The organism is Catenulispora sp. MAP12-49 (genome assembly GCF_041262705.1).
In the GTDB taxonomy this organism is placed as follows: domain Bacteria; phylum Actinomycetota; class Actinomycetes; order Streptomycetales; family Catenulisporaceae; genus Catenulispora.
Map to the genome: position 1 here is coordinate 169099 of NZ_JBGCCP010000003.1, position 227967 is coordinate 397065.

The window sequence follows — 227967 nt, forward strand, 5'->3', positions numbered from 1 at the left end:
GCTGATCGTGATCGACGAGTTCGCCTCGATGGTCCGCGAGCTGCCGGACTTCGTGACCGGTCTGGTCAACATCGCCCAGCGAGGCCGTTCGCTGGGCATCCACCTGCTGCTGGCCACGCAGCGACCCTCCGGTGTGGTCTCGCCGGAGATCCGGGCCAACACCAACCTGCGGATCGCGCTGCGCGTCACCGACGGCAACGAGTCCACGGACGTCATCGACGACCCCTCGGCCGGCTTCATCTCCAAGTCGACGCCCGGCCGCGCCTACGTGCGGCTCGGTGCCAACTCGCTGGTGCCGTTCCAGGCCGGACGCGTCGGCGGGCGGCGCCCCGGCGCCAACGTGGTGTCGCAGTCCTCGGTGTGGAGCACCCGGCTGGACTGGCCGGGGCTGGCGGCCGCGCCGCCGAAGAAGCCCGAGGGCCCCAAGGTCGAGGACGACGCGGAGATCACCGACCTGAAGGTGCTGGTCGACGCGATCCGCGAGGCGAACGCCGCGATGCAGATCCCGCCGCAGCACTCGCCGTGGCTGCCGGCTCTGCAGGACACGGTGCTGCTGTCGGACGTGCCCCCGGTGCGCCGGCACGGCGGCCACGACCTGGCGCCGATCCCGTGGGGCATCGACGACCTGCCGTCGCTGCAGGCGCGGCGCGCGGCGGTGCTGGACTTCGCCTCCCTGGGCCACACGCTCATCGCCGGCGCGCCCCGCTCGGGCCGCTCGCAGCTGCTGCGCACGATGGCCGGCGCGATCGCGCTCACCCAGTCCACGGCCGACGTCCACATCTACGGCATCGACTGCGGCTCCGGCGCCCTGCTCCCGCTGACCGCGCTGCCGCACTGCGGCGCGGTGGTGCAGCGGCAGCAGTCCGAGCGCGCCACCCGGCTGATCAACCGCCTGATGCAGGAGATCAGCGACCGCCAGGAGAAGCTGGCCTCGCAGGGCTACGCCAGCATCATCGAGCAGCGCATGTCGGTGCCGGCGGACCAGAAGCTGCCGCACATCGTGGTGTTCCTGGACCGCTGGGACGGCTTCCTGGGCTCGCTCGGCGAGATCGACGGCGGGGTGCTGACCGACCAGATCATGAAGATCATGCGCGAGGGCCAGGGCGCCGGCGTGCACGTCATCATGACCGGCGACCGCCTGGTGCTCTCCGGCCGCATCGCCTCGCTGACCGAGGACAAGATGTCCTTCCGGCTCCCGGACAAGTCCGACTTCGGACTGATCGGCCTGCACCCGCGCAAGATCCCGGACGAGATCGCCGCCGGCCGCGCCTTCCGCTCGGAGTCCGGCCTGGAGACCCAGGTCGCGCTGCTCACGCCGGACGGCTCCGGCCAGGCGCAGGCCGCGGCCCTGGCGGCGATCGCCGAGCAGGCCCGGGCCCGCGACGCGCAGATCCCGCGCGCCCGCCGGCCGTTCCGGGTGGACGTCCTGCCCAACCGCATCACCCTGGCCGAGGCCTGGGAGCTGCGCGACGAGGCCTCGCAGGGCCGGCCGCTGTGGGCCCTGGCCGGCGTCGGCGGCGACGAGCTGATCGGGGCCGGCCCCGACCTCGGCGACGGCGTCCCGGCGTTCCTGATCGCCGGTCCCCCCAAGTCCGGCCGCTCCACGATGCTGGTGATGATGGCCCGCACCCTGGTGGTCCAGGGCTCGCAGGTGATCCTGGTGGCCCCGCGCAACTCGCCGCTGCGCAAGATGGCCGGCGAGCGCGGCGTCCTGGCCGTCTTCGAGAGCTCCGACCTCGGCGAGGAGGAGCTGCGCTCGGCCCTGGACGCCGCCGGCGGCCACCCGGTCTGCGTCCTGATCGACGACGCGGAGATGCTCAAGGAGGCCCCGGCCGGCAGCGTCCTGCGCGACCTGATCAGCCAGGGCGGCGACCGCGGCCAGGCCCTGGTCATCGCGGGCAGCGCGGAGGACCTGAACACCGGCTTCAGCGGCTGGCACGTCGACGCCCGTCGCGGCCGCCGCGGCGCGCTGCTCTCGCCGCAGTCGCCGATGGACGGCGACCTGATCGGGGTGCGGGTCAGCCGCGGCCAGGTCGGCGGCCAGATCCAGGCCGGGCGCGCGCTGCTGCACCTCGGCGACGGCGAGGTGCGGACGGTTCAGGTGCCCGCGGAGTGAGGCGGGGTTGATGGTGGTTCGCTGAAAGTGGTCCGCTGACGGCGGCCGGGGCTGGGGCCTCGGCCGCCGTCAGCGTCTTCGGCGTCTTCGGCGTTCTCGTTGGGATGCGGTTTCTCACCACCGCCGCGTCATGCGCAGGCCGGATGGCCCCAGCGTCCGCTGTCGAGCTTGGTGATCTTCTCGCCGGCGTCGTAGCCCTGGCCGCAGGAGCAGGTGCCCGCGAACTTGGCCTGGATGGTGAAGGCCTTCTTCGGCTTCGAGTCGCCGTTGCTCTTGCTGCTGCTGCCGCTGTTGGACCTGCTACCGCCACCGCCACCGCCACTGCCGCCGCTGCTCGCCCGGCCGCTTCCGGCGGGCCGGTCCGGCGTTCCCGGCACCTGCGAGGCGTCCGTCCCGGCCAGCGGCTGCTGGCTGACGGCGGAGGCGCTCGCGGCGCGGTCGGCGAGGTCGTTGTACGGATCGCCGTTCACCTGGTGCGCGGCGACGTGCACGAACACGACGTCCCGGCTGCCCAGCAGGGCGTCGATCTCCCGGATCAGATCGGCGTTGGCCACCGGCTTCTTCCCGGCGGTCATCCACCCGTTCTTCTTCCAGGCGGGCAGCCACTTGGTCACGGCGTTGATCGTGTACTGCGAATCCAGCCGAGCCTCCACCCGGGCCCCGGCCCCCACCTCCACCAGCAGCTCCCGCAAAGCGGTCAGCTCGGCGATGTTGTTGGTCGCGTGCCCCAAAGGCCCCGACCGCCACCGCAGAACAGCCCCCTCCGCATCAGCCAGGACCCACGCCCACGCCGACGGACCGGGGTTCCCTTTGGTGGCGCCGTCACAGGCGGCGATGAGGCGATTCTGGGTGCTGGACATCCGTCAATGGTGGCAGACGCTGAAACGGACTGGGGCAACCCCCGCTCGGTTGGGTACCATGGCGGCGGATCAGATCGGCACGCCGGTCATCCGGTCCAGCCGCTGTGGCGCAATTGGCAGCGCACCTGTCTTGTAAACAGGCGGTTAGGGGTTCGAGTCCCCTCAGCGGCTCTTCGGTACGGCTCCCCTGGGCACAGCCATCACTGCTGGTCAGCCCACACCGTCGCGTGGATCCGCACATAGGGAAAGTCCGTCGCATCCCGTCCCTGCCCGATGATCAGCACCGCCGCGTACTGGTCCCCGGGGTTCCGCGCGCTGTGCGCCACACGGACGCAGTACACGTCTCCCGGCACCGCCGTCACATGCGTCATGTTCTGCGCCAGTATCAGCGGCGCGCACGCGCGGGGGCTCGGCGCCGCCGTCGCGGTCCAGCGCGCGGCTCCGAGGCGGGCGAAGAAGGTGCCGTCGAACGAGGCGGTGATGTCGGGGGTGCCGGACTGGTCCGGGCTGGGTGGGACGGTGGTCAGGGTGTACCCGAGCGAGCCGACCTGGACGTCGCCGGCCCACTGTGCCGCCGGCGCCGGGGGTGTGCTGCGGAGGGTCACGGGGGCCGCGCTGGTGGACGCCGGGGGAGGCGTGGGGCTGGGCGTCGGCGTCGGGTCGCGGGGGTCCTGGGGGCCCTGGGGATCTTGGGGGCCCTGGGGGCCGGCCACGGTCGTGGTCACCGCCGAGGCGGGGTCGCCCTCGGGGTCGCGGCACACCAGGGTGGTCATGCCGGCGACCGCGACGAGCAGGGCCGCGATGCCGGTGACGGCCACGCCGACGGTCTTGGCGTGCCTGGTGAAGCGGCCGCGGTGCCGGCCGTCGCCGGTCGCACCGCCGCCCGACTCGCTCGTCACGTCCACCCCTGCGACTGAAAGCTCTGATTTCTCGTAAGGCTAGCCTTCGCGCAGCCGGTCGAACAGGTGTCGGAACCCCTAACGGGCATCGCGGGCGGGACGTCCTCCGGAGGGCGTCGGCTCAGCGTCGCGGTGGGTTGGGCTGCACCGGCCGCGCGGGTGGCGGCGGCAGGGGTCCCGGGGGCGGATCCTTCGGCGGACGCTGCGGGTTCGTCGCCAAGCGGGCCCCGATGCGGGCCAGCGGCAGGAAGTCCCACGCCGCCGCTCCCGGCTCGGTGCGCACCGTGAGGAACACCTCGAACCCCTCCGGCACCCGCGACCGGTCCCCGTCCCGCAGTGGCGCCGGTTCGGTCCACGCCGCGTTCACGAACCGCACCGGCCGGTGCCCGAAGTACTTGCGCGCCCGCGAGCAGTCGGTCCCCAGGATCGAGCGCCCCAGGCACGCGGCGCACAGCAGCAGGCCGCTGTCGGGGTCGCGCCCGACCGCGTTCCCCTCGCAGCCGCAGGAATGCTGACACCGTCGCATGGTCCCTCCCGGAGTCGGCAGCGCCCCGAGCGTAAGCCCGCCCGGGCGACGTGATCAGCACTTTCGCGACAGAGATCACTCGGACGAGTGGCTCCGGACCAGAACGTCCGGCGTTCGGCGGGGCTTTCGGGAGAGTCGGCATCGTCGCAGGTCAAGTGCCTGTCGCCGGGCCAGGCGCGACTGAAGTCGCAGCCACCCCCCAGCCTCGAGTCGTACGCGGCCCGCCCGGATCACCGCCAGGTGACTACCCCGGGACAAGCCCGTCGGCCGACGACCGGGACCCCTGCCGGTTCTTACCGTTTTCTTGGGCCCGGAAGGCCCGCCCGCCCGCACCAGCAGCACCCACACGAAGCAGCACCCACACCAACCAGCAGCACCCACACCACGTTTTCCGGAGGGGTTTTCCATGTCCGCCACCACCCGAGCGTTCCGAGAAGGCCCAGCGGCCGCCGAGAGCGGCTACGCCGTCCTGGCCCGCGACCTCGTCAAGACCTACGGTTCCGGCGCCACCGCGGTCCGCGCGCTGGCCGGCGTCACCGTCGGCTTCGGCCAGGGGGAGTTCACCGCGATCATGGGTCCGTCCGGGTCCGGCAAGTCCACGCTGATGCACTGCCTGGCCGGCCTGGACACCGCCTCGGCCGGCTCGGTGCAGATCGGCGGGGTGGAGCTGACCAAGCTGAACGACAAGGCCCTGACGCTGCTGCGCCGCCGCCGGATCGGCTTCATCTTCCAGTCCTTCAACCTGCTGCCCACGCTCACCGCCGAGCAGAACATCCTGCTGCCGCTGGACCTGGCCGGCCTGAAGCCGCCGAAGCAGTGGTGGGACCAGGTGATCGAGGTCCTGGACCTGGGCGGGCGGCTCAAGCACCGGCCCGGCGAGCTCTCCGGCGGCCAGCAGCAGCGCGTGGCCTGCGCGCGGGCGCTGATGAGCCGGCCGGAGGTGGTGTTCGCCGACGAGCCGACCGGGAACCTGGACTCCCGGTCCGGCGCCGAGGTGCTGGCGTTCCTGCGGATGAGCGTGCGCGAGCTGGGCCAGACCGTCGTGATGGTCACCCACGACACCACCGCGGCCTGCGCGGCCGACCGTGTGGTGTTCCTGGCCGACGGCGTGATGCGCGGCGACCTGCTGTCCCCGACTCCGGACTCGGTGACCGCGCAGCTGCGCATGATCCGGCCGGACCGCGTCGCGGCCGGGGAGTGAGACCGCGATGTTGAAGACGGCTCTGGCCAACCTGCGGGCCCACAAAGCCCGCATGCTCCTGTCCTCCATCACCGTGCTGCTCGGCGTCGGCTTCGTCGCCGGCACGCTGATCTTCACCGACTCCATCAAGCAGTCCTTCTTCGACAGCTTCGCCCGGCAGGCCGAGAACGTCGACGCCGCCGTCACCCCGGCCGGCGGCCTGCAGGTGTCCAGCATCGCGAACCAGCAGGACAAGAAGACTGTCGATCCGGCGGCCCTGGATGCGATCCGGCACCTGCCGGACGTGGCTTCGGCCGAGGGCCGGGTCCTGGGCCCGGCGCCGGTGCTGGACAAGACCGGCAAGCTGGTCAAGGAGAACGGGGGCACCGGGGTCGGCGTCTCCTTCCCGACCGACGCCAAGCTCGGCTACTTCGACTTCGCCTCCGGCCACGCCCCGGCCGCCGCGGGCGAGATCGCCATGGACAAGTCCACGGCCGACGACAAGCACTTCGCCGTCGGCGACCAGGTGACCGTGATCGACCACGGCGACCAGCGGGAGAGCTTCCGCCTGGTCGGCGTCTTCGACACCAGCACCGACAAGACCTACGCCGGGGAATCGGTCGTCGGCTTCGACACCGCCACCGCGCTGCGGGTCACCGGCAGCGCCGGGTACGACCAGATCGCCGTGCGCGCCAACGCCGGGGTGAGCCAGGACCATCTCGTCACCGAACTCAAGGACCTGCCGGTCCTGGACGGCAGCGGCGACACCTTCTACACCGGCGCGCAGCTCCAGACCGAACTGGCCAGCAAAGCCACCGGATACACCAGCGGCTTCGGCACGTTTCTGCTCGTCTTCGCCATTATCGCAGCACTGGTGTCGGCACTCGTGATCCAGAACACCTTCCAGATCCTGGTCGCGCAACGGGCCCGCGAACTGGCCCTGCTGCGTTGTGTCGGGGCCACCCGCCGCCAGGTGTTCGGCAGCACCCTGATCGAGGCCTTCGTCTTCGGGGCATTGGCGTCCACCGCGGGCTTCTTCGCCGGCATCGGGCTGTCCAAGGGTCTGTCCGCGCTGCTCAACGTGGCCGGGCTGAACATGCCGACGGACCACCTGGTGATCAACCCGAGCGCCGCGGTGTACTCGATCAGCCTGGGCCTGCTGCTCACCGTGGGCTCGGCGGTCCTGCCGGCCCGCGCCGCCACCCGCGTGGCGCCGGTGCAGGCACTGTCGGCGCAGCTCGGGGAGACCCGGGTGACGCGCAAGGCCGGCCGGGTCCGCGTCACCATCGGCCTGCTGATCGCCGCCGCCGGCATCGCCATCGGCTCCCTGGGGATGCAGAACCAGAACCGCAGCACCGGATTCATGGTCCTGACCGTCGGCGCCATGGTGACCTTCGTCGGCGTGCTGGCCCTGGGCCCGGTGATCGCCTCGCCGGTGATCCGGTTCCTGGGCTGGCTGCCCGGCAAGGTCTTCGGCCCGACGGCCCGGCTGGCCACGGCCAACGCCGGCCGCAACCCGCGCCGGGTCGCCGCCACCACCGCCGCGCTCACCATCGGCATCACGCTGGTGACGATGTTCACCGTGGTCACCGCCTCCATCAAGGCCTCGGCCACGGACTCCATCAAGCAGCACTTCCCGTTCGACTACCAGGTGGTCGCCGACCAGGACCGCGCGGTCCCGGCCGACGCCGTCGCCAAGCTCAAGGCCCTGCCGCAACTGGGCACGGTGGCCGCCGAGTACGACGGCAAGATCACCATCAACGGCCAGTCCGAGCACACCGGCGCGATCGACGCCGCCGGCTACGGCAAGCTGATCAACCCGATCATGAAGCAGGGTTCGATCGGCGACGTGGTCCCGGGCACCGTGGGCTTGCAGGAGAACCAGCTCAAGTCCCTGAACACGGCCGTCGGGCAGACGGTCTCGGCGATCGCGGCCGACGGTAGCGCCGTGAAGCTGAAGGTCGTCGCCACCTACGAGGACAGCGGGATCGGCATGCCGGACGCGGCGGTCTCGGTGCCCGACTTCCAGCGGCTGCTCCCGTCCAAGGGCCCGGACACAGTCAGCATGCTGGCCAGGCCCGGCGTCTCGCTGGCGGCGTCCCGGGCCGCGATCGAGGCCGCGGTGGACAGCGACCCGCTGCTGACCGTGAACAGCGTCGCGGACTACAAGAACCAGCTGAACAGCAGCCTGAACCAGATCCTCGCGATGTTCACCGCGATGCTGGGGCTGGCGATCCTGATCGCCCTGATCGGCATCGCCAACACCCTGTCGCTGTCGGTGTTGGAGCGCACTCGCGAGAGCGCGCTGCTGCGGGCGCTGGGCCTGACCCGGCAGCAGCTGCGCCGGATGCTGATGGTCGAGGCGATGCTGATGGCGGTGCTGGGCGTCTCGCTCGGGATCGTGATGGGCGGCGGCTTCGGCTGGGCCCTGGTGCACCTGGTGGCCAAGGCCACCGGGGTCGGCAGCCTGGCGATCCCTTACACGCAGCTGCTGATCTACGTCGTGGCGGGCGCACTGGCCGGGGTCCTGGCCGCGGTGGTGCCGGCCCGCCGGGCGGCACGGCAGACGGTCGCCAGCGCGATCACGGAGGCCTGAGAGGGGAGCCGCCCGGCTGGGGGGACAGCGGGGACGGGGAAACGGGGATGAGAGAAGGGCGGCCCGGCGCACACAGCGCCGGGCCGCCCTTCGTCCACTGGTCTTGCCGGCCCTACCGGTCTTGCCGATCCTGCCGATCCTGCTCGTCCTACTGCAGGTAGCCCTCGACCTCGCCGACCGCGCGGGCCCGGGCGTCCCCCGGGTTGCCGCCGGTCTCCTGCTTGGCCCGCCGCTGCCGCAGCAGGTCCCAGCACTGGTCCAGCTCGTTCTCCGTGCTCTTGAGCGCGGTCAGGTCCTCGTCGGTGGGGTTCGGGTGCGACCGCAGCCGATGCTCCTCGGCGACCAGCTCTTTGATGCGCGCGCCGATCCCGGCGTCGTTGGTGGTGTCAGCCATGGGACAACCGTATGCCGCCGCGCGGTGCGGCGCAGTTTTTGCCAGAGCGCGGGCGGGCTACAGCCCGATCAGCCGCTTCAGCCGACGGAATGGCGCGCGCAACCACAGCGCCCGCTCGGTACGCCGTGCGCCGCCGGTCCGGGGCAGGACCGCGATCATGGTCTGGAGGGCTTCGGTGGCGTTGTCGTCGTTCTGCGCCGCCGGCGCGTCCACGATCGCCGCGAAGTGCCGGTCCAGACGGTCGGCCACGGCCTGGTTCCCCAGGTTCAGCGGCGGCACCCCGACGCGCCGCGGCGGAGTCATCGGACCCGCCGTCGAACTGCTCGTCTGAGACATCGCCACCCTTAGAAGGTAGCGCATCGCGACCCACGCGGCACAGAGGTTCGGTGTTCCGTTATCCCGTTGTGCCCAGTGCTGAATGTCACACCGGATCAGGACCCTGTCTGAGCAGGGCCCGATCCGTCACCCACCGCAGGGTTCTGTTAAAGGCCGGGCGGGAAGTCGTACGAGGCGGGCACCTGAGGGGTCTGAGCCTTGTCGCCGACCCAGACCGCGATCTCGTCGTGGGCCTTGAGCACGTACTGCGCCGGGTCCCCGGTGATCTCCTTGCCGTTCACGAAGACGTGCAGGACCTCGTCCCCGCCGATCGCGACCGGGCCGGCCTGGGTGCTGCTCAGCGGCTGGCCCCACTCGGTGAAGAACTGGCCGAGCTTGAACGGGACGTCCTTGCCGGACTCGATGTGCATCACGCCGCTGGTGTCGTGGGTGTGCAGCGCGGTGATCGTCTGCGCGTTCTCGTCGATGCCGACGTACTGCGGCACGGTGACCGGCTTGCCGTCGACGATCACGTCGAGGTGCGCGTGGTAGTGGACCTGCAGCATCTCGCTGCCGAGCATCGGCAGGCCGGCCTTCAGGGCGGTCGAGGCCTGGTCCGGGTTCCGGGCCCAGCCGGCGGCCGACGACGGCGCCCCGCTGCTGGTGCTCGGCGCCGCGGCCGTGGTCGGCGCGCCCGCGGCCGCCCCGGTGGACGCCCCGCTGGAGCCGTTCGACGAGCAGGCGGTCATGACCAGGGCCGTCACCGTCGCCGCGAGGCCTATCGCGGCACGCTTGGGGATACTCATGCTGCCCAACCCTACCCAGCGGGGAGGCTTTCTCAGTTCGAATTCAAACAATTCGCCCCGTGAGGATCCTCACCCGGCTGAGCGGGAACTTCTCGGCGATACCGGGTTGGAGGAAAAAAGGGGAAAACAGCGTAAAGCGGGCGGCGCATCAGCACCGCCCGCCTCATGGATCCCACCGACACCATTTAGTAGAGGTCGGGTCCTTCGCCGCCGTTCCCACCGAACCCGCCGAACCCGTCGAAACCGTCGGCCTCTTCGTCCCCGCCGGCCTCGGAATCCGCACCGTCCCCGGCGGTCACGACCGCGCCGACCAGCACCGGCAGCGCCGCCGTCACGTCCGCCGCGACCGGCACCTGCACCCGCACCACCGGCCCGCCGCCGACCCGGGCGAAACCGCGTCCCGGGGGAAGCACCGCGGGCCCGCCGATCTCCAGCGTGCCGCCGAACAGCGCGGTGGAGGCTCCGGGCGGCAGCTGCCCGAGCCCGACCCGGGCGTGCGCCTGGTTGCGCACCGTGGCCCGCAGCTCGGAGACCCGCTCGGCCCGGCAGGACACAACCACGGTCACGCCGGTGGTCCGGCCGGCCCGCATCAGGCCCGCCAGCTGGTCCTGCGGATCGGCCAGGCCGGCCCGGCCGGCCGCCTCGCCGAGGGCGGCCAGTTCGTCCACGAACAGCCACAGCGGCTTGGCCAGCTCGGTCATCAGCGTGTCCTCGGTGTCCCCGAGCTCGCGCAGCCGCTCGGCCCGGCGCGTGGACTCCGCGCAGACCCAGTCCAGCAGGTCCATCGCGGCGGCCGGCTGGGACTCCACGCGCAGCACGCCGTCGCGGCCGGTGAAGGCGTCGAAGTGCCCGGTGTGCTCGGCGTCGATCGCGGTCACCAGGTGGCCGTGGCCCAGGGCCTGGGCGGCCAGCGAGCGCAGCAGGTTCGACTTGCCGCTGCCCAGGACGCCCGCGACCAGCAGGTGCGGCTCGGCGGCGAAGCGGCCGTGCCGCCAGACCACCGGCGCCAGCTCCACCACCGGCACCTCGCCGCCGGGCTCGGCGCTCAGCTGCACCGGGATCAGGCGCGCGGTCGAGGTGGGGTCGGTGAAGCCGAGCACGTACTCGATCTCGGCGACCTTCCAGGGCTGCGCCGGGATCCCGATCGGCAGCGGCGGCAGGATCCGCACGGAGAGCTTGTTGCCCTCCTCGTCCCAGTCGTACAGGTACTCGTTGGACTGGCCGATCTTGCCCTCCAGGGCCCGCTCGACCTTGGCCCGGGAGTCGGCTTCGCCGTCCTTGAAGAAGGGGGAGTACTGGAGTTTGAGCGCGACCAGCCGGTCGCCCTCGTCGAACTCCCATTCGGTGAAGCCGTCGCGGTAGCCGCCGCCGGGCTTGAAGCGCTCGTCCGGGTCGTGGGTGTCCATCAGGTAGGGGACCAGGCCGTTGTACGCCGACTGCAGCCGCGCGACGTGCGCCTCGCTCTCCGGGTCCTTGCCCGGGTCGGGCCGGTCCCGGCCCAGGTAGGTGGCCGCCGCCGCCCAGACCGCGATCAGCAGCAGGATGCCGTACGGCTGGAAGCCCACGGCCACCGCGCACACGGCGAAGACGAAGACCACCAGGTCCCGCCACTCCTTGTGCTTCTCGTGCCCGCCGGCCTCGGTCCAGTACGTCTTGGCGTCCGCGGCCATGTGCTTGGTCCCCCGGGCCAGCACGACCGCGGGGTGTCCGATGTCCAGCGCCCGCGCCTTGGCCCGCTTGGAAGCGTGCCGGGTGGTGTTCGTATAACGGCCGACGGCTTCCGTGACCGGATGATCACGGAAGCCGCGGACCAGGCGCTGGATGGGGTTCTCCGACCCCACCGATCCCGCCATGTGTTTTCGACCCCTTATCTGGCTACCTGGCTACCTGACTCTTCGACACCGGTTCAGCTCTCGTGCGCCTGCCTAGAAGTGCAGGTTGCTGATGAAGCTGGCGATGGAGGCGCCGCTCTGCTTGATGTTCGGGGCGATCGAGGTGGACGCCAGGTAGAACCCGAGCAGCGCGCACACGATCATGTGCGAGACCTTGAGCCCGTCCTTGCGGAACAGGATGAAGGTGATGATTCCCAGCAGCAGTACACCGGATACCGAGAAGACCATGACAGCGACTCCTTCGCCTGCGAGTGCCCGGCGTTTTTCGGTCGCCGTGCGTGAATCTCTACCTAGTGGTGCGGTCGGCTATGGAGAGTGGCCGTCGCCCGGCTCGGCGGGGCCATTCGTTCCCGAAGGGAGATGAAAACCAGATTCAGCTGAAGCTCACACTTGGATTCTCGCCCAGCGGGTTCGGCTTTTATAGCTGGAAAGCGGTCCGGGGCGGTGTAGATTCACCCGAGCGGCGCATCTGCCTCGGCGTATGCGGAACGCGAGTACGAACGCGTGGGACCGGTGGGAACCCCGAGGTGAACGGGGTCTGATTCGCGGCGCCGAGCGGCGCCCGGCAGGCCGGTCGGTGGCAAGACCGGCTCAAGGAGTTGAGGGATTCCAGTCGGGAATCCCGATCCGCCGATTATCGGGGCGGCTGTGCCATTGCCGCTTCCGGGTGCGGACAGCGCGTGTTGAATTACATACTTTGAAGTACGGGTACTGCTTATCCCTGGAGCGCCAGGACCCACTCGCCCCGCTTCATGACCCCGCGGACTTCCAGCTCGTCGTCGAGCACGACCAGGTCCGCGAACTTCCCGGCCGCCAGGGAGCCGATCTCGTGGTCCAGGCCCAGGGCGCGCGCGGGGGTCAGCGCGGCCGACACCGCGGCTTCGTGGATCGGCAGACCCAGCTCGCGCACCGCGCGGCGGAAGGCGACGTCCATGGTCAGGGTGCTGCCGGCGATCGAGCCGCCCCCGGACAGCCGGGCCACGCCCTCGGCCACCTCCACCTCCAGCGCGCCGAGCCGGTACATGCCGTCGGGCTGGCCGGCCGCGGCCATGGCGTCGGTGATCAGGGCCACGCGGTGCGCGCCGACGGCGTTGAAGACCATTCCTATGACCGCCGGGTGCACGTGGATGCCGTCGTTGACGAGCTCGACGATCACCGACTCGTCCTCCAGCGCGGCCACCACCGGGCCCGGCTCGCGGTGGTGGACCCCGGGCATCGCGTTGAACAGGTGGGTCGCCACCCGGGCGCCGGTGGAGAAGGCCTCCTCGGTGACGTCGTAGCCGCCGTCGGTGTGCCCGACCGCGGCGATCACGCCGGAGTTCGCCAGCAGCGCGGTGGCCTCGATGCCGAAGTCCAGCTCGGGGGCCAGCGTCACCATCTTCACCGTGCCGCGCCCGGCGGCCAGCAGCGGCCGCAGCAGCGCCGGGTCGGGCGCGCGCAGCAGGGCCGGGTCGTGGGCGCCGCAGCGGGCCTTGGAGATGAACGGGCCCTCCAGGTGCAGCCCGGCCAGCAGGCCGTCCTCGACCAGGCCGGCCAGGTCGGACAGGTAGCGCTGCAGCAGGTCCAGCTCGGTGGAGACCGTCGAGGCCATGATCGTGGTGGTGCCGTGCGCGCGGTGGAACGCCGCGGCGCGCACCGCCTGCTCGACGTCGCCGGAGCTGAAGGCCGCGCCCCCGCCGCCGTGGACGTGCATGTCGACGAAACCGGGCAGCACGTAGCGCCCGGCCAGGTCTATGGATTCCTCGTGGGGGTCCGTGGCGGACGCTTGCGGAAGCGAGCCCTCCGGGCCCACCTCGGCGATCCGGTGGCCGTCCAGGCGCAGCCAGCCGGCTCGCACACCGTCGGGCAGGACGATCCGGGCGTTCGTCAGCAGTGTCATCGCACCTACACGTGTTGATTGGTATAGACCTGTACCTGGACGGACCAACGGTACGCCATGGGGCCCGTTCCCGTCTGTGTGGGTGCCCGGCCGTACTCTGTCCTGCATGAACACCAGCGAGCCCGGGGGCGGATTGACAGACCGGGACCGCGCGATCCTGGCCTTCGAGAAGCAGTGGTGGCGCAACGCCGGGAGCAAGGAGCAGGCGATCCGGGAGCGGTTCCAGATCTCTGCGACCCGCTACTACCAGCTGCTCAACGCGCTCCTGGACGACGAGGCGGCCCTGGCCCTGGAGCCGGAGGTGGTCAAGCGCCTGCGGCGGCTGCGCGCCGCGCGCCAGCGCGCCAGGTCCGGACGGGTGAAACGGGTGGCCGACATCGGGCCGGACCCCGACCGGGAGCCCCCGCCCGTGTCTAATGAGGGGCATGATCGGGACCGAGCCGCCTGACCGGGAGCCCGCCGAGGTCGCCGGGCCGGAATCCCGCGACGACCATCTGGTGTACCGGGACCGGCTCGGCGCGGTGAGCGAGGCGCGGCCGATGAGCCGGCCCGGGCTGATCGCCGCGGTGGTCGCGGTGTGCGGCACCGGCCTGCTGGCCGGGCTCGGGCTGTTCGGGGGCACGACGCCCACATCGCGCCCGCCGGCGCCCGTGCCCGTCGTGATGAAGGCCGCGGACACTCTGGGCCCGCCCGCCGACCGACCGGTCCACGAGCGGCCGGGGCACCGGCTGCACCCGCGCCACCTGCCGCGACAAGTCCCGCACAGCCACTGGACGCATAAGGGGAGTGCCGGATCCGGCGCCCCACACGGCGCCGGCCGGCACTCCCCGGTCCGGGAGAGGATCAAGCGTTCTGCGCGTCCGGCCACTGAGCGGCCCGCAGGGCCTTCTGGGACGCCGCGTACAGCACCGAGACCGACATCAGCAGCGACAGGCCCAGCAGCGTCGCGGTAGGCGAGAACCACTGCAGCGCGGCGCTGGACACCAGCATCCCGGCCGGCATCCCGACCAGCAGGAACATCTCGAGCGCGGCGGCGGTGCGGCCGCGCTGCTCGTCCGGCACCGCCTGCAGGATCAGGACGTTGACCATCACCACGGCCGACGGGATGACGGCGCCGCCGAGGGCCAGGCACGCGGCGTCCGCGAGCGGCGAGGTGAACAGCGTCATGCCGAAGTCGGTGAGCGCGAAGACCAGGCAGGCCAGGATCAGCAGCCAGCCCGGACGCAGCAGCTTGTGCAGCGGCTTGACCAGCGCGGTACCGCCCAGCCCGCCCAGCGCCATGCCGGCGACCACCAGGCCGGTGGTGCCGGAGGCGGCGTGGTTCTGCTGCATGCGGACCACCAGGCTCAGGAAGACCGGGTAGCCGGCGGTGTTCACCAGGCACAGCGCGAGGGTGGTCGCGCGCATCACCGGGTCGCGCACGATGGTCTTCAGACCGAGGAGCGCGCCGCCGCCGCCGTGTGAGGACTCGGGGCTGTCGGCGGCTTCGCGCTGCCCGGTGCTCTCGGTGTTCTCGGTGTTCCCGGACATCTCAGCGTTCTCAGCGTGCTCGGCGGCCGACACCACCGACTTCGGCAGCTTGAGCAGCACGACGGTGAGCAGCGAGACCAGCCCGGCGATTGTGGCGAACACGAACGGCAGCGCCCGCGAGATCCCGAACATCGCCCCGCCCAGCGGCGGACCCGCCAGCTCGCACCCCTGCTGCCGCACCTGCTCGGCGGTGAGCGCGGCCGGGATCTGCTCCGGCGCCACCACCTGCCGCAGCAGCAGCGTCCGCGCGCCGGCGAAGGGCTGGATCGCGCCGAGCGCGGCGGCGGTGAGCAGCAGGTGCCAGAACGTCAGGGCGCCGAGGAAGTAGGCCAGGGCCACCGAACCGGCGGCGGCCGCCCGCACCGACTCCGACAGCAGGAGCATCCGGCGGCGGTCCTTGCGGTCCATGAGCTGCCCGACCGGCAGCGTCGCCAGCACCGAGGCGATCAGCTGCACCGTGGCGAACAGGCCGGCCTTCAGCGGCGAGCCGGTCAGCGCCAGGATCACCAGCGGGTAGGCGATGTCGGCGGTGCTCAGGCCGAGCAGGGCCGAGACCGCGCCGCCCCACAGGAGGTTGAAGTTGCGGTTGCGGCGGAGCGGGACCGGCTGGGCGGCGGCCTCGGTGCCGGCGGCCGACTCGGGCTCGGCCAGTCCGATCTCGGCCACCTCGGCCACCTCGGCCTGCCCGACCTGCCCGTAGTGCTCCGGCACCGCTTCCATCGCCGTGTCCCCACTCGCCTCGAGCGTCGTTGCGGTCATCGTGAACCCTCCCTGATCCATGAACGTTCGCGTCAGCGCGACCATTCACCCCATCCACATCATTCACGCTTGAGTGAATGATGACGCATCCGTGAGCGTGTGGCAAGATGGGGGCCATGGGCAGCGAGAACACCCCCTCCGACCTAGCCGGGGCGCTCCAGGCCGCGCGCGGCGCGATCCAGGACGCCACCGCCGAGGTGCGGGGCGCACTCCAGGAGGCGCGCCAGGAGATCGCCGGGGCGCACGAGCAGGTGGCACTGATCCAGGAAGTGGTGCGCACCGTCACGGACGTCGACACCATCAAGGCGCTGGCCGACTCCACGCGCCTGGCGATCCTGCGGGCGCTGAACCGCGACCGGGTGCCGAAGTCGGCCAAGGAGCTGGCCGAGGAGCTCGAGCAGCCGCAGACCAAGCTCTACCGGCACCTGAAGGTGCTGCTGGAGGCCGGTCTGATCGAGGCGGCCGAGACCCGGGTGGTGTCCGGCATCGTGGAGACCAAGTACCGGTCGGCGCAGGGCTCGGTCACCATCGACCCGACCGGGCATCCGGACGAGACCCGCGAGGCCATGGGCCGGATCATCGACGAGAACCTGACCGACTACCGCAAGCGCTTCCTGCGGCACATGTACGCCGAGGGGATCCCCGCCGACACCGAGCAGGCCAAGAGCAGCGGCATGCTCATGTTCCTGTCCTCCACCCTGGCGCCCGACGTCGCCGCGGACTTCCAGAATCGCCTGGAGGCGCTGGTCAAGGAGTTCGACGGTCTCCCGCGCGACCCCGACGGCGTCCGGGTCGAGGGCCTGGTCTCCTGGTTCACGCCCAAGCGCCGGGGGGAGTCGGACGACCGCCGCCCCGGATCAGAGTCCGCATAGGGGGCCGCTCCACGACCGTCACATCGGTCGAGCGCGGGGCGAAGCCCTCGGCCTCGCGGTGGAACTGGGTCATCAGCGTGTGCGGGCGGGCGTCGTCCCCGCCGGGCACTATCCGGCCCTCGCGCTGCAGCCGCTCCCAGGCGACCTGCATGATCTCGCTGGCCATCCGGCCCAGGCCCGCGTCGTCCTGGTGGTGGTGCAGCCGCACGCCCACGTCCACCTGGGCCATGCCGTCCAGCCCGACCAGCGCCAGGGTGTCGATCAGCATCGCGGTCTCCACGCCGTAGCCGGTCGGGAACGGCAGCCGCTCCAACAGCGAGCGGCGCGCCGCGTACTCGCCGCCCAGCGGCTGCACGAACCCGGCCAGCAGCGGCCAGTGCAGGTTCAGGATCGGCCGCGCGACCAGCTCGGTGACCCGGCCGCCGCCGGCCGGCAGGACCGCGGAGCCGGCCACCAGCGGCCGGTCGTACATCGCCTTGACCAGGTGGATGGGGTCGCCCTCGGTGCACAGCAGCGGCCCGAGCACGCCGGTGACCACGGTGGAGGAGAAGGACTTCAGATCGGCGTCGACGAAGCACACCAGGTCGCCGGTGGTGGCGGCGAGCGAGCGCCACAGCACCTCGCCCTTGCCGCGGACCGACGGGATGCCCGGCAGGATCTCGTCGCGGTGCAGCACCTTCGCCCCGGCCGCCGCCGCGTTCTCCGCGGTCCGGTCGATCGAGCCGGAGTCCACCACGAGCAGCTCGTCCACCAGCGGCGCGTCCTCCACGAGGTCCTCGCGGACGGCGGTGACGATCGCGCCGACCGTCTCCTCCTCGTCGAGGGCGGGCAGGACCACGCTGATCCGGGCGCCGGTCGCCGCCTTCGCGGCGAGCAGCCGCTCCAGCGGCCAGTCCGACGCCTGCGAGGAGCGCACGGCAAGCCACCGCTCCACCTCTTCCAGCACCGGGCACTCCACTCTGAAATCGGTATCGGCGACCTCTTCAAGAGTAGGCGACGGCGCACCCCCGCGGCTGTCTCGGGATCCGGACGGGTAGGTCCCACCAGGACGCCGGAGGCTTACGCTCCTAAGGAACAGTTCGATCGACAACTTAATAAGCGCTCATCCAGAGGAGCTGAGGGACCGGCCCTACGACGCTCCGGCAACCATCCGTTCTGCCACCTCATCGTGGCACGGCGCGGTGCCAACTCCGGCCCACCCGGCAGCCGCCGAGCCGTGGGAAAGATGAGGAAAGGAACCTCGCGTCATGTCTGGCACCCCTTCTCCGGCCGCCCCCTTCGGCCCCGCCGCGCACCTGTCCTGTCGTGAGTGCGGTCACACCACCGACCTCGGCCCGACCTTCGCCTGCGAAGAGTGTTTCGGCCCGCTGGAGATCTCGTACGACTTCGGCACGGTCACCCGCGAGCAGATCGCGGCCGGACCCGCCTCGATCTGGCGCTACGCCCCGCTGCTGCCGGTCCCGGCCGACGTCGCCACCCGGCCCACCACGAACCCCGGCTGGACCCGCCTGGTCCGCGCCCACAACCTCGGCCGCGAGCTCGGCCTGAGCAACCTGCACGTCAAGGACGACTCCGGGAACCCGACGCACTCCTTCAAGGACCGCGTCGTCGCGATCGCCGTCCAGGCCGCGCACGCCTTCGGCTACACCACCTTGTCCTGCTCCTCCACCGGCAACCTGGCCGGCGCGGTCGGCGCCGCCGCGGCGCGCGCGGGCCTGGAATCGTGCGTGTTCATCCCGTCGAACCTGGAGAAGGAGAAGATCGTCGTCGCCTCCGTCTACGGCGGCCGGCTGATCGCCATCGACGGCACCTACGACGAGGTCAACCGGTTCTGCAGCGAGCTGATCGGCGACGAGCTCGGCGAGAAGTGGGGCTTCGTCAACGTGAACCTGCGGCCGTACTACGCCGAGGGCTCCAAGACGCTGGCGTACGAGATCGCCGAGCAGCTCGGCTGGCGGCTGCCGGAGCAGATCGTCATCCCGGTGGCCTCCGGATCGCAGCTCACGAAGATCGACAAGGGCTTCCGGGAGCTGATCAAGCTCGGCCTGGTCGAGGACACCCCGTACAAGGTGATCGGGGCCCAGGGCTCCGGCTGCGCCCCGGTGTCGCAGGCGTACAAGGACGGCATCGACGTCATCCGCCCGGTCAAGCAGCCCGACACCATCGCCAAGTCGCTGGCGATCGGCAACCCGGCCGACGGCCCCTACGTGCTGGACATCGCCCGGCGCACCGGCGGCACGGTCGAGGACGTGACCGACGAGGAGATCCGGGCCGGCGTGAAGCTGCTGGCGCGGACCGAGGGCGTCTTCGCCGAGACCGCCGGCGGCGTGACCGTCGGGGTGCTCAAGAAGCTCGCCGACGCCGGCCGGCTCGACCCGGACGCGCTGACCGTGGTCATCAACTCCGGCGACGGCCTGAAGACCCTCGACGCGGTCTCCGACTGCGGGCCGACGGCGGTCATCAAGCCGTCCCTGGACGCTTTCCGCGCGACGCTCTGAGCGGTTCCGGGCAGATCCGTTCGCGCAAACTTCACCGGCATGTCACCCCGACAGGGGATCGAGTAAGGAGCACCGCTATGAGCATCACCGTACGGATTCCCACCATCCTGCGTACTTACACCGATGGGCGGGCGGAGGTGTCGGTCGCAGGGGGTACCCTGGCGGAAGTGATCGACCAGTTGGAGGCCGACCATAACGGGATCCGCGCGCGCGTCCTCGACGACGACGGCAAGCTGCGGCGTTTCGTGAACGTCTACGTCAACGACGACGACGTCCGATTCGCCGAGGGCCTGGGGACGGCGGTGCCCGAGGGTGGCAGCGTCTCCATCATCCCGGCTGTCGCAGGGGGCTGATGCGACGGCTGTTCGGCGTGCCCGAATACGGATCGGTTCCCGTATCGTTATCTACTCACCGTGTTCGACCGTGAGGGATACGCGGGGATCGGTCCGTATTTGTCGGCCCACCACTTACGAACCTCTGAATTTTCTCTGAGCTTCAGGCCTGTTGTACTGAGCGTCACATTAGCTAGTCTCAGCGCCGGTCGAACGATTCGGCGAGATCCCTCCAGCTCAACCCTCTTGGTACGGCGGGTGGTACGGCGGCGAACGCAGACCCTGGCCCGCGGGGTGCGGGCCGGAAAAGGGGGTGGGGTTTCCAACAGGGGGTAAGCCCACTCCGTCTAGAGCCGGCAGCAAGGGGAGTACGGAATGGCTCAGGGCACCGTCAAGTGGTTCAACGCGGAGAAGGGCTACGGGTTCATCGCGGTCGACGGCGGGTCGGACGTCTTCGTCCACTACAGCGCGATCCAGATGGACGGCTACCGCAGTCTGGAAGAGAACCAGCGCGTCGAGTTCGAGATATCGCAGGGTCAGAAGGGTCCGCAGGCCGACATGGTCCGCGTGCTCGTCTGAGAAGAGTATCCCACTCCTACCGACGCTGGTTTCCCACCACCCGGGTCGCGACCCTTCGGGCTTCCGCGCCGCCGCCCGACCGGCAGGACTCCGCACGACATTATTTCAGGGCCCGCTCCCGCGGCTTTCTCGGGGGCGGGCCCTGAAGTGTGCCGACGGTCTGTGCCGACCGGCTGTGCCGACTGGCTTGCACTCACCGAGGGAGAGTGCTAATCATGGACCTTGGCAGTCTCACACCGAGAGTGCCAAGTGAGAGAACCTCTCAGGCGAGGCCCCGACGTTTGGCCGGCAGGGACCGGTCCGGCGGGAGGCCGTCCGTCGCGGGCGCCTGGCGGTTCGCCAAGGAAATCCCTGGTGTGGGAGGTCAGTACCACAATGTCGAAGATCATCGCGTTCGACGAGGAAGCCCGGCGCGGCCTCGAGCGCGGCATGAACCAGCTCGCGGACGCGGTCAAGGTGACCCTCGGCCCGCGCGGGCGGAACGTCGTGCTGGAGAAGAAGTGGGGCGCCCCCACGATCACCAACGACGGTGTGTCGATCGCCAAGGAGATCGAGCTCGAGGACCCGTACGAGAAGATCGGGGCCGAGCTGGTCAAGGAAGTCGCCAAGAAGACCGACGACGTCGCCGGCGACGGCACCACCACCGCCACCGTGCTGGCCCAGGCGCTGGTCCGCGAGGGCCTGCGCAACGTGGCGGCCGGGGCGAACCCGATGGCGCTCAAGCGCGGCATCGAGGCGGCCGTGGAGGCCGTGTCCTCCGAGCTGTCCGGCATGGCCAAGGACGTCGAGACCCGCGAGCAGATCGCCGCGACCGCCTCGATCTCCGCCGCCGACACCGCGATCGGCGACATGATCGCCGAGGCGATGGACAAGGCCGGCAAGGAAGGCGTCATCACCGTCGAGGAGAGCAACACCTTCGGGCTGGAGCTGGAGCTCACCGAGGGCATGCGCTTCGACAAGGGCTACATCTCGCCCTACTTCGCCACCGACCTGGAGCGTATGGAGACGTCCTTCGACGACCCGTACCTGCTGATCGCGAACGCCAAGATCGGCAACGTCAAGGACGTCCTGCCGATCCTGGAGAAGGTGATGCAGAGCGGCAAGCCGCTGGTCATCATCGCCGAGGACGTCGAGGGCGAGGCCCTGGCCACCCTGGTCGTGAACAAGATCCGGGGCACCTTCAAGTCGGTCGCGGTCAAGGCCCCCGGCTTCGGCGACCGCCGCAAGGCGATGCTCGGCGACATCGCGATCCTGACCGGCGGCCAGGTCATCTCCGAGGAGGTCGGCCTGAAGCTGGACTCCGTCGGCCTGGAGATGCTGGGCAAGGCCCGCAAGGTCGTGGTGACCAAGGACGAGACCACGATCGTGGACGGCGACGGCGACAGCGACTCGATCGAGGGCCGCAAGAACCAGATCCGCGCCGAGATCGAGAAGTCGGACTCCGACTACGACCGCGAGAAGCTGCAGGAGCGCCTGGCCAAGCTGGCCGGCGGCGTGGCCGTCATCAAGGCCGGCGCGGCGACCGAGGTCGAGCTCAAGGAGCGCAAGCACCGCATCGAGGACGCCGTGCGCAACGCCAAGGCGGCCGTCGAGGAGGGCATCGTCGCCGGCGGCGGCGTGGCCCTGCTGCAGGCCGGCAAGCAGGCGTTCGAGAAGATCGACCTGGCCGGCGACGAGGCCACCGGCGCGAACATCGTGCGCCTGGCCCTGGAGGCCCCGCTGAAGCAGATCTCGGTGAACGCCGGGCTCGAGGGCGGCGTCGTGGTCGAGAAGGTCCGCAACCTGGACACCGGCTTCGGCCTGAACGCCGCCACCGGCGAGTACGTCGACATGATCAAGGCCGGCATCCTGGACCCGGCGAAGGTCACCCGCTCGGCGCTGCAGAACGCGGCCTCCATCGCCGCGCTCTTCCTGACCACCGAGGCGGTCATCGCCGACAAGCCGGAGAAGTCGGCGGCCCCGGCCGGCGGCATGCCCGGCGGCGACATGGACTTCTGAGCCGCGGCTCAGGGTTCTGGTTCGGATTCACTGGAGGCGGCTCCGGCTTCGGCCGGGGCCGCCTGCGGCGTTCTCGAACTGATTTTTACTCTTATGGGTGATTACTTTCCGGTTCGCTTCCCTCGCGCCGCATGTGGCATGTGAGTCTATGCTCGGAGTGTGACGACAGGACACTCCGATGCCCATGGCGGCACCAGGGAGCCACTGATGACGATCTCAGCGGAGACGCGGCGCGAGTTCCACCGTTTCGACGCCATGCTCGGCCCCGAGTACCGCGCCGAGCTCATCGCTGGAGAGATTGTCGTGAACCCGCCGCCACACGGTACCCACGAGCAGATCTTCGCAAAGCTGAACAACCAGCTTGTGAAGAAGTCGGCCATCGAAGTAGAGGTCTCCGGACACCGCGGAATCGAGACACCGCTCGGCGACTACATCCCGGACATGACCATCACCGAGCCGGACACTTTCGATGGACAGCCGCCATGGGGTACCCCTGAGGGCATCCTCATGCTCGTGGAGATCACTTCTTCGATGAGGGCCTCGGACCGGGTCGAGAAGCGCCACGCGTATGCCGCTGCGGGGATCCCTCTCTTCCTGCTGGTCGACCGCCAGAACCGCGAGACCGTCCTTTTCAGCATTCCGGATGTCGAAGCCAAGGACTACCGGGCCGACGTCCGCGTTCCGTTCGGTGACGCTCTCGAACTCCCCGTGCCGTTCTCCTTCGCCCTGACCGACTTCGTCCCGATGACGCCGCTGCCCAGCGAGCTTTGACCGACTCGCTGCCCCGTTGCCCGTTTCCGAGTCCCGGCCCGCCCTTGTCGGCATCTCAGCTCTCTGGCGTAATGAAAGAGATCGCCTTTGCTGAGAGGAACGCATGCCCCCACCCCCGCGCGGACGCCATCGCATCCTGAGGTGGCTCAACCGTCCGCGGCGGCTGGTGCGCCTGAGTGCGGGGCAGCGGCGGCGGTTCATCCTGGTTGTCGGGAACACCATCGTCACCTCTGGTGCGATCATTTTGCAGGTCTCCGCGCGGGGGAACCTCGTCGTCTGGACGCTGGCGCTCATCGCCGTTTCGCTCATCACCGGGATTCTGGCGATCGGGACCGAGTGGCTGATCGTCGAGGGGGCCACGGGGGCTGCGCGGGAGGATCGGCGGGCCGGGTGGCCGGAGCCGCGGATGGCGCACGGCAGTGCGCCGTTGAGTCTGGAGTTGCCGCCCGCCGACGAGCAGTTCGTGGGCCGGCGGCAGCAGCTCGATCAGCTGCGCGGCATGTTGCAGCGCACTGCCAACGACGGGCGCGGGGCTCCGGTGCTGGCTCTGTACGGCATGGGCGGGGTCGGCAAGACGTCGCTGGCGGTGCAGTTCGCCGAGGAGGTGCGCAGCGAGTATCCCGGCGGCGTGCTGCATCTCTCGCTCAGCGCGGGCCGGGGCACCGGTCTGGACGCCCCCGATCCGGCGACCGCGCTGGGCCGGCTGTTGGCCGCGCTCGGGGTGCGGGCCGGGGAGGTGCCGCCGGAGGAGGAGGCGCGGCGTCGGCTCTACCACGACCGCCTCGTCGGGCGCCGGGTGCTGGTCGTGCTCGACGACGCCAAGTCCGCCGCGCAGGTGCGGCCTTTGCTGGCGCGGGTGCGCGGGTGCGCGACGGTGATCACCAGTCGGCGTCCGCTCGGTCTGCTGGAGGCCGATCCCTTCACCGTCGGCGGCCTCGATGACGATTCCCTGCGCGAACTCCTCATCCGCCATGTCGGGGCCCGCCGGGTCGAGGAGGAGCCGGACGCCGCCCGCCAGATCATCCGCGCCTGCGGCGGCCTGCCCCTGGCCCTGCGCCTGGTGGCCGCGCGGCTGGCCGCCGACAACCACCGCACGCTCGCCGAGTTGGCCGGCCGGCTGAGCCTGGACGAGTTCCGCTCCGGCGACGTCCGGGTCCGCGACGCCATCGAGGTCTCCTACGCCGAGCTCAGCGCGCGCAGCCGCCGGGCCTTCCGGTTGTTGACCCTGTTCCCCTCCATATCCCTGCGCGAGTGGGCCCCGGCGCCGCTGCTCGACATCCCGGTGGCCGACGCCCTGGAGGTCATGGAGGACCTGGTCGAGTCGCAGCTTCTGGAGCGCGCGGCGCGGGGCGGCTCCAACGGCACCGAATACCGGTTCCACGCTCTCGTGCGCGAATACGCCGAAGAGCGCCTCGCCGATGAGGACGCCCCCGAAGACCAGCGTGCGGCCCTGGCCCGGCTCGGCGGCGCCTTCCTGGCCCTGGCCGAGTACGCCGAGCACCTCACCGACCCCACCGTCCCGCGCCACGGCCGGGCCGGCGGGGCCCTGCCGTCCAGCGCCGAGCACTGGCACGTCGACGACCCCGCCCTGCTCCGCTACGCCGAGTACGGCCCGACCCGCTGGCTGCTGGGCGACTGCCGCCGGCTGGGGCGCATGGTGGGGCGCGCGCACGAGAACGAGCTGTGGGACCTGTGCTGGGAGCTGTCGGTGGTCCTGGCACGGGTGCTGGAGACCGTCTACACCGTCTGGAACCGCTGGGACGACGTGCTGCGCGACGGCCTGGACGCGGCCACCCGCCGCGGCGACCGGCGCGCCGAGTCGATCATCGAGCAGGGCTACGGCGTCCTGCGCCACTACCAGGACCGCTTCGAGGAGGCCGAGCAGCACTTCACGATCGCGCTGCGGCTGTGCCGGGAGATCGGCCACCGCCCCGGCGAGGCCTACACCCTGCGCTGGATCGGCCGCGGCCACTACTTCGCCGGCCAGTTCGCCGCCGCCGTCCACGACCTGGAGCAGGCCCTGGAACTGTCCCGGGTGCTGGGCAACAAGCTCGCCGAGGCCCGCGTCCTGCGCGATCTGTGCGAGGCCTACGCGGGCCTGCGCCGCTTCGCCGACGCCGAGGAGGCGATCCGCGCGGCGCTGGCCCTGTTCGAGGGCGACGCGGTGGACCAGGGCGCGGACTGGGACGTGCGCCAGCCGGCCGAGGCCGCGCGCGCCCGGCGGGACCTCGGCGTCCTGCTGAACCGCCGCTACAAGTTCGCCGAGTCCGAGCGGCACCTGACCTCGGCCGTGGACACCCTGACGGAGCTCGGCCACTGGTACTGGCGCGCCTCGGCGGTCTTCGACCTGGCCATGCTCCGGCTGCGCCAGCACCGCCCGGTCGAGGCCGAGGCCCTGATGTGGCAGTCCTTCGACACCTTCAACGACTCCGGCTACCGCTACTGGACCGCCGTCGTCGGCCGCCGCCTGGCGATGCTCCGCCTGGAGCAGGGGCGCGTGGAGGAGGCGGTGGAGCTGATGATGCCGGTGCTGGAGACGTTCCAGCAGCTGGGCCTGGGCCTGTGGGAGAGCTACACGCTGCGGGTCCTGGCCTGGGCGCGCCGCGAGGAGGGCCGCCTGGACGTCGCCGACCAGCACCTGGAGGACGCCGCCGCCCTGGCCGAGCGCTACCAGGACCCGTGGGGCCTGATGCGCGTGCGCTGGATGCAGGCCTCGGTGTGGATGGCGCAGGGCCGCACGGCCGACGCGGTGCGGCTGTACCGCGAGGCGGCGGCCACCGCGGCGCGCTACGAGGAGCCGTGGCAGGAGGCCGAGATCCTCGCCGACCTGGCGAAGGCGCTGCGCGCGACCGGCGACCGCGCGGCGGCGGCGCGGGCGGAGGCCGAGGCGAAGGAGGCGGCGGCGAGTTTCGAGCAGCAGCGGGCCGTGCCTGCGCGCCGGGGAATCCTGAAGCGGGGCGTGCGGCGCGCGGGGTGACGCGCCGGCTCCGCCTGAAGCGCTGGTTATTTCTGAGGCCGGAGATCCACCCGAAGCGCTAGATCCACCCGAAGCGCTAGATCCACTGAAGGGCTAGATCCACCGAAGCCCTAGATCCACCCCCACCGCGTCGCCCGCCACCCGAGTTGCACCCGGCTGCGTGCCCCGGCGAGCGTCATCAGATCTCTGATACGCCGCTCGGTGCTGCGCCGGCTCAGGTACAGCGAGCGCGGCACCGCGGATCCCGCGTCGGCGCGCATCAGCTCCAGCAGGCGGCCGGTCTCGGGGCCCGGCAGGGCCGGGCCCGGCTCGGGGACCTGTTGCGTGTGCCCCGGTGTTTGGTTGCCGTGCGAGGTGTCGGGTTGCCGTCATCACAGAGTGCTGACAATGAGCTGCCGGGCCGGTTGATTGGCCTTCCATGAGTCTGTTTCGAACGAGGGCCCTGGCGGCCGTGGCGCTGGCGGCGTCACTCGGCGCCACGGCCGTGACCTCGTCGGTCGCCGCCGCGACGGTGGCTTCCGCCGCAGTGCCGACCACGCCGACCACGCTGACCACCCCGACCACGCCGACCGCACCCGCGATCGTGACCCTGCCGACCGGCGAGCACCTGAGCCTGGACGCCCGCGGCCACATCACGCCCCTCGACCAGGGCGCCCGCACCGGCCTGACCGGTTTCGGCGACGCCGCCGGCGACCGGTTCCTGATCCCGTCCGAGGCCGTGCCCTACGCCGGCCGCCAGCTCGACATGTCCCTGTTCGACCTGACCAAGCTGGCCGCGTTGCAGAAGACCCAGATCTCCGTGACGGCCCAGATCTCCGTGACGGCCCAGACCTCTGCGCCGGCCCAGACTTCCGTGACAGCCCAGACCCCCTCGGCGCCGCGCATCCCGGTCCAGCTCACCTACCGGCCCGGGTTCGCGCCTCTCGCCCCGGCCGGCGTCACGCTGACCGGCGTTCCCCAGACCACCGCCGCCGGATCCACCGCGACCGGCTACCTCACGGCCGACTCCGGCCAGGCCCTGGCCGGGGCCCTGCGCGAGCAGATCGCCGCCGACCGGGCCGCGGGCCGGGCGGCCGGGGCCTCGGGCCTGCCCGGCGGCCTGCTCTCGATGGCGCTGGCCGGGACCACGGCGCCGGTGACGCCCTTCTATCCGCTGCACATCCTGCAGATCAACGCGACCGACACCGCGGGCCTGCCGGCGAACCTCCCGGTCCTGCTGGTCGACACCGACAACTCGCTGGTGTTCACCGGCCAGGCGATCGTGGTGGACGGCGTCGCGCGGATCGCCGTCCCGGCCGGGCACTACGCGGCCTACGCGACGTTCTACGACACCGATTCGCAGGGCTATGACACCAAGGACAGCCTGGTGTCGGTCCCGGATTTCGAGGTCCCCGCGACCGGCACCGTGCCGGCCCTGACCATCGACGGACGCTCCGCCACGTCGAAGGTCGCCGTCGGCACCGACCAGCCGGCCGCGCTGAACCTGGACATGGACGCCGTCGTCCGCACGCCGGTCACCGGGACGCCCGCCTTCGTCTTCCAGGTGGACGGCCCGAACGCCCCGCTGTATGTGAGCCCGGCCTCGAAAGCAGTAGTGGGGAGTTCGGAGTTCGGCGTCGACTGGAACTCCACTGCTGCCTCCTACCAGTACGTCCTGGCCTACACCGCCGACCACATCGACGCGAACCAGACCTACGCCGCCCACGACGCCGACCTCGGCAAGGGCACCGACACCCTGGCCGGCGGATCTGAGTACGGCACCCAGCCGCGGACGTTGTCCGCCGGGCCGCAGGACTCGGCGGTGGGCCTGATGATCGGCGGCCACTTCGCCAACGGCAGCACCGTGACCACCTACTACACCCCCGGCTCGTGGTACCGGGGCCTGGTCGGGCCGTGGTCGTCCGACCCGGCCCAGTCCGTCGACGGGCCGGTCCTGAGCTCCGATCCGGTCGCGTTCCCGGCCGGCAAGACCGTCCCCCGCATCTGGAACCAGGGCCCGATGGCGCCCGGAGTGCGGCGGCACGCCACGGCGGATCCGGGCGACTCCTGCGGGGCGTGCAGCGGGGCCGGCGGCCTGAACCTCAGTCTGAGCGGGGCCGGTGACAGCAACGTGGACACCTCCGGCCAGGCCATGGGCAGCGAGACCGACTCCTACTTCTGGAACGGGCAGCCGATCATGTCCGACCCGCCGGCCCCGCCGTGGTTCGGGCTGGTGCTGGCCAGTGCCCCGGCCGGGCCCGCGACCGTGCGCGCGGTCGTCGACACCGACCGCACCATGGTCGGCGCGACTCAGTCCACGAAGACGCACACGGACATCTCGTTCCCCTATACGGGCAAAGCCGATCCGGCCGCGACACTGCCCGCCGGCAACTCCTGCCTCGCGGCCCAGGCCGCAGGCCAGCCCGCCGCGCCGTGCCAGATCCTCCCGGTCCTGACCATCACCTACCAGCTGGCCGGGCTGTCGGCCTCAAACACTTCGCAGCTGCCGGTGCAGGTGCTGAACCTGGACATCGGCCACGAGTCCTTCGGCGGCCACGGGCCGCGCGCGGCGGTGACCGGCGCGCAGGCCTCGATCTCCACCGACGGCGGTGCGACCTGGAAGGACGTGCCGACCGTCGGCGCGTTCGGGCACTATGTGGCGCTGTGGCCGAACCCGGCGGCGGGCACGTCGCTGACGCTGCGCGTCACGGCGAAGGACGCCGTCGGCGGCACGATCACGCAGACCGTCACGAATCCCTACACCGTCGGCTGAGCTTCCGGCGCTGCTAACCCCCGCGGGGCCGTAGGATCGCAGGGTTCTGACCCGGCGCTTCCCGCCAGGGGCGCCGGGTCCGGCATGCCCGGACCCGGGGCGGGAGGGTGCCGGCGGCCTTACGGCCGGCCGGCGCCGCGGGGGCCCCGCGGGTGCTTGGGCCGCCGCAACCCCGCCGCCGTCAGCCGCTGGAGCAGCTCGCGCGAGCGGACCGGCGTGGCGCCGGCCGCGACGGCCTGTTCGTACAGGTGCGACGGCAGGTCGTAGTGGTCGCGCTCGAATCCGCGCGGCGGGACGCCCAGCTGCTCGGCGAACGTGTGCAGCTCGTCGAACGAGGTGTCGCTCACCAGGTGCGACCACAGCCGGCCGTGGCCGGGCCAGGTCGGCGGGTCGATGAGGATCACGTCGTCATCAAAGCACATCGGGGCGGGATTCCGCGGTCGCTCGCACGGCCGCCTCGACGTCGGCCTCCACCAGCGCGGCATTGATCTGCGCGGCGGTCATCGTGGCGGCGCCGGCGGCCGCGATGACCCCGTTGGTCGGATCGGCGACGTTGCCCGCGACCCACACGCCGGGGACCGAGGTGCGCCCGCCGACGCCGGCCTTGATCCACCCGCTTTCCGGGTCCTTCTCGCAGCCGAGCGCGTCCAACAGCGTGCTGTTGGCTTCGAGCTTCGGGACCAGGAACACGGCTTCGCGCGCGATGAGCGTGCCGTCCGTGAGCTCCAGGGCGCTCAGCCGGCCGTCCTTCTCGACCAGGCGACGCAGCGGCCGCTCCTCGATGCGGACTCCGCGCGCGGTGAGCTTGGCGCGGTCGGCGTCCTCCAGCGGGTGGCCGTTGAGGAAGTAGACCAGGTCCTCGGTCCACTGGCGCAGCAGCAGGGTGTGGTGCGTCGAGAACGGTCCGGTCGCGACCGTGGCGAGCGGGCCGTCCTGGACCTCCCAGCCGTGGCAGTAGGGGCAGACGTGGACGTCCTGCGCCCACAGCTCTGCCATGCCCGGGACCTCCGGCAGGACGTCGGTCAGGCCGGTGGCGACGAGCAGCTGGCGGCCGGTGGCGACGCAGCCGCTGGCCAGCGTGACGCGGAAGCCGTCCTCGGTGGGCTCGGCCTTCTCCGCGTAGTCGGTCACGATCACGCCGCCGTAGGACAGCACCTCGTCGCGACCGTGTTCCAGCAACTCCATCGGCGGCATTCCGTCCCGCGACAGGTAGCCGTGCATGTGGCCGGCCTTGGCGTTGCGCGGGGCGCGGGCGTCGACGACCAGGACGCTGCGGCGCGCGCGGCCGAGCATCAGGGCCGCGGACAGACCGGCCGCTCCGCCGCCGACGATGACGACGTCGTAGTCCTGCTCGTGATTCATGGTGTTCATGCGATCACCTCCGCTGCGAGGATGCGACGCGGGCGCGCCGACGGGCAAGAAAGGTTGCCGTCTTGGCAAACTGGAGCCATGGACGACCAGCTCGCCGCCGCCATCGGAACCCGCCTGCGCGCCGCCCGCCGGGCCGGCCCGCTGACCCTGGCCGAGGCGGCCGCGGCCACCGGCATCTCGGTGAGCACGCTGTCCCGCCTGGAGACCGGCGGCCGGCGCGCGACGCTGGAGCAGCTGCTGCCGCTGGCCGACCTGTACGAGGTCTCGCTGGACGAGCTGGTGGGCCGCGCCGAGCCGCCGCGCAAGCAGGGCGACGGCCGGGTCGTCGTGCCGCTGACCAAGGAGCCCGGCGGCCTGCGCGCCTACAAGATGACGCTTCCGCCGCGCAAGGAGGACGAGGCGGCGCCGGTGCTGCGGACGCACGAGGGCTGGGAGTGGATGTACGTGCTCAGCGGCCGCATGCGCGTGCTGCTGGCGGAGCACGATCTGCTGCTGAGCAAGGGCGAGGCCGTCGAGTTCGACACGCATGTGCCGCACTGGTTCGGCGCGGCCGGGCCCGCGCCGGTGGAGGTGCTGACGCTGTTCGGGCCGCAGGGGGAGCGGGTGCATGTCAGGGCCCGGTCGCGCGGGCAGTGGGGGTAGGGCCGGCGCGCTGGCCGCCGGAAGGGCTTCGGCGCGCCGCTCCAAAGTATGATTCGCCAGCACGGCTTGCCGGCTTGCGCTCGGCGCCGCTACTTCTCCAGCGCGGCGATCTCAGCAGTCAGATTCGCCCGCGCCTTCGACTCGTATCGCTTCACCGCGACCGGCGTCCGGAACAACCGCGGCAGCTCCAGCAGTCCCCGCAGCACCGCCGCGCGGCCCGGCCGGAACACGTCGTCCGGGAACTCCGCGTACTCCTGCCGGATCGCCTCGGTGTAGGCGCCGTAGGACGCCGCGTCGCTGCCGAGGATCGCGAGGTCGGCATCGCAGAGCACGGCGCCGTTCTTGTCCCCGTCGGCGACCGCGTGGCCCTTGGTCAGGCGGACCAGGCGGGCCACCTCCGCGACGCGCTCCTCGGGGACGCCGAGCGGCGGCAGCTCGGTCTCGGCCAGCTGGGCGCTCAGCTCCTCGTTGTCGGCGCTGCCCTCGCCGCCGTCGTAGACCGCGTCGTGGAACCAGGCCGCGTAGCGGACGGCCGCCACGTCGTCGGCGTGGCCGCCGAACTCGTCCACGCCGTCCAGCACGCGGACCAGGTGGTCCAGGGTGTGGTAGCGGCGGTGCGGTTCGGCCCACCGGGCGACCAGATCGTCGCCCAGGTGGATGCTCTCCGGGGTGATGCCCGCCAAGGTCAGCCAGCGATCATGCAGCGACAACGCCATGGTCGCAGCCTACGCCGATCGATCACGACCGCAACGCCGCACGCCGGGTGGGGTCGGAGCCGGGATCGGGATCGGGATCGTGTCCGTGGCCGTGGTCCGAGCCGTGCGGCCGACGGCTCACGCCTCCGCGGCCCTGCGCGCGTCCCGCGCCGTGGCCGCGGCCGTCGCCCGCGCCGCCATGCCCTCGCACTCCTGGAGTGTCCGCGCCGCCAGGGCGGCGCGCACCTCCGCGATCGCCGAGGGCGCCATCGACAGCGAGCGCACCCCCAGCCCCACCAGCACACAGGCCAGCAGCGGGTCGGCGGCGGCCTCCCCGCACACCCCGACCGGCTTGCCCGCCGCCGCGCCGGCGGTGCCGGCCGCGCCGATCAGCTGGAGCACCGCCGGGTGCCACGGGTCCTGCAGCGCCCCGACCGCGCCGAGCGTGCGGTCGGCGGCCATCGTGTACTGCGTCAGGTCGTTGGTGCCCAGGGAGACGAAGCCGGTGCGGCCGGCCAGGATCGGGCCGGCGGTCAGGGCCGCGGCCGGGGTCTCGACCATGATCCCGACCCGGCCGGCGGCCACGTCCAGGCCGCAGGCGGCGGCCAGGTCGCAGAACCACTCCGCCTCGGGCAGCTCGGCGACCATCGGGGCCATCACCCACACCTCCGGCGCGCTGGTCCCGGCCGCCTCCCGGACCGCCAGCAGCTGGGTGCGCAGGATCGCCTCGAAGCGTGCCTCGAAGGCGCGGAAGGCCCGCAGGCCGCGGACGCCCAGCGCCGGGTTCGGCTCCTCGCCGAGCGGGACGAACGGCAGCGGCTTGTCGGCCCCGGCGTCCAGGGTCCGCACCACCACAAGTGCGTCCCCGCCGAACGCGTCGAAGACCTCCTTGTACACCTTGACCTGGTCCTCGAAGGAGGGCGGTGCGTCCGAGTCCAGATACAGGAGCTCGGTCCGGAACAGGCCCACGCCCTGCGCGCCGGCCGCCAGCGCCTCCGGCACGTCCGCGGCGCTCCCGATGTTCGCCAGCAGCTTCACCGCGGTGCCGTCGGAGGTCCGGCCCGGCCCGGTCAGCGCCGCAGCGGCCGTCGCGGCGCAGCTGCGCGCCACCGCCGCCTCCATCGCCTCGGTCGTGGGGTGCGCGACCACGGTCCCGGACGCCGCGTCCACCAGGACTTTCGTGCCGTCGGCCAGCGCCAGCACGCCGGCGGCGCCGACCACGGCCGGGATGCCCATGGCGCGGGCCAGGATCGCGGTGTGCGAGGTCGGGCCGCCCTCGGCGGTGACCAGCGCCAGCACCAGGTTCCGGTCCAGCAGGGCGGTGTCGGCCGGGGCCAGGTCGGCGGCGACCAGGACGTACGGCTCGTCCCGGCACGGCAGCCCCGGCATCGGCACGCCGGAGGCGACCGCGACCGCGCGGGCCGCGATGTCGTCGAGGTCGGCGACCCGGCCGGCCATGTAGTCGCCGAGCGCGGCGAACGTCTGGTGGAACTCCGCGAAGGTCTCGTGGATGGCCCGGGCGGCGCTCTGTCCGGCGTCGGTGCGGCCGGTGACGCCGTCCGCCAGCTCCGGGTCCTCGGCCATCATGGCCTGGGCCTCCAGCACGTCGGCGGTGGCGCCGCCGGCTGCGGTGCCGCGGGCGCGCAGGTCGGCGGCCACCGCCGCCAGGGCGGCCAGGGCCGCGGCGCGCTCCCGGCCGGGATCGGGGCAGGCCGGCTCGTCCGGCGGCTCCCGGGGCTCCGGCGGCTCCGGCGGGGCCTGGCCCATGCGGGCGACCGGGCCGGCCACCGCGGCGGTGCCGACGCCGACCCCCTCGTACACGTCTTCCGCCGGGCTGTGGGCGTCCGGCGCCCCGTCAGCCATCGAGGTCGGTCTCCAACAGGTCGGCCAGCTCGTCCACGGCCCGCGCCGCGCCCTCGCCGTCGGCGGCGGCCAGCGTCACCCGCTCCCCGCCGCGCACGTCCAGGGACATCACCGCGAGCATCGACTTGGCGTTCACCGGGCTGCCGCCGTCCTTGGCCAGGGTCACCGGGACCGGCTGCTCGCCGGCCTTCTTCACGAAGACCGCCGCCGGGCGGGCGTGCAGCCCCACCTTGGAGGCCACGGTCACGGTGCGCTGGGGCATATAAGGGTCCTTAATCAATGAAAGGCGGGCGGGTCAGCGCCAGTGGAACAGCTCGTCGCCGGCGCTCACGGCCCCGTTGACGATCGCGTCGATGGCCGCGGACTCGGCGTCCAGCGCGATCACCGGGCTCACCGGGGACAGCCCGCGGGCCTGGACCTCGGCCGGGTTCCAGGTCACGATCGGCTGGCCGGCCCGCAACTGCTCGCCCTCGGTCGCGATCAGCTCGAAGCCGCGGCCCTCCAGGTTCACCGTGTCTATGCCCAGGTGGACCAGCACGCCGCGGCCGTCCGCGGACTGCACGACGAAGGCGTGCGGCTTGAGCTTCACCAGCCGGCCGGCGATCGGGGCCACGGCGACCTGCGGCGCGCGCTCGGGGTCGACGGCGGCGCCGGGGCCCACCAGGGATCCGGCGAACACCGGGTCGGGGACCTCGGTCAGGCCGATCGCGGTGCCGGTCAGCGGGGAGGAGATGTAGATGTCCATGGTGCTCACTCGTGGTACTCGGGGCGCTGGACGCCGATGGGTGCGCACGCGCAAGGGGGCCTGTGCCTTACCTCGGGGCGCTACATCAAGTCCTCGATGTCGTTGGCGATGGAGTCCGCCTCCGGCCCGACCACCACCTGCACGTTGTTCCCGACCTTCATCACCCCGTGGGCCCCGGCCGCCCGCAGGGCCGCCTCGTTGACCTTGGAGCCGTCCCGTACCTCGGTGCGCAGCCGGGTGATGCAGGGCTCCAGCTCGACGATGTTGTCGGCGCCGCCCAGTCCGGCGATGATCTGCTCGGCCTTGCTCACGGCAACTCTCCTTACTCGCACCGGGCCCGCCATATGGCGGGCCCGGGTTGCTGACAACTCGGACATTATCCCACTAAACAGTCAAAGGCTTGATGACCCACCGGCCCGCTGAGCCGTCTGTGAAGCCGGCCGGCGCGCGGGTCGGTGGTGGTAAGACGCCTGCCAGTAGTTGACACCGATGTGGCGCCGGTGGTCTAGTCCGGTGACATGAGCGAAGAGCCCGCGGGCATCGACCCGACCAGCTCCGTGCCGAAGCATCTGCAGCTCAAGGACCTGTTGGGCCGGATGATCTCGGAGGGTCTGGGACCGGGATCACCGATCCCCTCCGAGCGCGATCTCGCCGAGCAGCACGGTCTGAGCCGGATGACGGTGCGTCAGGCGATCAACGCGCTCGTCGCCGACGGCCGCCTGGAGCGCCGCCTGGGCCGCGGGACCTTCGTCGCGCAGCCGAAGATGGACGTGCAGATCCGCCTGGTCGGCTTCACCGAGGACATGCGCCGCCGCGGCATGACCGCCAGCTCGCGCACCCTGTCCTTCGAGCGCATCCATGCCTCCAGCGCGCTGGCCGGCCATCTGGAGGTGGAGTCCGGCGAGCCGGTGGTCCGCCTGGTGCGGCTGCGCTACGCCGACGGCATCCCGATGGCCATCGAGCGCACGCACCTGCCGGAGCGGATCGTGCCAGGGCTCGTGGAAGCCGGGGCTCCTGAGTCGTTGTACCAGTATCTGGCCGCGGAGTATGGGATCGTACTCACCTGGGGTGAACAGTCGATCGAAGCCGCCACCACCGCCGCCGAGGACGCGCCGCTTCTCGGAATTCGCTCTGACGGCGTAGTCCTGATCATGGCCAGGCGTTCTTTTGCGGAAGATGTGCAAGTGGAATATGCGACGTCTGCTTATCGCGCGGACCGGTACCAGCTGTGGGTGCCGCTCGCGCAGGCCGCGCGTCCGATCGTCCGCAATCCCTGACCGGGCGGGGAACTGACCGGCGGTTCGCCGGGAGCGGCTGCGGGGCTGGCACTACGTGGCACACCGAGAGGACCACCTGATGAGCGCAGAAGCCGCAGCGGCGGCCCCGAAGGAGCCGGGGTGGGGGAGCAAGGCCTTCGGTGTGCTGCAACGCATCGGCAAGTGCCTGATGCTGCCGATCGCCACCCTGCCGGCCGCGGGTCTGCTGGTCCGATTCGGCCAGGACGACATGATCGGGCGTTTCCACAGCGCGTTCCTGAAGAACGTCGCGATCATCATGGCCACCGGTGGCAATGCCCTGCTGAACAACCTCCCGGTCATCTTCGCCATCGGCGTGGCCATCGGCTTCGCCAAGAAGTCCGACGGCACCACCGCCGTCGCCGCGATCGTCGGCTACCTGGTCTACAACGCCGTCTCGATGCAGATGTTCGCCGGCTCCAAGCTCAAGAGCCAGGTCCTGAGCGTGGTGATCACGAACGCGGACCAGGGCGTGAACCAGGGCGTGCCGCCCGGCGGCCTGAAGTACGGCCTGGACCTGACCAAGCCCAACCCCACCGGCGTCCTGGGCGGGATCCTGGTCGGCATCTGCGCGGCCCTGCTGTGGCAGCGCTATTACCGGATCAAGCTGCCCACCTGGCTGGCCTTCTTCGGCGGCCGGCGCTTCGTCCCCATCATCACGGCCGTGGTGTGCCTGTTCCTGGGCGTGCTGATGGGCTGGGTCTGGTCGCCGATCGGCCAGGGCATCAACGACATGTCGAACTGGATCACCCGCAACAGCTCCATCGGCCTGTTCTTCTACGGCACCCTGAACAGAGCCCTGATCCCCTTCGGCCTGCACCACATCCTGAACGCCTTCCCGTGGTTCCAGTTCGGCACCTACACCACCGCCAACGGCACCTTCCACGGCGACATCCCCCGCTTCCTGAACGGCGACCCGACCGCCGGCCTGTTCATGACCGGCTTCTTCCCGATCATGATGTTCGGCCTGCCCGGCGCCGCCCTGGCCATGTGGCGCTCGGCGCTGCCCCCCAAGCGCAAGGTGGCCGGCTCGATCCTGATCTCGGCGGCCCTGACCTCCTTCGTCACCGGCGTCACCGAGCCGCTGGAGTTCTCCTTCATGTTCGTCGCCCCGGTGCTGTACGCGATCCACGCGGTGCTCACCGGCATCTCGATGTCGCTGATGTGGAGCCTGGGCGCCAAGGACGGGTTCAACTTCTCCGCCGGCCTCATCGACTTCACGCTGAACTGGGGCAAGGCGACGAAGCCGTGGCTGATCCTGGTCGTGGGGCCCATCTATTTCCTGGTGTACTACGTGATATTCACGTTCGCGATCAGGTGGTTGAACCTGAAGACGCCCGGGCGGGAACCTGATCCGGAGCTCGATGAGTTACCGGCTTCGCCTTAGCGGGGAGCCCGCCGCGGGAAGAAGGCTCCTGATGCGCCGCTAACCCACCCCCAGCGCCGCCTTCAGCACCGCCGTCGCGACCGGGCCGGCGTACTGCGCACCGGAGATGGTGTCGCGGACCGAGGGGTTGTCGGTCTGGACCATCACCGCCACGGCGACGTGCTTGCCGTTGGCCGTGGCGTAGCAGACGAACCAGGCCAGCGGGTTCTGGTTCTGGCCGCGCTGCGCGGTGCCGGTCTTGGCCCCCATCTGCACGCCGCTGACCGCGTCCTGCTGCGCGGTGCCGGCGGTGACGACGTTCTTCATCATGTCGTCCAGGGTGCTCGCGGTCGCCGGGCTCATCGCCTGGCTGAGTTGGCGGCGGTGGTCCGAGCCCTTGTAGGTCACGTGGCCGTTGGGGGCGGTCTCCTTGTCGACCAGGTAGGGCTGCATGATGGTGCCGCCGTCGGCCACCGCGCCGGCGATCATCGCCGCCTGCAGGGGGGTGACCTGGGTGTCGTTCTGGCCGACGGAGGCCTGGGCCAGGGTGACCGAGTCGCTGCCGATCTGGCTGAAGGTGGGGAAGTTGGACTGGGCCACCGTCATCGGGATCTTCAGGCCCGGGGTGTTGAAGCCGAACTTCGAGGCGTACTGGGCCATGATCTGCGGGCCGAGTTGGTCGCCGATCCAGCCGTAGACGGAGTTGCAGGACTGCGCGAGCGCGGTCTTGAGGTCCGTTCCCGCGCAGTCGCCGTCCTCGTTGCGCAGCATCGTGCCCCCGGACCAGGTCAGCGGGCCGCGCGGGGCGTTGGTCTGGCCGGTCTCGGTGAACTTGCCGGTGTCCAGGGCGGCGGCCGCGGTGACGATCTTGAACACCGAGCCGGGCGGGTAGTTCTCGCCGATCGCGTGGTTCAGGTTCGGCTTGTCCTTCTGCCCGTCCAGGACCTTGCCCGCGGCGGCGGCGGTGTCGCCGTCGTTCGACGCTATCCCGTTGGGGTCGAAGGCCGGGTTGGAGTACATCGCCAGGATCGCCCCGGTCGTCGGGTCCAGCGCCACCACCGAACCCGTCTTGCCGGTCATCTTGCTGACGGCGGTCTGCTGGACCGCGTTCTGCACCGTGAGCTGGACGTCGCCGCCCTTCTTGGACTTGCCGGTCAGCGTGTCCATGAAGTTGGCCACGGACTCCGAGCTGTCAGTGCCCGCCAGGTACTTGTCGAGGATGGACTCGATGTCCGAGGCCCCGTAATCCATTGTCTTGTAGCCGGCGACGTTGGCGTAGTCGGACTTCAGCGGGTACTGGCGCTGGTACTTGTACGAGATGCCGCCGGAGGGCACCGAGTCCGCGATGACCGTGCCGTCCGCCGTGAGGATCCGGCCTCGCGGGTAGGCGTACTGGTCGAGCTTGATGCGCTGGTTGCCGGCGCGGGCCTTGTAGCTGTCGGCGTTGATCACCTGGAGGTAGTTGGAACCCACCAGCAGGCTGCCGATGAGCAGGAAGCAGAATATGGCGACCCGCCTGATCGGCTTGTTCACGTTTTGTACCCGCTCGCCTAGTAGTCGTCCAGTGGTCGTCTTCGGAGGGTGACACTCCTCGCCATAGTGAACGCCGCGAGGGCCCGGATCCGTTGTCGTCCGACACACCCCGGGCCGCCCCCGGTGCTCGTCTCCGATCACCGATCCATGGCAGGCTGCCACCTATGTCTGATCCGACGCCCCTGCTCGAAGTCATCGCCGTCGATGCCGACGACGCCCGCGCCGCCGTGGCCGGCGGCGCCGACCGCCTGGAACTGGTCTCGGCGATGGAGTACTCCGGCTTCGACCCGTCCCTGGAGACCTTCGAGGCGATCCGCGCGGCCGTGGACGTCCCGCTGCGGGTGATGATCCGGCGCCGGGACGGCTTCTCGGCCGGCGGTGTGCAGGGTGTGGCAGAGCTCGTTCACACAGCGGAGGCGTTGCGGCGGGCCGGTGCGCAGGAGTTCGTCCTCGGGTGGCTCGATCCGGACGGCACGGTCGACGTGGAGGCCGTCGGCGCGGTTCTGGACGCCCTCGGCGGCGCGAAGTGGACGTTCCACAAAGCGATCGACGCCGCGCCGAACCGCGCGGCCGTGTACGACGCGGTGCGCCGGATGCCGGGTCTGGACACGATGCTCACCTCGGGCGGCTTCAAGGCCTCCGGCGACGGGCTCGAGGTGCTGCGGGCCGAGGCCGAGCGCGAGCGGGCGGCCGGCGGGCCGCGGGTGCTGGTCGGCGGCGGCCTGACGCAGGAGGCGCTGCCGGCGCTGCGGGCCGCCGGGCTGGACGCCTTCCACGTGGGCACCGCGGTGCGGGCCTCCGGGGCGTGGGATTCGCCGGTGGACGTGGAGAAGGTCGCCACCTGGCGCAAGCTGCTGGGGTAGCGCCGCCGGGACGGATGCCGGACCGGTCCTAGAGTGATCGTTTCTGTCAGACTGGCGCTCCAGCGCCGTGTCTGACCGGAGGGGTCGCCCGATGTCCACTCGTCCCGCGGAAACACCCGAGCCGCCGTACTACATGGTGGTGTTCGCGTCGCAGCGCACTGAGGGCGACAACGGCTACGCCGAGGCCGCGCAACGGATGGACGAGCTTGTCGCGCGCCAGCCCGGCTATCTCGGCGCCGATTCCGCGCGCGATGCGAACGGCTTCGGGATCACCGTCGCGTACTTCTCCGACGAGGAGTCCATCAAGCAGTGGCGCGTCCACCCCGACCACACCGAGGCCCGCAACGAGGGCCGGGCGACGTGGTACCAGCACATCGCGCTGCACGTAGGGAAGGTCGAGAGGGCCTACCGCTGGGACCGGTGAGACCCGTGCGCCAAGGCGGGTCGGGCGTGGTCAGCGCGTTAGTTCACCCCTCGGCCATGTGCTAGGCTTCTGCGCCTTGCCCGGCACGTACGGCCGTTCCGACCCTTACGGAACTGCGCGGACCTCTGCCTGAAGAACCTCCAACGCGCCCCGCGCCGATCCGGCGTGCGCGCGTTCCTTCCTCTACTTCTTCAGGAGTCCGGCATGCCCGAAACCAGTGACGCCGCCGATCCAGTCGTGGTCGCCGAGCAGTCCCACCTCGAGGAGTCCCGCTCGGCGCTCAAGGCGATGCGCGACGAGGCGCTGACCCTGCGGGCCGAGGGCGGCAACGCCGTCTCGACCGAGAACCTCCTGGCCGCCCTGCGCTCCCGGGCCAAGGCGCTGATGGACGATCCGAACGTCCCGCTGTTCTTCGGCCGCCTCGACTACGGCGACGCCCCCGAGGCTGGCGAGTTCCACTCCGAGCACTACTACATCGGCCGCCGCCACGTGCACGACGCGACCGGCGAGCCCATGGTCATCGACTGGCGCGCCCCGGTCTCCACGGCCTTCTACCGGGCCACGCCGAAGGTGCCGATGGGGCTGGACCGCCGCCGCCGCTTCGGTTTCGGCCACGGGGTCATCACAGGGTACGAAGACGAGCCCCTGTCCGATGCGGAGACAGATGCACAGACGGATGCACAGACAGATGCACAGACGGATTCCGGTACCGGTGCGGCTGCCGCCGTCGCGCCGGCCGGACAGCCCGGTGCGAGCCGCATCCTGACCGACGAGATCGAGCGCCCGCGCTCGGGGCCGATGCGCGACATCGTGTCGACGATCCAGCCCGAGCAGGACGAGATCGTCCGGGCCGACGTGAACGTCAGCGTCTGCGTCCAGGGAGCCCCCGGCACCGGGAAGACCGCGGTCGGCCTGCACCGCGTCGCGTTCCTGCTCTACGCGCACCGCGACCGGCTCCGGCGCGGCGGTTCCCTGGTCGTGGGGCCGAACAAGGAGTTCCTGAAGTACATCGAGCAGGTGCTGCCGGCCCTGGGCGAGATCGAGGTCGGCCAGACCACGGTCGACGACCTGGTGGCGCGGGTGAAGATCACCGCGGCGGACCCGCCGGAATCGGGCGTGGTCAAGGGCGACGCGCGCATGGCCGAGGTCCTGCACAACGCCATCTGGTCCCGGCTGCGGACGGCGCGGGAGGCGCTGCCCGACGGGATCATGATCGTGCGCGGCTCGCGGCGCTGGCGCGTTCCGGCGTCCGAGATCGACGAGCTGATCGAGGGCACCAAGGAGCGCGACGTCCGCTACGGCGCGGGGCGTGCGATGCTCGCGCCGCGCATCGCACACGCGGTTCTGTACCGCATGGAGGTCGCCGGGGAGGCCACGGACGACCGGACGCAGAACGCTGTCGCGCGGACGAGCGAGGTCCGCAAGGCCGTGGATCTGCTCTGGCCGGCGATCGACCCGCTGAAGGTGGTCTTCGAGCTGTACGCCGACCCGGAGGCGCTCGCCAGTGCCGCCGAGGGCATTCTGACGCCGGAGGAACAGGCCGCGATCCTGTGGACCGCGACGCGTCCGAAGGTGCCGCGCACTCCGGGGACGGCCAAGTGGTCCAGCGCCGACGCGGTGCTCGTCGACGAGGCGCACGACCAGCTCGACCGGCTGCCCTCGCTGGCGCACGTGGTCCTCGACGAAGCGCAGGACCTGTCGGCGATGCAGTACCGCGCGGTCGGACGGCGGTGCTCGACCGGCAGCGTCACGGTCCTCGGCGACATCGCGCAGGGCACCACGCCCTGGGCCACGCCGTCCTGGGCGGAGACGCTGAAGCACCTCGGCAAGCCCGAAGCGGTGATCGAGGAGCTGACGCTCGGCTTCCGCGTCCCGCGGCAGATCATCGACTTCGCGGCGAAGCTCCTGCCCGACGCCGCACCGGGACTGCTGCCGCCGACCTCGGTCCGGCAGCAGGGCGGGTCGTTGGAGATCGACGCGGTCGCCGGTGATGCAGACCTCGTCGACACCATGGTCACCGCCGCGCAGCTGGCTTTGGCGGTTCAGGAGGGCTCGGTCGGCCTGATCACCGCCGACGCCCGGGCCGCCGAGGTCGCGGCGGCCCTGGACGCCGCCGGGGTGGAGCACTCCGTGCTCGGATCGGAGCCCGCGGCCCCGGCGATCGAGGGCGCCACCGAGACCGAGGCGGAGCTGGTCGAGTCGCTGCTGGCCGAGACGGCCGGCCCGCGCTTGGTCGTGGTGCCCGCGACGCTGGCCAAGGGCCTGGAGTACGACCAGGTGCTGGTGTTGGAGCCGGCGGAGATCGTGGCCGCGGAGCCGCGGGGGCTGCGGCGGCTGTATGTGGTGCTGACCCGTGCGGTGTCGCGGTTGCACGTGGTGCACCACGCGCCGCTGCCCGCGCAGCTGACGGCGCGGTGATGAGCCGGTGATGAGCCGGGGTCCGGCGGCCGTGCCCGGGCACGGCCGCCGGAGGGCCGACGGCTAGAACCTAGATCTTCCTGAGAACCCAGATCTTCCTGGGAACCTAGATCTCCTTGCCGGCGAACACGTCGTCCGCGTCGGCGATCCGGTACGCGTAGCCCTGTTCGGCCAGGAACCGCTGGCGGTGCGCCGCGTACTCCTGGTCCACGGTGTCGCGGGAGACCACGGCGTAGAAGCGGGCGCCTCGGCCGTCGGCCTTGGGGCGCAGGACGCGGCCCAGGCGCTGGGCTTCCTCCTGGCGCGAGCCGAAGGTGCCGGACACCTGGATCGCGACGCTGGCCTCGGGCAGGTCGACGGAGAAGTTCGCGACCTTCGAGACCACCAGGGTGGGGATCTCGCCGGTGCGGAAGCCCTCGTACAGGCGCTCGCGCTCCTTCACCGGCGTGCTGCCCTTCAGGACCGGGGCGTTCAGGCGCGCGCCGAGGTCGTCCAGCTGCTCCAGGTACTGGCCGATGACCAGGGTCGGCTCGCCGGCGTGCTTCTTCACCAGGGCCTCGACGAGCTTCGACTTGGTCGCCGTGGTCGAGGCCAGGCGGTACTTCTCCTCCGGCTCGGAGCTGGCGTAGCGCAGGCGCTCGTGGTCGGTGAGGGTGACGCGCACCTCCACGCAGTCCGCCGGCGCGATGTAGCCCTGGGCCTCGATGTCCTTCCAGGGGGCGTCGAAGCGCTTGGGGCCGATCAGGGAGAAGACCTCGCCCTCCAGGCCGTCCTCGCGGACCAGGGTCGCGGTCAGGCCGAGGCGGCGGCGGGACTGGATGTCGGCGGTGAAGCGGAAGACCGGGGCCGGCAGCAGGTGGACCTCGTCGTAGACGATCAGGCCCCAGTCGCGGGCGTCGAACAGTTCCAGGTTGGCGTAGACGCCCTTGGTCTTGCGGGTGAGGACCTGGTAGGTGGCGATGGTGACCGGGCGGATCTCCTTGCGGGCGCCCGAATACTCGCCGATCTCGTCCTCGGTGAGGGTGGTGCGCTTGAGGAGTTCCTTGCGCCACTGGTGCACGCTGACCGTGTTGGTGACCAGGATCAGGGTCGTCGCCCCGACGCCGGCCATGGCCGCCGCGCCGACGATGGTCTTGCCCGCGCCGCAGGGCAGGACGATCACCCCGGAGCCGCCGTGGCGGAAGCCGTCGGCGGCCTCCTTCTGGTACGGGCGCAGGTTCCAGCCGTCCTCGCGCAGGGCGATGTCGTGCTGCTCGCCGTCCACATAGCCGGCCAGGTCCTCGGCGGGCCAGCCGACCTTCAGCAGCACCTGCTTGAGGGTTCCGCGCTCGGAGGGGTGCACCTTGATGGTGTGCTCGTCGACGCGGGCGCCGATCAGCGGCTGCACCTTCTTGTGGCGGACCACCTCCTCCAGCACCGGCACGTCGGTGGTCTCCAGGACCAGGCCGTGGGTCGGATGCTGGAGCAGCCGCAGCCGACCGTAGCGGTCCATGGTGTCGGCGATGTCGACCAGCAGCGAGTGCGGCACCGGATAGCGGCTGTGGCGCAGCAAAGCGTCGATGACCTGCTCGGCGTCATGGCCGGCGGCGCGCGCGTTCCACAAGGCCAGCGGGGTGACGCGGTAGGTGTGAATGTGCTCCGGGGACCGCTCCAGCTCGGCGAACGGAGCGATGTCCCGCCGGCACTCCTCGGCCTGCGGGTGGTCGATCTCGAGCAGGAGGGTCTTGTCGGACTGGACGATCAGGCAGGTCACGCATACCTCCGGGCGCGGCGCTTCGGTCGGGCGACGGGCATCCTTCTAGTGTCGCTCATCGCGGCGGTTCGGATGACCACAAGGCGGGGGATTCACGGGGGGGACTGCGTACAACAAGACCGGCGCGGTCGGGATTCCGACCGCGCCGGCTCGCTCGCTGACCGAACTAAGCGCCCACCCAGCGCCCACTCAGCGCCTACTCCGTGTCCGGGGCCTCCCGCCACCGCGGCGCCGGCTGCTTCTGCCACGGGTGCGGGCCGTCCAGCGGCCGGTACTCCACCCCCAGTGCGTCCAGGCGCTCCAGGTGCTTCTCCAGGCGGGGCAGGAACTCCGCGAAGTCGCGGCCGGCGGCCGACCAGACCGTCTCGCTGAACGCCGCCAGGCGCGGCCAGGCCTGGTAGTCGTGGACGCGGGCGTCGGGGATGTACTCGCTCCAGAGCGTGGCCTCGGAGCCGATGACGTGTCCGGCGAGTTCCTCGGGCATGTCTTCGGGGACGGGCTCGAAGGAGTAGGCGCGCTCCAACGACGTCGGGGCGGCCCACGGGGCGCCCGGCTCGCCCTCGGCGTCGGACTGCCGGTAGTCGAAGTAGACCCAGTTGTAGGGGCTGGTCAGGGTGTCGTGGCCGCGCCGCGCCGCCTCGACCGCGCCCTCGGTGCCGCGCCAGGAGGAGACCACGGTGCCCGGGAACAGCTCGCCCTCCAGGATCTCGTCCCAGCCCAGCAGCTTGCGGCCCTTGGCCGCGACGTGCTCGCTGAGCTGGTGCATGAACCAGGCCTGCAGGTCCTCCTCGGTGGCCAGGCCCAGTTCGGCCTTGCGGGCCTGGGCCCGCGCGCTGGCCTTCCACTCGTCCTTCGGGCACTCGTCGCCGCCGAGGCAGACGAACTCGCCCGGGAACAGCTCGCAGACCTCGTCCATGACGGTCTTGTAGAACTCGACGGTCGCGTCCTCGACGTTCAGCACCGAGGTGGCGATCCCGAACTTCGTCCACACCTCGCGCGGCTCCTGCGCGCTGGGCACGTCCTGGTTGCCGAGCTCGGGATAGGCGGCGATGGCGGCCGTGGAGTGCCCGGGGATGTCGATCTCCGGGACGATCGTGATGTGCCGCTCGGTGGCGTAGGCGACGATCTCGCGGATGTCGTCCTGGGTGTAGAAGCCGCCGTGCGGCCGGCCGTCGCCCACGGTCTCCCGGCGCCAGCCGCCGACCTCGGTGAGCTTGGGGTACTGCTTGATCTCGATGCGCCAGCCCTGGTCCTCGGTGAGGTGGAAGTGCAGGACGTTCAGCTTGTGCAGCGCCATCAGGTCCAGGAAGCGCAGGACGTCGCGCTTGGGCAGGAAGTGGCGGGCCACGTCCAGCATCGCGCCGCGCCAGCGGAAGCGCGGGACGTCGGTGACGGTGACGTAGGGGAGCGGCAGCGACTTCCGGCTGGCGTCGTTGCGCAGCGCCTCGGGCGGCAGCAGCTGCCGCAGGGTCTGCTCGGCGTAGAACAGGCCGGCGTCGGTGCCCGCGACGAACGTGATGCCGTCGTCGTCGATGGTGAGGTGGTAGCCCTCCGCGCCGAGTTCGGCGTGGCCGTCGGCGATGTTCACGACGGTCGAGGCATCGAACATGAGCCGGCCGGAGCCGGCCTGAATCTGCAGGGGCTTCGGGATGATGGAGATCTCGGGCGCGTCCATGCCGACAAGATCTCACGGATCGTTCATCGATTAAACGGAGCGCCGCGGAGCGGCTCCTTAACGGGTGGCGGTGGGAGACGGGTGGGCAAACGAGGCGAGCTGACCGGCCAAAAGGCCGGTCAGCCTTCATGAATCCCGTGCGGAGCTCAGACCGCGACGAGCTCTTCCATTTCTTCTTCAGCCTCGGCTTCGGTCTCGACTTCCGGCATCCGGTTCCGCCGCTCGGCGATCGCCGCCGCGCCGACCGCCAGCGCGCCCACGCCGAGCCAGCCGACCAACGTCCACGCGTGCCGCGCGACGCCGCTCCCGCCGAAGTACAGCAGGCTCCGCACGCCCTCGACGAGGCCCGCTCCGTTCCAGAACGCGTGCAGGCCGCCGAAGAACCCGTCCTGCAACTCGGGCTGGAACAGTCCGCCGGAGCTGGTGAAGTTCAGCATCACGAACAGGACCATCATCACCAGCGTCGTCCACCGCTTCAGGAACGGGTGCAGCCCCACGCCGATCAACAAGATCGCGGCCGAGTACAGCCACGCCAGCCCCCACACCGCGGCCAGGCTGTGGTGCGCGAGGTGGAACACCGGGCCGGCCAGCGCCGCGCCGATCGCGCTGACCGCGGTCGCGGTGCCCAGGGCCAGGACCGTCTTGCGCTTGAGGGACCAGCCCGCGGCGCCCGCGCCGATCGCGGCGACCGCGCTGTAGGAGCCGATGCTCACGGCGATCATCAGGAAGAAGGGTCCTGAGTTGGTCGGATCGTCGGCGGTGGTCGGGGCGACGTCGGTGACGGTCAGCGGCTTGTCCTCGACCGCGGCGACCGTGGTGAAGACCTTCGTGGCGACGGTGGCCGAGGAATCGCTGTTCCCCTCGGCTATATAGAGCTGGGGCTTGGCCGGGTCCGGGACGAACGCGCCGACCAGATCGCGGCTGTGCAGCTGCGCCACCGCGGCGTCGGTGCTCGGCAGCGTCGACACCTGGAGCGCGTCGCCGCCCTTGCTCTGGATCGCCTGCGCCACGGCGGCCACTTGCGGGCCCTGGCCGATCACGGCCACCTTCACGTGGTGCGGGTGGGGGACCATGAACGCGCTCATGTACGCCAGCCCCATCCCGATGCACATCAGGAGCGGGGTGATCAGGTGCGTGAGGACGTGGCGGACCGAGGGGATCGCCGCCGTGGGCTGCTGAGCCATCTGCTCCTCCGAATATGGTTGCTAACTACAACCTAGCCATAGATGTACTATACAACTATCTGGAGGGAGTGAGGTCGTGACCGGGAGTGAGACGCGTCACCGCGAGGCGGTGGACGCCATCCAGCGCGAGATGACGGTGTTCGCGCGGCGCGCGCGGGCCTTCGCCGGGCGGCTGCACCCGGAGCTGACGCTGGTGTCGTACACGCTGCTGGCGCACCTGGAGGACTCCGGCGGCTGTCTGGCCAAGGACCTGGCGGTGCGCTACGGCCTGGACAAGTCGACGGTCAGCCGCCAGGTGCAGGCGCTGGAGCGCCTCGGCTTCCTGGAGCGCCGGCCCGCGCCGGAGGACCACCGCGCGCAGATGCTGCACCTGACGCCGGCCGGCGCCGGGATCCTGGCGCAGGTGACCGAGAGCCGGTACGCCGCCGTGGCCGAACGGCTGGCGGGCTGGGACGACGAGGAGATCGGCCGGTTCGCCGAGCTTTTGATCCGCTACAACGCGCCTCCGGAGACGTCCGGTGACGATGCGATCACCCGGGGGTATTCCGACACTGACATCACCGAAACAGTGCACTGACCGCGTATCGTGCCCGGGCGGCGGGCCGTGGAAGCAAGGGTCTGTTTTGCACGTGCAAAGGGTCTGTGCATTTGCTGGTTCGGCGCTTACGCTGTGCAGGGTGGACGTGTCCCTGCTGGAGGCCTTCGAGCCGGTGGCCCATGACCTGCGTGCCGCCGGTCTGGACTGCCAGCTGGCGGAGGACCCCAATCCGGGCGAGCCCGCGGCCGGCGCCACCGCCGTCCTGATCGTGTCCGGGGTGAAGGTGGGGCGGCTGACCCTCGGTGCGTCCGTGCTGGACACGGCTTCGCGCACGCTCTATCTGGCCGCGCAGACCCAGCGTCTGGTGCAGGGGAACCTCTCGATCGGCGGCCGGGTCATCGAGTGGCCGCCGTGTCTGCCGAGCCACGCGCATCCGATGATGGCCACCCGGGGGCAGCGGGCTCCGCTGTGGACGTGCCCGCTCGGCGGGGACGTGTCGGTGCCGATCGGCCGGCATCCGTAAGGGGAATCCTCGCCGCGACGCCATCGGAGGAGTCCGGCTCGGGGCCGCTTCAGCGCGGCGCGTAGGCCCGTAGGAAGAAGTCCACGCCCTGAGCGATCCGCCGCTCGAACTCGGCCTCGAAATCCGCCTCGGAATCGGCCCCGTGCGGGATCCGGCGCACATCCGATCCGGCCGGCGAGGTCAGCTGGTGCGCCAGCAGGTCCGGGACGGCCAGCACTTCGGCGGGCACCTCGAGCAGCCCGGCCCGGGCCAGGGCGGACAGCAGTTTGTTCAGGCGCGGCATGGTGCGTCCGGGGCCGTTGGTGAACCAGCGCTCCTGCAGGTCGGGGTGGTGCTCGGATTCGGCGTCGACCAGCTTGCGCAGGCCCACCAGCGGTCCGGTGTAGACGACGCGGACCCACGCCCCGGTCAGCTGGAGCAGGGCGGCGCGCAGGTCCTCGGGGCCGGCGAGCTGTGAGGCGTCGGGGAAGTCGCGGTCCATCAGCGCCATGACGTTCGCGACGGTGCGGTCCTGCACGTCGTCGGTCATCGCCATGAACAGGCGCTCTTTGTCCCCGAAGTGGTTGTAGACGGTCTGCTTCGAGACCTTCGCCTCGGCCGCGATCGCGTCGATGCTCGCGCGGGTGAAGCCCTCGCGCAGGAACACCGTGCCGGCGGCGTCCAGGATCGCTCGGCGCTTCCTCGGGTTGCCCTGGGGCTCGTCGGCGGTCGCGGTCATGCGGTCATTCTCCTCGTCGGCGGCCTGTTTGCGGAGTTGGACTCCTCAGTCTAATCTCTTGGACTAGTGAGTCTAATTCCTTGGACTCATGAGTCCAATACCTGGGGAGGAACCATGAACGCTCAGCCGTCCGGCGACCGGCTGCCCCGCGAGTACCTGAAGATCGGCATCGCCCTGGTCCTGGGCGCCGCCATGGCGATGCTCGACGCGACCGTGGTCGCGGTCGCGACCCGCACCCTGGCGGAGCGGTTCGGCTCGCAGCTGTCCGCCGTGACCTGGGTGTCCACGGCCTACCTGCTCACCATGTCGGTGGTGGTGCCGCTGGCCGGCTGGAGCATGGAGCGCTTCGGCGGGCGCCGGGTGTGGCTGCTCGGGGTGACCGCCTTCCTGGCCGGCTCGGTGCTGTGCGGCGCGGCGTGGTCGATCCCGAGCCTGATCGCCTTCCGGGTGCTGCAGGCGCTCGGCGGCGGCCTGATCCAGCCGGTCGGGCAGGCACTGCTGGGACGCAACGTCGGACCGCGGCACATGGCCCGGGTGATGGCCGTGATGTCGATTCCCCTGGCGCTGCTCCCGGTGCTGGGCCCGGCGGTCGGCGGGCTGCTGCTGGCCGAGTGGGGCTGGCGCTGGATCTTCTTCATCAACGTGCCGATCGGCCTGCTCGCGATCGTGCTGGTGCGGCTCTGGGTCCCGGCCTCGGTCCCGGCGGCCCGATCGGCTGCCGCCGCGCGGTTCGACGTGCGCGGCTTCGCCCTGATCTCCCCGGGACTGGCGGCGCTGGTCTACGGCTGCTCGGCGGCCGGCGACCACGGTGGCTTCTCCTCGCCGGCCGCGTGGGGCCCGGGGCTCGGCGGACTGACGCTGGTGACGGCGTTCGTGGTCTACAGCCTGCGCACCCGGATCCGGCCGCTGGTCGACCTGCGCCTGTTCGGCGACAAGGCGTTCGCGGTCGCGATGCTCAACGCGGCCCTGATGGGCGCGACGCTGTTCGGCGCGATGTTCATGCTGCCGCTGTATTTCCAGCAGGCACACGGTTTCTCACCGCTGCGGGCCGGACTGGTGCTGGCACCGCAGGGACTCGGGACGGCCGTCTCGACCTTCGCCGCCGGCCGGCTGACCAACCGCACCGGACCGCGCGTGCTGGTGATGACCGGCACCGCCGTGGCGACGGCGGCGACCGTGCCCTTCGCCCTGGTCGGCGCGCACACCTCGGCGGCCGCGCTGGCCCTGCCGCTGCTGCTGCGCGGACTGGGACTCGGCCTGGTGATGGCGCCGCTGATCGCCGCCGGCTACAGCACACTGCGGCGCGAGTCGATCCCGCAGGCCACGACCACCTTCAACATCCTGAACCGGGTCGGCGGCTCGATCGGGACCGCGGTGCTGGCCGTGATCCTGGTGCGGGGGCTGGCCGGCGGGGCGCAGACGCCGGCGCGCGTCGCGTCCGCTTACGGCGCCACGTTCTGGTGGGCGCTGGGGTGCACCGCGGTGACGCTGGTGACGGCGGCCTTCCTGCCCGGCGCGAAGGGGATGCGGGCGGCGCTGGCGGCGGCTGCGGAGCCCGCCAAGCCTGCCGTTCTTGTGGAGGCCGCCGAACCCGTCAGGGCCTAAGCGTTCCCCGACTCCGGCCAGTTCGACCAATGCGTGTTCGGTGCCCGCGTCGGCCGGTACTCGTGCGGGTTCCCGGTGTCCAGCACCTTGGCCAGGAGCTGGAACACCTCCTCCCGGCTCGGCCGCTCGACCAGGACGTCGGGGTGGTGCCAGGCCTCCAGGCGCAGGATCTCCGGCAGGTCCGGCGGGATCAGGGCGCGCAGTTCGGACTCGTCGGCCAGCAGGAGGTCGCGGTACTCGGGGACCAGTTCGCGCACCGCCTCGGCGAAGTACTCGCCGGGCGCGGCGTCGACCGGCAGGTCCTCGCCGCGGACGCGGATCGGGACGCCGCCGACGTAGTTCTCGTCGTCGTCGATCAGGTCCGCGATGTTCTCCACCCGGTTCAGCTGGCTGCCCGCGCGGACGCCGTAGCCGGTGAGGGCGTCGGTGACGCTGCGCGCCTTCGGGTTGAAGCCGACCGTCTCGAAGACCACGGCCCAGTGCTTGTCGTCGCGATAGACGTGCAGGCGGACGTCGATCGCGGAGTAGAAGCCGTGGTCCAGGAACGGGAACGTGAAGTCCTGCGCCGAGGCGTCGATCTGGTCGAGGAACTGCTGTCCGAAGGTCACGGAAAAATCCTAGGTCACCGGGAGGCGGTCATCCGGCATCGATCTCACCCGGCATCGATCTCATCCGGCCTTGATGAACGCCCGCACCGCGTCGGCCACCATCTGCACCGCGATCGCGGACAGCAGGAGACCGGCGATGCGCGTCACCAGGGTCACGCCGGAGTCCTTGATGACCCGGATCACCTGGACCGAGAAGCGCATGGTGAGCCACAGCGTGATGTGGATCGCCACGATCGCCAGGGCCACCGCGTCGATGCCGGCCCAGTGGTGCCCGGTGCGTTTGGCGAACACCATCACCGCGACGATCGCGCCGGGCCCGGCCAGCAGCGGCGTGCCCAACGGGACCAGGGCGACGTTCACCGCCTCGTTGGAGTGCGAGGGCTCCTCGCTGCGGCCGGTCAGCAGTTCCAGCGCGATCAGCAGGAGCAGCAGCCCGCCGGAGGCCTGAAGCGCGGGCAGCGTCACGCCGAGGTAGTCCAGGATCTGCTGGCCGAACAACGCGAACACGCAGATGACGCAGAACGCCACCAGCGCCGCCTGCCACGCCGCCTTCGTGCGCTCGGCCTTGCTGCGGCCGTTGGTCAGCGCCAGGAAGATCGGCAGGGTCCCCGGCGGGTCCATGATGACGAACAGGGTGATGTACGCCTCGAGGAAGAGCTTGCTGTCGAACACGCACGAAGACCTATCACCTGGAAGGACTTTGTTTCCACGTCCGTTCACGCCAGCCAAGGATGCCGCTGCACGAGCGGGGTGCCGGACCACCACCGTCCCAGGCCGTACCGCCATCCCAGCGTCGTGAAGCCGATGCCCACGACGACGAGCGCGAAGACCAGACGGTGGTCCACGGCCGGATGGCCGTGCACCGCCATCAGCAGCACGGCCGCGCCGACCGCCGCGAACCGCATGACGATCCCGAAGACCAGCCCCACCCCGGCCCCGGTCAGGGCGAGCACCAGCAGCCAGTCGGACCACGAGGAGACGCCGTGGAACCAGGCCCTGCGCAGGAACGTCCCGCCGAGCAGGACCCGGATCAGAGCCCAGAGCAGGTCCAGCCGCGTGAGCTCCAGTGGGTCCATGGAGCCTTTATCGCCCCGGGGCCGCTGTGGTGCATGTGGGGTGGGGGAAACGGGTGACGGGGGAAACGGGTGACGGGTCGGACTAGACGATTGATTTCTGGGGGTTCCGGCAAGCAGCACCGCACCTGGCAAGCAGTCTTGCGAAACGGTTCAGCAGCAAGCATGGGCGTCACGGACGACCTCCCTCATCCTGGTTGGCTGTGGGTGGTCGGCCGGGGCGGCCAGGCGCCGCTGATCAACCGTTTCGCCGCCGGTACCCCCAGGAATCAATCGTCTAGATCTTCGCGAACGCCGCGTCGAGGTCCGCGATGAGGTCCTCGGCGTCCTCCAGGCCCACCGAGAACCGCAGCAGCCCGGCGTCCGGCCGGGCGTCGGGCACGACGTTCCGGTGGCTCAGCGAGGCGGGGTGGGTGATCAGCGACTCGGCGCCGCCCAGCGAGGCCGCGTGCATGATCAGCCGGACGTTCTCGGCGACCGTCGCCGCCGCCTCGTAGCCGCCGCGCATCTCGAACGACATCATCGCGCCGGGCAGCAGCATCTGCTTGTCCGGGCCGATCAGACCGTCCGGGTCGCCGCCGGGCAGGCCGGGGTAGTGCACGCGCTCCACGGCCGGGTGCGCGGCCAGCCAGGAGGCGAGCGCCCCGGCGGTCTCCGAGGAGCGCTTCACGCGCAGCGGCAGCGTCTGCAGGCCCCGGTGCAGCAGGTAGCCGGCCAGCGGGTGCAGCAGGCCGCCGGTCTGGATCCGGATGTCACGCAGCCGCGCGGCCCACTCCGGGGTGGTCGCGACCACGCCGCCGAGGACGTCGCAGTGCCCGCCGAGGTACTTCGTGGCGCTGTGCACGACCAGCGTCGCGCCGTGCCGGGCCGGCTGCTGCAGGACCGGGGTCGCGAACGTGGAGTCCACCAGGTACGGCACGTCCCCGCAGGCCGCGGCGACCGCGTCGAGGTCGACCAGCCGCGCGGTCGGGTTGGCCGGGGTCTCGACCACCACCAGCGCGGTGTCCGGCCGGGCGGCCAGCGCCGGGGCGATGTCCGCCGGGCCGTCCACCCAGGTGACCTCGGTGCCCAGCGTCCCCTTGGTCAGCAGGCCGTCGGTGCCGCCGTAGATCGGCCGCAGCGCCACGATGTGCCGCTTGCCCTCGGCGGCCGCGGTGGCCGTCGCCGCCAGCAGGCAGGCGGTGATCGCGGCCATGCCGCTGGCGAAGGACACCGCCTCGGGCAGGCCCTCCAGCTCGGCCAGCGCGCGCTCGAAACCGGCGGTCGTGGGGTTCCACATCCGCTGGTAGACCAGGCCGCCCTCGGCGGTGGGCGGGCCGCCGGCGACGAGCGCCTCGTAGCTCTCGCCGCCCGCATCGACGCCGGGCAGGTAGTAGGTCGCCGACAGATCGATCGGCGGAGTCGGGTTCGTGACGGTTCGCCCCGCGTGGACTGCGGCTGTGGCGGTTACCCGGGCTATGTTCCGATCAGCGCTCATGCTGCGATTATGCGAGGTGCGCGGGTTCGGCGGCATAGCCGTTCACGATGTGGTGGCCCGCCCGGGGCGTCCGGTCAGCTCTCCAGCTGGTCGGCGACCGCCCGCAGGACCCCGGCGAGCTTGCGCGAGGTGGCCTTGTCCGGGTACTTGCCCCGGCGGAAGGTCTCGGACATGCCGTCGAGCAGCTTCATCACGTCCTCGACGATGACGACCATCTCCTCGGTCGGCTTGCGGTCGCGGGCCGCCACCGCGGCCTCGACGCTCGGCCGGGTCTCCAGCAGCCGCACGCCTATCGCGGTGTCGCCGCGCTTGCCGGCGGCCACCCCGAACTCGACCCGCTGCCCGCTCTTGAGCTCGGCGGCGTCCGCGGGCAGGGCCGAGGAGTGCATGAACACGTCGGGCCCGTCGTCGCGGGTGATGAAGCCGAAACCCTTTTCGGTGTCGTACCACTTGATCTTGCCGGTAGGCACGGTGGGACCCTCGCGTCTGCTGTCGTCGGTGATTCACTCTTGCGGGGTAAGCGTAACCAGGAAACGTCCGCCTTGGGCAGGGTTATCCCAGGGCTCGACCGGCCGTGTCAGGCGGCCAAATACCCGTCCAGCCAGGCGGGGAAACCACGCAGGTCGGCCAGCACGGCGTCGGCTCCGGCGGCGGCCAGGTCGGCCGCGCTGACCGGCCCGGTGGCGACCGAGACGGCCACCGCGCCGCCGGCCCGCGCGCCCAGGATGTCGCCGATGTGGTCGCCGACGTAGACGCTCGCGCCGTGCTCCCGCAGAGCCTCGCCCTTCTTCGGGCCCCAGTGCCAGCCCACGAGGACGTCCGGGACCAGTCCGAGGTGCTCCAGGTGCAGCTGCGCGCTCGGGGCGTACTTGGCGGTGATCACCATGACCCGCCCCGCCCGCTCGCGGATCGCCGCGAACGCCTCGGCGGCGCCGGGCATCGCCGGCACCGGCGCGATCGCGAAGTCCGGGTACAGCGCGCGGTACTCGTCCCCGACCGCGGCGATGCGCTCCTGCGGGAACCAGTACGCCAGCTCCTCCTCCAGCGGCGGCCCGAGCCGGGAGACCACGGCGTCGGCGTCGATGGCCACGCCGGTGCGCCGGGACAGCTCGGTCATCGTCGCGTGCACGCCCGGCCGCGAGTCGATCAGGGTCATGTCAAGGTCGAAGCCCACGGTCAACGGGGTGCTGATCATGCGATCAGCGTATCGGTGAACCTTTCACGCACAGGACGACGGCGGTCACCGGTTCGGGCGAGTGGAGGAGGTCGGGAGGGTAGGACGCCGGGGGTCGGGGGTAAGGTGAGGCTACCCTGACTAACTTGACGCTGCCCCGACTGACTGACTCGACGCGACCTGCCCGGCCCCGGCCGGCCCCCTTCCGGTCCGTGCCCGTTGCGACCGCCCCCGACACTCCCGGCCCGATCACCCCAAGGCTCCACTCTCCCGATCGGGCCGGGGCGTGACCGCACCGCCTCGAAAGACCCGCCCGTGTCCGTCTGCGATTCCGCCCTCGGTGGCTGCGCCGCCCTGTGCCGGGCCGCGCGCGCTCCGATGGGGGACACCGCGCCGCCGCGGGCGAAGGCGTGGCTGGCGGTGGAGCACCCCGGACCGTGGCCGGCCTTCGGCTGGCCGCCGGACCTGCCCGCCGGCGTGATCGAGGTGCTCACCGCCGCGCCGGCCTACACCGTGCGGCCGCAGCTGATCCGCAGACCGGACCGCCAGGGCCGCGCCGTGACCGGCGAGCGGGCGGTCTTCGTCGCCGGCGGACCGCTCGGCGCGCGCTGGCTGGAGCGGCGCCTCACCGAGGACCTCGACGACATCGCCAAGCTGAATCTCGCGGCGCTGGCCGACGGCGGTCCGCCCGGCTTCGGCACGCTGCTGCGCGAGCGGGTCCTGCTGGTGTGCACGCACGGCAAGCGCGACGCCTGCTGCGCCCGCTACGGCGCCCCGGTCGCCCGGGAACTGGCCGCGCGCGGGCTGCCGGTCTGGGAGACCACGCACGTGGGCGGCGACCAGTTCGCGGCGAACATGGTCTGCCTGCCCGACGGGACCTACCACGGCCGTCTGGACCGCGCGTCCGCCGCCGAGGTCGCCTTCGGCTGCCTGCGCGGCGAGGTGTCCGCCGCGCACTTCCGGGGCCGCGCCGGGATCAGCCGGATTTAGCGACCGCCTTGAACAGGCGCCACAACAGGTAGAGCGCGCCGAGCAGGCCCAGCATCGTCGGCACCGCGGTGAACCCGTCCTTGGCCGCCTGCCAGGTGTCGCTGGAGTTCAACGGCGTGTCGTGGCCGGTGGAGCGGCCGCGGGCCAGGAACAGCCCGAAGGCGTAGAACACGAACGTGGTGATCGGCACGCCGATGAGCGCGAACCGCTTCTCGCCGGGCGTGTACGAGTACGACGTCAACGCCAGCAGGTAGCCGATCACGACGATGGCGATCGTGTACGGCGACATGGCCACCGCGTTGACGATCGCGCCGACGCACAGGACCGTCACCGCGGCCAGCGCCTGCGCGTGGCCCTGCGCCGTGCGCCGCACCATCGGCCCGGCGGCCATCGGCGCCGGCGGGGGCGACGGGGCCGGTCCCGGCGTCGGGGTGAAGCTGCTGCCGCTCTCGATCGGGATCTGCGGCCCGGCGCCTCCGCCTCCGCCCTCGCCGCCTTCCTCCGGTTCGCCGCTGTAGTACCAGTCGGTGCTGCCGGCGTTGAACGGGTCCGGTTCGGCGGGGATCTCCGGCCCCGGCAGGATGTCGCCGTCGGAGTCCGACGCGCCGAAGCCGGCGGGCGGCGGGTTGGTCAGCGACTCCGGGGTGACCAGCCGGGCGATGGCCGGGTCGACCTCGGGGGAGAAGACGGAGGCCGCGCCGTACGCGTTGTTGCTGCTGCTTCCGCCGCGGCGCTGCCGTTCGCGGGCCGCGTAGAGCGGGTCCTTGTTCGCCTCGGCCATCACCAGGGCCTCGGGGCGGCCCATGCCGAGCAGGATCTGGCGCACGTCCGCGGCGCGCGTGGCCTTGCGGTCGGTGACCCGGGACTCGATCTCCGAGCGGGTGCGGGACACGAGCTGGTTGCGCGACGTGGGCGACATGCGACCCTCCGCCAGCGTCGACAGCTCGGCCAGGTATCGGAACATCTCCTGGTCGGTCTCGGCCGTCACCCCTGCGTTCCCCCTGTTTCCGTTGAGCCCAAAGCGGCGCGTGCGCCGCCTGCGGCGCCCGCATCCGTATCGTATGCGGGCGCTGTGATCGTCGGGACTCGACTACCGTTGTCTGTGATGCCCACCGAACACCCCGGCCATTCCGCGCGACCCGTCACCGCAGGTGCACGGGCGGTGACGCGCGCCGATCGGGGTTCGGTGAACGGCGGCGCGTCTCAGGGTTCGGACACTTCGGGTCCGGCGGCGGCCGCGACGACGGCCTTGCGCAGGCGTTCGCTCGCCGACGAACTGCGGTCGTGGCCGGTGGCCCGGCTGGCGAATCTGCTGGCGGTGCGGCCGGATCTGGCGGTGCCGCCCCCGGCGTCGATCGCGGCGCTGGCCGAGCGGGCCTCGCAGCGCGCCTCGGTGGCGCTGGCGATGGACCGACTTGATGCATTCACTTTGCAGGTGCTCCAAGCGCTCGCCGTCTCGCCGGAACCGGTCACGGCTTCCTCGACCGCGGCGCTGCTCGGCCTGCCCGTGCAGGGCGAGGTCGCCGAGGCCGTCGCGCTGCTGCGGGACACCGCTCTGCTGTGGGGACCCGACGAAGGGCTGCGGCCGCTGGTGAACGCGCGCGAGGCCTTGGGCGAGAACCCGGTCGGTCTCGGACCGCCGCTGGCCTCGGCGTTGAACAACTCCTCTCCGGCCGGGATGCAGGCGTTCCTGCGCCGGCTCGGCCTGCCTGCGACGCCGGACCCGGTGAGCGCGGTCGGGTCGATCTCGGCGCTGGCCGCCGATCCGCCGCGGATGCGCGCCGTGCTGGACTCCGCGCCGGCCGGGGTGGAAGCCGTGCTGGAGAAACTGGTGTGGGGGCCGCCGTTCGGCCGGATCAACCAGCCCTCCGCCGATGAGGAAGAGGCAACGGAGGAGACGGCGGAAGAGCCACGGGGCGAGACAGCACAGTCTCAAGCGCAGGCCCTCGACAGCGGCGAATCCCCCCTCGAATGGCTCCTGGCCCGCGGCATCCTCGGCCGCTGGACCGAGGACACCGTCGTGCTGCCCCGCGAGATCGCCTTCTTCCTGCGGCGCCACGTCTTCGGCTCCGGTCTGCACCGCGATCTGGCCTCCGAACCGCCGCCGATCGCCGTGGTCCAGCACGACGCCCGCAACGCCGACGCGGCGGCCGGCGCGGCGGCGATCGCCGTGCCCCGGCGCGTCGAGGAACTGCTCGACGCCTGGGCCTCCGGGCCGCCCGGCGTCCTGCGCTCCGGCGGCGCGGGGATCAGGGATCTGCGGCGCACCGCGGCGCTGCTCGACGTGCCCGAGGAGGAGGCCGCCTTCCTGGCCGAGCTGGCCTACGCCGCCGGACTCGTGGCCGCCGACCTGGCCTCCGGCTTCTGGCTGCCGACCCCGGCCTACGACCGCTGGCTGGACCTGCCGCCGGAGCGCCGCTGGGCCGAGCTGGCGGCGGCGTGGCTGGTCTCGGACCGGGCCGCGGGCCGGGTCGGGGCGCCGGACGAGCGGAACCGGCAGGTGGCCCCGCTGTCGGCGGAGGTCGCCTCCTGGGCCGTCACCGAGCTGCGCCGGGACCTGCTCGCCGAGCTCGACCGGCTGCCGCCCGGCGCCACCAGCCCGCTGGAGGCCGTGGTGGACCGGCTGTTCTGGGAGCGCCCGCGCCGCAGCGGCCCGGCGGTGCGGCAGCTGGTGGACTGGACGCTGCGCGAGGCGGTCTGGCTCGGCCTGGTCGCCCCGGTGCGCGGCGGCGCCGGGATCCTGGCCGCGCACGGCCGGGGCCTGCTGCTCGGCCTGTCCCGCGACGCGCTGGCCGCGACGTTGGCCCAGGCGCTGCCCGAACCGGTGCGGCACGTGCTGATCCAGGGCGACCTGACCGCGATCGCCCCCGGCCCGCTGGCCCCCGAGGTGGCCCGGGAGATGGCGCTGATCGCCGACATCGAGTCGGCCGGCGCCGCGACCGTCTACCGCTTCACCACCGCCTCGGTCCGCCGCGCCTTCGACGCCGGGCGCGCCGCCGGCGATCTGCACGCCTTCCTGGCCGAGCACTCGCTGCACGAGATCCCGCAGGCCCTGACCTACCTGGTCGACGACGTCGCGCGGCGCCACGGCCGGGTCCGCGTGGGCTCCGCGGTCTCCTACGTCCGCGCCGACAACGACGCCGCGCTGACCGAGATGCTGGCCGACCGGCGCACCGGAGGCCTGGGCCTGCGCCGGATCGCGCCGGGCGTCGCTGTCTCGGAGCTGCCGCCGGAGGAACTGCTCGAAGGGCTGCGGACCAACGGCTACGCGCCGATGGGCGAGAACGAGGACGGCAGCGGCGCGCCGGTGGTGGTCGCGACCGCGCGGGCGCGGCGCGCGACCTCGTTCCACCCCTACGCGGTGCAGCGCCAGGCGCTGCCGGGGTCGGCGGCGGTGGTCGGGCTGGCGGAGGAGCTGGCGGCCGGCGGCTGAGCGGGGTCGCGGGCCTTGGCAGGCCGGGGGTCGGCGCAACTGGGTCTTGGCAGGCCGGGGGTCGGCACAACCAGGGCTCAGCAGGCCGGGGCTCGGCGCAAGCAGGACTCAGCCGGGCGCTCAGCCGTGCAGCGTGGGCCGGTAGACGAGTTCCTGGACCCGGCCGTCGAGCGTGCGGTGTTCGAGCAGCTCCAGGTCGAAGTCGGCCGCGCCGCCGAAGATCGGCTCCAGCCCGGTCCGGCCGGTGACCACCGGGAAGACCGACACCTGGACCCGGTCGACCAGCCCGGCGGCCATCAGCGCCCGGTTCATCGACAGGCTGCCGTGCGAGCGCAGCGGCACGTCGGACTCCTTCTTGAACCGGGCGACGACCTCGACCGCGTCGCCGCTCTCGAGCGTCGCGTCCGGCCAGTCCAGGGGCCCGGTCAGCGTGCTCGACACGACTGTCGCGGGCAGGTTCACCATCCGGGTCACCCAGGGGTCGCGCACCTCGGAGTCCTCGGTGCTCGCCGAGAGCATCTGGGTGAACAGCCGGTACGTGGCGGCTCCGAACACCATCCGCTGCTCCTCGTCGTAGAGGCCCAGCCGGTGTTCCAGCAGCTCCGGGCCCTGCTTGCCCCAGTAGCCGGTCCAGTCGCCGCCGGCGGCGCCGAAGCCGTCGAGGCTGGTGAAGACGTCGAAGGTGTAGGTGGCGGTCATGGTGGGCTCCTCCGCTGTGATCCGGTGCCTGTCGATAATCCGGTGCCTGTCGAAAATTCGGTGCCTGTCGGTGATTCAGACGAGCCGCCGCGCCTAAATTCATCGCTCGACGCGGCACCGTCTCGGTAGCGTTTCGTCATGGCACGTGACGAGCGCGGGGTCACCCCGCAGAGCGAGGACTTCTCCTCCTGGTACAACGAAGTGGTCACCAAGGCGCAGCTGGTCGAGCGCGGTCCGGCCCGCGGCACCATGGTGATCCGACCGTATGGGTACCGCATCTGGGAGCTGCTCCAAGCCGACCTCGACGGCCGCATCAAGGACACCGGCCACGAGAACGCCTACTTCCCGATGCTGATCCCGGAGTCCTATCTCAAGCGGGAGGCCGAGCACGTCGAGGGCTTCTCCCCGGAGCTGGCCGTCGTCACCCACGCCGGCGGCAAGGAGCTGGAGGAGCCGCTGGTCCTGCGGCCCACCTCGGAGACCGTCATCGGCGAGATGATGGCCAAGTGGATCTCCTCCTACCGGGATCTTCCGCTGCTGCTGAACCAGTGGGCGAACGTCGTCCGCTGGGAGCTGCGTCCCCGCCTGTTCCTGCGCACCACGGAGTTCCTGTGGCAGGAGGGCCACACCGCGCACGCCGACGAGGCCGAGGCCATGGCCGAGACGCTCCAGATGCTCGACGTCTACGAGCGGGTCGCGCGCGACGTGGCCGCGATCCCGGTCGTCCCGGGGGAGAAGACGCCCGGCGAGCGCTTCGCCGGCGCCGTGAGGACCTACACCGTCGAGGGCATGATGCGCGACGGCAAGGCCCTGCAGAGCGGCACCACGCACTATCTGGGGACGAACTTCGCCAAGGCCTTCGGCATCCAGTTCGCCGACGACGCCGGCCGGCTGGAGCTGTGCCACACCACCTCCTGGGGCATGTCCACGCGCCTGGTCGGCGGCGCGATCATGACCCACGGCGACGACAAGGGCCTGGTCCTGCCGCCGAAGCTGGCGCCCTACCAGGTGGTGGTCGTCCCGATCGCGCGCGGCGACCAGGCCGAGACGGTCCTGGAGGCGGTGCGCGAGCTGGCCGTGCGGCTGAAGACCGCCGGGATCCGGGTCCACGTGGACGACCGGCCGCAGGTGTCCCCGGGCTTCAAGTTCAACGACTGGGAGATGCGCGGCGTCCCGATGCGGCTGGAGATCGGCCCGCGGGACCTGGCGGCCGGGACGGCGCTGCTGGCCAAGCGGCTGGGGGACGAGGGCAAGACGGCGATCTCGCTCGACACCGCCCCGGAGGTCCTGCTGGACCTGCTCGACGACTTCCAGGAGTTCCTGCTGGAGCGCGCGACGGACTTCCGCGAGGCGCACACGGCCACCGCGGACGACTGGGAAGCGTTCACCGCGGCGGTCGCCACCGGTTGGGCCCGCGCCCTGCACTGCGGGCGTCCGGAGTGCGAGGAGGACATCAAGTCCGAGACCGCCGCCACGCCGCGCTGCATCCCGCTGGAGGCGCCGGCCGAGTCCGGGACCTGTGTGCGCTGCGACGCGCCGTCGGCGTACGGCAAGCGCGTGCTGTTCGGCCGCTCCTACTGATTCCTGCTGATTCCTACTGGGCAGCGAAGAAGGCTGTGGGCCCCGACGCGATCGCGCCGGGGCCCACAGCCTGTGGAGAACTACTTCGCGAGCAGCGCCTCGACCGCCGCGAGGCCGTCCGCGCCGAGGTCCCGGGTGAACTCGTTCACGTACAGCCCGATGTGCTGCTGCGCGACCTCCGGGTCCATCTCCTGCGCGTGCTCCATCACGTACTCGTGCGAGGCCTTCGGATCGGCCCAGGCGTAATCCACCGACGCCCGGATCAGCCCGCTCAGCTCGGCCAGCGCCTCGGCCCCGAGATCCTTGCGGGCCACGATCGCGCCCAGCGGGATCGGCAGCCCGGTCTCGCCCTCCCACCACTGGCCGAGGTCGGCGTGGCAGGTCAGGCCGAAGTTCTGGTACGTGAAGCGGGCCTCGTGGATCACCAGCCCGGCGGCCACCTCGCCGGCCGCGACCGCCGGCATGATCTCGTGGAACGGCAGGACCTTGATGTCCACGCCGCCCGGCACGTTCTTCTCCGCCCACAGCTCGAACAGCCGGTAGGCGGTGGACAGCAGGCTCGGCACCGCGACCGTGCCGCCGGCCAGGTCCTGGGCCGAGACCGTGCCCTGGGACAGCACCAGCGGCCCGCAGCCCCGGCCCAGCGCGCCGCCGCAGTGCAGGAGCTCGTAGCGGTCCCGGACCAGTGGCAGGGCCGGGTAGGAGATCTTCAGGACGTCCGGCGCGTCCGCCTCCTGCACCCAGTAGTTCGTCACGTCGATGTCCGCGAAGGTGACGTCGAACGCCGGCGCGCCGGCCAGCAGGCCGTGCGTCAGCGCGTGGAAGACGAACGTGTCGTTCGGGCACGGCGAGTAGGCGATGGACAGCTTCTCGGGCAGAACGGTGTGCGGGTCAGCCATAGCGCCGATTATGCGACGCCCGGCGCCTGAAGGGCGGCCAGGGTCTGTCCGACCGTGGCCAGGACGTCCATGGCTTCACCGATCCGCCACGATTCCCGGTCCCGCGGCCCGACCACGTTGGAGATCGCGCGGATCTCCACGAACGGCAGCTCGGCCATCGTCGCGGCACTGGCCACGCCGAAGCCCTCCATGCCCTCGGCGGCCGCGTCCGGGTGCCGGGCCAGCAGCTCTTCGGTGCGCTCGGCGGTGCCGGTCACGGTGGCCACGGTCAGCACGGCGCCGTTGACCACGTGCAGGCCGGCGGCGCTCAGCGCGGAGCCGATCCGCGCGGCCCAGGCCTCGTCCGGCTGCTCCACGTGCGGGGCGAAGCCGAGCTCCTCGATCGGCAGGAAGCCCTCGGGGGAGCCGGCGCCGAGGTCGGCGGCGACCACCCGGGTGGAGACCACCACCGAGCCGATCGGGGCGCGCGGGGCGAAGCCGCCGCCGATGCCGACTGAGACGGCCAGTTTGTAGGGTTCGGAGGCCAGGACCCAGGCCGCGCCGGTGCCCGCGGCCGCGGGGCCCGCGCCGGTGACTATCACCGTCAGGCCGTCGGCGCGCCGCTGGAGCGCGTCGCGCTCGGCCCCGACGGCCGTCGCCAGCAAGAACTCGTACATTCGGTCACTCCCCGTCGTCCCATGGATTGCATGCGTATCCGTGTCCGGCCATGCCGGAAACGTACCCGGCATCCGGGCTCCGTCCCCACTTGTCCGCCGAGTCTTTAGACTCCGAGACTCTGCGCGGGGTTGGGCGCCACGAAACGCAAGTCCGACAGAGCCTTCAAGGTCACCACACAGACCGCCAGCAAAGCCACGGCCGCGACGATGAACGCGAAGGTCCCGTTGCCGTTGCCCGGGAACGACATGGCGATCCCCAGGCCTCCGCCGACCACCCAGGCCAGCTGCAACAGTGTCTCAGACCGGGCGAAGGCCGACGTGCGCACACGTTCGAGCGTGTCGCGCTGCAAAAGGGCGTCCAGGGACAGTTTGGCCAGCGCAGCGCTCATGGCGGCGACGGCGGCTACGGTGAGTACCGTGATCAGGTTGTAATAGAACGCGCACGCCAAGACCGCGCCGGTGGTCAACGCCAGCATCGCGGAGATCACGCCCTCCGGCGCCCGCGCCTTCAGCATCGAGCCCAGCGAGGTGCCCACCAGGTTGCCGACGGCCGCGGCGCCGGCGATCAGGCCGATCGCGACCAGGTCCTTGTAGCCGGCCAGCGGGTGGTAGCGGACCAGGAACGCCATGAAGATGGTCAGGAACCCGGAGAAGCAGCGGAAGGCGGCGTTGGCGCGCAGCGCCAGCATGACCGCCGGGCCCACCGAGCGCAGCCGCAGGTTCGGCATGGTCTCCTCCAGGCGGGGATCCATGTTCCGGTCCTTCTTCTTCAGCTGCGCCTTCTGCTCGCCCTCGGCGGAGTCCACGTGCGAGGGCAGCCGGATCGCCAGGAACGCGCCGAGGGCGAAGACCACCGCCGCGCCGATCAGGCAGTAGGCGGCGCCGAGGTGCACCAGCAGGCCGCCGATCGGGGCGAAGGCGAAGGTGGCGATGATGCTGGCCAGCGAGGTGCGCGAGTTCGCCTTGATCAGGGTGCTGCCGCGCGGGACCAGCCGCGGGATCACCGCGCTGCGGGTCACGCCGTAGGCCTTGGACGCCGCCAGGCAGCCGAACGCGGCCGGGTAGAGCGCCAGGTTGGCGCCCCCGCTCACGGTGCGCGCCATGATCAGGGCCAGCACCAGGCGCGCGGCCATGGTCACCGCCATGGCCAGCCGGCGGCCGTGGCCGAAGCGGTCCAGCAGCGGGCCGATCACCGGCGCCAGCAGCACGAACGGCACCATCGTGACCACCAGGTACAGCGCCACCTTGCCGCGCGCCTGCCCCGGCTGCACGCCGAAGAACACCGACTGCGCCAGCGCCAGGGTGATCAGCAGGTCGCCGGCGGTGTTCACGGCGTGCAGCTCGATCAGGCGGGACAGCCCGGACTCCCGGGCGCCGCCGGCCTCGGTGTAGCGGCGGATGCGGTGGCCCACGAAGCCGCCGACCCGGCCCATGGCGCGGCCGGTCGCCTCGGTGCCCTCGCCGACCCGGCGCAGGATGCGCGCCGCGTCGGACTCCGGGCGCGCCGGCGCCACCGGGGTGAGCATCTCGATGTCGGCCGCCGACAGGTCGGGGGCGACTTCGGCCAGCTCCGGCAGGGTCGCGGCCAGGTCGATGGTCGCTATCGGGACGTCGCCGGGGTGCTGAGCTGCTCCGGGGTGCTGGGCGGCACCGGATTGCTGGGTGGCACCGGAGTGCTGGGCGGCACCGGGCTGCTGAGTGGCCATGGTGCGGGTCGGGACCGGATCGCGGTGGCCGCCGTGCGGGGCCGGGGACGCCGAGGATGCCGGGGAGTCACCGGTCGGCAGCGTGTCGGCGAGCCCGGAATCCCCCGACGGCGCGGCGCCGCGGGGGCGCTTCGGCGGCAGCGGCGGCGGCTGCGGGATCAACGGCCGCGTCGCCTCCGGGGCGTCGAAAACCCGCGTCCGTTCCTCGCCGTCCCGATTCGGCGTCTGATCCTTGGCCACGCCCCTATCCTGCCCGGAAAAAGTGAACGTGGGGAGCCGGTGATTCATTTGGGACCCCGGTGGACCGGCCCGGATGCACCGACAGGCGAACCGCTGTCACACGAACACCTCCGGATAGGGGAGAATCGAGGCGTGAACGCCGCGACCGCCACCCCAGCCCGCTCCGCAGACAGCCGGCCGCGCGGACGCCAGCCGGTCCTCGACCAGGTGTGCGCCGACGCGGTCGACCTGGCCCTGGCGGCGGCCGAGGACGTCGCCGGGATCGGCGAGGTCGGCCGGCACGTCGGCATGCTCGCCGAGGGCGACCGCGTGGTCACCCACCTGTTCGAGTGCAAGGAGCGGGGCTACCGCGGCTGGAACTGGGCCGTGACCGTGACCCGCGCCCCGCGCACCAAGTTCGTCACCCTGGACGAGACCGTCCTGGTCGCCGGCAAGGAAGCGGTCCTGGCCCCGGACTGGGTGCCGTGGAGCGAGCGCCTGCGTCCCGGCGACCTGGGCCCCGGCGACCTGCTGCCGATCGCCGAGGACGACGCCCGCCTGGTACCGGCCTACACCGGCCAGGACGAGGAGACGCCCCTTCCCTACCGCGAGGTCGCCCGCGACTCCCTGCCCCTGGTCTCCTACCAGCTGGGCCTGGGCCGCCCCCGCGTGCTCTCCCGCGAGGGCCGCGAGGAGGCCGCCGAGCGCTGGCACGAGGGCGAGTTCGGCCCGCACTCCCCGATGGCCCAGGCCGCCCCGGCCCGCTGCTCCGGCTGCGGATTCCTGGCGCCCCTGGCCGGCATGCTGGGCCAGGGCTTCGGCGTGTGCACGAACGAGATCGCCCCGAGCGACGGCCGCGTGGTCTCCCTGGACTTCGGCTGCGGCGCGCACTCCGAGGCCGCTGTGGTCCCGGCGACGCACCCGACCTCCGAGCCGGTGGTCGACGAGTACCAGTACGACACCGTGACCTTCGGCGAGCGGGTCGTGCCGCCGGCCGGCGAGGCGACGCGGGCCGCCGAGGCGGCCGCCGCCGCGGTGGTGGACGCGACCGCGGCCGAGGCCGCCGGCGCTGAGGCTGAGGCTTCGGACGCCGAGGCCGCGAACGCGAACGGCAAGCCGGCGGACGCGGACGGCAAGCCCGCGAACGGCAAGCCCGCGGACGTTGAGGCCGCTGAGCCTGAGGCAGTCGAAGCAGCTGTGGAAGAGCCCGTCGATGAAAGCTGACCCGCGATGCGTGACATGTGAGCGCCACCCCTTCTGAGCCCGTCCTGCGGGTCCGGCACGACAGCTGGACCCGCTTGCTCTACCTCCAACTCGGCGCCTTCGCCTTCTTCCTCTACGCATTCAGTCCCTCGATCGCCCTGCTCAAGGACGACCTCCACCTCTCCGCCGGGGTGGCCGGGCTGCACAGCACCTGCTACGCCGTCGGCGTCACCGCCGGCAGCCTTAGCGCGCCCCGGTACATCCGCAAGGCCGGCGGCTTCCGCCCCGCACTGTGGTGGGGCCTGGTCGGCCTGGCGCTGTCGGTGGGCCTGTTCTGCTCGGTCCCGTCTCTGGCGGTAACGCTTCCGGCGGCTGTCATCTGCGGAATCTTCGGCTCGCTGCTGTGCATAGCCGTGCCCGCGGCCCTGTCCCGCGCACACGGCGCCGAGACCGGCCCGGCGGCCATCACGGAGGCCAACGCGGTCGCGGCGTTCGTGGGCATCGCGGCGCCGCTGGCGGTCGGCGGCGCGGACGCGGCCGGGCTCGGGTGGCGCACGGCGCTGCTGTCGGTGGCACCGCTGAGCGCGCTGCTGTACGTGGTGCTCGGGCGCGTGCGCGAGCCGGCGTGGTGCGCGGCGCAGGTCGAGGCGGTGGCGGTCGGCGAGGCCGTCGAGGCTTACGGGCTCGGGATGGTGGACACGGCCGGTTCGGGCGAAGGCCTTGGCGCTGAGGGGGAGCGCGAGACCGAGAGCGATGGCGTGGCTGACGGCCTCGCCGGGCAAGGCTCCGCGGACTGGGACTTCGCCGACCGGGGTCGTGCCGAAAACGTCGCCGTGACGGCCGCTACCGCTGCCGCCGCTGCCGAGTCCCGCGGCCGGCGCGGCCTCGTCGTCGAAACGAGTACGCCGGCCGCCGATTCCCGCCAGCGCACTCAAGCGACCGTGCCCGCGCCCCGCACCGCCGGCGACCCTCCCGCCGCCACGACCGCGACCTTCCGTGACCTCCCACGCCGCTTCTGGCTCAACCAGGTGGCGGGCGTCTGTGCGGGCGCCATCGAGTTCTGCCTCACCCTCTGGTGCGCGACCCTCCTGCGCGACCGCGCGCACCTGTCCGCCGGCGTCGCGGCGACCGGGGTCACGGCCGTCGTCGCGGGCATGGCCCTGGGCCGCGCGGTCGGCGGCCGGCTGGCACTGCGGGTGCCGATCGACCGCCTGATCTACACCTCCTTCGCCACCAACCTCGTCGGCTTCGCCCTCTTCTGGGCGACCGCGAACCCGGTGCTCATGTTCGCGGGTCTGGCCGTCGCCGGCCTCGGCGTGTCCCTCCAGTTCCCGCTGCTGTCGGCGCGCGGCATCGAGATGTCCGGCGGCGAGGCGGAACTGGCCGGCTCGGTGAACATGTTCGGGAGCGGAATCGCGGTGGGAACGGCGCCGTTCGCGCTCGGGTTCCTGTCCGACCGCGTCGGCATCCACACCGCCTACCTGCTGCTGCCGGCGTTCATCGTGGCGGCGGTGCTGGCGGTGGCGGCATCGGCACAGAGGGCTACGGCAGAATACTGATGTTCGGTACGCTCGTCCCCGGCGGTGGCCGCACACGCGGGGAGGGTGGCGCATGGCACGTCCGACGGGGTGGGATGTCCTGGGACTGGATGGCGATCCGACTCCCGGCGTGGTGGAGTCGGTCCAGGCCCTGGCCAAGGAGTTCGGGGATTTCGCCCACGACGTGGAGGCGGCGTACCGGAGCCTGAACAGCTTCGGATCCGATTCCGCAGCTATCCAGTGGATAGGCCAGACCGCCGACTCGTTCAAGGCCCAGTACGGTCCGCTTCCTGGGCGCCTGCAGAAGCTGTACACGTCCTACAGCGAGGCCTCCGACGCGCTGTCGGCTTACGCGCCGAGATTGCAGGCCGCGCAGACCAAAGCCGACACGGCACTGCGCCAGGCCCAGGATGCGCACGCCGAGCTGCAACGCGCCACCACCACCGCCACCAGTGCGGCCACGGAGCTGAAGACGGCGCAGCAGAACCAGGCCGCGAACCCCGATCAGCAGGCAGTCACCGACGCGCAGACCGCCCACGACAGCGCGCAGACCAACCTGAACAACGCCAAAGCCAAGATGACGGCGTTGACCAAGCAGGCCAACGACGCCTACAACGACCGCATCAGCGCCGCGCAGGATTGCGCGAAAGCCCTCGGACATGCCCAGTCCGACGGCATCCACAACAAGCACTGGTGGGAGCACGTCGGCGAGGCCCTGTCCGAGTGGGGCGGGAAGATCGCCGAGATCGCCAACGACCTCGCTCCGTTCCTGGACGTCCTGGCCCTGGCGACCTCCTGGATCCCCGGCGTCGACGTCGTCACCGCCGCCCTGGCCGAGGCCGACAACATCGTCGCCATCGCCGGCACCGGCCTGGAGACAGCCGGCGACGCGATGCAGGGCCACTTCAAGGACGCCCTGATCGGCGCGGGCATGCTCGGCCTCCAGTTCGCCGGCGGACGCCTGCTCGGCAAGCTCGGAAAGGAAGCCGAGGGCGAAGCCGGGGCCCTGTCCTCGGAGGAACGTTCGGTGACCCGCGGCGCGGAGGGAAACGAGGGCGCTGTCACCGCCGCGGACCCCGTGGACGTGATCACGGGCCAGATGCTCGCCACCGACACCGACGTCGTGCTGCCGGGCATCCTCCCGCTCGTCCTGCGCCGTGCCTACGCCTCGGGAAATCCGAACGGCCTGCGCTTCGGGCCCGGCTGGTCCTCGACACTCGACCAGCGGATATCCGTCAACGCCGCGGGGATCCACTTCGCCGGCGACGACGCCCAGACGCTCCACTACCCGCTGCCTGCCGGCGGCGAGGAAGTGCTTCCGGAGCGGGGTCCCCGCTGGCCGCTGGTGTGGGACCGAGCCGCCGACGAAATCCGGGTCACCGACCCGTGGAGCGGTCTGACGCGGCGCTTCCCGGCCGTCCACTTCGCCGCCGGGGCGGGCCAGATCCGCGACCTGACGGTGCTGCACGACCGCAACGACAACCGGATCGACATCCGACGCACAGCCGACGGAACGCCGGTCGAGGTCGAGCACAGCGGCGGATACCGGCTCGTGGTCGACATCGCGCCGACCCCGGCGGGCCCGCAGATCTCGGCCCTGCGGATGCCCGGCGGCGACGGCGCCGCCACCACCCTGGTCGAGTATCGCTACGACGACCGCGGCCGCTTGGCCGGCATCGTCAACTCCACCGGCCGCGCCTTCGAGTACGCCTATGACGACGCCGACCGGATCACCGCTTGGACAGACCGCTCCGCATTCCGGTACTCGTACGCCTACGACGAGGCGGGACGCGTCGCTTCGTCCACCGGGAACGGCGGGTTCCTGGCGGCGACCTTCGTCTACGACCCGGAGGCCGGTCTCACCGCTGTCACCGACGCCCTCGGCCACACCACCGGCTACCACTACGACGCCGTGGGCCACGTCGACCGCGTCACCGACCGACTCGGCGCCGAGACGCGTTTCGAGCACGATCGGTACGGCCGCCTCCTGTCCAGGACCGACGCCCTCGGCCATCGGACCCTCCTCACCTACGACGAGCGCGGCGACGTGGTCGCCGTCGACCACCCCGACGGCACGCGCAGCGTCGCCGAGTACGACGGCCTTCACAACACCACGCGTCTGGTCAACCGCGACGGCGCGACCTGGAGACACGGCTACGACACGCGCGGGAACCTGGTGCGCAGCACCGATCCCGCCGGGGCCGAGACCCGTCTGGCCCGGGACGGGCGCGGGGCCGTCGTCGCGGTCACCGACGCCCTGGGCCACATCACCCGGCTCGAGGCCGACGCCGCCGGGCTGCTGGTCGCGGTGACCTCGGCGGACGGCGCGGTGACCCGGTCCCGCCGGGACCGGTTCGGCCGGATCACCGCCACGCTCCACCCCTCCGGCGCGACCACCGCGACGGCCTGGACCCTCGAGGGGCGGCTGCTGTCCCGGACGGGACCGGACGGGAGCGTCGAGAAGAACGTCTACAACGCCAACGGCCAGGTGGTCCAGCACGTCGGGCCGGTCGGGACCACCGGCTTCGAGTACGGGCCCTTCGGCCGTGTCACGTCCCGCACCGAGCCGGGCGGTGCCCGCTACGACTTCGGCTACGACGCCGAACTGCGGCTCACTTCGGTGACCGCGCCCACCGGCGCGCAGTGGCGCTACGCGCACGACGCCGCCGGCCGGCTCGTCTCCGAGACGGACTTCGGCAGTCGCACCGTGACGTACGCGCACGACGCCGCCGGCCGTCTGACCCGCCGGACCAACGGCGCCGGCCAGGCCTCGGACCTGGTCCGCGACGCGATGGGCCGGGTGGTCGAGCGGCACACCGCCGACGGTGTCCTCGGCTTCGAATACGACGCGATGGGCCGCATGACCGCGGCGCGCAGCGCGGTCAGCACCGTGGCCTACGAACGCGACCCCCTGGGCCGGATCGTCGCCGAGACGGTCGACGGCCGGACCGTGGCCCACGGCTACGACGTGCTGGGCCGCGCCGTCAGCCGGGTCACGCCGGGCGGAGCACGGTCGGACTGGGAGTTCGACGCCGCCGGCCGGCCCGCGGTGCTGAGCACGGGCATCGGGGACCTCGTGTTCCGGCACGACGCGGCCGGCCGCGAGGTCGCGCGGGTGCTGGGCCCCGGGGCGTTGCTGGCGCAGGAGTACGACACGGCCGGACGGCTGGTCGCGCAGAACCTGTGGACCGGCGATGCCGCGAGCGGCCAAGCAGCCGATCCGGCCGAAGCGGCGGCCGCGCCGAGCCGGTGGCGCCGCTACTCCTACCGCGAAGACGGGATGCCGGACGGCATCGACGACTCGGTGCACGGCATCCGCCGCTACCTGCTCGACGTCCTCGGCCGGGTCAGGGCAGTGACCGGTGACTCCTGGAACGAGTCCTACGCCTACGACGCGCTCGGGAACCTCCAGCGCGCCGTCACCCCGAACACCCCGGACGACAGCGGAGACCGCGAGTTCGCCGGCACCGCGATCCGGCGGGCCGGCCGCACGCACTACGAGCAGGACGAGCAGGGCCGCATGGTCCGTGTCGTCCGCCGCACGCTCGACGGCAGGCAGCGGGAGTGGCGCTACGCCTGGGACGGCGAGGACCGGCTCGTCGAGGCCACGCTGCCGGACGCGACCCGGTGGCGCTATCACTACGACCCCATCGGCCGCCGGACCGGCAAGTCCCGGCTGGACGCCGGCGGTGCCGTCGCCGAGCGGGTGAGCTTCAGCTGGGACGGCGCGCGCCTGATCGAGCAGGAGAGCACCGGTGCCGACGGGACGGTCGCCGTCCTCACCTGGGACTACCGGCCGGACAGCATGCGGCCGGCGGCGCAGCGCAGACGGGTCGCCGGCGGCCGGGCCGACCAGAGCCGGTCACAGATCGACCAGGCCTTCCACGCCATCGTCACCGACCTGGTCGGCACCCCGACCGAACTCGTCGCGCCGGACGGCACCGTCGAATGGTCCCTGGCCACCACGGTCTTCGGCGAGGCGGTCGCGGTCGCCACCCGGGGCGGCGCCGACTGCCCGCTGCGCTTCCCGGGCCAGTACCGCGACGCGGAGACCGGCCTGTCGTACAACCTGAACCGCTACTACGACCCGGGTTCCGGGTCCTACCTGACTCCGGACCCGCTGGGCCTCGCGCCGTCGCCGAACGACCGCGGATACGTGCTCAATCCGCTGGCCTGGTCCGACCCCCTGGGCTTGGCTCCGGTCTCGGGCGGGGCGGAGCGCGGCGCCCCCGACTTCGTGGTCGGCTCCAACGGGGCCCAGGACGTGCGGAACATCGGCCGGCCCGACGGCGATCTGGTCCTCAGCGGCCACGGCGGCATCGAGGCCGGCGACGGGTCCTACGTCGTGGTGCCCGAGGGCACCTCCATAGCGATGTACAGCGAGCACGGCACGAGCATCTACGACTCGGAGGGCCACGCGATCGAGACCGGGAACCCGACGCCGTTGGAGGTGTACGGCCCCGGGGAGAAACTGCCGGACTACACGCTGTTCCGGCCCAAGGGGCTCACGATCATGGGCACGCCGCGCAACGTCACCGTCACCGGTCCCACCCGATTGTCGGAACTGCTGCAGCCGAACCAGGGTACGGTGCACTGGGCCGCCTGCCGCGAAGTCGTGAGCGCGGCGGGCTATCAGCGGATGTCGAATTACTGAGCGGGAGCCGGGCGCATGACTTATTTCCCCGACCTGACCCCCTACGTGTACTGGCCCCAGCACGTGACCGGTCCGCAGCCCCACCCCGACGGCGTCGAGGTGCTCAACGTCGGCTGGCTCGAAGCGGGCCACGACTTCCCGACGCGCGAGGGTGAGCCGGATCCAGAGTTCCTGAGGAACCTGATCACTCTGGCCGCCGATCACTTCTCGCAGGTCACGCGCGGCATGCATGCGTGCGACCTGCCGCACGCGGACAGGGACGAGGACAAGGACGAGGACAAGGACGAGGACGAGGATTTCCAGGTCGACGCCGTCTACGGCGACCGTGAACTCTTCCTCGGACACGCCGAGATCCGTGTCGTCACGCCGGACGGCCGCTGGCTCGTCGCCCCGACTCTGGTCGTCCACTACGTCCGCGACCACGGCTATCAGCCGCCGGAGGAATTCGTCGACGCGGTGAAGGCGATGCGGATCGCGCCGAGCGGCCGCTGATCAGGGCACCATCCCGACATGACCTACTTCCCGGACCTGGCTCCCTACGACTACCTCCCGGACACCGTGCCGGAAGGCGTGGAACTCCTCACGGTCGGCTGGCTCGAGCCCGGCCGGGAGTTCGCCGTTTCGGAGGGGGATCCCGACCCGCTGTTCTGGGACAACCTCGTCGCCCTCGCCGCCGACCACACCGTCGCCGTCACCCGCAGCGTGCACGCCTGCCGCTTCCGCCACCTCTTCGAGGCCGACTACCAGTACCGCGCCGTCTACGGCACCCGCGTCCTGTACCTCGGCAGCGCCGAGATCCGCGTGGTCGCCGCCGACGGCCGGCAGCTGACCGCGCCGACGCTGGTCGTCCACTACGTTCGCGACCACGGCTACCAGCCGCCGGCGGAGTTCGTCGAGGCCGTGGCCGCGATGCGTGTCGCGCCCTGTCCCGCCCCCGAGTGAGCGGGGCCACCGCGATAGCGGGCCCGGCGTCCGGATCTGAGAGCATGGCGGCATGAACGCGCATCCGTACGAGCCGCCCGAGACCCAGTCCCAGCACCTGTTCGACCGGGCCCGGGCCGTCACGCCGGGTGGTGTGAACTCTCCTGTGCGGGCGTTCGGCGCGGTCGGGGGCACGCCGCGGTTCATGGCCTCCGGCGACGGCGCGTACCTGACCGACGTCGACGGCAACCGCTACGTCGACATGGTCTGCTCCTGGGGCCCGCTGATCCTGGGGCACAACCACCCCGCGGTGACGGAGGCGGCGGTCAAGGCGCTGCAGAGCGGGGCCAGCTACGGTGCGCCTTCGACCGGGGAGGTCGAGCTCGCCGAGGAGATGGTGGCCCGGATCGCCCCGCTCCAGCAGGTGCGGCTGGTCTCCTCCGGGACCGAGGCGACGATGAGCGCGATCCGGCTGGCCCGCGGGTTCACCGGCCGGACCAAGATTGTGAAGTTCGCCGGCTGCTACCACGGCCACGTCGACTCGCTGCTGGCCGCGGCCGGCTCCGGGGTCGCCACCTTCGCGCTGCCGGACACCCCCGGGGTCACCGGGGCGCAGGCCGGCGACACGCTCGTGCTGCCCTACAACGACGTCGAGGCGGTCCGGGCCGCGTTCCAGGCGCACGGCGCCGAGATCGCCTGCCTGATCACCGAGGCCGCTCCCGGCAACATGGGCATCGTCCCGCCGCAGCCGGGCTTCAACCAGTTCCTGGCCGACATCTGCCGCGAGCACGGCGCGCTGTTCGTCTCCGACGAGGTGATGACGGGCTTCCGGGCCTCGCGCGAGGGCGTGTACGGCATCGACGGCGTGGTGCCGGACCTGATGACCTTCGGCAAGGTCATGGGCGGCGGCTTCCCGGCGGCGGCCTTCGGGGGGCGCGCGGACGTCATGGGCCACCTGGCCCCGGTCGGCCCGGTCTACCAGGCCGGCACGCTGTCCGGGAACCCGGTCGCCACCGCCGCGGGCCTGGCCACGCTGCGCCACTGCACCCCCGAGGTCTACAGCCACCTGGACGCCACCGCGCACCGCATCGCCGACCTGGCCTCCGAGGCGCTGGCCAAGGAGGGCGTCCCGCACACCGTCCAGTTCGCCGGCACCATGTTCTCCGTCTTCTTCACCGGCGAGCCGGTGAAGAACTACGAGGACGCCAAGAAGCAGGACACGAAGGCCTACGCGGAGTTCTTCCACGCGATGCTGAACCGCGGCGTCTACCTGCCGCCGAGCTCCTTCGAGGCCTGGTTCGTCTCCGCGGCGCACGACGAGGCGGCCGTCGAGGCCGTCGCCGAGGCGCTGCCGCACGCCGCCCGGGCCGCCGCGGCGGCCGAGAAGTCCTGACCGCCCCCGATTTTCTCCCGAGAGGAAACGCCACAAAGATGGCCTCGACCACGACGACTGTCCACCTGATGCGCCACGGTGAGGTCTACAACCCCGACGGCATCCTCTACGGCCGCCTGCCGGGCTTCCGCCTGTCCGAACTCGGGCAGAAGATGGCCGAGCGGGTCGCCGACCACCTGGCCGACCACGACGTGAAGGCGGTCGTCGCCTCGCCGCTGCAGCGCGCGCAGGAGACCGCGGCGCCGATCGCGGCCCGGCACGACCTGACGGTCGGCACCGACGAGCGGCTGATCGAGGCGGGGAACTTCTTCGAGGGCAAGAAGTTCTCGGTCGGCGACGGCGTGCTCAAGCGGCCGGCGGTCTGGTTCAAGCTGTGGAACCCGTTCAAGCCGTCCTGGGGCGAGCCGTACAAGGAGCAGGTCACGCGGATGCACGCGGCGCTGATAGACGCCGCGGCGCTGGCCCCGGGCCACGAGGTGGTCGTGGTCAGCCACCAGCTGCCGATCTGGATCAGCCGGCTGGCCGCCGAGAACCGCTCCTTCTTCCACGACCCGCGCAAGCGGGAGTGCACGCTGGCCTCGCTGACCTCCTTCGAGATCACCGACGGCCGGATCACCGGCGTCAAGTACAGCGAGCCGGCCAAGGACCTGCTGCCGGTGAAGAACACGAAGAAGTTCGTCGCCGGAGCGTAGAAGAACGTCGCGCAGGGTCTCCCGCCATGGGCGGAGCGCGACGCTTCGTCCCATTCGGGGACCCTGCCGCAAGCCCGTACGGCTCCCATGCGAAACTTTTCACATGCTGCGCAGGACGGATGGAACACGCAGGTCGGTAGCCGTGACCGCGGCGGCGATGACGGCCGCCGCACTGACCTTCGGCCTGGCCGCCTGCGGCGGGTCGGGCCCGAAGAACAAGGACGGCCTGGGCACCGCCGCCGCGTTCTCCGTCAAGGACCGCAAGCCGTTCCCCATGCTCTCCGGGAGCACGCTCGACGGCTCCAAGCTCGACATGTCCTCCTACAAGGGCAAGGTCATGGTCGTGAACATCTGGGGATCCTGGTGCGACCCGTGCCAGGCGGAGGCGCCGTACCTGGAGCACGCCAACGAGGCGTACCAGGCCAAGGGCGTGCAGTTCGTCGGCATCGACACCCGCGACAACACCGCGCAGGCCCAGGCGTTCGTCAAGGCCAAGCAGATCAGCTACCCGAACCTGGTCGACGACGGCAACGAGACTTTGCTGACCAAGCTGGCCGGGATCACCTCGCTGGGCTCGGTGCCCTCGACGCTGATCATCGACAAGAACGGCGACCTGGCCTGGCGCGCGCTGCGCCCCGTGGACTACAACGACCTGTCCGCGGCCCTCGACACCGTCCTGTCCGGTCAGTGAGTCCCCGACGATGAGCGCGACCGCCGCCGTCCTGACGCACCTGGCCTCCAGCTACACCTCCACCGAGTCGCGGGTGGAGTACGGCAGCTTCCTGGTCGCCGTGCCCATCGCGCTGGCGGCCGGGCTCATCTCGTTCCTGTCGCCGTGCGTGCTGCCGCTGGTGCCCGGCTACCTGTCGTATGTGACCGGACTCACCGGCGTGGATCTGGGCAAGCAGACGCTCGACGAGGCGGCGCGGGCCAAGCGCGGCCGGATGATCGCCGGCGCGTTGTTGTTCGTCCTCGGCTTCAGCATCGTGTTCGTGCTGTTGGAGGCGTTGGCCGGCTGGAGCGGGCAGTTCCTTTTGGTGCACAAGCGCACCATCCAGATCGTGCTGGGCAGCATCACGATACTGATGGGCCTGTCGTTCGCCGGCGTGGTGCCCGGCGTGATCAGCCGGGTCTTCAACCGCGAGGCCCGGTTCCACACCGACCCGCGGGTGGGCCTGGCCGGCGCGCCGCTGCTGGGGATCCTGTTCGGGCTGGGCTGGACGCCGTGCATGGGACCGACGCTGTCGGCGGTCTCCTCGCTGTCCATCGACTCCGGGAACGCCGGGCGCTCGGTTCTCATCGGAGTGGCGTACTGTCTGGGGCTGGGTCTTCCGTTCGTCCTCACCGCGATCGCGTTCCGCAAAGCGATGGGGGCGTTCGGCTATGTGAAGCGCCACTACCAGGCCGTGATGCGGATCGGCGGCGGCATGCTCGTCCTGATCGGCGTCCTGTTGGTGACCGGGCAGTGGGACCACCTGGTGACCTGGCTCCAGGGCCAGACTCCCGGGTTCCAGTCCCCGATCTAGGCAGAACGAGACGGTATCGGATGGCAACGCCAACAGAATTGCCCGAGATGGACGCGGACAGCCTCACCACGGCGCCGCGGGAAGAGGACAGCGGCGGCACCGGTGGCGTCACGCTGCCCCGGCTGAGCTTGCTGGAGAATCTGCGCTGGGTGTGGCGGCAGCTGACCTCCATGCGCGTGGCGCTGATCCTGCTGTTCCTGCTGTCGCTGGCGGCCATCCCCGGGTCGCTGCTGCCGCAGCGCAGCGCCAACACCGACCCGACGCTGGTGACCGACTGGATCACCAAGCACAAGACGCTGGGTCCGCTGCTGGACCACCTGCAGTTCTTCACCGTCTACAAGTCGGCCTGGTTCTCCGCGATCTACCTGCTGCTGTTCATCTCGCTGATCGGCTGCATCCTGCCGCGCACCGCGCAGCATCTCAAGGTGCTGCGCAAGCCGCCGCCGGCCGCTCCGCGCAACCTGGCGCGCATGCCGGCCCACTTCCGCTGGAACGACACCACGGGCACCTCCATAGAGGACAAGCTCAGTGCCGCGGAAGCGGAGCTGAAGAAGAAGCGCTTCCGTGTCGTGCGCGGGACGGACGCCGACGGCGGCGGGTGGGTCTCGGGGGAGAAGGGCTATCTGCGCGAGGCCGGCAACCTGATCTTCCACCTGTCGCTGGTGGGCATCCTGGCCGGGTTCGCGGTCAAGGGCTACTTCGGCTACCAGGGCAAGGTCGTCATCACCGAGGGCGACGGGTTCACGAACATCACGATGAACTACGACGACCACACCTTCGGCGGCGGCGTCGACCCCGACAAGCTGCCGCCGTTCGAGCTCACGCTGGACAAGTTCACCGCGACCTACGAGCCCAACCACGACGCCCCGGACTACGGCCAGGCCCGGTCCTTCACGGCCGACGTCCACTACAACTCCTCGCCCTCGTCGCCGGAGAAGAAGGCGACGCTGAAGGAGAACAGCCCGCTGACCGTCGACGGGGTCAGCGTCTACCTGAGCAGCCACGGCTACTCGCCGATCATCACGGTCCGGGACAAGACCGGCAAGGTGATCGTCGACCACCAGCCGGTGGAGTTCTTCGACTCCGGCGCGATGGGCCTGGGCTCGGGCATCTACAAGGTCAAGAACGGCTACATCGACAAGTACGGCAGCCCGCAGCAGCTGGGCCTGTCGGGCATCTTCATCCCGGACTACCCCGGCGAGATGGTCCCGGGCATGGGCGCGGTGTCGCTGTTCCCGACGGCCTCGAACCCGGCGCTGGTGCTGAGCGCCTACAGCGGCGACCTCGGGCCGAACCCGGGCGTGTACACGATGAACGTGAACAACGCCCAGCGGGTGAAGCTGCCGAACGCGCAGGACCCGACGAACCCGTCGGTGATCCTCACCCTGGAAAAGGGCAAGAACACGGTCCAACTGCCCGACGGCACCGGGAGCATCGAGTTCGACGGCGTGAAGCAGTGGGCGCAGTTCGACCTCAACCACGACCCGTCGAAGATGCTGGTCTTCGTCTCGGCCATCGGCATCATCGTCGGGCTGCTCGGGTCGCTGGGGATACGGCGGCGCCGGGTGTTCGTGCGGGTCCGGCCCGTGGTGCTGGACGAGGTCCAGTCCCAGGAGCAGGGCCGGGGCCAGAACACGGTGCGGGTCGAGGTGGCCGGCTTGGCGCGGGCCGAGGACGCGCGGTTGCGGGACGAAGTGCGGGGCGTGGGCAGGGGTCTGCGTCCTCCGAAGGCGGGAGTCCAGAAGTGATCAACGAGTCGTTGGCGCGGTTCTCGAACTACGCCGTCTACGGCGCGATGTTCGTGTACTTGATCGCGTTCTTCGCGTACACGGCGGAGTGGGTGTTCGGGCGGAAGTCGACGTTCGTCGTCGAGAGCGCCGCCAAGGTGCCGAAGCAGGCCGCGGTCCTGGTCGGCGCGGGCGCGGCGGCGGACGGCTTCGACGATCTCGAGGACCTGGACGGCCTGGACGACCGGCCGGACGAGGACGAGCCGGCGCAGGCCATCGACGGCGGCAACGTGCGCGCCATCACCGCCGGCGGCATCGCGGTCAGCACCACGGTGCTGGGCTTCGCGCTGCACGTGATCGGCGTGGTCTGCCGCGGCCTGGCCGCGCACCGGGTGCCGTGGGGCAACCTGTACGAGTTCACCGTCGCCGGCTCGGCGGTCGCGATGGCGCTGTACGTCGGCCTGCTGTTCCGCAAGAACGCGCGCTGGCTCGGGGTGTTCGTCACCGGCGTGATCGTCGCGATCCTTGGCCTGGCCATGGAAGTCCTGTACAAGGACGCCGAGCAGCTGGTCCCGGCGCTGCACTCGCCGTGGCTGGTGGTGCACGTGGCCGCCGCGGTGCTGTGCTCGGGCATGTTCACCGTCGCCACGGTCGCCACGGTCCTGTATCTGGTCAAGTCGAACTACGAGGACAAGGCGAAGCTGGGCACCGCGAACCCGAACTCGATGTGGAAGCGCGTGCCCTCGGCGATGAAGCTGGACCTCACCGCCTACCGGATCCTGGCGTTCTCCTTCCCGGTGTGGACCTTCACGGTCATCGCCGGCTCGATCTGGGCCGAGCGGGCCTGGGGCCGGTACTGGGGTTGGGACCCGACCGAGACGTGGGCCTTCATCACGTGGGTCGTCTACGCCGCCTATCTGCACGCGCGTGCCACGCGCGGCTGGAAGGGCCAGGGCGCCGCGATCATCGCGCTGCTGGGCTACGGCTGCTTCATCTTCAACTACTTCGTGGTGTCGATCTTCGTGAACGGCCTGCACTCCTACGCCGGGGTGAAGTAGCCGCGCAAACGTGGAACGGCGCCGGGCGATCCGCCCGGCGCCGCTTCGTTTTCGCTGTTCCTAGGCGAAGTTCACCGTGATCGTGCCGGTGAATCCGAGCGAGGTCAGCAGGCTCTGCAGCATCTGCTTGGTGTCCTTCTCGGCGACCGACACCAGCGAGCTCTTCGCGGCCGCGCCGTCGATCTGCTTGGTGGCCTCCACCAGCAGCGGCTGCACCTGGTTCGGGTCGCTGTTGAAGAGCCGGTCGAAGACGCCCTGCTGCTGGCCGATCACGTACGACTTGTGCACGTCCAGAGCGGTCGGGTCCAGCACCGGCTTGGGCAGCGTGATGGTCGCCGATAGCCGATCGGGGGACACCTTCACATGATTCGCGTCCAGATTGCTGAAGTCCACGAAGGCGTCCACGGTGCCGTCGCCGAGGAAGAACGTGTCGCTGCCGGCCAGGAACGACGGCAGCCACGAGGAGTTCTGGACCTCGACCACGACCTGGAACTCGCCGCTGGCCGCCTCGAACCGCTTGAGTTCGGTGATGGACTTCAAAAGCACTGGTCCGCTGCGGGTGGTGGTCGTCTCGCCGAACGGGTTGCTGAAGTGGATCAAGTTCGTCAGGGATCCGAGGACCGCGAGCAGCACCACCACGACGACGCCGCCCAGGCCCCACCGCAGAAGGGTTGAGCGCAGTCCGCCGCCCTGGGTGCGGACGATGATGCGAGTCTCGTTCTTGGAGCCTTCTCCGGAAGGCTCGACCTTGGCCGCCACAGGCACCCCCTATCACAGTTATCTTATGACCTATGGCCGTTACCCGTGGACGCGCAAAGAGACGCGAGGAGCGTTATGAAAGGCGAGAACGTCGGTACGGGACGCCCGGGTGTTTATGGTTCGCCCTGATCTTCCTCGTCGTCATGCTGCTGCTGTCCCTGATGTTCGGCGGCTTCCACAAAGGCCATCTCCATCCGAATGGGTTGCCGGCGCGCTCTGTGGTGGCCTGTGTCGGGGATTGCCCGCATCCGGGCTTCCACGATCTGAGAGCATGAGTAGGTGAGACCCAAGCCGCGTCGTCAGCCCCACCACTCCTCGCGTCCCGGTGCCCCGAACCGGCGGGCGCATCCGCCCTCGCCGTCCCGGCAGCCGGAGCTGCCCCCGGAGTTCGGGCAGCTCTTCGACGCCCTGGACGAGGTCTACGGCGATCCGCGGACGGTCCGCACCCCGCTGGACGCCGAACTGTGGGCCTCGGCCTTCCTGGGCGGCCTGTGGACCGCGGCGCTGCAGCAGGACGACGAGCCCGAGGGCGCCGAGCTCGGCCTGGTCGAGGTCCTGGAGCTGGTCGGGTCGCCCCGGACGCAGGCGGTGCTGTGCGCCCTGGCGTCGGTGGCCTCCCCGGAGGTCGCGGCGCGTGCGGCGGAAGCCTCGGAGCGCCTGTTCCACAAGGGCGTCCGGCGCCCGGACTGGTACGGCGCGGCCCTGCAGCAGGTGGAGTTCCTGGAGGCCTGGTCGGTCTCCGACGTGTTCGCCGACGGGGAGCTCCTGATCGCGGCGTTCAAGCGCGGCAAGGACCGCTACGCCTTCACCGCGACGGTGGCCAACAACGCGCAGGGCACCGTGGTGGAGGTCCTGCTCGTCGACCCGGTGGACCTGCCCGACATCCTGGGGGAGATCCGCGCCGAGTTCTCCGAGGGCCCCGAGGGCGTCTTCTCCCTGGACCGGCTGGACGCCGGCGAACTGCGCCGCCGTCTGGAGCCGGCCGTCCGCGAGACCCTGGTCGACGAGGAGGACGACGACGAGGACGAGTACGGCGGCGAGGGTGAGGACGAGGACGAGGGCCTGGACCAGCTCGAGCAGCTGGGCGAGGACCTGAAGGACGACCCGAGCCTGCAGACCGAGGCGGTGGACGAGGCCTTCGCCGAGCTGGACGCCCTGGCCGCGCTGGAGCACTCCGGCCCGGACGGCGCGCACGGCGCGGACGGCGCGGACGGCGCGGACGGCACCGAGCCCCACGGCTACTACGGCGAGGACGAGGAGGAGGACGACGAGGGCGACGACTTCGCCGCCCTGCGCGCCCTGATGCTCTCCCGGCTGGCGGTCCTGCCCGAACCCGCCGAACTGCCCGGCGGCGCCGACTTCGGCTACGACCTGGACGACCTGCCGCCCCTGCTGGACGAGTTCACGTCCGCCGAGGAGGTCCGCGGCCTCCCGCATCCGGCCATCGTCCGGGAGTGGGGCGAGGTGTTCGCCCGCCTGGGCCTGACCGAGTTCGCCGGCGATCCGCCGCTGTACGGCCCGGAGAAGTTCGACACCCTGATCAACGTCCTGATCCCGGCCCGGGTGAACGCCGACGACGCCCAGCTGGAGCTCCTGGAGCCGACGGCCGTGGCCTGGGCCCGCTGGTCCACCCGCCGCTTCGGGCTGGCCGAGCAGGTCTGCGACTACCTGGTCGAGGCGGTCGGCGAGAGCTTCGAGGACTTCCCGCAGTCCTACGCGGACCCGGTGTTCACGATGGACCGGCACATGTTCGGCTTCACGATGCAGTCCTCGGCGGACTGACGGGACTGACTGACGGACTGACGGACCGAGGGGGCCCGGCCTCAGCCCTCCGGCCGGTCCTTCTTCAGCTGCTCGCCGAGCTGCCGCAGGAACTCCGGATCGTCGTCCGGCGCGACCGTCCACGTGCTCGGTGCTGCCCCGGTCCGGGTCCGGCGGCCCGGCGTGTCGACGATCCGCGGCCGCGCCTGGTGCGTCCCGCCGCGCCCCAGCGAACTGAGCAGTCCGGGATGGCTGTCCGTGGCCCGCCGCCGGGGGTCGCGCGGCTGCGCGGTCCGGCCGCCGAAGATCCACAGCAGCGCGCCGACGTACGGCACGGCGATGAGCACCGCCCAGACCACCTTGGGCAGGAAGCGGACCCAGGGCCGCGGAGTGAGCAGGCAGTCGACCCAGGCGAAGATCGCCAGCGCGATCGGCACCAGCCACTGGACGACGAAACGGAGCAACGCCGACCCTCCCGGGAAGTCGTGGGTTTTCCATGTTCAACAGTAACGGTCAAGTGTTCACTGCGGGACCGGTACGGGGGTCTTCCCGCCTCTGACACATACTGGTCACCATGGCCTACGACGATCTGCGCTCCTTCCTGAAGGCCCTCGAAAAGCGGGGGCAGCTCAAGCGTGTCCGCGCGGAGGTCGACCCGCACCTGGAGGTCGGCGAGATCACCGACCGGGTGCAGAAGGCGCCGCGGGAGGACCACCACGCGGCCGGGCCCGTCAAGAACGTCGCGCTGCTGTTTGAGAACGTGCGCGGTGCGCGCACCCCGGACGGCAAGCCGATCCCGCTGGCCATGAACGTCTTCGGCACCGAGGAGCGCTTGTGCCTGGCGCTGGGCCTGAAGAACCTGGACGAGATCGGCGAGCGCATCGGCGACCTGCTCAAGCCGGAGCTGCCGCACGGCGTCTCGGGCCTGCGCGACGCGCTGGGCAAGGCCGCGCAGCTGAAGTCCGTGCCGCCCAAGCGCGTGAAGAAGGCGCCGGTGCAGGAGGTGGTGCTGACCGGCGACGACGTCGACCTGGACCTGCTGCCGGCCCTGCACACCTGGCCCGACGACGGCGGCTCGTTCTTCAACCTGGGACTGACACACACCAAGCACCCGGAGACCGGCGGCCGGAACCTGGGCCTGTACCGGCTGCAGCGCCAGGACAAGCGCACCCTCTCGATGCACTGGCAGATCCACAAGGACTCCACCAACCACTACGCGGTCGCGCAGCGCCTCGGCGAGCGGCTGCCGGTCGCGGTGGCGTTCGGCTGCCCGCCGGCGGTCACCTACGCCGCCACCGCGCCGCTGCCCTCGGACATCGACGAGTACCTGTTCGCCGGCTTCGTGCAGGGCAAGCGGGTGGAGCTGGTGGACTGCAAGACGGTGCCGCTGCAGGTGCCGGCGAACGCCGAGGTGGTGCTGGAAGGCTGGCTGGAGCCCGGGGTGACGCTGCCGGAGGGGCCGTTCGGCGACCACACCGGCTTCTACACGCCGGTCGAGCCGTTCCCGGCGCTGACCGTGAGCGCCGTGACGATGCGCCAGGACCCGATGCTCCAGTCGATCGCGGTCGGCCGGCCGCCGACCGAGGACGGTCCGCTGGGCCGGGCCACCGAGCGCTTCTTCCTGCCGCTGCTCAAGATCATCATCCCGGACCTGGTGGACTACGCGCTGCCCGAAGCCGGCGGGTTCCACAACTGCGCGATCGTCTCGATCGACAAGCGGTACCCCAAGCACGCGCAGAAGGTGATGCACGCGATCTGGGGCGCGCACCTGATGTCCCTCACCAAGCTGATCATCGTCGTGGACAGCGACTGCGACGTCCATGACTACGCCGAGGTGGCCTGGCGCGCCTTCGGCAACGTGGACTACTCCCGCGACCTCACCGTGGTTGAGGGCGTCGTGGACCATCTGGACCACGCCTCCTATCAGCAGTTCTACGGTGGGAAGGCGGGAATCGACGCGACCCGTAAGCTTCCCGAGGAGGGCTATCACCGCGGTTGGCCGGAGATGATCACCTCCGACCCGATGACCGCGGCGAAGGTCGACCGCCGCTGGAAGGAGTACGGCTTCTGATGTCCGCCGCTGCTACGTCCTCTGTGGAACCCGCGGAACCCGCGGAACCCGCCGAACCCACCGGCACCACCCGCGAGGTCAACGAGGCCCCCGAGACCGCCCGCGGCGTCGTCGGCGGCACCCGCGCCTTCCTGCGCCTGGTGCTGATCGAGCACTCGGTGTTCGCCCTGCCCTTCGCCTACATCAGCGCGCTGTGGGCGATGTCGGAGACCACCGGCCACGTGAACTGGGTCAAGCTGCTGCTGATCACCGTCGCGATGGTCGGCGCCCGCACCTTCGCGATGGCGATGAACCGCATCATCGACCGCGAGATCGACGCCCGGAACCCGCGCACGCAGATGCGCGAACTGGTGACCGGCGCGGTGTCGGTGAAGACGGCCTACCTGGGCTCCTTCGCGGCCCTGGTGGTCTTCCTGGCCGCGGCGGCCTCCCTGAACCGGCTGTCGCTGTTCCTGGCCCCGGTCGCCGTGATCCCGCTGGTCCTGTACCCCTACGGCAAGCGCTTCACGAACTACCCGCACGCCATCCTCGGCATCGCCCAGGCGATCGGCCCGATGGGCGCCTGGATCGGCGTGACCGGCCACTGGTCGTGGCAGGCGACCCTGCTGGGCCTGGCGGTCGGCTTCTGGATCGGCGGCTTCGACCTGATCTTCGCCTGCCAGGACGTCGCCGCCGACCGGGTGATCGGCGTGAAGTCGGTCCCGGCTCGCTTCGGCATCGCCGCGGCGCTGCGCGCCTCGATCGCGACCCACGTGATCACCCTGGGCCTGCTGGTCTGGTTCGGCGTGGTCGCGGACGGCGGCGTGTTCTGGTGGATCGGCATCGCGGTGGTCGCGGCGGCGTTCTGGTACGAGCACTCGCTGGTGAAGCCGGACGACCTGTCGAAGGTGAACCGGGCGTTCTTCACCACGAACGGGTTCGTGGGGATCTCGCTGTTCTGCTGCGCGCTGGTGGACCTGATCGTGGGCGGGCTGGGGGCCTGAGCAGTGAAGATCACGAAGCGGAACCGGAACCGGCTGCGGACCAGCGAGTCGTCGGAGACGACCGGCGCGAACTTTGACGACGCACCGGCGGCGACGCTGTTGTTCGAGCACGAGTCTTCCGCAGCCCTGGCTCGGCTGTCGTCCGACCGCCTCGCCGAGATGCGGGCCGAGGCGGAGACACTTGCCGAAGCCGACGTCGAGGTTCACGGATGACGCCAGCTGCCACGCCCGCCATGACCGCCCCCCGCACCCCCTGGATCGTCGGCGTCTCCGGCGCCTCCGGCACGCCCTACGCCGCCGCCACCCTCCGCGCGCTGCTCGACGCGGGGGAGGCGGTGGACCTGGTGGTGAGCCGGGCGGCGCGGCTGACGATCCTGGACGAGACCGGGGTCGCGTTCCGGGACGGGCACTGGCGGGAGGACCTGGCCGAGTGGCTGGGGTGGGTGGCGGAGGATCCGCGGCTGGACGCCGTGCGCTACTGGCCCGCCGGCGACTTCGCCGCGGGGCCGTCCTCCGGGAGCTATCCGGCCAAGGGGATGGTGGTGGTGCCCGCCTCGACCGCGGCGGTCGCCGGGATCGCGCTGGGGCTTTCGAAGGACCTGCTGCAGCGGGCCGCCGACGTGAACCTCAAGGAGCGGCGCCCGCTCGTGGTCTGCGTGCGGGAGACGCCGCTGAACCGCGGCACGCTGCGGCACATGGTCGAGCTGGACGAGGCCGGGGCCGTGGTGCTGCCCGCGGCTCCGGGGTTCTACGCCGGGCTCAAGGACGTGCAGCAGCTGGTGGACTTCGTCGCGGGCAAGATCCTGGACGTGCTCGGCGTCCCGCACACGCTCTTCCAGCGCTGGCGCGGTGATCTGGGGTCGGCCCGCTGAAACCGGGCTGCTGAACCGGTCCGCCGTCCGGGACCCGAGACGCCGGCCGCATAGACGGACGCGCTCTGAGTAGCGTGCGGCCCATGGACTCTCCCGAGGCTCTTCTGGGCCCCTTCCCGGGCTTCAACCTGGCACAGGTGAACATCGGCCGGCTGGTCGCGCCGCTGGGCGACCCGGCGATCGAGGACTTCACCAAGAACCTGGCGCGCGTCAACGACCAGGGCAAGGCGATGCCCGGGTTCGTCTGGCTCCTGGAGGGCAGCGACCCCGAACTCGGCGCCACCGACGTCGCCTGGCCCGGCGACCCCGAGATGTTCGTCAACCTGACCGTCTGGGAGTCCGTGAGCGCGCTGCGGGCCTTCGCGTTCTCCGGAGAGCACCGCACGCTCCTGGCGCGCCGCAAGGAGTTCTTCCAGAAGCTGCCCGAGGCCGCCGCCACGCTGTGGTGGATCCCGGTCGGCACCGTCCCGACGATCCAGGAGGCGCACGACCGGCTGGCGCGCTTCCGGGAGCACGGACCCACGCCGCACGCCTTCTCGTTCCAGCGGCTGTTCGCGCCGGAGGCCTGAGCCGGCGGGAAGTGCGCGAGGCACGCGAGGCACGCGAGCGCACAGCAAAGGAGCGCCCTTTCCAGTCCCGGGGGGACGGACTGGAGGGGCGCTCCCGTGGTTCCCGGCCGCCGATCACCTGGCGCCGATCCCGGGGGGGTGTCGGATCAGCGCGTGGGGTCGAGCGTTCGATCACGGGGGGGAGTTGATCGAACGCGACCGGCGGCCGGAGCTCTGAGTGGTTGGTGCGTGGTTGGTGCGTGGCGGCTACGCGGTACCCGTGTGCTGGTGGCGCGTCACCGCGCCGGTTGGTATCGCCGCAGGTCAGGCCTTGCGAGAGGCCTTCGCGTTGCGCGCCAGGCGGGCCTTGGCCGCCTGCTTGCGCAGGTCGTCCAGGCGGTGGTTCGCGGCCTGCAGCTCGTACGGGGCGAAGTTCATCGTTGACTCCTTTGATCCCTAGGGCCTAATCTGTTCTATGCCTTAGATTCTAAGGGGTTCTACGCTCTGTGTCCAATTGTTTGAAGGTGAAGGCGGTCACAGATCGTCAACAGGGGGCCACCGGCGTCCCCGGACGGCCCCGCGCGGGGGCCGGGGTCGCCCGGGGAGCCGATACCCTCGCACGCAGGTGTTGCGGACGCCCCGGCGGGCGTCCACCGATGCGGATGAGGTGATCAGGAAGCATGGACGCGGTGGACCGCGCCTTGATCGACGCGCTGCGGACCAACGGCCGCATGTCGTACGCGGAGCTGGGACGCCTGGTCAGTCTGTCCGGGCCGTCGGTGACCGACCGGATCAACCGGCTGGAGAGCAACGGCGTCATCACCGGCTACCGGGCGATGGTGGCCCCCGAGCAGCTGGGCCTGAACGTGACGGCGATGATCGGCATCCTGCTGTCGGACTCGGCCGAGCTCGACGACGTCGCCTGGCGGCTGCGCGACGTACCGGAGATCGAGGACTGCTTCTTCGTCGCCGGCGAGGAGTCCTTCCTGCTGAAGGTCCGCGCCGGCCACCCGGAGGACCTGGAGCGCATCATCGGTCGCCTCACCCGGATCCGCGGCGTGGCCCGGACCCGGACCACGGTCGCGCTGTCGACCAAGTGGGAGGACCGGCCGATGCCGCTGGCCGAGCTGGAGGAAGAGGACGCCAAGTAGCAAGTAGGGGGCCGGGTCGGCCCCGACACGCCGAGAGGGCCGCGCCAGAGGATTCGATCCTCCGGCGCGGCCCTCTCGGGTGTCTCGCGGGCTGTGCGCGGCTCGGGCAGTCCGCGTCGCGGTGCTCAGGCCAGGACGATCGTCACCACGATCGCCACGATCCCGACGTGCGAGGCGATCACCGCGGCCAGGCACGCGTAGCGCCCGGTCGCCGTGGTGTTCTCGTCGGTCAGGTAGGCCGCGGCGGCCACCGCGGCGCCGGTCACCAGGGGCACGGTCAGCAGCGGGGTCAGGTGCGGGATCACCTTCTCCATCTGCGCGGCGAACAGCAGGGCCAGCCAGCTCAGCCCGGCCACCACGGTGAAGCCCCAGGTCAGGCCCAGCGGGTTGAGCCGGCGCCAGCGCAGCAGCCCGCCGATGATCAGGATCATCGCCGGGATCGCCAGCGCGGACAGGGACAGCAGCTGCGAGTTCAGGCTGATGCCCGCGATCGAGCGCGAGGAGCCGCCGCTGGAGGCCGCGCCGCAGGCGAACGCGATCAGCAGGGACGGGATCGCGCCGATGGCGAAGGCGGTGCCGACGCGGGGGCCGAGGGCCAGGGCCGGGCCGCCGGCGGCCGCTGCGGCGCCGCTGGCACCGCCACCGCCGCCCGCGCGGCGCGAGCCGCCGGAGCGGCCCGGAGCGGCCCGCCGGGAGCCGCCGCGCGCCGGGGCGTCGTCGTAGTCCTCGTCGTAGTCGTCTCGGCTCTCACGGCCGCCACGGGCTCCGCGCGGGTCGCGGTAGCCGTCGTCGTCATGGCGCTCGTAGCCGTCCTGCGCGGGCCCGCGGCCCCGGCTGCCGCCGCGGCCCTGTGCGGGCCCGGGGGCGGCCGCGTAGTCGTCGTCGTAGGCGGCGGGCCGGGCCCGGCCGCCGGAGCGTGGTTGCTGTTGCCCGTACCCGTCGTCGTAGCCGCGACCTGCGGGTTGGCGGTCGTAGCCGTCGTACTGCCCGCGTGCACCCCGGTCGTCTCCGGGGTGGGGTCGGCCGGCGGCTCGTCTGGAGGGTGTTTCGGACATGATGACGACTATCCGCTGTCCGGGCGCCGGACCGCAACGTGATCACTCAATCCGGACGAGGTCGTTACGCAAGCCTGCCGTACTCTGCTGTGTGATCAGGACGATGTCGGACGGAAAAGGTGAGGCCATGGACGCCGGGCTCAAGCGGGAGATCGAGGAGAAGGTCCTCGGCGGTTCGCGGCTGTCCTTCGAGGACGGCGTGGCGCTGTACGACACCGATGAGGTGGCCTGGCTCGGCGAGCTCGCGCACGAAGTGCGGACCCGCAAGAACGGCGACAAGGTCTTCTTCAACGTCAACCGGCACCTGAACATGACGAACGTCTGTTCCGCCTCGTGCGCGTACTGCTCCTTCCAGCGCAAGCCGGGGGAGAAGGACGCCTACACGATGCGCATTGAGGAAGCCGTCCGCCTGGCCAAGGACATGGAGCCGGACGGCATCACCGAGCTGCACATCGTCAACGGCCTGCACCCCACGCTGCCGTGGCGGTACTACCCGAAGTCGATCAGCGAGCTGAAGGCCGTGCTGCCCGGCGTGTCGATCAAGGCGTTCACGGCCACCGAGATCCACTGGTTCGAGAAGATCTCCGGCCTGAGCGCCGACGAGATCCTCGACGAGCTGATCGAGGCCGGTCTGGAGTCCCTCACCGGCGGCGGCGCGGAGATCTTCGACTGGGAGGTCCGCTCGCAGATCGTGGACCACGCCACGCACTGGGAGGACTGGTCCCGGATCCACCGCCTGGCGCACGGCAAGGGCCTGCGCACCCCGGCCACCATGCTGTACGGCCACATCGAGGAGCCCCGCCACCGCGTGGACCACGTGCTGCGGCTGCGCGAGCTGCAGGACGAGACCGGCGGCTTCGCGGTCTTCATCCCGCTGCGCTTCCAGCACGACTTCCACGACAGCAAGGACGGCAAGGTCCGCAACCGGCTGATGAACCAGCCGATGGCCACCGGCGTGGAGGCGCTGAAGACCTTCGCGGTGTCCCGCCTGCTGCTGGACAACTTCGACCACGTGAAGTGCTTCTGGGTCATGCACGGCCTGTCGACCGCGCAGCTGGCGCTCAACTACGGCGCCGACGACCTGGACGGCTCGGTGGTGGAGTACAAGATCACGCACGACGCCGACGACTACGGCACCCCGAACAAGATGACCCGCGAGGACCTGCTGGAGCTGATCCGCGACGCCGGATTCACGCCGGTGGAGCGCAACACGCGCTACGAGGTCATCCGCGAGTACGAGGGGCCGGAGCTCGGGCGGCGCGAAGAGCCGCAGCTGATGACCTTCTGAGATCTCGCCGATCACTCAGCGAAGCAGGCTGGTGACAGATGGTGCGCATCCCCAGGATGTGCGCCATCTGTGCTGTGTCCCGGCCCGGTAACACCCCCATCCGCCGTCCGATCCTGATTTGGGAATCGGCCGACCGGTGACGCATAGTCCTATCTTGTGAACTTCCGTGATCGCCCCCGCCGTCCCTTCCGCCTGGCCACCGAGCTGCGCGTGCTGGCCGTCGGCCTGTTCGCGGTGGCCGGCGGCGCGCTGATGCTGAGCCGGTCCGAGCCGGTGGTGCCATCCGAGGTGGCGGGAGCGGCGCTGATCGTGGTCGCGGTCGCGGTGCTGAACATCGCCGTGGGCCTGCGCCGGTCGCGGCGGGCCGACGCCGTCGAGCGCTGAGCGGGGCGGCACCGTCATGGCTCTGACCTTCCGGACCCACCCCGAGATCGACGGGGACCTGCGCTCGCGGCTCGTCGACATCTGGACCGACGCCACCAACGCCGGCGGCGCCATCGGCTACATCGCCCCGGTGGAGCGGGAGACCGTGGACGCCGAGGCGTTCACGTCCTTCTCGGTCGGCCGGGACCTGTTCCTGGTCGGCTACGAGGACGGCGAGCCGGTCGCGTTCCTGGTCATCGTGGACCACCGGTTCGCGCTCAAGGACCACGCGCGCCTGCTCAAGACCGTGGCCGTGCACCCGAAACAGCAGGGCCGGGGCTACGGGGCGGAACTGCTGCGGGAGGCCGAAAGGGTGGCGCGTACCCTCGACGGTGTCGAAATGCTCCTGCTCACCTGCCGCGGCGGGCTCGGGCTGGAACACTTCTACAGCAAGTGCGGATACACCGAGGTCGGCCGCGTCCCGCGCATGTTGCGGGTCGGCGCGGACGACTACCGGGACGAGATCCACATGGCGATGAGCCTGTAGACCTCGCCTGTGGCTGGTCTCTCATACCGATGGAAGGAGTCGGCGGATGCCTGCCGACAACAAGACGGCTGACAAGGCCGAGGCGCCGACTGAGTCCGAGTCCCAGATTCTGGCGGCCGGCGCCGCGGTGGCGCAGGGCAAGCACGCCACGATGCGCTACGCCACCCTGCGCATCGGGATCTTCATCCTGTCGCTGGCGGTGCTGTGGGGCGGGGTCGCGGCGACCGGGCACATCGTGACCGGCAACGGCGTGCTGTACCTGATGATGGGCGCGCTGCTGGTCTCCGGCGTGGCGTCCTTCTTCCTGCTCTCCCGCCAGCGCGACGCGATGTCGGTGCAGGTGACCCGGCGTACCGAGCGGCTCGCGAGCCGGTTCGAGGAGAACGCGGCCATGGAGGACGAGGACTGACACGGCGGTCGCGGCGTGCCGGGGGGCGCATGTCCGGCTCGCCGCTTTCGCCCGAGTGCCCCGGCACTGGACTCCTGATCACGCGGTCGTAATCTGAACCCGTGGACGACATCTCCGACGCGCGGCTAGAAGCGCACCTCTCCCAGTGCCGGCGGCGACCCCGCGTCGGGCACATCCAGTTCCTCAACTGCCTGCCCATCTACTGGGGCCTGGTCAACTCCGGCGCGATCCTCGACATGGAGCTGATCAAGCAGAGCCCTGACGTGCTGTCGAACATGCTGGTGGCCGGCGACCTGGACATCGGCCCGATCAGCCTGGTCGAGTACCTGCGCAACGCCGAGGACCTGGTGGTCCTGCCCGACGTCGCGGTCGGCAGCGACGGCCCGGTGACCAGCTGCAACCTGGTCAGCAAGGTCCCCTTCGAAGCCCTGGACGGCGCGCGCGTGGCCCTGGGCTCGACCAGCCGCACCACCGTCCAGCTGGCCCAGCTCATCCTGCGCGAGAAGTACGGCGTCCGCCCCGACTACTTCCACTGCGCCCCCGACCTGGAGCAGATGCTCCGCGAGGGCGACGCCGGAGTGATCATCGGCGACCCGGCCCTGCGCGCCTGGCTGTACGACTCCAACCGCCTCGGCACCAACCTGCTGGACCTGGGCCAGGCCTGGAAGGACTGGACCGGCCTGCCGATGGTCTTCGCGGTCTGGGCCGTCCGCAAGGAGTACCTGGAACGCTGCCCGGACATCGTCCACGAGGTCCACCAGGGCTTCCTCCGCTCCCGCGACATCTCGCTGGAACACGTCGACAAGGTGGCACGCCAGGTCGAGCGCTGGGAACAGTTCCCGGCAGCGCAGCTGGAGGACTACTTCACAACGCTGGACTTCTCGCTGGGCGAGCGCCAGCTGGAGGGCCTGCGCGAGTTCGCCCGGCAGATCGGCGACCAGATCGGCGTCCTGGAGGTGCCCGAGGTCCAGCTGCTGCCGCAGCAGAACTGAGGCGCGGCCGGAGCCGGAGGCGGCGCCGGAGGGGAGCTGGCGCCGGGGGGTTGTTCGGGGCTATTCAACGCGGCCGAGGTGGATGACAGTGATGGTGGCGGCTGTCTCATCGATCTCGTAGACCACGCGATACCAGCCGATGCGGATGCGGCGAAGGTCCGGTGAGCCGTATGGCGCGGACCCTTCGGGGCGAGGCTCGGAGCGAAGGAGGCCCGCTGCCGCAAGAACCTGCTTCAGGCCCTCCGAGTCGTCGTCGAGGAAGCGGGAAGCCGCGGCGATGGCGCGAGGCTCCCAGATGATCGACCAGGTCATTCCGGCGGCATCCCGAGCAGCCGGAGGACTTCGTCGTGCGGCACCGGAGTGTCGGGCGTGCCGTTGGCCTGGCGGAGTCTGTACTGTGCCACAGCGAGCGCTTCTTCGATCTCAGCGAGCTCGCTCGGGTTGATCAGTATCGCCGCCGTGTGCCCGTGGTCGGTGATGGCGATCCGCTCACGGCCGTTGGCGGTGCGGCGGACCAGGGTGCCGAAGTTGGCGCGGGCCGTGGTCATCGGGTAGGCGTCACTCATGGATCCATGGTACTGAGTCGCGCATATCTTGCAACTTGTGTACACATTTGCTCACTGGACCTCCCACCTCCACCCGGGAACCAGGCGTGGTCTAAACTCGTTGTTACTCATTAGTAGCTAACTGTCGAGCCCACGCGGACCCGGGAGGTACGAGGCCATGACCGAGACCATGGACGGAATCGAGGGCGCGGAGAACGCCGGCCTCGTCGTCGAGGACATCGAGCGCACCCGCACCTACAGCTGGAACGACCCGATGGCCTCCTTTGCCGAGGGCGCGGACATGTCCGGCATCGAGTTCCTGCGGGCCATGGCCGAGGGGCGGATTCCCAGGCCGCCGATCTCGCAGACGCTGGGCTTCGACGGCCTCGGGGACGTCGATGAGGGCCGTGTGGTGTTCACCATGACCCCGGCCGAGCACCACTACAACCCGATCGGCTCCGTCCACGGCGGTGTCTACGCGACCCTGCTGGACTCGGCCTGCGGCTGCGCGGTGCAGTCGCTGCTGCCGGCCGGCGACTTCTACACCTCGCTCGACCTGTCGGTGAAGTTCCTGCGCGGCATGACCAAGGACACCGGCCAGGTGCAGTGCATCGGCACGGTGACGCACATGGGGCGGCGCACCGCGCTGGCCGAGGCGCGGATCGTGGACGGCAACGGGAAGCTGTACGCCACCGCCACGTCGACCTGCATGGTCTTCCGGGCCGGGGACAAGTAGCGGAGGCAGGGCGCCGGGCGCGCCCGGAACGCGGCGCACAGTCCTCAGCGCCCGATTATCGTCCTCTGCCATGACCACCAGCCTGCGTGAGCTTCCGCTGTTCGCCGCCTTGGCCGACTCGAACCGCATTCTTGTCGCCGGGGCCGGCGGCGGGTTCGACGTCTTCGGCGGAGTGCCCCTGGCCCTGGCGCTGCGGGAGCGCGGCGCCGAGGTGTTCCTGGCCAACCTGACCTTCGTCGCCTCCGGCTTCAGCCTCGACGCGTGGCTGGCCCCGGACGTCGCGGCCATCACGCCGACCAGTGGCGGGTTCGCCGAGTACTTCCCGGAGCGCACCCTGGCGCGCTGGCTGAAGACCGTGGGCGAGCCCTCGACGGTCTACTCCTTCCAGCGGACCGGGGTCGAGCCGCTGCGCGCGGCGTACCGGGCCCTGATCGAGCACCACGCCATCGACGCGATCGTGCTGGTCGACGGCGGGACCGACATCCTGATGCGCGGGGACGAGACCGGGCTGGGGACGCCGGCCGAGGACATGCTGAGCCTGGCCGCCGTGGCCGGACTGGACGAGGTGCCGGTGCGGCTGGTGGTCAGCGTCGGCTTCGGGATCGACGCGTACCACGGCGTGAACCACGTGCAGGTGTTGGAGAACCTCTCCGATCTGGACGCCGACGGCGCCTATCTCGGCGCGTTCTCCATCCCGCGCTCCAGCCGCGAGGGCTCGCTCTACCTCGACGCCGTAGCGTACGCGCAGGAGAACACCCCTATGCGGCCGTCCATCGTGCACGGCCAGATCGCCTCGGCGATGCTCGGCGTGTCCGGAAATGTCCACTTCACACAACGCACACACAACAGTGTGCTTTTTGTGAATCCGCTCATGGCGATGTACTTCACAGTCACCGTCGAGGGACTCGCCGCCCGGCACCTCTACTTGCCGGAATTGGAGGGTACCCAGACCTTCGGACAGATCCCGACGATCATCGAGACCTTCCGCGACGGTCTGGCCGGGCGCCGGATACCCAGACAGTTCCCGCACTGAGTACCGAAGTACCCTGGAGGGGAACCGAAGATCCCGGACGAAGGGCACGCCCGATGAGCAAGCAGATCTCCGCGGAGCTCCAAGACGCCCTCGACCGGGCCGCGGACGGCGGTCGGATCGAGCACGAGGAAGCGCTGGAACTGTACCGCCACGCGCCGCTGCACGCTCTGGGCACCGCCGCGGACGCCGCACGCCGCAAGCGCTACTCCGGCGTCTACGGCGAGAACGGCGAGATCGCCACGTACATCATCGAGCGGAACATCAACTACACCAACGCCTGCGTCACGGCGTGCAAGTTCTGCGCCTTCTACGCGGCGCCGAAGTCGGACAAGGTGTGGACGCGTCCGCTGGAGGACATCCTGCGCCGCTGCGCGGAGACCGTGGCCCTCGGTGGTACCCAGATCATGTTCCAGGGCGGCCACCACCCGGACTACGGGGTCGAGTACTACGAGGAGAACTTCCGCGCCATCAAGGCCGAGTACCCGCAGCTGGTCATCCACTCCCTCGGCGCCTCCGAGGTGCAGCACATGGCCAAGGTCTCCGGCGTCACCATCGAGGAGGCCATCACCCGCCTGAAGGAGTCGGGCCTGGACTCCTTCGCCGGCGCCGGCGCCGAACTGCTCCCGGCCCGCCCCCGCAACGCCATCGCGCCCCTGAAGGAGTCCGGCGAGCGCTGGCTGGAGATCATGGAGACCGCCCACGGCCTCGGCCTGGAGAGCACCTCCACGATGCTGATGGGCACCGGCGAGACCAACGCCGAGCGCATCGAGCACCTGCGCATGATCCGCGACGTGCAGGACCGCACCGGCGGCTTCCGCGCCTTCATCCCGTACACGTACCAGCCGGAGAACAACAAGCTGAAGGGCCAGACGCAGGCCACCATGTTCGAGTACCTGCGCCTGATCGCCGTCGCCCGCCTGTACCTGTACAACGTCGCGCACATCCAGGGCTCCTGGCTCACCGTCGGCAAGGAGGCCGGCCAGCTCTCCCTGCACTACGGCGCCGACGACCTGGGCTCGGTGATGCTCGAGGAGAACGTGGTCTCCTCCGCCGGCGCCAAGCACCGCTCCAACCGCATGGAGCTGATCCACCTGATCCGCGCCGCCGGCCGCGTCCCGGCCCAGCGCAGCACGACCTACGAACTGATCACCGTGCACGACGACCCGGCGAACGACCCGGTCGACGACCACGTGATGAGCCACATCGCCTCCACCGCGATCGAGGGCGGCACCGCGCACCCGGAGCTGAAGCTGGTGGATGTGCGGTAACACCCCGCGAGGCGGCGGCGCCGCGGGCTAGTGCCCGAAGGACCAGGAGACGCTCACCACGGTCAGCAGGATGCCCGCGGCGACGGGCACCAGCTCGCGGGCCTGGAAGTCGAACCCGCCGACCGCCACGCGCTCGGGTTTGCGGGCGTCGTAACGGACCTCGACCGCTTCGCCCGCCGCCTTGGCGCAGCGCGGGCGGTAGAAGGCGGGCGAGGTCGTCACCTGCCGGCCGTCGGCAGTGGTGAAGGCGACGAACGGGCGTCGCATCGGACGCCTCTCGCCGTTGCTTCCGCGGATCTCCACCTTGGTCACCGTCGCGGCGGCTTTGGTGCCGGACATGAGCAGGATCCAGCTGGGGATGCGGCGCAGTCCGCGCACAGCGATGATGACGCCCAGAGCGCTGGCGAACACCGTCAGCCAGCGCACGACGGGGTTGGTGTCGGCGACGACCGGATCCGGCGCCACCGCGAGTATGAGATGCACCGTAGGTATCTACAGGTTGATCGACGGGCTCGCAAGCAGACCGGGTGACAACACCCGGCCGCGGCCGGATCCCGATCAGTTCGGCGACACGCCGAACAGCCTCTATGCAGAGCTACTCGGAAGTAAGACAGTGAGGGAATGCAAATCCCCCTCACTGTCTCCGACTTCCTGGACCGCGCAGAAGCCGTCTACGGCGACAGGGCTGCCGTCGTCGACGAGCCCGACCAGCCCGCGCCGTCCTGGGGCACCCTCACGTACAAGGACATCGCGCGGCGGGCGCGGGCGCAGGCGGCGGCGTTGGACCGGCTGGGGGTCGGCGCCGGGGCGCGGGTGGCGGTGGTGTCGCACAACTCGGCGCGGCTGCTCACCTCGTTCTTCGGGGTCAGCGGGTACGGGCGGGTGCTGGTGCCGGTGAACTTCCGGCTGCGGGCCGACGAGGTCGCCTACATCGTCGAGCACAGCGGGGCGGAGGTGCTGCTCGTCGATCCCGAGGTGGACGAGGCGCTCAAGGGCGTGACGGCGCGGCACCGTTTCGTCATCGGCGCCGAGACCGACGCCGTGTTCTTCGAGGGTGAGCACGAGCCGGTGCGGCACGCCGTCGGCGAGAACGACACCGCGACCATCAACTACACCTCCGGCACCACGGCGCGGCCCAAGGGCGTGCAGCTGACGCACCGCAACCTCTGGCTGAACGCGGTCCTGATGGGCCTGCACCTCGGCGTCGGCGACCGGGACGTCTACCTGCACACGCTGCCGATGTTCCACGCCAACGGCTGGGGCATGCCCTACGTCGTGACCGGCCTGGGCGCCGAGCAGATCGTGCTGCGCAAGGTCGACGGGGCCGAGATCCTGCGCCGGATCGAGCGGCACGGCGTCACGCTGCTGAACGGCGCGCCGACCGTCATCGCGATGGTGCTGGCGGCGGCCCAGGAGTGGGAGGGCGAGATCCCCGGCCGGGACCGGGTCCGGGTGGTGGTGGCCGGCGCGCCGCCGCCGAGCACCGTCATCCAGCAGGTCGAGGACGTGCTGGGCTGGCAGTTCAACCAGATCTACGGCCTGACCGAGACGGCCCCGCTGGTCACCGTGAACCGGACCCGCCAGGAGTGGGACGGCCTGTCGAGCCTGGAGCGCGCGCAGAACCTGATGCGCGCCGGCGTCCCCTCGCTGGGCACCCGCATGGTCACCGACGACGAGGGCGAGGTCCTGGTGCGCTCCAACGTGGTGCTCCAGGGCTACTGGCAGCAGCCCGAGGAGTCCGAGCGCGCGCTGGCCGACGACTGGTTCCACACCGGCGACGGCGGCGCGATCAGCGGCGACGGATACCTGACGATCTCCGACCGCAAGAAGGACGTCATCATCACCGGCGGCGAGAACGTGTCCTCCATCGAGGTCGAGGACGCGCTCTACAAGCACCCGGGGATCGCCGAGTGCGCGGTGATCGGCGTGCCGGACGAGAAGTGGGGCGAGACCATCAAGGCCCTGGTGGTGCTGAAGGAGGACCACTCCTCGCGGGCCACCACCGAGGCCGAGGTGATCAAGCACTGCAAGGGGCTGATCGCCGGCTACAAGGCGCCGACGAGCGTGGAGTTCCGGGAAGTGCTGCCGCGCACCGCGACCGGCAAGCTGCAGAAGTTCAAGCTGCGCGAACCGTACTGGGAGGGGCGGGAACGCAAGGTGAACTGAGAGCCGCGGCAATAAGGGTTCTTGTGTATTGCGCAGGTCTCTGGCTACGTTGTCCCGCGTAAGTCGGGCGCATACGACTATCACGCGGGTCCGCCCGCGACGGGGATGGGGCTATGTCAGGGACCTTGCAGCTGGACGACGCCACGTTGAACGCCATCGTGTCGGCGCTCAACCAGGCGGCCACGCGCATGCAGACATTGAGCAAGTCGGTGCAGGGCAACGACGTGGACGTCGTCGGCGCCGACGCGCTCATCGAGGGCATCGACAAGATGCAGGAGAACATCGGCGGCCGGGTGGGGCTGCTCGCGATCTGTGCGAACGACCTGGCCGAGAAGGTGAAGGGCGTGGGCACCACGTTCGACGCCGCCGACCGGAACATCGCGCACAGCGCCGGCGGCCGTGCGCAGGCGATCGCGTGAGCGCGCACGCCCGGCCGATGCCGAACCTGGGCTGGGACCCGACGCCCGGGGACGTCGCGGGCACCCAGGCCCTGGCGCGCAAGCACGACGCGGCCATCACCGAGCTGAACTCGATCATGACCCTGCTCAAGGGGATCGACACCGGGCCCTGGCAGGGTGACGCGGCGCAGCGCACCGAGGTCGAGGTCTTCGAGAAGGTGATCCCGGCGCTGCAGTCGGTCATCGACGACGCGCAGAAGATGGCCGACGCCTCCAAGGCCTGGGTGGGGCAGCTCGCCGGCTTCCAGTCCGAGGCCGCCACGCTGGAGAACCAGGCGAAGGGCGCGGCCGCCGACCTGGCCTCGGCCCAGAAGGAGAAGGCCGGCCCCGGGCAGCTGAAGCAGCAGGACGTCTCCGACGCGCAGTCCGCGGCCTCCGGCGTCCAGGCCAAGGCGCACGAGCTGAACGACCGCTACAACGAGGCGGCGAAGAAGGGTTCCGGCGAGGAGGAGAGCAAGCCCTTCTCCGAGCAGATCGAGCCCTACCGCATCATCCTCGAGGGCATCTTGTCGCCGCTGGACATCGTGGCCGCCGACAAGTGGATCGACATGCTCAAGGAGGTCGCCGGCCAGCCCTCCGAGTGGGTCAAGGGCGTGGACGAGGCCGTCGAGGCCGCCGAGGGCCTGCGGGCCGAGGGCAAGTCCGCCGCCGAGGCCCTGATCGAGGCGGCGCAGCTGGCCGAGCGGGCCGGCGGCGAGATCGACGCCTTCGAGGCGTTCTCCCCGGGCTGGCTGTCGCTGGCCGCGCGCGGCATCGTGGGCATCAGGGGCCTGAGCGCCGGGCTGAGCGGGCTGGGCCTGCTGGCCGACGGCCTCACCGTCGTGTGGCCGCCGGACAAGGGCGCCATGGGCTGGGTGGACCGCGGCGCGGCCGGCATCAACGGCGGCCTGATCGCGGCCAACCTGATGATGGACGAGATCCCGGTGGCCGGCGAGGTCGTGATGATCGGCACCGGGCTGTATCTGGCGGGCAATTTCCTGTACCACCACTGGAAGCCGTTCACGAACGTCTGCAACGCGGTCGGCCACGGTACTGTCGTCGCGGCGAAGGCCGTCGGGCACGGCGTCACCGTCGGGGCCGAGGACGTCGCGCACGGCGTCACCACGGGGGCCAAGGACGTCGGCCATGCGGCGAAGTCGGCGTGGCACGCCGTGACCAGCATCTTCTAGCGGCGGCACGAGGACGAGATGAACACCGAGGCATTGATGACACCGCGGGAACGCGAGGCGGCGGCGGTGCGGCTCTTCGAGCGCGCCGGGGCCGGGGAGACGGTCGATCTGGCCGTGCTGTCGGCGATGGAGCGCTGTGTCCTGGGCGGCCCGAAGCAGGCGCTGTTCGAGCAGGAAGTCGTGCAGGCCTGGAACGAGTTCGGCGAGAAGCGCCGGACGAAGGCCATGGACGCGAACCTGGCGACGCTGCGCGAGCGCGGGCTGCTGCTGGACGACGCCCCCGAGGGGCCCGGCGTGGCGGCCTGGAGCGTGTCGCCCGAACTGGGGATCCTTCTGGGGGCGTGCGAGCGGCCCACCTATGTGGTGGCGACCGAGGTCGAGGGCAGACAGACGCGCTGCCTGCAGTTCTTCGCGGTCGGCGACCTCGAGCAGCCGGTGCGCGGCGTCGTGGTCGAGGAGCCGGTGGCGCTGCCGCCGGGGGCGTACAAGCACGTCAAGAACCTGGGCCCGCTGGGCTGGATGACGCGCTACCGTCTGGTCTCCGAGACCGCGGCCGCCGGCATCCTGGCCGATGTGGCCCTGGTGCCGCGGCAGGACAAGGACGGGACGTATCCCTACAACATCCGCCGGTTCAGGCACCACGACGGCAGGCCGGTCACCGAGGCCGGGCTGTCGGTCATCGGCGCCGGGACGTCGGCCCGGGTCCGGCTGTTCAAGGGCGACCCGCGGAACCCGGACGACGTCGTGCTGGTGGACCCCGAAGGCCTGCGCGGCCTGCTCACCCGGGTCCTGACCGCCGGCGCCTGGTGAGGTGATCGCGATGGCCGAGTACCGGGAGACCCGCACCGCCCTGACCTGGCCCCTGGTCGTGGCCGGAGGCGTGGTCCCGGCCGCGCTGATGCTCGCGGGCCTGGTGCTCGGCGTCGCGGTGGGTCCGGCGTGGTTCGTGGTCGTGGTCGTGGTGCCCTTCTGCCCGCCGTTCATCGTCTATATCAGCCTGCTGTGGCGCAACCGCCGCACCGGGATCGCGGTGGACGACGCGGGCCTGCGGATCGGGGCGCTCGACGGCGGCGCCGACTCGTATCAGGCCCCGTGGGTCGCGGTGCGGTCGGCGCGGATCGAGACCAGCGCGGGGGTCGTCGACGCGATGCTGAAGGCCCGCCGGATCTTCAGTGCCAACCGGTACTGGGGCGTCCCGCGCGGCCACTCGCACTACACGATCGCCGCCGGGGTTCTCGTCCCGCCGTTCGCACGGACCGTGCTGATCGTCGAACTCGCCGAGCTGACCGGCGTCGAGGCCCGGCCGCCGAAGCCCCGGCGGTACTTCGGCAACTACCTGAACGTCGCCTCGTTCTCGCGCCGGTACCAGCCGAAGGAGAGCACCGTGTGGCTGGTTCCGACGCGGCGTCCGGAAGATCTCGCATCCGCTTTGGCGCAGCACGGGTTCGGCTGACCGGGCGAGCCTGATCAGGCCTCTGTCAAACCGCGACGCCCCTGTTTGTCGTCCCGGCAATCGTCCGGCAGGACTCCGTTGGGCCGTTGTTCAGCCACCGGTGCGGCCTGCGGCCACCTTCGCCTCGCAGGATACGGGGCGGCGACCGGCCATCCCGGGCTGGTCGCACCTCACGAGGAGGCCCCTGCCTTGTCCCGCACCGTCACCCGGCTCGCCGTCGCAGGCGGCCTGACCGCCCTGCTGGGCGGAGTCCTGGCCGCCGCCCCGTCCCAGGCGGCCTCGCACGGCAAGACGCACGCCGCCGCGAAGCACGTACTGCTCATCTCAGTGGACGGCCTGCACCAGTCGGACCTGGCCTGGTACGTGAAGCAGCACCCGAACTCGGCGCTGGCCGCGCTGGTCAAGGGCGGCGTGGACTACTCCGCGGCCTCGACGCCGGTCCCGTCGGACTCCTTCCCGGGCATGACCGCCCAGGTCACCGGCGGCGACCCGGGGACCACCGGCGTCTACTACGACGACACCTACAACCACGGCCTGCTCCCGGCCGGCACCACCAAGTGCGACGGCAGCGTCAAGCCGGGCGCCGAGGTCGACCTCACCGAGGACCTGGACTGGAACAAGAACTCGATCGACGCCGGCCAGGGCCTGGCCGGTCTGCCGAACTCGATCCTGAACCTCACCGGCGACGCCTCGAAGCTGATCAACCCGGCCAAGCTGCCGGTGGACCCCAAGACCTGCAAGCCGGTCACCCCGAACAGCTACCTGCAGGTGAACACGATCTTCAACGTGATCACCGACGCCGGTCTGCGCACCGCCTGGTCCGACAAGCACGCGGCCTACGACATCCTGGACGGCCCGCAGGGCAACGGCATCCAGGACCTGTTCACCCCGGAGATCAACAGCCAGGACCCGGCGCTGGCCGCGGGCAAGGACTGGACCACGGACAACGCCGCGACCCGGCAGTACGACAACTACAAGGTCCAGGCCGTCCTGAACGAGATCGACGGCTACGACCACAGCGGCAAGACCAAGGTCGGCACCCCGGCGATCTTCGGTCTGAACTTCCAGTCCGTCTCCACCGCGGAGAAGCTGCCGACCTCCGAGGGCCAGGCCGGCGGCTACCTCGCCGACGGCGAGACTCCCGGCCCGCTGCTGTCCGGTTCGCTTGACTTCGTCAACGGCGAGGTCGGCCGGTTCACCGCCGAGCTGAGGAAGGACGGCCTGGCCAAGAGCACCACCATCATCCTGTCGGCCAAGCACGGCCAGTCCCCGAAGGACCCGGCCGCGCTGACCCGCATCGACGACGGCGCGCTGCTCGACGGCCTGAACGCGGCGTGGAAGAAGGCCCACCCGGGCGCCGGCGACCTGGTCGCGTTCTCCGTCGACGACGACGCGATGCTGCTGTGGCTCAACGACCGCGGCCAGGCCGCCGCGGACTTCGCGAAGAACTACCTGCTGGCGCAGAGCGGCACCGGCAACGGCATCACCGGCGCCGCGAAGGCCTTCACGCACGGCGGCCTGACCAAGGTCTACGCCGGCGCCGAGGCCCGCGCGTACTTCCACGTGCAGCCGGGCGACAACCGGGTTCCGGACCTGTTCGGCATCGCGCAGCAGGGCGTGGTGTACACCGGCGGCCAGAGCAAGATCGCCGAGCACGGCGGCGCGGCCGACGACGACCGCAACGTGCCGATCGTGGTGTCCGGCGCGGGCGTCAGCGCGCGCGGCGTGAACGGCCAGCAGGTCGAGACCACGCAGATCGCCCCGACCATCCTGCGCCTGCTGGGCCTGGACCCGCAGCGCCTGCAGGCGGTGCGGATCGAGCACACGAAGGTGCTGCCGGCGCTCGGCCGCGACTGCGACTGAGCTGCGTCGATCGAGAACTGACAGGCCGTCGGGCCGGTGCCATGGCGCACCGGCCCGACGGCTTTGCCTTAACCTCGAACGGTGCTGACCCTCCATGCCGCCCCGCTCGTCCTGCCCATGACCTCGGCCCCGATCGCCGACGGCGCGATCGTCGTCGACAACGACCGCGTCGTCGCGGTCGGCACCCGGGCCGACCTCGTCGCCGCGCACCCCGAGGCGCGCGTGCGTGACTGGCCCGGCATTCTCATGCCGGGGCTGGTCAACAGCCACGCGCACACGCAGTACTACGACTTCGGGGACCTGGCGTCCTCCGGCCTGCCGTTCCCCGAGTGGCTGCACCAGATGGTCGCGCGCCGGGCGACGTTCACCGACGCGATGTGGCAGGAGTCCACCCGGCGCGGGCTGCACGCGTACCTGAAGACCGGGACCACGGCGGTCGCGGACATCGTGACCGAGCCGGCGGTGCTCTCGGCGATCGCGCGCAGCGGGATCCGCGGCGTGGCCTACATCGAGGCGGTCTTCGCCGACGACGCTTCGTGGGCGGCCGGAAAGCGGGCGGACTTCGTGGTGGCGGTCGACGGCGCCGGCGGTCCGGTCCGCGGCGTCTCGCCGCACACGCCCTTCACCATCAGCACCGGTGTGTACGAGGACTGCGTCGTCATCGCCCACGAGGGCGGCAGGCGCCTGCACCCGCACATCGCCGAGACCACGCAGGAATCGGAGTACGTGCTGACCGGCACCGGCCCCTTCGCCGACAACGCCAAGCAGTTCGGTCTGGACTTCTCCGACATCCTCGACCGCGGCACCGGCATGACGCCGGTGGAGTGGGCCGACGCGCGCGGCGCGCTCGGCGCCGACTGCCACATCGCGCACGGCGTCCACACCAGCGAGTCCGACCGCGCGCTGCTGCGCGAACGCGGTACCGCCGTGGCGTTGTGCGTGCGCTCGAACCGGATCCTGGAGGCCGGGGAGCCGCCGGTGGCCGCGTATCTGGCCGAGGGCTCGCCGATCGGCATCGGCACCGACTCCGCAGCCTCCTCGCCCTCGCTCGACCTGCTGGACGAGGCGCGGGCACTGAAGGCCGTGGCTCGGGCCCAGGGCTACGCCGCCGACGATCTGGACCGTCGCATCGTGGAGGCCGCGACCCTCGGCGGCGCGGCCGCGCTCGGACTGAGCGAGGGAGCGGACCGGGTCGGGCGGCTGGAGCCCGGAGTCCGTGCGGACTTCGCGGTGTTCTCGGTGGAAGGCAGCGTGGGCGGTGCCGGCGGCGCGGACAGTGCCGGCGACGGCGATCCCCATGCGCGGCTGATCGACCACGGCACCTGTGTGGCCACGGTGCTCGGCGGCAAGATCGTGCACCGGACTGTCTGAGCCGGCTGTGCCATCTGTGCTTTCTGCGCGCCGGAGTGTCCGAGGCGGTACCGGCCCCGGACACTCCGGGTGAGAGAATCGGCCCGTGAGCCGAGCATCCCTGGACAAACAGCCGCACGAGGTCGCCGCCATGTTCGACGGCGTGGCCGAGCGCTACGACCTGACCAACGACGTCCTGGCGCTCGGCCAGACGCGGCTGTGGCGGCGCGCGGTGCGCCAGGCCGTGGACGCCAAGCCCGGGCAGCGGGTGCTGGACCTCGCGGCCGGCACCGGGACCAGCACGCAGCCGTTCCACGCCGCCGGGGCGGAGACCGTCTCCTGCGACTTCTCCCTGGGCATGCTCCAGGTCGGCAAGCGCCGCCTGCCGCACCTGACCTTCGCCGCCGGCGACGCCACGCGCCTGCCGTTCCGGGACGGCGTCTTCGACGCCGTCACCATCTCCTTCGGGCTGCGCAACGTCCAGGACACCGAGGTCGCGCTGCGCGAGATGCTGCGCGTCGCCAAGCCCGGCGGGCGCCTGGTGGTCTGCGAGTTCTCGCGCCCGACCATCGCGCCCTTGCGCACGGCGTACATCGAGTACTTGATGAAGGCGCTGCCCGCGGTGGCGACGAAGGTGAGTTCGAACCCGGACGCCTACGTCTACCTCGCCGAGTCCATCCGGGCCTGGCCGGACCAGCGGGAACTGGCGGCCGTGATCGGCGGCGCGGGCTGGCGGCGGGTCGCGCACCGTAACCTGACTGGCGGAATCGTCGCATTGCATCGCGCGTATAAGGAAGACTGAGCCTGTGAAGGCTCGAATAGGCAGGGCGGCAGCGCTCGTCACCGCGGTGCTGGTCCTGGCCTCGGCCGCGGCGTGCTCGGGGGGCGGTTCGAAGCATTCGGGCCCTGACAACGGCGGGGTTCCCGGCACCGCGCGGAACAGCAGTCCGGGCGCTTCCGGCGACGGTCCTACTGGGGCTCCCGCTGGGGCTCTGAACGTCGCGGCGGAGAACGCGCAGCCCGGTACGCCCGACTGGAACAAGGGCGTGGACTCCGGTGCCGACCACGGGATCGAGGGCTACGCCGACCAGATCGAGGTGACGTCGGGGGACAGCTTCAAGCTGTTCGTGAACACCACCGCGCCGCAGTTCACCGCCACGGCCCTCCGGATCGGCTACTACGGCGGGACTCAGGCCCGGCAGGTGTGGAAGTCCCCGGTGACCGCCGGGAAGGTGCAGCCGGCGGCGACGGTGCGGGCCCAGGTGAACACGGTCAGCACGACCTGGCAGCCGTCGATGACGGTGTCCACGAGCGGCTGGCCGGAGGGCTCGTACCTGATCCGGCTGGACGCGGTCGGCGGCAAGGTGAAGGGCGCGCGGTTCGTGCCGGTCACCGTCAAGTCCACCTCCACGGCCGGCAAGGTGGTGCTGATCAACGGCGTCACCACGTGGCAGGCGTACAACGAGTACGGCGGGTACGACCTCTACAGCGGCGGCCCGAGGAACGACTACGCGCACCGCGCCCGGATCGTGTCCTTCGACCGGCCCTACGACACCACCGGCGCCGACCGCTTCCAGACCTACGAGCAGTCCTCGATCGTCTTCGCCGAGAAGCTGGCAGCCGGCCACGGACTCCAACTGGCCTACGCCACGGACCTGGACCTGCACGAGAACCCCGGCCTGTTCCAGGGCGCCCGGGCGATCATCTCGCTGGGCCACGACGAGTACTACTCGACCCAGATGCGCCAGACCCTGACGCAGGCGCGCGACGCCGGGACGAACATCGCCTTCCTCGGCGCGAACGCGATCTTCCGCCACATCCGCTTCCAGGACTCGCCGCTGGGCAAGGACCGCATCCAGGTGGACTACAAGGACGCGGCCGAGGACCCGATGCACGCGACCGACCCGGAGGAGTCGACCCAGGACTGGCGCAACCCGCCGGACCCGCGCCCGGAGAACGTGCTGACCGGCGTCTTCTACGAGTGCAACCCGGCGAACGCGAACATGGTCGTCTACGACCCGACCTCGTGGCTCCTGGCCGGCACCGACGCGCACGCGGGCCAGTCCTACAAGGGACTGGTCGGCGTGGAGTACGACCGGGTGGTGTCGGACCCGACCACACCGCACCCGATCGAAGCCCTCACCCACTCGCCGATCACCTGCCAGGGCAAAGCCTCCTACGCGGACTCGGCCTACTACACGGTCCCCTCCGGCGCGGGCGTCTTCGCCACCGGAACCATGCGCTGGAACTGCGCCCTGGTCAGCGGCGGCTGCACCGACAAAATGGACGCCGCCGCCCACACCTTCGCCCAGCAGGTGACGGCCAACATGCTCCTGGCCTTCGCCGCCGGCCCGGCCGGCAAGACGCACCCGGCGCAGGACAACACCGCGAAGCTGAAGCCGGCGCCGAGCCGGGGCGGGGTGGCGCCGTAGCGGAGGCGCCTGGCGCATGAGCGCCTCGTGGAGGACGCCGGAGTCCAGTGGTGGCTTGTCGGATCGATGGTCGGGCCGGCCGGGTCGATCCAGTCGAGCCGGTCGGGCCGGCAAGTGGGTTGTGCTGGTCAAGCCGAGCCGGTCGGGCGATCCAGTCGGTCGGGCCGGTCGGGCCGGTCGAGCCGGTCGAGCAGGAACCTGGCGGCCGCATCCATGACCTCGTCGAAGTGATCGCCGTCGGGATAGTGGAAGGCATGCTTGGCGCCCGCGTACTCCACCAGCGCGCATTCGGTGCCGGCGCTCGCCATCGCGTCCCGGAACCTGCGCACCCCGTCGATCGGCTGGATCTCGTCGTCGGTTCCGTGCTGGATCAGCGTCGGTGGCGCGTCCGGTCGGACGAGACCGAGGGCCGAATAGTCGGTCAGCCTGCCCGGCGTGATGCCGACCCGCTCTTCGAGGCGGCGTTGGTCCTCCGGCTCCATGGCGCCGAGATCCAGACCCGCCGGGTTGAGCGCCACGACGGCCGCGGCGCCCGGGGCGGCGCCGGTCAGCACCGAGAGCAGCGCGAGGTGGGCTCCGGCCGAGCTGCCGCCGGCGGCCAGGCGGTCCGGGCCCAGGCCGTGCGCCGCCGCCGTTTGTCCGAAGTGCTCGATCGCGTGCCGGACGTCGGCGAGACAGTCGTCGATGTTCGCCGCGCCACGGCCGAGCAGCCGGTAGCCGGCCGACACCGCGAGGATCCCGTGCTCGGCCAAGCGCCGGCAGTGCGGGGCCAGATCGTGGGGCGAGCCGTGGAGCAGGCCGCCGCCGTGGAACAGGATCACGCCGGCGCGCGGCGGGGTGGTGTCGGCCGGTTCGAAGGTCAGCAGCGTCACGGGCGCCATCCGACCACCGTGCGCGGGGCCGGGCAAGGGGGCCGGCGCCGTGCCGCGCTCGCACCGGCCTGACCGCAGGCCCCGTACCGCCTGCGCTTAGAATCGGGCGGGTGACCGCGCAAACCTCTTCCGCCGCTCCGAGCGAGGCCGTGCCCTCGGAGAACGTCGCCGACGTCATCGTGGTCGGGGCCGGGCCCTCGGGCTCGGCGACGGCCCACCATCTGGCCACCGCGGGCCTGGACGTCCTGCTGCTGGAGAAGTCCCAGTTCCCGCGGGAGAAGATCTGCGGCGACGGCCTGACGCCGCGCGCGGTGAAGTCGCTGGTGCGGATGGGCATCGACACCTCCGAGGAAGCCGGCTGGCTGCACAACAAGGGCCTGCGGATCATCGGCGGCGGGATGCGGCTGGAGATGCCGTGGCCGGAGCTGGCCGCGTATCCCAACTACGGACTGGTGCGGCCGCGGGCCGACTTCGACCAGATCCTGGCGCGGCAGGCGGAGAAGTCCGGGGCCCGGCTGCGCGAGAACACGAACGTCACCGGTCCGATCGTGGACCCGCGCAGCAACCGGGTGATCGGTGTGACCGCGCGCATCACCGACGGCGACGGCGCCAAGCGGGAGACCGCCTTCCACGCCCCGCTGATCGTCGCCGCCGACGGCAACTCCACCCGGCTGTCCATCGCGCTGGGCCTGCACAAGCGCGACGACCGCCCGATGGGCGTCGCTTACCGCACCTACTACAAGTCGCCGCGCACCAACGACGACTACCTCGAGTCCTGGCTCGAGCTCTGGGACGGCGAGCGCCTGCTGCCCGGCTACGGCTGGGTCTTCGGCATGGGCGACGGCACCTCCAACGTGGGCCTGGGCATCCTGAACACCACCAAGTCCTTCCGCAACGTGAAGTACCCCGACCTGCTGCGCGCCTGGCTGAAGAACACCCCCGAGGAGTGGGGCTTCAACGAGGAGAACCGCACCGAGCCGATCCGCGGTGCCGCGCTGCCGATGGGCTTCAACCGGCAGCCGCACTACACCCGCGGCGTGCTGCTCGTCGGCGACGCCGGCGGCATGGTGAACCCGTTCAACGGCGAGGGCATCGCCTACGCGATGGAGTCCGGCGAGCTCGCCGCGGACGTGATCGCGCAGGCCCTGGCGCGTCCGGCCGGCCCGGAGCGGGAGCTGGCGCTGTCGGCGTACCCGCGCGCGCTGAAGGAGACCTACGGCGGCTACTACACGATGGGCCGCCTGTTCGTCCGCCTGATCGGCAACCCGAAGGTGATGCGCCTGGCCACCCAGCGCGGCCTGTCGCACCCGATGCTGATGCGCTTCACGCTGAAGACGCTGGCCAACCTCACCGACCCCAAGGGCGGCGACGCGATGGACCGCATCATCAACGCGATGGCGAAGATCGCGCCGGACGCGTAGCCTGCCGCGTCACTCTGTCCGTGACGTAGAGTGCTGTCAGGCCGTGACTGGCGTTCAGGTGGGACACCACCGGGGAGCGGTCTGACACTCGCTGTCCTTTGCCGTGCGCCTGGGCGACTTCCTTCAAGCCGCCCAGGAGGCGTGCCCATGCTGATGAACGGCACCGAAGCAGCCCGGCACATCGTGGAGAAGGCCGCGGCCGACGCGGCCGCGTTGAAGGTCGCCACCGGGGTCACCCCGTGTCTGGCGACCGTGCTCGTCGGCTCGGACCCGGCCTCGGTCACCTATGTCCGGATGAAGCAGAACCGCAGTGCGAAGGCCGGGATCGGTTCGTGGCACGTGGAACTGCCCGACACCATCACCACCGCCACGCTGGTCGCCGCGCTCACCGAGCTGTCGCAGGACCCGGACGTCCACGGCATCCTGCTCCAGCACCCCGTGCCCGCGCACATCGACGAGCGCGCCGCCTTCGAGGCCATCGCGCCGGAGAAGGATGTGGACGGCGTGACGATGCACTCCTTCGCCGCCATGGCCTTCGGCGAGCCCGGTTTCGCCTCGGCCACCCCCGGCGGCATCCTGCGGCTGCTGGACGAATACGAGGTCGAACTCGCCGGCAAGCACGCGGTGGTGGTCGGCCGCAGCCCGATCCTCGGCAAGCCGGTGGGCATGCTGCTGCTGGCCCGGGACGCGACCGTGACCTACTGCCACTCCAGGACCGCCGACCTCGCCGCGCACACGCGTGAAGCCGACATCCTCGTCGCCGCGGTCGGCCGGCCGAACTTCATCAAGGGCGCCGACATCAAGCCCGGCGCGGTCGTCGTCGACGCCGGATACAACCCGGGCAACGTCGGGGACGTCGACTTCGCCTCGGCGGCGGAGAAGGCGAGCCTGATCACCCCGGTGCCCGGCGGCGTCGGGCCGATGACGATCGCGGTGCTGCTGGAGCAGACCGTGGAGGCGGCGCGGCGGCAAGTGGCGCGCTAGGAGCATTCCGCCGTATGGCTGATCGGCACCCCCGCTGTCGCCTGAGTGGCGGGCCGACGGGTGAGGACTCCGGCAGAAGAGGGCAGGTGGAAGCCAGATCGCCCTGAAGCCGAGCCTGGAACAGGCCACCTTGGTGGCCGTACAGCGTCTTGCGGGGGCGGTGATCGGTGCCGTCACGGCTTCGCTGGTGCTGTTGGTGCCCGCCAGCGAACACGGCCTCAAGCTCTTCTCGGTCCTGCGCGGCCTGGAAATCATCGCGCTCATCCTGCTGATGCACGGGGTGGCCGTCCGGTTCTGGAACTACGCGCTTTACAGTGCCGCGATCGCCGCGGGCGTCCTCATCCTGCTGGATCTTCCCCAGCCTTCGAACTACAGCGCCGAGGGCTACCGGGTGCTGTGGACCTTGTGCGGGGTGGGGTTCGCCGTCGTCGTCATGCTGCTCGCGGGCTTGTTCGCCAAGCGCGGCGCGGCTGAGCAACCGGCCGCGTAGGTCATTCGTCGTCCTCGGATCTGCGTTGCCGGCCGCGCTTGACGGCGCGCACGAAGACCTTGATGGCCACACCATAGATGACCAGGTCGGTGAGCATCTGCATGGTGACCACGAGCCGTGCCGTATCGGTCTTGGCGGTGATATCGCCGAACCCGACGGTGGAGAACACGGTGACGGTGAAGTAGAGCCCGTCGGTGTGTGTGAGGTGCTGGCCGAAGCTGGTCGGCGACAGATTGGCCAGCGCGACATAGCTGGCGGCGAACAGCAGCAGGAAGAACGAGACGCTGACGGCCAGTGCCTCGACGGCCCGCAACGTCGGCCACCGGGACCGGACGATCGTGCGGACCTGGAAGCCGACCAGAGCGACGAACGAGACCAGTCCGATCAGCAGCATCGTGACGGTGACGGCCGTGCCCGCGTGGTCCAAGGGCAGCAGGTAGTACAGCGTCGTGATCGCGGCGATCGAGACCGCCACCCGCAGGACCGTCCAAACGATCCGGCGACCGGGGGGCCGCGCGGCGGCCTGGTCCGGGGCGGCGACGCCGGTGCGGGCGGTCATGACGCCCCCGGCACCTTCCGGACCGCCGTCCGCAGGGACAGGCCGCGGTCGTGCCACATCATCCCGGTGGCCGCGCCCAGGGTGATCACCACTCCGATCGCGATGAAGAACGACATGAGGTCGAACACCACCCCGATCGGCCCGTACTGCCGGTCGGAGCCGGTCACCATGGTGGAGAACGTGAAATGGAAGACGACCAGCATGCCGATCCAGAACAGCCCGGTGGCGACGGCACAGGGCAGCAACCTGCGCCAGGCGACCTTCCCGCCCACCAGAAGCCACATCGTGAACCACCAGAAACCGATGAACCCGGGGACGGCGACGATCCACCACAGGACGGGCTGGCTTCTGGAGAAGCCGTGTCCCGTCACGGTGCCCAGGGCGCTCAAGCCCACGATCAGCGCGAGCCAGCCCAGCGCCGACAGCCTGTCCCACCTTCCCGGCTGTACTTGGAAGATCTTCCGGTACAGAGCCTGGACCGTGGTGGCCGCGGCGAGCCCGCCGAGGATGAAGAAGACCCACGACGTGCCGGTGACCGCCGCGGAGACGGCCGAGGAGGAGGCGAACAGGTGGCCGACGTCGGTGGCGGCCTGGTGGCTCAGGCCCAGCCGCAGCGCCAGCGTCGTCGTGGCCGAGCGCCCGGCCAGGGCGTCGGCGACGATCATGAACGGGACGGCGCACAGGAGGAACGTGGCGGCCAGCAGGATGGACTCGTTCATGAAGTCCACCGCGCGCAGCCGGACCCACAGGTCCTCGGCCCAGGACCCGCGGAATTCGGCCTCGGCCCAGCGGGCGATGCGGGGACCTCGTGTGTCCTGCCCGGCCTGCCTGTCCTGTGTGGCGCTCCGTGCCTGGTCGACGTCGATGTCCCGCGACGCGCCCGCAGCGTGGTCAGTCGCCCGCATCGTCCACCTCCAGCAGGCCGCATGGGTGTCCGCCGGTCGCGCTCTTCACCAACGTCGCACGGAGGTCCTGGCCGCGATAGTGCTGAAAGTCCCTTATCGCTGCGCGGCGGTGCCGATGACCGCCACGCCGTTCGCGGTTCCCAGGAACAGCTTGTCCCCGACGGCGGCCGGCGCGGCGAAGTGCGGCAGCGCCCCGACGGCGATCTGCCGTGCGGCGTGGCCGGTGGCCGGATCGAGCGCGTACAGCATGCCGTTGTCGTAGTCCGTGGCCCAGACCAGGCCGTCGGCCAGTACCGGCTGGCCGTCGGCGTGCGCGGCGTGCCAAAGCGGCGTCGCCTGAGCCCCGATCCGGTAGGCGCGCGTGCCGTCCGCGCAGGGCAGGTACACCACGTCACCGTTCACCGCGGCCGCTCCGAACGGCGAGCACGCCTGGAACGCCGCACCGCCGCTGATGCCGCCCAGGTGCGCGGGGTCCAGCACATATCCCTGCCCTGATTTACCGGCGATGATCACATGTCCGGCCGCCAGTACCGGGTTCATCGACCCCAGATCCAGGTCGGATCCGTTGTCCGAGGCCCAGGAGACCGGCGCGAAGAAGTCCACCCGTTTGGCGTTCACATCCAGGGCGACCACCGAGTCGGTGCCGTCATAGGGCTGGCCGGCTTGTACCGCGTTGCCGTTGCCGATCGAGAAGTACAGGCGGTCCGTGCCGATCGCCGCCGAGCCGGGGGCCCACATGCCGCCGCGTCCGCTGGAGGAGGCCTCGAACCAATTCACGGATCCCGAGGCGGTGTCCACCGATGCGACCGCTCCGGTGTAGGTGCCGCAGTCCCCGAACAGGCCGCCGAAGGCCGCGAACACGTGGCCGTGCCACAGCGTCAGCGCCGAACGCTGTTGCAGGTAGGCGCGGTCGCCGACCGGGGGATCGACGGCGGTGTGCGAGACGACGTGTCCGTCCGCCGCGCTGAGTCCGTACAGCATGTGGTGCGCGCTCGCGTCCTCCGCGACCACGTACACAAGATGGGAATCGGGATCGTAGGCGGGCGCGCCCGTGATGCCCAGGGGATTGATGTTCCCGCACGTATGCGGCCGAAAAGGCTCGGCCAAGTGCTTGCTCCACATCACCGAACCGTTGGCCGGTGAGAGCGCGTAAACCGTGTCGTTCTCCGTCGCGGCGAACACCGCGGTGCCGCCGTCGGCGGGCTTTCCGTAGACCGGCCCGTCGAGTTTCACCGGGGAGACGGCGGTCGTGGACGGCTTCGGCGCGGCTGTGCTGTGCGCCGCACAGCCCGTCGTCGTCGCGGCCAGACCGAGGGCCAGCAGTGCTCCCGCGGCACGGGCGACGGACACGCCGTTGTGTCGTCGACTCCGAAAGGGCCTCACTCGTCCAGTGTGCCCCCAGTGTCTACGAGCCGCGCTTCACGGCTTCGCTGAGCCGGGCCGCGGCCTCCACCACCGACTGCGCGTGCAGCCGGCCGGGCTGGCGGGTCAGCCGCTCGATCGGGCCGGACACCGACACCGCGGCGATGACCCGGTTGTTGGGCCCGCGCACCGGTGCCGAGACCGACGCCACACCCTGCTCGCGCTCGGCCACCGACTGGGCCCAGCCGCGGCGGCGCACGCCGGCCAGCGTGGTCGCGGTGAACCGCGCGCCCTGCAGCCCGCGGTGCAGCCGGTCCGGCTCCTCCCAGGCCAGCAGGATCTGCGCCGCCGAGCCGGCGGTCATCGGCAGCGCCGAGCCGATCGGCACGGTGTCGCGCAGCCCCGACATCCGCTCCGCGGCGGCCACACAGACCCGCAGGTCGCCCTGGCGGCGGTAGAGCTGCGCGGACTCCCCGGTGTGGTCCCGCAGGGCCGCCAGGACCGGTCCGGCGGCGGCCAGGAGCCGGTCCTCGCCGGCCGCCGAGGCCAGTTCCTGCAGACGGGGGCCGAGGATGAAGCGGCCCTGCATGTCCCGGGATACGAGACGGTGATGCTCAAGGGCCACGGCCAGCCTGTGGGCGGTCGGGCGCGCCAATCCGGTGGCCGTGACCAGGCCCGCCAATGTGGTCGGGCCCGCTTCCAGGGCGCTGAGTACGACGGCGGCCTTGTCCAGGACGCCGACTCCGCTAGAGTTGTCCATAGACCGAATTCTGCCGTCTCAGATCCCGAGACGCAAGGCGTTCGCCGCGAATGATCCAACACGCTGCGCCGCCGCCGGCCCCGAGAGCCCGACGACAGAGCCGACCGTAGTGGGAAGACAGGAGCGACATGTCCCACACCCTGGCCGAGAAGGTGTGGGCGGACCATGTGGTCCGCTCGGCCGACGGCGAGCCCGACCTGCTCTACATCGACCTGCACCTGCTGCACGAGGTGACCTCGCCGCAGGCCTTCGACGGGCTCCGTCAGGCGAACAGGGCCGTGCGCCGCCCCGACCTCACCATCGCCACCGAGGACCACAACACCCCCACGCTGGAGATCGACAAGCCGATCGCCGACCCGGTGTCCCGGCTGCAGATCGAGACGCTGCGCAAGAACTGCGCCGACTTCGGGGTGCGCATCCACTCCCTGGGCGACGCCCAGCAGGGCATCGTGCACGTCGTCGGGCCGCAGCTGGGCCTGACCCAGCCCGGCATGACCGTGGTGTGCGGCGACTCGCACACCTCCACCCACGGCGCCTTCGGCGCGCTGGCCTTCGGCATCGGCACCAGCGAGGTCGAGCACGTGCTGGCCACGCAGACGCTGCCGCTCAAGCCGTTCAAGACGATGGCCGTCACGGTCACCGGCGAGCTGGCCGAGGGCGTCACGGCCAAGGACATCGTCCTCGCGGTCATCGCGAAGATCGGTACCGGCGGCGGGCAGGGCTACGTCCTGGAGTACCGCGGCGACGCCATCGAGAAGCTGTCGATGGAGGGCCGGATGACGGTCTGCAACATGTCCATCGAGGCCGGCGCCCGCGCCGGGATGATCGCCCCGGACGAGACCACGTTCGCCTACCTGAAGGGCCGTGCGCACGCGCCGCAGGGCGCCGACTGGGACGCCGCGGTCGAGTACTGGAAGACGCTGCGCACCGACGACGGCGCGGCCTTCGACGCCGAGGTCGTCATCGACGGCGACGCGCTGACCCCGTACGTCACCTGGGGCACCAACCCCGGCCAGGGCCTGCCGCTGTCGGCCTCGGTGCCGGACCCGGAGACCGACTTCGCCGCGGAGACCGACAAGGTCGCGGCCCGCAAGGCGTTGGAGTACATGGGCCTGGAGGCCGGCACGCCGCTGCGCGAGATCAAGGTGGACACGGTCTTCCTCGGCTCGTGCACCAACGGCCGGCTGGAGGACCTGCGCGCCGCCGCCGCCGTCATCAAGGGCCGCAGGGTCGCCGAGGGCGTGCGGATGCTGGTGGTGCCCGGTTCGGCGCGGGTGCGGCTGGAGGCCGAGGCCGAGGGCCTGCACGAGGTGTTCACCGAGGCCGGCGCCGAGTGGCGGTTCGCCGGCTGCTCGATGTGCCTGGGCATGAACCCCGACCAGCTGGCCCCCGGCGAGCGCTCGGCGTCCACGTCCAACCGCAACTTCGAGGGGCGCCAGGGCAAGGGCGGACGCACCCACCTGGTGTCGCCGCTGGTGGCCGCCGCCACCGCTGTCCGGGGCACGCTGTCGTCCCCGTCGGACCTGGCCGCCTGAGCCCGAGGAGGATTTCAGTCATGGAGAAGTTCACGACGCACACCGGGCGCGCGCTGCCGCTGCGCCGCTCCAACGTCGACACCGACCAGATCATCCCGGCGGTGTACCTCAAGCGCATCACCCGCACCGGCTTCGAGGACGGGCTGTTCGCCGCCTGGCGCGCCGACCCGGAGTTCATCTTGAACCAGGAGCAGTACCAGGACGTGTCGGTGCTGGTCGCCGGCCCCGACTTCGGTACCGGCTCCTCGCGCGAGCACGCGGTGTGGGCGCTGAAGGACTACGGCTTCAAGGTGGTCCTGTCGGCCCGGTTCGCCGACATCTTCCGGGGCAACTCGGCCAAGGACGGCCTGCTGACCGCCGTGCTGAAGCAGGAGGACATCGAGATCCTGTGGAAGCTGGTGGAGGAGAACCCGGAGCTGGAGGTGACGGTCGACCTGCAGGCGCGCGAGGTGCGCGTCGAGGGCCACGTGTTCACCTTCGAGGTGGACGACTACACGCGCTGGCGCCTGCTGGAGGGGCTGGACGACATCAGCCTGACGCTGCGGCACGGCGAGGAGATCGACTCCTTCGAGCAGGAGCGTCCGCGGTTCAAGCCGAGGACGCTGCCGGCCGCGGTCTGAGTTCCGCGGGTTCAGCTTGACCGCCGCCGCTTGATCAGTTTTCAGTTGGGCGGGGTCGAGGGGCACTATGGGTGGATGCCACCGGACGTGCCCCTTCGGCCCCGCCCTTCTCGCTACGCGGCCTTCGCCACGCGGCTGAAGGACGTCCACAAAGCGCTCGGGGATCCGCGCATCCCGGCGCAGCGGCGCGCCGAACTCACCAAACGGGTGCTCGCCATCACCGCTTTGTCGCGCCACGACGTGACCGTCGCGGCACACCGTTTGGAAGAGTTTTTCAGCGAACTCGCGATCCTGGCTCCGGGGGCCGTTTCCGCCCCCGAAGACATCCCTTTTGGGAAAAATACTGCGACACAAGGGTGATTTAACCCCTAGGTATTTGATTCGCCCTCTGGCGCCACCATACGGTGCGATTGGTTCTGATACGGAGCAAGCATGCGACGTACGGCCGAAATCAGAGCAAGACGTACCAACAGCCCTAAGGGTAGGTAGACATGAACAAGGCCCAGCTGATCGAGGCCGTCGCCGACAAGCTCCAGGCGTCCAAGAAGGACGCCGGGGACGCGGTCGACGCGGTTCTGGACGCGATCATCGCCACGGTGGCCTCGGGGACCAAGGTCTCCATCACCGGCTTCGGATCCTTCGAGAAGGTCAAGCGCCCGGCGCGCACCGCCCGCAACCCCCGCACCGGCGAGTCGGTGAAGGTCAAGGCCTCCTCGGCGCCGAAGTTCAAGGCGGGCCAGGGCTTCAAGGACATGGTCAACGGCGACAAGAAGGCCCCCGCGGCCGCCAAGGCCGCCGCCAAGAAGACCACCGCGAAGGCCACCGCCAAGAAGGCCGCCCCGGCCAAGAAGGCAGCGGTGAAGGCCACCGCCGCCAAGGCCGTCGCCAAGAAGGCCGCCCCGGCGAAGAAGACCGCGGTGAAGGCCACCGCCAAGAAGGCGGCCCCGGCCAAGAAGACCACCGCCGCCCGCAAGACCACCCCGGCGAAGAAGACCGCGGCGAAGAAGGCGACCGTGGTGAAGGCGGCGGCCAAGAAGGCCGCCACCGCCAAGAAGGCCCCGGCCAAGAAGGCCACCCCCGCGAAGAAGGCGGCGGCCCGGCCGGTCGCGAAGAAGGTCGCCAAGGCCCCGGCGAAGAAGGCCGCCCCGGCCAAGCGAACCACCGCCAAGAAGGCCCCGGCCAAGAAGACCGCCGCGAAGCGGTAGTCACAGCAGGTACAGCAGAGTCACAGCAGAGCCACAGCAGGTGTCCGGCTGCCGGGACGCGGTCCCAGCGGTCTGATACGAGGCGGTGCCCGATCGGGCACCGCCTCGTCGGGTTCGGGGCGGGTCCGGGGGCGGGTGGCTGCGGCGCGCCGGCCGGTTCTCCATCCGCCAGGCGGCTGATTTCGCCGGGCCGTGTCCTGCGGGCTGCCGGCCGATTCCGGAATTCGTCGCGCGCGTTCGCCGGCGCCGGCGGGAGTCTGCCGAGCGCCTACTCCGGCAGCGGCAGCGTCACCAGCGTCACCGCCGTGACCTGCCCGTCCTCCACACGCATCTTCACGCGCTGGCCGATCCGCAGCAGGCGCAAGGCCCCGGCGTCGAAGGCGGCGGCGCCGAAGGCGACCTCGGTGCCGTCGTCGAGCAGGACGGTGCCGGTGCGGGTCGTGGGGTCGAAAACCCGGGCGGTGCCTTGGGTCTCTTTGCGCGTCACGCACTGTTTATACACCCGAGCACACCCGTTCCCGTGCGCCCCAGGCCGCTGTCGTGTGCGGGCCGACGCCCAGCAGGAGGGCGTCGGCGAGGTCGGCGGCGGTGTCCACGTCGCGTCGCAGTGAGCTGATGCGGTCCGGCGGAAGCTCCCTCGCGCCGCTGGCGGTGTGCGCCGCGCGGGACGGGCCGCCGAAGCGGGGGTCCAGGTCCACGCCGGGCGGGGCGAAGAGCATCGTGGTGCCGATGTCGTGGGCGTCGGCGATGAAAGAGCGGGTTTCGCCGTCCATTTGTGCCAATGCGATATCCAACTCCGGACCGCGTAATGCCGGGAGATCGGCGGTGCACGCGGCGATACCCATTCCCGTTCCGAATTCCCGGCGGGCGCTCGCCGCTCCGAACAAGAATGCGGCATTCAATCCGGCGTCCGGTTCGTCGGGGACGACGGTCGCGCCGATCGCCGTGAGGACCTCGGCCGCCCGCGGGTCGTCGCTCACCACGACGGCGTGGGCCACGTGCGCCGCCGACAGGGCGGCGGTCACGGTGTCCGCCGCGAAGGCCAGCGCCAGCCGTTCGCGCAGCGGCGCCGGGACGCCGGGGCCGGCCAGGCGGGTCTTGGCGAGCCCCAGTCGTTTCACCGGCACCACCAGGCACCAGCTGGTGTTCCCTGCGGTGCGGACCGTGGCGTCCGCGCCGTGCTCGGAGAGGTCTGACCGGGGCATGGCTTGATCCTGTCATGCCGCGACGACGACCGGCGTACTTGTTCGGACGCCCCGCACTCGGGAACACTTGGGGGATGTCCTCCAGCACCCCCTACCGGCCACCCAGGAAGCAGGGCGCGGCCTTCCGTTTCATCGTCGTGGTGATGGTGCCGCCGCTGCGCGTGCTGATGAAGCGGGACTGGCGCGGCGGCGAGAACATCCCGAGGACCGGCGGGGTGGTGATCGCGGCCAATCACATCTCGCACGTGGACGCGCTCGCCTTCGGGCATTACATCTACGGCAACGGCCGGGTCCCGCGTTTCCTGGCCAAGTCCGGGGTGTTCAAGAACAAGTTCGTCGGCCGGGTGCTGCGGGCGGCCAAGCAGATCCCGGTCTACCGGGACACCGCGGACGCGGCCAACGCGCTGCGCGACGCGATCGCCGCGGTGAGCGACGGCCAGGCGGTCGCGATGTACCCGGAGGGCACGATCTCGCGCGACCCGGCGCTGTGGCCCATGGCCGCCAAGAGCGGCGCCGCGCGCATCGCGCTGACCACCGGCTGCCCGGTGATCCCGGTGGCGCAGTGGGGGGCGCAGGAGATCCTGGCCTACCACGAGAAGAAGCCGCACCTGCTGCCGCGCAAGCGGATGATCATGCTGGCCGGACCGCCGGTGGACCTGGACGACCTGCGCGCTCTGCCGCAGAACGCCGACACGCTGCGCGAGGCGACCGACCGCATCATGGACGCCATCACCGAGCTGCTGGCGAAGGTGCGCGGCGAGGAGCCGCCGGCCCGGCGCTTCGTGCCGGCCGACGAGGCGGACAATGACAATGAGGACGGCATCGAGAACGGGCTCGGGAACGGGCTCGGGAACGGCATTGGGACCGGTGCCGGGACCGGTGCCGGGATCGGTGGCCGCGGCGCCGGAAACGGTACCGAGAACGACAACGGTGTCAGCGCGGCGGCCGATCGGACCGCGGCGCGGGGCGACGCCGAAGGCGACAGCGGAAAGCAGGTAGAGAGCGCATGAGGCGTTGTGCCGTCTTCGGTACCGGTATGTGGGGCACGGCCATGAGTATCGTGCTGGCCGACGCCGGGAACGAGGTCGTGATGGTCGGCCGCCGCGAGGCGCAGATCGCCGCGGTCAACGCCGACCACGAGAATCCCGAGTATTTCCCCGGCGTCCGGCTCCCGGATGCCGTCCGCGCCACCACCGATCCCGGCGAGGCGTTGTCCGGCGCGGAGTTCGCCTACCTCAGCATCCCGGCCCAGACCCTCCGCGCGAACCTCACGGCCTGGAAGGACCTCATCGACCCCGACACCGTCCTGGTGTCGCTGATGAAGGGCCTGGAAGTCGGCACCGCCAAGCGGATGACCGAGGTGATCCGCGAGGTCACCGGCTTCGGTCGCGAGCGCGTCGCCGTCGTGTCCGGCCCCAACCTGTCCCCGGAGATCGCCCGCCGGCAGCCCGCCGCCTCGGTCGTGGCCAGCCGCGACGAGGACGTGGCGCTGCGCCTGCAGGCCGCCACGAACGGCCCCTACTTCCGCACCTACACCGCCAGCGACGTCACCGGCGTGGAGCTCGGCGGCGTGGTGAAGAACGTCATCGGCCTGGCGGTCGGCATCGCCGACGGCATGGGCTTCGGCGACAACACCAAGGCCACCATCATCACGCGCGGCCTGGCCGAGACGGCGCGCTTGGGCGCGGCCCTGGGCGCCGACCCCTACACCTTCTCCGGCCTGGCCGGCCTCGGCGACCTGGTCGCCACGTGCGCCTCGCCGCTGTCGCGCAACCGCAGCTTCGGCGTCCACCTCGGCCGCGGTCTGACGCTGGAGGAGGCCCAGGCGGAGGTGAAGCAGACCGTCGAGGGCGTGAAGTCCTGCGAGGCGGTGCTGGAACTGGCGGACCGGCACGGGGTGGAGATGCCGATCGCCGAGACGGTGGTCGCCATCGTGCACGACGGACGCGCCCCGGCGGAGATGCTCAAGGAACTGATGACGCGGCCGTTGAAGGCTGAGCGCCACGGGCACTAGCCGTCCTCATGCGGACGCGGCGATCTCCGCCGGCCGTGTCCGCTCGGCCCATCGGGTGACCGCCGGCCCCGTCAGACCGGCGGCTGCGAAGCCCACCCCGACGACCACCCAGCCGGGCCCGTCGAGCCCGAGCACCACCGCGGTCAACAACGCCGGTCCCACGGCGCCCGCCGCATCCAGCCCGAGCAAGGTGAGTCCCTGGTATTGCCCCTGCGCGTGAGCGGGAGCAAGTCCGAAACTCAATGAGAAGCCCGCGGCCGTCACCCACACCCCGGCGGCGCACAACACCGCGGCACCCGCGAACAACACCAGCGTCTGGGACCACCGTGGTCCCGAGTCGCTCCCGGCCAGCACCACGCATCCGGCGGCGATCGCCAGTCCGGCGACGCGCAGAGCCTTCCCGCCTTGCTCCGTCGTCTCTATACGGCGTCCCACCGGCTGCATCAGCGCCGTGCCCACAACGAAGTTCAGCCCGAAGACCGCGGCGGCGGCCCAGTGCGGGATGTGCGTCCGCGACGCGATCCACAGCGGGATCAGCAGCGTCACCACGACCGCCTGCAGGTTGATCAGACCATTGAGAACCGCGAACGCCGCGTACGGCCGGTCCGCCAGCGCCGCGAAACGCCGCGCGCCCTCGGGCAACGGCTGCGGCCCGAAGCTCGGCACCCGCAGGAGCAACAACGCGCAGACCACGTACGACACCGCGTTCACCAGGATCACCGTGACATAGGCCTGGCGCGTCCCGATCTGGATCGCGACCGCCGCGAGCAGCGTCCCGACCACCACCCCGACGCTCACGAACGTCCGCAGCTTCGCGCGGAACAACGCCGGGCGCTCGCCGCCGATGCGGCCTATCAGCGCCCCGCGGGCCGCGTTGTTCGCCGCGTCCGCGACGTAGTCGAGGGCCGCCACGACGGTGAACGCCCACCACGAGTGCACGACGACGAACAGCGCCATCGTCACGGTCTGGACGGCGAGTGTCACCAGCTGGACGGTGCGCGGCCCGACGCGGTCGGCGAGCGTCCCGGCGGGTACCGAGCCCAGCAGAGCGGCCAGACCGGCGATGCTCAGTCCGGTGCCGACCTGGCGGGCCGGGATACCCACGATCACCGTGAAATACAGGGCCGAGGTCGCGAGGAACATGCCGGTGCCGATGCGGTTGACGAAGCTCGACATCACCAGCGCGCGTTGCGGTCCGGTGTCGGGCAGAGCCCGCCGCAACCAGCCCTGGGGGTGCTCCGGGACGCCGTGACTGGCCACTTCGCCGTCCACCCCCGATCCCGCACCCCGCTCGACCATGTGCCGGACGCTACCGCCATCGGCACGGCCAGTGTTCGGTAGGGTCAGTCCCATGAGCGATCAGAAGCGGATCCGGGTGGCCGTCGTGTTCGGCGGGCGCTCCAGTGAGCACGCCATCTCCTGCGTCACCGCCGGTTCCGTCCTGGACGCCCTGCGCAACGACGGCGATCCGCAGCGCTACGAGATCGTGCCGATCGGCATCGCGGCCGACGGCCGCTGGGTGCTGGCCGACCTGCCCGAGGGCGGCGCTCTGAACCTGTCCATCACCGACGGCCGGCTGCCGGGGATCGGGCTGCCGGCCTCGGCCGAGCGCGCGAACCTGGTCACCATGGCCGGCGACCCGACCGCCCGCGAGCTGACCGTGCACGAGCCCGGCGCGGTGCCCAAGTCGCTCGGCGAGGTGGACGTGGTGCTGCCGCTGCTGCACGGCCCCTACGGCGAGGACGGCACCCTGCAGGGTCTGCTGGAGCTCGCCGGCGTCCCCTACGTCGGCTCCGGCGTGCTGGCCTCCGCGGTCTCCATGGACAAGGAGTTCATGAAGCGGCTGCTGGCCCAGGCCGGGTTCGAGGTCGGCCCGTACGAGGTCGTGCGGCCCCGGGACTGGGGGACCGAGGAGGGCCGGGCCGCGGTGCGGCTGGCCGTGGAAGAGCTCGGATACCCGGTGTTCGTCAAGCCGGCGCGGGCCGGCTCCTCGATGGGCATCACCAAGGTGGACGCGCCGGAGGACCTGGACCAGGCGATCGAGGCCGCGCGCCGGCACGACCCGAAGGTCCTGGTGGAGGCGGCGATCGTGGGCCGGGAGATCGAGTGCGGCGTGCTGGAGGGCGTGGGTCCGCAGGATCCGGCCGAGGCCTCGATGCCGGCCGAGCTGCGGGTCACCGGGCCGCACGCGTTCTACGACTTCCAGGCCAAGTACCTGGACGGCACCACCGAGGTGGACATCCCGGCGCGGCTGAGCGGCGAGGAGATCGAGGACATCCGCGGGCAGGCGGTCGGTGTCTTCGAGACGCTGGGCTGCGAGGGCCTGGCCCGGGTCGACTTCTTCTACCAGGAGTCGGCCGACGGCGGCCCGGGGCGGTTCATCGTCAACGAGATCAACACCATGCCGGGCTTCACGCCGACGTCGATGTTCCCGCAGATGTGGCAGGCCGCGGGGCTGTCCTACCCGGAGCTGATCGCGCGGCTGATCGAGACCGCGCTGCGGCGGCCGGAGGGGCTGCGCTGAGGCCTGAGCCCGCTGCTACTGCTGGCTCTGGTCCTGGTCGCTGACGAACCGGCCGGACCTGGTCGGCACGGTCTCGACGATCGTCGGCGCCAGGTCCACCAGGATGTTCGACGCGTTCTGCTTCTCGGCGGCGCCGTCGTAGGGGACTGTGATCTCGACGTAGACGGCGCGGTCGGTGGTGGTGAAGGTCACGCTGTCGCCGTGGTCCTCGATGAGCCAGTTGACCTGGTAGGTGCCGGTGGCGTCGCCGATCCCGACGTACTGGTTGGACAGCGGCGTGTAGTCCGGGCCGCCGACCACGATCGCGGCCGGCTCGCTCACCCCGCAGCGCAGGACGGTCGCCGGCGCGCCCCAGGCCGCGGCGCGCTGCTCGGCATGGGCGTCGGGGCCGGCCGCGCCGCGCAGGTGCCCGCCCTCCACCTCGGCCGGCAGGGCCTTGACGAGGTTCGCGCAGGCCGCGAGCACGTGCGGGTCCGAAGTCTTCGGCAGGGCGACGCCGACGGCGCCGGTGCGCCCGACGTGGTAGCCCCACGCCCCGCCCACGCACGCCAAAACCGCGGCTGTAGCTACAGCCGCGGCCGGTATCCACCTTTTCGTCATGTCCTCGGTGCTGCGTTTCTGAGGATCTCCCGCGGTCGCTCCCACGGAAGATTGGTCTACCACATCATTCGAAGTGCACGATGGGGCAGGTCAATGTCCGCGTGATGCCCTCGATGACCTGGATCTTGGCGATCACCAGCCGGCCGAGCTCGTCCATGGTCGCGGCCTCGGCGCGCACGATGACGTCGTAGGGCCCGGTCACGTCCTCGGCGGTGGTGATCCCGCTCTCGAGTTCGGCGATCGCCTGCGCCACGGCGCCCGCCTTCCCCACCTCGGTCTGGACCAGGATGTACGCTTGAACCACGTGTCCTCCTACTGTCGGAAACGCCACCTTAGCCTGCGGTTCCCCCATAACGGGAGTCCATGCCCGTTGGGCGGACCGGCGCGGTTCACCCGAACGAGTAGTGCGGGACCGGGGCGGGTTACCGTACCGGCGTGGAGACCATCGACGACGTCGGCGAGTTCGGGCTGATCGCCCGCGTCCAGGCGCGCCTGCCCCTGACCAGCCCCGACACCCTGGTGCCGTCCGGCGACGACGCCGCGGTGCTGGCGGCCCCCGACGGCCGCCTGGCCGTCAGCTCCGACGTGCTGCTGGAGGGCCGCCACTTCCGCCGCGACTGGTCCGGCCCCCGTGACATCGGGCACAAGGCCGCGGCGCAGAACTTCAGCGACATCGCCGCGATGGGCGGCGTCCCCACCTCCCTGCTGCTGTCCATGGTGCTGCCCGGCGACCTGCCCGTGGCCTGGGTCGAGGAGTTCGCCGAGGGGGTGGCCGCCGAGTGCGCGCCGCTGGGCGCCGTCGTGGCCGGCGGCGACATGGTGCGCGGCGACCTGATCACGATCTCGGTGACGGTCCTCGGCACACTCCAGGGCCGCCCCCCGGTCCTGCGCTCCGGCGCCCGGCCGGGGGACACCGTGGCGGTCGCCGGACGCCTCGGCTGGTCGGCGGCGGGACTGGAAATGCTCCTGTCCGGCGAGAAAACCGGTAATGAATCGGGTGATGGCGCGGAGCAAGCGGGGCCTGGCGCGACCACGGCCGGACCGCAAACCCCGTCGGAACCGCAGCCCGCTGACTATCTGGCCGCGCACCGCCGCCCGAACCCGCCGTACGCGGCCGGCCCCGAAGCCGCCCGCGCCGGCGCCACGGCCATGCTCGACGTCAGCGACGGCCTGCTCGCGGACCTGGAACACCTGGCCGTGGCCAGCCGGGTCGCGGTCGACGTCGACAGCACCCTGCTCCTCCTCACCCCGGGCCCGCGCCTGGACCAGATGCTGACCGGCGGCGAGGACCACGCGCTGGTCGCGACCTTCGCCCCGGACGCCGCCCTGCCCGACGGCTGGCGCCGGATCGGGACCGTGCACGAGGGCGGCGAGTCCGGGACCGTGACCGTGACGGTCGACGGCAAGGCCTGGGACGGACCCGGCGGGTTCAGCCACTTCGGCCATTCGGCGTAACGGCGGCGGCGCCGGCCCTGATGAGGACCGGCGCCGCTGCGGAAGAAAGCTGAGTGCCGAGCGCCGCACCCGGCATCAGGCCTGCGTGCTCCGGCGCGTCAGCCCGGCCAGCACCAGCGTGATCAGTGCCCCGGCGGACATCGCGATCCCTGCGGCGTGCATCCCGGACAGTGTTCCGAGGACCGCCACGCCCAGGGCGCTGCCGGTCTGGCGGGCGGCGTTCAGGGCGCCCTGGCCGGTCGCGGCGAGCGGGCGGGGGGTGGCCACGGCCATGTCCGCGGTGATCGACGGGATGGTCATGGTGGTGGCGATCGCCATCAGGATCTGCGCGGCGACCACCACGGCCAGCGAGGTGTGCGCGCCGACGGTGAACAGGACCGCGCCGACCGCGGCGTCCAGCACCATCGCGACCATCACCATCGGCCGCGCGCCGAAGCGGTGGGCCAGGCGGCTGGTGAAGAAGGGCAGGAAGCACAGCGGGATCATCATCGGCAGGAACGCCACCCCGGTCATCGCCGCGCTCAGGTGCCGTGTCTCCTCCAGCCACAGCGTCACCGTGTACAGCAGGCCGTAGAAGATGTAGTTCGCCGTGACCGCCGTCAGCAGGTTGGTGCGGACCCGGCCCAGGCGCAGCAGTTCCGGCGGCAGGACCGGGGTCTGGGCTCCGCGCTCTACCAGGGTCACCGCCACCGCCGCCAGTACCGCGACCGCCAGCGCGATCAGCGCGGCCGGCCGGCTCCAGCCCTCGGTGCCGGCGTCCACCAGGCCGTAGGTCAGGGCGCAGAGCGCGACGGTGAACAGCACCAGGCCTGGGAGGTCGAACTTCTTGCGCTGACCGGAACCCTGCCCGGCACCGTGTCCGGAACCCTGTGAGGACAAGCCCCGCACCAGGAACCAGGAGACCAGGGCCAGCGGCGGGTTCACGACGAACACCAGCCGCCAGCCGCCGGCCGCGACCAGCGCGCCGCCGAGCACCGGCCCGACGGCCAGGCCGATCCCGGACAGCGCGGCCCACGCGCCGACGGCCTTCATCCGCTCCTTGGCGTCGGGGTAGAGCCCGGCCAGCAGTGCCAGCGAGGCCGGGACCATGCCGGCCGCGGCGGCGCCGAGCAGCGCCCGGCCGGCGATCAGGCCGCCGGCGTTCGGCGCCAGCGCGCACAGCAGCGACAACACGCCGAACAGGGCGACGGCGCTCTGGTAGACGCGGCGGGCGCCGAACCGGTCGGCGACCGCGCCGGAGGCCAGCATCAGGCCGGCGAACACCACGGTGTAGGCGTCCACGGTCCACGGCAGCGCGGCGGCCGAGGCGTGCAGGTGCGCTTTCAGGTCGGGGAGGGCGACGTTGAGGATGGTCGCGTCGATCAGGACCATGAAGTTGCCGGCGACGATGCCGGTGAAGGCTGCTCTGTTTCTCGGAGTGGAGGTGCGCGGTGCGGGCGCCGCCGTCTTCGGCGCGGCTTCGTCGATCAGTGCCATGACCCGAGGATCACGCCGGGCGGCGCGGTCTCGACAGGTCTTGTTTCCGATCGCGCCATCGGAGACTCCGATGGCGCGCGGGTCGGCGGCTGCGCGAAGATCGGAGGGTGATCAGAAGCATATTGCTCATCAAATTCACCCCCGAGGCCACCGACGAGCAGATCGAGGCCTTCGGCCGGGCCCTGGGCGCCGTGCCGTTCGAGGGGCGCCGCCACTTCGAGTTCCACCGCGACGTCCGCCTGACGGACGACGCGATGGACGCGGCGGTGATCGCCGACTTCGACGACGAGGAGACCTACCGGGCCTGGGTCGCCGACCCCGGCCACCACGAAGTGCGTTCCACGTTCCTGGATCCGATCCGCGCGCAGCGGGACCGGATCCTGTACCGGATCTAGCGGCGGACCGGGGCGGACCGGGGCGGACCGCAGCGGCCGGGCGGCCGCAGCCGGTCTCGATCGGTCTCGATCGGTCTCAATCAGCCTCAGCCGGCCAGCCAGCTCCCCAGGACCGGGTTGAACTCGTTGATCCGGACCCGGCTGACCAGGTCCGCCTCGGCGAAGGGGTCGTGCTCCAGCAGGGCCTTCAGCGCGGCCTCGTCCTCGGTCTCGAAGATCAGCAGCGCGCCGGTGTTGTTGGCCCAGGGCCCGGAGACCAGCAGCTCTCCGCGGCTCTGGGCCTCGGCCAGGAACGCGCGGTGCGCGGGGCGGATCTCGTCCCGCTTGGCGGTGTCGGCGGTGTAGACGTATTCGACGGCGAAGCGAGCCACCATGTCTCCTTGGGAATGGAAGTTTCAGGCACCGTATCCTGCGAGCCTCCCGTATCGGAGAAACCGATGGCAGGATGGCCGCATGGACACCCGGCAGTTGCGCGCGTTCCTCGCGGTCGTGGAATCCGGCGGCATCTCGGCGGCCGCCGAGCAGCTCGGCTACGCGCAGAGCAGCGTCAGCGACCAGCTGCGCACCCTGGAGCGCGACCTGGGCACACCGGTCCTGAACCGTACGAGCATCGGCACGGTCCCGACCGAGGCCGGGCAGCGCCTGCTGCCGTACGCGCGCCGGATGCTGGACCTGGACGGCGAGATGCGGCGCACCGTCTCCGGGCACCGTCCGCTGCTGCGCATCGGGGCGCTGCAGTCGCTGGCCGACGAGTGGCTGCCGGAGATGCTGACCGCCTTCGACCACGGGGCCGCGGGCCCCCAGACTGCGGACGTCACGGTCACCGTCACCAGCCGCACCCGGCTGATGGAGGAGTTGCAGGAAGGGCGCCTGGACGCGGTGTTCACGCTGGACAGCGGCCCGCCCTACGACGGCCCCACGGCGGTGGTCGGCACCGACCGCGTGGTGCTGGTGACGGCGCCCTCGCACCCGCTGGCGAGCGTGCATCCGCTGACGCTGGACGACGTGCGCCGCACGGAGTTCATGGTGACCGAGATCGGCTGCATCTACCGGCAGCTGTTCGACGAGTGCGGGCGCGATCTGGGGCCGTCGCTGAAGATCGCCATGATCACCGGATCGCTGAACGCGCTGCGGCGGCTGACGGTCAACGGGCGCGGAGCCGCGCTGCTGCCGAGGTTCTCGGTCGCGGCGGAGCTGGAATCCGGGGACCTGGTGATGCTGGACCTGAAGGAAGGCCTGGCGCCGCTGACCATCGAGGCGCGGTGGCGCGAGGGGATCGGGCCGGCCGCGGAGCCGTTGCGGGCGCTGGTGGAGCTGACGCAGAAGTTCAGTCCGGCGTCCTGGGCGATGGCGTAGTGGCACACTGCGGATCATGAACAGCCCGGTTGTGGAGATCCGCGATGGTGTCGCGGCGGACCAGTCTGTGGCCGATGCCGCGCAGACCATCTTTGCCGAGCTGGTTTCCGGCGGCGCGGCGCTCGGGTGGGTGGACCCGCCTTCGAAGGCTGAGATCGCCGCGCTTTTGGCGAAGGTCGCTGCCGCCTCGCGTGCCGGTGACGGTGCGCTGCGGTTGGCGTACTCCGGCGATCGCTTGGTGGGGCTCGGCTATTGGCTGCGGTATGAGCGCCCCACGCATCGTCCGCACGCCGACTTGGAGAAGGTCGCCATCGACCCCGGCGCGCAGGGCCTGGGAGCCGGTCGCCTGCTCACCGCGGCCCTGGTGGACAGTGCGCGCGACGCCGGGATCGAGGTGCTGACCCTCGACGCCCGCGGCGACAACGCGAACGCGCTGCATCTGTACCGCACGCTCGGCTTCCGCGAATACGGCCGGCTCCCGGACTTCGTCGCGGTGGGGGAGAAGCGCTACGACAAGGTCTTCTACATGCTGGACCTGCGCATCTGACCCGCCCTCCGCGGCTCGTATGCTGATCACCATGTCAGCCGCCCCCGGTGCCCCGGTTTCCAGCGCCCCGCCCCGTGTCCTCACCATCGCCGGAAGCGACTCCGGCGGCGGCGCGGGCATCCAGGCCGATCTGAAGACGATGCTGGCGCACGGCGTGCACGGCATGTCGGTGCTGACGGCGGTCACCGCGCAGAACTCGCTCGGCGTCCAGGACTTCTGGGCGCTGCCGATCGAGGCGGTGGAGCGCCAGTTCCGCTCGGTCGTGGACGACATCGGCGTGGACGCGGTGAAGACCGGCATGCTGGCCTCCTCCGAGCTCACCTCGGCGGTGGCCCGGCTGATCGGCACCCTGGACCCGGCCGTCCCGGTGGTCGTCGACCCGGTGAGCGTCTCCAAGCACGGCGACCCGCTGCTGGCCCCCGAGGCCCTGGACGCCCTGCGCGGCGAACTGCTGCCGCGCGCCACGGTGGTCACCCCGAACCTCGACGAGGTCCGCCTCATCACCGGCCTGGAGGTGACCGCCGAGGCCGACATGATCGAGGCCGCCCGCGCCCTGGCCGACCTGGGCCCGCGCTGGGTCCTGGTGAAGGGCGGCCACCTGAGCCGGGCCCCGGAGTCGGTGGACCTCCTGGTCGGCCCCGACGGCGCCGAGCACTGGCTGCGCGCCCCCCGCCACGACAACCGCCACACCCACGGCACCGGCTGCACCCTGGCCAGCGCCATCGCCTCCCGCCTGGCCCTCGGCGACGACGTGCCCAGCGCGGTGCGCGCCGCGAAGGACTACGTCACCGGCGGCATCGCGGCCGGCTTCCCGCTGGGCGCCGGCATCGGTCCGGTGGACCACGGCTGGCGCTGGCGGGCCCTGGCGAACCGAGCCTGAGGACCGCCGGCCGGCTTCAGTCCCCGGCCGCCGAGGCCGATATCCCCGGGGAGAGGCCGCCGCACCACGCCGGCGGCCGCCGAGCGATGGAGGTCCTCCTTGCGAACCCGGATGAAATGCGCCGCCCTCACCCTGGCGACCGTGTCCGCCGCGGCGCTCACGGCACCCGCCGCGTCGGCACAGCCCGCGAAGCCCGGCAGCCACCCGCACGGCCGGGTGTGCCTGTTCGACGCGCCGCGCGAACCGGTGGACGCCGGGCACATCGGCTGGGCGTACCGCTGGTCCGCCGACCACGGCCAGTGGGACTACGGCGCGACGCTCGGGCAGCAGAACGGCTGGCGCAAGCACGGCTCCTTCGCGCAGATGGTGGCCGACTTCCGGAACCGCCACGACGCCGGCGGCTACACCACCTACCGCTGCACGGACACCCTGGCCTCCGACCAGCATGACGCCAACGCGGTGGTCAACCGGATCAACGGCAAGAACTACAACCTCGTCGCGGACAACTGCCTGACCAAGGCCGTCCAGATCCTCAAGGCCTACGACCAGTCCGGCGGCCTGAACCCCCTGCCCACGGGGAAGTGGACGATCCCCAACTACTACTACACGGCGATGCTGGACAAGGCCGGCTGGGACCGGCTGGTGCGCCTGCACTGAGGCGGCCGGGCCGGTCCGCGCCGTCGCACCCGCGGCGCAATCGCGACGCAAGGCGTGCCGCATAGCGTGTGGCCGTCCGGAGGGACGGGAACTGCCTACTCGTTCCTCCGGACGACCTTCCACCAGCTACCGGGCTGCTATACGGCTTCCGCCAGCGAAAGCCCGAACCGCCCCGCCGAGTCCGTCCACCAGTGCCGCACCGCGAACCCGGCCGCGCCGAGTTCCCGGGCCACACCCTCGGGCCGGAACTTCGCCGAGATCTCAGTCCGCAGCTCCTCGCCGCGCTCGAACGACACCCCCAGATCCAGGTCCTTCAGCCGGACCGACAGCTCGCGCCGGGCCCGCAGCCGCATCTCGATCCACTCCGCGGCCGGATCCCACAGCGCCACGTGGTCGAAGTCGTCCGGATCGAAATCGGCGTCCAGCTCCCGGTCCACCACGCGCAGCACGTTCTTGTTGAACTCCGCCGTCACCCCGGCCGCGTCGTCGTACGCCGCGACCAGCGTCTCAGGGTCCTTCACCAAGTCCGTGCCGAGCAGCAGCCACTCCCCGGGGCGCAGCCCGGCGCGCAGCCGCGCCAGGAAGACCGAGCGCTCCTCGGGCAGCAGGTTGCCGATCGTCCCGCCGAGGAAGACCACCAGCCGGGGCCCGGCCGACTCCGGGATCGCCAGTCGCTCCTCGAAGTCGGTGACGACCGCGTGGATCGTCAACTCCGGATAGCGCCGCTGCAATTGCTCGCCCGAGGCCAGCAGCGCCGCCTCGCTGACGTCGATCGGGTCGTAGCGGCGCAGTGTCCCGGCGTCGCGGAGGGCGTCGAGCAGCAGCGTCGTCTTGGTCGAGGACCCCGAGCCGAGTTCGGCCAGCGTCTCGGCCCGCGTCACCGAGGCGATCTCGGCCGCGCGGTCGGTCAGGATCTCCCGCTCGGCGCGCGTCGGGTAGTACTCCGGAAGGCGGGTGATCTCCTCGAACAACTCGCTGCCGCGCGCGTCGTAGAACCACTTGGGCGGCAGCCACTTCGGCTCCGCGGTCAGGCCCTTGAGGACGTCGTCCCGCAGCGCCGCCGCGAAGAAGTCCTCCGGAAGCCGGCGCTCGATCTCTATACCTGTCATCGTCCCTCCACCAATCCGTGCGCACTCCACATGTGGACCCCCTCCGCGACGTCGGCCCAATCGGCCGAGTCGTCGTCGGGCTCCGAGGCGACGACCGTGAGGCCGCCGCCGGTCCGCGCGCTGAGCGAGTCGCCGAAGACCGAGGCGACGATTGTCGTGTCGTTCATGAGCAGCAGGTTGAGCCGGGACTCGGCGACCGCCGCCACGTCGGCGACGACCGAGGCGACCGCCTCGTCCATCGCCGCGCCGTCGCGCGCCCGGGACCGGATCAGGGCCCAGACGAACGCCGAGTCGGTCCGTGACTCCAGCTCCAGCAGGTCCACCGCCGGCAGCGTCCCGGCCAGCTTGGCGACCGATCCCGGATAACCGCCGACCGATCCGTTGTGGCTGAACAGCCAGCCCTCGCCGGTGTAGGGGGCCGCGGCCTCGGCGCCGGTGGCCGTGCCCGTCGTGGCGTCGCGCACGGCGGCCAGCACCGCACCGCTGCGCGTCACCCGCGCGATGTCGGGGAACGAGGGGTCGGCCCAGATCGGGCCGGCCTGCCGGTACCGCGCCGGCACCGGGTCCGGGTCGGCGAACCAGCCGACGCCGAAACCGTCCGCGTTCACCACGCCGTGCGTCTGCCGCGACGGTTCCCAGCTCTGCCGGAACAGGGAGTGCGGCGGGTCGATCAGCAGCTCCCGCAAGGATCTGCGCGGGCCCAGATAGGCCAGGTGCCGGCACATCAGAGGGCTCCCCCTGATTCCAGGGCTCCATCGCGGGCCGTCCGGAACCCGGAGAAGATCTGCCGCCGGATCGGGTAGTCCCAGTTCCGGAAGGTGCCCCGGCAGGCCACCGGGTCGACGGCGAACGAACCGCCGCGCAGCACCTTGTAGTCCGGGCCGAAGAAGACCTCCGAGTACTCCCGGTACGGCCACGCGGCGAACCCGGGATAGGGCAGGAAGTCCGACGACACCCACTCCCAGACGTCGCCGATCAGCTGCCGCGCCCCGGACGGCGCCTCGCCCTCCGGATAGGAGCCCGCGGCAGAGGGCTGCAGGTAGGCCTGACCGAGATTCGCGTGCTGCGGCAGGGGATCCTCGTCACCCCACGGGTACCGGCGCGAGCGGCCGCTGATCGGGTCGTGGCGCGCGGCCTTCTCCCACTCGGCCTCGGTCGGCAGCCGCCGGCCCTTCCACGCCGCGTAGGCCTCGGCCTCGTAGTAGGTGACATGGACCACCGGCTCCTCGGCCGGCACCGGCTCCACCACACCGAAGCGCCGCCGCAACCACTGCTCGCCCTCGCGGGTCCAGTAGAGCGGGGCGAACAGGCCGGCCGACTGCCGGTGTGCCCAGCCGGCCTCGGACCACCAGCGCGGGTCGTCGTAGCCGCCGTCGGCGATGAACTCCAGGTACGCGCCGTTGGTGACCGGGGTGGTGTCGAGCCAGAACCCGGCGACGTCGACCTCGTGCGCCGGGCGCTCGTTGTCCAGGGCCCAGGCCTCGGTCGAGGTGCCCATGGTGAACGGGCCTCCGGGGACGAACACCTCGGCCGGCAGCGCGAGCGCGTCGGCCGGCGGGGCCGGCGGCGCTGAGCGGTGCAGGACCGGCTCGCCGGCCCGGATCTGGTGGGTGATCAGCATGGTCTCGTCGTGCTGCTGCTCGTGCTGGGCGATCATGCCGAAGGCGAAGCCGCCGCGGCTGAGCTCCTCGTCTCCCCAGCGGGGCTGCTCCAGCAGGTCCATCACCCGGCCGCGGACTTCGTGGACGTAGCGTCTGGCCTCGTCGGGCGGCAGCAGCGGCAGGGTCGGGCGCTCGGCGCGCGGGTGCTCGAAGGCGTCGTACAGCGGGTCGATCTCCGGGTGCATGGGCTCGCGGCCGCCGAGGTTGCGCAGCAGCCACAGCTCCTCCTGGTTGCCGATGTGCGCCAGGTCCCAGACCAGGGGCGACATCAGCGGGGAGTGCTGGCGGATGAGATCGGGGTCCTCGACCGGGCCGGTCAGGCCGTGCGTGCGTTCCCGGGCGCGCTCCAGGCTGCGGGCGATGCGCTCGGCCAGGCCGGCCGCGCCGGCCGACGCGGTGTCGTCTACGGGCACTGTCATGGGAGGTCCTCCTCGGCGTAGCGCGCGACCTCGGCTATGAGCGACGACGGCACGTCCATCCGCCCCAGGGCGGACAGGGCGGCGTCGAAGCAGGCCGCGGCGGCTTTCCGGATCGGTGTCAGTTCGAGGGCGGCCCAGGCGTCGTCGGCGGCCTGGGCGTCGTGGAACAGGGCGGTGACGACCGCGGTCGGCACCCGCCACAGATCGCCGGGCAGCGCGTCGAGCACCCGTAACTCCAGGTGCCCCTGCGGCCGTACCGGCGGGAAGAGGGTGGACAGGTGATAGGCGAGGTCGTCCAGGGTCGGTGGGCGGTCCTCGCCGGGATCCAGCTCGCCGGTCTTGATCCACTCGCGGAAGGTGAGTCCCGGCGGCGCGGTCCAGGGGGCGCCTTCGGGGCGCCGGACGCACAACAGGTTCGCGTCCAGGGCGTACTGCGCGTACGCCAGACGCGGGTCGGGGGAGTCCAGGGGAGGGGCGCCGGTGCGCCCGGGGTCGATCGCGGCCCACACCGCCGGCCTGTCGGTCCGGCAGAAGGCGTAGGTGAGGACCGGGGTGAGCTGGTGCGCCAGCCGCCAGCGGCGGCGGTAACCGTCCGGACCGTCGTGCTCGGTGCCGGCGTCCAGGTTCACCTGGATCGAGGCGGTGGAGCACATCATGACGCGGCCGGAGCCGTTGTCGCGGTCGAAGTAGTGCTCCATCGCGACGTAGCGGGGATGGTCGACGAGCCGACTCGGGGGGTGGCCGTGCTCGCGGCCCATGCCGACGAGCGCTAAGCCTGCCTCCGCAGCCGATCGCCGGAGGAGTTCCAGATCACGGTCCGCGGTGGCGATCAGATCACGGACCGAGTCGGCGGGGGAGGAGCTGAGCTCCCACTGGCCGCCGGGTTCCATCGTCAGGGTGCCGGACAACGGCAGGTCCGCCGCGTCCGCGAAGGCACGCATGAGGCGTTCACGCTCCGGCAAATGCTCCGGATGGCGTGCGTCCCGGGGGAACCATTCCAGTTCCACGCCGACCCGGCTCGGCGGGCCGGTCTTGAAGCAGATGCCCGAGATGTAGTCCAGGGCACCCTCCACCGTGAGAAGGGTCATGCGTTCCATCGTGACATGCCGTACTGACACAGTCGCGAGTCGGAGGCCTTACCGTTTGAAGAACACACAGAACCGCAGGTCGGCCCTCGAGGGGCTGACCTGCGGTTCGACAAGCTTCAGAGCATGCGGCTTTTTACCACCGCTTTGCCCGCCACTCAGCACACGCTCAGCGCGCGACCTTGCCCGCCTTGATGCAGGAGGTGCAGGCGTTGACGCGCTTCGGAGTCCCGTTCACGACCGCGCGGACGGTCTGGATGTTCGGGTTCCAGCGCCGCTTGGTGCGGCGGTGCGAGTGCGAGATGTTGTGGCCGAAGCCCGGCCCCTTGCCGCACACGTCGCAGTTGGCAGCCACTTCGATTCACCTCTACCGAGTCGTTGACGCTGCCGGTGGTCTTGATTTCCTGCGGCTGCGTGCTTGCGTGATCCCCGCCGTCATCGGCGGGCAGGTACTGATGGCCAGGGGGCTGGGCCCGTCCTGGCAACCTGGTCAGAGTAGCCGACGTGCGGGCCGTGACGCCAATCCGGTGCCCGGGCGGTGCGTGCGCCGGTTGCCACAGGCCGCAGCGGTACCCTGGCCGCCATGCCCCCCACCGCGCCCGGACCCGCCGCGCCGCCCCCGCGCCCGGCCGCGGCCCCGGTCGACGCCGGAGCGCTGCGCCGCTGGGCCGGAGCGGCCCTGACGGTCCTGGGACGGTACCGCGAGGAGATCGACGCGCTCAACGTCTTCCCCATCGCCGACTCCGACACCGGTACCAACATGTACCTCACCTTCGAGGCCGCGTGCCGCGCCCTGGACGACCGGATGGCCGCCCCGGGCCCCGCGCCCTCGGTCCCGGAGGCGCTCCAGGCGCTGGCCCACGGTGCCCTGTTGGGCGCGCGCGGGAACTCCGGGGTGATCCTCAGCCAGCTGCTGCGCGGCGCCGCGGGGGCCCGCTACACCGGCTCGGCGGTCGACGGCGCGGCCCTGGCGGCCGGCCTGGCCGCGGCGGCCGAGCTGGCCTACGAGGCGGTCGCCCGGCCGGCCGCCGGGACCATCCTGTCGGTGGCCTCAGCGGCGGCCGAGGCGGCGTCGGCGGCCGCGGCGGCGATCGGGGAGCTGGCGGCGCGGACCGAGGCTCCGGCCGACGGGCAGGCCGGGCAGGCGAGCCAGGCAGGGCAGGCGGGCCAGGTGCTGCCGGTACAGCCCGTGCCGCCGGTGCCGAACCCGCTCACCGCGAACGACTCCCTGGCCTACGTCGCGCAGGCCACCGCGGCCGGCGCCCGCGAGGCGCTGGGCCGCACCCCCGAGCAGCTCGACGTGCTGCGCCAGGCCGGCGTGGTGGACGCCGGTGGGCTCGGGCTGGTGGTGATCCTGGACACGCTGGCGGCCTACACCGGCGGCCTGGACCCGCGCGGCGCCCTGCGCCAGCGGCGGCTGGCCGCCGTGCGGGCGCTGGAGCCGGTCCCGGCGCCGGCCCGCCCGGAGCCGGAGTTCGAGGTCATCTACCTGCTGGAAGCCGCCGACGAGGCGGTGGCGGGGCTCCGGCGGGCCCTGGACGACTTCTGCGAGCGCGGCGGCGGCGACAGCCTGGTGGTGGTCGGCGGCGACGGCCTGTGGCGGGTCCACGTGCACGTCGACGACGCCGGCTTCGCGCTGGAGGCCGGGATCGCCGCCGGGCGGCCGCGCGACATCCAGATCACCCACCTGGCCTCGCAGGTCGCCAAGCCGGCCGAGCCGCCGGCGCTCTCCGCCTCCGCCGCGCCGGGCTCCCGCGCGACCCGGGCCGTCGTGGCCGTGGCCTACGGCGAGGGCATCGCCGCGCTGCTGGAGGAGGCCGGGGCGCACGTGCTGCGCGTCGCGCCCGGCCGGGTGCCCAGCGCCGCCGACTTCGAGCGCGCCGTGGCCGCCACCCGGGCCTCCGAGGTGGTGCTGCTGCCCAACGACACCGAGACCACCGCGGTCGCCGCGGCCGTGGCCGAGCGGCTCTCCGCCGGGCAGCCGGCGATGCGGGTCGCCGCGGTGCCGGCGAAGGTGACCGTGCAGGGCATAGCGGCGCTGGCCGTGCACGAGCCGTCCCGGCGCTTCGACGCCGACGTGGTGGCGATGACCGCGGCGGCCGGGGCCACCCGGTACGGGGCCATCGAGGTGGCCTCCGCCGAGGCCTGGACGATGGCCGGGGTGTGCCGGCCCGGCCAGGTGCTGGGCCATGTCGAGAACGACGTCGCGCTGATCGAGGACGACCAGGCCGCCGCGGCCGAGGCCGTGCTGGAGCGCATGCTGTCGGCGGGCGGTGAGATGGTGACCCTGGTGATCGGGGACGGCACCGAGCCGGGCGTGCCCGAGGCCGTCACCGAGCGGGTGCGGATGCGGCACCCGGTGGTGGACGTGGTGGTGTACGACGGCGGGCAGACCGGCTACCCGCTCCTGATCGGTGTTGAATAAAAGCCGGCGTTGAATAAAAAAGCCAGCGTTGGGTGAGCAACGGTGTCGAGCGACCCCGGGAGGTGTCCGGGCCATGGGTATCCGCTTGGATGAGCCCCTGCACAAGGCGGTGGGCGACCGCACCGCCAAGGTGCTGCGTACCGGGCTCAGCCTGGACACGGTCGGCGACCTGCTGCGCCACTACCCGCGCAAGTACGTCAAGCGCGGCCAGCTGACCGAGCTGGCCGAGCTCGAGCCGGGTACCGAGGCCACGATCGTCGCGCAGGTGACCAAGGTCAGCCGGCGCTCGATGGCGGCCCGGCGCGGCCAGATGCTGACCGTCGAGGTGCGCGACAGCGCCGACACCGCGGTGGAGATCACCTTCTTCAACCCGAAGGCCGCGAACGCGCTCAAGCCCGGCATGCTCGGCATGTTCGCCGGCAAGGTCGGCGAGTACCACGGCAAGATCCAGCTGACGAACCCCGACTTCGCGAAACTGGACGCCGATGCCGAGGACAACGACGTCGACAACTGGGCCGGCGAGCTGATCCCGCTCTACCCGAGCACCGGCGGCCTGCCGTCCTGGAAGATCGCGCGCTGCGTCCGCATGGTCATGGACCAGCTCGACGCCGACATCGAGGACGACCCGCTGCCCCGCCCGGTCCGGGCCCGGCAGGGCCTGCTGACGCTGACCGAGGCGTTCCGCAGGATCCACCGCCCCGACGACTGGCCGGAGATCGCCACCGCCCGCAAGCGCCTGAAGTGGGACGAGGCGCTGCCGATGCAGGTCGTCCTGGCCCAGCGCCGGGAGGCGCTCAAGGCCCTGCCGGCCGTGCCCCGCCGCCGGGTCGAAGGCGGCCTGCTCGATGCCTTCGACGCGGCTTTGCCGTTTATTCTGACCGGCGGCCAGCGCCAGGTCGGCGCGGAGATCGAGCAGGACCTGGCCTCCGAGCACCCGATGCACCGGCTGCTGCAGGGCGACGTGGGATCGGGCAAGACGATGGTCGCGCTGCGCGCCATGCTCGCCGTGGTGGACGCCGGCGGCCAGGCGGTGATGCTGGCCCCGACCGAGGTCCTGGCGCAGCAGCACCACCGGTCCATCGTGCAGATGCTCGGCGCCGCCGCGGACGTGCCGCTGGATCTGTTCTCCGAAGCGGAGGCCCCGGCCTTCGACCCGTCGCGCAAGCGGGTGAAGGTCGCTCTGCTCACCGGATCGCAGAACGCGAAGGACCGCCGGGTCAACCTGCTGGACGCGGCCTCCGGCGCGGCCGGGATCGTGATCGGGACGCACGCGGTGATCCAGGACCACGTGCAGTTCGCCGACCTCGGTCTGGTGGTGATCGACGAGCAGCACCGCTTCGGCGTCGAGCAGCGCGACGCGCTGCGCGCCAAGGGCGAGGACCCGCCGCACGTGCTGGTCATGACCGCGACGCCGATCCCGCGCACGGTCGCCATGACGGTGTTCGGCGACCTGGAGACCTCGATCCTTTCCGAGCTCCCGGCCGGCCGCTCGCCCATCGCCACGCACGTGGTGGCCGCGCACGAGCACCCTTCGCACTTCACGCGGGTCTGGGAGCGGATCCGCGAGGAGGTCGCCGCGGGGCATCAGGCCTATGTGGTCTGCCCGCGCATCGGCGAGGCCGGCGAGGGCAATGCCGGTCAGGAAACCAGCGACGACGGCTCCGAGCTGGTCTCCGACCCCGGGCAGGCCCGGCCGCCGCTGGCCGTGGTCGAGGTCGCGGCCAAACTGGCCGAGGGCCCGCTGAAGGGCCTGCGCGTCGGGATGCTGCACGGCCGCATGGCGCCGGACGACAAGGACGCGGTGATGCGCGCGTACGCCGCGCACGAGCTGGACGTCCTGGTCGCCACGACGGTCATCGAGGTCGGCGTGAACGTCCCGAACTCCACGGTGATCGTGGTGATGGACGCGGACCGCTTCGGCGTGTCGCAGCTGCACCAGCTGCGCGGGCGGGTGGGCCGCGGGAAGTGGGCGGGGCTGTGCCTGCTGGTGACCGAGTCGCCCGACGGCTCCCCGGCCCGCGAACGGCTGGCCGCGGTGGCCTCCACGCTGGACGGCTTCGAGCTGTCGAAACTGGACCTCGCGATCCGCAAGGAGGGCGACGTCCTGGGCGCCACGCAGTCCGGCTACCGCAGCTCACTGCGGATGCTCAGCGTGATCGACGACGAGGACGTGATCCGCGCGGCCCGCGACGAGGCCACACCGCTGGTCGAGGCGGACCCGGAGCTGACGGCGTATCCGGCGCTCGCCCGGACAATTGCCGTCTTGCTGGACCCCGAGCGCGCGGAATACTTGGGCAAGACATGATCAGCGACCTCACCTCCCATCCGGGCCGCCACCGATGACCCGCGTCATCGCGGGCAGTGCGCGGGGCCGCCGCCTGGCCGTCCCGCCCGGCGACGGCACCCGCCCCACCGGCGACCGGGCCCGCGAAGGACTGTTCTCAGCCCTGGAATCCGAATTCGGCGGCATGTCCGGATTGTCAGTCCTCGATCTCTTCGCCGGCTCCGGCGCGCTGGGCCTGGAGGCTCTTTCGCGCGGCGCCGAGAACGTGCTGCTCGTCGAGGCGGATCGGCGTGTCACCCGGCTGATCGCGCAGAACATCGCGACGGTCGGCCTGCCCGGCGTGCGGGTCGCCGCCGACCGGGTCGAGCGCGCCGTGGCCGCCGAGCCCCCCGAGGAGGCGCCGTTCGACCTGGTCCTGCTCGATCCGCCCTACGCGGTGGCCGACGCCGACGTCGTGACCATCCTCACAGCGCTGGCGGTCGGCGGCTGGCTCGCCGAGGACGCCGTCGCGGTGCTCGAGCGCTCGGCGCGGGACGGGGATTTCCCCTGGCCGCAGGGCTATGAGCCGACGCGGACCAAGACTTACGGGGAGGCCCGGATGAACTTCGCTGTCTGGTACGTTCGCGGCGGCCCAACGACCGGTCCCCTCAATCCGCCGGAGTAACCATGGACGAGCCCCTCATCCGCCGTGTGGTCTGTCCCGGGTCCTTCGACCCGATCACCAACGGCCACCTGGACATCATCGGCCGCGCCTCGCAGCTGTTCGACGAGGTGATCGTCGCGGTGGGGGTGAACGCCGGCAAGGCCGGATCGCTGTTCACCATCGACGAGCGGATCGACCTGGTCAAGCAGGTCAGCGCCGAGTACGGGAACGTGCGGGCCGAGCCCTTCGAGGGCCTGCTGGTCGACTTCTGCGCGCGGCACGGGATCCGGGCGATCATGAAGGGGCTGCGGGCGGTGAGCGACTACGAGTACGAACTCCAGATGTCGCACATGAACCACCGGCTGTCCGGGGTCGAGACGTTGTTCGTGGCCTCCAACCCGCTGTACAGCTACCTGTCCTCCTCCCTGCTGAAGGAAGTCGCCTCGCTCGGCGGAGACGTCTCGGGCCTGGTCCCCGACCTGGTCCTTTCGTCTCTTACCGACCGACTGGCTGAACGGAAGAAGAAGTCCGCGTAGCCTTTGCCGCTAGGGGGCTCGCGCGCGAGACCCCGCGAAGACCGACCGTCGCCAAGAAGGGGCGGCCCCTCGGGCCGCTAGAGGAGCGAGTGAGAAGTGGCCACAAGCGACCGCCTGGAGCAGATGGTCGGAGACCTCGTGCAGATCGTCGAGACCGCCAAAGCGGTCCCGATGTCGGCCTCGTGCGTGATCAACCGCGCCGAGGTCCTGGAGATCCTGCACGAGCTCGCCGCCGGGGTGTCCGAGGAACTCGCCGATTCGCGGCGCCTGGTCGCCGAGCGCGACGAGGTGATAGCCCAGGCCCGGCGGGACGCCTCGGAGCACATCGAGGCGGCCCGGCGCGAGCGCGGCAGCATGCTCTCCGGGACCGAGATGGGCCGGGAGGCCGAGCGCATCCGCGGCGCCGCCCTGGAGGAGGCGCGCCGGATCCGCGAGGACGCCGACAACTACGTCGACGACAAGCTCGCCAACTTCGAGGTGGTGCTCACCAAGACGCTGCAGGCGGTGGGCCGGGGCCGGGCCAAGATGGTCGGCCGTGACCCGATGTCCGAGCTCGGCGAGCACATGGCCGAGCAGGACGCCGTCGAGGCGGCGACCCGGCCGGAGTACGACTTCGACGAGCGCGACGAGGTGCCCACCGGCGGCTACCCGCGCGAGACGTACAACACCGGCGAGTACCCGAAGTACACCGACGAGGGCTACGAGGCGCAGCAGAACGGCTATCAGCAGGAGCCGTCCTACCAGCCGCAGGAGCCCGCGTACCAGGAGCAGCAGCCGTCGTACCAGGACGCGGCCTATGCCGAGCCCGCGTACCAGGAGCCGGCCTATCAGGAGCCGGCGTACGCCGAGCCCGCCTACGCCCAGCAGGGCGCCGTCTACGGCCAGAGCGAGTACGGCCTGCCGGAGCCGGAGCTCTCGCACGAGTTCGCCGCGGCCGACATGAGCGGCGTCTTCCAGCGCCCGGACTTCTCGCAGGACTACCCGCCGCAGGAGTACCAGCACCAGCAGCAGCCGGCGCAGGTCGCGGTGGGCTACGGCTACGACACCGAGAACGGCTACGCCGCGAACTACAGCGACCCGGCCTCGGTCCCGTACCCGGTGCAGCCCTACGGCGCCCAGTACGAGCAACAGCAACAGCAACAGCAACAGCAGCCGGAGTACCACACCGGCGAGTACCAGGCGTACCCGCAGCACGAGCAGCAGTACGCCCAGCAGCCGTCGCACCAGCAGCACCCGGAGGCCTCCGGGTTCTTCGACACCGGGATGATCGACGTCCGGCAGTTCCGGGACGACCCGTACCAGCAGCACTGAGCCCCGGTACCGGCTCACACAGCAACGGCCGCGGCCCGCATCCCGAAGACACCGGATGCGGGCCGCGGCCGTTCGCGCTTCACAGCGCCGGACTCAGCTCCCCGCGAGCTGCCAGCCGCCGAACGGGCTGCCCGTCCCGGCCGCCGTCTGCCGGTTCGCGTGCAGCGCCCCGTCCAGCTCCATGGCCAGCACGACCAGCCGGCCGTCGGTGTCCACCGCCAGCGCCGGCGCGCCGACGATCACGTTCCCCAGGTCCGGCCAGGACCCGGAGAAGCCGGCGTTCGCCGCGCTCTGCGACGCCATGCTGACCCCGCCGCCGGCGTTGCGGATCGCGATGCTGATCCGGCCGTCGCCCGCGGTCGCGGTGGCGACGCTCTCCAGCATCGGCGGGCTGCCGCCGAGCAGCCCCGGGTTCTTCGTCCAGGTGCCGTCGCCCTGCGTCCACTGCGTCGCGACCGCCGGGTTGTTCGGGTCGGCGTAGAAGATCTCCGGCCGGCCGTCCGCGTTGAGGGCGAAGGAGACCTGGGTCTTCCCGGTCGCCGCGGGGGTCAGCGGTGAGGAGTCCATCGCCCAGCGCTTGGCCGCGTTCTGCTTCCAGTGCAGGATGCCCTGGCCCGACGGGGCGAACAGCTCGCCGGTGCCGCTGCCGCCCAGGCCCACCGACAGGTCGTCGCGGACCTGGTAGCCGCCGAGGTCGGCCCACGTGCTGGGCCAGCTGCCGCCGGGATTCAGGGTCTTGCCGCTGACCCCGGTGCCGAGGTTGCGGACGAACACGGTCACGTTCCCGTTCTGCTCGGTGAACGCGGCCGGATCGCCCACCAGCGTCGGGTTGTCGGAGTTGGGGTTGCCCAGCGACTTCCAGGCCCCCCAGACGCCCGGAGCGGTCTGCACGTCCGTCATGACCGAGTAGTCCGACAGCCGCGTGGTGAACACCCGCAGCAGCCCCGAGGCGTCGACCGTCACCGACAGCCTCGGGGTCATCCCGCCGCTGCCGGCGATCGGCGTGGGGCCGGTCCAGGCCCCGCCCGGCGAGCTCTCGGTCCAGGTCTGGATCTGGCTGTTGAGGATGGCGAAGGCGGTGAGCTTCCCGGTGCCGGCCACCGCCGTCCACACGTTCCCGTTCGGCCACCGCGAGTACTGGCGGCTGTAGAAGGGCGTGTAGAACGTGTTGTTCGGATCCGGCGAGGTGTCGTACAAGCCGTGATACACACCCGGGATGTCGCCGCGGTTCGGCCCGAGGTAGCTCAGGAAGTCGCCCTTCTTCACCGCGCTGTCGCCGCTGTTGAGGGTGGAGCCCTCGTTGCTGATGTTGTAGTCGCGGTAGGGGCGCAGCAGGACGTGGCCGCCGTTGTTCGGGCCGTGGTAGTTCGCCACCGAGTCCAGGGTGAAGCCGCCGGCGCCGAGGTGGTCGGTGTTCCCCGGGTCGCTGTCGAACCGGTGTGGGTCCATGCCGTACACGACGGTCGCGTTGTAGTGCGCGTAGAGCGCCGTCAGCGAGGCCGTCAGCTGCGACTTGGTGTACGTCTGGTTCGCGTACGCCTGCTCGCAGTCCGAGCCGCCGTCGGCCGCCAGGGTGCCCATGGTGGCCTCGTGCCAGCCGGTGACCTGGCCGGAGTTGTAGATCTGCTCCAGGATCCCCTGCTTGTTCACGCCGCTGACGTAGTTGGCGTCACCGGCGTCGTGCAGCTTGAAGAACACCAGCTTCACCCGGGGCGCCTGGTCGAGGGTGTCCTCCTCGACGACCTTGCCGGCGAAGGTGATCGGGGTCCGGGTCCAGGTGGGGTTCTTCACGCCGGCGATCTCGGCGGCGGCGGCGCGGGCGCCCTCGTCGCGGCTCTCGCCGTACAGGCAGGTGCTCGAGAACGGCTTGCCCGGCCCCACTTCCGTGGTGGCCGCGCCCGCGGTGAGGAACACCGTGACGAGCGGGTAGTCGTAGACCTTGCGCAGGTCCGGGTTGAAGAACAGGAACGTGTCGTCGGCGTGCGCGACGACTTGGACGACGTTCGGGGTGGCGGCGAAGGTGTCGGCGTGGGCCGGTCCCGGCGGCACGCCGAACAAGGCTGTCGCGACCGCCAGCACGGCGGCGCGGATTCTGAGGTGGCGACGCATCAAGAAGATCCGTGGGGGTGAGTTCCGACGGCTCTAGGCCGATTCGCGCCTATGCGTACTCTCCTGGCGCGTTTCAGCACTATTCGACACGCCGCCCCGGCGCCAGTACTTCGCAAAGCACTCATACGGCGCAAAGGGACTTGTCGCCGGGGCGCCTGGAGTAGTCAAGTAGGCGACGACAGTGCTTGATCCATGACTTCAGGGAGCCATCGTGCGCAAGGACGTGAAGCCGGCCCGGACCCGTCGTCTGATCACGGTCGCCGGTGCGGCCACGCTGGTCGCCGGATGCCTGGGCGCGGCTCCGGCATGGGCCGACACAACGCAGACCTTCACCCAGGACGGCACGTTCACGGTGCCCGACGGCGTGACCCAGCTGACCGTCACGGCGGTGGGCGCCGGGGGCGGCGGCGGCGGGGACAGCGTCATGCACGGCAAAGCCTCCTGGGGCGGCGGTGGCGGGGGCGGCGGCGCGATCGTCCAGTGCGTGCTCCCGGTGACGCCCGGGCAGGTGTTCACGGTCTCCGTGGGCGGCTTCGGCGGCCGCGGGTCGTCCCAGGCCGCCACCACGGTCTTGGCCGGCGGCGGCGGCGGCAGCGGCGGCGGCACCGCGGGCCAGGACGGCCAGGCCGGCAGCTCCAATGGCGGCGACGGCACGTCCGGCACCGCCGGCGGCGGCGGCGGAGGCGGGGCGAACGGCCGGTCCAGCGGGATGGAGCCGCACGGCGGCGACGGCGGGAGCGGGGCGAGCGTGGTCCCGGGCAGCTCCAGCCAGGGCGGCAAAGGGGCCACCGACGTCTACGCCGGCGGAGGCGGAGGCGGAGGCGGCGGTGCGACCGCCTTCACGACCTCGGACCTGGCGGACTACGTCATGGCGGCCGGCGGCGAGGGCGGCAGCGCCGGCGCGGTCGGCGAGGAGGACGGCGGCCACGGCGGCCTGCCCGGCCTCGGCGGCCGCGACGGAGGCTGCGTCTCGCAGGGGCAGACGGTCGACGCCACCGTGACCCCGGGCGGCGACGCCACCGGCGGCGCCGCGGCCAACAGCAGCACCAGCGCCGTCGGCGGCACCGGCGGCACCGGGAGCGACGACGGGACCGGCTTGGGCGGGAACGGCGGCGGGGACAGCGACGGCCCGGTGTCGGGCACCGCCGGCGAGATCGTGGTCAGCTACTGAGAGGATCGCCGGGAAAGATCGTCGGGAGCGCGCCGCGGCCGCCGGGAACCTCGCCGGCGGACCGCGGCGCGACCCGTTTCCCGGGGCGGTCCGGGCCCGGTGAGGACGTGCGTTTGGCCGACACCCCGGCCCTCGGCTATCGTGGACGTCTGCCTGACTGCCGGATGGCTGACGCACGCCTTTCGCCTTGAGGTCCACCAAACACGACGATAGAGGGATCATGCCTGGCACGACGCCGAAGAAACCGGCGCAGCCCGACCTTCGCTCGCCGTATGTGGTGGACACCCAAGACTTCGCCAGGCGCCCGGGTTCGATGCGCAAGCTGCACGAGACCGTCCCGGCGCCGGAGTCCCTCGGGGACAAGGACGGGGTCGCCAGCGTGCCGGCGGGTTCGGACGTGGAGCTCGACGTGCGGCTGGAAGCCGTCGTGGAGGGCGTCCTGGCCACCGGTACCGCCAGTGCCGCCGTGGCCGGGGAGTGCGTCCGGTGCCTGGAGCCGCTCGACCTCGAGGTCGAGGCGGAGTTCCAGGAACTGTACTTCTTCCCGGGTGAAGACACGGGAGGCGACGAGGACGCGGTGTTCCTCGTCAACGACCTGCTCGACCTCGAGCCGGTCGTGCACGACGCGGTGGTGCTCGCACTGCCGTCGGCACCGTTGTGCCGGGACGACTGCCAGGGACTGTGCCCCGAATGCGGCGCGAACCTGAACGACGACCCGGAGCACTCGCACGAGACCGTCGACCCCCGGTGGGCGGCCTTGGCGGACCTGAAAGACCAAGTAGCCAGCAACAGCGGTACGGCGCCGGTCGCCCCGCCCGCCCAAGACCAGGAGTAGGCCCGTGGCCGTCCCGAAGCGCAAGAAGTCCCGCAGCCGTACCCGTTCGCGCCGTGCCCAGTGGAAGGCCGCGCCGCTGACCCTGGTGGCGTGCGAGAACTGCGGCCAGACCAAGGTTCCGCACCACCTGTGCGCGAACTGCGGCACCTACGACCGCCGCCAGGTCGTCGAGGTCTGAGCCGCACCGGAATCTCGATAGCTGTGGCGTCTTCGAACAGGTCCGGCAAGGGCGGGACAGGAGCCTCCGCCCCGCCGGAGGATCTCATCGCCCGACTTGGCCTGCCCGTGGACGCCCGGCTCATCGACCGGGCGCTGACCCACCGCTCGTACGCGTACGAGAACGGCGGCCTGCCCACCAACGAGCGCCTGGAGTTCCTCGGCGACTCGGTGCTGGGCCTGGTGGTCACCGACACGCTCTACACCACGCACAGCGAGCTGCCCGAGGGGCAGCTCGCCAAGCTGCGTTCGGCCGTGGTCAACTCCAAGGCCCTGGCCGAGGTGGCCCGGGGCCTGCGCCTGGGCGACTACGTGAAGCTGGGCCGCGGCGAGGAGACCACCGGCGGGCGGGACAAGGCCTCGATCCTGGCCGACACCCTGGAAGCCCTGATCGGCTCGGTCTACCTCGACCACGGCATCGAGGTCGCCTTCGACCTGGTCCGGCGCCTGTTCGGCCCGCTGATCGCCACCTCGGCGACCCTGGGCGCCGGGCTGGACTGGAAGACCTCGCTGCAGGAGCTGACCGCGGTCGCCGGCATCGGCGTCCCGGACTACCGGGTGACCGAGACCGGCCCGGACCACGACAAGTTCTTCGAGGCCGACGCCTGCGTGGGCGGCACCGTCTACGGCCACGGCTCGGGCCGCTCCAAGAAGGAGGCCGAGCAGCAGGCGGCCGAGGAGGCCTGGCGCACCATCCGCGAGACGCACGCCGAGGCGCTGGCCGCCAAGGGCGTGCTGCCCGGAGCCGCCGGAGACCGCAAGCTCACGCACGGCCCGTACGACATCGAACCGGATCCGGCGGACGCGTCCTGACGGTGGGCTTCGGTACGCTCGAGGCGTGCCGGAACTGCCTGAAGTAGAAGTCGTCCGCCGCGGTCTGGAGCACTGGGCGGTCGGACGCACCGTCGCCGCCGCCGAGGTGCTGCACCCCCGGGCGATCCGCCGCCATCCCGACGGCCCCGAGGACTTCGCCGCCCGCACCGCCGGGCTCACCCTGCTCAGCGCCGAACGCCGCGGCAAGTTCCTGTGGCTGCCGCTGGGCGAGGGCGGCACGGGCGTCGGCGAGGCCGTGACCGGCCATCTCGGGATGAGCGGCCAGCTGTTGGTCCAGCCCGAGGGCACCCCCGACGAGAAGCACCTGCGCATCCGGTTCACCTTCACCGACGGCGGATCCGAACTCCGCTTCGTCGACCAGCGCACCTTCGGCGGCATGGCCCTGGAGAAGCTGGAACACGACCGGCACGGCGTGCTCGTCCCGACCTCCGTGGCGCACATCGCCCGCGACGTCATGGACCCGGAGTTCGACGCCGACCACTTCCACAGCGAACTCCGCCGCCGCGACACCGGCCTGAAGCGCGCGCTGCTGGACCAGACCCGGGTCAGCGGCATCGGCAACATCTACGCCGACGAGGCGCTGTGGATCGCGCGGCTGCACTACGACCGCCCGACCTCGAAGATGCGCCGCCCGGACACCGACCGCGTGCTGGCGGCGGCCCGCGAGGTGATGACCGCCGCGCTCGCCGTCGGGGGCACGTCCTTCGACAGCTTGTATGTGAACGTCAACGGCGAGAGCGGCTACTTCGCCCGGTCGCTGCACGCCTACGGCCGCGAGGCGGAGCCCTGCGAACGCTGCGGGACGGCGATCAGGCGCGAGTCCTTCATGAACCGGTCGAGCTACTTCTGCCCGAAGTGCCAGCGGCTTCCGCGCTGACCCGGCCGATTTCGCCGATTTCGCCGATTCCGCCGGTCCGGAGCCGCCGCTTGTCGCGGTACCACAGCGCGATGATCACCCCCGCCAGGCACAGCCCGAGCAGCGCCATCGCCTGCCCGATCCGGTAGCCCGGCGGCCGGAAGCTCAGCCGCAGCGTGCTGCCGCCCTTGCGGGCCGGCGGGAGCAGGACCTTGATGATGCCGACGTCGGTGCCCTTCAGCCGCACCGCGTGCCCGTCCACGGTGGCCCGCCAGCCCGGCCACAGCAGCGCCGCGATCCGGACCTCGCCCTGGCCGGTGTAGCGCAGGGTCTCGCCGACGCCGTCCGCGGCGATGGCATCCGCTGTGACGTGCGCGCTCGGGGCCGTGTACGCGACCCGTCCGTCCGGCCACGGCAGGGGCTTGCGGCGGTTCAGGACCAGGGTGTGGTCGTCCAGCACGCGCATGGTCCAGCCGGCCGGCACGGTCAGCGGCTTGGCGCGCTTCTTCCCCGGGACCACCGGCGGGTTCAGCGTGTCCACCACGTGCTGCTGGGTCTGGACCACCACGGTCTGCAGCCGCAGCAGGTCGGCGAGCTCGGCGGCGGAGTCGCTGTCCTTGCGCCACAGCCGGGCGTAGAGGGACTGGCAGGTGCCGCCGTAGTAGGACATGCACAGGTGCCGCATGTAGGCGCGGTAGGAGACTCCGGTGTAGTTGTTCAGGCTCGTCACCCCGGCCACCTGCAGCAGGCTGCCGCCGGGCAGGTCGTGCCAGACGCTGCGCCGGCCCAGCCGGTCGGCCTCGGTCAGCGGGTCGCCGACCATCAGGGTGTTGCCCTGGTACAGGGTGCCGAAGTGCCGCTTCATCGAGGCCACGTCGTGCTGCGGGTGCCAGTCGGTGACGTTCTGGTTGGCCGGGAAGGCCACGGCCTGGAAGCCCAGCACCGCCACCGTCCCGCCGACCAGCAGCCGGGACAGCGGCCGGCCGGCGCGCACCCGGCGGACCATCAGCCAGGACAGGACGCCGACCAGCGCGGTCGCGGCGATGACGGTGGGGAACCGGCCGGGCTGCGCCGACCACGACAGGTAGCCGCCGACCACGATGATCACCGCGGTGGCCGCGGCGCGGCGGCGGGGCAGGTCGGTGCGCGGCGACTCGGTGAGCGCCAGTGCCAGCACCACGCTCAGGCCCAGATAGGCGTACTCGATGACGCGCAGCGGCCAGCGGAACAGCCAGATCTGCGACGGGCCGACCGTCAGCGCCAGGTACACCACCGCCAGCAGGCCCACGCCGATCAGCGTGCGCGGCCGGCGCACCACCCGCCGCCAGTCCAGCCACGGCGCCAGCGGGGCGATGAACCACGCCAGGTACGTGGCCGGCACGGACCAGAAGGCCATGTGCCAGGACACCGAGTGCGGCAGGTACGCCGGCGCGGACAGGTTCAGCAGGTCGCCGACCCCGGGGACCAGGAAGCCGGTGTTCATGATGCCCGAGCCCGGCGAGCGGGTGGTGACCGCGGCGCTGAGCACCAGCGGCAGGAACACCATCGCGGCCGCCGAGGCCGCCACCGCGCTGACCCCGGCCAGCCGCCAGATCGCGCGGCGGTCGCGCGCCGCCAGCGACTCCACGGCCAGCGCCCCGGCCACCACCACCATGCCCAGCAGGCCGTAGGGGTTGCCGGTGGTGACGATCAGCAGTCCGAAGACGATCGGCACCACCGGGTTCAGCCGCCCGCGCATGTACCGGCGCGCCGACCACCAGAAGTGCGCGGTCCAGGCGAAGCCCATGAGGCCGGCGATCCAGGAGGCGGCGTCGAAGTAGAGCGTGAAGCCGGAGAACGGCAGCGCGACCGCCATGACCGCCGAGGCGGCCCGGTTCGCGCGGTACTCGCGGCAGACCGCGTAGATGCCCAGCGTCAGCAGCACCAGGAACTGGGTCTTGATCACGATCGCCGCGATCAGCAGGTCCCCGGACAGCGCGGTGAGCACCGCGTCCAGCAGCTCCACCGGGTTCCAGATCCCGAACAGCGCCTCGGCGGCGAAGTTCCCGCCGTTCCACATGCTCGGCACCTGCGGATTCCAGTGCCCGGCCAGCAGATCGGCGCCGATGCGGTGCCAGACCGGCAGGAACTCCGCGGCGCTGTCGTCCCAGAGATAGAAGAACCGGTTGGTCAGCATCGGGATCTGCGCCAGCACCGCGACGACGACGGCGACCAGCGCGGCCGTCCCGGCGTCGGTGCGCGGTACCCACCGGCGGCGCGGCGGGGCGGCCGGCCTGGGCGCGGCGTCGCCGCGGGGACGGATCAGACGACCGGGAAGACGGGGGGCCGGCGGCCGCAGGGCCGGGGGCGTGACACTCAACGCAGGACTCCTCGGGCATGGCGCGGGACGCACGCTGCGGACGGGCGCGCGCCGATGATGCACAACGAGCCACCCGCGCCCCCGGCACCGGCTGCTCCGCCGAACGGCTGGGATGTTCACCGCATCCGGTGACGCGCGGGCCTGCGCGCCACCCCCGGGACCGCCGGTGGTTTAGCGTCCGCAGGACACCCCGCGCAAGCCTCAGGAGGCTGACTCGTGTCCCGGACCGTGCCCGCGCGGCAGCGCCCGACCATCGTCCGCCGGACCTGGCGGACGGCCTTCGCCGCCTTCGCCCTGCTGGCCGTCGCCTGGTCCCTGGCCATGCCCGCGGACGGCACCACCGATGAACGCCAGCACCTGGAGCGCGCCTACGGCGCGGTCACCGGCCGCCTGGCGGGCCCGCAGGGTGAGGACCCGCTGGTCCACCGTCCCGGCGCCGCCTTCGAGGTACCGAAGAGCCTGCTGCCGCCGAACGCGCTGTGCGTCTACTTCCCGAACGTCCACCAGGACCAGAGCTGGGTGGCGCGACCCGCGAGCTGCCAGCACCCGGCGCCGTCCACCCACGCCAAGACCCGCGTGGTGTCCTGGGTGGGACGCTACAACCCGCTGTACTACCTGGCGGTCGGCGGCCCGCTGCGCTTCTGGCCGGACATGACCGGCATCGTGCTGAGCCGCACCCTGGCCGCCCTGCTGGCCTCGGCGTTCGCCGCGACGGCGGCGGCGATCGCGATCCGCACCCGCCGCCCGATGCTGCTGGCGGCGCTGCTGACGGTCCTCACGCCGACCACCATCGCGCTGAACTCCACGGTGAACCCGAACGGGATCGAGATCTCGGCGGCGCTGCTGCTGTGGGTGTGCCTGGTGGATCTGGCGCGGCCGGGGCCGGCGGGGCGGAGGCTCTCGCCGGTGCCGGCAGCCGAACGGGGCTGTGGTGCGCGGCTTTCGCGGGTCGGCGTGCTGCGACAGGCGACTATCGGGGCTGATTCCGAGGACCGGCGCTCGCTGGGCGGGCTGCTGCGGCGGGTGACTTCTGCGGTGCCGGTTGTCCAGGCCGGTCCTGCCGACCGGCGCTCGCCTGCCGGCCTGCTGCGGCGCGCGGCTTTCGCGTTGGCGCCGGCCGGTCCGGGCGCGTCCCCCTCCCAGCCCGCTCTCCTGCTGTTCGCCGCCGTCTCCGGCGCCGTCGTCCTCACCGTCCGCGCCGAGGGCCCGTTCTGGTTCGCCCTGGCCGTCGCCGGCTCGCTGGCGGTCGCCGAGCCGGGCCGTATCAGGGAGCTGTTGCGGTGGCGCGCCGCCCGCCGGGTCGCCGCCGCCTGGGCCGTGACCGCTGTGCTGGCCGTGGTCTGGAACGCGGTCTCGGGCAATGACAAGGTCACCGAGACCCTCATCGCCGTCCACCCCGCCGACCACCGTGTCGGCACCCTGCTCCGGGTGGTCGCCGTGACCCGCGTCGGCGGGTGGTTCAGCGAGGCGTTCGCGCTGGACGTGCAGGCCTCGTGGGTGCCGATGCTGTGGGCGGCGCTGGCGGCGGCGGTGCTGGTCCCGGTGGCGGTGCTGCGGACCCGGCGGGTGGCGGTCGTGGCGCTCGCCGTCGCGGCGGCCTCGCTCGGGATCACCGTGGTGCTGGAGATCAAGTTCCTCGGGACGCTCGGCTGGTCCCAGTACGGCCGCTACTTCCTGCCCGGCCTGGCCGGCACCGCCGTGCTGCTGGCCTCCGGTCCCGCCGGGGAGCTGCCGCCGGTGCTGCGCCGCCGGATCCCGCGCCTGTTCGCCCTCGGGGCCGCGTTCTGCCAGCTGTGGGTGCTCGCCGTCGAGATGACGCGGGTCCAGGCCGGTCCCGACGCCCCGCTGAACCCCCTGGGCGGCTCCTGGCACCCGGCCGCCGGGTCGCCCACGGTGCTCGCCGTGGCGGCGCTGGGAGCCGCGGCCCTGATCGCCCTCGTGTGGGCCGCCACAGCCGACACGGCCGCCACAGCCGACACGACCGCCACAGCCGCCACAGCCGACACGACCGCCACGGCCACCGCCGCCGTCCCCGCCGCCGTCCCCGCCGCCGCTACCGCACTCGCGGCTCCCCAGGCGGTACCCGAACCGGCAAACTCCTGATTCCATCATCTATTGGCGTAATACGCCGTTACCCGGCGCCTATCGTCTCGTTGGTGCGTTGTGTCAACAATCTCTTCACAAGCGCCAGAATCCGGACAGGACGCGACCGACGCGCCCGCCGTCGTCGTCATCGGGGCCGGGCCGGCCGGGCTGACCGCCGCCTACCAGCTGGTCAAGTCCGGGGTGCGGCCGACCGTCTTCGAGTCCGACGACGTCGTCGGCGGCATCAGCCGGACCGTGGAGCGCGGCGGATGGCGGTTCGACATCGGCGGCCACCGCTTCTTCACCAAGGCCGGGCCGGTGGAGGCGCTGTGGCACGAGATCCTGCCCGACGAGGACTTCCTGATGCGGCCGCGGATGAGCCGCATCCACTACCGCGGCAAGCTGTTCGACTACCCGCTCAAGGCCGGCAACGCGCTGTCCGGGCTGGGGCTGGTCGAGGCCGCGCGCTGCGTCGCCTCCTACGTCTGGGCGCAGATCAAGCCGCCGAAGGACCAGACCAAGTTCGAGGGCTGGGTCGCCGCGCGCTTCGGTTTCCGGCTGTACTCGATCTTCTTCAAGACCTACACCGAGAAGGTGTGGGGCATGCCGGCCAACGAGATCGAGGCCGACTGGGCCGCCCAGCGGATCAAGAACCTGTCGCTGTTCAAGGCGGTGGTCAACGCGCTGGCCCCGAAGCGCAAGAACCAGAAGCAGATCACCAGCCTGATCGAGCAGTTCCAGTACCCGAAGTACGGCCCCGGCATGATGTGGGAGCGCTGCCGGGACCTGGTGACCGACGCCGGCGGCTCGGTCGTGATGAACACCTGGGTCACCGCCGTGCACCGGGCCGAGGGCGGCGCCGTCGCGGTGACCGTGAAGAACGGCGCCGGCGAGCGCACCGTCCAGGCCGACCACGTGGTCTCCTCGATGCCGATCTCCGCGCTGGTGCGCGCGATGGACCCGCCGGCCCCGGCCGAGGTGCTCGCCGCCGCCGACGACCTGCGCTACCGCGACTTCCTCACCGTCGCGCTGGTGGTGCCCGAGTCCGCCGGCTTCCCCGACAACTGGATCTACATCCACACCCCCGGCGTGCGGGTCGGCCGGATCCAGAACTTCGGCTCGTGGTCGCCGTACCTGGTCAAGGAGGGGCGCACCTGCCTGGGCCTGGAGTACTTCGTCTCCGAGGGCGACGACCTGTGGGAGGCCGCCGACGACGTCCTGATCAAGCAGGGCGCGCAGGAGCTGGAGGCCCTCGGCCTGGTGAACGCCGACGCCGTCGAAGAGGGCTACGTGGTGCGGATGCCCAAGGCGTACCCGGTCTACGACGAGTACTACCGCGCCAACGTGGACGTGATCCGCGAGTGGCTGGCGCGCGAGGTCCCGAACGTGCACCCGGTCGGCCGCAACGGCATGCACCGCTACAACAACCAGGACCACTCGATGATGACGGCGATGCTCACCGCCGAGAACATCGCCACCGGCACCACGCACGACGTGTGGTCGGTGAACGTCGAGGAGGAGTACCACGAGGAGGGCTCGGAGCAGAAGCCCTCCGGCACCTCGGGGACCGGCCGCGACGCGCCGATCGTGCCGCGCCGGCGGGTCGAGGCGCCGAGCGGGGCCAAGGCCGCGAAGGCCGATCAGCGGGTCTGAGTCACAGAACGGCGATGCCGCGGGATCCGGAAGGACCCGCGGCATCGCCGTTCCCGCGTCGGTGCGTCCCGCTTCAGAGGGCCGGCTGCCCGGCCTCCGCCGGAACCGGCTGCGGCATCCCGGCGCCGTCCGCGCTCCGGCGCCGCCGCTCCGCGACCGCCACGAGTACCTCCACCGCGGCGAAGACCCACGCCAGCGCCGTCGCGAACACCGCCAGGTCGAGGTGCTTGGCGGTGTCGATCCCGTCGGCGAACGCCGAGGCGCCGAACTGGGTGGCCGCCACCGCGAGCAGCAGCCCCAGCACCGCCCCGGAACCGAGCAGCGCCCGGCGCCGCCGCGTGGCGGACACCGCGGCCGCCGGGAGCAGCCACAGCAGGAACAGCGTCCCCATCCCGGAGCCGCGCAGCAGCCCGAGCGCCCCGGTGACCGGCGCCCAGCGGGTGTCCAGCACGCCGCGCTTCGTGTGGCCGTTGTTGGTGTAGTTCGCCAGATGCGGCAGGACCATGACCTGCGTGCCGTTCGGCCCGGCATGGCACAGCGTGGCCGTCGGCCGCGGCACGTAGAAGTACGCCGCGGCGCGGTCCAGCACCGGCAGCAGCCGCGTCGGGTGGTCGACGAAGTAGCCGAGGATCCGCTTGTGTGACAAGCCCTTGGTGAACCGCTGGTAGGCGGCACTGTCCTGCAACTTCGTCGGCGCGCACCACGGCGGCGCCCCGGAATATTTCGCGAGCCAGGACGGTGCGGCGAACGCCGCGAGGTCTCCTCCGGGATGCGCCGTGGTCGGCAGCAGCGTGACGGTCACGAAGTTGGCCTCGGTCAGCTGCGCCGTCCGCTTGTCCTCGTTGCCCGACACCGCGAACGCCCCGGCCGCCAGCACCACCACGGCCACCAGGCCGGTGAGCCGATGCCGCAGCCGCAGGTCCAGCTTGCGCAGCCGGGCCACCGGCACCGGGACCGCCGGCGCCAGCAGCACCAGGGCCAGCGGCAGCATCGCCGGCACGTTCTGGGTCTTGGCGGTGGCCAGGAAGAGCCCTGACACGCCGGTGACCGCGATGCCCGCCAGCCGCCGCCGGCGGCTCGGCCCGGCCAGCAGCAGCACCCCGACCAGCACGTAGAGCAGGCCGATGATCGACGCGATCTCGCTGAACGGCGAGACCGCGTAGTCGATGAACACGGTGTCGGCGACGACGCCCAGCACCGCGGCGCACAGCAGCAGCCGGTAGCGGTGCCGCACCGTCAGGACCCGGTACAGCAGCCCGATCGCCAGCCCGATCAGCAGACAGCACACGACGCCGACCGCCCGCAGGTCCAGATAGCCCGGCAGCCGCAGTGCCCGGGTGAGCAGCCGGCCCGCGTACAGCACCAGCACCTGGCTGCTCTGGTAGGGCACGTCCGGCAGCCGGATCGAGCCCAGCATGTGTTTGTGGCAGGTGAAGTGCGCGAGGTGGTCGTAGCGGTAGTACACGTAGTCGCGCAGCCGGGGCGTGTTCTTCGGCAGCCGCACATCGACGCCGAGATGGCACATCAGCCGGACGCCGTCGTAGTTGTCGGCCACCCCGACCGGCCTCGGCACGAACAAGCGGAGCATGAGCAGCACCGCCGAACCGATGCCGACGGCCGCCGCGAGGACGGTCGCCGAGAGCCGGGACGGACGGAGTCCTTCGATCCTTGGTTTACGCACGCCTTGGTTCAACGACCGAGACGGTGCCGCATCACGCTTTTTCCGCTTTCCTGGTGAATCCGCCGGGTTCGGGGGATCACATCCAGCCGAGCTCGATCGTCCAGTACACGTCGCCGGTCGCCGGGTCCAGCTGTGCCGAGACCCCGATCGTGGTGTTCCAGAACGACAGCAGCGCCCGCCGCGAGGACGGGTCCTTCATCAGCGCGCCGATGACGTCGTCGCCGGGCTTGCCGTGCGCGATCAGCTCCTGGGACAGCGAGTAGCAGCCCACGTCCGCCGCGCGGCTGAACGGATCGGAGCCGTCGGAGCCGATGTGGCTGAAGTCGCCGGTGTGCGCCATGTCCGTGGAATGCAGCTTCGCCGCCTTGGACAGCAGCGAGTCCAGGCTCAGCCCGCTGACCCCCTGCTGGCCCCGGGCGCTGCCGATCTCGCTCAGGGCCGAGGAGACCGCGGCCGAGGAGTTGAACGGCGCGGTGTTCGACGTCGGCGTGGTCGGCGAAGGCACCACCGGCGCGGTCGGCGGGCTGCTCGGGGGAGTGGCCGGCGGCCGGCTCGGCGTGGAGGGGGCCGACGGCGAGGGCTGCGACTGGCTCGGCTGCGGCTGCGAGGGCCGCGAGGAGGAGGCCGGCGCGGTCGGGGAGTGCGCCGTCATCGGCGCCGGGCTGGAGCTCGACGCGGCCGGGGCGGCCGCGGTGCTGGTCGGCGTCGCGGGCACGTCCGAGGACGAACTGGCCGGCGCGGTCACGGTCACGAACCCTGGAGCCGCGTTGCCGCCGAAGCCCTGCGCCATCGGCGTTATGCGGTTCGGCGCACCGTCCAGAACCGTCGAACCGGTCCCCGCCGGGCTGCCGTGCAGGATCCCGGGCGCGACGAAGGCGAACGCGGCGATGGCGGCCGTGGACAGGCTGCCGATGGCGATCGGCGTCGGCCGCAGCGGGCTGAACGGGCTGCGGCCCCGGTGGCGCGCGCTGTAGGAGCCGGCCCTGATGCCGGCCTCCTGCCACGTGCGTAGGTCCATGCGCTGATTCCCCCTGGTCCTGCGAGCGCCCGAAGTCACCAGATGCTACCGCTGAGGCGCAAGGGGAGTAAGAGTATTCGCGGTCTGCCGGGAAGGGATTCTCCCCACGGATCCGGGTCAGGAATACCCGAAGTCCTGGGTCCACCACGGCCCGTCCGGACCGAACTGCACGCCCACCCCGATGGCCTTGGACGAGCAGTTCAGGATGTTGGCGCGGTGGCCCGCGGAGTTCATCCAGGCCTCCACGACCGCCTGCGGCGTGGACTGGCCCCGCGCGATGTTCTCGGCGGAGGGATCTGAGTATCCCTGAGCTTCGATGCGGGTCCACGGCGTCACGCCGGCGGGGGTGTTGTGATCGAAGTAGTCCCGGGCCCTCATGTCGACGCTGTGGCCTATCGCCGCGGCGCGCAGCCGGGAGTCGTCGCGCAGGGCCGGGCAGCCGTGCGCGACGCGCTGGTCGTTGGTCAGCGCGACGACTTCGGCCTCGTAGGAGGCGGCCTGGTCCGAGGAGACCTGCACGGTCGGCTCGCCGTTGCCGGTGGGCTGGGCGGACTCGGTGGGCTCGGTGGGCTCAGTGGGCTCGGTGGGGGTGCCGGAGAAGCCGGAGAAGCCGGGCGTGGCCGAGCGGGTCGCGTCGCGGGACACCGGCGGGGTGGAGCGGCTGCCGGCCGCCGCCGTCGGGTCCGACGAGGGTGACGGGGTCGGGGACTGCGTCGTGACGTCGGCGGGGGCGGCGCTGGTCGGTGCCGAGCCGCCGGGCCCGAGCGCGACCACGCCTTCGACCCCGGGGCGCAGCATCAGCGGCGCGGTGATCGCCAGCCCGCCGACGACCGCGGTGATCGCCGGCCCGCGCAGCCTCCGGCGCCGCTGGGGCGCTCTGCGCCGGTGGCTGGTCGGGCGCCGGGGGCGGTCGGACCGTTCCCCGTCGTCAAGCACTGAGGCCATGCCGCCAAGCTACAAAGGGCCGTTAGCCCGTTCGAGCGACTTGGGCAAAGCTTTGCGTCCCTGGTCGGTCCCGGACCTAGTCGCCGGGTACCCCCAGGGTGAATTCCCGCTCCGGATAAGGCGGATCCAGGCCGGATAAAGCTTGACGACCCGGTGTCAACAGTGATCGAGTGGCCCCACGGCCTTCGGGGTCCGCTTTGCGGTGCCCTGCTTCGTGTTGACCCAAGACCCCTTTCGGTGCGACCCTGGTAGTCGCGCACTCCTTTATGTCGGCGCGGTATGCCCTGTGGTGAAACCGGCTAAACACCGGCCTCATCGCCGATTCATAACGCTTCCGACGCTGCCCCCGCAGCCGGTGCGCGACCACGGCACCACCCTTGTCTGGCAGGTTGACACCTACAGAGGTTCTGGCGAAGACGCCAGGCACTCATCGTGAAGGACCCTCACTATGGCTAAGGCGCTTCTCGGGCATGTCGCTGCGGTGGACCACCGCATGGTTTCCGAGATGAGGCGGCTCAAGCAGCGCGTCGTCGACCTCGAGGCGTATGTGTCCCGCCTCGAGGACGAGAACGCGGCGCTGGCCGCTTCGAAGTACAGCTCGACCGGGCTGGACTCCGAATTCAGCGAGCTGGAGCGGGAGCCCGCTCTGTCCCGCTGACCGAAGACTGCGGCATCTCCCATTGCAAGGGACGTTGGAGCGACCTCCGGCGTCCCTTGACCTGGAGGGAGTACGCTCCGAGGTAGCCTCGCCGGGCACAGCCATCAGTACGGGCACCATCAGTACGGGCATCAGCAGCGCCGGGCGAAGCGTCAGAGCTCAGACCCCCACCAGGCCCAGCCGGCCAGGCATCGCAGGAGAGTGTCGCCGCACGTGTACCTGAAGACCCTGACCCTGCGCGGCTTCAAGTCCTTCGCCTCGGCCACCACCCTGCGCCTGGAACCGGGCATCACCTGCGTGGTCGGCCCCAACGGCTCGGGCAAGTCGAACGTGGTGGATGCCCTGGCCTGGGTGATGGGCGAGCAGGGTGCCAAGTCGCTGCGCGGCGGCAAGATGGAGGACGTCATCTTCGCCGGCACCACCGGCCGCGCGCCGCTGGGCCGCGCCGAGGTGGCGCTCACCATCGACAACGGCGACGGCGCGCTCCCCATCGACTACTCCGAGGTCACCATCTCGCGGATCATGTTCCGCAACGGCGGCTCGGAGTACGCGATCAACGGCGACCCCTGCCGGCTGCTGGACATCCAGGAACTGCTCTCCGACTCCGGCATCGGCCGCGAGATGCACGTCATCCTCGGCCAGGGCCGGCTGGACGCGGTGCTGCAGGCCAGCGCCGAGGACCGCCGCACCTTCATCGAGGAGGCGGCCGGCGTCCTGAAGCACCGCAAGCGCAAGGAGAAGGCGCTTCGCAAGCTGGACGCGATGCAGGCCAACCTGACCCGCCTCACAGACCTGACCGGCGAGCTGCGCCGCCAGCTCAAGCCGCTGGGCCGGCAGGCCGAGGTGGCCCGCCGCGCGGTGGTCATCCAGGCCGATCTGCGCGACGCCCGGCTGCGGCTGCTCGCCGACGACCTGGTCGGCATGCGCCAGGCCTTCGAGCAGGAGGCCGCCGACGAAGAGCAGATGAAGGTCCGGCGCAAGCAGCTGGAGCGCCAGTACGCCGAAGGACAGGCCCAGGAGTCCGAGCTCGAACAGCGCGGCGCGGCCCTGGTGCCCTACCTGGCCGAGAGCCAGGAGACCTGGTACCGCCTCAGCTCCCTGAAGGAGCGCTACCGGGGCTCGGCCCAGCTGGCCGTCGAGCGGGTCCGCAACGCCTCGCGCACCGCGCCGGAGGAGCGGCACGGCCGCGACCCGGAGGAGATGCAGGCCGAGGCCATGCGGATCCGCGAGGAAGAGGCCGAACTCGCCGAGGAGATCGCCGAGGCCCAGGAGAGCCTGGCCGGCGCGGTCATGCAGCGGACCGACGCCGAGACCGCGCTGCAGCAGGAGGAACGGCGCCTGGCCGCCTCCGTGCGCGCCGCCGCCGACCAGCGCGAGAGCCTGGCCAAACTCGACGGCCGGGTCGGCGCCATGCGCTCCAAGGCCGCCGCCGCCGACGCCGAGATCGGCCGCCTCGGCGCCGCCGCCGAGGAGGCCCGGGGCCGGGCCGCCGGCGTGCAGCGCGAGTACGACGAGCTCAAGGCCGAGGTCGAGACCCTGGAGACGGACGGCGGCGGGCTCGACGACGAGGTCGAACAGGCCTCGCAGGCGCTGTCCGAGGCCGAGGAGAAGCTCACCGAGCTGCGGGCCGCCGAGCGCGAGGCCCAGAAGGAGCACGCCGGCTTCGCCGCCCGCAAGGAAGCCCTGGAGCTGGGCCTGAACCGCAAGGACGGCGCCGGCGCCCTGCTGGCCGCCACCGACCGGCTGTCGGGCCTGCTCGGCAGCGTCGCGGCGATACTGACCGTGGAGTCCGGCGCCGAGGCCGCGGTGGCCGCCGCCCTGGGCACCGCCGCCGACGCGGTCGCGGTGAGCAGCGTGGACAGCGCGGTGAACGCGATCCGGCTGCTGAAGGCCGACGACGCGGGCCAGGCCACGGTCATCGTCGGCGGCGACGTCTCCTACTCCGACGACGGCGACTGGCCCGAGCTGCCGCAGAACGCCCGCTATGTCATCGACCTGATCCAGGTCCAGGGGGAGCTGCGCCCGGCGTTCACCCGGCTGCTGAACCGGATGGCGGTCGTCGAGGACCTGTCCGAGGCCTCCGAGCTGATCGGCAAGATCCCGGAGGTGCGGGCCGTGACCCGCGACGGCGACGTGCTGGGCCGGGACTCGGCGCGCGGCGGCTCGTCCTCGGCGCCGACGCTGCTGGAGGTCCAGGCCGCGGTCGACGAGGCCACCGAGAAGCTCTACGAGGCCGGCGCCCGCGCCGAGCGGCTGCGCACCGAGCTGGAGTTCGCCACGACCCAGCGGCAGACCGCGAAGGCCCTGGTGGACACGCTGATGGCGCAGCGCCGCGAGGCCGACAGCCAGAAGGCCGGCGTCGCCCAGCAGCTGGGCCGGCTCGGCGGTCAGGCCCGGGCGGCGCTCGGCGAGGTGGAGCGCTTCGTCACGGCGATCGCCAAGGCCGAGGAGGCCCGCGACCGGGATCTGGGCCAGATCGAGGAGCTGGAGGGCCAGCTTCTGGAGGCGCAGGAGGCCGCGGCCGTCGCCGAGGAGCTCGACGACGTGCTGTCCACCGGCCGCCGCGACGACTTCGCGCAGCAGGCCACCGCCGCGCGCACCGCGGAGATGGAGGCCCGCCTGGCGGTGCGCACCGCCGAGGAGCGGGCCCGCGCCCTGGCCGGCCGCGCCGACCAGCTGGACCGCGCCGCGCAGCAGGAGCGCGAGGCCCGCGAGCGGGCCATAGAGCGCGCCGAGCGCCTGGCCGAGGAGGCCGAGGTGGCCCGGGCCGTGGCCCACGGCTTCGAGCAGGTCATCCGGCACCTGGAGCAGTCCCTGGCGCTGGCCCAGGCCCGGCGCGAGGAGGCCGAGCGCGCCCGGGTCGAGCACGACGCCCAGATCCAGGTCGTGCGCGCCCGGGTCCGCGAGCTGTCCGGCGAGCTGGAGAAGCTCACCGACTCGGTGCACCGCGACGAGGTGGCCCGCGCCGAGCGCCGGATGCGCATCGAGCAGATGGAGGAGAAGGCGCTGGCCGAGCACGGCGTCGAGGCCGACGTGCTGGTCGCCGAGTACGGCCCCGAGGTGCCGATCCCGCCGACCGTCGCCGGCGACATCGCCGTGCCCTACGACCGCGCCGAGCAGCAGCGCCGGCTGAAGAAGGCGGAGAAGGACTACGCGGCCCTGGGCAAGGTCAACCCGCTGGCGCTGGAGGAGTTCGCGGCGTTGGAGGAGCGGCACCAGTTCCTGTCCGAGCAGCTGGAGGACCTGAAGAAGACCCGCAAGGATCTGCTGGACATCATCAAGGAGGTCGACGACCGGGTCGAGCAGGTCTTCACCGAGGCTTACGCCGACGTCGCGCGCGAGTTCGAGGGCGTGTTCTCCCGCCTGTTCCCGGGCGGCGACGGCCGGCTGATCCTCACCGACCCCGAGGACATGCTGACCACCGGCATCGAGGTCGAGGCCCGCCCGCCGGGCAAGAAGGTCAAGCGCCTGTCGCTGCTGTCCGGCGGCGAGCGCTCGCTGACCGCCGTGGCCTTCCTGGTGTCGATCTTCAAGGCCCGGCCCTCGCCGTTCTACATCATGGACGAGGTCGAGGCGGCGCTGGACGACACCAACCTGGGCCGCCTGATCAACATCATGGAGGAGCTGCGGGCCACCTCGCAGCTGATCGTGATCACGCACCAGAAGCGCACCATGGAGGTCGCCGACGCGCTGTACGGCGTCACCATGCGCGGGGACGGCGTCACCACGGTCATCAGCCAGAAGCTGCGCGACAAGGCGACCGGGGCGATGGGCGACGCGCCCAAGGTCGTCCCGGCCCAGACCGCGCAGGACGTCGCCAGGATGGCCTCCGGCAAGGCCATGGAAGACGAGCCGGTCTGAGCCGTACGCTGCTCCGATGACCAGTGTGGAAATACGGCTGTCGGACGATGTGGTCCTGCGGCCGGTCCGGGTATCCGACGCGGCGGCCTTCGCGCGCGCCTACAAGAGGAACTTCGCGCACCTGGAGCAGTGGGAGCCGATCCGCCCGGGCGAGTTCTACACGGAGGCGGGCCAGCACCGGCGCCTGAAGAAGTTCGACGAGGAGCGCGCCGCGGGCCGGGTCCAGCGCTGGGCCTTCGACCGCGGCGACGACGAGGTCTACGGCAGCATCACGCTGTCGGGCATCGAGCTGGGCATCTTCCTCAACGCCCGGATGGGCTACTGGGTGGACGTCGAGCTCATCGGCCGGGGCCTGGCCACCGCGGCCGTCAACGGGGTCTGCGACTACGCGCGCCAGACCTGGAACATCCACCGGGTCGAGGCCGGGACGAACGTGGAGAACGCCGCCTCGCAGCGGGTGCTGGCCAAGTGCGGGTTCGAGGAGATCGGCGTGTCCCGCGCGCACCTGTACGTCAACGGCAAGTGGTCCGACAGCAGGCAGTTCCACCGGATCCTGCACACGGACCCGGTGGCGCTGTAAGGGGGGATCAGACCCCGTCGAGGTCCAGGTTCACCGGCGTGCCCTCGCGCAGCGAGCGGCTGACCGTGCAGTGCCGCTCCTCCACCCGCTCGGCGACGTCCCGGAACACCTTCTCGGCGTCGGCGTCGCCGGCGGGCAGCTCCACCTCGTAGGCCAGGGTCACCGGCCCGAGCTTGTTCCGCTCGATCTTCTCCGAGGTCGCCTTGGCCACCAGCTTCGTCATCCGGTGCCCGCGCTGCGCGGTCAGCGGCTCGGTGGTGACGATGTTGCATCCGGCCACCGCGACCAGCAGCAACTCCACGGGGGAGAAGCTCGGGCCCTGGCCGTCCCCGCTCAGCTCGATGCGGGCGCCGCGCTCGTTGGTGGCGATGTAGCGGCCGTCGTCGGTGCGCTCGACCTTGATCTCATACATGGGAACCAGTGTTCGCGGGGTGCTGCGAACCTCGCAACCCGGAGTAGGCTCCGCGTCGAATCTACTGATGGGAGGGGTTCAGTGACGACGGACCTGACCGGCCGGATGGACGCGTTCGTGGCCGCGCTCCGGGCCGCGGAGGCGTCGCTGCGCGAAGTACCCGGCATGTTGGAGGGGGCCCGGGTCCACGACTTCGCGTTCGGGAAGATGTTCGAGGCGACCGAGGTGCGCGACGCGTACCACAAGCGGCTCCCGGAGACCGAGAAGGACATCGTCGAGGCCTGCGAGGTCCTCGACCACTTCGTCGCCGGCCTGGACGGCGGCCGGGCCATCGGCGCCAACCCCGAAGGCCCGGACCCGGCCCTGTCGCAGGCCGCTGAGTGGACGCCGGACTCCTTCCCCTGGCGCCGGCGGATCCCGCTGCAGGCCGAAGGCGGCGCGTCGTGAACGTCATGCTGATCACGGGCCTGAGCTTCGCGGTGCTGATCTTCGGCATGTGGGGCCTGGGCGTGCTGGTGGTCCGCAACCAGGCCCGCAAGCTGAGGGAAGCGCCCGGCCAGGAGCTGACCGAGCAGATCGAGCAGACCGCGGCCGAGATCCACAGCATCGACGAGTTCCTGGCCCGGGCCGAGGCGCTGCCCGAGGGCCGAAAGCCCGAGCCGCGCCCGGAGCACCTGGCCGAACGCGACCAGGAGAAGCTGGAAGCCCTGGCCCAGCACCACTTCCCGCACCTGGAGGTGCCGCACCCGCACCTCCACCTGGTCGGCATCACCGGCCTGGAGAAGCGGCTGCTGGCCTGGGTCTCGCACCACACCGGCCTGCCCAGCCCGTTCGTGCTCCTGGACAAGCTCACCGGCGACCCGGACGAGCTGGAACGGGCCGCCAAGGCCTGGGACGGCGCGCACGCCCACGTCCAGCAGACCGTCACCGACCTGTGCTCGGCCGCCGCGGCCCTGCACCGCGACTGGGACGACGAGACCGCCGAGCGCTTCTACCCGCTGCTGGCCGACTTCCTGGCCGAGCTCGACACCCTGGCCGACAACCTGGCCAAGAGCGCCGAGACGCTGCGCGGCCTGCGCGGCGAGGCGGCCCTGGCCGAGGGCACCATCGCCGGCCTGATCAACCTGCTCATCGGCTCCCTCGGCGGCTTCCTGGTCGAGGAGGTGATGTCGGTGGGCACGATGACGCCGGCGGTCGCGGCCCAGGCCCAGGTGGAGATCACCTGGGTGCTGAAGCAGATAGCGATGGCGGCCGGGCGGCTGCAGGGGATCTACGCGAACACCCGGCACGTGCTGGACAGCGTGAGCGGCTTCAAGGGGCTTCAGCACATGCACAGCTGCTTCCAGGCCGACGTGGTCCAGCGCATCGAGCGGCTGGTGGACAGCGAGTGAGCTGCTGAGCTACTGAGCTTCTGACATGCAGAAGGGCGGCCGGATGCCCGGCCGCCCTTCTGCTCGCTGTGCGTCGCCTACTGGAGCAGCGCGTCCACGAACGCCTCGGGGTCGAACGGCGCCAGGTCGTCGGGGCCCTCGCCGAGCCCGACGAGCTTGACCGGCACCCCCAGCTCCTTCTGCACGGCCACGACGATGCCGCCCTTGGCGGTGCCGTCCAGCTTGGTCAGCACGATGCCGGTGATGTTCACCACCTCGGCGAACACCCGGGCCTGCACCAGGCCGTTCTGCCCGGTGGTGGCGTCCAGCACCAGCAGCACCTCGTCCACCGTGCCCTGCTTCTCGGCGACCCGCTTGACCTTGCCGAGCTCGTCCATCAGCCCGGTCTTGGTGTGCAGCCGCCCGGCGGTGTCGATGAGCACGGTGTCCACGCCCATCCCGGTGCCTTCCTTCACAGCCTCGAACGCCACCGAGGCCGGGTCGGCCCCCTCGGCCCCGCGCACGGTGTAGGCACCGACCCGCTGGCCCCAGGTCTGCAACTGGTCGGCGGCGGCGGCCCGGAACGTGTCGGCCGCGCCCAGCACGACGGAGTACCCGTCGGCGACCAGCACCCGCGCGAGCTTGCCGGTGGTGGTGGTCTTCCCGGTCCCGTTGACCCCGACCACCATCGCCACGGCCGGCCGCTCCGGCGCCCCGTCGGCGGCCGGATGCTTGGCCACCTTCAGCGTCCGGTCCAGCGTCGGATCGATGAGCGCGACCAATTCCTCGCGCAGCAGCGCCCGGGCCTCGTCCACGGTCCGCGAGCCCTGCACCCGGGTGTTGGTCCGCAACCGCTCGACCAGCTCGGTCGCCGGCCCCACCCCGAGATCGGCGGCGATCAGGGTGTCCTCGATCTCCTCCCAGGTCGCCTCATCGAGCTTGTCGCGGCTCAGCAGCTTCAGCAGCCCCTGCCCCAGCGTCCCCTGCGACCGCGAGAGCCGAGACCGCAACCGCACCAGCCGCCCGGCGGTGGGCTCCGGCACCTCGATCTCCGGCGCCGTCTCGGCCTCGGCCACACTCGGCGCCGGCGCGGCCGCCACCGGCGGAGCACGCTCCGCGACAGCGGTACTCCCGCCCCCGGACGGCGCCTCCCGCCCCTTCTCCGCCGTCACGGACGGCGCAGCGGGCGGCGCATCGACCGGACGCGAACGACCTCGGGCACGGTAGAACAGGGCGGCCGCGCCGATGACGGCTATGGCCGCGATGACGATGCCGATGACGAGGAACTCCATGGGAGACATCCTCGCATGTGGAGCGGGGCGGTTCGCCCGGCTCGGCGGTGGCGTGGCCGCTCAGCTGAAGGGGATGCGTGCGCCGCCGCTTCCGGCCCGCCCGCCTACCCCACCCGACTCCCCGCGAACAAGACCCCCCGCGCCTCCGCCCGCCGGCACCCGTGCGCCAGCGCCCCCAACAGCAACCGCGCCGGCGGCAGCATCGCACCCCGCTCGCCCCGCTCAGCCCGCTCGACCCGCTCGACCCGCACCTCAGCCACCGTCTCCGGCGGCCGCACCCACCGCGCGCTCCCCGCCGCCGGCAGCGGCGTCTCGGCGGCCAGCACCACGCCGACGGTCCGGATGTCCGTGCCATCGGGATCCCAGCCGAGCTCCTTCAGGTCCGCCAGGAACGACGCCGTCGTCCCGGCCTCCACGAAGAACCGCAGCCGGCTGCCACCCCCCGCCACCTCCCGCCCCTCGTGCCCGGCCGGTACCGTCAGCACCGGCCCCAGCGGCGTCCCCAGCCGCTCCAGCTGCAGCAGCACCCGGTGCCCGGCGGCGGCCGGCACGTCCAGCAGGTCGTAGGCCGCGGGCAGCCGCAGGGCCGCCGCGGGCCGGGTGTGGGCGCGGCGGGTGCTCCCCAGGCGTACTCGCATGCTTCCTCCAACGCCGACGGACGCCTCGGGGTCACGCTGCCCGCCGAGCAAGGTCATTAGACCTTCGACGTCCGACGACTGTGGTTCGACAAGGTGGCGAACCGTGGCGAATCGCAGTGTTCGAAAACGTTCGGCTGCGGGCATCGTCGCGGTGCGGTTACGTTCTGCAACACAGGGTTTCGCATTCCGGCCGGACCGGCGTGAATCTCCAGGGGGCAACGAAGAATGACCGGCAAGCCGCCCAACGAACTCCTCAATTCTTGGTTCCAGCGTTCCGGGTGGTCGAAGGGGGAACTGGCGAGACTGGTCAACAAACGCGCGAGACAGCTGGGGGCGGCTCACGTCTCCACCGACACCTCGCGCGTGCGCCGCTGGCTCGACGGCGAACATCCCCGCGACCCCGCTCCGCGCATCCTGGTCGAGCTCTTCTCCGAGCGCTTCGGCACCGTCATCACGCACGCCGAGCTGGGCCTGCGCGAGCCCGCCGCGCCGCCGGCGACCTCCGGGGTGGACCTGCCCTGGGCCGGCCGGCGCTCGATCGAGCTGCTGGGCGACTTCGCCCGCAGCGACCTGATGCTCAACCGCCGCGGCTTCCTGGGCACCTCGCTGTCGCTGTCCGCCGGCCCGTCGCTGATCGAGCCGATGAAGCGCTGGCTCAGCCCGGTGCCGGAGCAGCACTCGGTCAACGGCCGGCTGCCCGGCCGGGTCTCGGCCGAGGAGATGGACCGGCTGGAGGAGACCACGCGCCTGTTCCGGAGCTGGGACGCGCAGTGCGGCGGGGGCTTGCGCCGCATGGCCGTGGTCGGGCAGTTGCACGAAGTGACGGAGCTGTTACGGGACAACTACGCGCCGGCCCTGTCGGAGCGCCTGTTCCGGACCGCCGCGGAACTGGCGCTCCTCGCCGGTTGGATGGCCTATGACATCGGCATGCAACCCTCGGCGCAGCGCTACTTCGTCCTGGCCCTGCACGCCGCCCGCGAGGCCGGCGACACCCCGCTGGGCGCGCACGTGCTGGCCACCATGGCCCGCCAGATGATCCACATCAACCGCGCGCAGGACGCCCTGGAGCTGGTCCACCTGGCCCAGTACGGCAGCCACGGCACCACCACCGCCCGCATGCAGTCGCTGCTGGCGGCGATGGAGGCCCGCGCCTACGCCAACCTCGGCGACAGCGACAACTGCCGCCGCGCGGTGGCCGCCGCAGAGGACCTGTTCCCGGGCGAGGAGGGCGGCCGGGCGCGCTCGGCGGACCCGGCCTGGCTGGCCTTCTTCACCGAGGCCGAGCTGTACGGGGAGAACGGCCACTCCTTCCGCGACCTGGCCTACCGCTATCCTCAGCTGGCCGAGCAGGCCGCGAAGAACATCGACCGGGCCGTGGAGCTGCTCTCGGTCGACGAGTCCTACCTGCGCAGCCGGGCGCTGAACGTGGTCGGGATGGCCACGGTCCGGCTCCAGCAGCGCGAGCCCGAGGCGGCCGTGGCCTACCTGCACGGCGGCGCCGAGCTGGTGCAGCGCCTGCGGTCCAAGCGGGTCGAGGACCGGCTGCGCACCACCGCCGGCAACCTGTTCGCGCGCTACCCCGACGTCCGCTCGGTCCGCGAGGTGCACGAGCGCACCGTGGCGGTGCTGCCGGCGGCGGCGTGAGCCGCTGATCAGGCATTCGTAACAGGAGGCTGATACATGTCCGTTTTGTAACCAACCTTCTCATCTGTTGGGACAAGTTCACCCCGACGTAACATGCGGGCGGCATCTGTCACGGCTCCGAAACACTCGGCGGCGTCACCGGAAACGGTGCGCCGCCAATCTCCTTCACATCGTCCGTCGAATCAGGTGAGGGAGAAGCGATGCCATCCGCGTTTAGCTCAGGTGACACCGCTTGGGTGCTCGCGAGTTCAGCACTCGTGCTGCTCATGACACCGGGGCTGGCGTTCTTCTACGGCGGCATGGTCCGCGCGAAGAGCGTCCTGAACATGCTCATGATGAACTTCATCGCCATCGCCGTGGTGACCATTCTGTGGGTGCTCTACGGCTGGTCGGTGTCGTTCGGCAACGTCGGTTCGGGGGACGGCAGCGGCAACGGCTTCTGGGGCGGTCTGCACCAGTGGGCGCTGCACGACATCGGCCAGGGCTTCGGCTCCGGCGCCAGCGGCGGCTCGCTGTTCGGCGCCACCGGGGTGCCGACCATCGCGGTCGTCTGCTTCCAGCTGATGTTCGCGATCATCACCCCGGCGCTGATCTCCGGATCGCTGGCCGACCGGACCAAGTTCGTCGGCTGGACCGTCTACGTGGCGGCCTGGGTGACGCTGGTCTACTTCCCGGTCGCGCACTGGGTGTTCTCGCCCAACGGCTTCATCAACAAGAACCTGCACGTCATGGACTTCGCCGGCGGGACCGCGGTCCACATCAACGCCGGTGCCGCGGGCCTGGCGATGGCGCTGGTGCTCGGCAAGCGCGTGGGCTTCGGCCGGGACCCGATGCGGCCGCACAACGTGCCGTTCGTGATGCTCGGCGTCGGCCTGCTGTGGTTCGGCTGGTTCGGCTTCAACGCCGGCTCCGCCCTGGGCGCCAACGGCCAGGCTTCCATGGTCTTCATCAACACCCAGATCGCCACCTGCACCGCCATGGTCGGCTGGCTGATCGCCGAGAAGATCCAGCACGGCACCTTCACCTCGCTGGGCGCCGCCTCCGGCGCCGTGGCCGGCCTGGTCGCGATCACCCCGGCCTGTGCCTCGGTCTCGCCGCTGGGCGCCATGTTCGTCGGCCTGATCCCGGGCTTCGTCTGCTGCTACGCGATCAACCTGAAGAACAAGTTCGGCTATGACGACTCGCTGGACGTGGTCGGCGTGCACCTGGTCGGCGGCATCCTGGGCACCGTGCTGATCGGCTTCTTCGCCACCAAGGAGATGGTCTCCGGCTACGCCAACGGCGCCAAGGCCGGCCTGTTCTACGGCGGCGGCGTCGACCAGCTCCTCTCGCAGTGCGCGGGGGCCGGGATCGTGCTCGGGTACTCGTTCGTGGTCTCCTACATCCTGGGCGTGATCCTGCACAAGACCATCGGCATGCGGATCAGCGCGGACGCCGAGGTCGAGGGCATCGACAGCACCGAGCACTCGGAGACCGCGTACGACTGGGGCCGGCTGGCCGGCTCGCTGCGGACCGCGCTGGCCGCGGCCGAGGCGCCGTCGCCCGCGAAGGCCGACAAGGCTGACAAGGCTGAGAAGGCCGACAACGACGTCACGGAGGGTGTGAAGGCATGAAGCTGATCACGGCGATCGTCAAGCCGTTCAAGCTGGAGGAGGTCAAGGACGCGCTGCAGCAGTTCGGCGTCCACGGCATCACGGTCTCCGAGGCCAGCGGCTACGGCCGCCAGCGCGGCCACACCGAGGTCTACCGGGGCGCGGAGTACACCGTCGACCTGGTGCCCAAGCTCCGCGTCGAGGTCCTGTGCGAGGACGAGGACGTCGAAGCCCTGGTGGACGTGGTCGTCAAGGCCGCGGTGACCGGCAAGATCGGCGACGGCAAGGTCTGGGTCACCCCGGTCGACGAGGTGGTCCGGGTCCGCACCGGCGAGACCGGGGGCGCGGCCCTGTAGCGGGGCCCGGCCCGGGAAACATGGACCACCATGGACCAGCATCGTGAGGGAGCCGGCGGCCGGCCCGATCAGCAGATCGGGCCGGCCGTCCGGCGTGCGCGCTCGGATGCCGCGGACGCGTTCCTGGCCTCGCTCCTGCCGGACGAGCCGGGCATCGCCTTAGTGGCCGTCGGCGGCTACGGCCGCCAAGAGCTGTCCCCGGGCTCCGACCTGGACGTGGTGCTGCTGCACGCGGCCACGCTGGGCCCGCAGGCCATAGGCGCTATCGCGGAGAAGATCTGGTACCCGGTCTGGGACTCCGGCTGGAAGCTGGACCACTCGGTCCGCACCGTCCAGGAGGCGCTCGAGCTGGCCCGCACCGACCTGGCCGTGGCCACCGGCCTGCTCGACGCCCGCCTGGTCGCCGGCGACGCGGACCTGGTGGCCCCGGTGCGCGCCGGCGTCTTCGCCGACTGGCGCCGCGACGCCCCGCGCCGCCTGCGCGACCTGCGCGAGGAGTACGCCGCCCGCCTGGCCCGGCACGGCGAGCTGGCCTACCGCCTGGAGGGCGACCTGAAGGAGGCGCGCGGCGGCCTGCGCGACTCGGCGATGCTGCGCTTCATCTCGGCGACCTGGCTGGTGGACGTGCCGCACGGGGCGCCCGAGCGGGCCCGGGAGTTCCTGCTGGACGTGCGCGACGCCCTGCACGGAGTGTCGGGACGCGCCCTGGACCGGCTGCTCCTGCAGGAGCAGGACGGGGTCGCGGCACTGCTGCGGGACGCCGGAGTGCTCGGCGACCAGGACGACCGCACCCTGACCAGCCCGCTGGAGGCCGACGAACTGTTCGCCGCGGACCTGGGTTCGGCCGGCGGCGCAGCGGTGAGCGCTTCGGCTGGCGGCGCCCTGACTGGTGGCGAACTGCCTGGCAGCGAACAGCCCGGCGATCCGTCCAGCGGCCTGCGTGATCCCGCGGTCGGCAGCATCAGCATCGCCGAGCTCTACACCACCGACGCCGACCTCCTCATGCGCCGCGTGGCCGAAGCCGCCACCACCATCGCCTACACCGCCGAAGCCGCCTGGCGCCAGGTCGACGCGGCGCTGGTCGCCCGCAACCCCGCGCGGCGTCCCGTGCGGCGGCCCCTGGCCGACGGCGTCGTGGAACAGGACGGCGAGGTCTTCCTGGCCCGCGCCGCCGCGCCCTCGCGCGACCCCGTCCTGGTGCTGCGGGCCGCCGCCGCGGCCGCCGAGTCGGGCCTCTCCTTCGCGCCCAACACCCTGCGCCGGCTCGCCGAGGAGTCGGCACCGCTGCCGCGCCCGTGGCCGCGGGAGGCGCGCGAAGCCTTCGTGACCCTGCTCGGCGCCGGATCCGGCCTGATCCCGGTGTGGGAGGCGCTCGACCGCTCTGGAATCCTGCACGCGCTGCTGCCCGAGTGGCGCCGCATCAGGTCCCTGCCGCAGCGGAACAGCCTGCACGTCCACACCGTCGACCGGCACACGCTCCAGACCGTCGTCGCCGCCTCCGACCTGCCGCGCGGCGTCGACCGTCCCGACCTGCTGCTGGTCGCCGCGCTGCTGCACGACATCGGCAAGGGGCTGCCCGGCGACCACTCCGAGACCGGCGCGGAGCTGACCCGGCAGCTGGCGCCCGCGTTCGGGTTCAACGACGCCGACGTCAGCACCCTGACCGGCCTGGTGCGCCATCACCTGCTGCTGCCCGACCTGGCCACCGCCCGCGACCCCGACGACCCGGCCACGCTGGAGGCGCTCCTGGGCGCCCTGTCCGAACTGGCCGCCCCGCGCGTGGAGGCGCTGCGCCTGCTGCGCGCGCTGTCCGAGGCCGACAGCAAGGCGACCGGCCCCGCGGCCTGGAACCCCTGGCGCTCCGGCCTGTACCACGGCCTGGCCGTGCGGGCCGAGGCCGCCCTGCTGGGCGTCGACCCGCCGGTCGCCGAGCCGTCCGATCCGGCGCGGGCCGAGGAGCTGGCCGCCCGCAGCCGGGCGTCGGCCGACGGCATCGTCGTCGAGGTGCAGGGCGCGCAGGCGGTCTCCGTCGCGGCTCCCGACCGGATCGGCATCCTGGCCGCCGTCGCCGGCGTGCTGGCGCTGCGCCGCCTGACCATCCGCGCCGCCACCAGCGAGACCGTCGACGGCGTCGTCGTCCAGCGCTGGCTGGTCGCCGCCGACTGGAGCACCGCGCTGCAGGACCGGCTCCGCGAGGACGTGCGCGCCGCCCTGTCCGGCACGCTGGACGTCGCCGGCCGCCTGGCCAGCCGCGACGCCGGCGAACGCCGCAACCGCCTGGTCGCCGCGCCGAGTGTGGCCGTGCTGCCCGGCGCCTCGGCCTCGGCGACCGTGCTGGAGGTCAAGGCGCGCGACGCGCCGGGCCTGCTGTACCGCGTCGCCTCGGCGCTGGCCGGGACGGGCGTCTCGGTGCGCTCGGCGCGCGTCTCGACGCTCGGCGCCGAGGCCGTCGACGTGTTCTACATCGTCACGGCCACCGGCGCGCAGCTCTCCGACGACGCCGCGCAGCGGGTGGCGGCGGCGGTCGCCGAGGTCCTGTGAAGCCTCAGCGGGTGTTGACCACCTGGAAGGCCTCGGCGATCCGGCCCTCGCCCAGCCCCAGCCGCTGAGCGACGCCCTCGCCCCAGGAGCGCAGCATGCCCTCCAGGTCCGGGTGCCCGTTGGTCTGCGAGGCGTGCGCCTGCAGCGCGGCGACCTTGCGGTCGAAGACGTCGGTGATGTCCACGGCGTGGCCGGCGTTCTTCATCGACATCACCCAGGTCTCCGGGACGGTCCAGGGTTCCAGCCCCTCGTCCTCCAGCAGCTCCGTGTGCGCCCACGGGTTGCGCGCGTCGGGGTAGACCGCCGCGATGGCCGCCTCGCCGACCGCGCGGTGGTCCGGGTGCGAGGCGTAGATGCGCTCCAGGTCCAGCTCGGCGGAGGGGATCAGGACCCGGTCGGGGCGCACCTGGCGGATCACGCGCGAGATGTCGCGGCGCAGCTCCAGCGAGGGCGTCAGGCGGCCGTCCGGCCAGTGCAGGAAGCGGATGTCGGTCACGCCGACGCACTTGGCCGCGGCGGTCTGCTCCGTCTCGCGCAGGGCCGCCACCTCCGAGCGCGGCGTGTCCGGGAACGCCTCGCCGGCGTCGCCGCTGGTCACGATCGCGTAGGTGACCTCGATCCCGGCGTCGGTCCACGTCGCGACGGTGCCGGCGGCACCGAAGTCGACGTCGTCGGGATGCGCGGTGACGACGAGGACGCGGGAGGGGGCGCTGGCGTCGGGCATGAGGGCTCCTGGTTCCGGGGCGGACGGACGGGGGTGGATGCTCTCCACGAGGGGCAACACCGGAGTCACCATCGGTGTTCCGGGCACCGAACCATTATCTCCGGTCCCGCCGGCCGCACCGGTATCGGCCCAGGTGAAAGCCTCATCTGCGCGACCGCTCCCGTCTTGTCGGTGCGGTCTGCGAAAATCCTGGAGTGAGTTCTTCCCTCTTCGCCCCAGGTGCCCTTCCGTTGTTCCCCATGCTCGACGAGATCCGGGAGCAGCGCGGGTCGGGCGAGGGGCGCCACACCGACCGCACCCTGCCCGAACCCCCGGCCTGGGCCGAGGAGTCCGACGCCGAGCGCGAGGGCTGGGACGGGTGGGACGAGCCGGAGGACGCCTGGGTCCCGCCGGAGGAGTCGGCCTCGGCGCGCCAGCTGCTCGACGGCCTGAACGACCCGCAGCGCGAGGCGGTCGTGCACGCCGGCGGACCGCTGCTGATCATCGCCGGCGCCGGCTCGGGCAAGACCCGGGTGCTGGCGCACCGCATCGCCTACCTGGTCGGCGAGCGGCACGCGCACCCCGGCTCGATCCTGGCCATCACCTTCACCAACAAGGCCGCCGCCGAGATGCGCCAGCGCGTGGAGGAACTGGTCGGCCCGCGGGCCCGCCTGATGTGGGTGTCGACCTTCCACTCGGCGTGCGTCCGGATCCTGCGCGCCCAGGCCAAGACCGCGGGCCTGCCGAGCAACTTCTCCATCTACGACACCGCCGACTCCCAGCGCCTGATGACCATGGTCCTGCGCGACCTGGAGATCGACCCGAAGAAGACCACGCCCCGCTCGATGCTCGGCCAGATCTCCAACCTCAAGAACGAGCTGGTCGACCACGACACCTTCTCCAGCCGCGCGCAGACCGAGGCCGAGCGCCAGCTCGCGCAGGTCTACCGGATGTACTCCGACCGCCTGGTCGCGGCCAAGGCGATGGACTTCGACGACATCATCATGACCACGGTGCACCTGCTCCAGGCGTTCCCGATGGTCGCCGAGCACTACCGCCGCCGCTTCCGCCACATCCTGGTGGACGAGTACCAGGACACCAACACCGCGCAGTACCAGTTGGTGAAGGAACTGGTCGGGCAGCACAAGAAGCGCACCGCGGACGGCGACCTGGTCGGGGCCGGCCCGGCCGGCGAGGGCGCCGACGGAGGGAACGCCGAGGAGCTGCCGCCGGGCGAGCTGTGCGTGGTCGGCGACGCGGACCAGTCCATCTACGCCTTCCGCGGCGCGACCATCCGCAACATCATCGAGTTCGAGCGCGACTACCCGGACGCCAAGGTCATCAAGCTGGAGCAGAACTACCGCTCCACCCAGACGATCCTGACCGCGGCGAACGCCGTCATCGAGAACAACAAGGGCCGCCGGGCGAAGAACCTGTGGACCGACTCCGGCGAGGGCAAGCTGATCACCGGCTACGTCGCCGACGACGAGCACTCCGAGGCGCAGTTCGTGGCCGAGGAGATCGACCGCCTCTCCGACGCCAAGGAGACGACCTACGGCGGCGTCGCGGTGTTCTACCGCACCAACGCCCAGTCCCGTGTCTTCGAAGAAGTCTTCGTCCGCATCGGCCTGCCCTACCGCGTGGTCGGCGGCGTCCGCTTCTACGAGCGCAAGGAGGTCCGCGACGCGCTGGCCTACCTGCGCGCGCTGGCCAACGAGGACGACATCGTCTCGGTCCGCCGCATCCTGAACACCCCCAAGCGCGGCATCGGCGAGAAGGCCGAGGAGTCGCTGGAGCGCCTGGCCGCCCGCGACCGCATCTCCTTCGGCGACGCCCTGCGCCGCGCCGACGAGGCGCCGGCCCTGGCCGCGCGCTCGGTGAAGGCCATCCAGGGCTTCACGCAGATGATGGACGAGCTGCGCGAGCTGGCCGCCGAGTACGGCCCCGCGCACGTCCTGGAGGCGATACTGGAGCGCACGGGCCTGCTGCAGGAACTCCAGGACTCCGACGACCCGCAGGACGAGACCCGCATCGAGAACCTCCGCGAACTCCTGGCCGTGGCCCTGGAGTTCGAGCAGGGCCAGCCCGAGGGCCGGCTCCCGGAGTTCCTGGAGCGCGTGGCCCTGGTCGCCGACTCCGACCAGATCCCCGACGGCGAGGACCACGAGGGCATGGTCACCCTGATGACCCTGCACAGCGCCAAGGGCCTGGAGTTCCCGGTGGTCTTCCTCACCGGCATGGAGGACGGCGTCTTCCCGCACATGCGCTCCATGGGCGACAAGAAGGAGATGGAGGAGGAACGCCGCCTGGCCTACGTGGGCATCACCCGCGCCCGCGAGCAGCTCTACGTCTCCCGCTCCGTCTACCGCTCCGCCTGGGGCGCACCGCAGTACAACCCGCCGTCGAAGTTCCTCGCCGAGATCCCCGAAACCCTCGTCGAGTGGGAGCGCACCGCCCCGGAGCCGAAGACCGCCGAACGCTCCCCCTTCGGCGACCGCCGCGGCATCTCGCGCGGCTACCAGCAGCGCAAGGGCCCGGTGAAGGTGATCTCCCTGGACCCCGGCGACCGCGTCATCCACGACTCCTTCGGCATGGGCACCGTCGTCGCGGTCAGCGGCCGCGAGCGCGACGAGGCCACGATCGACTTCGGGTCCTCGGGCGTGCGGACGCTGCTGCTGACGATGGCACCGGTGCAGAAGCTTTAGGGGCTGTGCGCTCCGCGTCGGTGCCGATACCCTCGGTGAGGCTTATCGGATAAATCGGGGGTGAGCGATGAGCTCTGCGACAGGGGACTACCTCGCGCGGCGTCCGGCGTCACGGCCTGTCAGGCTGATCGCCGGCATCGCGGCACTGGAAGCGCTGCCGTTCGCGATCGTCGACTACTCGGCGGTCGGCGGCTGGGGCGCTGCCTTGCCGTGGATGCTGCTGAGCGTCTACCTGCTCCGCGGGCTCTGGAACGGGAGTTCCGCCGCCTGGTACGCGCTCGTGGCGCTGAACATCGTCGTCATCGCGCTGTGCACGTTGACGCTTTTCGCGCACGACGTGCATGTCAGCGGAGGTCCGCTGCTCCTCGCGCGGGTCGGGCTCGAACTGGCGCTGCTGGCCGCCCCCGGTGTGCGTCGCTGGGTCGCGCAGGACTGAGCCCCCGCCGGCCGCCGCCTACGGAACCAGCCCGTGCGCCCGCAGGAACGGCATCGGGTTCACCGCGGTCGACGCCCCCGGCACGCCGGTCATCGGGTCGGCCGGGCCGGGCGGGTGGTATTCGAGGTGCAGGTGCGGGCCGGTGGTGTTCCCGGTGTCGCCGGACAGGGCGATGATCTGGCCGGCCGCGACCTTGCCGCTGCGGACCTTCATCACGCTCAGGTGGCAGTACCAGGTCTGGCTGCCGTCAGGGTGCTGTATCACTATCCGGTAGCCGTACGGGCCGGCCCAGCCGGACTCTATGACCGTTCCGTCGGTGATCGCGACCACCTTGGTGCCGGTCGGCACCGCGAAGTCCTGGCCGGTGTGCAGGTTGACCCAGCGGTCGCCGGACTGGCCGAAGCCGGCGGTCAGCACGTAGTCCTGGACCGGCAGGAAGAACTTCTGCGACATCTCGGCGAGCCGCTGCTTCTCCAGTGCCTGCTGCTGCACCAGTTCGCTGCGCTGCTCGCTGCGGGTCGCGCGGTCGGCGAGGTTGGCGCTGGCGGCGCGCATCTGGAGCAGGTTCTGCTCCAGGCCGTTGGTCGGCGTGGCCGGGCTGGCCGCGTCGGCGGCGGTCTCGGTGTGGGTCGCCGGCAGGCGCAGGCCGCCGACGGCGGCGACCGCCACGGCCGCCACGCCGACCACCGCGGCCGGGGTCGAGGTGAACGCGTGCAGCGTGCGGCGCCCGGACAGCGGCACAGAGGGCCGCGCGGGCTTGCTGCCGAAGGGGCGGGCCGGGGGAGTGCCGCCGGAGCGGCTGCGGCTGCGCAGGGGGGCTTCGTCCTCGCCGCCGTCTTCGTAGCCCTCGGGGTTGTCGTAGCCCTCGGGGTCGCCGTAGCCGTAGCCGGCGTAGTCCTCGGCGTCGTCGTAGTCCGACCCGTCGTAGGCGGCGTTCTCGTACTCGTCGTACTCGCCGTCCGCGTAGCCCTCGCCGTCGTAGGCGTCGTACGTGCCCTCGCCGTCCGGCAGGAGGTCGTACGCGGCTTCGGTGGACCCCGGGGCGTCGTAGATGGCCTCGAAGGTCCCGGTGTCGAAGTCCGGGTGGTGGAAGTTGTGGTCCTCGTACTGCGGCTGCGCACCGTACTGCTGGGCGTCGTAGGCCTGGTGGCCGTACTGCTGCGCGGGCGGCGCGGGCTGCTGCTGGTGCGGCGGCTGCGGCGGCTGGTGGGGCTGCTCGTACTGCGGCTGCGCCTGCTGCGGCTGCTGGGTGGGCTGCGCGTACTGCGCGTACGGATCCTGCCACCCCGGTCCGTCCCACATGGGGCTGGACTCCGGCGCCTGCGGCTGAGCGGGGATCCTCGGCTCGGCCGGGGCCTGCTGCTGTGGCGGCGAATAGGCCGCGTACACCGACTCGTAGTAGCTCTGGTCCATCACGGGCTGCCGGGTCGTGGCGTCCTCGTAGTCGTAGACGGCTCCCTGTTCGTAGAAGCCGGTCTGCGAGGGGGTCTCGTACACCCCGGACCAGTCGTTGACCGCCTGGTACCCGTCGTTTGAACCGTACAGGCTGTCCTCGCCGTTAGGCGTTATGGCCGCCTCCCAGTCGGTATCCCAATGGGACGGACTATGGGACGCACCATGTTTTCCCATGACGGCCAATACCTCCTGGGAACGCGGGACAGCCGATCACAAACGGCGCGGGGACAGCGCCGTTATCGAGTCGCGACTTTAGCGTCTCCAAGGCTCGACGGACAACGGTTCGGCAGACTTTGCGCGCCCTTTGCAAGAGGTTCACTGGCGTTGTCGCAGGAAGTCCGATGATCCTCACGCAGATTGTGCGGACCGTCACAGTGCGGGACTGGAGGGCACCTAGGCCCAGGTCGGTTAGTGTGTGAACCGGTCATGGCGGATCAAGGAAGATCTTCCAGGTGGACATCCCATGGAGGCAGTCGCAATGAGCCAGTCAGCTCCGGTCCGCGTCGTCATCGCGAAGCCCGGCCTGGACGGCCACGACCGCGGCGCGAAGGTCGTGGCGCGGGCGCTGCGCGACGCGGGCGTCGAGGTCATCTACACCGGCCTGCACCAGATGCCCGACCAGATCGTGGCCACCGCGATCCAGGAGGACGCCGACGCCATCGGCCTGTCGATCCTGTCCGGCGCGCACATGACCCAGTGCGCGAAGGTGCTGGAGGTCCTCAAGGAGAAGGACGCCACGGACATCAAGGTGTTCGCCGGCGGCATCATCCCCGAGGCCGACTTCGAGCCGCTCAAGGAGATGGGCGTCGTGGCGATCTTCACGCCCGGCACGCCGACCCAGGCCATCATCGACTGGGTGAACGCGAACCTCGCGCACGCCTGAGCCGAACCCCTGAGCCCGAACCCCTGACGTCACAAAGCCCCACCCCGTTGTCGGTGCCCTGAAATAGTGTTCGGGGCATGGCTGAACGTTGGACCGCCGCCCAGGTCAACTCCCTGGCCCCGGACGCCCCGTCGCAGAAGGCGGGCGCGAAACTCGGAGTGCCGGGTCCGTGGTCGGACACGGGATACCTGGACGCCGAGCGGCTGTTGTGGGGGGACTGCAAAGGCAGCGGGAGCAAGCCGTACCAGGTCACGGTCTCCGTGGCGGACTCGGACACGGCGTATCAGTGCACCTGCCCCAGCAGGAAGTTCCCATGCAAGCACGCGCTGGGCCTGCTGCTGTTGTGGGCGGCGGGCACGATCGCGGACACCGAGACGCTCCCGGACCGGGTCGAGGCCTGGGCCGAGTCCCGGCGGGACCGCGCGGAGAAGTCCGCGGCCCGCAGCGTCGCCAAGGCCGAGAAGGCCGCCGCCGATCCCGAGGGCGCGGCCAAGCGCGCCGCCCAGCGCGCCGAGCGGATCGGCACGGGCCTGGCCGACCTGGACCGCTGGCTCACCGACCAGATCGCGGCCGGCATCAGCGACTCCGCCACGCTCTCCTACAGCGCCGTGGACCCGGTCGCCAAGCGGCTGGTGGACGCGCAGGCGCCGGGGGTGGCGGGCCGGGTCCGGATGCTGGCCTCCGCCCGGTCGGCCTCCGGCGACGCCTGGCCGGACGCGGTCCTGGCCGAGTTCGCCCGGCTGCACCTGCTGTGCCAGGCCTGGACCCGCCTGCCCGAGCTGCCGCCGGCGATGCAGGACACCGTGCGGCGGCGGATCGGGATCTCGGTCGACGCCGACACCGTGCGCCGCGACGGCGAGCGGGTCGCCGACCGCTGGCATGTCCTGGGCTCCCGCGACCGCGCCGCCGACAAGCTCACCGAGCGCCGGATCTGGCTGCGCGGCGCCGAGAGCGGCCGGACCGCGATGCTGCTGGCCTTCGGCGCCATGCAGCAGGCGCCGACCCTGGCGCTGCCGGTCGGCGCGGTCTACCGGGCCGAGATGGTGTTCCACTCCGAGGTGCTGCCGCTGCGTGCGCAGATGGAGGCCGGCGAGCTCGACTCGGCGACCACGGCGGCCGCACCCGCCGGCGGGACCCTGCGGGCCGCGGCCGACGAGTTCGCCGCCGCCCTGGCCGCCGACCCGTGGCAGGAGGGCTGGCCGGTGGTGATCGCCGGCGCGGTCCCGGACCGGGACGGCGAGCTCACCGACGGCGAGGGCCGCCGCGTCCCGCTGCTGTGCGAGGACTCCGCCCTGTGGCGGCTGCTGGCGGTCTCCGGCGGCCATCCGGTGACGGTGTTCGGCGAGTACACCGACGCGGGTCTGGAACCGCTCACCGTGTGGGCCGAGGAGTCGGCGGTCGCGCTGTGAGGACGCCGGCGGGCCCGCCCGGGAGCCCCGGGAGAGGGCCGGTGATTAGGGAATTTCAGGGTATTGCCACGGACCCCGTAAGTTGTCAGTGGCGTGGTGCACAATCTGTGGACATCAGTGCGAAGGCTGTGGGGATCTCCTACTCGGCGGAAGCGCGGTGAGCACCATGAACGAAGCCTCCAATCAGACCGGCTCCGAGGTCTGGCAGGACCTTGTCTCGACGGCCCTGGTCGGCACCGACCGTCGCACCCCGCCGGCCGCCGGAGAGTTCGCCGCGCCCGGTGACAGCCCCGCGGCGGCCCTGCTGAGCTCGGCCGCGCTCATGAGCGCGTGGCGGCGGGCCGGCAACGCCGGTTCGGCGTACTCGGCCGAGCTCGTCGGCGATCAGGCCGAGCAGGCCGGGCATGGCGGCCAGGCCGCCGGAGTGCCCGAGGGCGTGCCCGCGGCGAAGTCGGCGGCGGTCGACGCCCGCCCGCTGCTCTCGACCGCGACCTCGGCCCGGCTCACGGCGTTGGTGGCTTCCCGGTCCGAGGCGCTCCCGGAGTACCTGGGCGCCGCCGCCAAGACCGGCTGCCGCGCCCCGGCCGAGCTGCTGCCCCCGCTGTTCGACTACGCCCGCGGCAGCATCGCGGTCCGCGCCGACCTGATGAGACTGGCCGGCCCGCGCGGCACCTGGCTGGCCAAGCAGAACCAGCAGTGGTCGACCTTCACCCGCTTCGCCGCCGCACCGGACCCCGAGGCGTGGCTGTCCGACAAGCCGCACGAGCGCATCGGCTACCTGACCTGGTTCCGCGCCAAGGACCCGGCCTCGGCCCGGGCACTGGTCGAGGAGGCGTGGACGCAGTCCGGCCCGAGCGCGGGGGGTCTGTCGGCGGAGACCCGTGCCGCGTACGTCGAGGCGCTGGCCGTGGGCCTGGGCCCGGAGGACGAGCCGTTCCTGGAAGCCGCCCTGGACGACAAGTCCCGCCAGGTCCGCGCCGAGGCGGTCCGGCTGCTGGCCACGCTGCCCTCCTCGCGGTTCGCCGAACGCATGACCGCGCGCCTGCACGCGCGCGTCCAGGTGTCCGTCGAGGGCACCGCGGTCCTGGTCACGCTCACCGAGGATCCTTCCGCGGCCACCGAGGACGAGGCCCGCGACGGCATCGGCGAGGGCTGGGTGCAGACCGAGGAGGAGCGCCGGCTGGCCCGGATGCAGCCCTCGTACTGGCTGGAGGACCTCATAGCCTCGACGCCGCTGACGGCGTGGCAGCGCTATGGCCTGTCGCCCGCCGAGCTGCTGCGCGCCACTGCCGCGAACCGCTGGGAGGCCAACTCCTGCCACCGCGGCTGGCGCTCGGCCACCCTGCGGCAGAAGAACTCGGAGTGGGCAGAGGCGTTCTGCGCCGTCAACGCCGCCACCGACATGCTGGAGCTGCTCTCCGACGAGGCCGCCGAGCGCTGGTGTCTGAGCGTGGTGGCCAGCCACCGGTCGCAGTACTCGATCCACAGCGCCCCGATCATCCTGAGCCGGCTGGGCCGGCCCTGGCCGGACCCGGTCTGCCAGGCCCTGCTCGACTCGATCCCGGCCTACCTGCCGAACGCCACCCGCAACGACGTGGCCCGCTTCTTCGGCATGGACAACCTGGCCGGCCGCTGGATGCCGCCGTCGTTCGCCGACGCGGTCGCGGCCAAGGCCGAGCGGATCCGCCCCGACCTCCCGCTGTGGGCCGAGGACCTGGACGACCTGGCGGCGATGCTGCGGGACCGGGCCCTGATGCTCGCCGAGCTGGACTCGGTCTGACGACGCCGGACCCTGTCTAACGATCTGGACTGTGTCCGAACCCTTCCCCCAAGGTGGACCCTTGAGTGGGTGCCACCTTGCCGAAAACCGAAAGTTGCCTTCGCCATGACTGCCACTGAAGCCACTGTCCTTCGCCAGCACGCCGAGCACGCCTTCGCCGGGGAACTGGAAGCCCTGCGCAAAGCCGACGCCGACTCCGGCCGTCCCAAGCCGCCGCGCTGGAAGCTCTCGCCATGGGCGGTCGCGACCTATCTGCTGGGCGGCACGCTGCAGGACGGCACCGTCATCACGGCGAAGTACATCGGCCCGCGGCGCATCGTCGAGATCGCCATCGCCACCCTGGCCACCGACCGCGCGCTGCTGCTGGTCGGCGTCCCGGGCACCGCGAAGACCTGGGTCTCCGAGCACCTGGCCGCGGCCATCTCCGGCGACTCCACGCTGCTGGTGCAGGGCACGGCCGGCACGCCGGAGGAGGCGATGCGCTACGGCTGGAACTACGCGCAGCTGCTGGCCCACGGCCCCTCGCGCGACGCGCTGGTCCCCAGCCCCCTGATGCGCGCCATGTCCACCGGCGCGATCGCCCGCATCGAGGAGCTCACCCGCATACCGGCCGACGTGCAGGACACGCTGATCACGATCCTGTCGGAGAAGACGCTGCCGATCCCGGAGCTAGGCCAGGAGACGCAGGCGGAGAAGGGCTTCAGCGTCATCGCCACCGCGAACGACCGCGACAAGGGCGTCAACGACCTGTCCTCGGCGCTGCGCCGCCGGTTCAACACCGTGGTCCTGCCGCTGCCGGCCACCGCCGAGGAGGAGATCGAGATCGTCTCCCAGCGGGTGAAGTCCCTCGGCAAGGCGCTGGAGCTGCCCGAGGTCCCGGCCGCGCACGAGGAGATCCGCCGCGTGGTCACGGTCTTCCGCGAGCTGCGCGCCGGCCTGACCGAGGACGGCAAGACCAAGCTGAAGACCCCCTCGGGCACCCTGTCCCCGGCCGAGGCGATCTCGGTGGTGGCCGGCGGCATCGCGCTGGCCGCGCACTTCGGCGACGGCACGCTGCGCCCGGCCGACGTGGCCGCCGGCATCCTCGGCGCGGTGGTGAAGGACTCCTCCACCGACAAGCTGGTGTGGCAGGAGTACCTGGAGACCGTCGCCCGTGGGCGCGAGGGCTGGACCGACTTCTACCGCAGCTGCCGCGAGGTCAGCGCCTGATGACCGTCACCCTGCTGGGGATCCGCCACCACGGACCCGGCTCGGCGCGGGCGGTCGCGGCGGCGCTGGCGGAGCTGAAGCCGGACGCGATCCTCATCGAGGGACCGCCGGAGGCCGACGCGCTGATCCCGCTGGCCGCGCATCCCGCGATGCGCCCGCCGGTCGCGCTGCTGGTCTACGCCGACGCCGATCCCTCACGCGCCGGGTTCTGGCCCTTCGCCGAGTTCAGCCCGGAGTGGGTCGCCATCAAGTGCGGCGCCGAGGCCGGCGTTCCGGTGCGCTTCATCGACCTTCCTTCGGGCCACCGATTCGCGGAGCTCCCGAAGGACGAAGACAGCGAAGATCGCGGCGAAGACCAAGCCGAACAGGAGGAAGACGAACAGGACCATCAACACGCCGAGGCCGGGCACGCCTTAGAGAGTATCCAGCGCACCGACCCCATCGCCGCCCTGGCCACCGCCGCCGGCTACGACGACCCCGAGCGCTGGTGGGAGGACGTCGTCGAGCAGCGCGCCGACGGCACCTTCTCGGCCCTGGACTCCTTCGCCGCCATCGCCGACGCGATGACCGTCGTGCGCGACCGGGCGCGTCCGGAGGACGAGCAGCGCGAGGCGTACATGCGCCAGTGCATCCGCGAGGAGGTCAAGGCCGGCCGTGAGCGCATCGCCGTGGTCTGCGGCGCCTTCCACGTCCCGGCGCTGGCCGAGATCGGCCCGGCCGCCCCGGACGCCAAGATCCTCAAGGAGCTGCCGAAGAAGGCGAAGACCACGGCGACCTGGGTCCCGTGGACGCACGGCCGCCTGTCCTTCCGCTCCGGCTACGGCGCCGGCATCGAGTCGCCGGGCTGGTACCACCATCTGTTCACCGCGCCGGACCAGGTCGTGGAACGCTGGCTCGTCCGCGTGGCCGAACTCTTCCGTGCCGAGGACCTGCCGGTCTCCTCAGCGCACCTGATCGAGGCCACGCGCCTGGCCGAGACCCTGGCCACCCTGCGCGGCCGCACCCTGGCCGGGCTGACCGAGGTCTCCGAGGCCGTGCAGTCAGTGCTCTGCGGCGGCTACGACGCGCAGATGGCGCTGGTCCGGGACAAGCTGGTGATCGGGGAGGACCTCGGCGAGGTGCCGCCGGACGTGCCGGTCGTGCCGCTGGCCGCGGACCTGGCCCGGGAGCAGAAGCGGCTGCGCTTCCAGCCCAAGCCCGGCCAGACCGAGGCCAAGCTGGACCTGCGCAAGCCCCACGACGGCGAGAAGTCCCGGCTGCTGCACCGCCTGAACCTCCTGGGCATCGACTGGGGCACCCTGGGCCGCTCCCAGGGCAGCGGCACCTTCTGGGAGACCTGGTCGCTGGACTGGCAGCCGGAGTTCGCGGTCAAGCTGGTCGAGGCCGCGATCTGGGGCACCACCGTGGCCACCGCGGCCGCGGCGAAGGCCGCGGACCTGGCGACGAACGCCGAGCAGCTGGCCGGGATCACCGACGTCGTCGAGGCCTGCCTGCTCGCCGACCTGCCGGCCGCGCTGGACCCGATCATGACCCTGCTGGCCGACCGCGCGGCCGTGGACACCGACGTCGCGCACCTGGCCGACGCCCTGCCCGCGCTGGCCAGGACCCTGCGGTACACCGACGTGCGCGGCACCGACGCCGCGGCGCTGCGCAAGGTCGCCGACACCCTGGTGGTCCGTATCGCGCTGGGCTTCCCGCAGGCCTGCTCCGGGCTGGACGAGGACGGCGCGCGGCGGATGCGGGCCCGGATGGACAACACGCACCAGGCCGTCGGGCTGCTCGACGACCCCGCCGCGAGCGACGAGTGGTACCGGGCCATGGCCCTGGTCGCCGACCGCGAGGGCATGACCGGGCTGCTCGCCGGGCGCGCCGTGCGGCTGCTCTACGACGCCTCCCGCATCGACGGCGACGAGCTGGGCCGCCGCATGGGCCTGGCCCTGACCCCGGGCGTGCCGCCGGCCGAGGCCGCGGCCTGGCTGGACGGCGTGCTCTCCGGCGGGGCGATGCTGCTGATCCACGACCCGGTGCTGCTGGGCCTGCTGGACCGGTGGATCGCCGGGATCCCCGCGGACACCTTCACCGACGTGCTGCCACTGCTGCGCCGCACGTTCGCCAACTTCGAAGGCCCCGAACGCCGCAAGATCGGCGAGCTGGCCCGGACCGTCGGCGCCGCGCCGCTGGCCGGGGTCGCGGCCGGGGCCGAACCGCCGGGCTTCGACCGGGACCGCGCCGGGCGCGCGCTGCCCGTGGTGCGGATGCTGCTCGGGATCAAGGAAGAGAGCCAGACAGGTGGCGGGAAGGGGAGCGCAGATGGCTGACACACTGGCCGCCGCCGACGAGGAGCGCATGCGCCGCTGGCGCCTGGTCCTGGGCGGAGACGACGACGGCACCGGCTGCAAGCTGACCGGCGTGGACCTGGAGATGGACAAGGCGCTGGCGGCCCTCTACAACAAGGGCGGCTACGAGACCGGCACCGGCACCGGCGCGGTCGGCGTCCGCAGCCGGGGCCGCGGCGGACAGCAGACGCCGCGCAGCGCCGGCCTCGGGGCGTCCTCGCCGCAGGTCGCGCGCTGGCTCGGCGACATCCGCGCCTACTTCCCGCAGACCGTCGTCCAGGTCATGCAGCGCGACGCCATCGACCGCCTGAACCTGCGCCAGCTGCTGCTGGAGCCGGAGATGATGGAGTCGGTCGAGCCGGACGTGCACCTGGTCGGCACCCTGCTGTCGCTGAACCACCTGATGCCCGCCGAGACCAAGGAGACCGCGCGCCAGGTGGTGCGCCGGCTGGTCGAGGATCTGGAGCGGCGGCTCGGCGCCAAACTGCGCGCCACGGTCAGCGGCGCGCTGGACAAGAGCACGCGCACCAGCCGGCCCCGGCACAGCGACATCGACTGGGGCCGCACCATCCAGGTGAACCTGAAGAACTACCTGCCGGAGTACAAGACGGTGGTGCCCGAGCGGCTGGTCGGCTACGCGCGCAAGGAACGCGCGGTGAAGCGCGACGTGGTGCTGGCCATCGACCAGTCGGGCTCGATGGCCGCCTCGGTGGTGTACGCCTCGGTGTTCGGCGCGGTGCTGGCGTCCCTGAAGTCGCTGAAGACCTCGCTGGTGGTCTTCGACACCGCGGTGGTGGACCTGACGCCGCAGCTGTCGGACCCGGTGGACGTGCTGTTCGGCACGCAGCTCGGCGGCGGGACCGACATCAACCGCGCCATCGCCTACAGCCAGTCGCTGATCAGCCGCCCGACGGAGTCCATCTTCATCCTGATCTCCGACCTCTACGAAGGCGGGGTCCGCCGCGAGATGCTGCGCCGGATCGCGGAGATGACGGCGGCCGGCACGCAGGTCATCGTGCTGCTGGCGCTGTCCGACGAGGGCGCGCCGTCCTACGACCGGGAGAACGCCTCGGCGCTGGCGGCGCTGGGGGTGCCGGCCTTCGCCTGCACGCCGGACAAGTTCGGGGACCTGATGGCCGCGGCGATCCAGCGGCAGGATCTGGGCAAGTTCATGGAGCAGTAGACCAGCAGAGCTTTCCCTGGTGACGCTGACGCAGGCTGCTTATACGGTGTGCGCTATGCGGGGGAACAGAGAAGCAAAGCCCGGCCATCGCCGCCGCCAACGATCACGTCAACGGCAACGACTATGGGGCGGCGGCCGGCCGTGAGCGTGAAGCGTCTGCGCGCGGGCGATCCGCGCGGCGTGGGCCCGTACCGCTTCCTGGGCCGCCTCGGCGCGGGCGGCATGGGCCTGGTGTGCCTCGCCCGCGATCCGGACGGCCGCCTGGTCGCGGTGAAGCTGATCCACACCGCGATCGCCGCCGACCCGGACTACCGCCGCCGGTTCGCCCGCGAGGTGCGCGCGGCGGCCGCGATCCGGGGCCGCTTCACGGCCGCGGTGCTCGCCGCGGACCCCGACGCCCCACAGCCCTGGTACGCGGCCGAGTTCGTCGACGGCCCGACCCTCGGCGAGGTGGTCCGCCGCTCCGGTCCGCTGCCCGCCCCGGCCCTGCGCGCCCTGGCCGCCGGACTCGCCGAAGCCCTGGCGGCGCTGGAAGCCGCCGGCCTGGTCCACCGCGACGTGAAGCCGGACAACATCCTGCTGGCGCCCGACGGCCCCAAGCTCATCGACTTCGGCCTGGCCCACCGCGACACCGACAGCGTCCTGACCCGCGCCGGCACGGTCCTCGGCTCGCCCGGCTACATGGCGCCGGAACAGATCGGCGGCCAGGGCGCCACGACCGCCTCGGACGTCTTCGCCCTCGGCGCGGTCCTGGCCTACGCCGCGCAGGGGCACGGCCCCTTCGGCACCGGCCCCGCCGAGGTGGTCGCCTACCGCACCAGGTTCGGCGATCCGCGGGTGGACGGCGTTCCCGAGGAGTTCCGCGGGCCGCTGCTGACCTGTCTGGCCAGGGAACCCGCCGAGCGGCCGACGCCCCGCGACCTGACAGCGCGCTGGTCGGTGCGGTCCGACGAGCTGGACACGCTGAACCAGGCCGGGCGCGGCCACCACGAGGTCCAGCCCCTGCGCGATCTGCTCTTCGGCAAGGTCGCGGGGGTCATGCCGGCCCTGGACCCCTGGCTTCCGGCGCCCGCCCCCTACCCCGGCGAGCCGCAGCCGGGCGCCGCGCGGTCCTGGCCTCCACAGTCCGCCGGCGATCCCGACATGCCGACCCTCGCTACCGCGCCTCCGATCTCGCTACCGCCGGGCTGGACGGCTGACCCGTTCCCGCGCAGCACCCCTTGGTGGCACCAGCCGGTCGGCGCGGACCGGCTGCCCCGCAATCCGGTCCGCGACCTCGTGCTCGCCGGCCCGGTCGCGGGCACGGTCCTGGGGTTCGCCGGCATCCCCGCCACGAGTACCGTGACCACGATCCTGCTGGGCTCGACCGCGATGGCGCTCGGCTTCGTCCTCGGTGTCCGGCGCAGCTTCATCACCCTCGCGTTCTTCGCCATGCAAGCGACTTCGGTACCGCATTTCCTCGAAGTTGTGATCCCCGTCCTGTCCGCCGCCGTCATCGCCCGAGTCGGCGGCCTCAAGCGGCAACCGGTCCTGTGCCTCGCGGTCGGCGTCGCCGCATATATCGCCGCGCAGGTGGCAGCCCTGGTCTGGGTCGCCCGCGGGACCGGCGCCGACTTCGCCGCCGTCTGGCGCGCCGGCAGCGGCGGAGTGCTGATCTACCGGGACGCCGCCATCGCCGCGGGGTGCGGCGCTGCCGTCGGCTTCCTGGCGCTCATAGGATCGTCGAAGGCGGCCGTCAAGGTGGACGGTCCTTACCGCGCGACAGGAGTGAACCGATGACTGGCGGCAATCTGACCCGCGACGAGGCGGCGGAGCGTGCCCGGCTTTTGACGGCCGAGCACTACGCCGTCGAGCTGGATCTGACGCGCGGGGACACCACGTTCGGCTCGAAGAGCACCATCACCTTCGGGTGCTCCGAGCCCGGGGCCGCCACCTTCGTCGACCTGCTCGCCCCGGCGGTGCGCAGCGTGACGCTGAACGGCGAGGCGCTGGACCCGGCCGAGGTGTTCGACGGCGCGCGCGTGCACCTGAGCGGCCTGCGGGCCGAGAACGTCGTCGTCATCGACGCCGAGGCCGCCTACAGCCGTACCGGCGAGGGGCTGCACCGCTTCGTCGACCCGGTGGACGGCGAGGTGTACCTCTACACCCAGTTCGAGCCCGCCGACTCCCGGCGCCTGTTCGCGAACTTCGAGCAGCCCGACCTCAAGGCCCGCTTCCAGTTCACCGTCACCGCCCCGGCGCAGTGGCGGGTGTGGTCCAACGAGACCTTGGAGGAGCTGACGCAGGGCCCGGACGGCGCGAACACCTGGCGCTTCAACGCCACCGAGCCGATCTCCACCTACATCACCGCGGTCGTGGCCGGCGACTACCACGTCGTCGAGGACGAGCACACGGTGCGCCTGGCCGACGGCTCGGACCTGCTGATCCCGGTCAGCGCGATGGTCCGCAAGTCCCTGGCGCCCTACTTCGACGCCGAGGCGATCCTCGAGGTCACCAAGGCCGGCCTGGACTTCTACCACCGGATCTTCGACTACCCGTACCCCTTCGGGAAGTACGACTCCGCCTTCGTGCCCGAATACAACCTCGGCGCCATGGAGAACCCGGGCCTGGTCACCTTCAACGAGCGCATGGTCTTCCGCTCCAAGACCACCGACGCCTCCTACCAGGGCCGTGCCAACACGATCATGCACGAGATGGCGCACATGTGGTTCGGCGACCTGGTCACCATGAAGTGGTGGGACGACCTGTGGCTCAAGGAGTCCTTCGCGGACTTCATGGGCGCCTACGCCCTGACCCACGCCACCCGCTGGGAGCACGCCTGGGTCTCCTTCGCCAACGGCCGCAAGGCCTGGGCCTACCGCCAGGACCAGCTGCCGACCACGCACCCGATCGTGGCCGACATCCGGGACCTGGAGGACGCCCGCCTCAACTTCGACGGCATCACCTACGCCAAGGGCGCCTCGGTGCTCAAGCAGCTGGCCGCCTACGTCGGGGAGGAGGCGTTCCTGGAAGGAGCGCGCCGCTACTTCAAGTGCCACGCCTTCGGCAACACCACCCTGGACGACCTGCTGGCGGTGCTGGAGGAGACCTCGGGCCGCGATATGAAGGCCTGGTCGAAGGCCTGGCTGGAGACCGCCGGCGTCAATACCCTGACAGTCGAGGTGGAAACCGACGCCAACGGCGTGGTCACCGCCGCGGGCATCGCGCAGAGCGCGGTCCCGGAGTTCCCGACCCTGCGCCCGCACCGCGTCGCCGTGGGCTGCTACTCCCCGAACGCCGCCACCGGCGAGGTGGAGCTGGTGGAGCGGATCGAGCTGGACGTCGACGGGCCGCGCACCGAACTGCCGCAGCTGGTCGGCAAGCCGCGGCCGGGGCTGGTGCTGCTCAACGACCAGGACCTGACCTACGCCAAGATCCGCTTCACCCCGGCCGAGCTGGACGCCTTCGAGCGCGGAGGCCTGGCGGCCCTGCCGGACTCCATGGCCCGCGCGCTGGCCTGGTCCGGCGTGTGGCACATGACCCGGGACGCGGTACTGCCCGGCCGCCGCTTCATCGCCGTGGTGCTGCGCAACATCGAGGCCGAGACCGACATCAGCGTGGTGCAGAACCTGCTGCGCCAGCTGCGGCTGGTGCGCGGGGAGTACCTGGACCCGGCGTACCGCGCGGCCGCCGACACCGTGATCTCCGCGCGCCTGTGGGAACTGCTGGCGGCCGCGCCGGCCGGCAGCGACCACCAGGTGGCCTTCGGCTACGCCGCGGTGCGGTCGGCGAGTCAGGACTCGGACTTCGCCAAGATCAGGGACCTGCTGTCCGGCGAGCTGTCCTTCGACGGACTGACCGTGGACCAGGACCTGCGCTGGGCGATCATCGAGACGCTGGCCGCCGCGGGTCTGGACGACGACGGGACGCTGGCCGACCGCGAGGCCGCCGCCGACGACACCGCCGACGGCCGCCGGCACCGGGCCGCCGCCCGCGCGGCGCGGCCGCTGGCCCAGGCCAAGGCCGAGGCCTGGCGGCTGGTCGTGGAGACACCCGATCAGCCGAACGACCTGATCGGCGCCGTCCTCGGCGAGTTCTACCAGGTCGGCGCGGACAAGCTGGCCGAGCCGTACGTCGAGCCGTACTTCCAGGCCCTGGCCGCGGTCTGGGCCGAGCGCAGCATCCAGAACGCCGAGCGCATCGTCAGCGGCGGCTACCCCTGGCCGCTGACCTCGGCGGCGCTGCTCGCCCGCACCGACGCCTGGCTGGCCACCGACGCCGCGAAGGCGCCGGCGCTGCGGCGGCTGGTGCTGGAGGCGCGCGACGACGCGGCGCGCGCGTTGCGGGCGCAGGAATGCGACCGGAACGCCTAGGCGGTTGATTCCTGGGGGTTCCGGCAAGCAGCACCGCACCTGACAAGCAGTCTTGCGAAACGGTTCAGCAGCAAGCATGGGCGCCCCGGACGACCTCCCTCAGCCTGGTTGGCTGTGGGTGGTCGGCCGGGGCGGCCAGGCGCCGCTGATCAACCGTTTCGCCGCCGGTACCCCCAGGAATCAATCGCCTAGCGAACCTCACGTATCCGGCGCAACCGCATCGGTCCCGTCTCGCATGGCGGGACCGGTCGCGGGCCGGTTGCGCGCCGGGGGCGGGTTCCTCATGTGCCCGAATTCACACCCCTGCTCTTCGCCTCCCGGTTCGTGATCTGGCTGCGCACCGGACTACCCTGCGATGAGGTGGACGGCATCCGCGCATCTGTAGCGGTAGCCGTACCGGAATCTTCCTTTGAGGGACGGACGCGCGTGGATCTTTTCGAGTACCAGGCGAGGGACATTTTCGCTAAGCACGGTGTGCCCGTGCTGGGCGGCGAAGTGGCCGAGACCCCGGAGCAGGCGGAAGCCGCTGCCGAGAAGCTGGGCGGCCGGGTGGTCGTCAAGGCCCAGGTGAAGGTCGGAGGCCGCGGCAAGGCCGGCGGCGTGAAGCTGGCCGAGGGTCCGGCGGATGCCAAGGAGAAGGCCGCCGCGATCCTGGGCATGGACATCAAGGGCCACACGGTCCACAAGGTCATGCTGGCCCAGACCGCCCAGATCGAGGCGGAGTACTACGTCTCGTTCCTGCTGGACCGGTCCAACCGCACCTTCCTGGCGATGGCCAGCGTCGAGGGCGGCATGGAGATCGAGGAGATCGCGGTCTCCAAGCCCGAGGCCCTGGCCAAGATCCCGGTGGACGCCGCCGCGTACCACGAGGGCCTGTCGCAGGAGAAGGCCGACGAGATCGTCAAGGCCGCCAACTTCCCGCACCACGTGGCCGACCAGGTCGCCGCCACGCTGGTGACGCTGTGGGACGTCTTCGTCAAGGAGGACGCCACCCTGGTCGAGGTCAACCCGCTGGTGAAGACCACCGAGGGCAAGATCGTGGCCCTGGACGGCAAGGTGTCGCTGGACGAGAACGCCGCCTTCCGCCACGAGGACCACGCCGCCCTGGAGGACGCGGCCTCGGCCGACCCGCTGGAGGCCAAGGCCAAGGCCAAGCACCTGAACTACGTCAAGCTCGACGGCGAGGTCGGCATCATCGGCAACGGCGCGGGCCTGGTCATGTCCACCCTGGACGTGGTCGCCTACGCCGGCGAGAAGCACGGCAACGTCAAGCCGGCCAACTTCCTGGACATCGGCGGCGGCGCCTCGGCCGAGGTCATGGCCAACGGCCTGGACATCATCCTGAACGACCCGGCGGTGAAGTCGGTGTTCGTCAACGTCTTCGGCGGCATCACGGCGTGCGACGCGGTCGCCAACGGCATCGTGCAGGCCTTCGAACTGCTGGGCGCGGCCGCGGGCACCAAGCCGCTGGTCGTCCGCCTGGACGGCAACAACGCCGAGCTGGGCCGCCAGATCCTGGTGGACGCCAAGCTGCCGGGCGTGGAGCAGGTCGACACCATGGACGGCGCCGCGGACCGCGCGGCCGAGCTGGCGAACGCGCGCTAAGGGGTTTGAGAAACAGACATGGCTATCTTCCTCACTGAGAACTCCAAGGTCATCGTCCAGGGCATGACCGGCTCCGAGGGCATGAAGCACACCAAGCGCATGCTGGCCTCGGGCACCAAGATCGTCGGCGGCGTGAACCCGCGCAAGGCCGGCACCACCGTGGACGTGGACGGCGTGGACGTGCCGGTCTTCGGCACCGTCGCCGAGGCCATGGAGAAGACCGGCGCGGACGTGTCCGTGGTCTTCGTCCCGCCGGCGTTCACCAAGGCCGCGATGATCGAGGCGATCGACGCCGAGATCCCGCTGCTGGTGGTCATCACCGAGGGCGTGCCGGTCCACGACACCGCCGAGGCCTGGGCCTACAACCTGGCCAAGGGCGCCAAGAGCCGCATCATCGGCCCGAACTGCCCCGGCCTGATCACCCCCGGCGCCTCCAACGCCGGCATCATCCCGGCCACCATCACCAAGGCCGGCAAGATCGGTCTGGTGTCCAAGTCGGGCACCCTGACCTACCAGATGATGTACGAGCTGCGCGACTTCGGCTTCTCCACCGCCGTCGGCATCGGCGGCGACCCGGTCATCGGCACCACGCACATCGACTGCCTGCAGGCCTTCCAGGACGACCCGGACACCGCGGCGATCGTCATGATCGGCGAGATCGGCGGCGACGCCGAGGAGCGCGCGGCGGCCTACATCAAGGAGCACATCACCAAGCCGGTGGTGGGCTACGTCGCGGGCTTCACCGCCCCCGAGGGCAAGACCATGGGCCACGCCGGCGCCATCGTCTCCGGCTCCGCCGGCACCGCCGCGGCCAAGCAGGAGGCCCTGGAAGCGGTCGGCGTGAAGGTCGGCAAGACGCCGTCGGCCACCGCCCAGCTGATGCGCGAGATCATGCAGGGTCTGTAAAGATCAGGGCTTTGCGGTAGGGCCCCGGCTGCGCTTCGTGCGCGGCCGGGGCTTTCGCGTTCCCGGTCGCGAAGTTCGCGCGCGGCAGCCTCCCGGGGCGTAACCACCAGCGCTGATCGGGCCGCCTCGCATGACGGCGACCTTGCCCTACGGCCCACGACCACGTCGAGCAGCGCCGCATTACGCCACCGGGGTGAAACCCCGCCGCGCTCCCGGCCAGGCGTGCCTCGCCGCCCCGGCACCGGCGGATCCGCTGACCAGAGTGGGGGCATGCGCGATGAGACCGATCCCCGCAGCGCCGTCGACGCCGGGCCGGACCGCAGCTGGGTGGCCGAGCAGCTCGCCGCGGCGCGGGCACGGCAGGAGCCCGAGGGGGAGCCGGAAGCGCCGGCGCTGGCCGAGGCGCTGCGCGAGCTCGCCGCCGACTGGGGCCAGAGCCTGGCCGTCGCGTGGGACGGGCCCCACGGCCGCGACCTGCGCCTGGCGGTGCGGGCCGGGGCGCACGCGGTCCTGGCCGCCGTCGCCACCTGGCTGGCCGCGGTCACCCTGTGCGTGACCGTCTGGCTGGTCTCCGCCCCGGACACCTCGGGGATCATCGGCCCGCTGCGGGTCGGCGGACAGCTCTGGCTGCTCGGCCACCACGCCGCGCTCGACGTGCCGGCCGGCCGGATCGCGATGGCGCCGCTGGGGTTCACCGGGCTGGTCCTGTTCGCGCTGTGGCAGACGACCGTCGCGCCGATCGCGCGGCCCGCGCAGATCGCCTACACCGCGTTCGGCGCCGCGACCGGTTACTGCCTGATCGCCGCGCTCGTCGCCGCCGGCGCCGTGACCAGCGACGTGCGGCCCGACACCGCGCAGGCCGTGCTGGTCGGGGTGCTGTTCGGCGCGCTGGTGCCGACGGCCGCGCGGTGGCGCCGCATCGCCGGGTTCTGCGACGTGCCGGCCTGGATCGGCACCGCGGCGCGCGCGGCGGCGGCCGCCGCCGCGGTGCTTGTCGCAGGGGGAGCGGCGACGCTGGTCGGGACCCTGATCGCGCACCTGCCGGAAAGCGGCTGGCCGCGCGGGATCGCCGACGCCGGGGGCATGTTCCTGCTCAGCCTCGCCGTGCTGCCGAACGCGATCGCGTGGTCCGCGGCGTTCGTGCTGGGCCCCGGGTTCGCGGTCGGGACCGGCACCGGGGTCGGCGTCCTGAGTGCGAAGGTCGGCGCGCTGCCAGTGTTCCCGATGCTCAATGCCCTGCCGCGCAACCGCGGCCACCTCTATCCCTACAGCCTGGCGTTCCTCGCGCTGCCGGTGGCGGCCGGAGTGGTGCTGGCGCTGGTCGTGGTGCGCGGCGGGCACCGGGCGCTCGCCGACCGGGTGCGGGCGCTGGGCGCGGCCGCGGTGGCTGTGGCGCTGATGGCCGGCCTGGTGGCGACGCTGTCCGGCGGACCGCTGGCCGGCGGGCGCATGGCAACGATGGGCCCCTCGGGATGGCGGACGGCGGCGGCCACCCTCCTCCTCCTGGGGGTGACCGCCGCCGTCGTGGTGCTCGCGCCGCCGCTAGCCCTGGCCGTACGGGGGCTGCCCCTGGCCGTAAGGGGGCTGACCCTGGCCGTAAGGCGGCTGCCCCTGCGGCGGGTTCTGGACTCCGTAGCCGTACTCCGGCCCCGGCGCCGGGCGGAAGTAGGGCCCGGATTCACCCCGCCAGACGAATATGATCGCCAGCAGGCCGACCAGCAGGGTGGCGACCGAGCCGATCTTGTCGACGGCCGGGATCCAGCCGCTGGCCAGGTTGCTGATGCTGCCCAGGACGCCGATGCCGAAGAAGACGCTGGAGACGATGCGGGCGTAGTTGTGGCCGCCGCGGGTGGCCAGGGCCATCCAGAGCCACAGGCCGGCCCCGATGAGCCCGCCGATGACGGCGCTGGCGACGAAGACGCCCTTGTCGCTGTTGATGGTGGTCTCGGAGTACCCGAGGGACTCCAGGTGGTTCTTGACGGCGCCGATCTGGGTGAGTCCGATGATCATGTTGAGCAGGCCGATGGCCAGGCCGGCGAACATCAGGTTGACGGCGATCCGGACTGAGTTCGGCATCGGCGGCCGGACCGGGGCCGGCGCGTTGTAGCCGTACGCCCCGCCGGGATACGACGGGTAGGCCGGGGGCGGCGTCGGATAGCCGCCCTGCTGTTGGTCGTTCGGGTTCTGCCAGGAATCCTGGGACACGTCGCGAAGCCTTTGCTGTCATGTGGATGTGTGTCGGTCCATCCACACAGTAGGACGCGGCTCCAAGCCCGGAAAGGCCTTATAAACCCCGTGCGACCGGCCTCAGCGCTGCGTCGACATCCCCGTGGTGTTCTCCAGCTGGGTCAGGCACGCCTTCTCGGCGACCTGCGTGTTCGCGCCCTGCATGCACTTGGCGTAGTCCTTGAACGGCGTCCACCAGACGATCGAGGCCACCAGCAGCAGCCCGGCCAGCACGCCGGAGACCGAGGCGGAGACCATGCTCGCGGTCGCCTCGGAGGCGCGCTGGTGCTTGAGCGCCGCGGTGCGCTGCGCCGAGATCGACAGCACGAACGCCGCCACCGCGAACGCCAGTCCCGCCGCCGAGCCGACCATCCACGCCGGGAACGTCGCCAGCCCCTGGTAGATCGCCAGCATCGTGCACGCGGTCGAGCCCAGCGAGAGCCCCAGGGCCCAGCGGGTCTTCAGATCGCGCTGCGGACGCTGCGGCTGCGGCTGCTCGCGCTGGTCGCGGTAGCGGCGGTCCGGGTCCTGGCGCGGATCGGGGCGCCGGTCGACCGGCCCGTACCGGTTCGGGTCGCCCCACGGGGTGCGCTGCTGCTCCGGCTCGCGCGGACGCTCTGCCCCCCACGGCTGCACCGGACCCGGACGGACCTGGCCGTACGGCTGGCGCGGCGGCGCGCCCCACGGCGAGGGCGGGACCGGACGCTGCGGATCGTGGGCGTCCTCCGGCGGCGGGGCGAAGGGGTTGTCCTCGCGGTTGTTCTCGCGGTTGGCCTCGCGATTGTCCCTGGGGCTGCCCCCTGGGCCGTCCTCGATCGGCGCGGACGCGGCCGCCGTGGCTGATTCCGGCGCCGGCCCGGAGGCGGCAGCCGGCCCCGTCCCGGCGTCCGGACCCGGAGCGGCCGGAGCCTGCGACGCGGTCGCAGCCGCCCCACCCCGCCCATCCGGCTCAGCGGCACCGACGCCACCTGCGCCGAGCCCGCTCTCCGTCGGCGTGGGCCGTTGCTCGGCGTCGGTCACGGAAGTCCTCCGGGTTATCGTGGACATGATCGGTTCATCCTCGGCCGGCTGGCGGGCAACACACCGTCCGCCCACTATCGTTGCCTATGGCGACCCCGCCCGTCCAAGTGGGTCGGGTCCGGCCGGGAGACAACAGCAAACACCCCTATGAGGAGGCCGCGGTCGTGGTCCATCCCGAAGGAACGAAGAGCCCTCCGGGGCTCGTGCACCACCGCCCGGGCGCGCCGGCGAGGATCGTGGTCCTCGTCTCCGGCTCGGGCACGAATCTGCAGGCGTTGATCGACGCCCAGCAAGCCGACCCCGCGTTCGGCGCCGCCATCGTGGCCGTCGGCGCGGACCGCACCGGTATCCAGGGCCTGGAACGGGCGGAGCAGGCAGGCATCCCCACTTTCGCGCTCCGCGTGAAGGACTTCGCCAGCCGCGAGGAGTGGGACCGCGCGCTGCGCGACCAGGTCGCCGAGTACGCGCCGGACCTCGTGGTCTCGGCCGGCTTCATGAAGCTGCTCGGCCCGGACTTCCTGGCCGCTCATCACGGCCGCGTCATCAACACCCATCCCGCGCTCTCGCCGAGCTTCCCCGGCATGAACGGCCCCGCCGACGCGCTGGCCTACGGCGTGAAGATCACCGGCTGCACGGTGTTCTTCGTCGCCGGCGGCGTGGACGACGGCCCGGTGGTGGCGCAGGCCGCCGTCCCGGTCGAGGCCGGCGACGACGTGGCGAGCCTGCACGAGCGCATCAAGACGGCGGAGCGGGCGCTGCTCGTGGACGTCGTGGGCCGGCTGGCCCGCAACGGCTGGACCATCGACAACCGAAAGGTCACCTTCCAGTGAGTACGACTGAGGACATCCGCCCGATCAAGCGCGCGCTGGTCAGCGTGTACGACAAGACCGGTCTGGAAGACCTGGCCCGCGGCCTGCACGCGGCCGGGATCGCCCTGGTCTCCACTGGCGGCTCGGCCAAGCTGATCCGCGACCTGGGCCTGCCGGTCACCGAAGTCCAGGAGCTCACCGGCTTCCCGGAGTGCCTGGACGGCCGGGTCAAGACCCTGCACCCGAAGGTGCACGCCGGCATCCTGGCCGACCTGCGCCTGGAGGACCACCGCAAGCAGCTCGCCGAGCTCGGCGTCGAGCCCTTCGACCTGGTCGTGGTGAACCTCTACCCGTTCACCCAGACCGTGGCCTCCGGCGCCACCCCCGACGAGTGCGTCGAGCAGATCGACATCGGCGGCCCGTCGATGGTCCGCGCCGCCGCCAAGAACCACCCGAGCGTGGCGGTCGTGGTGAACCCGGCCAACTACGGCGCCGTGCTGACCGCGGTGACCGGCGGCGGCTTCACCTTCGCCCAGCGCAAGCGCCTGGCCGCCGAGGCCTTCGCACACACCGCTGAGTACGACGCCGCCGTGGCCGGCTGGTTCGCCGCGGCCTACGCCCCCGACGGCGAGTCCCGCTTCCCCGACTTCGTCGCGAACACCTACGAGCGCAAGGCCGTGCTCCGCTACGGCGAGAACCCGCACCAGGGCGCCGCGCTCTACATCAACGACGGCGAGCAGGACACGCTGGCCACCGCCGAGCAGCTGCACGGCAAGGAGATGTCCTACAACAACTACGTGGACACCGACGCGGCGATCCGCTCGGCCCACGACTTCGACGAGGCCTGCGTCGCGATCATCAAGCACGCCAACCCCTGCGGCATCGCGATTGATAGTGCCGGCGATATCGCCTCGGCCCACCGGCTGGCCAACGAGTGCGACCCGGTCTCGGCCTTCGGCGGCATCATCGCCGCCAACCGCACCGTCACCCACGCGATGGCGCTCCAGGTCAACGAGGTCTTCACCGAGGTCATCTGCGCACCGGACTACGAGCCGGAGGCGCTGGAGGCGCTGAAGACCAAGAAGAACATCCGGATCCTGAAGACCGCCTCCCGCAACCGCCGCAAGCTGGAGTTCCGCCAGATCTGCGGCGGCCTGCTGCTCCAGGACGGCGACCTGTATCAGGCCGAGGGCGACGACCCCGCGACCTGGACCCTGGCCAGCGGCGAGCCGGCCGACGAGCAGACCTTCGCCGACCTGGTCTTCGCCTGGCGGGCCATCCGCTCGGTGAAGTCCAACGCGATCCTGCTGGCCTCCGGCGGCGCCTCGGTCGGCGTCGGCATGGGCCAGGTCAACCGGGTCGACTCGGCCAAACTGGCGGTCCAGCGGGCCGGCGACAAGGCGCGCGGCTCCGTCGCCGCTTCCGACGCCTACTTCCCGTTCCCCGACGGCTTCGAGGTCCTGGCCGAGGCCGGGGTCAAGGCCGTGGTGCAGCCCGGCGGCTCGGTCCGCGACGAGCTGGTCGTCGAGGCGGCGCGCAAGGCCGGCGTCACCATGTACATGACCGGCACCCGGCACTTCACCCACTAAGGAGGCGTGAACCTCATGACTGCTTCTCATACGGCCCAGATCCTGGACGGCAAGGCGACCGCCAACACCATCAAGGGCGAGCTGTCGACGCGCGTCGAGGCGCTCAAGGCGCGCGGCGTCGTGCCGGGCCTGGCCACCCTGCTGGTCGGCGACGACCCGGCCTCGGCCTCCTACGTGCGCAGCAAGCACCGCGACTGCGCGCAGGTGGGCATCGCCTCCATCCAGCGCCAGCTGCCGGCCACGGCGTCCCAGGCGCAGGTCGCCGAGGCGGTGGCCGAGCTCAACGAGGACCCGGCCTGCACCGGCTACATCGTGCAGCTGCCGCTGCCCAAGGGGATCGACGAGAACGCGATCCTGGAACTCGTCGACCCCGACAAGGACGCCGACGGCCTGCACCCGACCAACCTCGGGCGGCTCGTGCTCGGCGCCCCGGCGCCGCTGCCGTGCACCCCGCTGGGCATCGTCGAGCTGCTGCGCCGGCACGACGTGGCCATCGCCGGGGCCGAGGTGGTCATCGTCGGCCGCGGCATCACCGTGGGCCGCCCGCTGGGCCTGCTGCTGACCCGCCGCAGCGAGAACGCGACCGTGACCCTGTGCCACACCGGCACCCGCGACCTGGCCTTCCACACCCTGAAGGCGGACATCGTGGTGGCCGCGGCCGGCGTGCCGAACCTGATCACCGCCGAGCTGGTGAAGCCGGGCGCGGCGGTGCTGGACGTCGGCGTCTCGCGCGGCGCGGGCGGCCTGGCCGGCGACGTCGCGGACGACGTGCGCGACGTGGCGGGCTGGGTGTCGCCGAACCCCGGCGGGGTCGGGCCGATGACCCGGGCCATGCTGCTGAACAACGTGGTGGAGATCGCGGAGCGGCAGCTCTGAGGCGTCGCTATTGACGCTTCATCAGATCGCCCTTACAAGGGGGGACATGTCTGTTAGGGACCTGTCCCCCCTTGATGATTTCCCGTTCCATCAGACCTCGGAGTCGATGGCGCACGTCGCCACCTCCGACCGGAACTTCTACGACCGCTACTACTTCAACCTGCACCACGGCACGGACGAGCTGTTCATGGCGCTGGGCGTGGGGCAGTACCCGAATCTCGGCGTGACTGACGCCTTCGCCGCCATCGTCCACCAGGGCGTCCACCGCGTGGTCCGGGCTTCGCGCGAGCTGGGGAACGACCGGGGCGACACCTCTGTGGGCCCGTTCCGCGTCGAGGTGCTGGAGCCGCTGAACCGGCTGCGCGTGGTGCTGGAGCCGGGGGAGTACGAGCTCTCCTTCGATCTCACCTGGACCGGCGCGATCTCCGCCACCCGGGAGCCGCGGCAGTTCGTGCGGCGCAACGGCCGGGTGTGGATGGACTCGGTGCGCCTGGCCCAGACCGGTTTCTGGGAGGGGACGCTGCGCATCGGCGAGTACGAACTCGCCGTCACTCCAGACACTTGGTGGGGCTCGCGGGACCGCTCGTGGGGCATCCGGCCGGTCGGCGAGGCCGAGCCCGCCGGGATCCAGGGCAACGGCGGGGTGCCGCCGACGTTCCACTGGGTCTACGCGCCGATGCAGTTCGACGACTTCTCGATCCTGGTGATCGCGCAGGAGGACGAGGGCGGCGGCCGGGTCCTCCAGGAGGCGGTGAAGGTCTTCGGCGACGGCCGCCCCGCCGAGGAGTTGGGCCGTCCGGAACTGGAACTGCACTACCTCTCCGGGACTCGCGACGTGGAGTCCGCGGAGGTGCACTTTTCCGGCCGGGCCGAGCGCATCCGCGTCACCCAGCTGATCCCGCTGCACATGGCCGTCGGCAGCGGCTACGGCCTGGACGCCGACTGGCGGCACGGCATGTACCAGGGCCCGGAGCTGGTCGTACAGCAGGTGGTGATGCCCGCGGCGGAAGCGGCGGCGAAGTCGGGGATGTTCGGCATCACCGAGCGGCTCTCGCGCTTCGAGTACGACGGGCCCGAGGGCGTCCGCACCGGATACGGCTTGTTCGAGACGCTGTTCATCGGCGCGCACAAGCCGAGCGGGTTCGGCGACTGGCTTGCCGTGGCTCCTTAGCGCGCTCGTCGCAGGTTCTCGATAGATACAGTTTCTCGATAGATACAAACGTCGGTCGTGGCGGCCATGCGGCGCGGATAGAGTTTGCGCATGGCAGTGAACAACCGTCCTCCGGGCGCCTCCTTCGGCCGATCGGTCGCGGCGGAGTGGCCGATCCTGGCGGTGCTGGCCGGCTTCGGCTTCGGCATGACGGTGATACTGCACGACGAGGTCTTCCAGGGCGCCGCGATGATGGGCCTGTCCCTGCTGCTGGCGGCCGGGCTGCGGCTGTTCCTGCCCACCCGGGTGGCCGGGACGCTGGCCGTCCGGCGCCGCGGGATCGACGTGGGCATGTACACCGTCGTCGGCACCACGCTGGTGGTGCTGGGGCTGCTGGTGCAGGGGATCTTCTCGAACTGAGGTCCGGTGTCTTCTTGGTCACCGCGGGTCCGGCACCGCTTGGCGATATGCCTGCGCCGCCATGTATCTTGAGGTCGAGATAATTCCCGATCCGTAAGGACGATCCGCCATGGCCTACTCCGGTCCCAAGATCAAGGTCGCGAACCCCGTCGTCGAACTCGACGGCGACGAGATGACCCGGATCATCTGGCAGTTCATCAAGGACTCGCTGATCCTGCCCTACCTGGACGTCGACCTGAAGTACTTCGACCTGGGCATCGAGCACCGCGACGCCACGGACGACCAGGTCACCGTGGACGCCGCGAACGCGATCGCGCAGTACGGCGTGGGCGTCAAGTGCGCCACCATCACCCCGGACGAGGCGCGGGTCGAGGAGTTCGGCCTGAAGAAGATGTGGAAGTCGCCCAACGGCACCATCCGCAACATCCTGGGCGGCGTGATCTTCCGCGAGCCGATCGTCATCAGCAACATCCCGCGCCTGGTCCCGGGCTGGACCAAGCCGATCGTCGTCGGCCGCCACGCCTTCGGCGACCAGTACCGCGCCACCGACCTCGTGGTCCCCGGCGAGGGCACGCTGACGCTGACCTTCACCCCGAAGGACGGCACCGAGCCGATCGAGCTCAACGTCTTCGACTTCCCCGGCGGCGGCGTGGCCATGGCCATGTACAACCTGGACGAGTCGATCCGCGACTTCGCGCGCGCCAGCATGCGCTACGGCCTGCTGCGCAACTACCCGGTGTACCTGTCCACCAAGAACACGATCATGAAGGCCTACGACGGCCGCTTCAAGGACCTGTTCCAGGAGGTCTTCGACGCCGAGTTCAAGGCCGACTTCGACAAGGCCGGCCTGACCTACGAGCACCGCCTGATCGACGACATGGTCGCCTCCGCGATGAAGTGGGAGGGCGGCTACGTCTGGGCGTGCAAGAACTACGACGGCGACGTCCAGTCCGACACCGTCGCGCAGGGCTTCGGCTCGCTGGGCCTGATGACCTCGGTCCTGATGGCCCCCGACGGCAAGACCGTCGAGGCCGAGGCCGCGCACGGCACCGTGACCCGCCACTACCGCCAGCACCAGCAGGGCAAGCCCACCTCCACCAACCCGATCGCCTCGATCTACGCGTGGACCCAGGGCCTGGCCTACCGGGGCAAGTTCGACAACACCCCCGAGGTCGTGAAGTTCGCCGAGACCCTGGAGCGCGTCTGCGTCCAGACCGTCGAGGAGGGCAAGATGACCAAGGACCTGGCGCTGCTGATCTCGCCGGACCAGCCGTACCTGACCACGCAGGAGTTCCTCGCCGCGATCGACGAGAACCTGCAGAAGGCGATGGCCTCCGCCTGAGGCCGGGTCCTCACCGCACGAAACAGGTGCGCGGCCTTTTCGGCCGCGCACCTCTGTGTTCTCTGTGTTCTTCGCGTTGGTGTTTCCTGCCTCAGCCGCGCGCGAGCCGCCGGTCGGCGAGCTCGGCCAGCAGCGCGGCGCCGTCGCCGAGCACCGCGTCGTCGAAGTCGGCCAGCGGGCTGTGGTTGGACGGCGCGCTCGCGTAGTCCTCCACGGTGCTCGCGCCGAGGAAGGCGTACGTCCCCGGCACCTGCTCCAGCACCCGCGAGAAGTCCTCGGCGCCGGGGTTCGGGTTGGGGATGCGGGCGAAGCGCTCTTCGCCGTACACCTCGTTCACGACCTCTTCCAGGAAGTCGACGTCGGCCGCGTGGTTGACGGTCGGCGGGTACTGCTCCTTGTAGGTGATCTCCGCCGTGCAGCCGTAGGCCGAGGCCAGGCCGTTGAACAGGTCCACCACCGCGTCCAGGAGCCGGGCCCGGGACTCGCGGGAGAACGACCGCATCGTGACGTGGAAGGTGGCGTCGTCCGGGATGATGTTCGCCGCGGTGCCGGCGTGGAACTCGCCGACGGTGATCACCACCGGGTCGAAGATGTCGAACTTGCGGGTCACCAGGGTCTGCAGCGCCACCACCATCTCGCAGGCCACCGGGACCGGGTCCTTGCCGGTGTGCGGCCGCGAGCCGTGCGCCCCGGCGCCGCGCACCGTCACCGCGATCTCGTCGGCGCCGGCCATGAAGGTGCCGGCGCGCGAGACGAAGTTCCCGCGCGGGAGCTTGTCGGACATCACGTGCAGGCCGTAGGCGCCGATCACGCGCGGACCGGCGGCGTCCAGCACGCCCTCGCGGATCATGTGCCCGGCGCCGTCGTCGCCCTCCTCGCCGGGCTGGAACATGAACACCACGTCCCCGGCCAGCCGGTCGCGCCGCGCCGACAGCAGCCGCGCCGCGCCGACCAGCATGGCCGTGTGCAGGTCGTGGCCGCAGGCGTGCATGTTCGGGCCGGCGGCGGCGAACTCCCGGCCGGTCTTCTCCACCACCGGCAGCGCGTCCATGTCGCCGCGCAGCAGCACGGCCTGCTTGGCGCCGTCGCTGTTGCCGGCCGCCGGCCCGGTCCCGCGCAGCACGGCCGTCACCGAGTTCAGCCCGGAGCCCAGGGTGATCTCCAGCGGCAGCCCGTCCAGCGCGGCCAGGACCCGCTCCTGGGTGCGCGGCAGATTCAGGCCGATCTCAGGTATGCGGTGCAGGTCGCGGCGCAGCAGGACCAGGTCTTCCTGCAAACCCTTGGCGTCATCGGTGTAGGTCATGCTGCCATCGTGCACCGCCTGTCCAGAACTGTGCTCAATCACTCCAGACCAATCACTCCAGACCCGTGTTCAATCGCTGGAGCGAGAGCTGCGCCGAACCGCTAGCCGGCCATCGGCGCCGGCTGCAGGATGTTGAACCGCGCCCCGAACTGGTCGGCCAGCGCCGCCAGCCGCCCGGGCGGGGCGTCGGCGGCCGGGATCAGGACGGTGCCGCCGGCGGCGGCCACGCGCTCCACGGTCGCGTCGGCGTCGGCCACCATGAAGTAGGGGATCCACTTCTCGTCCTGGATCGGCACCTGGTCCGTGATCGTCATGATCCCGCCGAAGGCGGACGGCGGGTCGCCGGGCTGTGTCGTCCACATGTCGTAGCCCCCGCCCTCCGGCGCGCCCTCCATGTAGGGCTCGACGCTCCACCCGAACAGCGCCGGATAGAACGCCTTCGCCGCGGCCGGGTCCCGGGTCCACAACTCGGCCCACAGCATCGTGTCCTCCACGCAGCAGGTCTGGAACCCGGTGACCGCCCCGGACTGCCAGAGCGCGAACTCGGCGCCGCTGGGGTCGGTGAGCTGCGCGAAGGTGCCCGCCTCGGGGACTTCCATGACCGGCACGCGCACCTTGGCGCCGGCCTTCTCGGCGGCGGCCGTGCTCGCGGCGGCGTCGGCGACGCGGACATAGGTGGTCCAGTCGGGTCTGGCGGCCGGGTCCATCAGCCCGCCCAGGCCCGCCGCCGACTTCCCGTCCTTGAGCAGGAACCAGTAGCCGGGGCCTTCCGAGGAGTCCGGCATCATCTGCTCCGCGGTCCAGCCGAAGACCCGGCCGTAGAACGCCGCCGAAGCCCCGGGGTCGGGGGAGCCCAGGTCGATCCAGCCGGGAAGGTTCGGGGTGTCGTCCGAGGTGATCATGGGAGGGCCTTCCGTTGTGAGGTGCATCACGCCGATATGCCCGAGTCTTCCACTTGGTACCGACAGTCACGAGCCGGGCGCGGAACGACCTCGGCCGCTTCGGCGGCATGTCTCGTTTCTCACAGACGCCGCTCCCGCCAGACGACAAACCCCGCAGGTACTCCAGGAGTAGCCTGTGGGCTGGCAACACATCCATAAGGAACCTTCACAAAAACGCAGGAGCCACAAGCGATGTCCCGCACCCCCGTCAACGTCACCGTGACCGGCGCGGCCGGCCAGATCGGCTACGCCCTGCTGTTCCGCATCGCCTCCGGCCACCTGCTGGGCCCGGACGTGCCGGTGAAGCTGAACCTGCTGGAGATCCCGCAGGCGGTCAAGGCCGCCGAGGGCACGGCGATGGAGCTGGTCGACTCCGCGTTCCCGCTGCTGGCCGGCATCGACATCCACGACAACCCCAAGGACGGCTTCACCGGCGCGAACGTGGCGCTGCTGGTCGGCGCCCGCCCCCGCACCGCCGGCATGGAGCGCGGCGACCTGCTGCAGGCCAACGGCGGCATCTTCAAGCCGCAGGGCGAGGCCATCAACGCGCACGCCGCCGACGACATCAAGGTCCTGGTGGTCGGCAACCCGGCCAACACCAACGCCCTGATCGCCGCCTCGCACGCCCCGGACGTCCCGAAGTCCCGCTTCACCGCGATGACCCGCCTGGACCACAACCGCGCCCTGGGCCAGCTCGCGCTCAAGACCGGCTCCCCGGTCAGCGAGATCACCAACATGACCATCTGGGGCAACCACTCCGCGACCCAGTACCCGGACGTGTTCCACGCCAAGATCGCCGGCAAGAGCGCCGCCGAGGTCGTCGACGACCAGTCCTGGATCGAGAAGGACTTCATCCCGACCGTCGCGAAGCGCGGCGCGGCGATCATCGAGGCCCGCGGCTTCTCCAGCGCCGCCTCGGCCGCCAACGCCGCCCTGGACCACGTGTTCACCTGGGTCAACGGCACCGCCGAGGGCGACTGGACCTCCATGGGCGTGGTGTCCGACGGCAGCTACGGCGTGCCGGAGGGCCTGGTCTCCTCCTTCCCGGTGACCACCAAGGACGGCGAGTGGAGCATCGTCCAGGGCCTGGACATCGACGACTTCTCGCGCACCCGCATCGACGCCTCGGTCAACGAGCTCGCCGAGGAGCGCGACGCGGTCCGGCAGCTCGGTCTCATCTGAACCCGCTGACAGAGCACGACGGCCCGGTGCCCCATGGGGGGACGCCGGGCCGTTTCGCTTCTCACCGCACTCGGATCTCACCGCATCGCTTCTCACCGCTTCGGATCTCACAGCATCGGATCGCGCGCCAACAACCGCGTCAGCACCAGCGCCGACCGCGTCCGCTGGATCTCCGGCTCCCGCCGGATCCGCTCCAGCGCCTCTTCCAGATGCCGCATGTTCTCGGCCACCAGGTGCAGCAGCGCGTCGGCGTCCCCGGTGATCGTGTACGCCGCGACCACCTCCGGATGCCGCGACACGCACTCCCGGATCACGTCCGGCGACGTCCGGTCCCCGCAGTAGACCTCGACGAAGGCCTCGGTGGTCCACCCGAGCGCGGTCTGGTCGACGATCACGGAGAACCCCCGGATCGCCCCGTCGGCCCGCAACCGGTCCACCCGCCGCTTCACCGCCGACGCCGACAGGCCCACCTCCGTCCCGACATCGGCGAACGAGGCGCGCGCGTCCTTCCGCAGCACGTCGATGATCGCGCGGTCGAGGCTGTCCATGCCCTGAGATTAGCGGTCGGCGGCCTGCAGGCCCCGCACCGCCGGGCCCGGCCGGCGCCCCAGCGACCCGGCCAGCTGGTCCGCGCACAACACCAGGAACGAGCGATTGCGGCGAAGGGATGACGTCATCAGTTCATTGAAGACGACCGCCGCCGTCTATGAGCAGATCGCTCCGAACGAAAAAACCTGCCCGCGGACGACACCAAAACAGGGTCACGCACGTCTTAAGAAGAAGCCGCGCCCGCAGCGGGCCGTACCCCCGCCGCGAGCGCGGCCGCTCGCGCCGCACGGACCCGGCCGCCGAGGCCGGGTCCGTCGCGACCGACAGACAGTATCAACCCAGAGCGCTCTGTAGTTGCAGCACCGCCCAGTCCAGCTCCTCCGCGGTCACCACGAGCGGGGGCGCCATGCGGATGGTCGAGCCGTGCGTGTCCTTGGCGAGCACCCCGCGCGCCATCAGCCGCTCGGAGATCTCGCGGCCGGTGCCGAACTTCGGGTCGATGTCCACGCCGGCCCACAGACCGCGCCCGCGGACCTCGCGCACCATCTCCGCCGGCAACTTGGCCAACGCCTCGTGCAGGTGCGCGCCCAGCGTTCGTGCGCGGGACTGGTACTCGCCGGTGACCAGCAGGCCCACCACCGCCCGCCCGACCGCGCACGCCAGCGGGTTCCCGCCGAAGGTCGAGCCGTGCTCGCCGGGGGCGAACACGCCGAGCACGTCGCGGTCGGCGACCACCGCCGACACCGGCAGGATGCCGCCGCCCAGCGCCTTGCCCAGGATGTAGACGTCGGGGACCACGTCCTCGTAGTCGCACGCGAACGTGTAGCCGGTCCGCCCCAGCCCGGACTGGATCTCGTCGGCCATCATCAGGATGCCGCGACGGGTGCAGATCTCCCGCACCGCCGCCAAGTACCCCTCCGGCGGTACCAGGACCCCGGCCTCGCCCTGGATCGGCTCCATCAGGATCGCCACGGTGTCGTCGGTGATCGCCGCCTCGAACGCCGCGGCGTCGCCGTAGGGCACCGAGACGAACCCTGGGGTGAACGGCCCGAACTCGTTGCGCGCGTCCGGATCGGTGGAGAACGAGACGATGGACAGCGTCCGGCCGTGGAAGTTGCCCTCGCAGGTGATGATCTGCGCGCGGTCCTCCGGGACGCCCTTGACCTGGTACCCCCACTTGCGGGCGGTCTTCAGCGCGGTCTCCACGGCCTCGGCCCCGGAGTTCATCGGCAGCGCCGCCTGCTTCCCGCACAGCTCGGCCAGCTCCTCGACGAACGGCCCGAACTGGTCGTGGTGGAACGCCCGCGAGGTCAGCGTCACCCGGTTCAGCTGCTCGCGCGTCGCGGCCAGCAGCACCGGGTTGCGGTGCCCGAAGTTCAGCGCCGAGTACCCGGCCAGCATGTCCAGGTAGCGGTTGCCGTCGACGTCGGTCACCCAGGCGCCGTCGGCCTCGGCGATCACCACCGGCAGCGGGTGGTAGTTGTGCGCGGTGTGCGCGTCGGACTGCGCGATCAGCGCTTCGGCCCGGGCCGACGGCGGATTGCGCGGTCCTGCGCCGCGTTCCGTGGCGGTGTTCGAGACGGTGTTCGAGGCGGTGTCGGAGATCGTGGTCACGGGTCAGGCCCCTTTCAGCCTCGGAGCTCCAGCGTGCAGCACTTCACAGAGCCACCCGCCTTCAGCAGTTCGGACAGGTCGACGCCGATCGGCTGGTAGCCGCGCTCGGCCAGCCGGGCCGCCAGGCCCGTGGCGGCCTGCGGCAGCAGCACGTGCAGGCCGTCGGAGACCGCGTTCAGCCCGAAGACCGCGGCGTCCTCGGCGGTGGCGATGACCGCGTCCGGGTACAGCGTGCGCAGCACCGCCTGCGACCCCGGCGAGAACGCCTCGGGGTAGTAGGCGACCGTGTGGTCGTCGAGGACCGCCAGCGCCGTGTCCAGGTGGTAGTAGCGCGGGTCGACCAGCCGCAGCCCGATCACCGGCATCCCGAAGAGCTCCTGCGCCTCCAGGTGCGCGTTCGGATCGGACCGGAAGCCGTGGCCGGCCAGGATCCAGTCCCCGGCGTACAGGAAGTCGCCCTCGCCCTCGTTGATGAACCGCGGGTCGTGGACCTCGGCGAAGCCGTTCTTGCGGAACCACTCCATGTACGCCGGGCCCTCGGCCTTGCGCTCGTCGTTCCGGAACGAGGCACCCAGCACCTTGCCGCCCACCACCGTGGCGCCGTTGGCCGCGAACACCATGTCCGGCAGGCCCTCGATCGGTTTGATGGCCTCCACCTGGTGGCCGAGATCCATGTACAGGTCACGCAGGGCCTCCCACTGGCGCGCGGCCAGCGAGGCGTCGACCGGTTCGTCCGGGTCCATCCACGGGTTGATCGAGTAGGTGACCGCGAAGTGGTCGGGCGGGCACATCAGGTACCGGCGCGGGATCGCCACGCGCTGTGCCGCCGAGGGCACGGGGGATGTCTCGGTCGTCATGCAACCTGAGCTTAAATACGGTGTTTTCCCTGCTCAAGCAGGCTTCGTTGCGTGTCGGCGCACGATCCTTGCGAAGATCGGGCCGTCACAGGCGTTTCATTGCGTCCCTGCCGTCCCAGCCCGCCGCGCCGGGCCCTGCCTACAATCAGCGGGGTGAGTCCGATTCTCGTGTCCATCCTGGTCGTGCTGGCGCTGATCCTCGTCGAGGCGCTGTTCGTCGCCTCCGAGATCGCGCTCGTTTCGTTGCGCGAGGTCCAGATCGAGACCATGGCCCAGCAGGGCCGCCGCGGCCAGGTGGTGGCCAAACTGGTGCGCGACCAGAACCGCTGGCTGGCCACCGTGCAGATCGGCGTCACGCTGACCGCGCTGCTGTCCTCCGCCTACGGCGCCATCACCCTGTCCGAAAGCGCCAAACGCGGACTGATCAGCGCCGGACTCGGCAAGGGCCTGGCCGGCTTCGTCGGCGTCGTCGGCGTCACCCTGGTCATCACCTTCGTGACCCTGGTGATCGGCGAACTCGCGCCCAAGCGGCTGGCGCTGCAACGGCCCGAGTCCACGGCGCGCGCGGTCGCGCCGTTCCTGAACCGGATGGCCGCGGTGGTCCGGCCCTTCATCTTCCTGCTCTCTGTGTGCACCAACGGCGTGGTGCGGCTGTTCGGCGGCGACCCGTCCGTGGGCCGCGAGGCGGTGTCCTCCGACGAACTGCGCCTGATGGTGGCCGGCAACGAGACGCTGAACAGCGACGAGCGCGAGCTGATCGACGAGATCTTCGACGCCGGCGACCGGCAGCTGCGCGAGGTGCTGGTGCCCCGGACCGAGGTCACGTTCCTGGACGCCGAGCTGCCGATCCGCCAGGCGGCGCGCATCGCGGCCTCCGAGCCGCACTCCCGCTACCCGGTGATCGAGGGCTCGGCGGACAACGTCATCGGCTTCGTGCACGTGCGCGACTTCCTCAACCCGGAGCTGGCCGGGCGCTCGATCCGGCTGGAGGAGATCGCCCGCCCGGTGAAGATGCTCCCGACCTCCAAGCAGGTGCTCTCGGCGCTGTCGGAGATGCGTGCGGAGTCCATGCACCTGGCGATCGTCGTGGACGAGTACGGCGGCACCGCCGGCATCGTCACCCTGGAGGACCTGATCGAGGAGCTGATCGGCGACATCCAGGACGAGTACGACGTCGGCCAGGCCGGCACCACCCGCCTGGTCGGCGGGGTGATGGAGGTCGACGGCCTGCTGAACCTCGACGACTTCATGGACGAGACCGGCATCGAGCTGCCCGACGGCCCCTACGAGACCGCGGCCGGCTTCCTGGTGGCCCAGCTCGGCCGGCTGCCGAGTCTGGGCGACGAGGTGGTGGTGGCCTTCGACGCCGTACCCGGGACCGGCTCCGGCACCAGCTCCGGCTCCGGCTCCGACGACGAGGACGTCGAGCGCGAGCTCCACCGCTCCCAGCTGAAGGTGGCCGAGATGGACGGCCGCCGGATCGCGCGGATCCGGATCACGCGGCTGCCGGAGGGCGGCGAGGGTTCGGACGCCGAGGGTTCGGAGGCAGAAGGTTCGGACGCAGCGGGTTCGGACGCCGAGGGTTCGGATGCCGAGACTTCCTCCGCTGAAACTTCCTCCGCCGAAGCTCCCGAGACCACCCCGGATCTCACCTCGGGTGACCATTCGGGCACTGATGGTGGCGAAGCCCCGGGGCAGGCCGGTGCGGGTGAGGAGATCCCGGGAGAACCCGATCAAAGCGAGCCGCGGATCTGAGAGAATGGGGCCTATGGCAGCCGCTCCCCAGTCCTCCGGTCGCAAGCGCGTCTTCTCCGGCATCCAGCCGACCGCCGACTCCTTCCACGTCGGCAACTACCTCGGCGCGATCCGGCAGTGGGTGCCGCTGCAGGAGACCCACGAGACCATCTACTGCGTCGTGGACCTGCACGCGATCACCGTCGAGCAGGACCCGAAGCTGCTGCGCCAGCGCACCCGGGTGGCCGCCGCGCAGCTGCTGGCGGCCGGCATCGACCCGGGCCGCAGCACCCTGTTCGTGCAGAGCCATGTGCCCGAGCACGCGCAGCTGGCCTGGGTCCTGACGTGCATGACCGGCTTCGGCGAGGCCAGCCGGATGACCCAGTTCAAGGACAAGTCCGGCAAGCAGGGCTCGGCCAACACCAACGTGGGGCTGTTCACCTACCCGATGCTGATGGCCGCCGACGTGCTGCTGTACAACGCCGACGAGGTCCCGGTCGGCGAGGACCAGCGCCAGCACCTGGAGCTCACCCGCGACCTGGCGCAGCGCTTCAACGGCCGCTACGGCGACTGCTTCACCGTTCCGGACCCGTACATCATCAAGGCCACCGGCAAGATCACCGACCTGCAGGAGCCGGGCGCGAAGATGTCCAAGTCGGCCTCCTCGCCGGCCGGCATCATCGAGCTGCTGGACGACCCGAAGGTCTCGGCCAAGAAGATCCGCTCCGCGGTCACCGACACGGAGCGCGAGATCCGCTACGACGAGGAGAACAAGGCGGGCATCTCCAACCTGCTGTCGATCTACTCGGCCCTGGACGGCCGGTCCATCGCCGAGCTGGAGACCGCCTACGCGGGCAAGGGCTACGGCGACCTGAAGAAGGACCTCGCCGAGGTGTTCGTGGAGTTCGCGACCCCCTTCCGCGAGCGGACCCAGGCCATCCTGGCCGAGCCGGACAAGCTGGACGCGGTCCTGGCCGAGGGCGCGGCCAAGGCCCGGGCCATCGCCACCCGGACGCTGGCGGAGGTCTACGACCGCGTCGGATTCCTACCCGCGGCGGGGAACTGACCGTGGGCGGCGTATCCGATCCGCTCGCCGCGACCTTCGCCGGGGCGAACCCCTTCGCGGCCGGGGGCCGGGGCGCGGACACCGTGACCATCGGCGTCGCGGTGCCCATCCCGGAGCCGTACGGCACCGAGCTGCAGAAGTGGCGCGAGTCCTTCCACGACCCGATGGCCCTGGCCATCCCGACCCACGTGACGCTGCTCCCGCCCAGCGAGGTCGAGCGCGAGGACCTGCCCGGCATCGAGGACCACCTGGCCAAGGCGGCCGCCTCCGGCCGGCCGTTCTCGATGCTGCTCCAGGGCACCGGCACCTTCCGCCCGATCTCGCCGGTGACCTTCGTCCGCCTGGCTCAGGGCGCCGAGGAGTGCGCGGCCACCGAGGCCCTGGTCCGCTCCGGCATACTCGCCGGCGAGGCCCGCTTCCCCTACCACCCGCACGTCACCGTCGCCCACGAGCTGCCCGAAGCGGCGCTCGACCGCGCCGAGCACGCGCTCGCGGGCTACGAGGCCCGCTTCCCGGTGACCGGGTTCGCGCTGTACCTGCACGGCGACGACGGCGTGTGGCGGGTGCGGCGGGTCTTCCCCTACGGCCGCTAGATCCGCCGGATCTGCTGGATCCGCGTCCGGCGAACGCGACAGCGGCCCCCAGCAACAAGAACTGGAAGCCGCCGCCAAAGAACTGTCCGAACTGTCCGGGCTCTACTCCAGAACTGGTGCGGGCCCCGAACCCGCCCCCGCCGCGGGCTTCGGCTTCAGCGTCAGCGAGATCAGGCACACCGCCAGTGCGATCCCCGACCCCACCGTCAGACCGGTCCCCAGCCCGTGCGTGAAGTTCACCGCCGGGTTCGGGTTGTGGCTGCCCTTCATCGACGAGGTGAAGATGGTCACCAGCACCGCGATCCCCAGCGCGCCGCCGATCTGCTGACAGGCTTGCATCAGGCCGGACCCGGCCCCGGAGTCCCGCGGCGCCAGGCCGTTCATGATGTTCAGCGCGATCGGGCTGAACGCGATACCGCCGCCGAGCCCGAACATCAGGAACGGCACCAGCAGCCCGGTGACGAAGCCGGTGTGCACCGAGATCTGCGAGAGCCAGAACAGCGCCCCGGCGATCAGCGCGGTCCCGACCGCGATCAGCGGCCGCGGCCCGAACCGGGGCAGCAGCTTGGGGATGAAGCGCGAGACCGTGAACAGCGTCGCGGTCAGCGGCAGGAACGCCAGACCCGCCCGCATCGGCGAGTACTGCAGCACCTCCTGCATGAACTGCGGCATGAAGAAGAACATGGAGAACATCGCCCCGACCAGCAGCACGTAGGAGCCGTAGCTACGGGCCCTGGTGCTGTCCCTCAGCAGCCGCAGCGGGAACACCGGGAAGTCCACCCGCGACTCGATGAACACGAACGAGGTCAGCAACACCACCGCCGCGACGAAGACGCCGATGGTCACCCCGTTGCTCCACCCGTGCTCCGAGGCGTTGATGAAGCCGTAGACCAGGCTGCCCATGCCGGTGACCGAGGTGATCGCCCCGGGGATGTCGAACCGGCCCTGCACCCGCGGCGACTCGTTCAGCAGCCGCGCCGCGGCGATCGCCGCCACCGCGCCGATCGGCACGTTGATGTACATGACCAGCCGCCACGAGCCCCACGTGGTCAGCATCCCGCCCAGCAGCAGACCGACCGATCCGCCGGCACTGGACACCGCGGTGAACAGGCTCATGGCCTTCACCCGGGGCGCACCCTCCGGGAAGGTGGTGATGATCAGAGCCAGCATGCTGGGCCCGGCCATCGCCGCACCCACACCCTGCAACGCCCGCGAGGCGAGCAGCATGGTGGAGTCGACCGCGAGCCCGCCGATGAAGGACGCGACAGTGAAAAGGATGACCCCGGAGACGAACATCCGCCGCCGTCCCAGGATGTCGCCCGCACGCCCGCCGAGCAGCAGCAGACCGCCGAAAGCCAGCGTGTAGGCGTTCAAGACCCACGAAAGGTTCGCGTCCGTGAACTTCAGCGACGTCTGGATCTTCGGCAGGGCTATGTTGACGATGGTGGCGTCAAGGACCAGCATCAGCTGGCAGGTCACGATGGTCGCAAGAATGAGCCCCGGCTTGGGCTCGCGCTTCGGAACAACTTTCCCAGTGGAAGGCGTTGTGGATATGGACGCAGTAGACATGGTGTCCTTCACCTGACGGCGAGCATGTAAGCGGAGGCTAGCTCCGTTTAGCGTAGAGCGCCGGTCCACGCGGCGGCAACTCAAATTCGCAGGGCCCGGGGAAGCCCTGCTCACACAGGTGAAGGGACAGATGACACCGTGAGGGCAGACGCGCTCCGCAACCGCGAGCGCCTCGTCGAGGTCGCCCAGTCGGCGTTCGCGAACAACGGGATCGAGACATCCCTGGAGGACATCGCCCGCCAGGCCGGCGTCGGAATCGGGACACTCTACCGCCGGTTCCCCCGGCGCGAGGACCTCATCGCCGCCGTCCTGGCCGAGCGCTACCTGAAACTCGCCGAGTGCGCCCTGGTCCTGTCCGAACGCCGCGAGGACGCCGACGCCGCACTCACCGAATGGCTGACCCTCCTGATCGAGCACATGGCCATCTACCGAGGCCTGTCCATGGCGGTGAAAGAGGCCATCCACGACCAGAGCACCGCCCTGGGCCGCACCTGCAAAGAAATGATGGACGCCGGCACCGAACTCCTGAAGCGAGGCCAACGCGCCGGCGCCTTCCGCCCCGACGTCACCTTCTACGACGTGATGGCCCTGTGCTCCGGCATCGTCACGGCCGTCGAACGCCGCGCCGAGAAGCCCGTCGACTCCGACATCCCCCCGGTGAACCCCTACCTCCTCCTCGACGTGGTCCTCCGAGGCCTCCGCACACCGGACGCCTGATCCACCCGCACCTGATCCCCCCCGCCCACCGCAGATGAATGAGCGGTGAACATCAGACGAACATCAGGCGAACAAGTTACTGTGAGGCATGCTCACCGAACCCCGGCATGCCGTCGCCCACCACCGCGCCCCCGTCTTCGACGACCGCGCCCGAGCATCGGCACTCCGACTGTGGGGAGCGGCCTCCTTCGGCCTCTTCGTCCTGCTGGCACTCATCGTCGCCACCAAGGCATCCCGGGGCGCCGACCAGTCGGTGGACAACTCACTGAACAAGTTCGCCCTGCACAACACCGGGGTGACCGACATCTTCAAGGCGGTCACCAACACCGGCGCCCCAACCGTGACCCTGGCCCTTGGCCTCCTGGCCGCGGCCGCCTTCTACGCCCTGCGCATGCGCCCCTCGGCATATTTCGCCGCAGCCTCGGTCATCGGCGCCTACGCCATCGCCTACATCGCCAAGAAAGCCGTGAACCGCCACCGCCCGCTCTGGGACGCCGCGCACACGATCTCCACAGAATCCGGCGCCTCCTTCCCCTCCGGCCACGCCACAGGCACCTCCACCTTGGCCGCAGTGCTGATCCTGGCAGGAATTCCCCTACTAGCCGGCCTGACCGCCCGCCGCACCGCAACAACCCTGCTGGTGCTGTACGTGATCGTCATCGCGGCGTCCCGCCCACTCCTCGGCGTCCACTTCCCCACAGACGTCCTCGCAGGCGCCGCACTGGGCACCGGATGGACACTCTTGTGCGCCTCAGTCCTGCGCCCTTGGCAGGACCAGCCGTCCGCAGGCTGACCCGCTTAGGAGAACCAGCCGCTCACGCGTGATACTAAGGGCGGACGAGCTTAGGGTTTTGCAGCCCGCACCGCTGCGTCGCCCACCGCATCAACAGGAGGACCGGAGAAAGTGACTTACGTCATCGCCCTGCCCTGCGTGGACGTGAAGGACAAGGCCTGCATCGAGGAGTGCCCTGTCGACTGCATCTACGAGGGCGAGCGCATGCTCTACATCCACCCGGACGAGTGCGTCGACTGCGGCGCCTGCGAGCCGGTGTGCCCCGTGGAGGCGATCTTCTATGAGGACGACACGCCGGAGCAGTGGAAGGACTACTACAAGGCCAACGTGGAGTTCTTCGACGACCTCGGCTCCCCCGGCGGCGCCTCCAAGATGGGCCTGATCGAGAAGGACCACCCCCTGGTCTCCGCCCTGCCGCCGCAGGCCGAGGGAGAAAGCCACTAGGGGCTTCCCCCAAACGGCGACATCCCGCTCCACCAGAGGAAACCCTTCACGATGCGGAAGCTCCCTGACTTCCCGTGGGACCGGCTCGCGCCCGCCAAGGCGCGAGCCGGCCATCACCCGGACGGCATCGTCGACCTGTCAGTCGGCACCCCCGTCGACCCGGTGCCCACCGTCATCCAAGACGCCCTGCGCACCGGCTCCGACGCCCCCGGCTACCCACTCACCCACGGCACACCCGCCCTCCGCGAGGCAGCCGTCGGCTGGATGGCCCGCCGCCTCGCCGTGCCCACCGTCGCCCCGACCGCGGTCCTGCCAGTCCTGGGCACCAAGGAACTGGTGGCCTGGCTCCCGATGCTCCTCGGCCTCGGCCCCGGCGACCACGTGGCCATCCCGGCGGTGGCCTACCCGACCTACGACGTCGGCGCCCGAATCGCCGGCGCCGACACCCTGGTGGCGGCTCCCGAAGCCGCCGCCGACCTGATCACCACGCACCGCCCCAAGCTCATCTGGCTCAACTCCCCGGCGAACCCCAACGGCCGGGTCGCGCCCGCCGCCGAGCTGCGCGCCGTGGTCGCCGCGGCCCGCGAGGCCGGGACCGTCGTGGTCTCCGACGAGTGCTACATCGAGCTGGCCTGGGAGGCCGAGCCGGTCTCGCTGCTGCACCCCGACGTCTGCGGCGACAGCCACGAAGGGCTGCTGGCCGTGCACTCCCTGTCCAAGCGCTCGAACCTGGCCGGCTACCGCGCGGGCTTCGTCACCGGCGACCCGGCCCTCGTGGCCGACCTGCTCGAGGTGCGCAAGCACGCCGGCATGATCATGCCGCAGCCGGTGCAGGACGCCATGACGGCCGCCCTGAGCGACGACGCCCACGCCGCGGAGCAGAAGGAGCGCTACCGCAGGCGGCGCCAGGTGCTGCGCGAGGCGCTGGAGCGGGCGGACTTCCGCATCGACCACTCCGAGGCCGGGCTGTATCTGTGGTCCACGCGGGACGAGGACTGCTGGACCACCGTCGACTGGCTCTCCGAGCGCGGCATCCTGGTGGCCCCTGGCGACTTCTACGGCGAGGCCGGGGCGCGGCACGTGCGGGTCGCGCTGACGGCGAGTGATGAGCGTGTCGCCGCTGCGGCTGCGCGGCTAGCCGGGTCTTGATCGGGGCTTGGTCTTCACTGCTTCTCCTGTCTCCTGCCGGATTCGGGGCATGTGCTTAGGCCGGACCCTGGCGCCTGGGGGCGGCGCCAGGGCCGGCTGGTTGTTTGCCGTGCCCGCCCCCGGAGGGGCCTGCTCGATGCGGGGCGATCCCCCATTTGCCTCCGACTTGGCCGAAGTCGGGGGCCCTTATCGCCTCGCTTCGAGCAGTCGACGACGCTAGGTCATCGAGGGTGTGGCGGCGGTTCCCTGGCCGGGGGCGGTGAGCTCTGTCCGCGTCCTGGTTTGGGGGCCGTCGGCCCGGGAGTCGCTCATGTGCCTGGCTGTGGCGAGGGGCTTCCGGGATGCCTCAATGGTGCGCGAAGGCGGCATATCGGACATCGGGTGATTGGCGTAGGTTCTGGTGCGCTTATTGGCTGAGGCTAAATGGGTGCTTCGGGGGCTGGTTCCTTCTGCAGGTAGCGCATCGCGCGCTTGAAGTACCCGCGGGGGTTCGTGTCCAGGAAGTGGGCCCAGGCGGGGTCGTGTTCGCCACGCAGCCGTGCGACGCGGGCGAGTGCGTAGCCGAACATCGGCTGGTTGATGTACCCGAGCTGCTGCCGGCGCCAGCCGCCGGTGCCCTGCGAGAAGGTGAAGGCGGCGTTGGCGGTGAAGATGCCGAGGCCGAAGAACACCGTCGCCAGGTCGGTGAGTGGCTCGTGGTCGCGCTCGTGGGTGCTGGCCGCGCCGCGGTAGAGCAGCTTGTGGTGGCAGAGCTCGTGGGCTGCGACGGCGACCACTCGGCGGGGGTCCGGGGCGTTGTCCATGCCGACCGCTATGACGCCGACTCCGTTGCGGACGCTGTAGTGCCCGGCGACGCTCTGGTAGGCGCTGGTGCCTGCGCCTGGGGTGGGGCGGGCTGGGGGGCGTCCGTCGTATAGGGCGACCGCGATCTCTGCCGGGTCGATGCGGAGGTGGGCTCGGACGAGGTCGACTACTTCGAGTACATCGTCCGGGGTGCCCCTATAGGTCTCGGGGAAGAACGTGGGTGTCGGCGTGAGGATCTCCGCCTGGAGTGCCTCGCGTCCGAACTGCTCGACGCACCAGGCCAGCATCTTCTCGATCCACTGGCGCTCCCGGTCGTCGACCGGCGGGTGCGCCCCGAACAGCGGCATGACCCGACACTATCCCGCCTCCGCCCGCGCCCTTGCGCGCCGGAGGCGTTCGTTTCCGGCATGGCGGTGCGGGGTAGCCGCCCAACGGAGGAGAGCCATGATCCGCACAGTCCGGACCCCGGACGGCCGCCGCCTGGCCGTCTGTCAGCGCGGCGACCCCGACGGTGCACCGGTGATGCTGTTCCACGGCACGCCCGGCAGCCGGTTGGGGCCGGTGCCGCGTCCTATGACGCTGCACGCCTGTGGCATCCGCCTCCTGACGTTCGACCGGCCCGGGTTCGGCGAGTCGGACCGGCAGGTAGGGCGGAGAGTCGCCTCGGTCGCGGCGGATGCGTGCGCTGTCGCGGATGCGCTGGGCATCGATCGCTTCGCCGTTCTTGGGCGCTCGGGTGGCGGTCCGCATGCGCTGGCGTGTGCGGCGCTGTTGCCGGAGCGCGTGACGAGGGCGGCGGCGATGGTGGCCTTGGCGCCTCGCGATGGCATGGGCGATGCCTGGTTCGCCGGTATGACGCCCGGCAACATCGAGGCCTACACCCAGGCCTTTACGAACCCCGAGGCGCTGCGTCAGGTTCTGGACGACCGCGCGGCGCGGATCCGTGCCGACCCGGCGAGCTTGTTGGCGAACATCGATGAGGGGCTGGAGCCGACCGACCGTGCGGTGATCCGGCAGGCGAATATCCGCAAGGAGCTCGTCGCCGCTTATGCGGCGGCGGTTTCGCGTTCGGCGGATGGTTGGTATGACGATGCGATCGCGTTGGCGGCGCCTTGGGGGTTCGATCCCGCCGATATCCGGGTGCCGGTATACCTGTGGCACGGGGCGGAGGACCGGTTCTCGCCGGCCAGTCACACGACATGGCTGGGTGAGCGGATTCCGCGCGCGACGGTCGACCTGGAGCCGCGCGCGTCGCATTTCAGCGCCCTGTTGCGGATGCCCCAAGTGATCGTGTGGTCGGGTGCGCGGGTGTCGTGGGATGCGGCGGTCGGGCTTGGGGTACGGGGGAGAGCGGCTTCGGGGCAGCGTAGGGCTGGGCAGCCGGGTCGGTTCGTGGATTACCGGAGCTCTTAGTACGCCGTCGCCTCCAGGTCCCTACCGATCCGGGCGCCTGCGCGTACACGGGAGCACACTGGATGGCCTTCGCCTAGTTGTGCGGTGAGGCGGTCGAGGCAGCGTGCTGTGGTCACCTCTGCCTCCGCTCCGTGTCCCGACGCGCGCAGTGTGGATGCGTGGTTCGCCTCGGTGATGAGTGTGTAGACGTGGCCGTCGCCGAGGCGGTCCCGTGAGCCCGCTAGTACGCGTTCCTCTAGAGAGAACGCTGCTGCGAGTTCGCCGTCGTCCGCTAAGCAGTTCGCGAGGTTGCCCGCTGCCGCCAGGGTGAAGGGGTGGGCGGCGCCGAGTGCGGCCTCGAAGCCGGTCAGGGTTCGCTCGGCGTGGGCTCGGGCGCGGGGGACGTTGCCGGATGCCCGCTCGTAGACCGCCAGGTTGTTCACTGCTACGAGCGTGTAGGGATGGTGTTCCCCTAGCTGCTCCTCATACGTCGCCAGACAGGTGGCGCTGATTGTGACGGCCTCCGCGTCCCGGTCTTGTGCGGCCAGGTCTGCGGCGCGGTTCAGGGCGCAGGCGCGCGTGTCGGGGTGAAGGGGGCCGAAGCGCTGGAGGTAGCGCTCGTAGGTGGCCTCGGTCAGGTCCTGTGCCTCGCTGAGGCGTCCGCATTTGCGGAGCGCTACCGCCAAGCTCTTGGCCGTCCTTAGCGTTTCCGCGAAGTCGTCCCCTAGCACGTCGCGATACGTGTCCAGTGTTGTGCGCAGTAGTTCGACGGCCTCCGTGAATCGCCCCGCGTCGATCATGTCCCGGGCCAGAGACCCCGCGGAGCTCAGCGTGTACGGGTGGTCGGCGCCGAGTACCTCCCGGCGGCGTGCGAAGACCTCACGGTCCATCTCCATGGCCTTGGAGAACTCGCCGACGAGCCGGTACGAGATGGCCAGGTTGTTCGCTGAGGACAGTGCCTGTGGGAAGTCCACACCGAAGTTCTCGGCGAACCGCGCGTATGTCTGTTCGTCCAGTGCCAGGGCCTCCTCGAACCGTCCCAGTCCGCGGAGAGCCGCCGCCAGGCCGCCGGCGGTCATCAGGGTGTGGCGATGATCGTTGCCGAGTGCGGCGGCTTGGGCCCGGAGCACGTTTGTGTTGATCTCCCGTGCCTCCTCGAAGCGGCCCATCGACCAGAGCACGTTCGCGGTGTGGAAGCGCAGGGACAGCAGGTCCGGGTCCGTGTCCGGGGCTCTTCCGCGCGAGGCCCATACTGTGGCCAACTCCTGCGCGAACGCTAAGGCCGCACTGAGTTCCCCGCGCTTCCACAGATAGCGGACGCGGTCGATCAGCAGCTGGAGGGTCTTGCCCTCGGCGCACAGGCGGGCTCGGCTCGGTCCCAGGTGGGCCCAGATCTGGTCGTAGCGCGGCCAGTTCTCCGGGTCGTCGGTGTCTCCGGCGCGGGGACGGGCACCGACCAGCATCCGGTGCACCTCGTGGCAGGCCAGCTCCTGGTCCGCCTCGCTCATTTGGGCCCGGATCACCGACTGCACCAGGCGGTGCACTTGCAGGGTGTTGGAGGCGGCGTCCACGCGCGCCAGGGCGAAGCGCCCGACCTCGCGGACCAGGCGGCCGATCATCATCCGGTCGCGCAGCGCCTCGTCGTAGGGGATCAGGGCCTGGATCATCTCGTCCGAGCGCAGCAGTGACATCGACACCGGTTCCGGTGCCAGGAACGAGCACAGCTGGAGCAACCGGACGGCGGCCGGGGACCGGTCGCGCAGGGATTCGAAGGAGATCGTCCACGTCGTGGCTACCGGCACCGGATAGTCCCCGGGCTGGTTCAGCGCCAGTACCGTCGATGCCTGCCGGTCCAGTTCCGCCAGGTACTCGCCGACCGGTGTCCCGGTCTCGGTGAGCCAGGCCGCCGCCTGCTCCACCGCCAGGGGCAGGTCGCCGAGGGCGACGGCCAGCGCACCGGCGTCTTCCACGGCCAGTCCCGGCACCCGCCGCCGCAGGTGCTCCACGCTCTCGGTGCGGGTGAAGACCTCTACCTCGACCGGCGCCGCCTCCTGCGCCCAAGCGGGGTGCCGCGATGTGATCAGGACGTGGCCGTGCCGGCTCTCCGGCAGGTAGGGGCGTACTGCGCTGGGCTCGTCGGCGTTGTCGTAGACCAGCAGCCAGCGTCGTACCGGGTCTCCGCGCCGGAGTGCCTCAAGGACAGCGGTCGCGGTCTCCGCGATGCCGCTGTCCGCGCGCAGGCCAAGGCCCAGTGGCCGCGCAAGGCGGGCGAGCTCTGCGGGGATCAGCTCCGGCTGGTCTGCGGAGAGCCACCAGACGAGGTCGTAGTCGCCTTTGAACCGGTGCGCGTACTCCAGGGCGACCTGGGTCTTGCCGACGCCTCCCAAGCCGTGCAGTGCCTGCGGCGGCGGGGAGCCCGCGGCGGAGCCATGGAGCAGCCGGTCGCGGACGCGTTCCAGGACTTGGTTGCGGCCGGTGAAGGTGGCGTTGCGGCCGCGCAGGTTCCAGACGCGCGGGTCGACGCCGGGGAAGCGCGGGCCGTGCGTGCGTGAGGAGGGAAGCGCATCGGGGGACCGTGCGCGCCACTGTGCATAGGCGTTCCGGTCCACGGCTCGTAGGAGCGTTTCCACGGCTTCCGGTTCGCTCAGTCGTGCCAAGTCGATCGGGGGGTTCGCTTGGTACTGCGCCGGCAGCCGGACGTCCGCGACGAGTACTGCGGTGATGGTTTGTGGCGCTGGTGCGTCCGCAGAGCGTAGGTATGAGTACGACGTTATGGCGAGAACCTGCCGGTCCTCTTCTGCTTCTGTAGCCTCTTCCACGCTGACGAGATCTGCGGGCACTTCTACCTGCGCCAGGATCTCCCGGACCCAGTCGGCCCACATCCGGTCCTCGGCGACGTAGTGGATCAAAGGGCGGACCTTCGTCGTCTGCCGCCTGGTGAACCCCTCCAGGACTCGCTGCCGCCGGGTTTCCTCGATCGCGGGCAGGCCGGTGACGCGGCCCACGGTGATCTCGGCGGTGAGCCGTTCGAAGGCCGCCAGCAGCGAGGTCGGCAGTCCGGGCGTGTCGCCGAAGACGGCCAGGGTCTCCTCGTAGGCGTAGAAGGGCCTATAAGGGATCTCCACGGAGGCCCAGTACTGGGACCGGCGCTCGTCGTCCATATCGGTGGGGAAGCCGTCGAACCGGGACGTCACCAGTGCGCGTCCGGCGTCCGCCTTCGCCTTCTCCGCCTCGTCCACGCGCATCGGCACCGGCAGGATGCGTATAGGGCGGTCCAGACTGTGCTCCCGCACACGCCGCGCTACTGCGAGCGCGCCGTCGATGTTCTGGTCGCTGAGCGCGAAGCAGTCCACGAGGACGTCGGGGAGCTGAAGCGTGCAGATGTCAGCGATGTCCGACAAGCCGGTGCGGCTGTCGATGAGGACATAGTCGTATGCGGCCTTCATGCCGTCGCGTATCGCCTGGAAGAACAGGCCGCCGCCCATCTCCTCGTAGAAGTCGTCCCAGCCGCGCGGCGCCATCGCCGAGGCGTAGTCGCGGTTCTGGCGCCCCGCCGGCAGGAAGTCCAGGGCGCCGCCGCCGGGGAACGGCCAGTCCACGGCCACCGTGTGCAGGGCCACCTCCGCCGCCTGCCGGTGCCAGTCCGTCGGTCGGTCCTCGCGGTGCTGGTGCACCTGCCAGGCGTAGTCGACGATCAGGTCGATGACCCCGCCGGTTGACTGCAGCGCCGACGGCGGCAGGAACGGGTGGTAGAAGCGGTGCAGTCCCGGTGAGTCCAGGTCCCAGTCCACGGCCAGCACCCGTCGGCCGTTCGCGGCCAGGATCCATGCCACGTTCGCCAGCGCCATCGTGCGGCCGGTGCCGCCCTTGTAGGAGTAGAAGGTGATGACGGTGCCGTCCGGATCAGGGGACATCGGGCGCTCCTCCTGGCGGTCGCTCGGTGGGGGGAAGGGAGCGCAGACGGGGAGGCCGTGCGGAGCGGCCGTCCGGAGCATAGGGCGTCAGGTGCCGTAAGAGTGCCGCCTTGGCGGCGGGGTGCACCTCTCGGAAGTAGAAGTCGTCGAAGTCCGCGGACGCGATCTGGTAGGGCCGACTGACGAACCACTCCGCGAGCTTCACTTGTGCGGCGCGGATATATGCGATCACTGCTTCGTCCGCCGAACCAGTCGAAGTGTCGGGGAGATCGGGGAGTGGTTCGACCATCGGAGTGCCCGAGGCCTCTGGAGCCTTCTGAGTGCCCGCCGGCAGTGCGAGCGGGCGCCGTCCCGGCAACGACAGGGGAGTGCGACCCCCAACCCGGCGCACCAGGTCTCCGGCGGCGTCGAAGAGCCCTTCGGCGTTCTCGAAGCGGTTGCGTAAAGCCCTGAAGTCCACCGGGAGGGACGCTTGCGGAGCGCTGCTCAGAGCTACCCGTACTACCTCGCGCGCCAGCGCGTGGATCGCCAGCTGGTACTCGTCCTTGAAACGGGCCAGCCGGATGAGCTGCAGGAAGCCCAGGCGCGCGTAGGCCTCGCCAAGGGTGTGGTGGTCGAATTGCAGCGCCTGCGCGGCGGCCGGCAGGTCGGTGTCCGGCATCGGCAGCCACAACACCGGGATGATCGCCTCGGGCCGGGTGCCGGAGGTCAGCTCGTGCGCGCTCTGCCGTGCCTGGAACAGGTACCACTCGCTGGCGCAGCTCAGAGATGTGAAGTAGCGCGGCGTGTAGAGCGGCACGAAGACCCGGCACGCCGCCAGCGCCTCCGATATCCGGCGCGGCCATTCCTGCCCGACCCGCAGTTCGCGGTCCATGAACCCGGGCCTGGCGTGCCGGGGGAGCGTGGTGAGTTCCGCGACCTCGAATGTCAGGTCGTCGAAGAAGCGCAGTGTCCACCGGTCCGGGTCCTCTGCCGTACCGGACTTGTCCTCCGGCGCGCGGTGGTGCCGGGCGTAGCTGAGGAAGAAGACGGGAGCCGACCCGTGGTCGGCGCCTAGCGGCACCCGACTCGAGACAGCCATCCGCCTACCCCGTGACCTTCACTCCTCTTCACACTGTGTCTCCAAAAGGATTGCGCGGCGTAATCGATGGCGTCAACGGTGCGCGGAGTAGTCAGACCTTGGATGTCCAACCTTCCACCGTGGTCCGCAGCGCCTCCACGAAGCGCAGACCGAGCGGGGTCAGGGAGCCGGAGTCGGCCAGGACTTGTGTGGCCCGCAGGGTGTGTCCGAACCAGAGTGCGAACTCCGTACCGGCGTGTGCACGTTCCTCGGGGTCGGTCGCGGTGAAGCGGCGGACGCGCCAGAAGTCGGTGACGCCGACGTGCGCGTACGTTCCCTGCAGCAGTCCCTCCAGGGGGCGTGGGTCCTCCCGCCACGGCGCCTCGAACAGTCGGGTGTCGTGCGGATCGTGCAGGTCTGTCATGTCCAGCACCGCGCCGAGCTTCACGTGCTGGAACTCGTGGATCATCAGGAGCGCCAGCGCGGAGGCGGACCGATCTGGCGTTGCGGGGCCCAACACGGGTAGTGCCGCACCGATCGCGCCATAAGCGCGGCGCGCTGTGGAGCTGACGGCTCGGCCGGACAGGGACGGTGCCAGCGGCACGATCGTCGACAGTCCTGCGGCGATGCCCGGCGCGTAGGAATGGTGGTCTCGCGCGAGCAGGTCCCATGCTGCGGGGATGGTGCGGGTCCAAGCTGCGGCGTCGGCTTCGGGCAACCGTTGCGCGACCTCCCAGTGATGGCAGCGGCGGAACGGGTCCGTGTCCTCCAAAACGATTCCGCCTGTGGAGAACGCAGGAAGGACCACGCGCCGGACGCCTTGCCATCCCGACGCATTGAGCACGTCGCAGTGGCCTTCGGAGATCCGCACCGTCAGGGACCGGCCCGCGTCGGCGCCGACCACCAGACGCCCCAGCGTGGGGAGGTACACGGCGCCCAGCCGTACTGGCACTTCCATCTCGGCGTCGACGCCGGCGTGGATGGCGATCGCGGCTGCCAGCGAGGCCAGGTGGGCGAAGTCTTCGGGCTCAGCTCGGCCGGACTGCGCGTCGTCGAGGCAGCGCAATGCCCAGACCGACGTATAGGGATGCCCGAGTACGTCGTGCAGGGCGTTCTTGTTTCCGGCATCGAGGGTCTTCAGCGTGGAGATCGCGGAGTCCACGAGTTCTTGGCGCGATCCGCTGTTGCCGTCCGCTGCGGCGAACACCTTGGCGAGCAACAGCATGCGGAGTGAGCGGTGGAAGCGGTTCAGGTGTGCGATCGCCTTAGCGTCGCCATATCCGTGCGCCAACTGATGCAGCACATCTGCGGGCAGCCCTAGAGTGCGCTGCGCCGGAACCCGCGCGACAGCCGGTGCCTGGGCTCGGGCCCGGATCCCCATGATCAGCTCCTTGAGGTCCTTGCAGTAGACACTCGGATGATCAAACGAATCGGTCGAGGGAGCGGCGGAGGCCGCCTCGGCGGGAGCGCTATAGCGATGGGTCCGTAGGCCTCCCCCGCATACCGAGACCACAGGACAGCGTCGGCAGGTTTCGCACAGGTCAGCCAAACCGTGGCGCCGCGCCTCGAAGCCCGGATGCCCGGAGGCCTCGTCGAAGGAGTGCTCGGCGACAGTGAAGCCGGTGGCGGGAGCGCCGTCGTAAGCCGCCTTGAGAGAGTCGGTCTGCTCAAGCGTTCCGTCCGACTCCACGACCACCAGATCGACCGGGTCCAGGCCGAGCGACTCCGTCCCGCTCGGCAGCCCGCGGAAGGCGTCCAGGACCGAGGTGAAGGAGCGGATCGGGAAGGGGCGGTTCTCGGCGTTCCAGCGATCGAACACCGCGAGCATCCAGTCTGCGTATTCGGCGTGGTCGGGATTCGCCCTGAGCGGTGGATCGCTATGCGTGGCGTGGGGGAGGAGGAAGTCGGCTCGCGGGGGAGAGGCCTCGCGGACCGCCTTGTACACCGCCACCGGGTCGTTGCGTACGTCGATGGTGCATAGGACGCCCGCGTAGATGTCCGGGTAGTCGTCGCGTAGTAGCGAAACCGCGCGTAGAGCCTGCATATGGCTGGACGCTCCATTGGCGAAGCGCCGATGTCTGTCGGACGCTGTGCGATCGCCGTCCAGGGACACACCGACGCGTACGCGGTGGTCGCGGAACAGGTCGCAGTACTCGCGTGTGAGCCGGACCCCGTTGGTATGGACACGTAGGTCCACCGCACAGCCCGCGCTCTCGATGACCTCACGCAGCGTCGCCACTATGGCGCGCATACGCGCCGGCCCCAGAAGCAGCGGCTCCCCGCCGTGCAGTACCAGGGCGACGGCAGGGAGGCGGTGCGCCGCGGCGTGTTCGGCGATCCGCTCTGCGGTCCGCCGTACCGTCTCCTCCGTCATGAAGCGCGGTTTATGACGCCATGAGCTGTCGGCGGCCTCGTAGACGTAACAATGATCACAAGCGAGATCGCACCGGCTCGCCACTTTCAGGACGAACTGCCGGAACGGCGGCGCCCCGTAGGAGGGGGCCACGGCCCCGCGCTCCGTCATAAGGCCGAGTTGAACGACGCGGCCACCGGCACCGTCGCGGTGCCGCCGTCCCGGGGTGGGTTGACCCGCCGGTCAACGTCCTCCGACCGCACCTCGCCGGCCGATACCGAGCGTGAGACGTCGGTCAAGGACTCCTCGCTCAGGTCCACGAGACCGGAGGTGACACTTGTCGTCTTGCCGTGGCGGTGCTTCATCCGTGGCTCCCGATGGGGCGGTTCACACGTTGTCGCGCATGGCGATTCATTGCGCCTTCGTGCCGTCCGCATGCGAAGAGGTGCGGATAATCGCTCCCAGGGGGGATTCCTCTTTTCGTCGGGTTATGAGACATCGGAAAGGCAGAAAGGCCCCTGGCATGCGCGCGGGCGCATGCCAGGGGCCTCGGGGAAGGGTCGTTCCGCCGGGCTAGAAGCTGCCGAGCGAGGTCAGGCTGCCGACCGGCAGGCCCGAGGTCAGCCCGCCGACCAGCGGCAGGCTTCCGACCAGCGGCAGCTGGCTCTGCGGCTTGGGCGCGGCGGCCGGGGCCGGCATCGGCGCGGCCGGGGTGATCGTCGGGGCGGTGACCGCGGGCGCGACCGGAGCGACCATCCGGCTGCGGGTGCCGGGGTGCGCGGGCTTCATCAGGGCCGGAGGGGTCGGCATGTGCGGGGGCGGGAAGGCGGCCTTCAGGTCGGAGCCGGCCTGCTCGCCGGCGGCCTGGGCGGTCGGCGCGGTGGGGGCGGGCTCGCCGGTCAGCTGGCCGACCACCGGCAGGTTCTGGGCCATCGGCCCGACCACCGGCACCTGGCCGGCCAGCCCGCTCACCGGCAGCCCGCCGGCCAGGCTGTTCAGCGGCAGGGCGTTGGCCAGGCCGCCGTTGATCGGCATGATCGAACTCAGTCCGGCCACCGGCAGCGCGGAGCGGGTCACGGGCAGTGGCGCGGCGGCCAGCCCGGTGGCGTCGGCGACGGTGGTCGAGATCGGCGCGGCGTCCAGCGGAGTGCTGGTCGTCGGTGCGGTCGCCGCGGAGGCGGCGCCGCCGACGACGGGACCGGCGGCCATGGCGGCCGCCGTGACGACCAGGCCGCGCCGGACCGTGGTGCTCAAGGTGCTCATTGCCTGGTTCTCCTCGTATTGGGGCTGGCGCGTT

General features: G+C 71.3%; 205 protein-coding genes, 1 tRNA gene and 2 riboswitches (1 of these 208 only partly in view). Of the genes, 126 read left to right on the forward strand and 80 right to left on the reverse strand.

Translation table 11 applies throughout. The annotated features are described in order from the left end of the window. Positions 1–2116 carry the 3' end of an FtsK/SpoIIIE domain-containing protein gene (locus tag ABIA35_RS07925; RefSeq protein ID WP_370357484.1) on the forward strand. Its footprint begins 2273 nt before the window's first position, so only the last 2116 of its 4389 coding nucleotides appear in the window; its start codon lies off the left edge, out of view; it ends in the stop codon at positions 2114–2116. Positions 2117–2244: 128 nt separating this feature from the next. On the opposite strand, the gene ABIA35_RS07930 is transcribed toward ABIA35_RS07925, so the two are convergent. Then, positions 2245–2976 (reverse strand): ribonuclease H, encoded by a 732-nt coding sequence (locus ABIA35_RS07930; protein ID WP_370357485.1) that lies wholly within the window; start codon positions 2974–2976, stop codon positions 2245–2247. A 98-nt stretch (positions 2977–3074) separates the two neighbouring features. Here ABIA35_RS07930 and ABIA35_RS07935 point away from each other — a divergent pair. After that, positions 3075–3147 (forward strand) — tRNA-Thr (locus ABIA35_RS07935). Between the two features lie 29 nt (positions 3148–3176). On the opposite strand, the gene ABIA35_RS07940 is transcribed toward ABIA35_RS07935, so the two are convergent. Further along, positions 3177–3875, reverse strand: coding sequence for a hypothetical protein (locus ABIA35_RS07940; RefSeq protein WP_370357486.1), 699 nt, complete (start codon positions 3873–3875; stop codon positions 3177–3179). 121 nt (positions 3876–3996) lie between these two features. Beyond that, the gene (locus tag ABIA35_RS07945; protein WP_370335394.1) at positions 3997–4401 is read right to left on the reverse strand and encodes a hypothetical protein; all 405 of its coding nucleotides are present in this window, start codon (positions 4399–4401) and stop codon (positions 3997–3999) included. Between the two features lie 406 nt (positions 4402–4807). On the opposite strand from ABIA35_RS07945, the gene ABIA35_RS07950 reads away from it, so the two are divergent. Beyond that, entirely contained in the window at positions 4808–5602 is a 795-nt protein-coding gene (locus ABIA35_RS07950) for an ABC transporter ATP-binding protein (RefSeq protein ID WP_370357487.1), read from the forward strand. A 7-nt stretch (positions 5603–5609) separates the two neighbouring features. Then, the gene (locus ABIA35_RS07955) at positions 5610–8177 is read left to right on the forward strand and encodes an ABC transporter permease (protein WP_370357488.1); all 2568 of its coding nucleotides are present in this window, start codon (positions 5610–5612) and stop codon (positions 8175–8177) included. A gap of 148 nt (positions 8178–8325) precedes the next feature. Here the strand turns inward: ABIA35_RS07955 and ABIA35_RS07960 are convergent, their stop codons facing one another. The 6 genes from ABIA35_RS07960 to nagA form a co-directional block, all read right to left on the reverse strand. Beyond that, positions 8326–8571, reverse strand: a complete 246-nt coding sequence (locus ABIA35_RS07960) for a DUF2630 family protein (protein WP_370335388.1) — start codon at positions 8569–8571, stop codon at positions 8326–8328. 57 nt (positions 8572–8628) lie between these two features. Then, positions 8629–8874, reverse strand: coding sequence for a hypothetical protein (locus ABIA35_RS07965; protein WP_370335386.1), 246 nt, complete (start codon positions 8872–8874; stop codon positions 8629–8631). 179 nt (positions 8875–9053) lie between these two features. After that, positions 9054–9692, reverse strand: a complete 639-nt coding sequence (locus ABIA35_RS07970) for a hypothetical protein (protein WP_370335384.1) — start codon at positions 9690–9692, stop codon at positions 9054–9056. 185 nt (positions 9693–9877) lie between these two features. Further along, a complete protein-coding gene (locus tag ABIA35_RS07975) occupies positions 9878–11545 on the reverse strand; it encodes an ATP-binding protein (RefSeq protein WP_370335382.1) in 1668 nt (555 codons plus the stop codon). Positions 11546–11617: 72 nt separating this feature from the next. Continuing rightward, positions 11618–11812 (reverse strand): hypothetical protein, encoded by a 195-nt coding sequence (locus ABIA35_RS07980; protein ID WP_015796679.1) that lies wholly within the window; start codon positions 11810–11812, stop codon positions 11618–11620. Between the two features lie 487 nt (positions 11813–12299). Continuing rightward, positions 12300–13463: an N-acetylglucosamine-6-phosphate deacetylase gene (gene nagA / locus ABIA35_RS07985; protein WP_370357489.1), complete on the reverse strand. Its 1164-nt coding sequence runs from the start codon at positions 13461–13463 to the stop codon at positions 12300–12302. Positions 13464–13569: 106 nt separating this feature from the next. On the opposite strand from nagA, the gene ABIA35_RS07990 reads away from it, so the two are divergent. Continuing rightward, positions 13570–13911 (forward strand): DUF3263 domain-containing protein, encoded by a 342-nt coding sequence (locus ABIA35_RS07990; protein WP_370335378.1) that lies wholly within the window; start codon positions 13570–13572, stop codon positions 13909–13911. A 395-nt stretch (positions 13912–14306) separates the two neighbouring features. On the opposite strand, the gene ABIA35_RS07995 is transcribed toward ABIA35_RS07990, so the two are convergent. After that, the gene (locus ABIA35_RS07995) at positions 14307–15752 is read right to left on the reverse strand and encodes an MFS transporter (protein ID WP_370357490.1); all 1446 of its coding nucleotides are present in this window, start codon (positions 15750–15752) and stop codon (positions 14307–14309) included. Between the two features lie 116 nt (positions 15753–15868). On the opposite strand from ABIA35_RS07995, the gene ABIA35_RS08000 reads away from it, so the two are divergent. After that, positions 15869–16624, forward strand: a complete 756-nt coding sequence (locus tag ABIA35_RS08000; protein WP_370335374.1) for an ArsR/SmtB family transcription factor — start codon at positions 15869–15871, stop codon at positions 16622–16624. Here ABIA35_RS08000 and ABIA35_RS08005 read toward each other — a convergent pair. After that, positions 16566–17570 carry a glucosyl-3-phosphoglycerate synthase gene (locus ABIA35_RS08005; protein WP_370335372.1) on the reverse strand — a complete coding sequence of 335 codons (1005 nt, stop codon included), beginning with the start codon at positions 17568–17570 and terminating at the stop codon, positions 16566–16568. The two genes, ABIA35_RS08000 and ABIA35_RS08005, sit on opposite strands and share 59 nt — an antisense overlap. Before the next feature lie 153 nt (positions 17571–17723). Beyond that, positions 17724–17856, forward strand: a riboswitch (SAM riboswitch). Positions 17857–17871: 15 nt separating this feature from the next. Here ABIA35_RS08005 and thrC point away from each other — a divergent pair. The 7 genes from thrC to ABIA35_RS08040 all read left to right on the forward strand — a co-directional run bounded on the left by thrC (position 17872) and on the right by ABIA35_RS08040 (position 28531). Continuing rightward, on the forward strand, positions 17872–19122 hold the full coding sequence (gene thrC, locus ABIA35_RS08010) for a threonine synthase (RefSeq protein ID WP_370335370.1): 1251 nt from the start codon (positions 17872–17874) through the stop codon (positions 19120–19122). Between the two features lie 77 nt (positions 19123–19199). Continuing rightward, positions 19200–19475 (forward strand): ubiquitin-like small modifier protein 1, encoded by a 276-nt coding sequence (locus ABIA35_RS08015; RefSeq protein ID WP_370335368.1) that lies wholly within the window; start codon positions 19200–19202, stop codon positions 19473–19475. A 354-nt stretch (positions 19476–19829) separates the two neighbouring features. Further along, positions 19830–20033, forward strand: coding sequence for a cold-shock protein (locus ABIA35_RS08020; RefSeq protein ID WP_194893875.1), 204 nt, complete (start codon positions 19830–19832; stop codon positions 20031–20033). Between the two features lie 375 nt (positions 20034–20408). Then, on the forward strand, positions 20409–22031 hold the full coding sequence (gene groL, locus ABIA35_RS08025) for a chaperonin GroEL (RefSeq protein WP_370357491.1): 1623 nt from the start codon (positions 20409–20411) through the stop codon (positions 22029–22031). Between the two features lie 207 nt (positions 22032–22238). Next, a complete protein-coding gene (locus ABIA35_RS08030; RefSeq protein WP_370335364.1) occupies positions 22239–22802 on the forward strand; it encodes a Uma2 family endonuclease in 564 nt (187 codons plus the stop codon). Between the two features lie 103 nt (positions 22803–22905). Beyond that, a complete protein-coding gene (locus ABIA35_RS08035) occupies positions 22906–25779 on the forward strand; it encodes a tetratricopeptide repeat protein (protein WP_370335362.1) in 2874 nt (957 codons plus the stop codon). A 418-nt stretch (positions 25780–26197) separates the two neighbouring features. Beyond that, positions 26198–28531: a hypothetical protein gene (locus tag ABIA35_RS08040; protein WP_370357493.1), complete on the forward strand. Its 2334-nt coding sequence runs from the start codon at positions 26198–26200 to the stop codon at positions 28529–28531. A 119-nt stretch (positions 28532–28650) separates the two neighbouring features. Here the strand turns inward: ABIA35_RS08040 and ABIA35_RS08045 are convergent, their stop codons facing one another. Together ABIA35_RS08045 and ABIA35_RS08050 are read right to left on the reverse strand one after the other, a co-directional pair. After that, positions 28651–28953 (reverse strand): DUF4031 domain-containing protein, encoded by a 303-nt coding sequence (locus ABIA35_RS08045; protein ID WP_370335359.1) that lies wholly within the window; start codon positions 28951–28953, stop codon positions 28651–28653. Next, positions 28943–29902 carry an NAD(P)/FAD-dependent oxidoreductase gene (locus ABIA35_RS08050; protein ID WP_370335357.1) on the reverse strand — a complete coding sequence of 320 codons (960 nt, stop codon included), beginning with the start codon at positions 29900–29902 and terminating at the stop codon, positions 28943–28945. The genes ABIA35_RS08045 and ABIA35_RS08050 overlap by 11 nt, the downstream gene beginning before the upstream one ends. 78 nt (positions 29903–29980) lie before the next feature. Here ABIA35_RS08050 and ABIA35_RS08055 point away from each other — a divergent pair, with 78 nt between their 5' ends. Next, positions 29981–30544, forward strand: coding sequence for a helix-turn-helix domain-containing protein (locus ABIA35_RS08055; RefSeq protein ID WP_370335355.1), 564 nt, complete (start codon positions 29981–29983; stop codon positions 30542–30544). Between the two features lie 89 nt (positions 30545–30633). Here ABIA35_RS08055 and ABIA35_RS08060 read toward each other — a convergent pair whose 3' ends face one another. The 5 genes from ABIA35_RS08060 to ABIA35_RS08080 all read right to left on the reverse strand — a co-directional run bounded on the left by ABIA35_RS08060 (position 30634) and on the right by ABIA35_RS08080 (position 34158). Further along, on the reverse strand, positions 30634–31260 hold the full coding sequence (locus tag ABIA35_RS08060) for a metal-dependent phosphohydrolase (protein WP_370335353.1): 627 nt from the start codon (positions 31258–31260) through the stop codon (positions 30634–30636). 117 nt (positions 31261–31377) lie between these two features. After that, entirely contained in the window at positions 31378–33102 is a 1725-nt protein-coding gene (ptsP, locus tag ABIA35_RS08065) for a phosphoenolpyruvate--protein phosphotransferase (protein ID WP_370335351.1), read from the reverse strand. Further along, entirely contained in the window at positions 33095–33364 is a 270-nt protein-coding gene (locus tag ABIA35_RS08070) for an HPr family phosphocarrier protein (protein ID WP_370335349.1), read from the reverse strand. The genes ptsP and ABIA35_RS08070 overlap by 8 nt, the downstream gene beginning before the upstream one ends. 33 nt (positions 33365–33397) lie before the next feature. Further along, positions 33398–33847: a PTS glucose transporter subunit IIA gene (locus ABIA35_RS08075; RefSeq protein WP_370336450.1), complete on the reverse strand. Its 450-nt coding sequence runs from the start codon at positions 33845–33847 to the stop codon at positions 33398–33400. Positions 33848–33927: 80 nt separating this feature from the next. Continuing rightward, on the reverse strand, positions 33928–34158 hold the full coding sequence (locus ABIA35_RS08080; RefSeq protein WP_370335347.1) for a glucose PTS transporter subunit EIIB: 231 nt from the start codon (positions 34156–34158) through the stop codon (positions 33928–33930). Between the two features lie 207 nt (positions 34159–34365). Between ABIA35_RS08080 and ABIA35_RS08085 the strand changes: the two genes are divergently transcribed. Continuing rightward, on the forward strand, positions 34366–35124 hold the full coding sequence (locus ABIA35_RS08085; protein WP_370335345.1) for a GntR family transcriptional regulator: 759 nt from the start codon (positions 34366–34368) through the stop codon (positions 35122–35124). Positions 35125–35203: 79 nt separating this feature from the next. Then, entirely contained in the window at positions 35204–36529 is a 1326-nt protein-coding gene (locus ABIA35_RS08090) for a PTS transporter subunit EIIC (protein WP_370335343.1), read from the forward strand. Between the two features lie 39 nt (positions 36530–36568). Here ABIA35_RS08090 and ABIA35_RS08095 read toward each other — a convergent pair whose 3' ends face one another. After that, positions 36569–38041, reverse strand: coding sequence for a peptidoglycan D,D-transpeptidase FtsI family protein (locus ABIA35_RS08095; RefSeq protein WP_370335341.1), 1473 nt, complete (start codon positions 38039–38041; stop codon positions 36569–36571). Between the two features lie 164 nt (positions 38042–38205). Here ABIA35_RS08095 and ABIA35_RS08100 point away from each other — a divergent pair, with 164 nt between their 5' ends. The 3 genes from ABIA35_RS08100 to ABIA35_RS08110 all read left to right on the forward strand — a co-directional run bounded on the left by ABIA35_RS08100 (position 38206) and on the right by ABIA35_RS08110 (position 41746). Next, complete coding sequence (locus tag ABIA35_RS08100; RefSeq protein ID WP_370357494.1) at positions 38206–38904, forward strand: copper homeostasis protein CutC; 699 nt, start codon at positions 38206–38208, stop codon at positions 38902–38904. A 91-nt stretch (positions 38905–38995) separates the two neighbouring features. Continuing rightward, positions 38996–39328 (forward strand): antibiotic biosynthesis monooxygenase, encoded by a 333-nt coding sequence (locus ABIA35_RS08105; protein WP_370335337.1) that lies wholly within the window; start codon positions 38996–38998, stop codon positions 39326–39328. A gap of 204 nt (positions 39329–39532) precedes the next feature. Then, positions 39533–41746, forward strand: coding sequence for an AAA family ATPase (locus ABIA35_RS08110; protein WP_370357495.1), 2214 nt, complete (start codon positions 39533–39535; stop codon positions 41744–41746). Positions 41747–41852: 106 nt separating this feature from the next. Here ABIA35_RS08110 and ABIA35_RS08115 read toward each other — a convergent pair whose 3' ends face one another. The 3 genes from ABIA35_RS08115 to ABIA35_RS08125 form a co-directional block, all read right to left on the reverse strand. Continuing rightward, positions 41853–43499 carry a DNA repair helicase XPB gene (locus ABIA35_RS08115; RefSeq protein ID WP_370357496.1) on the reverse strand — a complete coding sequence of 549 codons (1647 nt, stop codon included), beginning with the start codon at positions 43497–43499 and terminating at the stop codon, positions 41853–41855. A gap of 196 nt (positions 43500–43695) precedes the next feature. Next, positions 43696–45174 carry a beta-N-acetylhexosaminidase gene (locus ABIA35_RS08120; protein ID WP_370335331.1) on the reverse strand — a complete coding sequence of 493 codons (1479 nt, stop codon included), beginning with the start codon at positions 45172–45174 and terminating at the stop codon, positions 43696–43698. A gap of 146 nt (positions 45175–45320) precedes the next feature. Further along, positions 45321–46358, reverse strand: coding sequence for a hypothetical protein (locus tag ABIA35_RS08125; RefSeq protein ID WP_370357497.1), 1038 nt, complete (start codon positions 46356–46358; stop codon positions 45321–45323). A 130-nt stretch (positions 46359–46488) separates the two neighbouring features. Between ABIA35_RS08125 and ABIA35_RS08130 the strand changes: the two genes are divergently transcribed. Both ABIA35_RS08130 and ABIA35_RS08135 read left to right on the forward strand, forming a co-directional pair. Beyond that, positions 46489–46935, forward strand: coding sequence for a MarR family winged helix-turn-helix transcriptional regulator (locus tag ABIA35_RS08130; RefSeq protein ID WP_370336448.1), 447 nt, complete (start codon positions 46489–46491; stop codon positions 46933–46935). Positions 46936–47035: 100 nt separating this feature from the next. Further along, positions 47036–47419, forward strand: a complete 384-nt coding sequence (locus ABIA35_RS08135; RefSeq protein WP_370335327.1) for a hypothetical protein — start codon at positions 47036–47038, stop codon at positions 47417–47419. Between the two features lie 49 nt (positions 47420–47468). Here the strand turns inward: ABIA35_RS08135 and ABIA35_RS08140 are convergent, their stop codons facing one another. Continuing rightward, complete coding sequence (locus ABIA35_RS08140; protein ID WP_370335325.1) at positions 47469–48137, reverse strand: TetR/AcrR family transcriptional regulator; 669 nt, start codon at positions 48135–48137, stop codon at positions 47469–47471. 114 nt (positions 48138–48251) lie between these two features. On the opposite strand from ABIA35_RS08140, the gene ABIA35_RS08145 reads away from it, so the two are divergent. After that, a complete protein-coding gene (locus ABIA35_RS08145) occupies positions 48252–49742 on the forward strand; it encodes a DHA2 family efflux MFS transporter permease subunit (RefSeq protein ID WP_370357498.1) in 1491 nt (496 codons plus the stop codon). On the opposite strand, the gene ABIA35_RS08150 is transcribed toward ABIA35_RS08145, so the two are convergent. The 6 genes from ABIA35_RS08150 to ABIA35_RS08175 all read right to left on the reverse strand — a co-directional run bounded on the left by ABIA35_RS08150 (position 49739) and on the right by ABIA35_RS08175 (position 54095). Continuing rightward, on the reverse strand, positions 49739–50350 hold the full coding sequence (locus ABIA35_RS08150; protein WP_370335321.1) for a hypothetical protein: 612 nt from the start codon (positions 50348–50350) through the stop codon (positions 49739–49741). The two genes, ABIA35_RS08145 and ABIA35_RS08150, sit on opposite strands and share 4 nt — an antisense overlap. A 60-nt stretch (positions 50351–50410) precedes the next feature. Beyond that, complete coding sequence (locus tag ABIA35_RS08155) at positions 50411–51022, reverse strand: MarC family protein (RefSeq protein ID WP_370335319.1); 612 nt, start codon at positions 51020–51022, stop codon at positions 50411–50413. A gap of 44 nt (positions 51023–51066) precedes the next feature. Continuing rightward, positions 51067–51426 (reverse strand): hypothetical protein, encoded by a 360-nt coding sequence (locus ABIA35_RS08160; protein WP_370335317.1) that lies wholly within the window; start codon positions 51424–51426, stop codon positions 51067–51069. 274 nt (positions 51427–51700) lie between these two features. Further along, positions 51701–52900: a PLP-dependent aspartate aminotransferase family protein gene (locus tag ABIA35_RS08165; protein ID WP_370357499.1), complete on the reverse strand. Its 1200-nt coding sequence runs from the start codon at positions 52898–52900 to the stop codon at positions 51701–51703. 74 nt (positions 52901–52974) lie between these two features. Further along, positions 52975–53370 carry a cold-shock protein gene (locus tag ABIA35_RS08170; RefSeq protein WP_370335313.1) on the reverse strand — a complete coding sequence of 132 codons (396 nt, stop codon included), beginning with the start codon at positions 53368–53370 and terminating at the stop codon, positions 52975–52977. Positions 53371–53477: 107 nt separating this feature from the next. After that, positions 53478–54095 carry an HAD family hydrolase gene (locus ABIA35_RS08175; protein ID WP_370335311.1) on the reverse strand — a complete coding sequence of 206 codons (618 nt, stop codon included), beginning with the start codon at positions 54093–54095 and terminating at the stop codon, positions 53478–53480. Between the two features lie 294 nt (positions 54096–54389). Between ABIA35_RS08175 and ABIA35_RS08180 the strand changes: the two genes are divergently transcribed. After that, positions 54390–55064, forward strand: coding sequence for a sucrase ferredoxin (locus tag ABIA35_RS08180; protein WP_370357500.1), 675 nt, complete (start codon positions 54390–54392; stop codon positions 55062–55064). On the opposite strand, the gene ABIA35_RS08185 is transcribed toward ABIA35_RS08180, so the two are convergent. Further along, positions 55051–56052, reverse strand: a complete 1002-nt coding sequence (locus ABIA35_RS08185; protein ID WP_370335307.1) for a hypothetical protein — start codon at positions 56050–56052, stop codon at positions 55051–55053. The genes ABIA35_RS08180 and ABIA35_RS08185 overlap by 14 nt on opposite strands. Positions 56053–56226: 174 nt before the next feature. Between ABIA35_RS08185 and ABIA35_RS08190 the strand changes: the two genes are divergently transcribed. Further along, positions 56227–58497, forward strand: a complete 2271-nt coding sequence (locus ABIA35_RS08190) for a helicase-associated domain-containing protein (RefSeq protein ID WP_370357501.1) — start codon at positions 56227–56229, stop codon at positions 58495–58497. 120 nt (positions 58498–58617) lie between these two features. Here the strand turns inward: ABIA35_RS08190 and ABIA35_RS08195 are convergent, their stop codons facing one another. Beyond that, positions 58618–59196, reverse strand: a complete 579-nt coding sequence (locus ABIA35_RS08195; RefSeq protein WP_370357502.1) for a dihydrofolate reductase family protein — start codon at positions 59194–59196, stop codon at positions 58618–58620. Between the two features lie 138 nt (positions 59197–59334). Here ABIA35_RS08195 and proS point away from each other — a divergent pair, with 138 nt between their 5' ends. Continuing rightward, positions 59335–60777: a proline--tRNA ligase gene (gene proS, locus ABIA35_RS08200; RefSeq protein ID WP_370335301.1), complete on the forward strand. Its 1443-nt coding sequence runs from the start codon at positions 59335–59337 to the stop codon at positions 60775–60777. 80 nt (positions 60778–60857) lie between these two features. Here proS and ABIA35_RS08205 read toward each other — a convergent pair whose 3' ends face one another. The 3 genes from ABIA35_RS08205 to ABIA35_RS08215 form a co-directional block, all read right to left on the reverse strand. Continuing rightward, positions 60858–61676 (reverse strand): 1,4-dihydroxy-6-naphthoate synthase, encoded by an 819-nt coding sequence (locus ABIA35_RS08205; RefSeq protein WP_370335300.1) that lies wholly within the window; start codon positions 61674–61676, stop codon positions 60858–60860. An 8-nt stretch (positions 61677–61684) separates the two neighbouring features. Then, entirely contained in the window at positions 61685–62332 is a 648-nt protein-coding gene (locus tag ABIA35_RS08210; RefSeq protein WP_370335298.1) for a futalosine hydrolase, read from the reverse strand. Positions 62333–62436: 104 nt separating this feature from the next. Beyond that, positions 62437–64278: an MFS transporter gene (locus ABIA35_RS08215; protein WP_370357503.1), complete on the reverse strand. Its 1842-nt coding sequence runs from the start codon at positions 64276–64278 to the stop codon at positions 62437–62439. A gap of 132 nt (positions 64279–64410) precedes the next feature. Between ABIA35_RS08215 and ABIA35_RS08220 the strand changes: the two genes are divergently transcribed. From ABIA35_RS08220 to ccsB, 11 genes are all read left to right on the forward strand, one after another. After that, on the forward strand, positions 64411–65481 hold the full coding sequence (locus ABIA35_RS08220) for a DUF3027 domain-containing protein (RefSeq protein ID WP_370335294.1): 1071 nt from the start codon (positions 64411–64413) through the stop codon (positions 65479–65481). A gap of 17 nt (positions 65482–65498) precedes the next feature. After that, positions 65499–67019, forward strand: coding sequence for a sugar MFS transporter (locus ABIA35_RS08225; protein WP_370335293.1), 1521 nt, complete (start codon positions 65499–65501; stop codon positions 67017–67019). 52 nt (positions 67020–67071) lie between these two features. After that, positions 67072–71652 (forward strand): putative adhesin, encoded by a 4581-nt coding sequence (locus ABIA35_RS08230; protein ID WP_370357504.1) that lies wholly within the window; start codon positions 67072–67074, stop codon positions 71650–71652. A 15-nt stretch (positions 71653–71667) separates the two neighbouring features. Continuing rightward, positions 71668–72144, forward strand: coding sequence for a hypothetical protein (locus ABIA35_RS08235; RefSeq protein ID WP_370357505.1), 477 nt, complete (start codon positions 71668–71670; stop codon positions 72142–72144). 18 nt (positions 72145–72162) lie between these two features. Beyond that, positions 72163–72594: a hypothetical protein gene (locus tag ABIA35_RS08240; protein WP_370335287.1), complete on the forward strand. Its 432-nt coding sequence runs from the start codon at positions 72163–72165 to the stop codon at positions 72592–72594. Positions 72595–72646: 52 nt separating this feature from the next. Beyond that, on the forward strand, positions 72647–73966 hold the full coding sequence (hemL, locus tag ABIA35_RS08245; RefSeq protein WP_370357506.1) for a glutamate-1-semialdehyde 2,1-aminomutase: 1320 nt from the start codon (positions 72647–72649) through the stop codon (positions 73964–73966). Between the two features lie 38 nt (positions 73967–74004). Next, positions 74005–74658: a histidine phosphatase family protein gene (locus ABIA35_RS08250; protein ID WP_370335283.1), complete on the forward strand. Its 654-nt coding sequence runs from the start codon at positions 74005–74007 to the stop codon at positions 74656–74658. A gap of 103 nt (positions 74659–74761) precedes the next feature. Further along, entirely contained in the window at positions 74762–75349 is a 588-nt protein-coding gene (locus ABIA35_RS08255; RefSeq protein ID WP_370357507.1) for a TlpA family protein disulfide reductase, read from the forward strand. 10 nt (positions 75350–75359) lie between these two features. Continuing rightward, a complete protein-coding gene (locus ABIA35_RS08260) occupies positions 75360–76184 on the forward strand; it encodes a cytochrome c biogenesis CcdA family protein (protein ID WP_370335280.1) in 825 nt (274 codons plus the stop codon). A 47-nt stretch (positions 76185–76231) separates the two neighbouring features. Next, entirely contained in the window at positions 76232–77932 is a 1701-nt protein-coding gene (locus tag ABIA35_RS08265; protein WP_370357508.1) for a cytochrome c biogenesis protein ResB, read from the forward strand. Positions 77933–77979: 47 nt separating this feature from the next. Then, a complete protein-coding gene (gene ccsB, locus ABIA35_RS08270) occupies positions 77980–78969 on the forward strand; it encodes a c-type cytochrome biogenesis protein CcsB (protein ID WP_370336446.1) in 990 nt (329 codons plus the stop codon). A 60-nt stretch (positions 78970–79029) separates the two neighbouring features. Here ccsB and ABIA35_RS08275 read toward each other — a convergent pair whose 3' ends face one another. Continuing rightward, on the reverse strand, positions 79030–79728 hold the full coding sequence (locus ABIA35_RS08275) for a DUF4230 domain-containing protein (protein WP_370335276.1): 699 nt from the start codon (positions 79726–79728) through the stop codon (positions 79030–79032). A 32-nt stretch (positions 79729–79760) separates the two neighbouring features. Here ABIA35_RS08275 and ABIA35_RS08280 point away from each other — a divergent pair, with 32 nt between their 5' ends. Together ABIA35_RS08280 and ABIA35_RS08285 are read left to right on the forward strand one after the other, a co-directional pair. Next, positions 79761–80003, forward strand: coding sequence for a hypothetical protein (locus tag ABIA35_RS08280; protein ID WP_370335274.1), 243 nt, complete (start codon positions 79761–79763; stop codon positions 80001–80003). Between the two features lie 4 nt (positions 80004–80007). After that, positions 80008–81510, forward strand: a complete 1503-nt coding sequence (locus ABIA35_RS08285) for a hypothetical protein (RefSeq protein ID WP_370357509.1) — start codon at positions 80008–80010, stop codon at positions 81508–81510. Between the two features lie 41 nt (positions 81511–81551). Here the strand turns inward: ABIA35_RS08285 and ABIA35_RS08290 are convergent, their stop codons facing one another. Continuing rightward, complete coding sequence (locus ABIA35_RS08290) at positions 81552–81953, reverse strand: PLDc N-terminal domain-containing protein (protein WP_370335270.1); 402 nt, start codon at positions 81951–81953, stop codon at positions 81552–81554. Positions 81954–82063: 110 nt separating this feature from the next. Between ABIA35_RS08290 and ABIA35_RS08295 the strand changes: the two genes are divergently transcribed. The 6 genes from ABIA35_RS08295 (at position 82064) to ABIA35_RS08320 (ending at position 87114) form a co-directional block, all read left to right on the forward strand. Further along, positions 82064–83560 carry a menaquinone biosynthesis decarboxylase gene (locus ABIA35_RS08295; protein WP_370357510.1) on the forward strand — a complete coding sequence of 499 codons (1497 nt, stop codon included), beginning with the start codon at positions 82064–82066 and terminating at the stop codon, positions 83558–83560. Next, positions 83560–84543, forward strand: a complete 984-nt coding sequence (gene mqnP / locus ABIA35_RS08300) for a menaquinone biosynthesis prenyltransferase MqnP (RefSeq protein ID WP_370357511.1) — start codon at positions 83560–83562, stop codon at positions 84541–84543. Before ABIA35_RS08295 ends, mqnP begins: the two co-directional genes overlap by 1 nt. A 3-nt stretch (positions 84544–84546) precedes the next feature. Next, positions 84547–84756 carry a hypothetical protein gene (locus ABIA35_RS08305; protein ID WP_370335264.1) on the forward strand — a complete coding sequence of 70 codons (210 nt, stop codon included), beginning with the start codon at positions 84547–84549 and terminating at the stop codon, positions 84754–84756. Continuing rightward, on the forward strand, positions 84753–85415 hold the full coding sequence (locus ABIA35_RS08310; RefSeq protein WP_370335262.1) for a UbiX family flavin prenyltransferase: 663 nt from the start codon (positions 84753–84755) through the stop codon (positions 85413–85415). The genes ABIA35_RS08305 and ABIA35_RS08310 overlap by 4 nt, the downstream gene beginning before the upstream one ends. A gap of 83 nt (positions 85416–85498) precedes the next feature. Further along, positions 85499–85984 (forward strand): DUF3291 domain-containing protein, encoded by a 486-nt coding sequence (locus ABIA35_RS08315; protein ID WP_370335260.1) that lies wholly within the window; start codon positions 85499–85501, stop codon positions 85982–85984. A 659-nt stretch (positions 85985–86643) separates the two neighbouring features. Continuing rightward, the gene (locus tag ABIA35_RS08320) at positions 86644–87114 is read left to right on the forward strand and encodes an Lrp/AsnC family transcriptional regulator (RefSeq protein WP_015796616.1); all 471 of its coding nucleotides are present in this window, start codon (positions 86644–86646) and stop codon (positions 87112–87114) included. A 125-nt stretch (positions 87115–87239) separates the two neighbouring features. Here the strand turns inward: ABIA35_RS08320 and ABIA35_RS08325 are convergent, their stop codons facing one another. Further along, a complete protein-coding gene (locus ABIA35_RS08325; RefSeq protein ID WP_370335257.1) occupies positions 87240–88169 on the reverse strand; it encodes a hypothetical protein in 930 nt (309 codons plus the stop codon). A gap of 127 nt (positions 88170–88296) precedes the next feature. Between ABIA35_RS08325 and mqnE the strand changes: the two genes are divergently transcribed. The 5 genes from mqnE (at position 88297) to ABIA35_RS08350 (ending at position 91768) form a co-directional block, all read left to right on the forward strand. Continuing rightward, complete coding sequence (gene mqnE, locus ABIA35_RS08330) at positions 88297–89457, forward strand: aminofutalosine synthase MqnE (protein ID WP_370357512.1); 1161 nt, start codon at positions 88297–88299, stop codon at positions 89455–89457. 156 nt (positions 89458–89613) lie between these two features. Continuing rightward, a complete protein-coding gene (locus ABIA35_RS08335; RefSeq protein ID WP_370357513.1) occupies positions 89614–89841 on the forward strand; it encodes a hypothetical protein in 228 nt (75 codons plus the stop codon). A 16-nt stretch (positions 89842–89857) separates the two neighbouring features. After that, complete coding sequence (locus ABIA35_RS08340; RefSeq protein ID WP_370357514.1) at positions 89858–90367, forward strand: N-acetyltransferase family protein; 510 nt, start codon at positions 89858–89860, stop codon at positions 90365–90367. 46 nt (positions 90368–90413) lie between these two features. Beyond that, positions 90414–90776 (forward strand): DUF4229 domain-containing protein, encoded by a 363-nt coding sequence (locus ABIA35_RS08345; protein ID WP_370335250.1) that lies wholly within the window; start codon positions 90414–90416, stop codon positions 90774–90776. A gap of 101 nt (positions 90777–90877) precedes the next feature. Continuing rightward, the gene (locus ABIA35_RS08350) at positions 90878–91768 is read left to right on the forward strand and encodes a menaquinone biosynthetic enzyme MqnA/MqnD family protein (protein ID WP_370335248.1); all 891 of its coding nucleotides are present in this window, start codon (positions 90878–90880) and stop codon (positions 91766–91768) included. Positions 91769–91828: 60 nt separating this feature from the next. Here the strand turns inward: ABIA35_RS08350 and ABIA35_RS08355 are convergent, their stop codons facing one another. After that, on the reverse strand, positions 91829–92080 hold the full coding sequence (locus ABIA35_RS08355) for a type II toxin-antitoxin system RelE/ParE family toxin (protein WP_370335246.1): 252 nt from the start codon (positions 92078–92080) through the stop codon (positions 91829–91831). Then, positions 92077–92334, reverse strand: coding sequence for a type II toxin-antitoxin system Phd/YefM family antitoxin (locus ABIA35_RS08360; RefSeq protein WP_370335244.1), 258 nt, complete (start codon positions 92332–92334; stop codon positions 92077–92079). Before ABIA35_RS08360 ends, ABIA35_RS08355 begins: the two co-directional genes overlap by 4 nt. A 157-nt stretch (positions 92335–92491) precedes the next feature. On the opposite strand from ABIA35_RS08360, the gene ABIA35_RS08365 reads away from it, so the two are divergent. The 3 genes from ABIA35_RS08365 to mqnC all read left to right on the forward strand — a co-directional run bounded on the left by ABIA35_RS08365 (position 92492) and on the right by mqnC (position 95350). Further along, a complete protein-coding gene (locus ABIA35_RS08365) occupies positions 92492–93049 on the forward strand; it encodes a PaaI family thioesterase (protein ID WP_370335242.1) in 558 nt (185 codons plus the stop codon). A gap of 70 nt (positions 93050–93119) precedes the next feature. Then, complete coding sequence (locus ABIA35_RS08370) at positions 93120–94082, forward strand: DUF1152 domain-containing protein (protein WP_370335240.1); 963 nt, start codon at positions 93120–93122, stop codon at positions 94080–94082. 53 nt (positions 94083–94135) lie between these two features. Further along, a complete protein-coding gene (mqnC, locus tag ABIA35_RS08375) occupies positions 94136–95350 on the forward strand; it encodes a cyclic dehypoxanthinyl futalosine synthase (protein ID WP_370335238.1) in 1215 nt (404 codons plus the stop codon). Between the two features lie 27 nt (positions 95351–95377). On the opposite strand, the gene ABIA35_RS08380 is transcribed toward mqnC, so the two are convergent. Next, a complete protein-coding gene (locus tag ABIA35_RS08380; RefSeq protein ID WP_370337634.1) occupies positions 95378–95833 on the reverse strand; it encodes a DUF3592 domain-containing protein in 456 nt (151 codons plus the stop codon). A 138-nt stretch (positions 95834–95971) separates the two neighbouring features. Here ABIA35_RS08380 and ABIA35_RS08385 point away from each other — a divergent pair, with 138 nt between their 5' ends. From ABIA35_RS08385 to ABIA35_RS08425, 9 genes are all read left to right on the forward strand, one after another. Next, positions 95972–97516: an AMP-binding protein gene (locus ABIA35_RS08385; RefSeq protein ID WP_370337636.1), complete on the forward strand. Its 1545-nt coding sequence runs from the start codon at positions 95972–95974 to the stop codon at positions 97514–97516. Positions 97517–97629: 113 nt separating this feature from the next. Continuing rightward, positions 97630–97935 (forward strand): hypothetical protein, encoded by a 306-nt coding sequence (locus ABIA35_RS08390; RefSeq protein ID WP_370337638.1) that lies wholly within the window; start codon positions 97630–97632, stop codon positions 97933–97935. Further along, positions 97932–99143 (forward strand): hypothetical protein, encoded by a 1212-nt coding sequence (locus ABIA35_RS08395; protein ID WP_370357515.1) that lies wholly within the window; start codon positions 97932–97934, stop codon positions 99141–99143. The genes ABIA35_RS08390 and ABIA35_RS08395 overlap by 4 nt, the downstream gene beginning before the upstream one ends. Before the next feature lie 18 nt (positions 99144–99161). Next, positions 99162–99953 carry a hypothetical protein gene (locus ABIA35_RS08400; protein ID WP_370357516.1) on the forward strand — a complete coding sequence of 264 codons (792 nt, stop codon included), beginning with the start codon at positions 99162–99164 and terminating at the stop codon, positions 99951–99953. 10 nt (positions 99954–99963) lie between these two features. Then, on the forward strand, positions 99964–100596 hold the full coding sequence (locus tag ABIA35_RS08405) for a hypothetical protein (protein ID WP_370337644.1): 633 nt from the start codon (positions 99964–99966) through the stop codon (positions 100594–100596). A 189-nt stretch (positions 100597–100785) separates the two neighbouring features. Beyond that, positions 100786–102459, forward strand: a complete 1674-nt coding sequence (locus tag ABIA35_RS08410; RefSeq protein ID WP_370357517.1) for an alkaline phosphatase family protein — start codon at positions 100786–100788, stop codon at positions 102457–102459. A gap of 81 nt (positions 102460–102540) precedes the next feature. Continuing rightward, the gene (locus ABIA35_RS08415) at positions 102541–103830 is read left to right on the forward strand and encodes an amidohydrolase family protein (RefSeq protein ID WP_370357518.1); all 1290 of its coding nucleotides are present in this window, start codon (positions 102541–102543) and stop codon (positions 103828–103830) included. An 85-nt stretch (positions 103831–103915) separates the two neighbouring features. After that, on the forward strand, positions 103916–104611 hold the full coding sequence (locus ABIA35_RS08420) for a demethylmenaquinone methyltransferase (RefSeq protein WP_370337650.1): 696 nt from the start codon (positions 103916–103918) through the stop codon (positions 104609–104611). 4 nt (positions 104612–104615) lie between these two features. Continuing rightward, positions 104616–106241, forward strand: coding sequence for a N,N-dimethylformamidase beta subunit family domain-containing protein (locus tag ABIA35_RS08425; RefSeq protein WP_370337652.1), 1626 nt, complete (start codon positions 104616–104618; stop codon positions 106239–106241). 128 nt (positions 106242–106369) lie between these two features. Here ABIA35_RS08425 and ABIA35_RS08430 read toward each other — a convergent pair whose 3' ends face one another. Next, complete coding sequence (locus tag ABIA35_RS08430; RefSeq protein ID WP_370357519.1) at positions 106370–107122, reverse strand: alpha/beta hydrolase; 753 nt, start codon at positions 107120–107122, stop codon at positions 106370–106372. 101 nt (positions 107123–107223) lie between these two features. On the opposite strand from ABIA35_RS08430, the gene ABIA35_RS08435 reads away from it, so the two are divergent. The 3 genes from ABIA35_RS08435 to ABIA35_RS08445 all read left to right on the forward strand — a co-directional run bounded on the left by ABIA35_RS08435 (position 107224) and on the right by ABIA35_RS08445 (position 110008). Further along, entirely contained in the window at positions 107224–108534 is a 1311-nt protein-coding gene (locus ABIA35_RS08435) for a geranylgeranyl reductase family protein (protein ID WP_370337656.1), read from the forward strand. A 33-nt stretch (positions 108535–108567) separates the two neighbouring features. After that, a riboswitch (ZMP/ZTP riboswitch) is annotated at positions 108568–108656 on the forward strand. 25 nt (positions 108657–108681) lie between these two features. Next, positions 108682–109518, forward strand: a complete 837-nt coding sequence (locus ABIA35_RS08440; protein WP_370357520.1) for a bifunctional 5,10-methylenetetrahydrofolate dehydrogenase/5,10-methenyltetrahydrofolate cyclohydrolase — start codon at positions 108682–108684, stop codon at positions 109516–109518. A 103-nt stretch (positions 109519–109621) separates the two neighbouring features. After that, positions 109622–110008, forward strand: a complete 387-nt coding sequence (locus ABIA35_RS08445; protein ID WP_370357628.1) for an FUSC family protein — start codon at positions 109622–109624, stop codon at positions 110006–110008. A 1-nt stretch (position 110009) separates the two neighbouring features. Here ABIA35_RS08445 and ABIA35_RS08450 read toward each other — a convergent pair whose 3' ends face one another. The 4 genes from ABIA35_RS08450 to ABIA35_RS08465 all read right to left on the reverse strand — a co-directional run bounded on the left by ABIA35_RS08450 (position 110010) and on the right by ABIA35_RS08465 (position 113594). Continuing rightward, complete coding sequence (locus tag ABIA35_RS08450; protein WP_370337658.1) at positions 110010–110567, reverse strand: potassium channel family protein; 558 nt, start codon at positions 110565–110567, stop codon at positions 110010–110012. Further along, positions 110564–111472, reverse strand: coding sequence for a hypothetical protein (locus ABIA35_RS08455; protein WP_370357521.1), 909 nt, complete (start codon positions 111470–111472; stop codon positions 110564–110566). The genes ABIA35_RS08450 and ABIA35_RS08455 overlap by 4 nt, the downstream gene beginning before the upstream one ends. Positions 111473–111565: 93 nt before the next feature. Further along, positions 111566–112822 carry a PQQ-binding-like beta-propeller repeat protein gene (locus tag ABIA35_RS08460; protein ID WP_370357522.1) on the reverse strand — a complete coding sequence of 419 codons (1257 nt, stop codon included), beginning with the start codon at positions 112820–112822 and terminating at the stop codon, positions 111566–111568. Positions 112823–112877: 55 nt separating this feature from the next. Further along, positions 112878–113594, reverse strand: a complete 717-nt coding sequence (locus ABIA35_RS08465; RefSeq protein ID WP_194909796.1) for an IclR family transcriptional regulator — start codon at positions 113592–113594, stop codon at positions 112878–112880. Between the two features lie 128 nt (positions 113595–113722). Here ABIA35_RS08465 and leuC point away from each other — a divergent pair, with 128 nt between their 5' ends. The 4 genes from leuC (at position 113723) to ABIA35_RS08485 (ending at position 116954) form a co-directional block, all read left to right on the forward strand. Next, positions 113723–115129: a 3-isopropylmalate dehydratase large subunit gene (gene leuC, locus ABIA35_RS08470; RefSeq protein WP_370357523.1), complete on the forward strand. Its 1407-nt coding sequence runs from the start codon at positions 113723–113725 to the stop codon at positions 115127–115129. Between the two features lie 20 nt (positions 115130–115149). Beyond that, positions 115150–115749 carry a 3-isopropylmalate dehydratase small subunit gene (gene leuD / locus ABIA35_RS08475; protein WP_370337667.1) on the forward strand — a complete coding sequence of 200 codons (600 nt, stop codon included), beginning with the start codon at positions 115150–115152 and terminating at the stop codon, positions 115747–115749. Positions 115750–115824: 75 nt separating this feature from the next. Continuing rightward, complete coding sequence (locus ABIA35_RS08480) at positions 115825–116109, forward strand: hypothetical protein (RefSeq protein WP_370337669.1); 285 nt, start codon at positions 115825–115827, stop codon at positions 116107–116109. A gap of 131 nt (positions 116110–116240) precedes the next feature. After that, positions 116241–116954 carry an HU family DNA-binding protein gene (locus tag ABIA35_RS08485; protein WP_370337671.1) on the forward strand — a complete coding sequence of 238 codons (714 nt, stop codon included), beginning with the start codon at positions 116241–116243 and terminating at the stop codon, positions 116952–116954. Between the two features lie 268 nt (positions 116955–117222). On the opposite strand, the gene ABIA35_RS08490 is transcribed toward ABIA35_RS08485, so the two are convergent. Both ABIA35_RS08490 and cofC read right to left on the reverse strand, forming a co-directional pair. Next, positions 117223–117441 (reverse strand): hypothetical protein, encoded by a 219-nt coding sequence (locus ABIA35_RS08490; RefSeq protein ID WP_370337674.1) that lies wholly within the window; start codon positions 117439–117441, stop codon positions 117223–117225. Positions 117442–117448: 7 nt separating this feature from the next. Further along, on the reverse strand, positions 117449–118159 hold the full coding sequence (gene cofC, locus ABIA35_RS08495) for a 2-phospho-L-lactate guanylyltransferase (RefSeq protein ID WP_370357524.1): 711 nt from the start codon (positions 118157–118159) through the stop codon (positions 117449–117451). 74 nt (positions 118160–118233) lie between these two features. Here cofC and ABIA35_RS08500 point away from each other — a divergent pair, with 74 nt between their 5' ends. Continuing rightward, positions 118234–119169 carry a lysophospholipid acyltransferase family protein gene (locus tag ABIA35_RS08500; protein ID WP_370357525.1) on the forward strand — a complete coding sequence of 312 codons (936 nt, stop codon included), beginning with the start codon at positions 118234–118236 and terminating at the stop codon, positions 119167–119169. Beyond that, entirely contained in the window at positions 119166–120173 is a 1008-nt protein-coding gene (locus tag ABIA35_RS08505) for an NAD(P)H-dependent glycerol-3-phosphate dehydrogenase (protein ID WP_370337680.1), read from the forward strand. The genes ABIA35_RS08500 and ABIA35_RS08505 overlap by 4 nt, the downstream gene beginning before the upstream one ends. 6 nt (positions 120174–120179) lie before the next feature. On the opposite strand, the gene ABIA35_RS08510 is transcribed toward ABIA35_RS08505, so the two are convergent. Next, the gene (locus ABIA35_RS08510; RefSeq protein WP_370337682.1) at positions 120180–121472 is read right to left on the reverse strand and encodes an MFS transporter; all 1293 of its coding nucleotides are present in this window, start codon (positions 121470–121472) and stop codon (positions 120180–120182) included. Between the two features lie 52 nt (positions 121473–121524). Here ABIA35_RS08510 and ABIA35_RS08515 point away from each other — a divergent pair, with 52 nt between their 5' ends. Beyond that, the gene (locus tag ABIA35_RS08515) at positions 121525–122697 is read left to right on the forward strand and encodes a D-alanine--D-alanine ligase family protein (RefSeq protein ID WP_370337684.1); all 1173 of its coding nucleotides are present in this window, start codon (positions 121525–121527) and stop codon (positions 122695–122697) included. 15 nt (positions 122698–122712) lie between these two features. On the opposite strand, the gene ABIA35_RS08520 is transcribed toward ABIA35_RS08515, so the two are convergent. After that, positions 122713–123297 carry a DUF3515 family protein gene (locus ABIA35_RS08520; protein WP_370357526.1) on the reverse strand — a complete coding sequence of 195 codons (585 nt, stop codon included), beginning with the start codon at positions 123295–123297 and terminating at the stop codon, positions 122713–122715. A 64-nt stretch (positions 123298–123361) separates the two neighbouring features. Then, positions 123362–123601, reverse strand: coding sequence for an Lrp/AsnC family transcriptional regulator (locus ABIA35_RS08525; protein WP_015796587.1), 240 nt, complete (start codon positions 123599–123601; stop codon positions 123362–123364). Between the two features lie 131 nt (positions 123602–123732). On the opposite strand from ABIA35_RS08525, the gene ABIA35_RS08530 reads away from it, so the two are divergent. Continuing rightward, positions 123733–124752 (forward strand): thiamine-phosphate kinase, encoded by a 1020-nt coding sequence (locus ABIA35_RS08530; protein ID WP_370357527.1) that lies wholly within the window; start codon positions 123733–123735, stop codon positions 124750–124752. Between the two features lie 75 nt (positions 124753–124827). On the opposite strand, the gene ABIA35_RS08535 is transcribed toward ABIA35_RS08530, so the two are convergent. Beyond that, entirely contained in the window at positions 124828–126228 is a 1401-nt protein-coding gene (locus tag ABIA35_RS08535; protein WP_370357528.1) for an MFS transporter, read from the reverse strand. Between the two features lie 107 nt (positions 126229–126335). On the opposite strand from ABIA35_RS08535, the gene ABIA35_RS08540 reads away from it, so the two are divergent. After that, complete coding sequence (locus ABIA35_RS08540) at positions 126336–126623, forward strand: Dabb family protein (RefSeq protein WP_370337692.1); 288 nt, start codon at positions 126336–126338, stop codon at positions 126621–126623. 86 nt (positions 126624–126709) lie between these two features. Here the strand turns inward: ABIA35_RS08540 and ABIA35_RS08545 are convergent, their stop codons facing one another. Then, positions 126710–126997: a YciI family protein gene (locus tag ABIA35_RS08545; protein ID WP_370337694.1), complete on the reverse strand. Its 288-nt coding sequence runs from the start codon at positions 126995–126997 to the stop codon at positions 126710–126712. Positions 126998–127076: 79 nt separating this feature from the next. Here ABIA35_RS08545 and ABIA35_RS08550 point away from each other — a divergent pair, with 79 nt between their 5' ends. The 4 genes from ABIA35_RS08550 (at position 127077) to ABIA35_RS08565 (ending at position 130063) form a co-directional block, all read left to right on the forward strand. Next, on the forward strand, positions 127077–127979 hold the full coding sequence (locus tag ABIA35_RS08550) for a LysR family transcriptional regulator (RefSeq protein ID WP_370337696.1): 903 nt from the start codon (positions 127077–127079) through the stop codon (positions 127977–127979). 16 nt (positions 127980–127995) lie between these two features. Further along, on the forward strand, positions 127996–128526 hold the full coding sequence (locus tag ABIA35_RS08555) for an N-acetyltransferase family protein (protein WP_370337698.1): 531 nt from the start codon (positions 127996–127998) through the stop codon (positions 128524–128526). A gap of 31 nt (positions 128527–128557) precedes the next feature. Further along, complete coding sequence (gene thiD / locus ABIA35_RS08560) at positions 128558–129406, forward strand: bifunctional hydroxymethylpyrimidine kinase/phosphomethylpyrimidine kinase (RefSeq protein WP_370337700.1); 849 nt, start codon at positions 128558–128560, stop codon at positions 129404–129406. 99 nt (positions 129407–129505) lie between these two features. After that, positions 129506–130063, forward strand: a complete 558-nt coding sequence (locus ABIA35_RS08565) for a hypothetical protein (RefSeq protein WP_370337702.1) — start codon at positions 129506–129508, stop codon at positions 130061–130063. A 137-nt stretch (positions 130064–130200) separates the two neighbouring features. Here ABIA35_RS08565 and egtD read toward each other — a convergent pair whose 3' ends face one another. The 5 genes from egtD to rpmB form a co-directional block, all read right to left on the reverse strand. Further along, positions 130201–131172, reverse strand: a complete 972-nt coding sequence (egtD, locus tag ABIA35_RS08570; protein ID WP_370337704.1) for an L-histidine N(alpha)-methyltransferase — start codon at positions 131170–131172, stop codon at positions 130201–130203. Next, positions 131169–131897: an ergothioneine biosynthesis protein EgtC gene (egtC, locus tag ABIA35_RS08575; RefSeq protein ID WP_370337706.1), complete on the reverse strand. Its 729-nt coding sequence runs from the start codon at positions 131895–131897 to the stop codon at positions 131169–131171. The genes egtD and egtC overlap by 4 nt, the downstream gene beginning before the upstream one ends. Continuing rightward, positions 131897–133252, reverse strand: a complete 1356-nt coding sequence (gene egtB / locus ABIA35_RS08580; protein WP_370337708.1) for an ergothioneine biosynthesis protein EgtB — start codon at positions 133250–133252, stop codon at positions 131897–131899. Before egtB ends, egtC begins: the two co-directional genes overlap by 1 nt. After that, positions 133249–134340, reverse strand: coding sequence for a glutamate-cysteine ligase family protein (locus ABIA35_RS08585; protein WP_370337710.1), 1092 nt, complete (start codon positions 134338–134340; stop codon positions 133249–133251). Before ABIA35_RS08585 ends, egtB begins: the two co-directional genes overlap by 4 nt. Positions 134341–134506: 166 nt before the next feature. Further along, entirely contained in the window at positions 134507–134692 is a 186-nt protein-coding gene (gene rpmB / locus ABIA35_RS08590) for a 50S ribosomal protein L28 (protein ID WP_194909835.1), read from the reverse strand. A 228-nt stretch (positions 134693–134920) separates the two neighbouring features. On the opposite strand from rpmB, the gene ABIA35_RS08595 reads away from it, so the two are divergent. The 5 genes from ABIA35_RS08595 to ABIA35_RS08615 all read left to right on the forward strand — a co-directional run bounded on the left by ABIA35_RS08595 (position 134921) and on the right by ABIA35_RS08615 (position 141536). After that, positions 134921–136762, forward strand: a complete 1842-nt coding sequence (locus ABIA35_RS08595) for a DAK2 domain-containing protein (protein ID WP_370357529.1) — start codon at positions 134921–134923, stop codon at positions 136760–136762. A 73-nt stretch (positions 136763–136835) separates the two neighbouring features. Further along, positions 136836–139067, forward strand: coding sequence for an ATP-dependent DNA helicase RecG (gene recG / locus ABIA35_RS08600; RefSeq protein WP_370357530.1), 2232 nt, complete (start codon positions 136836–136838; stop codon positions 139065–139067). Positions 139068–139101: 34 nt separating this feature from the next. Further along, positions 139102–139710 (forward strand): 16S rRNA (guanine(966)-N(2))-methyltransferase RsmD, encoded by a 609-nt coding sequence (rsmD, locus tag ABIA35_RS08605; RefSeq protein ID WP_370357531.1) that lies wholly within the window; start codon positions 139102–139104, stop codon positions 139708–139710. 17 nt (positions 139711–139727) lie between these two features. Then, positions 139728–140225 carry a pantetheine-phosphate adenylyltransferase gene (gene coaD / locus ABIA35_RS08610; protein WP_370338452.1) on the forward strand — a complete coding sequence of 166 codons (498 nt, stop codon included), beginning with the start codon at positions 139728–139730 and terminating at the stop codon, positions 140223–140225. Between the two features lie 96 nt (positions 140226–140321). Continuing rightward, positions 140322–141536 carry a hypothetical protein gene (locus tag ABIA35_RS08615; RefSeq protein WP_370337719.1) on the forward strand — a complete coding sequence of 405 codons (1215 nt, stop codon included), beginning with the start codon at positions 140322–140324 and terminating at the stop codon, positions 141534–141536. A gap of 93 nt (positions 141537–141629) precedes the next feature. Here ABIA35_RS08615 and ABIA35_RS08620 read toward each other — a convergent pair whose 3' ends face one another. Then, entirely contained in the window at positions 141630–143645 is a 2016-nt protein-coding gene (locus ABIA35_RS08620; RefSeq protein WP_370357532.1) for a hypothetical protein, read from the reverse strand. 211 nt (positions 143646–143856) lie between these two features. Between ABIA35_RS08620 and ABIA35_RS08625 the strand changes: the two genes are divergently transcribed. The 5 genes from ABIA35_RS08625 to mutM all read left to right on the forward strand — a co-directional run bounded on the left by ABIA35_RS08625 (position 143857) and on the right by mutM (position 147578). Further along, the gene (locus ABIA35_RS08625) at positions 143857–144816 is read left to right on the forward strand and encodes a hypothetical protein (protein WP_370357533.1); all 960 of its coding nucleotides are present in this window, start codon (positions 143857–143859) and stop codon (positions 144814–144816) included. Positions 144817–145036: 220 nt separating this feature from the next. Further along, the gene (locus tag ABIA35_RS08630; RefSeq protein WP_370337725.1) at positions 145037–145651 is read left to right on the forward strand and encodes a DUF177 domain-containing protein; all 615 of its coding nucleotides are present in this window, start codon (positions 145037–145039) and stop codon (positions 145649–145651) included. Positions 145652–145655: 4 nt separating this feature from the next. Then, positions 145656–145829 (forward strand): 50S ribosomal protein L32, encoded by a 174-nt coding sequence (rpmF, locus tag ABIA35_RS08635; protein ID WP_015796566.1) that lies wholly within the window; start codon positions 145656–145658, stop codon positions 145827–145829. 23 nt (positions 145830–145852) lie between these two features. Continuing rightward, entirely contained in the window at positions 145853–146680 is an 828-nt protein-coding gene (rnc, locus tag ABIA35_RS08640; RefSeq protein ID WP_370337728.1) for a ribonuclease III, read from the forward strand. Positions 146681–146705: 25 nt separating this feature from the next. Continuing rightward, positions 146706–147578, forward strand: a complete 873-nt coding sequence (mutM, locus tag ABIA35_RS08645) for a bifunctional DNA-formamidopyrimidine glycosylase/DNA-(apurinic or apyrimidinic site) lyase (protein ID WP_370357534.1) — start codon at positions 146706–146708, stop codon at positions 147576–147578. On the opposite strand, the gene ABIA35_RS08650 is transcribed toward mutM, so the two are convergent. Then, complete coding sequence (locus ABIA35_RS08650) at positions 147526–149916, reverse strand: hypothetical protein (RefSeq protein WP_370357535.1); 2391 nt, start codon at positions 149914–149916, stop codon at positions 147526–147528. The genes mutM and ABIA35_RS08650 overlap by 53 nt on opposite strands. 216 nt (positions 149917–150132) lie before the next feature. Here ABIA35_RS08650 and ABIA35_RS08655 point away from each other — a divergent pair, with 216 nt between their 5' ends. Both ABIA35_RS08655 and ABIA35_RS08660 read left to right on the forward strand, forming a co-directional pair. Beyond that, a complete protein-coding gene (locus tag ABIA35_RS08655) occupies positions 150133–152019 on the forward strand; it encodes a DUF2142 domain-containing protein (RefSeq protein WP_370357537.1) in 1887 nt (628 codons plus the stop codon). 60 nt (positions 152020–152079) lie between these two features. Then, positions 152080–153654: an NAD(P)/FAD-dependent oxidoreductase gene (locus ABIA35_RS08660; RefSeq protein ID WP_370357538.1), complete on the forward strand. Its 1575-nt coding sequence runs from the start codon at positions 152080–152082 to the stop codon at positions 153652–153654. 73 nt (positions 153655–153727) lie between these two features. Here ABIA35_RS08660 and ABIA35_RS08665 read toward each other — a convergent pair whose 3' ends face one another. The 3 genes from ABIA35_RS08665 to ABIA35_RS08675 all read right to left on the reverse strand — a co-directional run bounded on the left by ABIA35_RS08665 (position 153728) and on the right by ABIA35_RS08675 (position 157298). Then, complete coding sequence (locus ABIA35_RS08665; RefSeq protein WP_370357539.1) at positions 153728–155335, reverse strand: hypothetical protein; 1608 nt, start codon at positions 155333–155335, stop codon at positions 153728–153730. 76 nt (positions 155336–155411) lie between these two features. Continuing rightward, positions 155412–156353: a CAP domain-containing protein gene (locus tag ABIA35_RS08670; protein ID WP_370337738.1), complete on the reverse strand. Its 942-nt coding sequence runs from the start codon at positions 156351–156353 to the stop codon at positions 155412–155414. A gap of 117 nt (positions 156354–156470) precedes the next feature. Beyond that, on the reverse strand, positions 156471–157298 hold the full coding sequence (locus tag ABIA35_RS08675; protein ID WP_370337740.1) for a CAP domain-containing protein: 828 nt from the start codon (positions 157296–157298) through the stop codon (positions 156471–156473). A 448-nt stretch (positions 157299–157746) separates the two neighbouring features. On the opposite strand from ABIA35_RS08675, the gene ABIA35_RS08680 reads away from it, so the two are divergent. The 3 genes from ABIA35_RS08680 to ABIA35_RS08690 all read left to right on the forward strand — a co-directional run bounded on the left by ABIA35_RS08680 (position 157747) and on the right by ABIA35_RS08690 (position 162397). Continuing rightward, positions 157747–157956: a hypothetical protein gene (locus ABIA35_RS08680; RefSeq protein WP_015796557.1), complete on the forward strand. Its 210-nt coding sequence runs from the start codon at positions 157747–157749 to the stop codon at positions 157954–157956. A 213-nt stretch (positions 157957–158169) separates the two neighbouring features. Beyond that, entirely contained in the window at positions 158170–161817 is a 3648-nt protein-coding gene (gene smc, locus ABIA35_RS08685) for a chromosome segregation protein SMC (protein WP_370357540.1), read from the forward strand. A gap of 16 nt (positions 161818–161833) precedes the next feature. Next, positions 161834–162397, forward strand: a complete 564-nt coding sequence (locus ABIA35_RS08690) for a GNAT family N-acetyltransferase (protein ID WP_370357541.1) — start codon at positions 161834–161836, stop codon at positions 162395–162397. 7 nt (positions 162398–162404) lie between these two features. On the opposite strand, the gene ABIA35_RS08695 is transcribed toward ABIA35_RS08690, so the two are convergent. Continuing rightward, positions 162405–162809 (reverse strand): OsmC family protein, encoded by a 405-nt coding sequence (locus tag ABIA35_RS08695; protein ID WP_370357542.1) that lies wholly within the window; start codon positions 162807–162809, stop codon positions 162405–162407. A gap of 81 nt (positions 162810–162890) precedes the next feature. Between ABIA35_RS08695 and ABIA35_RS08700 the strand changes: the two genes are divergently transcribed. Further along, complete coding sequence (locus ABIA35_RS08700) at positions 162891–163256, forward strand: hypothetical protein (RefSeq protein WP_370337748.1); 366 nt, start codon at positions 162891–162893, stop codon at positions 163254–163256. 5 nt (positions 163257–163261) lie between these two features. Beyond that, a complete protein-coding gene (locus ABIA35_RS08705) occupies positions 163262–164200 on the forward strand; it encodes a WXG100 family type VII secretion target (protein WP_370357629.1) in 939 nt (312 codons plus the stop codon). Positions 164201–164277: 77 nt separating this feature from the next. Here ABIA35_RS08705 and ftsY read toward each other — a convergent pair whose 3' ends face one another. Both ftsY and ABIA35_RS08715 read right to left on the reverse strand, forming a co-directional pair. After that, positions 164278–165471, reverse strand: coding sequence for a signal recognition particle-docking protein FtsY (ftsY, locus tag ABIA35_RS08710; RefSeq protein ID WP_370337750.1), 1194 nt, complete (start codon positions 165469–165471; stop codon positions 164278–164280). A gap of 104 nt (positions 165472–165575) precedes the next feature. Beyond that, positions 165576–166109 (reverse strand): hypothetical protein, encoded by a 534-nt coding sequence (locus ABIA35_RS08715; protein WP_370357543.1) that lies wholly within the window; start codon positions 166107–166109, stop codon positions 165576–165578. A gap of 225 nt (positions 166110–166334) precedes the next feature. Between ABIA35_RS08715 and ABIA35_RS08720 the strand changes: the two genes are divergently transcribed. From ABIA35_RS08720 to ABIA35_RS08735, 4 genes are all read left to right on the forward strand, one after another. After that, entirely contained in the window at positions 166335–167753 is a 1419-nt protein-coding gene (locus ABIA35_RS08720) for a hypothetical protein (RefSeq protein WP_370337754.1), read from the forward strand. 200 nt (positions 167754–167953) lie between these two features. Beyond that, positions 167954–169366 carry an ammonium transporter gene (locus ABIA35_RS08725; RefSeq protein WP_370337756.1) on the forward strand — a complete coding sequence of 471 codons (1413 nt, stop codon included), beginning with the start codon at positions 167954–167956 and terminating at the stop codon, positions 169364–169366. Next, a complete protein-coding gene (locus ABIA35_RS08730; protein ID WP_370337758.1) occupies positions 169363–169701 on the forward strand; it encodes a P-II family nitrogen regulator in 339 nt (112 codons plus the stop codon). Before ABIA35_RS08725 ends, ABIA35_RS08730 begins: the two co-directional genes overlap by 4 nt. Before the next feature lie 30 nt (positions 169702–169731). Beyond that, complete coding sequence (locus tag ABIA35_RS08735) at positions 169732–172242, forward strand: ACT domain-containing protein (protein ID WP_370337760.1); 2511 nt, start codon at positions 169732–169734, stop codon at positions 172240–172242. 4 nt (positions 172243–172246) lie between these two features. On the opposite strand, the gene ABIA35_RS08740 is transcribed toward ABIA35_RS08735, so the two are convergent. Then, entirely contained in the window at positions 172247–172966 is a 720-nt protein-coding gene (locus ABIA35_RS08740; protein ID WP_370337762.1) for a PIG-L deacetylase family protein, read from the reverse strand. A 239-nt stretch (positions 172967–173205) separates the two neighbouring features. On the opposite strand from ABIA35_RS08740, the gene pcrA reads away from it, so the two are divergent. Then, positions 173206–175650 carry a DNA helicase PcrA gene (gene pcrA / locus ABIA35_RS08745; protein ID WP_370338458.1) on the forward strand — a complete coding sequence of 815 codons (2445 nt, stop codon included), beginning with the start codon at positions 173206–173208 and terminating at the stop codon, positions 175648–175650. A gap of 67 nt (positions 175651–175717) precedes the next feature. Next, positions 175718–176086 carry a hypothetical protein gene (locus ABIA35_RS08750; protein ID WP_370337763.1) on the forward strand — a complete coding sequence of 123 codons (369 nt, stop codon included), beginning with the start codon at positions 175718–175720 and terminating at the stop codon, positions 176084–176086. Positions 176087–176104: 18 nt separating this feature from the next. On the opposite strand, the gene ABIA35_RS08755 is transcribed toward ABIA35_RS08750, so the two are convergent. Further along, on the reverse strand, positions 176105–177715 hold the full coding sequence (locus ABIA35_RS08755; RefSeq protein ID WP_370337765.1) for a M23 family metallopeptidase: 1611 nt from the start codon (positions 177713–177715) through the stop codon (positions 176105–176107). Positions 177716–178019: 304 nt separating this feature from the next. Here ABIA35_RS08755 and ABIA35_RS08760 point away from each other — a divergent pair, with 304 nt between their 5' ends. The 11 genes from ABIA35_RS08760 to ABIA35_RS08810 all read left to right on the forward strand — a co-directional run bounded on the left by ABIA35_RS08760 (position 178020) and on the right by ABIA35_RS08810 (position 195271). Further along, a complete protein-coding gene (locus ABIA35_RS08760; protein ID WP_370337767.1) occupies positions 178020–178424 on the forward strand; it encodes a cobalamin B12-binding domain-containing protein in 405 nt (134 codons plus the stop codon). Positions 178425–178501: 77 nt separating this feature from the next. Further along, positions 178502–179833: an SWIM zinc finger family protein gene (locus ABIA35_RS08765; protein ID WP_370337769.1), complete on the forward strand. Its 1332-nt coding sequence runs from the start codon at positions 178502–178504 to the stop codon at positions 179831–179833. Positions 179834–179999: 166 nt separating this feature from the next. Continuing rightward, positions 180000–181613, forward strand: coding sequence for a DUF5691 domain-containing protein (locus ABIA35_RS08770; RefSeq protein WP_370337771.1), 1614 nt, complete (start codon positions 180000–180002; stop codon positions 181611–181613). Between the two features lie 105 nt (positions 181614–181718). Beyond that, positions 181719–182822, forward strand: coding sequence for an AAA family ATPase (locus ABIA35_RS08775; RefSeq protein WP_370337773.1), 1104 nt, complete (start codon positions 181719–181721; stop codon positions 182820–182822). After that, positions 182822–185140 (forward strand): DUF5682 family protein, encoded by a 2319-nt coding sequence (locus tag ABIA35_RS08780; protein WP_370337775.1) that lies wholly within the window; start codon positions 182822–182824, stop codon positions 185138–185140. The genes ABIA35_RS08775 and ABIA35_RS08780 overlap by 1 nt, the downstream gene beginning before the upstream one ends. Continuing rightward, positions 185133–186341 (forward strand): VWA domain-containing protein, encoded by a 1209-nt coding sequence (locus ABIA35_RS08785; protein WP_370337777.1) that lies wholly within the window; start codon positions 185133–185135, stop codon positions 186339–186341. Before ABIA35_RS08780 ends, ABIA35_RS08785 begins: the two co-directional genes overlap by 8 nt. A 141-nt stretch (positions 186342–186482) precedes the next feature. Continuing rightward, complete coding sequence (locus ABIA35_RS08790; RefSeq protein ID WP_370357544.1) at positions 186483–188120, forward strand: serine/threonine-protein kinase; 1638 nt, start codon at positions 186483–186485, stop codon at positions 188118–188120. Then, the gene (gene pepN, locus ABIA35_RS08795; RefSeq protein ID WP_370357545.1) at positions 188117–190693 is read left to right on the forward strand and encodes an aminopeptidase N; all 2577 of its coding nucleotides are present in this window, start codon (positions 188117–188119) and stop codon (positions 190691–190693) included. The genes ABIA35_RS08790 and pepN overlap by 4 nt, the downstream gene beginning before the upstream one ends. A gap of 426 nt (positions 190694–191119) precedes the next feature. Then, positions 191120–192298 carry an ADP-forming succinate--CoA ligase subunit beta gene (gene sucC / locus ABIA35_RS08800; RefSeq protein ID WP_370337784.1) on the forward strand — a complete coding sequence of 393 codons (1179 nt, stop codon included), beginning with the start codon at positions 191120–191122 and terminating at the stop codon, positions 192296–192298. A gap of 18 nt (positions 192299–192316) precedes the next feature. Next, positions 192317–193204 (forward strand): succinate--CoA ligase subunit alpha, encoded by an 888-nt coding sequence (sucD, locus tag ABIA35_RS08805; protein ID WP_370337786.1) that lies wholly within the window; start codon positions 192317–192319, stop codon positions 193202–193204. A 270-nt stretch (positions 193205–193474) separates the two neighbouring features. Further along, positions 193475–195271 carry a DUF6350 family protein gene (locus tag ABIA35_RS08810; RefSeq protein ID WP_370357546.1) on the forward strand — a complete coding sequence of 599 codons (1797 nt, stop codon included), beginning with the start codon at positions 193475–193477 and terminating at the stop codon, positions 195269–195271. Between the two features lie 240 nt (positions 195272–195511). Here the strand turns inward: ABIA35_RS08810 and ABIA35_RS08815 are convergent, their stop codons facing one another. Further along, a complete protein-coding gene (locus tag ABIA35_RS08815) occupies positions 195512–196477 on the reverse strand; it encodes a hypothetical protein (protein WP_370357547.1) in 966 nt (321 codons plus the stop codon). A 59-nt stretch (positions 196478–196536) separates the two neighbouring features. Between ABIA35_RS08815 and purN the strand changes: the two genes are divergently transcribed. The 6 genes from purN (at position 196537) to ABIA35_RS08845 (ending at position 202636) form a co-directional block, all read left to right on the forward strand. Beyond that, a complete protein-coding gene (gene purN / locus ABIA35_RS08820; RefSeq protein ID WP_370357548.1) occupies positions 196537–197280 on the forward strand; it encodes a phosphoribosylglycinamide formyltransferase in 744 nt (247 codons plus the stop codon). Then, positions 197277–198848, forward strand: a complete 1572-nt coding sequence (gene purH / locus ABIA35_RS08825) for a bifunctional phosphoribosylaminoimidazolecarboxamide formyltransferase/IMP cyclohydrolase (protein ID WP_370357549.1) — start codon at positions 197277–197279, stop codon at positions 198846–198848. The genes purN and purH overlap by 4 nt, the downstream gene beginning before the upstream one ends. A gap of 15 nt (positions 198849–198863) precedes the next feature. Beyond that, complete coding sequence (locus tag ABIA35_RS08830) at positions 198864–199724, forward strand: bifunctional methylenetetrahydrofolate dehydrogenase/methenyltetrahydrofolate cyclohydrolase (protein ID WP_370357550.1); 861 nt, start codon at positions 198864–198866, stop codon at positions 199722–199724. 46 nt (positions 199725–199770) lie between these two features. Beyond that, on the forward strand, positions 199771–200895 hold the full coding sequence (locus ABIA35_RS08835) for a hypothetical protein (protein ID WP_370357551.1): 1125 nt from the start codon (positions 199771–199773) through the stop codon (positions 200893–200895). Positions 200896–200985: 90 nt separating this feature from the next. Then, on the forward strand, positions 200986–201294 hold the full coding sequence (locus ABIA35_RS08840) for a DUF3017 domain-containing protein (protein ID WP_370337800.1): 309 nt from the start codon (positions 200986–200988) through the stop codon (positions 201292–201294). 109 nt (positions 201295–201403) lie between these two features. After that, positions 201404–202636: an NADP-dependent isocitrate dehydrogenase gene (locus ABIA35_RS08845; protein ID WP_370337802.1), complete on the forward strand. Its 1233-nt coding sequence runs from the start codon at positions 201404–201406 to the stop codon at positions 202634–202636. 91 nt (positions 202637–202727) lie between these two features. Here ABIA35_RS08845 and ABIA35_RS08850 read toward each other — a convergent pair whose 3' ends face one another. Continuing rightward, positions 202728–203939, reverse strand: coding sequence for a M20 family metallopeptidase (locus ABIA35_RS08850; protein ID WP_370357552.1), 1212 nt, complete (start codon positions 203937–203939; stop codon positions 202728–202730). A gap of 101 nt (positions 203940–204040) precedes the next feature. After that, a complete protein-coding gene (locus ABIA35_RS08855) occupies positions 204041–204841 on the reverse strand; it encodes a VOC family protein (protein WP_370337806.1) in 801 nt (266 codons plus the stop codon). A 231-nt stretch (positions 204842–205072) separates the two neighbouring features. Between ABIA35_RS08855 and ABIA35_RS08860 the strand changes: the two genes are divergently transcribed. Beyond that, positions 205073–206062 (forward strand): malate dehydrogenase, encoded by a 990-nt coding sequence (locus tag ABIA35_RS08860; RefSeq protein WP_370357553.1) that lies wholly within the window; start codon positions 205073–205075, stop codon positions 206060–206062. Positions 206063–206169: 107 nt separating this feature from the next. Here ABIA35_RS08860 and ABIA35_RS08865 read toward each other — a convergent pair whose 3' ends face one another. From ABIA35_RS08865 to ddaH, 3 genes are all read right to left on the reverse strand, one after another. Continuing rightward, positions 206170–206610, reverse strand: coding sequence for an Lrp/AsnC family transcriptional regulator (locus tag ABIA35_RS08865; RefSeq protein WP_370337810.1), 441 nt, complete (start codon positions 206608–206610; stop codon positions 206170–206172). Positions 206611–206944: 334 nt separating this feature from the next. Beyond that, positions 206945–208216, reverse strand: coding sequence for an ornithine--oxo-acid transaminase (gene rocD / locus ABIA35_RS08870; RefSeq protein ID WP_370357630.1), 1272 nt, complete (start codon positions 208214–208216; stop codon positions 206945–206947). 23 nt (positions 208217–208239) lie between these two features. Beyond that, complete coding sequence (gene ddaH, locus ABIA35_RS08875) at positions 208240–209082, reverse strand: dimethylargininase (protein ID WP_370357554.1); 843 nt, start codon at positions 209080–209082, stop codon at positions 208240–208242. Between the two features lie 153 nt (positions 209083–209235). Here ddaH and ABIA35_RS08880 point away from each other — a divergent pair, with 153 nt between their 5' ends. Genes ABIA35_RS08880 through ABIA35_RS08890 form a run of 3 tightly spaced genes read left to right on the forward strand, consistent with a single transcriptional unit; the run spans position 209236 to position 212475 of the window. Beyond that, complete coding sequence (locus ABIA35_RS08880; RefSeq protein ID WP_370357555.1) at positions 209236–210837, forward strand: CNNM domain-containing protein; 1602 nt, start codon at positions 209236–209238, stop codon at positions 210835–210837. 4 nt (positions 210838–210841) lie between these two features. Then, positions 210842–211882 carry a tryptophan--tRNA ligase gene (gene trpS / locus ABIA35_RS08885; RefSeq protein WP_370337816.1) on the forward strand — a complete coding sequence of 347 codons (1041 nt, stop codon included), beginning with the start codon at positions 210842–210844 and terminating at the stop codon, positions 211880–211882. 2 nt (positions 211883–211884) lie between these two features. Beyond that, positions 211885–212475: a 2'-5' RNA ligase family protein gene (locus ABIA35_RS08890; protein WP_370337818.1), complete on the forward strand. Its 591-nt coding sequence runs from the start codon at positions 211885–211887 to the stop codon at positions 212473–212475. 102 nt (positions 212476–212577) lie between these two features. Here ABIA35_RS08890 and ABIA35_RS08895 read toward each other — a convergent pair whose 3' ends face one another. Continuing rightward, positions 212578–213939, reverse strand: coding sequence for an MFS transporter (locus ABIA35_RS08895; RefSeq protein ID WP_370357556.1), 1362 nt, complete (start codon positions 213937–213939; stop codon positions 212578–212580). Positions 213940–214182: 243 nt separating this feature from the next. Here ABIA35_RS08895 and ABIA35_RS08900 point away from each other — a divergent pair, with 243 nt between their 5' ends. The 4 genes from ABIA35_RS08900 (at position 214183) to dapC (ending at position 217147) form a co-directional block, all read left to right on the forward strand. Continuing rightward, positions 214183–214761 (forward strand): TetR/AcrR family transcriptional regulator, encoded by a 579-nt coding sequence (locus tag ABIA35_RS08900; protein ID WP_370337822.1) that lies wholly within the window; start codon positions 214183–214185, stop codon positions 214759–214761. Positions 214762–214849: 88 nt separating this feature from the next. Next, positions 214850–215554, forward strand: a complete 705-nt coding sequence (locus ABIA35_RS08905) for a phosphatase PAP2 family protein (protein WP_370357557.1) — start codon at positions 214850–214852, stop codon at positions 215552–215554. A gap of 111 nt (positions 215555–215665) precedes the next feature. Further along, on the forward strand, positions 215666–215998 hold the full coding sequence (gene fdxA, locus ABIA35_RS08910; RefSeq protein WP_370337826.1) for a ferredoxin: 333 nt from the start codon (positions 215666–215668) through the stop codon (positions 215996–215998). 51 nt (positions 215999–216049) lie between these two features. After that, a complete protein-coding gene (gene dapC / locus ABIA35_RS08915) occupies positions 216050–217147 on the forward strand; it encodes a succinyldiaminopimelate transaminase (RefSeq protein WP_370337828.1) in 1098 nt (365 codons plus the stop codon). A gap of 419 nt (positions 217148–217566) precedes the next feature. Here the strand turns inward: dapC and ABIA35_RS08920 are convergent, their stop codons facing one another. Then, positions 217567–218298, reverse strand: a complete 732-nt coding sequence (locus ABIA35_RS08920; protein WP_370357558.1) for a hypothetical protein — start codon at positions 218296–218298, stop codon at positions 217567–217569. A gap of 97 nt (positions 218299–218395) precedes the next feature. On the opposite strand from ABIA35_RS08920, the gene ABIA35_RS08925 reads away from it, so the two are divergent. After that, complete coding sequence (locus tag ABIA35_RS08925; RefSeq protein WP_370357559.1) at positions 218396–219364, forward strand: alpha/beta fold hydrolase; 969 nt, start codon at positions 218396–218398, stop codon at positions 219362–219364. On the opposite strand, the gene fxsT is transcribed toward ABIA35_RS08925, so the two are convergent. The 5 genes from fxsT to ABIA35_RS08950 form a co-directional block, all read right to left on the reverse strand. Further along, complete coding sequence (gene fxsT, locus ABIA35_RS08930) at positions 219361–223257, reverse strand: FxSxx-COOH system tetratricopeptide repeat protein (RefSeq protein WP_370357560.1); 3897 nt, start codon at positions 223255–223257, stop codon at positions 219361–219363. The two genes, ABIA35_RS08925 and fxsT, sit on opposite strands and share 4 nt — an antisense overlap. Beyond that, the gene (locus ABIA35_RS08935) at positions 223247–224338 is read right to left on the reverse strand and encodes a TIR-like protein FxsC (protein ID WP_370357561.1); all 1092 of its coding nucleotides are present in this window, start codon (positions 224336–224338) and stop codon (positions 223247–223249) included. The genes fxsT and ABIA35_RS08935 overlap by 11 nt, the downstream gene beginning before the upstream one ends. A gap of 91 nt (positions 224339–224429) precedes the next feature. Then, positions 224430–226841 carry an FxsB family cyclophane-forming radical SAM/SPASM peptide maturase gene (locus ABIA35_RS08940; protein WP_370357562.1) on the reverse strand — a complete coding sequence of 804 codons (2412 nt, stop codon included), beginning with the start codon at positions 226839–226841 and terminating at the stop codon, positions 224430–224432. Next, the gene (locus ABIA35_RS08945) at positions 226838–227035 is read right to left on the reverse strand and encodes a hypothetical protein (protein ID WP_370337842.1); all 198 of its coding nucleotides are present in this window, start codon (positions 227033–227035) and stop codon (positions 226838–226840) included. The genes ABIA35_RS08940 and ABIA35_RS08945 overlap by 4 nt, the downstream gene beginning before the upstream one ends. A 208-nt stretch (positions 227036–227243) precedes the next feature. Then, a complete protein-coding gene (locus ABIA35_RS08950; protein WP_370337844.1) occupies positions 227244–227933 on the reverse strand; it encodes a hypothetical protein in 690 nt (229 codons plus the stop codon). Between the last annotated feature and the right edge of the window lie 34 nt (positions 227934–227967).

Bases quoted from the DNA above. Each gene is read 5' to 3' on its own strand.
- ABIA35_RS07930 (WP_370357485.1), bottom strand. From the start codon at position 2,976: ATGTCCAGCACCCAGAATCGCCTCATCGCCGCCTGTGACGGCGCCACC.
- ABIA35_RS07945 (WP_370335394.1), bottom strand. From the start codon at position 4,401: ATGCGACGGTGTCAGCATTCCTGCGGCTGCGAGGGGAACGCGGTCGGG.
- ABIA35_RS07950 (WP_370357487.1), top strand. From the start codon at position 4,808: ATGTCCGCCACCACCCGAGCGTTCCGAGAAGGCCCAGCGGCCGCCGAG.
- ABIA35_RS07955 (WP_370357488.1), top strand. From the start codon at position 5,610: ATGTTGAAGACGGCTCTGGCCAACCTGCGGGCCCACAAAGCCCGCATG.
- ABIA35_RS07960 (WP_370335388.1), bottom strand. From the start codon at position 8,571: ATGGCTGACACCACCAACGACGCCGGGATCGGCGCGCGCATCAAAGAG.
- ABIA35_RS07965 (WP_370335386.1), bottom strand. From the start codon at position 8,874: ATGACTCCGCCGCGGCGCGTCGGGGTGCCGCCGCTGAACCTGGGGAAC.
- ABIA35_RS07970 (WP_370335384.1), bottom strand. From the start codon at position 9,692: ATGAGTATCCCCAAGCGTGCCGCGATAGGCCTCGCGGCGACGGTGACG.
- ABIA35_RS07975 (WP_370335382.1), bottom strand. From the start codon at position 11,545: ATGGCGGGATCGGTGGGGTCGGAGAACCCCATCCAGCGCCTGGTCCGC.
- ABIA35_RS07980 (WP_015796679.1), bottom strand. From the start codon at position 11,812: ATGGTCTTCTCGGTATCCGGTGTACTGCTGCTGGGAATCATCACCTTC.
- nagA (WP_370357489.1), bottom strand. From the start codon at position 13,463: ATGACACTGCTGACGAACGCCCGGATCGTCCTGCCCGACGGTGTGCGA.
- ABIA35_RS07990 (WP_370335378.1), top strand. From the start codon at position 13,570: ATGAACACCAGCGAGCCCGGGGGCGGATTGACAGACCGGGACCGCGCG.
- ABIA35_RS07995 (WP_370357490.1), bottom strand. From the start codon at position 15,752: ATGACCGCAACGACGCTCGAGGCGAGTGGGGACACGGCGATGGAAGCG.
- ABIA35_RS08000 (WP_370335374.1), top strand. From the start codon at position 15,869: ATGGGCAGCGAGAACACCCCCTCCGACCTAGCCGGGGCGCTCCAGGCC.
- thrC (WP_370335370.1), top strand. From the start codon at position 17,872: ATGTCTGGCACCCCTTCTCCGGCCGCCCCCTTCGGCCCCGCCGCGCAC.
- ABIA35_RS08015 (WP_370335368.1), top strand. From the start codon at position 19,200: ATGAGCATCACCGTACGGATTCCCACCATCCTGCGTACTTACACCGAT.
- ABIA35_RS08020 (WP_194893875.1), top strand. From the start codon at position 19,830: ATGGCTCAGGGCACCGTCAAGTGGTTCAACGCGGAGAAGGGCTACGGG.
- groL (WP_370357491.1), top strand. From the start codon at position 20,409: ATGTCGAAGATCATCGCGTTCGACGAGGAAGCCCGGCGCGGCCTCGAG.
- ABIA35_RS08030 (WP_370335364.1), top strand. From the start codon at position 22,239: ATGACGATCTCAGCGGAGACGCGGCGCGAGTTCCACCGTTTCGACGCC.
- ABIA35_RS08035 (WP_370335362.1), top strand. From the start codon at position 22,906: ATGCCCCCACCCCCGCGCGGACGCCATCGCATCCTGAGGTGGCTCAAC.
- ABIA35_RS08040 (WP_370357493.1), top strand. From the start codon at position 26,198: ATGAGTCTGTTTCGAACGAGGGCCCTGGCGGCCGTGGCGCTGGCGGCG.
- ABIA35_RS08045 (WP_370335359.1), bottom strand. From the start codon at position 28,953: ATGTGCTTTGATGACGACGTGATCCTCATCGACCCGCCGACCTGGCCC.
- ABIA35_RS08050 (WP_370335357.1), bottom strand. From the start codon at position 29,902: ATGAACACCATGAATCACGAGCAGGACTACGACGTCGTCATCGTCGGC.
- ABIA35_RS08055 (WP_370335355.1), top strand. From the start codon at position 29,981: ATGGACGACCAGCTCGCCGCCGCCATCGGAACCCGCCTGCGCGCCGCC.
- ABIA35_RS08060 (WP_370335353.1), bottom strand. From the start codon at position 31,260: ATGGCGTTGTCGCTGCATGATCGCTGGCTGACCTTGGCGGGCATCACC.
- ptsP (WP_370335351.1), bottom strand. From the start codon at position 33,102: ATGGCTGACGGGGCGCCGGACGCCCACAGCCCGGCGGAAGACGTGTAC.
- ABIA35_RS08070 (WP_370335349.1), bottom strand. From the start codon at position 33,364: ATGCCCCAGCGCACCGTGACCGTGGCCTCCAAGGTGGGGCTGCACGCC.
- ABIA35_RS08075 (WP_370336450.1), bottom strand. From the start codon at position 33,847: ATGGACATCTACATCTCCTCCCCGCTGACCGGCACCGCGATCGGCCTG.
- ABIA35_RS08085 (WP_370335345.1), top strand. From the start codon at position 34,366: ATGAGCGAAGAGCCCGCGGGCATCGACCCGACCAGCTCCGTGCCGAAG.
- ABIA35_RS08090 (WP_370335343.1), top strand. From the start codon at position 35,204: ATGAGCGCAGAAGCCGCAGCGGCGGCCCCGAAGGAGCCGGGGTGGGGG.
- ABIA35_RS08100 (WP_370357494.1), top strand. From the start codon at position 38,206: ATGTCTGATCCGACGCCCCTGCTCGAAGTCATCGCCGTCGATGCCGAC.
- ABIA35_RS08105 (WP_370335337.1), top strand. From the start codon at position 38,996: ATGTCCACTCGTCCCGCGGAAACACCCGAGCCGCCGTACTACATGGTG.
- ABIA35_RS08110 (WP_370357495.1), top strand. From the start codon at position 39,533: ATGCCCGAAACCAGTGACGCCGCCGATCCAGTCGTGGTCGCCGAGCAG.
- ABIA35_RS08120 (WP_370335331.1), bottom strand. From the start codon at position 45,174: ATGGACGCGCCCGAGATCTCCATCATCCCGAAGCCCCTGCAGATTCAG.
- ABIA35_RS08125 (WP_370357497.1), bottom strand. From the start codon at position 46,358: ATGGCTCAGCAGCCCACGGCGGCGATCCCCTCGGTCCGCCACGTCCTC.
- ABIA35_RS08130 (WP_370336448.1), top strand. From the start codon at position 46,489: ATGACGGTGTTCGCGCGGCGCGCGCGGGCCTTCGCCGGGCGGCTGCAC.
- ABIA35_RS08140 (WP_370335325.1), bottom strand. From the start codon at position 48,137: ATGACCGCGACCGCCGACGAGCCCCAGGGCAACCCGAGGAAGCGCCGA.
- ABIA35_RS08145 (WP_370357498.1), top strand. From the start codon at position 48,252: ATGAACGCTCAGCCGTCCGGCGACCGGCTGCCCCGCGAGTACCTGAAG.
- ABIA35_RS08160 (WP_370335317.1), bottom strand. From the start codon at position 51,426: ATGGACCCACTGGAGCTCACGCGGCTGGACCTGCTCTGGGCTCTGATC.
- ABIA35_RS08165 (WP_370357499.1), bottom strand. From the start codon at position 52,900: ATGAGCGCTGATCGGAACATAGCCCGGGTAACCGCCACAGCCGCAGTC.
- ABIA35_RS08175 (WP_370335311.1), bottom strand. From the start codon at position 54,095: ATGATCAGCACCCCGTTGACCGTGGGCTTCGACCTTGACATGACCCTG.
- ABIA35_RS08195 (WP_370357502.1), bottom strand. From the start codon at position 59,196: ATGACCGCCACCTACACCTTCGACGTCTTCACCAGCCTCGACGGCTTC.
- proS (WP_370335301.1), top strand. From the start codon at position 59,335: ATGGCACGTGACGAGCGCGGGGTCACCCCGCAGAGCGAGGACTTCTCC.
- ABIA35_RS08205 (WP_370335300.1), bottom strand. From the start codon at position 61,676: ATGGCTGACCCGCACACCGTTCTGCCCGAGAAGCTGTCCATCGCCTAC.
- ABIA35_RS08210 (WP_370335298.1), bottom strand. From the start codon at position 62,332: ATGTACGAGTTCTTGCTGGCGACGGCCGTCGGGGCCGAGCGCGACGCG.
- ABIA35_RS08230 (WP_370357504.1), top strand. From the start codon at position 67,072: ATGGCACGTCCGACGGGGTGGGATGTCCTGGGACTGGATGGCGATCCG.
- ABIA35_RS08235 (WP_370357505.1), top strand. From the start codon at position 71,668: ATGACTTATTTCCCCGACCTGACCCCCTACGTGTACTGGCCCCAGCAC.
- ABIA35_RS08240 (WP_370335287.1), top strand. From the start codon at position 72,163: ATGACCTACTTCCCGGACCTGGCTCCCTACGACTACCTCCCGGACACC.
- hemL (WP_370357506.1), top strand. From the start codon at position 72,647: ATGAACGCGCATCCGTACGAGCCGCCCGAGACCCAGTCCCAGCACCTG.
- ABIA35_RS08250 (WP_370335283.1), top strand. From the start codon at position 74,005: ATGGCCTCGACCACGACGACTGTCCACCTGATGCGCCACGGTGAGGTC.
- ABIA35_RS08255 (WP_370357507.1), top strand. From the start codon at position 74,762: ATGCTGCGCAGGACGGATGGAACACGCAGGTCGGTAGCCGTGACCGCG.
- ABIA35_RS08260 (WP_370335280.1), top strand. From the start codon at position 75,360: ATGAGCGCGACCGCCGCCGTCCTGACGCACCTGGCCTCCAGCTACACC.
- ABIA35_RS08265 (WP_370357508.1), top strand. From the start codon at position 76,232: ATGGACGCGGACAGCCTCACCACGGCGCCGCGGGAAGAGGACAGCGGC.
- ccsB (WP_370336446.1), top strand. From the start codon at position 77,980: ATGTTCGTGTACTTGATCGCGTTCTTCGCGTACACGGCGGAGTGGGTG.
- ABIA35_RS08280 (WP_370335274.1), top strand. From the start codon at position 79,761: ATGGCCGTTACCCGTGGACGCGCAAAGAGACGCGAGGAGCGTTATGAA.
- ABIA35_RS08295 (WP_370357510.1), top strand. From the start codon at position 82,064: ATGGCCTACGACGATCTGCGCTCCTTCCTGAAGGCCCTCGAAAAGCGG.
- mqnP (WP_370357511.1), top strand. From the start codon at position 83,560: ATGTCCGCCGCTGCTACGTCCTCTGTGGAACCCGCGGAACCCGCGGAA.
- ABIA35_RS08310 (WP_370335262.1), top strand. From the start codon at position 84,753: ATGACGCCAGCTGCCACGCCCGCCATGACCGCCCCCCGCACCCCCTGG.
- ABIA35_RS08315 (WP_370335260.1), top strand. From the start codon at position 85,499: ATGGACTCTCCCGAGGCTCTTCTGGGCCCCTTCCCGGGCTTCAACCTG.
- ABIA35_RS08320 (WP_015796616.1), top strand. From the start codon at position 86,644: ATGGACGCGGTGGACCGCGCCTTGATCGACGCGCTGCGGACCAACGGC.
- ABIA35_RS08325 (WP_370335257.1), bottom strand. From the start codon at position 88,169: ATGTCCGAAACACCCTCCAGACGAGCCGCCGGCCGACCCCACCCCGGA.
- mqnE (WP_370357512.1), top strand. From the start codon at position 88,297: ATGGACGCCGGGCTCAAGCGGGAGATCGAGGAGAAGGTCCTCGGCGGT.
- ABIA35_RS08340 (WP_370357514.1), top strand. From the start codon at position 89,858: ATGGCTCTGACCTTCCGGACCCACCCCGAGATCGACGGGGACCTGCGC.
- ABIA35_RS08345 (WP_370335250.1), top strand. From the start codon at position 90,414: ATGCCTGCCGACAACAAGACGGCTGACAAGGCCGAGGCGCCGACTGAG.
- ABIA35_RS08355 (WP_370335246.1), bottom strand. From the start codon at position 92,080: ATGACCTGGTCGATCATCTGGGAGCCTCGCGCCATCGCCGCGGCTTCC.
- ABIA35_RS08360 (WP_370335244.1), bottom strand. From the start codon at position 92,334: ATGAGTGACGCCTACCCGATGACCACGGCCCGCGCCAACTTCGGCACC.
- ABIA35_RS08365 (WP_370335242.1), top strand. From the start codon at position 92,492: ATGACCGAGACCATGGACGGAATCGAGGGCGCGGAGAACGCCGGCCTC.
- ABIA35_RS08370 (WP_370335240.1), top strand. From the start codon at position 93,120: ATGACCACCAGCCTGCGTGAGCTTCCGCTGTTCGCCGCCTTGGCCGAC.
- mqnC (WP_370335238.1), top strand. From the start codon at position 94,136: ATGAGCAAGCAGATCTCCGCGGAGCTCCAAGACGCCCTCGACCGGGCC.
- ABIA35_RS08385 (WP_370337636.1), top strand. From the start codon at position 95,972: ATGCAAATCCCCCTCACTGTCTCCGACTTCCTGGACCGCGCAGAAGCC.
- ABIA35_RS08390 (WP_370337638.1), top strand. From the start codon at position 97,630: ATGTCAGGGACCTTGCAGCTGGACGACGCCACGTTGAACGCCATCGTG.
- ABIA35_RS08400 (WP_370357516.1), top strand. From the start codon at position 99,162: ATGAACACCGAGGCATTGATGACACCGCGGGAACGCGAGGCGGCGGCG.
- ABIA35_RS08405 (WP_370337644.1), top strand. From the start codon at position 99,964: ATGGCCGAGTACCGGGAGACCCGCACCGCCCTGACCTGGCCCCTGGTC.
- ABIA35_RS08430 (WP_370357519.1), bottom strand. From the start codon at position 107,122: ATGGCGCCCGTGACGCTGCTGACCTTCGAACCGGCCGACACCACCCCG.
- ABIA35_RS08440 (WP_370357520.1), top strand. From the start codon at position 108,682: ATGCTGATGAACGGCACCGAAGCAGCCCGGCACATCGTGGAGAAGGCC.
- ABIA35_RS08450 (WP_370337658.1), bottom strand. From the start codon at position 110,567: ATGACCGCCCGCACCGGCGTCGCCGCCCCGGACCAGGCCGCCGCGCGG.
- ABIA35_RS08455 (WP_370357521.1), bottom strand. From the start codon at position 111,472: ATGCGGGCGACTGACCACGCTGCGGGCGCGTCGCGGGACATCGACGTC.
- ABIA35_RS08465 (WP_194909796.1), bottom strand. From the start codon at position 113,594: ATGGACAACTCTAGCGGAGTCGGCGTCCTGGACAAGGCCGCCGTCGTA.
- leuC (WP_370357523.1), top strand. From the start codon at position 113,723: ATGTCCCACACCCTGGCCGAGAAGGTGTGGGCGGACCATGTGGTCCGC.
- leuD (WP_370337667.1), top strand. From the start codon at position 115,150: ATGGAGAAGTTCACGACGCACACCGGGCGCGCGCTGCCGCTGCGCCGC.
- ABIA35_RS08480 (WP_370337669.1), top strand. From the start codon at position 115,825: ATGCCACCGGACGTGCCCCTTCGGCCCCGCCCTTCTCGCTACGCGGCC.
- ABIA35_RS08485 (WP_370337671.1), top strand. From the start codon at position 116,241: ATGAACAAGGCCCAGCTGATCGAGGCCGTCGCCGACAAGCTCCAGGCG.
- cofC (WP_370357524.1), bottom strand. From the start codon at position 118,159: ATGCCCCGGTCAGACCTCTCCGAGCACGGCGCGGACGCCACGGTCCGC.
- ABIA35_RS08500 (WP_370357525.1), top strand. From the start codon at position 118,234: ATGTCCTCCAGCACCCCCTACCGGCCACCCAGGAAGCAGGGCGCGGCC.
- ABIA35_RS08505 (WP_370337680.1), top strand. From the start codon at position 119,166: ATGAGGCGTTGTGCCGTCTTCGGTACCGGTATGTGGGGCACGGCCATG.
- ABIA35_RS08510 (WP_370337682.1), bottom strand. From the start codon at position 121,472: ATGGTCGAGCGGGGTGCGGGATCGGGGGTGGACGGCGAAGTGGCCAGT.
- ABIA35_RS08515 (WP_370337684.1), top strand. From the start codon at position 121,525: ATGAGCGATCAGAAGCGGATCCGGGTGGCCGTCGTGTTCGGCGGGCGC.
- ABIA35_RS08520 (WP_370357526.1), bottom strand. From the start codon at position 123,297: ATGACGAAAAGGTGGATACCGGCCGCGGCTGTAGCTACAGCCGCGGTT.
- ABIA35_RS08535 (WP_370357528.1), bottom strand. From the start codon at position 126,228: ATGGCACTGATCGACGAAGCCGCGCCGAAGACGGCGGCGCCCGCACCG.
- ABIA35_RS08545 (WP_370337694.1), bottom strand. From the start codon at position 126,997: ATGGTGGCTCGCTTCGCCGTCGAATACGTCTACACCGCCGACACCGCC.
- ABIA35_RS08550 (WP_370337696.1), top strand. From the start codon at position 127,077: ATGGACACCCGGCAGTTGCGCGCGTTCCTCGCGGTCGTGGAATCCGGC.
- ABIA35_RS08555 (WP_370337698.1), top strand. From the start codon at position 127,996: ATGAACAGCCCGGTTGTGGAGATCCGCGATGGTGTCGCGGCGGACCAG.
- thiD (WP_370337700.1), top strand. From the start codon at position 128,558: ATGTCAGCCGCCCCCGGTGCCCCGGTTTCCAGCGCCCCGCCCCGTGTC.
- egtD (WP_370337704.1), bottom strand. From the start codon at position 131,172: ATGACAGGTATAGAGATCGAGCGCCGGCTTCCGGAGGACTTCTTCGCG.
- egtC (WP_370337706.1), bottom strand. From the start codon at position 131,897: ATGTGCCGGCACCTGGCCTATCTGGGCCCGCGCAGATCCTTGCGGGAG.
- egtB (WP_370337708.1), bottom strand. From the start codon at position 133,252: ATGACAGTGCCCGTAGACGACACCGCGTCGGCCGGCGCGGCCGGCCTG.
- ABIA35_RS08585 (WP_370337710.1), bottom strand. From the start codon at position 134,340: ATGACCCTTCTCACGGTGGAGGGTGCCCTGGACTACATCTCGGGCATC.
- ABIA35_RS08595 (WP_370357529.1), top strand. From the start codon at position 134,921: ATGCCCCCCACCGCGCCCGGACCCGCCGCGCCGCCCCCGCGCCCGGCC.
- recG (WP_370357530.1), top strand. From the start codon at position 136,836: ATGGGTATCCGCTTGGATGAGCCCCTGCACAAGGCGGTGGGCGACCGC.
- rsmD (WP_370357531.1), top strand. From the start codon at position 139,102: ATGACCCGCGTCATCGCGGGCAGTGCGCGGGGCCGCCGCCTGGCCGTC.
- ABIA35_RS08620 (WP_370357532.1), bottom strand. From the start codon at position 143,645: ATGCGTCGCCACCTCAGAATCCGCGCCGCCGTGCTGGCGGTCGCGACA.
- ABIA35_RS08630 (WP_370337725.1), top strand. From the start codon at position 145,037: ATGCCTGGCACGACGCCGAAGAAACCGGCGCAGCCCGACCTTCGCTCG.
- ABIA35_RS08670 (WP_370337738.1), bottom strand. From the start codon at position 156,353: ATGGACCTACGCACGTGGCAGGAGGCCGGCATCAGGGCCGGCTCCTAC.
- ABIA35_RS08675 (WP_370337740.1), bottom strand. From the start codon at position 157,298: ATGGCCTCAGTGCTTGACGACGGGGAACGGTCCGACCGCCCCCGGCGC.
- ABIA35_RS08680 (WP_015796557.1), top strand. From the start codon at position 157,747: ATGGCTAAGGCGCTTCTCGGGCATGTCGCTGCGGTGGACCACCGCATG.
- ABIA35_RS08690 (WP_370357541.1), top strand. From the start codon at position 161,834: ATGACCAGTGTGGAAATACGGCTGTCGGACGATGTGGTCCTGCGGCCG.
- ABIA35_RS08695 (WP_370357542.1), bottom strand. From the start codon at position 162,809: ATGTATGAGATCAAGGTCGAGCGCACCGACGACGGCCGCTACATCGCC.
- ABIA35_RS08705 (WP_370357629.1), top strand. From the start codon at position 163,262: ATGCTGATCACGGGCCTGAGCTTCGCGGTGCTGATCTTCGGCATGTGG.
- ftsY (WP_370337750.1), bottom strand. From the start codon at position 165,471: ATGGAGTTCCTCGTCATCGGCATCGTCATCGCGGCCATAGCCGTCATC.
- ABIA35_RS08715 (WP_370357543.1), bottom strand. From the start codon at position 166,109: ATGCGAGTACGCCTGGGGAGCACCCGCCGCGCCCACACCCGGCCCGCG.
- ABIA35_RS08720 (WP_370337754.1), top strand. From the start codon at position 166,335: ATGACCGGCAAGCCGCCCAACGAACTCCTCAATTCTTGGTTCCAGCGT.
- ABIA35_RS08725 (WP_370337756.1), top strand. From the start codon at position 167,954: ATGCCATCCGCGTTTAGCTCAGGTGACACCGCTTGGGTGCTCGCGAGT.
- ABIA35_RS08730 (WP_370337758.1), top strand. From the start codon at position 169,363: ATGAAGCTGATCACGGCGATCGTCAAGCCGTTCAAGCTGGAGGAGGTC.
- ABIA35_RS08735 (WP_370337760.1), top strand. From the start codon at position 169,732: ATGGACCAGCATCGTGAGGGAGCCGGCGGCCGGCCCGATCAGCAGATC.
- ABIA35_RS08740 (WP_370337762.1), bottom strand. From the start codon at position 172,966: ATGCCCGACGCCAGCGCCCCCTCCCGCGTCCTCGTCGTCACCGCGCAT.
- pcrA (WP_370338458.1), top strand. From the start codon at position 173,206: ATGCTCGACGAGATCCGGGAGCAGCGCGGGTCGGGCGAGGGGCGCCAC.
- ABIA35_RS08750 (WP_370337763.1), top strand. From the start codon at position 175,718: ATGAGCTCTGCGACAGGGGACTACCTCGCGCGGCGTCCGGCGTCACGG.
- ABIA35_RS08755 (WP_370337765.1), bottom strand. From the start codon at position 177,715: ATGGGAAAACATGGTGCGTCCCATAGTCCGTCCCATTGGGATACCGAC.
- ABIA35_RS08760 (WP_370337767.1), top strand. From the start codon at position 178,020: ATGAGCCAGTCAGCTCCGGTCCGCGTCGTCATCGCGAAGCCCGGCCTG.
- ABIA35_RS08765 (WP_370337769.1), top strand. From the start codon at position 178,502: ATGGCTGAACGTTGGACCGCCGCCCAGGTCAACTCCCTGGCCCCGGAC.
- ABIA35_RS08770 (WP_370337771.1), top strand. From the start codon at position 180,000: ATGAACGAAGCCTCCAATCAGACCGGCTCCGAGGTCTGGCAGGACCTT.
- ABIA35_RS08775 (WP_370337773.1), top strand. From the start codon at position 181,719: ATGACTGCCACTGAAGCCACTGTCCTTCGCCAGCACGCCGAGCACGCC.
- ABIA35_RS08780 (WP_370337775.1), top strand. From the start codon at position 182,822: ATGACCGTCACCCTGCTGGGGATCCGCCACCACGGACCCGGCTCGGCG.
- ABIA35_RS08785 (WP_370337777.1), top strand. From the start codon at position 185,133: ATGGCTGACACACTGGCCGCCGCCGACGAGGAGCGCATGCGCCGCTGG.
- pepN (WP_370357545.1), top strand. From the start codon at position 188,117: ATGACTGGCGGCAATCTGACCCGCGACGAGGCGGCGGAGCGTGCCCGG.
- sucD (WP_370337786.1), top strand. From the start codon at position 192,317: ATGGCTATCTTCCTCACTGAGAACTCCAAGGTCATCGTCCAGGGCATG.
- ABIA35_RS08810 (WP_370357546.1), top strand. From the start codon at position 193,475: ATGCGCGATGAGACCGATCCCCGCAGCGCCGTCGACGCCGGGCCGGAC.
- ABIA35_RS08815 (WP_370357547.1), bottom strand. From the start codon at position 196,477: ATGTCCACGATAACCCGGAGGACTTCCGTGACCGACGCCGAGCAACGG.
- purN (WP_370357548.1), top strand. From the start codon at position 196,537: ATGGCGACCCCGCCCGTCCAAGTGGGTCGGGTCCGGCCGGGAGACAAC.
- ABIA35_RS08830 (WP_370357550.1), top strand. From the start codon at position 198,864: ATGACTGCTTCTCATACGGCCCAGATCCTGGACGGCAAGGCGACCGCC.
- ABIA35_RS08835 (WP_370357551.1), top strand. From the start codon at position 199,771: ATGTCTGTTAGGGACCTGTCCCCCCTTGATGATTTCCCGTTCCATCAG.
- ABIA35_RS08840 (WP_370337800.1), top strand. From the start codon at position 200,986: ATGGCAGTGAACAACCGTCCTCCGGGCGCCTCCTTCGGCCGATCGGTC.
- ABIA35_RS08845 (WP_370337802.1), top strand. From the start codon at position 201,404: ATGGCCTACTCCGGTCCCAAGATCAAGGTCGCGAACCCCGTCGTCGAA.
- ABIA35_RS08850 (WP_370357552.1), bottom strand. From the start codon at position 203,939: ATGACCTACACCGATGACGCCAAGGGTTTGCAGGAAGACCTGGTCCTG.
- ABIA35_RS08855 (WP_370337806.1), bottom strand. From the start codon at position 204,841: ATGATCACCTCGGACGACACCCCGAACCTTCCCGGCTGGATCGACCTG.
- ABIA35_RS08860 (WP_370357553.1), top strand. From the start codon at position 205,073: ATGTCCCGCACCCCCGTCAACGTCACCGTGACCGGCGCGGCCGGCCAG.
- ABIA35_RS08865 (WP_370337810.1), bottom strand. From the start codon at position 206,610: ATGGACAGCCTCGACCGCGCGATCATCGACGTGCTGCGGAAGGACGCG.
- ddaH (WP_370357554.1), bottom strand. From the start codon at position 209,082: ATGACGACCGAGACATCCCCCGTGCCCTCGGCGGCACAGCGCGTGGCG.
- trpS (WP_370337816.1), top strand. From the start codon at position 210,842: ATGGGGCCTATGGCAGCCGCTCCCCAGTCCTCCGGTCGCAAGCGCGTC.
- ABIA35_RS08895 (WP_370357556.1), bottom strand. From the start codon at position 213,939: ATGCTGGTCCTTGACGCCACCATCGTCAACATAGCCCTGCCGAAGATC.
- ABIA35_RS08905 (WP_370357557.1), top strand. From the start codon at position 214,850: ATGCTCACCGAACCCCGGCATGCCGTCGCCCACCACCGCGCCCCCGTC.
- dapC (WP_370337828.1), top strand. From the start codon at position 216,050: ATGCGGAAGCTCCCTGACTTCCCGTGGGACCGGCTCGCGCCCGCCAAG.
- ABIA35_RS08920 (WP_370357558.1), bottom strand. From the start codon at position 218,298: ATGCCGCTGTTCGGGGCGCACCCGCCGGTCGACGACCGGGAGCGCCAG.
- ABIA35_RS08925 (WP_370357559.1), top strand. From the start codon at position 218,396: ATGATCCGCACAGTCCGGACCCCGGACGGCCGCCGCCTGGCCGTCTGT.
- fxsT (WP_370357560.1), bottom strand. From the start codon at position 223,257: ATGTCCCCTGATCCGGACGGCACCGTCATCACCTTCTACTCCTACAAG.
- ABIA35_RS08935 (WP_370357561.1), bottom strand. From the start codon at position 224,338: ATGGCTGTCTCGAGTCGGGTGCCGCTAGGCGCCGACCACGGGTCGGCT.
- ABIA35_RS08940 (WP_370357562.1), bottom strand. From the start codon at position 226,841: ATGACGGAGCGCGGGGCCGTGGCCCCCTCCTACGGGGCGCCGCCGTTC.
- ABIA35_RS08945 (WP_370337842.1), bottom strand. From the start codon at position 227,035: ATGAAGCACCGCCACGGCAAGACGACAAGTGTCACCTCCGGTCTCGTG.
- ABIA35_RS08950 (WP_370337844.1), bottom strand. From the start codon at position 227,933: ATGAGCACCTTGAGCACCACGGTCCGGCGCGGCCTGGTCGTCACGGCG.